The organism is Sinorhizobium fredii USDA 257 (assembly GCF_000265205.3).
In the GTDB taxonomy this organism is placed as follows: domain Bacteria; phylum Pseudomonadota; class Alphaproteobacteria; order Rhizobiales; family Rhizobiaceae; genus Sinorhizobium; species Sinorhizobium fredii_B.
Window position 1 is genome coordinate 5,260,620 of record NC_018000.1, and the last position, 225,653, is coordinate 5,486,272.

At 63.0% G+C, this 225,653-nt stretch carries 208 protein-coding genes, 1 tRNA gene, 1 other RNA gene and 4 pseudogenes (2 of these 214 cut by a window edge); 102 read left to right on the forward strand and 112 right to left on the reverse strand.

The window, feature by feature from the left end:
- The 3 genes from USDA257_RS24715 to USDA257_RS24725 all read right to left on the reverse strand — a co-directional run.
- Window positions 1-61: the 5' portion of a prephenate/arogenate dehydrogenase family protein gene (locus USDA257_RS24715; protein WP_014765714.1), read on the reverse strand. It extends 866 nt beyond the left edge of the window; 61 of the gene's 927 nt are visible here — the first part of the coding sequence; it begins with the start codon at window positions 59-61; its stop codon lies beyond the left edge, outside the window.
- Window positions 58-1,164 carry a histidinol-phosphate transaminase gene (hisC, locus tag USDA257_RS24720; RefSeq protein WP_014765715.1) on the reverse strand — a complete coding sequence of 369 codons (1,107 nt, stop codon included), beginning with the start codon at window positions 1,162-1,164 and terminating at the stop codon, window positions 58-60. The genes USDA257_RS24715 and hisC overlap by 4 nt, the downstream gene beginning before the upstream one ends.
- Before the next feature lie 82 nt (window positions 1,165-1,246).
- The gene (locus tag USDA257_RS24725; protein ID WP_041414639.1) at window positions 1,247-2,017 is read right to left on the reverse strand and encodes a class I SAM-dependent methyltransferase; all 771 of its coding nucleotides are present in this window, start codon (window positions 2,015-2,017) and stop codon (window positions 1,247-1,249) included.
- Between the two features lie 84 nt (window positions 2,018-2,101).
- On the opposite strand from USDA257_RS24725, the gene gloB reads away from it, so the two are divergent.
- Window positions 2,102-2,872, forward strand: coding sequence for a hydroxyacylglutathione hydrolase (gene gloB, locus USDA257_RS24730; RefSeq protein WP_041414640.1), 771 nt, complete (start codon window positions 2,102-2,104; stop codon window positions 2,870-2,872).
- Window positions 2,872-3,324 carry a cupin domain-containing protein gene (locus tag USDA257_RS24735; protein ID WP_014765717.1) on the forward strand — a complete coding sequence of 151 codons (453 nt, stop codon included), beginning with the start codon at window positions 2,872-2,874 and terminating at the stop codon, window positions 3,322-3,324. The genes gloB and USDA257_RS24735 overlap by 1 nt, the downstream gene beginning before the upstream one ends.
- A 127-nt stretch (window positions 3,325-3,451) precedes the next feature.
- Here the strand turns inward: USDA257_RS24735 and USDA257_RS24740 are convergent, their stop codons facing one another.
- Window positions 3,452-4,243 (reverse strand): DUF3108 domain-containing protein, encoded by a 792-nt coding sequence (locus USDA257_RS24740; protein ID WP_041414641.1) that lies wholly within the window; start codon window positions 4,241-4,243, stop codon window positions 3,452-3,454.
- A gap of 449 nt (window positions 4,244-4,692) precedes the next feature.
- Here USDA257_RS24740 and rpmB point away from each other — a divergent pair, with 449 nt between their 5' ends.
- Window positions 4,693-4,983, forward strand: coding sequence for a 50S ribosomal protein L28 (gene rpmB, locus USDA257_RS24745; RefSeq protein WP_014329560.1), 291 nt, complete (start codon window positions 4,693-4,695; stop codon window positions 4,981-4,983).
- 141 nt (window positions 4,984-5,124) lie between these two features.
- Complete coding sequence (locus USDA257_RS24750; protein WP_014765720.1) at window positions 5,125-5,763, forward strand: VUT family protein; 639 nt, start codon at window positions 5,125-5,127, stop codon at window positions 5,761-5,763.
- Between the two features lie 45 nt (window positions 5,764-5,808).
- On the opposite strand, the gene USDA257_RS24755 is transcribed toward USDA257_RS24750, so the two are convergent.
- The 4 genes from USDA257_RS24755 to USDA257_RS24770 form a co-directional block, all read right to left on the reverse strand.
- Entirely contained in the window at window positions 5,809-6,858 is a 1,050-nt protein-coding gene (locus USDA257_RS24755) for an esterase-like activity of phytase family protein (RefSeq protein WP_014765721.1), read from the reverse strand.
- Window positions 6,859-6,960: 102 nt separating this feature from the next.
- Entirely contained in the window at window positions 6,961-8,856 is a 1,896-nt protein-coding gene (cobT, locus tag USDA257_RS24760) for a cobaltochelatase subunit CobT (protein ID WP_014765722.1), read from the reverse strand.
- Between the two features lie 31 nt (window positions 8,857-8,887).
- The gene (cobS, locus tag USDA257_RS24765) at window positions 8,888-9,883 is read right to left on the reverse strand and encodes a cobaltochelatase subunit CobS (RefSeq protein WP_014765723.1); all 996 of its coding nucleotides are present in this window, start codon (window positions 9,881-9,883) and stop codon (window positions 8,888-8,890) included.
- Between the two features lie 76 nt (window positions 9,884-9,959).
- Entirely contained in the window at window positions 9,960-10,595 is a 636-nt protein-coding gene (locus USDA257_RS24770) for a J domain-containing protein (RefSeq protein ID WP_014765724.1), read from the reverse strand.
- A 123-nt stretch (window positions 10,596-10,718) separates the two neighbouring features.
- Here USDA257_RS24770 and USDA257_RS24775 point away from each other — a divergent pair, with 123 nt between their 5' ends.
- Window positions 10,719-11,000 (forward strand): BolA family protein, encoded by a 282-nt coding sequence (locus USDA257_RS24775; RefSeq protein ID WP_014765725.1) that lies wholly within the window; start codon window positions 10,719-10,721, stop codon window positions 10,998-11,000.
- Between the two features lie 15 nt (window positions 11,001-11,015).
- On the opposite strand, the gene USDA257_RS24780 is transcribed toward USDA257_RS24775, so the two are convergent.
- The 3 genes from USDA257_RS24780 to USDA257_RS24790 are packed head-to-tail and all read right to left on the reverse strand — an operon-like array spanning window position 11,016 to window position 14,034.
- Complete coding sequence (locus USDA257_RS24780; protein WP_014765726.1) at window positions 11,016-12,323, reverse strand: HlyC/CorC family transporter; 1,308 nt, start codon at window positions 12,321-12,323, stop codon at window positions 11,016-11,018.
- Entirely contained in the window at window positions 12,320-13,450 is a 1,131-nt protein-coding gene (gene aroB, locus USDA257_RS24785; RefSeq protein WP_014765727.1) for a 3-dehydroquinate synthase, read from the reverse strand. Before aroB ends, USDA257_RS24780 begins: the two co-directional genes overlap by 4 nt.
- Window positions 13,447-14,034 (reverse strand): shikimate kinase, encoded by a 588-nt coding sequence (locus USDA257_RS24790; protein WP_014765728.1) that lies wholly within the window; start codon window positions 14,032-14,034, stop codon window positions 13,447-13,449. Before USDA257_RS24790 ends, aroB begins: the two co-directional genes overlap by 4 nt.
- A gap of 156 nt (window positions 14,035-14,190) precedes the next feature.
- Between USDA257_RS24790 and USDA257_RS37245 the strand changes: the two genes are divergently transcribed.
- From USDA257_RS37245 to USDA257_RS38080, 6 genes are all read left to right on the forward strand, one after another.
- Window positions 14,191-14,340, forward strand: a complete 150-nt coding sequence (locus USDA257_RS37245; RefSeq protein ID WP_014765730.1) for a hypothetical protein — start codon at window positions 14,191-14,193, stop codon at window positions 14,338-14,340.
- Entirely contained in the window at window positions 14,337-15,278 is a 942-nt protein-coding gene (gene xerD, locus USDA257_RS24800) for a site-specific tyrosine recombinase XerD (RefSeq protein ID WP_014765731.1), read from the forward strand. Before USDA257_RS37245 ends, xerD begins: the two co-directional genes overlap by 4 nt.
- A gap of 64 nt (window positions 15,279-15,342) precedes the next feature.
- Complete coding sequence (locus tag USDA257_RS24805) at window positions 15,343-16,296, forward strand: acetyl-CoA carboxylase carboxyltransferase subunit alpha (RefSeq protein ID WP_014765732.1); 954 nt, start codon at window positions 15,343-15,345, stop codon at window positions 16,294-16,296.
- A gap of 281 nt (window positions 16,297-16,577) precedes the next feature.
- Window positions 16,578-18,005: a L,D-transpeptidase family protein gene (locus USDA257_RS24810; RefSeq protein ID WP_014765733.1), complete on the forward strand. Its 1,428-nt coding sequence runs from the start codon at window positions 16,578-16,580 to the stop codon at window positions 18,003-18,005.
- The gene (locus USDA257_RS24815) at window positions 18,005-18,241 is read left to right on the forward strand and encodes a sulfurtransferase TusA family protein (RefSeq protein WP_014765734.1); all 237 of its coding nucleotides are present in this window, start codon (window positions 18,005-18,007) and stop codon (window positions 18,239-18,241) included. The genes USDA257_RS24810 and USDA257_RS24815 overlap by 1 nt, the downstream gene beginning before the upstream one ends.
- Window positions 18,242-18,438: 197 nt before the next feature.
- Entirely contained in the window at window positions 18,439-18,672 is a 234-nt protein-coding gene (locus tag USDA257_RS38080; RefSeq protein ID WP_014765736.1) for a hypothetical protein, read from the forward strand.
- 30 nt (window positions 18,673-18,702) lie between these two features.
- Here USDA257_RS38080 and USDA257_RS24825 read toward each other — a convergent pair whose 3' ends face one another.
- Both USDA257_RS24825 and USDA257_RS24830 read right to left on the reverse strand, forming a co-directional pair.
- On the reverse strand, window positions 18,703-19,833 hold the full coding sequence (locus USDA257_RS24825; protein ID WP_014765737.1) for a CobW family GTP-binding protein: 1,131 nt from the start codon (window positions 19,831-19,833) through the stop codon (window positions 18,703-18,705).
- A gap of 59 nt (window positions 19,834-19,892) precedes the next feature.
- Window positions 19,893-20,969, reverse strand: coding sequence for a D-alanyl-D-alanine carboxypeptidase family protein (locus USDA257_RS24830; protein WP_014765738.1), 1,077 nt, complete (start codon window positions 20,967-20,969; stop codon window positions 19,893-19,895).
- A gap of 170 nt (window positions 20,970-21,139) precedes the next feature.
- Here USDA257_RS24830 and USDA257_RS24835 point away from each other — a divergent pair, with 170 nt between their 5' ends.
- The gene (locus tag USDA257_RS24835; RefSeq protein ID WP_014765739.1) at window positions 21,140-22,303 is read left to right on the forward strand and encodes a M20 aminoacylase family protein; all 1,164 of its coding nucleotides are present in this window, start codon (window positions 21,140-21,142) and stop codon (window positions 22,301-22,303) included.
- 20 nt (window positions 22,304-22,323) lie between these two features.
- On the forward strand, window positions 22,324-22,788 hold the full coding sequence (locus tag USDA257_RS24840; RefSeq protein ID WP_014329579.1) for an Lrp/AsnC ligand binding domain-containing protein: 465 nt from the start codon (window positions 22,324-22,326) through the stop codon (window positions 22,786-22,788).
- Window positions 22,789-22,806: 18 nt separating this feature from the next.
- Here USDA257_RS24840 and USDA257_RS24845 read toward each other — a convergent pair whose 3' ends face one another.
- A complete protein-coding gene (locus USDA257_RS24845) occupies window positions 22,807-23,853 on the reverse strand; it encodes an NAD(P)-dependent alcohol dehydrogenase (protein ID WP_014765740.1) in 1,047 nt (348 codons plus the stop codon).
- Window positions 23,854-24,072: 219 nt separating this feature from the next.
- Between USDA257_RS24845 and USDA257_RS24850 the strand changes: the two genes are divergently transcribed.
- On the forward strand, window positions 24,073-25,014 hold the full coding sequence (locus tag USDA257_RS24850) for an AraC family transcriptional regulator (protein ID WP_041414645.1): 942 nt from the start codon (window positions 24,073-24,075) through the stop codon (window positions 25,012-25,014).
- A gap of 2 nt (window positions 25,015-25,016) precedes the next feature.
- Here USDA257_RS24850 and USDA257_RS24855 read toward each other — a convergent pair whose 3' ends face one another.
- A complete protein-coding gene (locus USDA257_RS24855) occupies window positions 25,017-27,947 on the reverse strand; it encodes an aminotransferase (protein WP_174900818.1) in 2,931 nt (976 codons plus the stop codon).
- A gap of 28 nt (window positions 27,948-27,975) precedes the next feature.
- On the reverse strand, window positions 27,976-28,719 hold the full coding sequence (hutC, locus tag USDA257_RS24860; RefSeq protein ID WP_014765743.1) for a histidine utilization repressor: 744 nt from the start codon (window positions 28,717-28,719) through the stop codon (window positions 27,976-27,978).
- A gap of 128 nt (window positions 28,720-28,847) precedes the next feature.
- On the opposite strand from hutC, the gene hutF reads away from it, so the two are divergent.
- From hutF to USDA257_RS24890, 6 genes are all read left to right on the forward strand, one after another.
- Window positions 28,848-30,224 (forward strand): formimidoylglutamate deiminase, encoded by a 1,377-nt coding sequence (gene hutF, locus USDA257_RS24865; protein WP_014765744.1) that lies wholly within the window; start codon window positions 28,848-28,850, stop codon window positions 30,222-30,224.
- Window positions 30,225-30,259: 35 nt separating this feature from the next.
- Window positions 30,260-31,294, forward strand: coding sequence for an ABC transporter substrate-binding protein (locus USDA257_RS24870; protein WP_014765745.1), 1,035 nt, complete (start codon window positions 30,260-30,262; stop codon window positions 31,292-31,294).
- A gap of 135 nt (window positions 31,295-31,429) precedes the next feature.
- Window positions 31,430-32,287 (forward strand): ABC transporter permease, encoded by an 858-nt coding sequence (locus USDA257_RS24875; protein WP_014765746.1) that lies wholly within the window; start codon window positions 31,430-31,432, stop codon window positions 32,285-32,287.
- Complete coding sequence (locus tag USDA257_RS24880) at window positions 32,280-33,107, forward strand: quaternary amine ABC transporter ATP-binding protein (protein WP_014765747.1); 828 nt, start codon at window positions 32,280-32,282, stop codon at window positions 33,105-33,107. Before USDA257_RS24875 ends, USDA257_RS24880 begins: the two co-directional genes overlap by 8 nt.
- The gene (locus tag USDA257_RS24885; protein WP_041414646.1) at window positions 33,100-34,581 is read left to right on the forward strand and encodes an HAL/PAL/TAL family ammonia-lyase; all 1,482 of its coding nucleotides are present in this window, start codon (window positions 33,100-33,102) and stop codon (window positions 34,579-34,581) included. The genes USDA257_RS24880 and USDA257_RS24885 overlap by 8 nt, the downstream gene beginning before the upstream one ends.
- A complete protein-coding gene (locus USDA257_RS24890) occupies window positions 34,578-35,153 on the forward strand; it encodes a HutD/Ves family protein (protein WP_014765749.1) in 576 nt (191 codons plus the stop codon). The genes USDA257_RS24885 and USDA257_RS24890 overlap by 4 nt, the downstream gene beginning before the upstream one ends.
- A 6-nt stretch (window positions 35,154-35,159) precedes the next feature.
- Here the strand turns inward: USDA257_RS24890 and USDA257_RS24895 are convergent, their stop codons facing one another.
- The 3 genes and pseudogenes from USDA257_RS24895 to USDA257_RS38310 form a co-directional block, all read right to left on the reverse strand.
- Window positions 35,160-35,408, reverse strand: coding sequence for a hypothetical protein (locus USDA257_RS24895; RefSeq protein WP_014765750.1), 249 nt, complete (start codon window positions 35,406-35,408; stop codon window positions 35,160-35,162).
- A 35-nt stretch (window positions 35,409-35,443) separates the two neighbouring features.
- On the reverse strand, window positions 35,444-35,632 hold the full coding sequence (locus USDA257_RS24900) for a hypothetical protein (protein WP_014765751.1): 189 nt from the start codon (window positions 35,630-35,632) through the stop codon (window positions 35,444-35,446).
- 211 nt (window positions 35,633-35,843) lie between these two features.
- Window positions 35,844-36,017, reverse strand: a pseudogene (locus tag USDA257_RS38310) (low affinity iron permease family protein); the annotation flags it as partial.
- Between the two features lie 261 nt (window positions 36,018-36,278).
- On the opposite strand from USDA257_RS38310, the gene USDA257_RS24910 reads away from it, so the two are divergent.
- The gene (locus tag USDA257_RS24910) at window positions 36,279-36,677 is read left to right on the forward strand and encodes a hypothetical protein (protein ID WP_014765752.1); all 399 of its coding nucleotides are present in this window, start codon (window positions 36,279-36,281) and stop codon (window positions 36,675-36,677) included.
- A gap of 34 nt (window positions 36,678-36,711) precedes the next feature.
- On the opposite strand, the gene USDA257_RS24915 is transcribed toward USDA257_RS24910, so the two are convergent.
- The 12 genes from USDA257_RS24915 to USDA257_RS24970 form a co-directional block, all read right to left on the reverse strand.
- Window positions 36,712-37,290, reverse strand: a complete 579-nt coding sequence (locus tag USDA257_RS24915) for a hypothetical protein (protein ID WP_014765753.1) — start codon at window positions 37,288-37,290, stop codon at window positions 36,712-36,714.
- A gap of 253 nt (window positions 37,291-37,543) precedes the next feature.
- Window positions 37,544-37,780 carry a hypothetical protein gene (locus tag USDA257_RS24920; protein WP_041414650.1) on the reverse strand — a complete coding sequence of 79 codons (237 nt, stop codon included), beginning with the start codon at window positions 37,778-37,780 and terminating at the stop codon, window positions 37,544-37,546.
- Between the two features lie 531 nt (window positions 37,781-38,311).
- Window positions 38,312-39,313: an aldo/keto reductase gene (locus USDA257_RS24925; RefSeq protein WP_014765755.1), complete on the reverse strand. Its 1,002-nt coding sequence runs from the start codon at window positions 39,311-39,313 to the stop codon at window positions 38,312-38,314.
- A 150-nt stretch (window positions 39,314-39,463) separates the two neighbouring features.
- Window positions 39,464-40,453, reverse strand: coding sequence for a PQQ-dependent sugar dehydrogenase (locus USDA257_RS24930; RefSeq protein ID WP_014765756.1), 990 nt, complete (start codon window positions 40,451-40,453; stop codon window positions 39,464-39,466).
- A gap of 105 nt (window positions 40,454-40,558) precedes the next feature.
- The gene (locus USDA257_RS24935; protein ID WP_014765757.1) at window positions 40,559-41,326 is read right to left on the reverse strand and encodes a TIGR04290 family methyltransferase; all 768 of its coding nucleotides are present in this window, start codon (window positions 41,324-41,326) and stop codon (window positions 40,559-40,561) included.
- A gap of 2 nt (window positions 41,327-41,328) precedes the next feature.
- On the reverse strand, window positions 41,329-42,369 hold the full coding sequence (locus USDA257_RS24940) for a UDP-glucuronic acid decarboxylase family protein (RefSeq protein ID WP_014765758.1): 1,041 nt from the start codon (window positions 42,367-42,369) through the stop codon (window positions 41,329-41,331).
- Between the two features lie 19 nt (window positions 42,370-42,388).
- Window positions 42,389-43,507 (reverse strand): CgeB family protein, encoded by a 1,119-nt coding sequence (locus tag USDA257_RS24945; protein ID WP_014765759.1) that lies wholly within the window; start codon window positions 43,505-43,507, stop codon window positions 42,389-42,391.
- Window positions 43,504-44,592, reverse strand: a complete 1,089-nt coding sequence (locus tag USDA257_RS24950) for a CgeB family protein (RefSeq protein ID WP_014765760.1) — start codon at window positions 44,590-44,592, stop codon at window positions 43,504-43,506. Before USDA257_RS24950 ends, USDA257_RS24945 begins: the two co-directional genes overlap by 4 nt.
- Window positions 44,589-45,722 carry a CgeB family protein gene (locus USDA257_RS24955; protein ID WP_014765761.1) on the reverse strand — a complete coding sequence of 378 codons (1,134 nt, stop codon included), beginning with the start codon at window positions 45,720-45,722 and terminating at the stop codon, window positions 44,589-44,591. The genes USDA257_RS24950 and USDA257_RS24955 overlap by 4 nt, the downstream gene beginning before the upstream one ends.
- Window positions 45,723-45,725: 3 nt before the next feature.
- The gene (locus USDA257_RS24960; protein ID WP_014765762.1) at window positions 45,726-46,874 is read right to left on the reverse strand and encodes a glycosyltransferase family 4 protein; all 1,149 of its coding nucleotides are present in this window, start codon (window positions 46,872-46,874) and stop codon (window positions 45,726-45,728) included.
- A complete protein-coding gene (locus tag USDA257_RS24965; protein ID WP_014765763.1) occupies window positions 46,871-47,998 on the reverse strand; it encodes an NAD-dependent epimerase/dehydratase family protein in 1,128 nt (375 codons plus the stop codon). The genes USDA257_RS24960 and USDA257_RS24965 overlap by 4 nt, the downstream gene beginning before the upstream one ends.
- A complete protein-coding gene (locus USDA257_RS24970; RefSeq protein WP_014765764.1) occupies window positions 47,995-49,101 on the reverse strand; it encodes an NAD-dependent epimerase/dehydratase family protein in 1,107 nt (368 codons plus the stop codon). The genes USDA257_RS24965 and USDA257_RS24970 overlap by 4 nt, the downstream gene beginning before the upstream one ends.
- Before the next feature lie 342 nt (window positions 49,102-49,443).
- Between USDA257_RS24970 and USDA257_RS24975 the strand changes: the two genes are divergently transcribed.
- Window positions 49,444-50,436 (forward strand): MDR/zinc-dependent alcohol dehydrogenase-like family protein, encoded by a 993-nt coding sequence (locus USDA257_RS24975; protein WP_014765765.1) that lies wholly within the window; start codon window positions 49,444-49,446, stop codon window positions 50,434-50,436.
- Window positions 50,429-51,454 carry a Gfo/Idh/MocA family protein gene (locus USDA257_RS24980; RefSeq protein ID WP_014765766.1) on the forward strand — a complete coding sequence of 342 codons (1,026 nt, stop codon included), beginning with the start codon at window positions 50,429-50,431 and terminating at the stop codon, window positions 51,452-51,454. The genes USDA257_RS24975 and USDA257_RS24980 overlap by 8 nt, the downstream gene beginning before the upstream one ends.
- 14 nt (window positions 51,455-51,468) lie before the next feature.
- Here USDA257_RS24980 and USDA257_RS24985 read toward each other — a convergent pair whose 3' ends face one another.
- Window positions 51,469-53,226, reverse strand: a complete 1,758-nt coding sequence (locus USDA257_RS24985; RefSeq protein ID WP_041415601.1) for a hypothetical protein — start codon at window positions 53,224-53,226, stop codon at window positions 51,469-51,471.
- A 140-nt stretch (window positions 53,227-53,366) separates the two neighbouring features.
- Between USDA257_RS24985 and USDA257_RS24990 the strand changes: the two genes are divergently transcribed.
- From USDA257_RS24990 to USDA257_RS25000, 3 genes are all read left to right on the forward strand, one after another.
- Window positions 53,367-54,470, forward strand: coding sequence for an inositol-3-phosphate synthase (locus USDA257_RS24990; RefSeq protein WP_014765768.1), 1,104 nt, complete (start codon window positions 53,367-53,369; stop codon window positions 54,468-54,470).
- A complete protein-coding gene (locus USDA257_RS24995; RefSeq protein ID WP_014765769.1) occupies window positions 54,467-55,066 on the forward strand; it encodes a histidine phosphatase family protein in 600 nt (199 codons plus the stop codon). Before USDA257_RS24990 ends, USDA257_RS24995 begins: the two co-directional genes overlap by 4 nt.
- A 67-nt stretch (window positions 55,067-55,133) precedes the next feature.
- Window positions 55,134-56,111 carry a beta-xylosidase gene (locus USDA257_RS25000; RefSeq protein ID WP_014765770.1) on the forward strand — a complete coding sequence of 326 codons (978 nt, stop codon included), beginning with the start codon at window positions 55,134-55,136 and terminating at the stop codon, window positions 56,109-56,111.
- On the opposite strand, the gene USDA257_RS25005 is transcribed toward USDA257_RS25000, so the two are convergent.
- Both USDA257_RS25005 and USDA257_RS25010 read right to left on the reverse strand, forming a co-directional pair.
- Window positions 56,045-57,475 carry a Coenzyme F420 hydrogenase/dehydrogenase, beta subunit C-terminal domain gene (locus USDA257_RS25005; RefSeq protein WP_080605689.1) on the reverse strand — a complete coding sequence of 477 codons (1,431 nt, stop codon included), beginning with the start codon at window positions 57,473-57,475 and terminating at the stop codon, window positions 56,045-56,047. The genes USDA257_RS25000 and USDA257_RS25005 overlap by 67 nt on opposite strands.
- A complete protein-coding gene (locus USDA257_RS25010; RefSeq protein ID WP_041415603.1) occupies window positions 57,462-58,535 on the reverse strand; it encodes a polysaccharide pyruvyl transferase family protein in 1,074 nt (357 codons plus the stop codon). The genes USDA257_RS25005 and USDA257_RS25010 overlap by 14 nt, the downstream gene beginning before the upstream one ends.
- 153 nt (window positions 58,536-58,688) lie before the next feature.
- On the opposite strand from USDA257_RS25010, the gene USDA257_RS25015 reads away from it, so the two are divergent.
- Window positions 58,689-60,692, forward strand: coding sequence for an APC family permease (locus USDA257_RS25015; protein WP_014765773.1), 2,004 nt, complete (start codon window positions 58,689-58,691; stop codon window positions 60,690-60,692).
- Window positions 60,693-60,970: 278 nt separating this feature from the next.
- Here the strand turns inward: USDA257_RS25015 and USDA257_RS25020 are convergent, their stop codons facing one another.
- The 7 genes from USDA257_RS25020 to USDA257_RS25050 form a co-directional block, all read right to left on the reverse strand.
- A complete protein-coding gene (locus tag USDA257_RS25020) occupies window positions 60,971-61,885 on the reverse strand; it encodes a TIM barrel protein (RefSeq protein WP_014765774.1) in 915 nt (304 codons plus the stop codon).
- A gap of 37 nt (window positions 61,886-61,922) precedes the next feature.
- Window positions 61,923-62,666, reverse strand: a complete 744-nt coding sequence (locus USDA257_RS25025) for a glycerophosphodiester phosphodiesterase family protein (RefSeq protein ID WP_014765775.1) — start codon at window positions 62,664-62,666, stop codon at window positions 61,923-61,925.
- A 12-nt stretch (window positions 62,667-62,678) separates the two neighbouring features.
- Window positions 62,679-63,560, reverse strand: a complete 882-nt coding sequence (locus USDA257_RS25030; RefSeq protein WP_014765776.1) for an ABC transporter permease — start codon at window positions 63,558-63,560, stop codon at window positions 62,679-62,681.
- An 11-nt stretch (window positions 63,561-63,571) separates the two neighbouring features.
- On the reverse strand, window positions 63,572-64,498 hold the full coding sequence (locus tag USDA257_RS25035; RefSeq protein ID WP_014765777.1) for an ABC transporter permease: 927 nt from the start codon (window positions 64,496-64,498) through the stop codon (window positions 63,572-63,574).
- Window positions 64,495-65,493 (reverse strand): ABC transporter ATP-binding protein, encoded by a 999-nt coding sequence (locus tag USDA257_RS25040; protein WP_086018024.1) that lies wholly within the window; start codon window positions 65,491-65,493, stop codon window positions 64,495-64,497. The genes USDA257_RS25035 and USDA257_RS25040 overlap by 4 nt, the downstream gene beginning before the upstream one ends.
- On the reverse strand, window positions 65,490-66,503 hold the full coding sequence (locus USDA257_RS25045) for an ABC transporter ATP-binding protein (protein ID WP_014765779.1): 1,014 nt from the start codon (window positions 66,501-66,503) through the stop codon (window positions 65,490-65,492). Before USDA257_RS25045 ends, USDA257_RS25040 begins: the two co-directional genes overlap by 4 nt.
- A gap of 97 nt (window positions 66,504-66,600) precedes the next feature.
- Complete coding sequence (locus tag USDA257_RS25050) at window positions 66,601-68,229, reverse strand: ABC transporter substrate-binding protein (RefSeq protein WP_014765780.1); 1,629 nt, start codon at window positions 68,227-68,229, stop codon at window positions 66,601-66,603.
- Window positions 68,230-68,554: 325 nt separating this feature from the next.
- Between USDA257_RS25050 and USDA257_RS25055 the strand changes: the two genes are divergently transcribed.
- On the forward strand, window positions 68,555-69,493 hold the full coding sequence (locus USDA257_RS25055) for a sugar-binding transcriptional regulator (RefSeq protein WP_041414652.1): 939 nt from the start codon (window positions 68,555-68,557) through the stop codon (window positions 69,491-69,493).
- A gap of 304 nt (window positions 69,494-69,797) precedes the next feature.
- Window positions 69,798-70,511 (forward strand): DUF6065 family protein, encoded by a 714-nt coding sequence (locus tag USDA257_RS25060; RefSeq protein WP_014765782.1) that lies wholly within the window; start codon window positions 69,798-69,800, stop codon window positions 70,509-70,511.
- A gap of 544 nt (window positions 70,512-71,055) precedes the next feature.
- Here the strand turns inward: USDA257_RS25060 and USDA257_RS25070 are convergent.
- Both USDA257_RS25070 and USDA257_RS25075 read right to left on the reverse strand, forming a co-directional pair.
- On the reverse strand, window positions 71,056-71,838 hold the full coding sequence (locus USDA257_RS25070; protein WP_014765784.1) for an anti-sigma factor family protein: 783 nt from the start codon (window positions 71,836-71,838) through the stop codon (window positions 71,056-71,058).
- Window positions 71,835-72,377 (reverse strand): RNA polymerase sigma factor, encoded by a 543-nt coding sequence (locus USDA257_RS25075; protein WP_014765785.1) that lies wholly within the window; start codon window positions 72,375-72,377, stop codon window positions 71,835-71,837. Before USDA257_RS25075 ends, USDA257_RS25070 begins: the two co-directional genes overlap by 4 nt.
- 141 nt (window positions 72,378-72,518) lie before the next feature.
- On the opposite strand from USDA257_RS25075, the gene USDA257_RS25080 reads away from it, so the two are divergent.
- A complete protein-coding gene (locus USDA257_RS25080; protein WP_014765786.1) occupies window positions 72,519-73,910 on the forward strand; it encodes a S8 family serine peptidase in 1,392 nt (463 codons plus the stop codon).
- Window positions 73,911-73,983: 73 nt separating this feature from the next.
- Window positions 73,984-74,421 (forward strand): VOC family protein, encoded by a 438-nt coding sequence (locus USDA257_RS25085; protein ID WP_041414654.1) that lies wholly within the window; start codon window positions 73,984-73,986, stop codon window positions 74,419-74,421.
- Window positions 74,422-74,512: 91 nt separating this feature from the next.
- Here the strand turns inward: USDA257_RS25085 and USDA257_RS25090 are convergent, their stop codons facing one another.
- On the reverse strand, window positions 74,513-75,040 hold the full coding sequence (locus USDA257_RS25090; RefSeq protein ID WP_014765788.1) for a cytochrome c: 528 nt from the start codon (window positions 75,038-75,040) through the stop codon (window positions 74,513-74,515).
- Window positions 75,041-75,354: 314 nt separating this feature from the next.
- Between USDA257_RS25090 and USDA257_RS25095 the strand changes: the two genes are divergently transcribed.
- Window positions 75,355-75,783: an FKBP-type peptidyl-prolyl cis-trans isomerase gene (locus USDA257_RS25095; protein ID WP_014765789.1), complete on the forward strand. Its 429-nt coding sequence runs from the start codon at window positions 75,355-75,357 to the stop codon at window positions 75,781-75,783.
- Between the two features lie 21 nt (window positions 75,784-75,804).
- The gene (locus USDA257_RS25100; protein ID WP_014765790.1) at window positions 75,805-76,818 is read left to right on the forward strand and encodes an NAD-dependent epimerase/dehydratase family protein; all 1,014 of its coding nucleotides are present in this window, start codon (window positions 75,805-75,807) and stop codon (window positions 76,816-76,818) included.
- Window positions 76,819-76,896: 78 nt separating this feature from the next.
- On the opposite strand, the gene USDA257_RS38865 is transcribed toward USDA257_RS25100, so the two are convergent.
- From USDA257_RS38865 to USDA257_RS25125, 5 genes are all read right to left on the reverse strand, one after another.
- A complete protein-coding gene (locus USDA257_RS38865; RefSeq protein ID WP_014765791.1) occupies window positions 76,897-77,232 on the reverse strand; it encodes a hypothetical protein in 336 nt (111 codons plus the stop codon).
- A gap of 85 nt (window positions 77,233-77,317) precedes the next feature.
- Window positions 77,318-77,758, reverse strand: a complete 441-nt coding sequence (locus tag USDA257_RS25110; RefSeq protein ID WP_014765792.1) for a DUF2267 domain-containing protein — start codon at window positions 77,756-77,758, stop codon at window positions 77,318-77,320.
- 147 nt (window positions 77,759-77,905) lie between these two features.
- A complete protein-coding gene (locus tag USDA257_RS25115; protein ID WP_014765793.1) occupies window positions 77,906-78,685 on the reverse strand; it encodes a ZIP family metal transporter in 780 nt (259 codons plus the stop codon).
- An 88-nt stretch (window positions 78,686-78,773) separates the two neighbouring features.
- Window positions 78,774-80,327, reverse strand: a complete 1,554-nt coding sequence (locus USDA257_RS25120) for a PQQ-dependent sugar dehydrogenase (RefSeq protein ID WP_014765794.1) — start codon at window positions 80,325-80,327, stop codon at window positions 78,774-78,776.
- Window positions 80,320-80,775, reverse strand: coding sequence for a DUF2231 domain-containing protein (locus USDA257_RS25125; RefSeq protein ID WP_014765795.1), 456 nt, complete (start codon window positions 80,773-80,775; stop codon window positions 80,320-80,322). Before USDA257_RS25125 ends, USDA257_RS25120 begins: the two co-directional genes overlap by 8 nt.
- 273 nt (window positions 80,776-81,048) lie before the next feature.
- Between USDA257_RS25125 and USDA257_RS25130 the strand changes: the two genes are divergently transcribed.
- The 13 genes from USDA257_RS25130 (at window position 81,049) to USDA257_RS25190 (ending at window position 96,625) form a co-directional block, all read left to right on the forward strand.
- Entirely contained in the window at window positions 81,049-81,636 is a 588-nt protein-coding gene (locus USDA257_RS25130; RefSeq protein WP_014765796.1) for a cytochrome c oxidase assembly protein, read from the forward strand.
- Window positions 81,627-82,754, forward strand: coding sequence for a c-type cytochrome (locus USDA257_RS25135; RefSeq protein ID WP_014765797.1), 1,128 nt, complete (start codon window positions 81,627-81,629; stop codon window positions 82,752-82,754). Before USDA257_RS25130 ends, USDA257_RS25135 begins: the two co-directional genes overlap by 10 nt.
- Window positions 82,751-83,737, forward strand: coding sequence for a cytochrome c oxidase subunit II (locus USDA257_RS25140; protein WP_014765798.1), 987 nt, complete (start codon window positions 82,751-82,753; stop codon window positions 83,735-83,737). The genes USDA257_RS25135 and USDA257_RS25140 overlap by 4 nt, the downstream gene beginning before the upstream one ends.
- A gap of 85 nt (window positions 83,738-83,822) precedes the next feature.
- On the forward strand, window positions 83,823-86,339 hold the full coding sequence (gene ctaD, locus USDA257_RS25145) for a cytochrome c oxidase subunit I (protein ID WP_014765799.1): 2,517 nt from the start codon (window positions 83,823-83,825) through the stop codon (window positions 86,337-86,339).
- A 6-nt stretch (window positions 86,340-86,345) separates the two neighbouring features.
- Window positions 86,346-86,729, forward strand: a complete 384-nt coding sequence (locus USDA257_RS25150; protein ID WP_014765800.1) for a hypothetical protein — start codon at window positions 86,346-86,348, stop codon at window positions 86,727-86,729.
- An 83-nt stretch (window positions 86,730-86,812) separates the two neighbouring features.
- Window positions 86,813-88,201: a c-type cytochrome gene (locus USDA257_RS25155; protein WP_014765801.1), complete on the forward strand. Its 1,389-nt coding sequence runs from the start codon at window positions 86,813-86,815 to the stop codon at window positions 88,199-88,201.
- Between the two features lie 2 nt (window positions 88,202-88,203).
- Window positions 88,204-88,701 carry a (2Fe-2S)-binding protein gene (locus USDA257_RS25160; RefSeq protein WP_014765802.1) on the forward strand — a complete coding sequence of 166 codons (498 nt, stop codon included), beginning with the start codon at window positions 88,204-88,206 and terminating at the stop codon, window positions 88,699-88,701.
- Window positions 88,701-90,941 (forward strand): xanthine dehydrogenase family protein molybdopterin-binding subunit, encoded by a 2,241-nt coding sequence (locus USDA257_RS25165; RefSeq protein ID WP_014765803.1) that lies wholly within the window; start codon window positions 88,701-88,703, stop codon window positions 90,939-90,941. The genes USDA257_RS25160 and USDA257_RS25165 overlap by 1 nt, the downstream gene beginning before the upstream one ends.
- Window positions 90,942-91,149: 208 nt before the next feature.
- A complete protein-coding gene (gene paoA, locus USDA257_RS25170) occupies window positions 91,150-91,785 on the forward strand; it encodes an aldehyde dehydrogenase iron-sulfur subunit PaoA (RefSeq protein ID WP_014765804.1) in 636 nt (211 codons plus the stop codon).
- Entirely contained in the window at window positions 91,782-92,732 is a 951-nt protein-coding gene (locus USDA257_RS25175) for an FAD binding domain-containing protein (protein ID WP_014765805.1), read from the forward strand. Before paoA ends, USDA257_RS25175 begins: the two co-directional genes overlap by 4 nt.
- Before the next feature lie 4 nt (window positions 92,733-92,736).
- Window positions 92,737-94,938: an aldehyde oxidoreductase molybdenum-binding subunit PaoC gene (gene paoC / locus USDA257_RS25180; RefSeq protein WP_014765806.1), complete on the forward strand. Its 2,202-nt coding sequence runs from the start codon at window positions 92,737-92,739 to the stop codon at window positions 94,936-94,938.
- A gap of 455 nt (window positions 94,939-95,393) precedes the next feature.
- Window positions 95,394-96,182, forward strand: coding sequence for a TIGR02587 family membrane protein (locus USDA257_RS25185; protein WP_370057350.1), 789 nt, complete (start codon window positions 95,394-95,396; stop codon window positions 96,180-96,182).
- Window positions 96,179-96,625 carry a TIGR02588 family protein gene (locus USDA257_RS25190; RefSeq protein WP_014765808.1) on the forward strand — a complete coding sequence of 149 codons (447 nt, stop codon included), beginning with the start codon at window positions 96,179-96,181 and terminating at the stop codon, window positions 96,623-96,625. The genes USDA257_RS25185 and USDA257_RS25190 overlap by 4 nt, the downstream gene beginning before the upstream one ends.
- Window positions 96,626-96,870: 245 nt before the next feature.
- Here USDA257_RS25190 and USDA257_RS25195 read toward each other — a convergent pair whose 3' ends face one another.
- The 6 genes and pseudogenes from USDA257_RS25195 to USDA257_RS25215 form a co-directional block, all read right to left on the reverse strand.
- Window positions 96,871-97,551 carry a DUF2161 domain-containing phosphodiesterase gene (locus tag USDA257_RS25195; RefSeq protein WP_014765809.1) on the reverse strand — a complete coding sequence of 227 codons (681 nt, stop codon included), beginning with the start codon at window positions 97,549-97,551 and terminating at the stop codon, window positions 96,871-96,873.
- 223 nt (window positions 97,552-97,774) lie between these two features.
- Window positions 97,775-97,874: pseudogene (locus tag USDA257_RS38605) on the reverse strand (type II toxin-antitoxin system RelE/ParE family toxin); the annotation flags it as partial.
- Window positions 97,875-98,013: 139 nt separating this feature from the next.
- The gene (locus USDA257_RS25200; protein WP_223843373.1) at window positions 98,014-99,318 is read right to left on the reverse strand and encodes a carbohydrate ABC transporter permease; all 1,305 of its coding nucleotides are present in this window, start codon (window positions 99,316-99,318) and stop codon (window positions 98,014-98,016) included.
- A 92-nt stretch (window positions 99,319-99,410) separates the two neighbouring features.
- Window positions 99,411-100,499 (reverse strand): carbohydrate ABC transporter permease, encoded by a 1,089-nt coding sequence (locus USDA257_RS25205; RefSeq protein WP_014765811.1) that lies wholly within the window; start codon window positions 100,497-100,499, stop codon window positions 99,411-99,413.
- A 26-nt stretch (window positions 100,500-100,525) separates the two neighbouring features.
- Window positions 100,526-101,749: an extracellular solute-binding protein gene (locus tag USDA257_RS25210; RefSeq protein WP_014765812.1), complete on the reverse strand. Its 1,224-nt coding sequence runs from the start codon at window positions 101,747-101,749 to the stop codon at window positions 100,526-100,528.
- A 519-nt stretch (window positions 101,750-102,268) separates the two neighbouring features.
- Complete coding sequence (locus USDA257_RS25215; RefSeq protein WP_014765813.1) at window positions 102,269-103,171, reverse strand: LysR family transcriptional regulator; 903 nt, start codon at window positions 103,169-103,171, stop codon at window positions 102,269-102,271.
- A 90-nt stretch (window positions 103,172-103,261) separates the two neighbouring features.
- Between USDA257_RS25215 and USDA257_RS25220 the strand changes: the two genes are divergently transcribed.
- A complete protein-coding gene (locus USDA257_RS25220) occupies window positions 103,262-103,927 on the forward strand; it encodes a DUF924 family protein (RefSeq protein ID WP_014765814.1) in 666 nt (221 codons plus the stop codon).
- Between the two features lie 114 nt (window positions 103,928-104,041).
- On the opposite strand, the gene USDA257_RS36965 is transcribed toward USDA257_RS25220, so the two are convergent.
- The gene (locus USDA257_RS36965) at window positions 104,042-104,215 is read right to left on the reverse strand and encodes a hypothetical protein (RefSeq protein ID WP_153297036.1); all 174 of its coding nucleotides are present in this window, start codon (window positions 104,213-104,215) and stop codon (window positions 104,042-104,044) included.
- A 35-nt stretch (window positions 104,216-104,250) separates the two neighbouring features.
- Here USDA257_RS36965 and USDA257_RS25225 point away from each other — a divergent pair, with 35 nt between their 5' ends.
- On the forward strand, window positions 104,251-105,291 hold the full coding sequence (locus tag USDA257_RS25225) for an IS481 family transposase (protein ID WP_014765815.1): 1,041 nt from the start codon (window positions 104,251-104,253) through the stop codon (window positions 105,289-105,291).
- Window positions 105,292-105,481: 190 nt separating this feature from the next.
- Here the strand turns inward: USDA257_RS25225 and USDA257_RS25230 are convergent.
- Both USDA257_RS25230 and mnmA read right to left on the reverse strand, forming a co-directional pair.
- Window positions 105,482-105,558, reverse strand: a tRNA-Met gene (locus USDA257_RS25230).
- A 135-nt stretch (window positions 105,559-105,693) separates the two neighbouring features.
- Window positions 105,694-106,890, reverse strand: a complete 1,197-nt coding sequence (gene mnmA / locus USDA257_RS25235) for a tRNA 2-thiouridine(34) synthase MnmA (protein ID WP_048657516.1) — start codon at window positions 106,888-106,890, stop codon at window positions 105,694-105,696.
- A gap of 332 nt (window positions 106,891-107,222) precedes the next feature.
- On the opposite strand from mnmA, the gene sciP reads away from it, so the two are divergent.
- Both sciP and USDA257_RS25245 read left to right on the forward strand, forming a co-directional pair.
- Window positions 107,223-107,498: a CtrA inhibitor SciP gene (gene sciP / locus USDA257_RS25240; protein WP_003527546.1), complete on the forward strand. Its 276-nt coding sequence runs from the start codon at window positions 107,223-107,225 to the stop codon at window positions 107,496-107,498.
- A gap of 160 nt (window positions 107,499-107,658) precedes the next feature.
- Window positions 107,659-107,940 carry a GNAT family N-acetyltransferase gene (locus USDA257_RS25245; protein WP_014765817.1) on the forward strand — a complete coding sequence of 94 codons (282 nt, stop codon included), beginning with the start codon at window positions 107,659-107,661 and terminating at the stop codon, window positions 107,938-107,940.
- Between the two features lie 133 nt (window positions 107,941-108,073).
- On the opposite strand, the gene USDA257_RS25250 is transcribed toward USDA257_RS25245, so the two are convergent.
- Window positions 108,074-108,424 carry a hypothetical protein gene (locus USDA257_RS25250; protein WP_014765818.1) on the reverse strand — a complete coding sequence of 117 codons (351 nt, stop codon included), beginning with the start codon at window positions 108,422-108,424 and terminating at the stop codon, window positions 108,074-108,076.
- A 444-nt stretch (window positions 108,425-108,868) separates the two neighbouring features.
- Between USDA257_RS25250 and ctrA the strand changes: the two genes are divergently transcribed.
- The gene (ctrA, locus tag USDA257_RS25255; protein WP_014329644.1) at window positions 108,869-109,570 is read left to right on the forward strand and encodes a response regulator transcription factor CtrA; all 702 of its coding nucleotides are present in this window, start codon (window positions 108,869-108,871) and stop codon (window positions 109,568-109,570) included.
- A gap of 197 nt (window positions 109,571-109,767) precedes the next feature.
- Here the strand turns inward: ctrA and USDA257_RS25260 are convergent, their stop codons facing one another.
- Complete coding sequence (locus USDA257_RS25260; RefSeq protein WP_014765819.1) at window positions 109,768-110,130, reverse strand: response regulator; 363 nt, start codon at window positions 110,128-110,130, stop codon at window positions 109,768-109,770.
- A gap of 237 nt (window positions 110,131-110,367) precedes the next feature.
- On the reverse strand, window positions 110,368-111,012 hold the full coding sequence (chpT, locus tag USDA257_RS25265; RefSeq protein ID WP_041414660.1) for a histidine phosphotransferase ChpT: 645 nt from the start codon (window positions 111,010-111,012) through the stop codon (window positions 110,368-110,370).
- Window positions 111,013-111,322: 310 nt separating this feature from the next.
- On the opposite strand from chpT, the gene USDA257_RS25270 reads away from it, so the two are divergent.
- On the forward strand, window positions 111,323-111,916 hold the full coding sequence (locus USDA257_RS25270; RefSeq protein ID WP_048657517.1) for a DUF1134 domain-containing protein: 594 nt from the start codon (window positions 111,323-111,325) through the stop codon (window positions 111,914-111,916).
- Window positions 111,917-112,073: 157 nt separating this feature from the next.
- The gene (locus USDA257_RS25275; protein WP_014765822.1) at window positions 112,074-113,222 is read left to right on the forward strand and encodes a hypothetical protein; all 1,149 of its coding nucleotides are present in this window, start codon (window positions 112,074-112,076) and stop codon (window positions 113,220-113,222) included.
- Between the two features lie 17 nt (window positions 113,223-113,239).
- On the opposite strand, the gene USDA257_RS25280 is transcribed toward USDA257_RS25275, so the two are convergent.
- Window positions 113,240-114,070 carry a TrmH family RNA methyltransferase gene (locus tag USDA257_RS25280; protein WP_014765823.1) on the reverse strand — a complete coding sequence of 277 codons (831 nt, stop codon included), beginning with the start codon at window positions 114,068-114,070 and terminating at the stop codon, window positions 113,240-113,242.
- 4 nt (window positions 114,071-114,074) lie between these two features.
- Entirely contained in the window at window positions 114,075-114,458 is a 384-nt protein-coding gene (locus tag USDA257_RS25285; protein ID WP_014765824.1) for a hypothetical protein, read from the reverse strand.
- Between the two features lie 29 nt (window positions 114,459-114,487).
- On the opposite strand from USDA257_RS25285, the gene USDA257_RS25290 reads away from it, so the two are divergent.
- Both USDA257_RS25290 and rpoH read left to right on the forward strand, forming a co-directional pair.
- Entirely contained in the window at window positions 114,488-115,516 is a 1,029-nt protein-coding gene (locus USDA257_RS25290) for an RluA family pseudouridine synthase (protein ID WP_014765825.1), read from the forward strand.
- A 205-nt stretch (window positions 115,517-115,721) separates the two neighbouring features.
- Window positions 115,722-116,627 (forward strand): RNA polymerase sigma factor RpoH, encoded by a 906-nt coding sequence (gene rpoH / locus USDA257_RS25295; RefSeq protein ID WP_014765826.1) that lies wholly within the window; start codon window positions 115,722-115,724, stop codon window positions 116,625-116,627.
- An 84-nt stretch (window positions 116,628-116,711) separates the two neighbouring features.
- On the opposite strand, the gene USDA257_RS25300 is transcribed toward rpoH, so the two are convergent.
- A complete protein-coding gene (locus tag USDA257_RS25300; RefSeq protein WP_014765827.1) occupies window positions 116,712-119,072 on the reverse strand; it encodes a membrane protein in 2,361 nt (786 codons plus the stop codon).
- A 62-nt stretch (window positions 119,073-119,134) separates the two neighbouring features.
- Window positions 119,135-120,433 (reverse strand): adenylosuccinate synthase, encoded by a 1,299-nt coding sequence (locus tag USDA257_RS25305; protein WP_014765828.1) that lies wholly within the window; start codon window positions 120,431-120,433, stop codon window positions 119,135-119,137.
- 208 nt (window positions 120,434-120,641) lie between these two features.
- Here USDA257_RS25305 and USDA257_RS25310 point away from each other — a divergent pair, with 208 nt between their 5' ends.
- Window positions 120,642-121,532: a DMT family transporter gene (locus USDA257_RS25310; protein WP_041415613.1), complete on the forward strand. Its 891-nt coding sequence runs from the start codon at window positions 120,642-120,644 to the stop codon at window positions 121,530-121,532.
- A 102-nt stretch (window positions 121,533-121,634) separates the two neighbouring features.
- On the opposite strand, the gene serA is transcribed toward USDA257_RS25310, so the two are convergent.
- The 13 genes and pseudogenes from serA to tolQ form a co-directional block, all read right to left on the reverse strand.
- Window positions 121,635-123,230: a phosphoglycerate dehydrogenase gene (gene serA / locus USDA257_RS25315; protein WP_014765830.1), complete on the reverse strand. Its 1,596-nt coding sequence runs from the start codon at window positions 123,228-123,230 to the stop codon at window positions 121,635-121,637.
- A gap of 78 nt (window positions 123,231-123,308) precedes the next feature.
- Window positions 123,309-124,487: a phosphoserine transaminase gene (locus USDA257_RS25320; protein WP_014765831.1), complete on the reverse strand. Its 1,179-nt coding sequence runs from the start codon at window positions 124,485-124,487 to the stop codon at window positions 123,309-123,311.
- A 159-nt stretch (window positions 124,488-124,646) separates the two neighbouring features.
- Window positions 124,647-125,483: an outer membrane protein gene (locus tag USDA257_RS25325; protein ID WP_014765832.1), complete on the reverse strand. Its 837-nt coding sequence runs from the start codon at window positions 125,481-125,483 to the stop codon at window positions 124,647-124,649.
- Window positions 125,484-125,661: 178 nt separating this feature from the next.
- Window positions 125,662-126,426: an outer membrane protein gene (locus tag USDA257_RS25330; protein WP_014765833.1), complete on the reverse strand. Its 765-nt coding sequence runs from the start codon at window positions 126,424-126,426 to the stop codon at window positions 125,662-125,664.
- Window positions 126,427-126,632: 206 nt separating this feature from the next.
- Complete coding sequence (gene glmM, locus USDA257_RS25335) at window positions 126,633-127,985, reverse strand: phosphoglucosamine mutase (protein ID WP_014765834.1); 1,353 nt, start codon at window positions 127,983-127,985, stop codon at window positions 126,633-126,635.
- Between the two features lie 376 nt (window positions 127,986-128,361).
- Window positions 128,362-130,298 (reverse strand): annotated as a pseudogene (gene ftsH / locus USDA257_RS25340) (ATP-dependent zinc metalloprotease FtsH).
- A gap of 99 nt (window positions 130,299-130,397) precedes the next feature.
- On the reverse strand, window positions 130,398-131,735 hold the full coding sequence (gene tilS / locus USDA257_RS25345) for a tRNA lysidine(34) synthetase TilS (protein ID WP_014765836.1): 1,338 nt from the start codon (window positions 131,733-131,735) through the stop codon (window positions 130,398-130,400).
- A gap of 10 nt (window positions 131,736-131,745) precedes the next feature.
- Entirely contained in the window at window positions 131,746-132,768 is a 1,023-nt protein-coding gene (gene ybgF, locus USDA257_RS25350; RefSeq protein ID WP_014765837.1) for a tol-pal system protein YbgF, read from the reverse strand.
- 192 nt (window positions 132,769-132,960) lie between these two features.
- Window positions 132,961-133,491, reverse strand: coding sequence for a peptidoglycan-associated lipoprotein Pal (gene pal / locus USDA257_RS25355; protein WP_014765838.1), 531 nt, complete (start codon window positions 133,489-133,491; stop codon window positions 132,961-132,963).
- Window positions 133,492-133,773: 282 nt separating this feature from the next.
- Complete coding sequence (tolB, locus tag USDA257_RS25360; RefSeq protein WP_086018026.1) at window positions 133,774-135,081, reverse strand: Tol-Pal system beta propeller repeat protein TolB; 1,308 nt, start codon at window positions 135,079-135,081, stop codon at window positions 133,774-133,776.
- Window positions 135,082-135,161: 80 nt separating this feature from the next.
- On the reverse strand, window positions 135,162-136,232 hold the full coding sequence (locus USDA257_RS25365) for a hypothetical protein (protein WP_014765841.1): 1,071 nt from the start codon (window positions 136,230-136,232) through the stop codon (window positions 135,162-135,164).
- A gap of 9 nt (window positions 136,233-136,241) precedes the next feature.
- Window positions 136,242-136,694: a protein TolR gene (gene tolR, locus USDA257_RS25370; RefSeq protein WP_014765842.1), complete on the reverse strand. Its 453-nt coding sequence runs from the start codon at window positions 136,692-136,694 to the stop codon at window positions 136,242-136,244.
- Between the two features lie 27 nt (window positions 136,695-136,721).
- The gene (tolQ, locus tag USDA257_RS25375; protein ID WP_014765843.1) at window positions 136,722-137,444 is read right to left on the reverse strand and encodes a protein TolQ; all 723 of its coding nucleotides are present in this window, start codon (window positions 137,442-137,444) and stop codon (window positions 136,722-136,724) included.
- 374 nt (window positions 137,445-137,818) lie between these two features.
- On the opposite strand from tolQ, the gene ku reads away from it, so the two are divergent.
- Window positions 137,819-138,508: a non-homologous end joining protein Ku gene (ku, locus tag USDA257_RS25380; RefSeq protein ID WP_014765845.1), complete on the forward strand. Its 690-nt coding sequence runs from the start codon at window positions 137,819-137,821 to the stop codon at window positions 138,506-138,508.
- A 9-nt stretch (window positions 138,509-138,517) separates the two neighbouring features.
- Window positions 138,518-141,115 (forward strand): DNA ligase D, encoded by a 2,598-nt coding sequence (ligD, locus tag USDA257_RS25385; protein ID WP_014765846.1) that lies wholly within the window; start codon window positions 138,518-138,520, stop codon window positions 141,113-141,115.
- Between the two features lie 6 nt (window positions 141,116-141,121).
- On the opposite strand, the gene ybgC is transcribed toward ligD, so the two are convergent.
- Window positions 141,122-141,577, reverse strand: a complete 456-nt coding sequence (ybgC, locus tag USDA257_RS25390; protein WP_014765847.1) for a tol-pal system-associated acyl-CoA thioesterase — start codon at window positions 141,575-141,577, stop codon at window positions 141,122-141,124.
- Window positions 141,578-141,703: 126 nt separating this feature from the next.
- Here ybgC and USDA257_RS25395 point away from each other — a divergent pair, with 126 nt between their 5' ends.
- The 3 genes from USDA257_RS25395 to USDA257_RS25405 are packed head-to-tail and all read left to right on the forward strand — an operon-like array spanning window position 141,704 to window position 144,689.
- The gene (locus USDA257_RS25395; RefSeq protein WP_014765848.1) at window positions 141,704-142,924 is read left to right on the forward strand and encodes an NAD-dependent epimerase/dehydratase family protein; all 1,221 of its coding nucleotides are present in this window, start codon (window positions 141,704-141,706) and stop codon (window positions 142,922-142,924) included.
- The gene (locus USDA257_RS25400) at window positions 142,921-143,799 is read left to right on the forward strand and encodes a glycosyltransferase (RefSeq protein WP_014765849.1); all 879 of its coding nucleotides are present in this window, start codon (window positions 142,921-142,923) and stop codon (window positions 143,797-143,799) included. The genes USDA257_RS25395 and USDA257_RS25400 overlap by 4 nt, the downstream gene beginning before the upstream one ends.
- Window positions 143,796-144,689 carry an NAD-dependent epimerase/dehydratase family protein gene (locus USDA257_RS25405; protein WP_014765850.1) on the forward strand — a complete coding sequence of 298 codons (894 nt, stop codon included), beginning with the start codon at window positions 143,796-143,798 and terminating at the stop codon, window positions 144,687-144,689. The genes USDA257_RS25400 and USDA257_RS25405 overlap by 4 nt, the downstream gene beginning before the upstream one ends.
- Window positions 144,690-144,731: 42 nt before the next feature.
- Here USDA257_RS25405 and USDA257_RS25410 read toward each other — a convergent pair whose 3' ends face one another.
- The 4 genes from USDA257_RS25410 to ruvC all read right to left on the reverse strand — a co-directional run bounded on the left by USDA257_RS25410 (window position 144,732) and on the right by ruvC (window position 148,016).
- Window positions 144,732-145,634: a metallophosphoesterase gene (locus tag USDA257_RS25410; protein ID WP_014765851.1), complete on the reverse strand. Its 903-nt coding sequence runs from the start codon at window positions 145,632-145,634 to the stop codon at window positions 144,732-144,734.
- A gap of 1 nt (window position 145,635) precedes the next feature.
- Window positions 145,636-146,676 (reverse strand): Holliday junction branch migration DNA helicase RuvB, encoded by a 1,041-nt coding sequence (ruvB, locus tag USDA257_RS25415; protein WP_014765852.1) that lies wholly within the window; start codon window positions 146,674-146,676, stop codon window positions 145,636-145,638.
- A 146-nt stretch (window positions 146,677-146,822) separates the two neighbouring features.
- A complete protein-coding gene (gene ruvA / locus USDA257_RS25420) occupies window positions 146,823-147,440 on the reverse strand; it encodes a Holliday junction branch migration protein RuvA (protein WP_014765853.1) in 618 nt (205 codons plus the stop codon).
- Window positions 147,441-147,503: 63 nt separating this feature from the next.
- A complete protein-coding gene (ruvC, locus tag USDA257_RS25425) occupies window positions 147,504-148,016 on the reverse strand; it encodes a crossover junction endodeoxyribonuclease RuvC (protein ID WP_014765854.1) in 513 nt (170 codons plus the stop codon).
- Window positions 148,017-148,187: 171 nt separating this feature from the next.
- Between ruvC and USDA257_RS25430 the strand changes: the two genes are divergently transcribed.
- Window positions 148,188-149,189 (forward strand): LLM class flavin-dependent oxidoreductase, encoded by a 1,002-nt coding sequence (locus tag USDA257_RS25430; protein WP_014765855.1) that lies wholly within the window; start codon window positions 148,188-148,190, stop codon window positions 149,187-149,189.
- 60 nt (window positions 149,190-149,249) lie between these two features.
- Here the strand turns inward: USDA257_RS25430 and USDA257_RS25435 are convergent, their stop codons facing one another.
- From USDA257_RS25435 to USDA257_RS25460, 6 genes are all read right to left on the reverse strand, one after another.
- Window positions 149,250-149,996 carry a YebC/PmpR family DNA-binding transcriptional regulator gene (locus tag USDA257_RS25435; RefSeq protein ID WP_014765856.1) on the reverse strand — a complete coding sequence of 249 codons (747 nt, stop codon included), beginning with the start codon at window positions 149,994-149,996 and terminating at the stop codon, window positions 149,250-149,252.
- Window positions 149,997-150,134: 138 nt separating this feature from the next.
- Window positions 150,135-150,974: an MBL fold metallo-hydrolase gene (locus USDA257_RS25440; protein ID WP_014765857.1), complete on the reverse strand. Its 840-nt coding sequence runs from the start codon at window positions 150,972-150,974 to the stop codon at window positions 150,135-150,137.
- 193 nt (window positions 150,975-151,167) lie between these two features.
- Complete coding sequence (locus USDA257_RS25445; RefSeq protein ID WP_014765858.1) at window positions 151,168-154,344, reverse strand: efflux RND transporter permease subunit; 3,177 nt, start codon at window positions 154,342-154,344, stop codon at window positions 151,168-151,170.
- Window positions 154,341-155,498, reverse strand: coding sequence for an efflux RND transporter periplasmic adaptor subunit (locus USDA257_RS25450; RefSeq protein WP_014765859.1), 1,158 nt, complete (start codon window positions 155,496-155,498; stop codon window positions 154,341-154,343). The genes USDA257_RS25445 and USDA257_RS25450 overlap by 4 nt, the downstream gene beginning before the upstream one ends.
- Before the next feature lie 328 nt (window positions 155,499-155,826).
- Complete coding sequence (locus USDA257_RS25455) at window positions 155,827-156,651, reverse strand: TIGR00282 family metallophosphoesterase (protein WP_014765860.1); 825 nt, start codon at window positions 156,649-156,651, stop codon at window positions 155,827-155,829.
- Between the two features lie 59 nt (window positions 156,652-156,710).
- Complete coding sequence (locus USDA257_RS25460) at window positions 156,711-157,283, reverse strand: 5-formyltetrahydrofolate cyclo-ligase (protein WP_014765861.1); 573 nt, start codon at window positions 157,281-157,283, stop codon at window positions 156,711-156,713.
- Window positions 157,284-157,547: 264 nt separating this feature from the next.
- Between USDA257_RS25460 and USDA257_RS25465 the strand changes: the two genes are divergently transcribed.
- Entirely contained in the window at window positions 157,548-157,757 is a 210-nt protein-coding gene (locus tag USDA257_RS25465) for a transcriptional regulator (RefSeq protein ID WP_014765862.1), read from the forward strand.
- A gap of 291 nt (window positions 157,758-158,048) precedes the next feature.
- Window positions 158,049-158,948: a LysR family transcriptional regulator gene (locus USDA257_RS25475; RefSeq protein ID WP_014765864.1), complete on the forward strand. Its 900-nt coding sequence runs from the start codon at window positions 158,049-158,051 to the stop codon at window positions 158,946-158,948.
- 10 nt (window positions 158,949-158,958) lie between these two features.
- Here USDA257_RS25475 and ssrS read toward each other — a convergent pair.
- The 3 genes from ssrS to USDA257_RS25485 form a co-directional block, all read right to left on the reverse strand.
- A non-coding RNA gene (ssrS, locus tag USDA257_RS34560) (6S RNA) lies at window positions 158,959-159,117 on the reverse strand.
- A gap of 96 nt (window positions 159,118-159,213) precedes the next feature.
- Window positions 159,214-159,591, reverse strand: coding sequence for a cell division protein ZapA (locus tag USDA257_RS25480; RefSeq protein ID WP_014765865.1), 378 nt, complete (start codon window positions 159,589-159,591; stop codon window positions 159,214-159,216).
- Window positions 159,592-159,603: 12 nt separating this feature from the next.
- Window positions 159,604-159,873, reverse strand: coding sequence for a DUF4164 domain-containing protein (locus tag USDA257_RS25485; RefSeq protein WP_012709307.1), 270 nt, complete (start codon window positions 159,871-159,873; stop codon window positions 159,604-159,606).
- A gap of 418 nt (window positions 159,874-160,291) precedes the next feature.
- Here USDA257_RS25485 and tkt point away from each other — a divergent pair, with 418 nt between their 5' ends.
- The 6 genes from tkt (at window position 160,292) to USDA257_RS25515 (ending at window position 167,516) form a co-directional block, all read left to right on the forward strand.
- The gene (gene tkt, locus USDA257_RS25490; protein ID WP_014765866.1) at window positions 160,292-162,268 is read left to right on the forward strand and encodes a transketolase; all 1,977 of its coding nucleotides are present in this window, start codon (window positions 160,292-160,294) and stop codon (window positions 162,266-162,268) included.
- Between the two features lie 72 nt (window positions 162,269-162,340).
- Entirely contained in the window at window positions 162,341-163,351 is a 1,011-nt protein-coding gene (gap, locus tag USDA257_RS25495; protein WP_014765867.1) for a type I glyceraldehyde-3-phosphate dehydrogenase, read from the forward strand.
- Between the two features lie 5 nt (window positions 163,352-163,356).
- On the forward strand, window positions 163,357-163,947 hold the full coding sequence (locus tag USDA257_RS25500; RefSeq protein WP_014765868.1) for a putative glycolipid-binding domain-containing protein: 591 nt from the start codon (window positions 163,357-163,359) through the stop codon (window positions 163,945-163,947).
- Window positions 163,947-165,146 carry a phosphoglycerate kinase gene (locus USDA257_RS25505; RefSeq protein WP_014765869.1) on the forward strand — a complete coding sequence of 400 codons (1,200 nt, stop codon included), beginning with the start codon at window positions 163,947-163,949 and terminating at the stop codon, window positions 165,144-165,146. Before USDA257_RS25500 ends, USDA257_RS25505 begins: the two co-directional genes overlap by 1 nt.
- Before the next feature lie 245 nt (window positions 165,147-165,391).
- The gene (locus USDA257_RS25510) at window positions 165,392-166,417 is read left to right on the forward strand and encodes a class I fructose-bisphosphate aldolase (RefSeq protein WP_014765870.1); all 1,026 of its coding nucleotides are present in this window, start codon (window positions 165,392-165,394) and stop codon (window positions 166,415-166,417) included.
- Window positions 166,418-166,601: 184 nt separating this feature from the next.
- Window positions 166,602-167,516, forward strand: coding sequence for a PhzF family phenazine biosynthesis protein (locus USDA257_RS25515; protein ID WP_014765871.1), 915 nt, complete (start codon window positions 166,602-166,604; stop codon window positions 167,514-167,516).
- Window positions 167,517-167,563: 47 nt separating this feature from the next.
- Here USDA257_RS25515 and USDA257_RS25520 read toward each other — a convergent pair whose 3' ends face one another.
- Window positions 167,564-169,456, reverse strand: a complete 1,893-nt coding sequence (locus USDA257_RS25520; RefSeq protein WP_223843374.1) for an adenylate/guanylate cyclase domain-containing protein — start codon at window positions 169,454-169,456, stop codon at window positions 167,564-167,566.
- Window positions 169,457-169,643: 187 nt separating this feature from the next.
- Window positions 169,644-169,799, reverse strand: coding sequence for a hypothetical protein (locus USDA257_RS37250; protein WP_014765873.1), 156 nt, complete (start codon window positions 169,797-169,799; stop codon window positions 169,644-169,646).
- 180 nt (window positions 169,800-169,979) lie between these two features.
- Between USDA257_RS37250 and USDA257_RS25525 the strand changes: the two genes are divergently transcribed.
- The 3 genes from USDA257_RS25525 to rcdA all read left to right on the forward strand — a co-directional run bounded on the left by USDA257_RS25525 (window position 169,980) and on the right by rcdA (window position 172,324).
- Complete coding sequence (locus tag USDA257_RS25525) at window positions 169,980-171,281, forward strand: MFS transporter (protein WP_014765875.1); 1,302 nt, start codon at window positions 169,980-169,982, stop codon at window positions 171,279-171,281.
- Window positions 171,268-171,456, forward strand: coding sequence for a DUF1192 domain-containing protein (locus USDA257_RS25530; protein WP_014765876.1), 189 nt, complete (start codon window positions 171,268-171,270; stop codon window positions 171,454-171,456). The genes USDA257_RS25525 and USDA257_RS25530 overlap by 14 nt, the downstream gene beginning before the upstream one ends.
- A gap of 349 nt (window positions 171,457-171,805) precedes the next feature.
- Complete coding sequence (gene rcdA / locus USDA257_RS25535) at window positions 171,806-172,324, forward strand: protease adaptor protein RcdA (RefSeq protein WP_014765877.1); 519 nt, start codon at window positions 171,806-171,808, stop codon at window positions 172,322-172,324.
- A 132-nt stretch (window positions 172,325-172,456) separates the two neighbouring features.
- Here the strand turns inward: rcdA and rpmE are convergent, their stop codons facing one another.
- Entirely contained in the window at window positions 172,457-172,678 is a 222-nt protein-coding gene (gene rpmE / locus USDA257_RS25540; protein WP_012709319.1) for a 50S ribosomal protein L31, read from the reverse strand.
- A gap of 208 nt (window positions 172,679-172,886) precedes the next feature.
- On the opposite strand from rpmE, the gene USDA257_RS25545 reads away from it, so the two are divergent.
- Window positions 172,887-174,689 (forward strand): ABC transporter transmembrane domain-containing protein, encoded by a 1,803-nt coding sequence (locus USDA257_RS25545; RefSeq protein WP_041414664.1) that lies wholly within the window; start codon window positions 172,887-172,889, stop codon window positions 174,687-174,689.
- 136 nt (window positions 174,690-174,825) lie between these two features.
- Window positions 174,826-175,818, forward strand: coding sequence for a Bug family tripartite tricarboxylate transporter substrate binding protein (locus USDA257_RS25550; protein WP_014765879.1), 993 nt, complete (start codon window positions 174,826-174,828; stop codon window positions 175,816-175,818).
- Window positions 175,819-175,860: 42 nt separating this feature from the next.
- Here USDA257_RS25550 and USDA257_RS25555 read toward each other — a convergent pair whose 3' ends face one another.
- The 6 genes from USDA257_RS25555 to USDA257_RS25580 all read right to left on the reverse strand — a co-directional run bounded on the left by USDA257_RS25555 (window position 175,861) and on the right by USDA257_RS25580 (window position 182,925).
- Window positions 175,861-177,510, reverse strand: coding sequence for an FAD-binding dehydrogenase (locus USDA257_RS25555; RefSeq protein WP_014765880.1), 1,650 nt, complete (start codon window positions 177,508-177,510; stop codon window positions 175,861-175,863).
- Between the two features lie 78 nt (window positions 177,511-177,588).
- Window positions 177,589-178,620, reverse strand: a complete 1,032-nt coding sequence (locus tag USDA257_RS25560; RefSeq protein ID WP_014765881.1) for a peptidoglycan -binding protein — start codon at window positions 178,618-178,620, stop codon at window positions 177,589-177,591.
- A gap of 3 nt (window positions 178,621-178,623) precedes the next feature.
- Window positions 178,624-179,730, reverse strand: a complete 1,107-nt coding sequence (locus USDA257_RS25565) for a MotA/TolQ/ExbB proton channel family protein (protein ID WP_014765882.1) — start codon at window positions 179,728-179,730, stop codon at window positions 178,624-178,626.
- 342 nt (window positions 179,731-180,072) lie between these two features.
- Window positions 180,073-180,873 (reverse strand): inositol monophosphatase family protein, encoded by an 801-nt coding sequence (locus tag USDA257_RS25570; RefSeq protein ID WP_014765883.1) that lies wholly within the window; start codon window positions 180,871-180,873, stop codon window positions 180,073-180,075.
- 246 nt (window positions 180,874-181,119) lie between these two features.
- Complete coding sequence (locus USDA257_RS25575; RefSeq protein WP_014765884.1) at window positions 181,120-182,262, reverse strand: tetratricopeptide repeat protein; 1,143 nt, start codon at window positions 182,260-182,262, stop codon at window positions 181,120-181,122.
- A gap of 9 nt (window positions 182,263-182,271) precedes the next feature.
- Window positions 182,272-182,925 (reverse strand): thiamine phosphate synthase, encoded by a 654-nt coding sequence (locus USDA257_RS25580; protein ID WP_014765885.1) that lies wholly within the window; start codon window positions 182,923-182,925, stop codon window positions 182,272-182,274.
- A 102-nt stretch (window positions 182,926-183,027) separates the two neighbouring features.
- On the opposite strand from USDA257_RS25580, the gene USDA257_RS25585 reads away from it, so the two are divergent.
- Both USDA257_RS25585 and USDA257_RS25590 read left to right on the forward strand, forming a co-directional pair.
- Window positions 183,028-183,807 (forward strand): sulfite exporter TauE/SafE family protein, encoded by a 780-nt coding sequence (locus USDA257_RS25585; RefSeq protein ID WP_014765886.1) that lies wholly within the window; start codon window positions 183,028-183,030, stop codon window positions 183,805-183,807.
- Window positions 183,808-183,951: 144 nt separating this feature from the next.
- Window positions 183,952-184,212 (forward strand): ArsR/SmtB family transcription factor, encoded by a 261-nt coding sequence (locus tag USDA257_RS25590; RefSeq protein ID WP_014765887.1) that lies wholly within the window; start codon window positions 183,952-183,954, stop codon window positions 184,210-184,212.
- A gap of 182 nt (window positions 184,213-184,394) precedes the next feature.
- Here the strand turns inward: USDA257_RS25590 and USDA257_RS34570 are convergent, their stop codons facing one another.
- Window positions 184,395-184,568 carry a YdcH family protein gene (locus USDA257_RS34570; RefSeq protein WP_014765888.1) on the reverse strand — a complete coding sequence of 58 codons (174 nt, stop codon included), beginning with the start codon at window positions 184,566-184,568 and terminating at the stop codon, window positions 184,395-184,397.
- Window positions 184,569-184,779: 211 nt separating this feature from the next.
- Here USDA257_RS34570 and USDA257_RS25600 point away from each other — a divergent pair, with 211 nt between their 5' ends.
- From USDA257_RS25600 to USDA257_RS25625, 6 genes are all read left to right on the forward strand, one after another.
- Window positions 184,780-184,983 carry a YdcH family protein gene (locus USDA257_RS25600; RefSeq protein WP_012709331.1) on the forward strand — a complete coding sequence of 68 codons (204 nt, stop codon included), beginning with the start codon at window positions 184,780-184,782 and terminating at the stop codon, window positions 184,981-184,983.
- A gap of 53 nt (window positions 184,984-185,036) precedes the next feature.
- Window positions 185,037-185,501 (forward strand): 5-(carboxyamino)imidazole ribonucleotide mutase, encoded by a 465-nt coding sequence (gene purE, locus USDA257_RS25605; RefSeq protein WP_037389346.1) that lies wholly within the window; start codon window positions 185,037-185,039, stop codon window positions 185,499-185,501.
- Window positions 185,498-186,547, forward strand: a complete 1,050-nt coding sequence (locus USDA257_RS25610; protein WP_014765890.1) for a 5-(carboxyamino)imidazole ribonucleotide synthase — start codon at window positions 185,498-185,500, stop codon at window positions 186,545-186,547. Before purE ends, USDA257_RS25610 begins: the two co-directional genes overlap by 4 nt.
- Window positions 186,548-186,723: 176 nt before the next feature.
- The gene (gene ykgO / locus USDA257_RS25615; RefSeq protein WP_012709334.1) at window positions 186,724-186,849 is read left to right on the forward strand and encodes a type B 50S ribosomal protein L36; all 126 of its coding nucleotides are present in this window, start codon (window positions 186,724-186,726) and stop codon (window positions 186,847-186,849) included.
- A 95-nt stretch (window positions 186,850-186,944) separates the two neighbouring features.
- Window positions 186,945-187,556, forward strand: coding sequence for a hypothetical protein (locus USDA257_RS25620; protein ID WP_014765893.1), 612 nt, complete (start codon window positions 186,945-186,947; stop codon window positions 187,554-187,556).
- 48 nt (window positions 187,557-187,604) lie between these two features.
- Window positions 187,605-188,651 carry an alpha/beta fold hydrolase gene (locus tag USDA257_RS25625; RefSeq protein ID WP_014765894.1) on the forward strand — a complete coding sequence of 349 codons (1,047 nt, stop codon included), beginning with the start codon at window positions 187,605-187,607 and terminating at the stop codon, window positions 188,649-188,651.
- On the opposite strand, the gene pyk is transcribed toward USDA257_RS25625, so the two are convergent.
- The gene (gene pyk / locus USDA257_RS25630; RefSeq protein WP_014765895.1) at window positions 188,618-190,057 is read right to left on the reverse strand and encodes a pyruvate kinase; all 1,440 of its coding nucleotides are present in this window, start codon (window positions 190,055-190,057) and stop codon (window positions 188,618-188,620) included. The two genes, USDA257_RS25625 and pyk, sit on opposite strands and share 34 nt — an antisense overlap.
- Window positions 190,057-190,431, reverse strand: a pseudogene (locus tag USDA257_RS25635) (DUF1036 domain-containing protein); the annotation flags it as partial. The gene pyk and the pseudogene USDA257_RS25635, both read right to left, overlap by 1 nt.
- A 296-nt stretch (window positions 190,432-190,727) precedes the next feature.
- Between USDA257_RS25635 and USDA257_RS25640 the strand changes: the two are divergent.
- From USDA257_RS25640 to USDA257_RS25650, 3 genes are all read left to right on the forward strand, one after another.
- A complete protein-coding gene (locus USDA257_RS25640; RefSeq protein WP_014765897.1) occupies window positions 190,728-191,513 on the forward strand; it encodes an N-formylglutamate amidohydrolase in 786 nt (261 codons plus the stop codon).
- A gap of 95 nt (window positions 191,514-191,608) precedes the next feature.
- The gene (locus USDA257_RS25645; protein WP_014765898.1) at window positions 191,609-191,911 is read left to right on the forward strand and encodes a DUF1244 domain-containing protein; all 303 of its coding nucleotides are present in this window, start codon (window positions 191,609-191,611) and stop codon (window positions 191,909-191,911) included.
- A gap of 163 nt (window positions 191,912-192,074) precedes the next feature.
- On the forward strand, window positions 192,075-192,341 hold the full coding sequence (locus USDA257_RS25650) for a DUF2312 domain-containing protein (protein ID WP_014765899.1): 267 nt from the start codon (window positions 192,075-192,077) through the stop codon (window positions 192,339-192,341).
- 69 nt (window positions 192,342-192,410) lie between these two features.
- Here the strand turns inward: USDA257_RS25650 and USDA257_RS25655 are convergent, their stop codons facing one another.
- Complete coding sequence (locus tag USDA257_RS25655) at window positions 192,411-194,252, reverse strand: DUF882 domain-containing protein (RefSeq protein ID WP_014765900.1); 1,842 nt, start codon at window positions 194,250-194,252, stop codon at window positions 192,411-192,413.
- Between the two features lie 180 nt (window positions 194,253-194,432).
- Window positions 194,433-195,980: a sigma-54-dependent transcriptional regulator gene (locus tag USDA257_RS25660; RefSeq protein ID WP_014765901.1), complete on the reverse strand. Its 1,548-nt coding sequence runs from the start codon at window positions 195,978-195,980 to the stop codon at window positions 194,433-194,435.
- Window positions 195,981-196,269: 289 nt separating this feature from the next.
- Between USDA257_RS25660 and USDA257_RS25665 the strand changes: the two genes are divergently transcribed.
- From USDA257_RS25665 to USDA257_RS25675, 3 genes are read left to right on the forward strand one after another with little or no spacing between them, the layout of a single operon-like run.
- Window positions 196,270-198,138 carry a M3 family oligoendopeptidase gene (locus USDA257_RS25665; RefSeq protein ID WP_041414665.1) on the forward strand — a complete coding sequence of 623 codons (1,869 nt, stop codon included), beginning with the start codon at window positions 196,270-196,272 and terminating at the stop codon, window positions 198,136-198,138.
- Window positions 198,139-198,185: 47 nt separating this feature from the next.
- Window positions 198,186-199,343, forward strand: a complete 1,158-nt coding sequence (locus USDA257_RS25670; RefSeq protein WP_014765903.1) for an aminodeoxychorismate synthase component I — start codon at window positions 198,186-198,188, stop codon at window positions 199,341-199,343.
- Window positions 199,340-199,966: an aminotransferase class IV family protein gene (locus USDA257_RS25675; RefSeq protein WP_014765904.1), complete on the forward strand. Its 627-nt coding sequence runs from the start codon at window positions 199,340-199,342 to the stop codon at window positions 199,964-199,966. The genes USDA257_RS25670 and USDA257_RS25675 overlap by 4 nt, the downstream gene beginning before the upstream one ends.
- On the opposite strand, the gene USDA257_RS25680 is transcribed toward USDA257_RS25675, so the two are convergent.
- Window positions 199,931-200,881: a GGDEF domain-containing protein gene (locus USDA257_RS25680; protein WP_014765905.1), complete on the reverse strand. Its 951-nt coding sequence runs from the start codon at window positions 200,879-200,881 to the stop codon at window positions 199,931-199,933. The two genes, USDA257_RS25675 and USDA257_RS25680, sit on opposite strands and share 36 nt — an antisense overlap.
- 117 nt (window positions 200,882-200,998) lie before the next feature.
- On the opposite strand from USDA257_RS25680, the gene USDA257_RS25685 reads away from it, so the two are divergent.
- The 6 genes from USDA257_RS25685 to USDA257_RS25710 all read left to right on the forward strand — a co-directional run bounded on the left by USDA257_RS25685 (window position 200,999) and on the right by USDA257_RS25710 (window position 207,965).
- Window positions 200,999-201,910: a heme-dependent oxidative N-demethylase family protein gene (locus USDA257_RS25685; RefSeq protein ID WP_041414666.1), complete on the forward strand. Its 912-nt coding sequence runs from the start codon at window positions 200,999-201,001 to the stop codon at window positions 201,908-201,910.
- Between the two features lie 145 nt (window positions 201,911-202,055).
- Window positions 202,056-203,507, forward strand: coding sequence for a homospermidine synthase (locus USDA257_RS25690; RefSeq protein WP_014765907.1), 1,452 nt, complete (start codon window positions 202,056-202,058; stop codon window positions 203,505-203,507).
- Between the two features lie 304 nt (window positions 203,508-203,811).
- Window positions 203,812-204,174 carry an outer membrane lipoprotein Omp10 gene (gene omp10, locus USDA257_RS25695; RefSeq protein WP_014765908.1) on the forward strand — a complete coding sequence of 121 codons (363 nt, stop codon included), beginning with the start codon at window positions 203,812-203,814 and terminating at the stop codon, window positions 204,172-204,174.
- Between the two features lie 224 nt (window positions 204,175-204,398).
- Complete coding sequence (locus USDA257_RS25700) at window positions 204,399-206,276, forward strand: bifunctional metallophosphatase/5'-nucleotidase (protein ID WP_014765909.1); 1,878 nt, start codon at window positions 204,399-204,401, stop codon at window positions 206,274-206,276.
- A gap of 157 nt (window positions 206,277-206,433) precedes the next feature.
- Window positions 206,434-207,426, forward strand: coding sequence for a ferrochelatase (hemH, locus tag USDA257_RS25705; protein WP_041414668.1), 993 nt, complete (start codon window positions 206,434-206,436; stop codon window positions 207,424-207,426).
- A gap of 89 nt (window positions 207,427-207,515) precedes the next feature.
- Window positions 207,516-207,965, forward strand: a complete 450-nt coding sequence (locus USDA257_RS25710; protein ID WP_014765911.1) for a glutaminase — start codon at window positions 207,516-207,518, stop codon at window positions 207,963-207,965.
- Here USDA257_RS25710 and USDA257_RS25715 read toward each other — a convergent pair.
- Entirely contained in the window at window positions 207,919-208,377 is a 459-nt protein-coding gene (locus USDA257_RS25715; RefSeq protein ID WP_014765912.1) for a LytS/YhcK type 5TM receptor domain-containing protein, read from the reverse strand. The two genes, USDA257_RS25710 and USDA257_RS25715, sit on opposite strands and share 47 nt — an antisense overlap.
- A gap of 337 nt (window positions 208,378-208,714) precedes the next feature.
- Between USDA257_RS25715 and USDA257_RS25720 the strand changes: the two genes are divergently transcribed.
- The 3 genes from USDA257_RS25720 to USDA257_RS25730 all read left to right on the forward strand — a co-directional run bounded on the left by USDA257_RS25720 (window position 208,715) and on the right by USDA257_RS25730 (window position 211,720).
- A complete protein-coding gene (locus USDA257_RS25720; RefSeq protein WP_014765913.1) occupies window positions 208,715-209,707 on the forward strand; it encodes an SPFH domain-containing protein in 993 nt (330 codons plus the stop codon).
- A gap of 10 nt (window positions 209,708-209,717) precedes the next feature.
- Entirely contained in the window at window positions 209,718-210,173 is a 456-nt protein-coding gene (locus USDA257_RS25725; RefSeq protein WP_014765914.1) for an NfeD family protein, read from the forward strand.
- A gap of 104 nt (window positions 210,174-210,277) precedes the next feature.
- Window positions 210,278-211,720, forward strand: a complete 1,443-nt coding sequence (locus USDA257_RS25730; RefSeq protein WP_014765915.1) for an outer membrane beta-barrel protein — start codon at window positions 210,278-210,280, stop codon at window positions 211,718-211,720.
- A 90-nt stretch (window positions 211,721-211,810) separates the two neighbouring features.
- Here USDA257_RS25730 and galU read toward each other — a convergent pair whose 3' ends face one another.
- Entirely contained in the window at window positions 211,811-212,698 is an 888-nt protein-coding gene (gene galU / locus USDA257_RS25735) for a UTP--glucose-1-phosphate uridylyltransferase GalU (RefSeq protein ID WP_014765916.1), read from the reverse strand.
- 301 nt (window positions 212,699-212,999) lie between these two features.
- On the opposite strand from galU, the gene USDA257_RS25740 reads away from it, so the two are divergent.
- On the forward strand, window positions 213,000-214,217 hold the full coding sequence (locus USDA257_RS25740) for a lytic murein transglycosylase (RefSeq protein WP_014765917.1): 1,218 nt from the start codon (window positions 213,000-213,002) through the stop codon (window positions 214,215-214,217).
- A 104-nt stretch (window positions 214,218-214,321) separates the two neighbouring features.
- Window positions 214,322-215,578, forward strand: a complete 1,257-nt coding sequence (locus tag USDA257_RS25745; RefSeq protein ID WP_014765918.1) for an SGNH/GDSL hydrolase family protein — start codon at window positions 214,322-214,324, stop codon at window positions 215,576-215,578.
- A 289-nt stretch (window positions 215,579-215,867) separates the two neighbouring features.
- Here the strand turns inward: USDA257_RS25745 and USDA257_RS25750 are convergent, their stop codons facing one another.
- Complete coding sequence (locus USDA257_RS25750; RefSeq protein ID WP_014765919.1) at window positions 215,868-217,325, reverse strand: glutamate synthase subunit beta; 1,458 nt, start codon at window positions 217,323-217,325, stop codon at window positions 215,868-215,870.
- 100 nt (window positions 217,326-217,425) lie between these two features.
- Window positions 217,426-222,150 (reverse strand): glutamate synthase large subunit, encoded by a 4,725-nt coding sequence (gene gltB / locus USDA257_RS25755; protein WP_014765920.1) that lies wholly within the window; start codon window positions 222,148-222,150, stop codon window positions 217,426-217,428.
- Between the two features lie 553 nt (window positions 222,151-222,703).
- On the opposite strand from gltB, the gene USDA257_RS25760 reads away from it, so the two are divergent.
- Window positions 222,704-223,750, forward strand: coding sequence for a threonine aldolase family protein (locus USDA257_RS25760; RefSeq protein ID WP_014765921.1), 1,047 nt, complete (start codon window positions 222,704-222,706; stop codon window positions 223,748-223,750).
- Window positions 223,751-223,831: 81 nt separating this feature from the next.
- Here the strand turns inward: USDA257_RS25760 and USDA257_RS25765 are convergent, their stop codons facing one another.
- Window positions 223,832-224,293 (reverse strand): Hsp20 family protein, encoded by a 462-nt coding sequence (locus USDA257_RS25765; protein WP_014765922.1) that lies wholly within the window; start codon window positions 224,291-224,293, stop codon window positions 223,832-223,834.
- 382 nt (window positions 224,294-224,675) lie between these two features.
- Here USDA257_RS25765 and USDA257_RS25770 point away from each other — a divergent pair, with 382 nt between their 5' ends.
- Window positions 224,676-225,653, forward strand: partial view of an alpha/beta fold hydrolase gene (locus tag USDA257_RS25770; RefSeq protein ID WP_014765923.1) — the 5' portion only. It continues 6 nt past the right edge of the window; the window shows 978 of its 984 coding nt (coding positions 1-978); it begins with the start codon at window positions 224,676-224,678; its stop codon lies off the right edge, out of view.

Sequence of the window (225,653 nt, forward strand, 5' to 3'; positions counted from 1 at the left end):
TCGACGAGCCGATCAGGCCGATGCCGATGAGGGCGATGGTTTCGAACTGCTGAGCCATCATTTCCGTCCCATGAATTCTGTTAGGGCCGCGATCACGCCCTCGTTCGCCTCTTCCGAGCCGATGGTCATGCGGAGCGCATTGGGGAAGCCATAAGCCCGCACTGCGCGCAGAATGAACCCACGGCCCGTCAGGAATGCATCCGCTTCCTCGGTCGATTGACCGCCGGCCTCCGGGAAATGGATCAGCACGAAATTGGTGACCGAAGGCGTGACGCGCAGGCCGATCGCCGTCAGCGCCTCGCTTACCCTCGGCAGCCAGGCCAAGTTGTGATCGAGCGCAGTCACGACGAAGGCTTGGTCTCGGATCGCCGCCGCTCCGGCCGCAATCGCCGGCGCACTGAGGTTGAACGGGCCGCGCACGCGGTCCAATGCATCGACGACCTCGCGCGGCGCATACATCCAGCCGATACGCAGGCCGGCAAGGCCGTAGATCTTAGAGAAGGTGCGTGTCATCACCACGTTGCGGTTGGCCGAAACCAGCTCGATTCCCGCCTCGTAATCGTTGCGCCGGACATATTCGGCATAAGCCGCATCCAGCACCAGCACGACGCCGGCCGGCAATCCGGCATGGAGGCGCCGCACCTCGTCCACGGGGATATAGGTCCCCGTCGGGTTTCCCGGATTGGCAATGAAGACGATCTTCGTTCGCTCGGTGACGGCAGCGAGGATGGCGTCAACATCGACGCGCGCATCGCGCTCCTCGACGGTCACCGGCGTGCCGCCGGCGGCCGTGACCTGGATCTTGTAGACGAGGAACCCGTGCTCGGTGACGATTCCTTCGTCGCCGGGGCCGAGATAGGTGTGGCAGAGAAGCCCGAGCAGCTCGTCCGAACCGTTGCCGCAGAGGATATTGGCAGGATTGAGCCCGTGAACCGCAGCGATCGCGTCCTTGAGCGCGTGGGCCTGGCCATCCGGATAGCGCTCGAGATTGAACGCCGCCTGCTGGAATGCCTCGATTGCGCGCGGGCTCGCGCCGAGCGGCGTTTCGTTCGACGACAGCTTGTGAACCTTCGCCACGCCCGGCGCATGTTCCCTGCCAGGCACATAGGCGGCGATGTCCAGGATGCCGGGACGCGGCTCAGGGCTCTTCAGGGCAAGGTTCATCGGCTCGGCTTTCGCGGGGAAGAATGCGGTTCAGCCAATACCGGGGCGGAGCAAATTTGTCGAGTGCGACGTCGTGGCCGCCTTAGGGGGCTTTCAACTCCGGCGCTCCAACGCGGGTGCTGGGGACGCCATGCGGTGCCAGTACCGGAACGAAGACGCGGCGCGAAGCACGCACCGCCAAAGGCAGGCCCTGATAGAGCCGCTTTTGTGCCTCGACGATGATCACCCCGGAAAAGACCGGCCACAGCGAGCGCCCGAAGCGCTCGAGCCCGTGACGCAGGCGCAGGATCATCTTTCGCCTGGAAGGGGGAAAGAAGAGCGCTTCGGCGCTGGCCCCCGGCGTGAAGTTCGTCTCGCGCAGAAGCGCAGTGAGCTGTCCTCGCGAATAGGGCCGGCCGGAACCGAAGGGCGTGTGCTCCATCCGTGCCCAGACGCCGCGACGGTTCGGCACCACGATGACGAGCCGGCCGCCGGGGGCGAGAACACGCCAGATCTCCTTCATCGTTTCACGCGGGCTCTCGGCGAATTCCAGCGCGTGAACCATCAGCACCCGGTCGATCGAGGCATCCGGCAGCGGCAACTCCTCGTCGAAGACCAGTGCCGTGGAGGAGAGCTCGGCTACCGGCCAGTTCACCGCCCCCTGCCCCGCCGGCATGAAGGCGAAGGTCCGCTCGGTGTCGGCGCGGAAACGCTCGAGATAGGGAACCGCATAGCCGAGGCCGACGAGCCGCTCTTCCGGCATGCGCGCCCAAACGGAAGCGAGCGCCATGCTGACGGCTTGCTCCGCCATCCGGCCGAGCTCGGAATGATAAAATTGGCGGAGATCGACGATATCGGTGTGCATGCGCAACATGTTAGCCTTGAAGCGGTAGACTTCAAGGCGAGGCTCACTACATTCGGCTAGACCCGCCGCATGCCCAAATGGGAGGACCAAGCCATGGCCGCGCTCGAACTTGACCTCTTCCTCTGCCGCACCGACAATTTTGGTGTGCTGATCCACGATCCGGAGACCGGCGCAACGGCGTCGATCGATGCTCCGGAGGAGCAACCGATCCTCGAGGCGCTGGAGCGGCGCGGGTGGCGGCTTACCCACATCCTGACGACCCATCACCACGGCGACCACGTGGCGGCGAATGTCAGCCTGAAGGAACGTTTCGGCGTGACGATCATTGGCCCGAAGGGCGAGGCGTCGAAGATCTCGGGGCTCGACAAGCAAGTGGCTCATGGCGAACGCTTCGACTTCGCCGGCCATCCGGTCGAGGTGATCGAAACGCCGGGGCATACCGCGGGGCACATCTGCTTCCATCTGCCCCAGGACAAATTGCTCTTCGCCGCCGATACGCTGTTCGCGCTCGGGTGCGGGCGGCTGTTCGAAGGATCGGCCGAGACGATGTGGCAATCGCTCAATCGGCTGATGGCGCTTCCCGACGATACCTCCGTCTATTTCGGCCACGAATACACCCTCTCGAATGCCCATTTTGCCGTGACGATCGATCCGGACAACACGGCGCTGAAAGAACGCGCCGCCGAGATCGAGGAGACCCGTTCGGACGGCGGCTTCACCGCACCGACGACGATCGGCGTCGAGAAAAGGACGAACCCGTTCTTGCGCGCCGGCGATCCGAAAATCCGCGCCCATCTCGACATGGAGAAGGCGAGCGATGCGGCCGTCTTCGCGGAGATCCGCAAGCGCAAGGACAATTTCTGATGCGCACCTCGCGGGAGACGACGGCGGCAACGATTATCGAAACGCTAGGGCTGGTCAGACATCCGGAAGGCGGCTGGTACGTCGAAACCTTCCGGGATGCCGACGGCGGATCGCGCGGCCATTCGACGGCAATCTACTATCTCCTCGAAAAGGGCGACCGATCGCATTGGCACCGCGTCCGCGACGCCGTGGAGATCTGGCACTATTACGCCGGGGCACCGCTCGAACTCAGCATTGCCGAACCGAATAGGCCTGCGGTGCACGTGCGACTCGGCCCGGACCTTCCCGGCGGAGAAAGGCCACAACAGGTCGTCCCCGCCGACTGGTGGCAATCGGCCGCTTCGCTCGGAGACTGGACGCTGGTCGGCTGCACGGTCGCACCCGGCTTCGATTTTTCCGCTTTCGAGATGGCGCCGCTCGATTGGCGGCCGCGACAAGATCACGAACGATAGAGCGCCCGCCCCTGATCCGGCCTGCCGACTACCTTCTCCCCGCTCGCCATGCCTGCCGGGCCCTTCGACGTGTCGTTGATCTAGCGCTCTTCCGCGTTTTTCGAACGAGACGGTCGCGCCGGCAGAACTACCCGCCAAACCGCGTCGCAGAGACGGTCACCGGTCCGATCTTCGTCGGAATGCGAACATAGACCGGGGCATAGACGTCGACCGTATTCGACTTCGCGTACCATATTTCCATCGTTTCCAGGCGGCGCAGATATTCGACGTCCTCGCGACCCTTCCTGTATCCAGCCTTCGGCACGAAACGGACGCCGCAGACGATGACCTCGCCGTCGAAGCCCTTGGTCTTGAAGTTCCGCGTCCCCTTGGCCGACAGCTTTATGTCGAGTCGCGATTCGCCGTCGAAGATAGGCAGCGTGTTGGGACAGACGCGGGTCGCCGCCGGAATGATCAATCCAGAGAGCGGATCGAGCACGTTGCGCATGTCGCGGCTCGTCACCGGCACCCAATTCTTCGGCAAAGGCGTGCGCTTCGGGACCATGCTTGCGCGTACCACATTGCCGTTGCGGAAGCTGACGCTGATCGCCCGCGCCTTTTTTCCGCTGCGATAGGACATCGAATATTGGGTCGCTCGAAGGCGGTCGCGGCCGATCATGCCGGAAACCCGTGTCTGGCCGGAGGTCGGGCTGATAATGTTCACCAAGCCGGCTGAATTCAACGTTCCCGAAATCGTGTAGCGATTCTGCTCGACCTCGGTGTGAAACGAGGCGCGCGCCAGCGGCAGGCCGGCAAGCGCTATGCTGTAGTCCGTTTGATGCTCGATTTCCGCGGCGAAGCAGGCTGTGGAAAACGTCGCGGCGGCCAGGAGTGCCGGCACGCAAAAACCAGTGCGCAACATCATGCCCGAAAGCCCCATTCTTATTCTCTTGCATGGATCCGTGAAGCGGAACCGATTCGAGGTCAAAACCATGCAGCAGCTCAAAGTGTTGCAGCGTCTTTGGTGCGTCTGAACGATGCCCCGCGCGGCTATGTCGCAATGCCTTGAAATGCAGGCGGTTTGCGGCATTTCTGCGCCCGGTGCGTCACATTCATTCGGCAGGCGAGACCAATGACGAGATTCCGCCTATGCCCGAAAGGAGATAGCGCGGCGCGGCACGGCCGGAAAGATGGAGGGGTCGTAACGGCGCTTAATTTTTGCTAATCCTTGGAATGGCGCGGATTTTGAGGAAAGCGCAGGTTTGGCTTGACTGGCGGCCCATCACTGACTATAGAACCGCGACTTTCCAATAATGGCCAGTAGGAACGCGGCCTGGGCTCTGGGCCCGCTACCGCATTGTCCGGCGGCGAAAAGAAAATAGGTGTACCATGTCCCGTAGTTGCGAATTGACCGGCAAGGGCGTCCAGTCGGGTCACAATGTGAGCCACGCCAACAACAAGACGAAGCGCAAGTTCCTGCCGAACCTGTGCAATGTCACGCTGATCTCGGATGCGCTCGGCCAGCGTTTCCGCCTGCGCGTCTCCGCTGCGGCTCTCCGTTCGGTCGAACACCGCGGCGGTCTCGACGCCTTCCTGCTGAAGGCCGACGAGAACGAGCTGAGCATGCGCGCTCGCCTGCTGCGCCGCCAGATCGTCAAGAAGGCTGCCGCAGCCGCCTGATCGGCGCCAGCGCCTTCCTGAGCATGGCTTGAAAGGCTTGCGGATCCGTCCGGCAAGCCTTTTTCTCGTGCTCGATATCATCGGCCGGATGCCTCTCTCCGGTAGGACCCTCTAACTGGTGGCATCACCCAGGATAAAAAAATGCTGATCAACCGTATGTTCTTTGTCTATGTGGCGCTGATGACACTGGTGGTCGTCGCGTCGAATTTCCTTGTGCAGTATCCGCTGCCCGGCTCGATCGCCGGCATGCAGCTCGGCGATCTCCTGACCTGGGGCGCTTTCAGCTATCCCTTCGCCTTCCTCGTTACCGACCTGACAAACCGCCATTTCGGCCCGCGCATCGCGCGCCGCGTCGTCATTGTGGGTTTCGTCGTCGCCGTCGCCCTCTCCTTCTTCGCCGCAACGCCGCGCATCGCGATCGCCTCGGGCTCTGCCTTCCTGCTCGGCCAGCTCCTCGACATCTCAGTGTTCAACCGGCTGCGGCGCCAAAGCTGGTGGCGCGCGCCGCTCGCCGGTTCGCTGATCGGTTCGGGGCTCGACACGGCGATGTTCTTCTCCTTCGCCTTCGCACCGTCCTTCGTCTTCCTCGGTCCGAACGACAGCTTCGCGCTCGAAGCCGCGCCTCTGCTCGGCCTCATGGCCCTCGATGCGCCACGCTGGATTTCCTGGGCACTCGGTGATCTTGCCGTGAAGATTTTGTGCGGTATCGTCCTGCTGCTGCCCTATGGCGCGCTGATGAGCGTCATCAAACCGATGCCGGCGGCCAAAGCCACCGCGTGAATGCTGAAGGCGACGACGTTTTAACAGGGCCGATTTGGCCCTGTTTCAATTTAAAGCGGATGAGGAAGAGTCGGCGTTGTTTCGATCCGCGCCTGTTCGGTTGGCGTCGTCTTTCAGTCGAAACTCAAGCATCAGGTTGCGCTCGAGGATCGAGTGATTGTCGTCGGAAACCAGGATCACCCGCATGTCGCCATCGGGCCGGGAGACCACATCGAGGCCTTCCATATTGTCGATCTGGTAGCTCATGTCGGCCTCGAGCAGCACCTCGCCGTCGACCACCGCACCCGGCCGGATATCGGCGGCCGCGAGCCGGCGAATGCGCATTCCGAGCCCCGAAGAGAAATTGAAGCGGCGTTCGAGGATGAGCATATCCCCGTTCGGCAGGAATGCGCCATCAGTGACCGCATAGGGGTCTTGGCGCACCACCGAGAACGCGCCCCGCATCGGTCCGTCGAGGATGCCCGCCAGGAGATTGCCGGACGTGTCGACGCTGCGTTCCGCGACGATCACGGCAGCACCGGAAAGCGGCCCATCCTTCGGTGCAATTGCGATCGTCTCCAATCCGCCATTGCTGCGCAGTTCCTCGACCGGAAAGGGCAGGCTGATCTGGCCGATGGGCCTCGAGGCGGCACAGCCCGGGTCGGGATAGACATCGACGCGTGACGCCTGCTCGAAGCTGACGATCACCGCGCCATCGCGCAGCGCCAGCCCTTCGGAATCCACCTTCCACTTTTCGAGCTGCGCCGCACCATTGCCGTCGGTCATCGCGGTGATGGCAAGGTCGGTCAGCCCCTGAAGCATACCCGCCTCGTCGCGAACGACGGCGCCCTCGACCCAATGCCCTGTATCCAGGACGGCGGCGAAGGATTCTCCGTCGGGCCGGAAGCGGATCGCCGAAACTGCGCCGAACAGCGCATTGGGCGAGGTCATTTCGATGCCGCCGATGAATTCGAGCCTGCCGAACGTCGTGGCGTCGGAACCGACCTTGAACTGTGAGATTTGCCGGCTTCGGATCGGAACGATCTCACACGGCGCTTCCGCCTCGGCGGCGGCGGTCGATGCCAACAGGAAGAGAACGGCAAGGGTTCGGAGCATTTCGAGGCATAACCTTCCAGGGAGGCAACGCAGGCGCTGAGGGACGGGCAGGCTCTTAGCAGATGATGGAGATACAGGCGAATTTGCGGCGCGGCAAACCGATCAGCCGGCCCGGCGCAGGCGTCCGACGCGGCCGTGCCGGTGCTCTTCCTCGAACAGGGCGGCAAGCTGCTCCGTCATCGCGCCCGCAAGTTCGTCCGCATCGACGATCGTCACGGCGCGGCGATAATACCGCGTCACGTCATGGCCGATGCCGATCGCCAGAAGCTCGACCGGCGAACGCGTCTCGATCTGCTCGATGACGGCGCGCAGGTGTCGCTCGAGATAGTTGCCAGGATTCACCGACAGGGTGGAATCGTCGACCGGTGCACCGTCCGAGATCATCATCAGGATTCGTCGTTGCTCCGGCCGGCCGAGCAGGCGGTCGTGCGCCCACATCAGCGCCTCGCCGTCGATATTCTCCTTGAGCAGCCCTTCCCGCATCATCAGGCCGAGATTGCGGCGCGCGCGGCGCCAGGGCGCATCGGCCGACTTGTAGACGATGTGGCGCAGATCGTTGAGGCGGCCCGGCGCTTGAGGCTTGCCGCCCGCGAGCCATTTCTCGCGCGCTTGCCCGCCCTTCCAGGCCTTGGTGGTGAAGCCGAGAATCTCGACCTTGACGCCGCAGCGCTCCAGCGTGCGGGCGAGAATGTCCGCGCAAGTGGCGGCAACGGTGATCGGCCGGCCGCGCATCGAGCCGGAATTGTCGATCAGCAGCGTCACGACGGTGTCGCGGAAATTCGTATCCTTCTCCCGCTTGAAGGAAAGCGGCTGCATCGGATCGATGATGACCCGCTGCAGGCGGGCGGTATCCAGAACCCCCTCCTCGAGATCGAACTCCCAGGACCGGTTCTGCTGCGCCATCAGCCGCCGTTGCAGGCGGTTGGCGAGGCGGCCGACGGCCCCCTGCAGATGGGCGAGCTGCTTGTCGAGGAAGGCGCGCAGACGATCGAGTTCCGCCTCGTCGCAAAGCTCCTCGGCCGTGATGGTCTCGTCGAACTCGCGCGTATAGATCGCGTAATCGACCTTTTCGTTCAGGTCCGCAAAGGGGTGGTTCGGCCGCTTGACCTCGCCGGGCGTTTCGCTGTCCTCGTCGCCCTCGTCCTGAAGGTCGTCGTCGGAGATCTCGGCGCCGTCCATCTCGCCTTCTTCCATCTGCTCCTCGGCAGACTGGTTTTCGTCGGCGGGGGCGGCGTCGGAGCCCTCTTCCTCCTCGCCGGCGTTGTCGTCCTGCTCCTGGCTGCGCGGCTGGTCCTCGTCGGTCTCGCTTTCCTGGTCGTCTGGCTCGATATCGTCCTCGCCGTATTTTTCGGCGACATCCATCGAAGCCAGCATGTCGCGCACGACCCGGGCGAAGGCCTGCTGGTCGTTAACCGCCGCGGGCAGGTTTCTGACGTCGGCGGCGGCCTTCTGCTCGATGAAATCGCGCCAGAGGTCGAGCACCTTGCCGGCGGAGGCCGGCGGCTTCTTGCCGGTCAGCTTCTCCCGCACCAGGAGCGCCACCGCCTCCTCGAGCGGTGCATCCGACTGGCTGTCGATCGCGCCGAAATTGCCCTTGGCATATTTCTCCTCGAGCATTGAGGAGAGATTGTCGGCGACGCCGGGCATCCGGATCGCCCCGATCGCCTCGACGCGCGCCTGCTCGACGGCGTCGAAGATTGCCCGCGCATCCGCGCCTTGCGGCGACATGGTCGCATGGATGCGGTCGTTGTGGCACGCCTTGCGCAGCGCCATCGAGTCACCCAGACCGCGCGCCACGGCGAGCTCGTGCCGAGTCGGACGCTTGGAAAGCTCCGGCAGGCGGATGCGCTCGCCGGTCATCCCCGGACGCTCGTTCGCAAAGGCGACCTCGAGCTCCGCATCCCCGGCAATCGACCGGACGCAGCCGGAGAGCGCCCGCTTGAACGGTTCGGCGGCGTTCTCCCTCGTTTGCGGCTTCGCCTTGGAATTCGAGCTCACGACAGTTCCTTCTTCAGCCTAGACGAAGCGATCAGGCCGTGGCTTCCAGCACGATGTTGGCGGCGCTTTCCTTCAGTTCGACGCCAAAGGCACGCTGGTAATGCTCGGCGACCAACGCCCGCTCCAGCTCGTCGCACTTGTTGAGGAAGGTCACACGGAAGGCGAAGGCGATATCGCCGAAGATATGGGCGTTTTCGGCCCAGGTGATCACCGTTCGCGGGCTCATGACGGTCGACAGATCCCCGTTGATGAAGGCGGCGCGGGTGAGATCGGCGACGCGCACCATCTTCGACACGGTATCGCGGCCCTTGTCGGCGGTGAACCCCTTCACCTTGGCAGCGACGATGTCGACTTCCTTGTCATGCGGCAGGTAGTTGAGCGCGGTTACGATCGACCAGCGGTCCATCTGCGCCTGGTTGATCTGCTGCGTGCCGTGATAGAGCCCGGTCGTATCGCCGAGGCCGATCGTGTTGGCGGTGGCGAACAGGCGGAAGGCCGGGTGCGGGCGGATGACGCGGCTCTGGTCGAGCAGTGTCAGCCGGCCGGAGGACTCCAGCACGCGCTGGATGACGAACATCACGTCCGGCCGGCCGGCATCATACTCGTCGAAGACGAGCGCGACGTTGTGCTGATAGGCCCAGGGCAGGATGCCGTCCTTGAATTCGGTGATCTGCAGCCCATCCTTGACGACGATTGCATCCTTGCCGACGAGATCGATACGGCTGACATGGCTGTCGAGATTGATGCGCACGCAGGGCCAGTTGAGGCGCGACGCCACCTGCTCGATATGGGTCGATTTGCCGGTGCCGTGATAGCCGGAAACCATCACGCGTCGGTTGTGCGCAAAGCCTGCAAGAATGGCGAGTGTGGTTTCCCGGTCGAAGAGATAGTCGGGATCGAGTTCGGGCACATAGGCATCGCCCTTCGAATAGGCGGGAACGCGCAGATCCGTATCAATGCCGAAAGCCTCCCGGACAGAGACCGTCGTGTCGGGGAGGTTGGAAATGTCGAGGTCAATCTTGCTCATCATGTCTCCAGAGCGGCCGCCGGACGGCACCCGCGCATACGCCTGCAAAAAGTGCTTTCTGTCATAATGCGCGTTGTTAGCAGAAACCAGCCTGTTTTAACAATTGATAGGCTTGAATCACGGCCCGAAAACGGTCTTCCGAGCCTCTGTCTCCGCCATTCGCATCGGGGTGGTGTTTCTTGACGAGTTCCTTGTAGGCGGCCTTGATATCGGCGGAGGTCGCCGAGGCGGCAAGCCCAAGCGTTTCGAAGGCCTTGGCCTCGAGCGTCTTCAGTTTGCGCAGCCGCGGCTCGTGCCGCGCCGATCGGGCCCGCGCCTCGTTGAAGAAGCCGAACGGATCGCGCATGCGCGCCTGTGCGCCCGCGCTGCCGGAGCGCATCTGGGATTGCGTCGGGCCGTTGCGGGCACTCTTGTTGACACCGACCGTCCAGGTGGGACGATGCCCGGTAACCGCTTCCTTCTGGTAGCGCGCGATCTCCGTGTCCGAGAGCCCGGAGAAATAATTGTACCCCTTGTTGTATTCCTTCACGTGCTCGAAGCAGAACATGAAATATTCGCCCTCGGCATTGCGGCCGACGGGAGCCCGATGCACGCCGGTCTTGTCGCAGCCGTCCCACTGGCACATGGGCGCAGACGGCTCCACGCGCGCCTCTGGCTTGCGGCGCGTGCGGATGCGATCAAAGTATTTTGAATCGAGCTTCATGGCATCCATTATGGGGGTTGCGACGGGTCACAACAAGAATTGACAAAGCGGAATGTTGCTGGCTTTGTGCGCGCATTTTGCATCGCCGGCGCCTTCGAGCCGTAAGAGCAAACAGGGAAATGGGACGGAAGCATGTCGCTGCAAAGCCGTATCGAAGAGAAGCTTGAGAAGGCCTTCCATCCCGAACGGCTGATGGTGATCAACGAGAGCCATCTGCATGCCGGCCACCAGCCGGGTTTCGACGGCGGCGGCGACACCCACATGCGCATCCGCATCGTGTCCAGTGCCTTCGCCGGCATGAGCCGTGTGGCCCGCCACCGGGCCATTAACGACCTGTTGAAATCCGAGCTCGATGCTGGCCTGCATGCGCTTGCCGTCGAGCCGGCTGCGCCAGGCGAGCCGACGCGCTGGTGAGACTAGGGTCAGGTCCTAGAGCCCTGCCGCCTCCTCTTCGGCCGGGCGGATACGTAGCTTGGTGATCCGGTTCTTCACCCGCTTCATGACGATGAAGCGCTTGCCGTAGAAGGTGAAAGCCTGCCGCTCCTCCGGAATGCTCTTGGCTTCGTGGATGACCAGACCGGCGACCGTCGTCGCCTCCTCGTCCGGCAGCGACCAGTCGAGCGCCCGGTTTAGGTCGCGGATCGGCACGGAGCCATCGACGACGATCGATCCGTCGGCTTCCTGGCGAACGCCCTGGATATCGAGATCGTGCTCGTCGGCAATGTCGCCGACGATTTCCTCGAGAATGTCCTCCAGCGTGACGAGGCCTTGGACTTGGCCGTATTCGTCGACGACGATGGCCAGATGCAGCTTACGCCGCAGGAAGGCGTTGAGCTGGTCCTTGAGATTGGTCGTGTCTGGCACGAACCATGGCTTCTGCGCGATCCTGACGATGTCGATCGTGTGCGGCTCGACGCCGGGTTCGGCCAGCGCCCTCTGGAGATCCTTCGAATGGACGACGCCGATGATGTTGTCGGTCGAGCCGCGCCACAGCGGCAGGCGCGTGAAGGGACTTCCGAGTATCTCCCGGACGCAGACCTCCGGCGGCTCCTCCGTGTTGACCGCCTGCATGGCGGTGCGGTGAATCATGATGTCGGACACCTCGAGTTCGCCGAGGTCGAGCACGCCGCCGAGCCGGTCGCGGTCCGCCTTGATCACCGCCCCTTCCCGATGCAGCAGGTCGACGGCGCCGCGCAGTTCCTCCTGGGCCGAAAGCATCGGCCTGTCAGAGGCGACATTCACGCCGGAGAGGTTCAGGAGGCGGCGGACGATCGCATTGATAAGCGCGGATATGGGGCCAGCGACCGCCACGAAGCGTCTTACCATATGCGCCACGGCAAGCGCGAACCGATCGGGAGAGGCGATCGCCCAGCTCTTCGGCAGCACCTCGCAGAAGAGAACGAGCAGCACCGTCATGCTGACCGTGGCGATCAGCACGGCAAAGTTGCCGACGAGGCCGAGCAATAGGCTGGTCGTCAGCGACGTCGCGAGAATGGTGACGAGGTTGTTGCCGAGGAGCAGCGTTCCAACCAGGCGGTCACGCCGCTCGATCAGGCGATTGACGACGCCGGCCCGCCGGTCGCCATTGCTCTCGAGCGTGTGCATGCGCGCCCGGGAGGTTGCGGTCAAGGCCGCCTCAGACCCGGAGAAGAAAGCCGAAAGGAGCAGAAGGCAGATGACCGAAAGGAGCGGCAGCCAATGGTCCGCCAGAAAGAGCCATAACGCCTCGGCGCTCATCGCGGATGCTTTTCCTTGAGGAAGCCCAGCACCTCCGAAGCCGGAACGTCGTCGGCGACGAAGGACTGGCCGATGCCTCGAGTCAGGATGAAAGTGAGCTTGCCGCCCTTGACCTTCTTGTCCTGGGCGATCGCCTCCATCAGCCGCTCGGCCGGCGGAAGGTCGCCGGGAATATCGGCCATCAGCGTCGGCAGTCCGACCGCCGCGAGGTGGGCTTCGACGCGCCGCGCATCGTCGGGGCTTGCAAGGTTCATCCGGGCGGAAAACTGGTGCGCCAGGACCATGCCGATCGCAACGCCTTCCCCATGCACGAGCCTGCGGCTGTCGTATTCGGTCGCGGCTTCCAGGGCGTGGCCGAAGGTGTGGCCGAGATTGAGCAGCGCACGCAGGCCGTTCTCGCGCTCGTCCGCGGCGACGACGTCGGCCTTGGCCTGACAACTGACGGCAATAGCCTCGATGCGCGCCGCGCCCCCGGAGAAGACCGCCTGCCAGTTGCGCTCGAGCCAGTCGAAGAATTCCGGCTTGTCGATCAGGCCGTATTTGGCAACCTCGGCATAGCCGGCGCGAAACTCGCGTGGGCTCAGCGTATCGAGGACGTCCGTGTCGGCGAGCACGAGATCCGGCTGGTGGAAGACGCCGATCAGGTTCTTGCCGTGCGGCGAGTTGATGCCGGTCTTGCCGCCGACGGAGGAATCGACCTGCGCCAGGAGCGAGGTCGGGATCTGGATGAAGCGCGAACCGCGCCGCACAATGCCGGCCGCAAAGCCGGTCAGATCGCCGATCACGCCGCCGCCAAGCGCGATCACCGCGTCATTGCGCTCGATTCTCGCGGCGAGAATGGCATCGCACACCGGGATCAGCTGCTCGAAGCTCTTGGTCTTCTCGCCTGCGGGCAGAATGAGCGAGACGGCGTCGATGCCGCTCTCCTTCAGGCTCGCCATCAGCGGCTCCAGATAGCGTGGTGCCACGTTTTCATCCGTGATCACCGCCATCCGGCGGCCCTTGAGGCGGGACGCGATTTCCCTGCCCGCCGCGGCAATCAGGCCGGGGCCGATGAGAATGTCATAGGAACGGTCTCCGAGGTTCACCCGGACCCTGCGCTCGGCGGGCGTCGCATGATTGTTCATGGCATATCGACCTTCTTGCAGTCGGCGATGGCGGCGAGGACCTCGTCGACCATCGTTTCCTTTTTCACGTCGCGCGAAAGGACAACGAGATCCGCCTCGGCGTAGATCGGATAGCGGGCGCGCATCAGGTTCTCGAGCGTCTGCCTCGGGTTTTCCGTCTTGAGCAGCGGCCTTGTATCGCGCTTGTTCACCCGCTCCCAGAGAACGTCGAGATCCGCATTCAGCCAGACGGTCAGGCCGCCCTTCCTGATCTGCCGGCGGGAGCGTTCGTTGATATAGGCGCCGCCGCCGGTCGAAACCACCCTTGGGCCCGACCGCAACAGTCGCTTCAGCACCCGCGCCTCTAGCGCCCGGAACTCCTCTTCGCCATAGGCGGCGAAAAGCTCGCTCACGGTCATGCGCGACACGCGTTCGATCTCATGGTCGGAATCGACGAAGGGAACGCCGAGCGCCTGGGCGGTCAGCCGACCAATCGCCGATTTTCCCGCTCCCATCAGGCCGATGAAAATCAGGTTGCGCTTACCGAGTGCGAGCTTCGCCCGTTCGGCGAGCGTCGCGAAAACCGGTTCGGTCACGTCGTTCATTAGGCGTCATAGTCCCCATTCCCCTTCGGTATCGACAAATCGGCCGGGGGCGTCAAGTCGTCGCGCGGAGCCGCGCCACGCTTCTTGAACTTGCCGGGCGAGCCGTTCATATAGATCACGGTCCGCTATGGCGTCACCTGCGTGCTGGAGACTGAAATGCCAACCCTGTTCCGGTTCCTGTTCTTCTGCGCCGTCGCGGCCGGGATGATCTATGGAACCATGGTGGCGCTCGTCACCTTCGTCGAGCCGGTGGAGCGGGACGTGACGGTGCGCATTCCGTCCGAACGGATCAATAAGCCGCAATGACGGATCTTTCGGAGGCCCACCTCGAAGCGTTCCTGGAAATGATGAGCGCCGAGCGGGGCGCGGCGGTCAACACACTCCAATCCTACGAACGCGATCTCAGGGACGCACGCTCCTTCCTGCGCTCTTCAGGAACGCGGCTCAATGCCGCCACGGCGGACGATCTGAGACGTTATCTCTCGCATCTGGCCGGCGAAGGTTTCAAGGCCTCCTCCCAGGCGCGCCGGCTGTCGGCGCTCAGGCAATTCTACAAGTTCCTCTATGCCGAGGGCCTGCGTGGCGATGACCCGACCGGCATCCTCGACGCGCCGAAGAAAGCGCGCACCTTGCCCAAGACGCTCAGCATAGACGACGTCACCCGGCTGATCGGCGAGGCCGAGGCCCAGGCCGCCGCCGACGGCGAGGACGCCTTCGCGAAGCTTCGCATGCACGCGCTGATCGAGCTTCTCTATGCGACCGGCATGCGCGTCAGCGAGCTCGTGTCGCTGCCCGCAAGCGTGCTTGCGCAGAACGGCCGCTTCCTTGTCATCCGCGGCAAGGGCAACAAGGAAAGGCTTGTACCGCTGTCGCAGGCGGCGATCCGCGCCATGCGGACCTACGGCGATGCGCTGCGCAAGAGAGCGGTCGAAGTGGAGAGCCCCTGGCTGTTCCCTTCCTCCGGAAAATCCGGCCACCTGCCGCGCCAGGTCTTTGCCCGCGACCTCAAGAGTCTCGCGGCGCGCGCCGGTATCAGGGTCGCGGCGATCTCGCCGCACGTGCTGCGCCATGCCTTCGCCAGCCACCTTCTCGCCAATGGCGCAGACCTTCGCGCCGTCCAGGAACTGCTCGGTCATTCGGACATTTCGACGACACAAATCTATACGCATGTGCTGGAAGAACGGCTGCACGAGCTGGTGCAAAACCACCACCCTCTTGCCAAACAGGCGAAAAAACAGGATTAGGACCGGCGGGGCAGGTTGGCTTTGCCGGGCGGTCCTTGTCGCAAAATGATCGGAAACGCATCTCATGCACAACTATCTCGACTTCGAAAAACCCATCTCTGATCTCGAGGGCAAGATCCTCGAATTGAAGAAGCTTGCCGGCGAAGACGAGAGCGTGAACACGTCCGACGAGATCTCGCGGCTCGAAGGGCGCGTGCGCGACGCGATGGCGGAGATCTATTCCAAGCTGTCGCCCTGGCAGAAGACGCAGGTCGCGCGCCACCCGTCCCGCCCGCATTTCCTCGACTATGCCGCGGAGCTCTTCACCGAGTTCACGCCGCTTGCGGGCGACCGCAACTTCGCCAATGACGATGCCATCCAGGCGGGTCTGGCGCGGTTCCGCGGCTCGCCGGTTGCGGTGATCGGTCAGGAGAAGGGCAACGACACCAAATCGCGCATCAAGCACAATTTCGGCAGCCCGCGCCCCGAGGGCTACCGCAAGGCGGTCCGCGTGATGGAGATGGCCGACCGGTTCGGCCTGCCGCTGATCACGCTGGTCGATACGGCAGGCGCCTATCCCGGCGTTAACGCCGAGGAGCGCGGCCAAGCCGAGGCGATCGCCCGCTCGACCGAAATGTGCCTCAACATCAAGGTGCCGATCGTCACCGTCGTGATCGGCGAAGGCGGCTCCGGCGGCGCGATCGCGATTGCAACCGGCAACCGCGTCTTCATGCTCGAGCATGCGATCTATAGCGTCATCTCGCCGGAAGGCGCGGCCTCGATCCTATGGCGCGATTCGACGCGCGCCAAGGAAGCGGCCAGCAACATGAAGATCACTGCCGAAGACCTGAAATCGCTCGGCGTAATCGACGGCATCATTCCCGAACCGGTCGGCGGCGCCCACCGCGATCCGCAGGCCGTGATCGGCCGCACCGGCACCGTCATTGCCGACGCGCTGAAAGAGCTTTCCGGGCGCAATGGCGACGAATTGCGGACCGACCGCCGGCAGAAGTACCTGAATATCGGCCGCAATCTCTAGGAGCGGATGAAGAAAAGCGCGAGTGGCGACCGCCATTCGCCTCAACCTTGATCAGAACCCAGGATTAACCATTGCGATTAGATTGACCCGCTCGGCAACCGGAAATCGGGACTGTGGCCAAATCTTGGCCATATTCGTGAGGTCATGAGAAACTGCCGTTTCGCAGGGGGCGCCTGCACGGTTAAGATTTCGTGAAGAATAATGACTTACTGATTCGTTGATACCTCTCCTTCGCGGATGAGGCATATACGGATGAATCTGGCTAAAACGGGCTTTTGCCGATGCGTTTCAGGAATCTTGCAATCATCACCGCCGTCGCAGCCGCGCTTGCCGGGTGCACCAACGAAACGCTCGATTCGGTCAACCTCTCCTCCGTCAAGAACAAGACGGAATACCAGCTTTCCAGCAAGATGGTCAGCAAGATGAGAGAGTTGGGGATGCAGAAGACATCCCCGATCCTGTTGCGCATCTTCAAGGAGGAGGGAACGCTCGAGGTATGGAAGGCGAATGCGTCGAGCCGCTTCCAGCTTCTGAAGAGCTATAAGATCTGCGCCTGGTCCGGCAAGCTCGGCCCCAAGGTGAAGGAGGGCGATCGTCAGGCGCCGGAGGGATTCTACCCGCTCTATCCGCACCAGATGAATCCCAACTCGAACTACTATCTGGCGATCAATACCGGTTTTCCCAACACTTATGACAAGGCGAACGGCCGCAGCGGCACGCACCTGATGATCCACGGCGCCTGCTCGTCTTCGGGCTGCTATTCGATGACCGACGAGCAGATCATCGAGATCTTCGCGCTCGCCCGCGATGCGTTCAAGGGCGGCCAGGAAAACGTCCAGCTGCAGGCCTTCCCCTTCCGGATGACAGCGGAGAACATGGCCCGCCACCGCGACAATTCGAACATCGAATTCTGGAAGATGCTGAAGGCCGGCTACGACCAGTTCGAAGTGACCAAGCGTCCGCCGCAGGTCAATGTCTGCGAGAGGAAATACGTCTTCAACCAGCAGAGCGACGGCAGCTTCAATCCGGCCGGCCAGTGCCCCGCCATGTCGACGCCGCCAGCCTTGCAAGTAGCCATGGCCAATTTCGACAAGGATTATCAGCGCGACTATCAAAAGGCGCTGAAGAAATACGACGGCATGGTCTGGTATGAACCGAGCGAAGCGGAGCGCAAGGCGATCGTTGCCGAGCAACGCAAGGGCCGCGAGCTTGCCTATGCGCCGACCGGCACGTCGCTCGACGCCGGCAAGCTGATGAAGGTGAGCGATCTCGAAAAGCGGCTTGCCGAGCAGAAGGAGGCCCAAGAGGCCAAGCAGGCGGCGCTGATCCAGAAGGAGGCGCTGGAGAAGGCGACCCGCGAAGGCAAGGCCGTGCCCGTCCCGCAGCAGAGCCCGATCGAACGACCCGTTCAACAGGCGGCGCTGCAGACGGCGCCTGTCCAGAAGTCCTTCTGGAAGCTGTTCTCGAAGAGCGAACCCGAGGCGCAGGCGACGGCACCCGTCAACGCGGCACCTGCCGAGCAGAGTGCGGCCCAACCGTCGGCTCAGCCGCCCGCCGAGCAGCGACCTGCCGCTGGTCAGCAGCGGGCAGCCACGCCGGCGGCCGCGCCCAATCCGCAGGTGGCCACCGCCCCTGTGGCCGGCGGAGATGCGGCACCGGCGGAGCAGCCGCCGAGGAAGCGCCCGTTCTGGAAGATCTGGGGCAATTGATGCCTGACGAGGCGAGGGTCGTCTACGACTTGAGGGGGCTGAAATGCCCCCTTCCCGTTTTGAAGACGCGCAAACGCATGGAGAGCCTGGCGCCCGGCGCGCTCATCGAAATCGAAACGACCGATCCCCTGGCAGTGATCGACATTCCGCACTTCTGCAGCGAGGACGGACACCGGCTGGAGCAGGCTGCGTCCACCGCGGGCGGCCACCGTTTTCTCATTCGCAAGAAGACATAGCCACGCGGGCAAGCATCAGTTGAAAAGGCAACGCACTCTCGAACACGATCACCGGCAATGCCGCTGCCAACAGGCTGGATGGCGCAGCCGGCAGCGACATACTGTCCGGGGGCGCAGGCAAGGACCAATTCGTCTTCAGCACGGCGCTCGGCGCGAGCAATGTCGATCATATCCGAGACTTCTCGGCGGTCGACGATATGATCGTGCTGTCAAGCAAGATCTTCACGACATTGACGCCCGGCTCTCTGTCGACGGGTCTTTTCAAGGACATCGCAGCGGCCAAGATCGATGCAAGCGATCGGCTTCTCTATAACGGCGATACCGGCGCTCTCTTTTATGATGCCGATGGTTCTGGCGCCGACAAGGCGGTGCAATTCGCCCATCTCGACAACAAGGCGGCGATTACGTCTGCCGACTTCTTTGTCGTGTGAGGCCACCCGCCGCGTTCGAGCGGGCGCGCGTCAAAATTTCAGGCCGGGTACGGCGAGCGGATTGTCGGTAAGCGCCTGCGCATCGGGGCGATCGACGCGCGGCTTGCCAGTGAAAGCATCGAATAGATCCCGCACGAAAGCCTCTTCCAAGCCCTTGGTGATCAGCACCATCCGCGTCCGGCGGTCGGCCGGGTCGGGCCAGGCGGCAAGCCGTTCGGGCGCGTGAAAGACGGTCTGTACGCCATGCAGCACCACCGGCCGCTCCGGCTTGTCCGCGACGCAAACGATCGCTTTCATACGCAACAGCTTCTCGCCATGCGCCGAGCGCAGGAGGTCGATGAACATCTCCAGCGCCATCGGCTCGATCGGTCGGTCGTGAACGATGCTGAACGAGCGGATGTCGGAGCCGTGGCGATTGACGTCGTGATGGTGGTGATGATGCCCATGATCATGATCATGATCATGGTCGTGATCATGATCCCCGCCGGACTCGTCCTGCAGCCAGCGGCCGACATCGGCGACCTTGGTCGACGGGTCGTAGAGGCCGCAGTCGAACAGTTCGGCGCGCCCGGCCTCTTCCCTGTCGGCGTCGATGATCGGCGCGCGCGGGTTGAGGTCCTTCAGAACATCTAACAATGCGTCGCGCTGTTGCTTGCTTGCGAGGCCGGTCTTGCTGATCACCAGCCGATCGGCGACGGCAACCTGCTTCCGGGCCTCGACGTGATTTGCGATCGTCTGCTCACCATTGACGGCGTCGACGACGCCGACCACGCCGTCCAGGCGAAAATTCTGGGCGATCACCGGATTGCCGAGGACCGATTGCAGCACCGGCGCCGGATCGGCAAGGCCGGTCGTTTCGATGACGACCCGCTTCAGCGGCTTGATTCGCCCGGTCTGCATTCGGTCCATCAGATCGGCCAGCGTGTCGACGAGTTCGCCGCGCACGGTGCAGCACAGGCAGCCGTCGGAAAGTTCGATCACCCCGTCGCTCGACGCCTCGACAAGCAGATGGTCGATCGACACATCGCCGAATTCGTTGATGATGACGGCCGTGTCGGCCAGCTGCGGGTCCTTCAGCAAGCGGTTCAGAAGGGTCGTCTTGCCGGCACCCAGAAAGCCGGTCAGGATCGATACCGGCACGACCGGCAATGGACCGTTCATGGAAAGACTCCGTTTTTGAATTGAGCGGGATGCGGGCGGACCTTACGTCCTTGTCCTCTCTAGAAGCTCGGGCGCGGCACCGGGACCGGGATATTGGCGACATCGCCCTGGCCGGCGACGTCGCTGCCCGCCTTGGCGGTCTTATCCCCGCTACCCGGAATAAGTCCGGCGAAGGCAAGCTTCAGCGGTCGGTCGATTTCGTGGATATAGGGCGAAAGCAGCTTCTGCCGGCCGGCCTCGTCGCGGCCTTCGCTGCGAACCTTCGCCGCCTGCTTGGAGCAGATCTCCTTGCTGACGTCGGCAACCATTTCGCGGCTTTCACCATAAGGCGCGATCGCGGTCAGCGACGGCTTTTCAGCGGCACTGGTCGTCAGTGCGATCTGCAGAAGCCGGGCCGACTCGTCGGCGCGGGCGCCGAGGCTGTCCTCGCCGAGCACCACGGATACGACGCTGCGGCCATCCCGGGTCGCCGACGACACCTGGTTGAAGCCCGACGCGCAAATGAATCCGGTCTTCATGCCGTCGGCACCTTCGAAGCGGCCGATCAGCATGTTGTAATTGGCATAGTCCTTCTTGCCGGTGGTGAAGCCTTCCAGCGAAAAATAGGACGCGTATTGCGGAAATTCGCGCTTCAGCGTGATCGCCAGAACGGCGAGGTCGCGCGCGGTCGTGTACTGGCCCGGGCCTGGCAACCCGTTGGCGTTGATGAAATGCGACGAGGTCATGCCGATCCGCCGCGCTTCCGCATTCATCCGATCGATGAACGCCTGTTCCGATCCGCCGACCGTTTCGGCAATCGCCACGGCCACGTCGTTGGCCGACTTGACGAGCATCATCTTCAACGCGCTGTCGAGCGTCATCGCCTGGCCGGGCTTGTAGAACATCTTGCTCGGCGGCTCGGACGCAGCGTTCTTCGTCATCACGACCGGGCTTTCCAGCGTCAGCTGTCCGGCCTTGATCGCCTGAAATGTCGTATAGGCCGTCATCAACTTCGTCAGCGACGCCGGATACCATTTCTGGAAGATGTCCTGATGCTCGTAGACTTTGAGAGTTGCGACATCGACGACGAGCCGCGGATTGGCCGACGCCGGAAGCGCCGCCGCCAATGCCGCACAAACACCGGCAAGGACGCCCATCGCTCCTACCCTGTTGCGCATCCTAAGTCGAACTGTCACCACTATCCTTAACCTCGAATTTCCGCAGTTGCCTCGTATCGTCCGGCTATTTAGCCTATATGGCAAGGAGATGGCAAAGCCATTCACCTGGCCTCGGGGCCATCCACCGAACAGACCCACAGGGAATCATCATGCCGATATTGAACCGTGCCGCCGAACTCCAGAACGAAGTGACCGAGTGGCGGCGCCATCTGCACATGAACCCGGAGCTCCTTTTCGCGGTGGAAAATACGGCAGCCTTCGTCGAAAAGAAACTGAAGGAATTCGGCGTTGACGAGATCGTGACCGGCCTCGGCCGGACCGGCGTCGTCGGCCTCATCCGCGGCAATTTCGGCTCGGGCCGCACCATCGGCCTCCGGGCCGACATGGACGCCCTGCCGATCACCGAGACGGGCGGCAAGGCCTGGTCCTCGACCACGCCCGGCAAGATGCACGCCTGCGGCCACGACGGTCACACGGCCATGCTGCTCGGTGCCGCGAAATATCTCGCCGAGACGCGCAATTTCGCCGGCAGCGTCGCCGTCATCTTCCAGCCGGCCGAGGAAGGCGGCGGCGGCGGCAACGAGATGGTCAAGGACGGCATGATGGAGCGCTTCGCCATCGAGGAGGTCTACGGCATGCACAACATGCCCGGCATGCCGGTCGGCCATTTCGGCAGCCGCGTCGGCCCTATCATGGCCTCCACCGACGAGTTCACCATTACGGTTAAAGGCCGCGGCGGTCACGCGGCACAGCCGCACAAGACCATCGACCCGATCGCCATCGGCGCGCAGGTCGTCAACGCGCTGCAGACGATTGCCTCGCGCACCGTCGACCCGCTCGCGTCGATCGTCGTCTCCGTCACCAAGTTCAATGCCGGCTTCGCTCACAACGTCATTCCGGAACAGGCGGTGCTGGCCGGCACGGTGCGTGCGCTGACGCCGCAGGTGCGCGACGTCGGCGAGGCGCGGATCCGCCAGATCGCCGAGAGCATTGCCGGCGCTTATGGCGCTACCGTCGACGTCTGGTACGGCCGCAACTATCCCGTGACGGTTAATCATGCGGAAGAGACCGGCCACGCACTTGCCGTCGCCGCGACGGTTGCCGGCGACGGCAATGTCAACGCCGCGCTCGACCCGATGATGGGCGGCGAGGATTTCTCCTACATGCTGCTTGCCCGGCCCGGCGCTTTCGTCTTCATCGGCAATGGCGAATCCGCCGGCCTTCATCATCCCGCTTACGACTTCAACGACGAGGTGATCCCGCACGGGATCACCTACTGGGTGAAGCTCGCGGAAACGCGGCTAGCCGCCTGAAAGACCTGAGCGGGGGGCAAATGCATCAGATCGACAAGACCGATCGCAGAATCCTGAACATCCTGCAGGCGGACGGGCGGATCACCAATCTCGAACTGGCGGACCGGATCGGCCTCTCTCCGACCGCCACGAGCGAGCGGCTGCGGCGGCTCCTGAAGGAAGGGTATGTGTCCGGCTTTGGGGCACGGCTCGATCCGCACAAGCTCGGCTTCGGGCTGCTGGTCTTCATCGAGGTAATGCTCGACAAGACGACGCCGGAAGTCTTCGATCAGTTCGCCGCCGCCATCAAACAGGCGCCAGCCGTGCTCGAATGCCACATGGTCGCTGGCGGCTTCGACTACCTCGTCAAGACCCGCTTCGAGGACATGGCTGCCTACCGCAATTTCCTCGGCCAGGTGCTGTGGACGCTGCCGGGCGTCAAGGAAACCCGCACCTATGCGGTGATGGAGGAAATCAAGAACGATGGGCCGCTGCCGCTCGTTTGACAGCAGCGGCCTATCGGGTCACGCCTTTATAGACGCCATGTCGATGACGAATCGATAGCGCACGTCGCTCTTCAGCACCCTCTCATAGGCTGCATTGATCTCTTGCATCTGGATAATCTCGATCTCCGAGACGATGCCGTGCTCGCCGCAGAAATCCAGCATCTCCTGCGTTTCCTTGATGGAACCGATCATGGAGCCGGAAATGCTGCGCCGCGCCGGCACCAGCGAAAAGGCATGGACCGGTACGGGGTTCTCCGGAATGCCGACGACCACGAAATCACCGTCGACCTTCAGGAGATTGAGATAGGCATTCCAGTCGATCTCGGTTCCTACGGTGCAGATGATCAGATCGAAGCTTCCAGCGAGCTTCTCGAAGGTCTGCGGATCGTTGGTTGCATAGTAATGGTCGGCGCCGAGTCTCAGCCCGTCTTCCTTCTTTGAAAGGCTCTGGCTGAGGACGGTGACGTCTGCGCCCATCGCATGGGCGAGCTTGACGCCCATGTGGCCGAGACCGCCCATGCCGACGATCGCCACCTTCTTTCCGGGCCCGGCTTTCCAGTGGCGGAGCGGCGAGTAGAGGGTGATCCCAGCGCAGAGCAGCGGCGCTGCCGCATCAAGCGGGAGGTTCTCCGGGATCGAAAGGACATAGCCTTCCTTGACGACGATGTGGTCGGAATAGCCGCCCTGGGTGGGAGTCTTTCCATCGGCCTCGACGCCGTTATAGGTCACGACCAGGCCCGGCATATAGTGTTCGAGATCGACATCACGGGTGGCACAGGTCGTGCAGGAATCGACGAAGCAGCCGACGCCGACCCGGTCGCCGAGCTTGAACTTCGTCACCTTCGAGCCGACCGCTCGAACGATGCCGACGATTTCGTGGCCCGGCACCATGGGGAAGGTCGCGTTTCCCCATTCATCGCGGGCCTGGTGGATATCGGAATGGCAGACGCCGCAATATTGGATGTCGATGACGACGTCGTCGTCACGCGGTTCGCGACGTTCGAAGGTGAAAGGGGCGAGCGGCTTCGATGCGTCCGTTGCCGCATATCCTCTTGCAATGGCCATGGGTCTTTCCTTCATGTCTGGGAATAGCGCGCCTAGGGAGGCATGGACCTCGGGCGGCAAGGCGGACTATGCTGTCCCGACGGCCGTTGCGTTAGTGCGATCCTGCAAAGTTTTTGCACAATCCTGCAAGAATGAATGAAACGCGGTGGCGGCATCGCGTTTTCGTCCTATCTGTGTCGCACCCCGCAAAGATCTAAAGCACTGGAAAGACCGCCGAATATGACCGTTACGACACCGACGCCGCGCCAGGAGATGATCGAGATCATTGCCCGAATTGCCGGGCACGACGGCGACCATCCGACCATCGTGCCTGGCCTCAGTGTTCACCGGCATTCGAGCTCCGCCAAGCCGAACTGTGCCGCCTATAAGCCGAGTCTGGCCATCATCGTCCAGGGCGCCAAGCGCGTCGTTCTGGGCGGGGAACTCTTCGTCTATGGAGCATCGGACTATCTGCTGACCTCGATCGACCTGCCGGTACTGTCGCAAATCTCGCTGGCTTCCAGCGAGGAGCCCTATCTCAGCATGAATTTTCAGATCGATACGGCGAAGATTCCGGCGCTTCTCGACAGGATCGGCGACCAGCCGGCGGGGTCGCCCGCCTCGCCGCGCGGCATGACGGTCAACAAGCTTACGACCGATCTGGAAGATGCGGCGCTGCGCCTGCTGCGGCTTCTCGATAGGCCCGTCGAGATGGCCGTCCTGTTTCCCCTCATCGAACAGGAAATTCTCTATCGGCTGCTGGTCGGGCCGCATGGGGCGAGGCTGCGGCAGATGACGACGGCCGAGAGCCAGCCACACCAGATCGGCCGCGCCGTCGCCTGGCTGAAGGAACATTATTCCCGGCCGCTGCGCATCGACGATCTGGCAAGCCGGGTCAGCATGAGCGTCTCCTCGCTGCATCATCATTTCAAGGCGATTACGGCGATGAGCCCGCTGCAATACCAGAAGCAGCTCCGCCTGCAGGAGGCGCGACGTCTGATGCTGGAGGAGCGCCTCGACGCGGGCGACGCCGGCCACCAGGTCGGCTACGACAGTCAGTCGCAGTTCAGCCGCGAATATGCCCGTCACTTCGGCGAACCGCCCGCGCGCGACATTGGCCGCGTTCGCCGCAGCCTCGTCGACCGCCTGACCGGCGAGGCGGAGATGCTGAGCGAAGGCTAGCCTTACCAACCCTCCTCAAGCACCTTTGCCAGCATGTCGGCGAAGAAGTCGGCGCTCTCGCGGCTGAGGCAGAGCGGCGGCTTGATCTTCAGCACGTTGAGGTGGTCGCCGGTCGGCTGCATGATGACGCCGAGATCAAGGAGACCGTTGCAGATTGCCGCTGTCTCTTCCGTCGCCGGCTCGAGCGTCTCGCGGTCGCGGACGAATTCGACACCGAGATAGAGCCCCATGCCGTGAACCGCGCCGACGATCGGGAACCGTGCCCGAAGCGCCTCGAGCCGATCCTTCAAGTGGTCGCCGACGGTGCGGGCATTCTCCTGCAGGGCCTCGTCATGCAGGATGTCGAGGACGGTTAGTCCGACGACGGAGCTCACCGAGCTGCCGCCGGCGGACGAGAAGAAATAGCCCTCCTCCTCCAGCGCGTCGGCGATCTCGCGGCGGGTAATCACGGCACCGAGCGGGTGGCCATTGCCCATGCCCTTGGCGACGGTGATGATATCCGGCACGACGCCCTGTTGCTCGAAGCCCCAAAAATAGTGCCCGAGCCGGCCATAGCCGACCTGCACCTCGTCGGCGATGCAGATGCCGCCGCGCGCCCTCACCATTGCATAAACGGCTTCGAGATAGCCGGGCGGCAGCGGTATGCCGCCGGCATTGCCGTAAACAGTCTCGCAGATGAAGCCGGCGAGGCTTCCCTCCTTCTCGTCCAGTTCCGCGAGCTTTGCAGCGACGGTGCCGACGTATTCACCCGTCGAGCTTTCGCCGCGATATGGCCCGCGATAGGTGTTCGGCGAGACGACCGGATGCACCCAGTCCGGCCGGGTGGTCAGGGCCTGCGGATTGTCGGCAATCGAGGTCGAGACCGCGTCGCTCGCCGCCGTCCAGCCATGATAGGCTTCCAGCAGAGAGAGAATGTTGCGCGCGCCGGAATGGGCCCAGGCGAGCCGTATGGCGAGGTCGTTGGCCTCCGATCCGCTGTTGACGAGGAAGACGGTATCGAGCCCTTCCGGTGCAAGCCCTGCAAGCCGCTCTGAAAACTCGGCGACCGCCGCGTAGTGAAAGCGCGAGTTCGTATTGAGCAGCGACCATTGCCGCCCGACCGCGGCGGAGATACGCGGATGGCCGTGGCCGACGATGGTGACGTTGTTGACCATGTCGAGATAGGCCCGCCCTTCGACGTCGAAGAGGTGCTCCTTCCAGCCGCGCTCGATTTCGGGCGGCTTCCGGTAGTAATTCTTCTGCGGGCGCGCGAAGTGGCGTTGACGCCGTTCCAGCAGCGCCCCCGCATCGGGCGCGGGCGCATCGCAATCGAAACCTAGGACATGCGCCGGCGACGGGCAAAGCCGACGCCAAGCCCCCGCCTGATGCGCGGCCGCGAAGGGTGGCGGATCGATTTCCCCGGCTGTGCAGAGTTGGACACGCATGAAACCGAGCGCCGTAGGGTCGGCGGGGATCGTTCCGATCCGGTCCCCTGCCTCGACGCTTCCACCGTCACCTCCTGCCGGCTCGATACCCAGCAGATGAAGGTGGAGGCCTTGTGCCGAGAGGATCAGCCTGCCACCGCGCTGGTGGAGTTGGCCGGCAAACGGGGCGTGAACTGCCGTCTGTCCGTGCAGGCAAAGGTCGACATGGAGGGCGAGGGTCTTGGGAGCCTTCGCCTGAACAAGCCGCGTTTCCGTCAGGCGGAACTCGCCGTAGCGGGTCGCAGCAGTGCCCGCCGCACGCGCCGCCGACTGCAGAAGCAGCGCCTCGGTGTCCTCATAGTGCCAGCGGTCGGCGGGCAGATGCGGTCCGAGCAACGACAGGTCGACAATCCCGACACGGCCCGGGTCGACATCCGGCAGCAGGCGGCCAGGCATCGGAAGGTCGGTCGGCAGCGCCTCCTTGCCGACGGCCTGACGGATTGCACAGTCCATAAGCTCGAAGGGAACGGAGACGGCGACATCGAAGATCTCGCGCTCGTGCGCGGCGTTGCCCTGGACATAGGCATTGTCCGGCTCGATCTCGAGCTGATGTTCAGAGCTGGCGACCAGAATGCCGGCTCTCGCGACGATCAGCGGCCAGAGCGCCTTGAGTTCCGCCTCCGTCAGCGGGCAGACCGCATGGAAAGCCTTGACCGCCGGCAGGATGCGGAAAGGATCGCCATCCGCGTGGTGAAGCAGCGACGCACAGGTAACGGCAAGATCCGCGACCAGCCAGCCCTTCAGCACGTCGCCGAAATCGATGACGCCCTCGGGAACGAGGCGGCCGCTCTTCTCCGCCCTGCTCACCACATTGTCGTCGGTGACGTCCTGATGGATCGCCTGCAGGCGGAGTTCCGGCATCAGCGGCTGCACACGGCGCATCGCACCCACCATCGCTTCGGCGATGCGCTTGCGCATATCGACGTCCGTCATCGCCGAAAGCAGCTGGAGCGCCACCGGACCCGCCCGCCGCAGATCCCATTGCAGTTCTCGCTCGAGTCCCGGATGATCGAAGTCCACGAGCGCCGCGGCGAGCCGGCCAGCGAGGTCGCCGAGGGCCGAAACGGTTTCTACCGAGAGATGCTTGCGGCGCGTCAGCGGCGTGCCCTCGAGATAGCTGAGCAGCCGGAACTGGTAGGTGACGTCGCGCACGACGGCCGTGACAATCTCGTCGCCATCGAGTGAAGCCACGACCCTCGGCACCAGCGGCGCATCGGCCTTGGCGCCCACATGCCGCAACGCCGCGTTCTGGGCCTCGAGCTCGACGCGCGCGTATTCCGCTCTCGCGATCTTCAGCACGAAGCGACCGTCGCCCGTGTCGACGCGATAGTTGCGGTCCTGCTGGCTGCCAAGCTCGACGAGTTCGCCCGAGAGGCCGTAGTGCTCCTGCAGGATCGCCTTCGCGTCGTCGGCCGACACGTCGGGCCTTGCGAGCTCAGTGCGGCGCTTCAGCGAGTCCTCTTCCATCATTCCGCTCCCGTCCATCTCAAGGATGTCTTTACGATGAAACGCCCTCGAGGCGATAGCGCGTGCCGGGATAGAGCAGCCGCGCGACCGTGACATTCCTGTTTTCCGACCAGGTTCGCCGACGGATCATCAGGCAGGGTTCGTTGCGGCCGATCGAAAGCAGCTTGCACTCCCAGGGCTGCGGCAACACCGCCTCGACGACCTGCTCGGTGCGGGTGATCGGTGCCACCTGCGTCAGGTAGGCATTGGGAGTCATGCTGGTGAAATCCTGTCCTAGGTATTCGGGACAGATCAGAGGGTTTACGAAACGATCCTCGATCTGGATCGGCACGCCATTCTCCGCGTGAACGATGATCGAGTGGAAGACGCGCGCCCCGGTCGCCAATCCCAGCGCAACGGCAATTTCAGGGTTCGCCGACCCTTCTTCGAGGAGATCGATACTGGAAGTATGACGGTGGCCCCGCTCTCGAATTTCGTCGGCAATGTTGCGGACTTCGAGCAGCGCCGTGCTGCCCTTGTGCGGAGCAACGAAGGACCCCACACCTTGCACCCGCGTGATCGCGCCCTCACTTGCCAGCTCGCGCAAGGCGCGGTTTGCGGTCATGCGGCTGACCCCTAGGTCGGCAACGATGTCGTTCTCAGAGGGGATGCGATGATGCGCTGGCCATTCGCCACTTTCGATGCGGCTACGGATGAACTGCTTCACCGCTTCGTAGCGCGGGATAGGCCCGTCCTCAAAGGCGGATACGTCGCTTTTGCGCTCCATTGACGTCATAAAATGCTCCGTTCGTCGGCACTGAACCGACATGCCGCCGGCAATTCAGGACTGTTTTCGACGATTTTGAGCTTGCGCGCCACCAGAAATATCTATAGTTCCATATACAACCACGTACAGGAGGAAGCATGCCTGCCTTTTCCGCTCACCGGCTTTTCGCCGAGCAGGCGCTTCTGTCGACGGGTTGGGCGGAAAACGTCGTCATTTCCATCGACAGTGACGGGTGCATCGCGGCGGTCGAAGCCGACCAGGCGACAGCTCCGGGCGACGAGCGAACCGCCGGTCCCCTCGTTCCGGCCATGCCGAACCTGCACTCCCACGCCTTTCAGCGCGCCATGGCCGGTCTTGCCGAAGTGGCGGGCAGCGGCGACGACAGCTTCTGGACCTGGCGCGAGGCGATGTACCGCACTGTCGGCCTTGTCGACCCGGACGACGTCGAGGCGATCGCCGCAAAACTCTATGTTGAAATGCTGAAGGGCGGCTTCGGCCGCGTCGTCGAGTTCCACTATCTTCACCACATGGCTGACGGCACCCCTTATGCCGATCCGGCGGAGATGTCGCTGCGCATCCTGAACGCGGCGCAAGCGACCGGCATCGGCCTCACGCACCTGCCGGTCTTCTACGCGCACGCCAATTTCGGCGGCGTGGCTCCCAATCCGGGCCAGCGCCCGTTCCTGCACGATGCGGATCGCTTTCTCGCTCTCCTCGAGCGGCTGGTTCCGGTCAGCGCCGAAGCTGGCGCCGAGCTCGGCTATGCCATCCATTCGCTGCGCGCCGCGACCCCTGACGAGATGCAACGGATTCTCGGCGCGGCTCCGGTTTCCGGACCGATCCACATCCACGTCGCCGAGCAGACCCGCGAGGTCGAGGATTGCCTCGCCTGGAGCGGCCGCCGCCCGGTCGAGTGGCTCCTTGACGAAATGCCGGTCGACCGGCGCTGGTGCGCCATCCACGCGACACACATGACGGCGGCGGAGACCGAACGCCTGGCGAAGTCGGGCGCGGTTGCCGGCCTCTGCCCGGCGACCGAAGCCAATCTCGGCGACGGCATCTTCCCGGCCACTCACTTTCTGGCCGCCGACGGGCGGTTCGGAATCGGCACCGACAGCCATGTGGCGACCAGCGTCGCGGAAGAGCTACGGCTCCTCGAGTATGGCCAGCGGCTGCGCGACCGCCGGCGCAATCGGCTCGCCGCCGGCCCGGGCGCTTCCGTCGGCCGAACGATTTTCGACGCCTCGCTCGCCGGCGGCGCCCAGGCGGCCGGCCTCGGCACGGCAGGTATCAGGGCCGGTGCTCGGGCGGACCTCGTCGTGCTCGACGGTGCCAATCCCTACATCGCCGCCGCCAGCGGCAATCGGATTCTGGACCGCTGGCTCTTTGCGCTCGGCGGCGAGACTGTCCGCGACGTCATGATCGCGGGCCAATGGAAGATCCGCAACGGACACCATGACCGGGAGGAAGACATCGACCGCGCCTTCGCGCGGGTTCTGACCAAGCTGAAATAGCGAACCATTCGACGATCAAAAAAAGGGGAATGCGCATGTCGATCAGCACAATGAAACTCACCTTCGCTGCCGCCGGCCTGATGCTGGCGGTCTCTACCGGCGCTGCCAATGCTTCCTATTGCGGCGATGGCAAGACCGTGACCTTCGCCGGCATCGATTGGGAAAGCGGCGCCTTCATCACCGAGGTCATGAAGACGATCCTCGCCAAGGGCTATGATTGCCAGGTCGATTCCATTCCCGGCAATTCCGTGACGCTGGAACAGGCGACCGCCAACAACGACGTGCAGATATTTGCCGAAGAATGGCTCGGCCGCTCCGACATCTGGAACAAGGCAGTGGAAGAAAAGAAGGTGGTTGCCATCGGCAAGACCTTCGTCGGCGCCAGCGAGGGCTGGTTCGTGCCCGACTATGTCGTCCACGGCGATCCGGCTCGCAATCTCGAAGCCAAGGCGCCGGACCTCAAGAGCGTTTCGCAGCTTTCCGATCCGAAGGTCGTCGAGGTCTTCGCCGATCCGGAGGAGCCGTCTAAGGGCCGCTTCCTGAATTGCCCCTCCGGCTGGACCTGCGAGGGCGTCAGCACCGCCAAGCTCGAAGCCTACAAGCTCGGCGAGGCCTATGTGAACTTCCGCCCCGGCACGGGCACGGCGCTCGATTCGGCGATCACCTCCGCCTATCTGCAGGGTGAGCCGATCCTCTTCTATTACTGGTCGCCGACCGCGATCATGGGGAAGTTCAAGCTCGTCCAGCTCGAAGAGCCGGCCTATAACGAAGCCTGTTGGAAGGAACTGAGCAGCGCCAACGGCAAGCGCGAGGAAGGCTGCGCCTTCCCCTCGGTCGACGTCGCCTACGGCGTCAACAGCACCTTCGCTTCGGAAGCACCCGAGATCGTTGCGATCCTGGAAAAGGCAACCTTCCCGCTCGAAGACGTCAACGGCAGCCTTGCCTATATGGTCGACAACAAGGTCGACGCGGCCGCGGCCGCGGCTGAGTTCCTGAAGACGAAAGCCGACATATGGGGCAAGTGGGTCTCCGACGAGGCCCGCGGCAAGATCGAGGCAAGCCTCAAGTAAGCCGAGTTTAACCCCGCATGCGTTCGCCGCGCCTTACCGTTCATGACGGAAGGCGCGGCGGCTCGCAGGCTGCCAAGCTGCCCGCGGTCAGGCGACAATGACCGCCAGCGGCTCTCTGAGCAAGGAACGGTTCCGATGTTTCCGGACTCTCTCAATCTTTCGATCCGCGCCCCGGTGAATGAGTTCATCCAGGCGCTCGTCACCAATTATGGCTGGGTGTTCAAGGCGATCAGCGGCGTCATCCTGAAGGCCGTGTTGTTCCTCGAATGGATCCTGCGCGGCCTGCCCTGGTGGCTTGTCATTCTCGCCTTCATGGCACTCGCCTGGCAGAGTTCGAAGCGCTGGACGCTGACGCTTGCCGTCGGTGTCCTCCTTCTCGCCGTCGGGGTGCTCGGTCTCTGGGACCTGACGATGCAGACTCTCGCCCTGATGCTGATGGCGACCATCGTCTCGGTGGTGATCGGCGTGCCGATCGGCATCCTCGTCGCCAAGAGCCGCGTCGTGCGCAACGTCACCCTGCCCGTTCTCGACGTCATGCAGACCATGCCGAGCTTCGTCTACCTCATCCCTGCGCTGATGCTCTTCGGTCTTGGCAAGGTGCCGGCGATCCTCGCGACCATCATCTATGCGGTTCCGCCGCTGATCCGCCTGACCGATCTCGGCATCCGCCAGGTCGATGGCGAGGTTGTCGAAGCGGCAACCGCCTTCGGCGGCAGCCCTACGCAGATCCTTTTCGGCGTCGAGCTGCCGCTCGCCACGCCGACCATCATGGCCGGCCTCAACCAGACGATCATGATGGCGCTGTCGATGGTCGTCGTCGCCTCGATGATCGGTGCACGCGGGCTCGGCGAACAGGTGCTGAACGGCATCCAGACACTCGATGTCGGCAAGGGCCTGGAGGCGGGCATCGGCATCGTCATTCTCGCAATCGTGCTCGACCGCATCACGCAGGGCTTCGGCAAGCCCCGGACGGAGGACGCCCGCAATGGCTGATATCGAAATCCGCAACGTCTACAAAATCTTCGGGCACGATGCGACGAAGGCGCTCGCCATGGTCAAGGACGGCCTGGACAAGGCCGATATCCTGGCCCGCTCCGGCTGCAGCATCGGTCTCAACGATGTCAGTCTGAAAATCGGCGCCGGCAAGATTTTCGTGATCATGGGGTTGTCCGGATCCGGCAAGTCGACTTTGGTGCGCCACATCAACCGGTTGATCGAACCGACGAGCGGCGAGGTCGTCTTCGACGGCAGCAACATCCTCGACCTCGACGCGAAGGCGCTGCGCGCCTTCCGCATGCGGCGAGTCAGCATGGTCTTCCAGAGCTTCGCCCTGATGCCGCACCGGACCGTGCTGCAGAATGTCGTCTACGGCCAGCGCGTGCGCGGCGTCTCGAAGGCCGATGCCCGCGAGATCGGCATGAAGTGGATCGAGACGGTCGGTCTATCGGGCTACGATGCGAAATTCCCGCACCAGCTCTCGGGCGGCATGAAGCAGCGCGTCGGGCTAGCACGGGCGCTCGCCGCCGATACCGACGTGATCCTGATGGACGAGGCCTTCAGCGCCCTCGATCCGCTGATCCGCAGCGACATGCAGGACCAGTTGCTGCAACTGCAGCAGAATCTTGCAAAGACCATCGTCTTCATCACCCACGATCTCGACGAGGCGCTGCGCATCGGATCCGAGATCGCCATCCTGAAAGACGGTCAGGTCGTGCAGGTCGGCTCGCCCGGTGATATTCTAGACAATCCGGCAAACGACTATGTCGCGCGCTTCGTCCAGCGCCGGCAGGGAAGACCCGAGAAGCATGACTAAGACGATCACCATCCATGGACCGCTGACATGGCGCGAGATCGCCGCCGTTGCTGACGGAGCCCACCTCGCCTTGGCCGAGCCGACGCGTCAGCGGATCATCGATGCCCGCCTGATCGTCGATGCGCTGGTCGAGCGCGGCATCCGCGGTTACGGCATCAATACGGGCGTCGGCGCGCTCTGCGATGTCGTGATCAGCCGCGAGAACCAGCAGGGCCTGTCGCGCAACATCATCCTGAGCCACGCCTGCGGCGTTGGCGACCCGCTCGCGCGAGCCGAAGCCCGCGCCGTGATGGCGGCGCAGATCGCCAATTTCGCGCACGGCTATTCCGGCGTTCGGATCGAGACGGTCGAGGCGCTGCTGGCGCTGCTCAACGCCGACATTATTCCGCTCATCCCCTCGCGCGGCTCGGTCGGCTATCTTACCCACGCCGCCGCCATAGGCCTGGTCTTGATCGGTCATGGCACGGCCATGCGCGGGGCCGAGAAGCTCAGCGGCAGGGAGGCGCTTGCCCGGGTGGGGCTGAAGCCGCTGAGGTTGCATGCGAAAGAAGGGCTCAGTCTCGTCAACGGCACGCCCTGCGCCACCGGTCAGGCGGCGCTGGCGCTGGCGCGCATGGAACGGCTCTTCGTCTGGGCCGATGCGGCCGCGGCGATGACCTATGAAAATCTGGGCAGCCAGGCCGAGGCCTTTGCCGAGGGCCCACTGGCACTGCGGCAATCGCCGGGCCTTCAGGCGGTCGGCAAGCACCTGCGCGACTGGCTGGCCGAGAGCCCGATGCTCGCCGAGACGACCCGCACGCAGGATCCTTTGAGTCTGAGAGCCGTTCCGCAGGTGCATGGAGCGGCGCGCGATGCCTTCGCTCAGGTCGCCGAGATCGTCGACCGCGAGCTTTCGAGCGTCACCGACAATCCGGCCGTCTCCGGCGCGCCGGAGGCTCCGCGGGTGCATTCGCAGGCCCATGCCGTCGGAGCGGCGCTCGGCCTCGCCATGGACAGTCTCGCCGTCGCCGCAGCCGAAGTCGCCGCGATTTCGGAGCGCCGCATCGACCGTCTGGTGAACCCGCTCGTCAGCGGTCTCCCGGCGTTTCTTGCCGATGACAGCGGCGTCTCCTCCGGTTTCATGATTGCCCAGTACACGGCCGCGGCCCTTGTCGCCGAAAACCGCCGGCTGGCAGCGCCGGCAAGCCTTGACGGCGGCATCACCTCTGCGCTGCAGGAGGACATCCTGACGCATGCTACGCCTGCCGCTTGGAAGGTCTTGTCGATCCTCGACAATCTCGAACGGATCCTTGCGATCGAACTGTTGGCGGCAACGCAAGCCTATGAAATGCAGCCCAGTTCCCGCGGCAGGGCACCGCGCACCGATGCACTTTATGGCCGCATTCGCGGAGCAATCTCAACCTACACCGACGACCGGCCGATGAACGAGGATTTCGACCGGATGTGCAACCTCATGCGAGGAGTGGCACCATGAAGATCCTGCGCTCTAACGACTACAGGCACATGCCCTGGAAGAACGGCGGTGGCGAGACTGTCGAAATCGCCGTATCGCCGGATCGTGCACCGCTTTCCGATTTCGACTGGCGCGTCAGCATGGCTACCGTTGCCAATGACGGCCTGTTCTCCAGCTTTTCCGGCATCGACCGAACGCTCTCCATCCTCGAAGGCGCCGGCATGACGCTGCTGATCGAGGGTCGGCCGCCGAAGCTTTTGACAACTGCCGATGCACCCCTCTCCTTTCCCGCCGATGTCACGACGTCGGCTAAACTCGCGAACGGTCCGATCACCGACCTCAATGTTATGACCCGCCGGCAGACGCTCAGGCATCGGGTGCGAAAACTCCATGTGGAGCATTCGCAACCGATCACCACCCACGCCCGGGAACTCGTTCTCTTCTGCCACCGCGGCAGCGTCGCGCTGTCAACCGAAGGCGTCTCTGCGACCTTGCACGCACTGGATACGGCGGTGCTCCAGCACCCCGTCGCTCTCACTCTGTCGGCCGACATCGCCTCCGAAGTCTTCCTCGTCGAGATCAGTTCAGCTTAGAGCACCTTAGAGCACCAAGGCGTATCGGATCGCACCGAAGAGCAAGAGGATTGCACCGGCAGCCATCAATGCCGCCGCGTGCCAGTTCCGCGTCAGCCCGAGGAAGCTCAAGCCCTGGTGCCGGGGCTCCAGCGTCTTCGGATCGTTTTCATCGGGGCTTGGCGGTTCACTTAGCCGTCGTCGGCCAAGCGCCTCCCACGTCATCACGAGAACGCCGCAGATAAACAGGAATGCACCGGCGAGGACTGCCCACACGCGCTTTGCTCCGCAAATCGACGCGCGATCACGCCTCAGCGTGTGCGCGTTTGAGGACGCACGACATTCATCTGAAGCTCATGGGCCGAAGCATATCTGCCGAGGACCTTGATCAGGCGCTGCTCCTCGGCCTTGTGAATGCCGCTCCGCCTGCAATACTCCGCGACGTCCCAGACATGCTTGGCATCGGTCTTTTCGAGCTTGCGGATGTCCGTGTGTCTCATTCTTCACCTCCCACCTCTGCCGAAAAACGCCGGCAGGGCGGTTTGGTTCCACATTCCTCGCCAAGGTTCGCGACAACCAGTTACGCCTTTCCGGCCGCGGCCGTGACGCCGTTCGCTGCCTCCCGGGCCTCCGTACCCTCGGACATGCAGTTGCGGCGTCGAGGTTTTCTATTCCCATGAAGCCGTTCTCGGCGTCGCTCACGCGGGTCAGCTCGTCGATCTTGGCCTGCAGCGCGATCTCGTCGCGGTTCTGAGAGTTCGGAAGCACGAACACCATCAGAAATGTTGTGATCGTCGTGCAGGTGTTGACGGCGAGCTGCCATTTTGCCGAGAAATCGAAGAGCGGCCCGCACACGGCCCAGATGTCGATCGCCGAGAACGCCACGGCAAAAGTGATCGGCCTCCCGGCGAAACTGGAAATTTGGTTCGAAAATCAGGTAAAGATCGGCTGCATCTGGCGGTCTCCTTCCGAAAACCGCGAACGCGGCGACGGCCCCGCTTGGTTCCTATCGGCCAGATTCCCGGACAGTCCATATACGGAACAAATCGCCCTGCCTGCCGTTCAGCCTGTGCCGATACGAGCGGCAGCCGAAGCCGCCACCAGAGCGACGGCGGAGGAGAAAATGCCAGGACGGAAGAGGTTCCGATGCCTCAGAAAGAGAACAAGCTTCAGAAACTCACATTGATGCTCGGCCAGACTGTCGCCGCGATGCGCGTTAACGAGATGTTGATGTGCCGTTTGATGCACTGGATTGCCGCGCAGACGGACGACCCGCAACGGTTCATTGCAGAGGCCGTGGAGGACGTCCGACACGAGCTGCGGAGCGGGGCCGCAGTGGATGGCAGCACGGTCATGGCCGAGGCGGCCAAGGAGGCTCTGGAATATCTCGACAATCTCTCCACCGAGATGTTGGCCATCAGGAGGCGCACACGTCGCCCCGGCGAGACCAACGGCCTCTCGCCGTTGGACGGTCATCGCTTCCCCTCGTTCACATCCGCCCTGGAAGGGCATTTGAACATCTCCCCTCAACACCATGATCGCTGACAAATATGCCGGAGGAGCCTCGGCGCCTCTCTTCTCACTGCGCCCCGTGGTGCGGCACGGATTTCGGCTCCTCTTCCAGGAGGGTATAGGGCCCCTCCGGACATTGGACGTCCGGATTGACCGGATGGAATAGGCCGAGCGGGTTCGGTTTGAAGATCCAGGCATGCAGATCATAATGATGCAGTTGTGCCGGCAGGAGCGGCTCATGACCCTCCATCGGCCCGTCAAAGGGCTGCCCAAACAGCTCAGGTTTAGGCTTGACGCCCGTCGCGAGCGGTATCAGCCATTCGACCGCAACCAGCTGCAGCTTGTCGCCAACCGGCTCGTAGACCAGCAGAGTGGGCTTCATCGGATCGGGCACCGGGCCGATCAAGGCGGGGTTCAGGAAATGCACCCCCATCGTGCCGCTCGCGAACGTGACGCAGCCCAGCGTCGAGAAGTAGCCGTCGCGCACGGCAACCACCGGATCCTGGTATTTTTCCAGCGACGCCTTGAGCTTCTCGAGCTCCGGCGGAAGCTTGTCGGACGCATTCACCAGATGTGCGGCCATGAAAGCAATGACTGCCGCCAGACAGCTTGGCCACAGACAACGCAGCACCGAAGACACAGGCATGGCTCGGTCCTCCCTCGCTCCACCGCCTCCCGCGAGGAGCAGGCGCCATAATACTGCGGGCTACGTCTGCGCACCATTCATGCGATTGGGTTAGTGCCGTTCTCGATCATGCGGGAAGCAGGAAAACTCCTACTCCGGCCCGCGGCCGCTGACGTCGGGTTGGCCCCCACTGATCGAGCAGGCCAGAAAACGTAGGAGGGGCGCCCATGGCACCCCTCCGCGGACCCCGCGCTCGCCCCGGTCGGGCGGCACTTCAAAGCCGTACATCCCAAAGGGAAAATCTGACTTCCAGCAGCCGGTCCTCATTCTCGGGAAGACCGATGTCGCGGCGCATGCGATCGGACAGATGGGAGACTTGGTTCGTCATTTGACGATGTCTCCAGAGTGCCAGAAGCAACGCACGCACAGTCTTCCTGGCGCCAAATTTCCGGAACAGGTCATCGACCGTTGCGGCAAGGGTATCAACAACCAATAATTGTGTTTCGCGCATGATTTTCCGTCCCGGCGCACGACGCGGCCAGGTCCTCTCGAAGGTCAGAAAGACGCGCGGGTGCGGACGCGAAATACGAGCAAATCGCTCCGTCAGCCGGTCACGTCAAGTCAAGTTGGGATAGCGCCAATCAGCGGAAATCCGGGCTTTAATAGCCCTGGACACAAAGTAGGCTCGGGCTGGATGCACGATGCATCGAGGCCACAGCAGCCGTTCCGCGAGTGAGGCGCACAGTCACGAGAATAGTATCCATTTCACGCCTCCTCTGGCTTGAATTGCAAGTGACGCCAACATACACGAGTCCGGCCGATTGGCAAATACACAATTTCGGATTGCAGCAATCGCCACCGGATCCGTTGCAGGACCGCAACACTTTGCCGCTCCCATCAACGGCGGGTCAGCGTACATGCGGTTTACAGCCTCCGGCCGTTCGCAACACGGCTCGAGACGAACATATTGGACCGGCCTTGAGCGGCCGGTCCAACCAGAGCCTGCATGGGGCTGATCGCGGCTGAGCGATCGCTGATTGCCCTAGTTGCCGAGAATCGCGTCGATTTCCGCCATCGTGGCTGCCGGCAACGCGCCCTTCTCGAGCACGGCGAGATTCTCGCGCACCTGCACCTCCGTCTTGAAACCGGGAATGGGAAAGGTGTTGGGTGAACGGGCGAGAATCCAGCCGAGTGCCCCTTGCGCCAAGGTCCGGCCGCCGGTCTGCAGCAGCTCCCGTACTTCGGCAAGGCGCTTGAGATGATCGGCACGCGGCCGCCCGTCCTCGAAGAAACGCACCCAGCTGTGCCCGGCCGCGCGCACGTCGTTTGCGGGCAAGCGCGTATCCGCCCGGAACTTGCCGGTCAGGAATCCCATCGCCAAGGGCGAGCGATTAAGGCTGGCAAGATCGTTGCATTCGCACATCGCAAGCATGTCCGGCCCATCCGCGAAAACGTTCAGCTCCTGCTGAACCGCGACGAAATGCGGGAATTTCACCAGTCGCTTCGCCGCGGCGGCGTTATCCGTACTCCAGCCCCAGAAACGGATGGCACCTTGTTCCACCAGCTTTTCGAGCGTCTCGCCGGCCGCATCCGCCTGATCGCCTGAAAGTTCCCCGACATGAATTTGATAAAGGTCGATATAATCGGTGCTGAGACGCTGGAGCGATGCCGCGCAGGCCTCGTTGATGTAAGCGGGACTGACATCGGTGCTGATGAGAGCGCGGGCGGCGCGATCGTAGGTGTATCCGAACTTCGTTGCGATGATAGCGTCGCCTCTTCGCCCGCTGAGTGCCCGGCCGATCACCTCTTCGCTGTGCCCGGTTCCGTAGGCATCGGCCGTGTCGATCAGCGATGCACCCATTTCGAGCCCGAGACGAATGGCGCGGATCGACTGCTCGTCATCGACCTCACCCCAACCATCCGGCTTTCCACGAAGGGTGAAATAGCCGCCGATCGCCCAACCACCTAAGCCAATGGCTCCAGCCGAGAGGCCGGAACGTCCCAATGGTCTGCGTCCGATCGTAGAGATGTCGCTGGCAAGCATGGCGTTCCCTTCCCTTGGTGGTGCGGCGGTGACCAACCATGTCATCGGAAGTCGGCGATCAGAAGCTCGGATTCCGCAAGGTGTTTTTCAGAAATGAAAAACTACTTCACGATAGGAAATGAAAAGCGCCGCTGACAGGACCCTTGGGGGTTATCGTCTGAAGATGTAGATCGCGCCGCCGGCATCGTCGGATACGAGGACCGAACCGTCCGGCGCTTCCTTAACGTCCACCGGCCGGCCGACATCCCTGAGGAAGGTCGTCGCCGACACCGGCCGGCCGCCCCGAAAGCGCAGCCGCACGACCTGATACCCGACGGGCACGGACCGGTCCCAACTGCCATGCTGGGCGACCAACGCGTCGCCGCCGAGGCTGCGGAAGAAATGGATGCCCAACGCCGCGACATGGGCCTGAAAGTTGAAAACGGGTGCTATCTGGCGGGCGGGCGGCGGCGCCTGCTCAAACCCTTTAAGCCGGATCTGGCCTCCGAAATAGGGAAACCCGTAAAAGCCGCCCGGTCGGAGCGCGTTCAGCTCGTCGGGCGGGATGTCGTCGCCCATCCGGTCGGCGCCGTTGTCGGTAAAGAACATGGTGCCGCCGCGCCAATCAAAGCCGACCGAATTGCGCACGCCCCAGGCGACGCGTCGTAGGCCGGAGCCGTCCTGGGTCATGCTGACGATCGTGCCTTGCAGCCCGCGCGGCAAGCAGATGTTGCAAGGTGATCCGAACGACACATAGAGCCGCGAATCGGGACCGATGGCGATATAGCGAAAACTATGGGCTCCCGAATTCGGCAGGTCCCGGCGAATATCGCGCCGGCCGCTGAGAGCGCCGCCGGGCCCGATGTCGAAGGCCGTAACGCTGTCCCTCGAGGCGACGAACAAGCGGTCGCGGGCGCATGCGACGCCGTTCGGAGCGGAGAACCCGGAGGCGACACGCCGGGCACGGCCGCCTGACAACGGCACGGCATAGACCGAGGAGCCCTTCGTCCCGACGAACAACATGTCGCCGCAGACCGCCATTTCGCGCGCGGCGGGAACGCGGGCAAGCAGTTCGGCCCGTGCCGGGCCGGCAACGCCGAAGGCGACAGTCGCGACAGCGGCAAGCGCGAGAAATCCGGCTTTGGCGGCAAAGACGTCCATCGGCGCCCTCCGAATACAAGCTGAATTGCTGGAGGGAATTGGAGCGGTTTATTGTCGTGTCAAGCCGGAGCCCAGACCTCACGGTGAAGTGATCGATTCGTGGACCTACCGGTTCGTGGAGCCGATGAGCGGCGTCGGCTCGCCCATGAAGGGCCGCTCCCCCTTGCGCACCAGATAGACCTCCCGCTCCGGGTTCGCTTCGATGACGAAGCCGGCGCTGCGCAGCATCGCCTCGACGCCGGCGCGGTTCGGGATGAACCAGTTGGTGGGATCGTCGGCGAAGCGATGCTCGACGAAGAACAGCTTGGGATAGTCCGGACGATCGAAAATATCCCACTCACCGAAGTCGTAATCGGCTTCGAGCGGCGAGACCGACTTGGCTCCGCGCTGCATGCACTGGAAAAGCATCTGGTCACCGACCACGTGCTCGTAGAGGAGATCGAGCGCCAGCAGCGGATGGCGCAGATGGTAAAGAACACCCATGAAGATCACCAGGTCGAACCTGTCGCGAAGCTGCGCCACGTCATAGACGGACATCAGCCTGAACTCGATCCGCATTCCGGCCTGTTCGGCGGCGAATTTCGCTTGCCGTAGATAGCGAGGATCGGAATCGATGCCAAGCACCCGGCCGGCGTTGCGGCGCTTCATCTCCTGCGAATAGAACCCAGCATTGCAGCCGATATCGAGCACGCTGCGGCCTTCGAGGTCCTCCGGCACCACATGCTTGAACGCTTTCCATTTCACCGCAGGGTAATCGCCGAGAAAGTGATCGGGAGATGTTTCGACGCCCGCGATCCGCATGTTGTGGAACCAGGGTCCGAGTGCCAGGATCTCGTCCTCGATCGCTGTTCGGTATTTCGTCTCCTGAACCATGATCAAAGATCCTGAGAGAGGACGGACATTTTCGGCTGAAGCTCGGAACGGCCGCCCCGGCGCACTGGCCTTTGCTTCGGAATCATCCTCTCGAACCAGGCAATGGTGTGCGTCAGCCCCTCCTGCAGCGGAACCTTCGGCTCCCAGCCGAGAAGTGATTTTGCCCGGGAGATATCGGGCCGGCGGCGCTGCGGATCATCGGGCGGCAAGGGCGCGTAGGCGATCGTCGACGCCGTCCTGACTTTGGAAAGCACGAGTTCGGCCAGTTCGATGACGGTAAACTCGCCCGGATTGCCGAGGTTCACCGGTACACCTGGATTCGGATCGCGATTCATCAACTTAACCAATCCTTCGACGAGATCGGACACAAAACAGAAGGACCGCGTCTGCTCGCCGCTGCCATAAACCGTCAGCGGCTCGTTGTTCAGTGCCTGAACGATGAAGTTCGACACGATCCGCCCGTCGTTCGGACGCATGTGCGGGCCGTAGGTGTTGAAGATGCGCGCCACTTTTGCGTCGACGCTGCCGGCGCGCAGGCTGTCGAAGCACAGCGTCTCGGCCGCCCGCTTGCCTTCGTCGTAGCAAGCCCGCGGACCGGTGCAATTGACATGCCCCCAATACTCCTCCTGCTGCGGATGCTCCTGCGGATCGCCGTAGATCTCGCTCGTCGAGGCCTGGAGGAACCTGGCACCGTGGCGTGCGGCAAGCCGCAGCAGATTTCCGGTTCCGGTCACGCTGGTCATCATCGTATGGATCGGGTCGGCCTGGTAGGACGGCGGCGAGGCGGGGCAAGCGAGATTGTAGATCGCGTCGAGCGGCTCATCGCTGGTGATCTCGTCGCAGACATCCTGTTCGACCATGGTGAAGTACGGGTTGCGCTGAAGGCCGGCGACATTGGCCGGGGATCCCGTCAGATAGCTGTCGAGGCAGATCACCCGATTGCCGGCAGCAAGCAGGGCTGAACAAAGGTGGGACCCGACGAAGCCGGCCCCGCCGGCAACGAGGATGACCTTCCCGCGATTTGCTCCGTTTCTCTTTGCCATAGGCCGTTCTCCTTTCGGTTTATACCCGAAGCCGCCGCTCGGAATGTCTCGTGGCGAGATCAGTCTTGGGTGCGATGCTTTCGATGGCCTCGACGAAGGTTCCGGCGCGCACCGCAGCGCTGTGCGCGTTTGCGACACGCTGATAGGCGTTGTCGGCGATGGCCTTGCACCGACGATCGTCGAAGCTCGTCAGTGCTGCGACGACGTCGTCGCTGCTGCGCGCGATGATCGCGGCCTGTTCGGGCGGGAAGAAACTGTCGATGCCCTCCCACCAATCGCTGATCAGGGGTGTGCCGCAGGCGGCCGCCTCGAAGAGCCGCACGCTCGGCGACCAGCCTGCCGCGACCATGTCGGCACGCGTCACGTTCAGCGTGAACCGCTGGCGGCTGTAGAATTCGGCGTGTTCGGCAGGCGGCAGATGCTCGATGCGCTCCACATTTCCCGGCCAATCGATCTGGGGGGGATAGTTCGGGCCGGCAACGACGAAGCGCATTTCCGGCAATCGCCGCGCCGGCTCGATCAGCAGGCGCTCGAGCGTCGGTTGCCGGTCGGGGCTGAAGGTTCCGAGATAGCCGAGATCCCATTCTCTCGGCGCACCGGTATTGCGATAGATGTCCAGATCGACGGCGCAGTAGAGCGGCATCGGTCGCCTCGCCCCGAACTCGCCGCGAAGCCGATCGAGCATCTGGCCGCCCGAAAAAGAGAAGTAGAGATCGAAGAACGGCACCTGCCGCCGAGCCACATATTCCTCGTCGCCGCGCCCGAGCTTTGCGAGCGTCACCGGCGTGTCGATGTCGTAGAAGCACAGCCGCCTCGGACCGAGATCGACGACCGCGTCGATCACCTCGACACCATCCGGCACGTACGAGCCGATGATCACGGCGTCGGCACGAGCCAGCCTGCCGGCATGCAGCGTGAGCAGCTCGTCGACGCTCCCATAAAGGACAAGCTCGCAGAAGTCCGGCTCGGTCAGGTCGCGGTGGCGCGCGTACCAGGGCACGTCGCATTCCAGGAAAGTCACCCGATGGCCGGCCGCGTGGACACCCCGAAGCAGCGCTCGAAACGTCGTCGCATGGCCGTTGCCCCAGGAGGAGGAGAGCGAGAGGCCCAGAATGGCGATGTCGAGCGGACGGCTCATTCGGCTGCCTCCACCCGGCGCGGCCGGTCGCGAAGAATACGGTCCACCTCCGCGGCACGATGCGCATAGGTATGTTCGCCGAGAACCCGTGCGAGCGCTCGCTCGCCGATCTGCTTCGCACGGGCAGGAGTCAGGTCCCGCATCAGCTCCACCACGTCCTGGCCGTCGCGGGCGACCAGCACCTCCTCTCCCGGCTTCAGGAAGAGTTCGATGCCTTCCCAGGCGTCGGTGATCAGACAGGCGCCGGCACCTGCCGCCTCGAAGACGCGGGTTGCCGGCGAAAACCCGTTCTGCGCCATGCTGTCGCGCGAAATATTGAGCACTGCATGCGGCGTCGCGTTGAAGGCGTTGTGATCGGCCGTCGGGACATGGCCGATATAGGCGACGTTTGCGGGCAGCAGCTTGTCGTGCCAGCCGGCCCCGCCGAGCAAGAATCGCCGGTTGCCGAGTTGGGCCGCGGGCGCAAGGAAGAAGGCTTCCACCCGCGCCTCGCGATCCGGCAGTCGATTGCCGAGGAAGGCAAGATCGGCAGCAAAGCGCGGATCCGCCGAAACGCGATGATGCGTCTCCGGGTCGACGGCATTATAGATCGGAACGCATTGGCGGGCGCCAAGCGCGCGATAGGACCTGACGACCGGATCGCCGCCGCCATAGGTCAACACGAAATCGAGCGAAGGCAGTGCGCGCCGCAGCGGATGATCGGGGGAGGCTCGGAGCTCCTGAAGCGTGGCGGGCGCGTCGACATCCCAGAAGATTTTGAGCGCGCTTGGGCGTGCCGCCGACATCACTTCTTCAAGCAGCAGATCGTCCTCGAAACCGACACCGCTCGCCTTGATGACGATGTCGGCCTCGGCCGCCCATGCTGCGGTCCGCTTCAGCGCCGCAATCGTGCCCTCGTAGACGACCACCTTGCACCAGTCCGGCGGATCGATGTCGCGGTGCATCTGCCGATCATAGACGTCCGGTTCATAGAAAGTGATTTCATAGTTCCGCGCGGCCAGCGCCCGCAGCAGGCCGCGGTAATAGGTGGCCGCACCGTTCCAATAGGCCGAAACGAGGCTCGATCCATAAAAGGCAATTCTCATAACGCGGCCTCCTTCGTCGTGACGCCGTCACTCGCTGCGCTTTTCGGTCTATAGGAAGCGACTATGTGGAGAAGTTCGTCGACGCGATGCGCACAGGTGTGGCGTTTCCGGATCGTTTCCAGTCCGCTCGCCGTCAGTTCCTCAGCGAAAGCCGGTTCGGAGAGCACCTGGCACAGCAGGCGCGTCATCTCTTCTCCGCTTTGAGCGAACAAGAAGTCTCTGCCGGCGCGGAAAAGCCCCTCGGCATCGTTCCAGGGCGCCGAGATTAGCGGAATGCCGCAGGCAAGCGCCTCGAAAACGCGGATGGTCGGTATGCCGGGCAGCGCCTCCACATAGGGTCGCCGCGGAATGTGCACCGTCGCCCGGTGCTCGGCGAAAATGCGGGGGACCTCGGCGTTGGCGACCCAGCCGCCATAGGCGATTCCCGCCGCCCGCAGCGCCTTCAGTGCGGCGCCTGGATACCTGACGCCCCGCACTCTCGTCCTCAGCTTCAGTCGTCGCGCCGGCTCGACGAGGAAGGAGGCGATCTCCGCGCTGCGCTCGTCGTCACCCCAATTGCCGATCCAGACGAGATCGCCAGTCTTCTCGACCTCCGGCATCGGGCGAAACAACGAGGTGTCGGCGGCCTCATGCCAGGTGAAGACATGCCTGCCCCAGCCGGCGCTGAGATAGCGCTCGCGCAGCGGCTCGCCGAAAGCCAGGACGAAATCGTAGTCGGTAAAATCAAGCCGGGCAATCTCGCGCCGCTGAGTGACGGCCCGATGATGCGTGTCGTGAAAAGCGAGCGTGAAACGGCCGCCATCGCGACGGATGCGTCCGAGCCGGGCGATCAAGGCCGGCTCGGTCCACTCGTGCACAACAACGACATCGGCCTCCCCGATCGCTGCCTCGTGATCGAAGTTCGCGTCGTAGCTCTCGGCGCGCAATTCGGGAAAGTGCTTGCCGAAGGCAGCGATCGGCCCGACGCCCTGGTCTGCGATCAGGTTCAGGCGGCTCCAGGAGTTGCTCGGCTCGAGAGCCGTCGCCTCGTGCCCGCGGCTGAGGAGTTCGCGCATGACGCCGCGCAGGAAATGCGCATTGCCATGGTTCCAGTCGGAGACGAGGGATTGGGTGTAGAAGAGGAACCGCATCGCTCACTCCGCTGCCGTCAATCGGATGGACCTGAGCATCGCCTGTCCATAGGCTTCGAGCATCCGCTCGCGCTGGGCCTCCAGCGTGAAGGATCGCGCTCGCGATCGGGCTTCCCGGCCAAGTTCTGCCCTGAGCCGAGCATCCTGTGCCAAATCGTTGACCGCGCTCGCCAGCGCCTTGGCATCGCCCGGATCGAAGAACTGCGCGGCACCGTCCCAGAGCTCCCGGTAGGTGTCGATATCGGCGAGCGCCAACGCCGCTCCGGCGCCAGCCGCCTCGAGGGGAGCCAAGCCGAATGGTTCGTAGATCGACGGCGAAACGACGATCGCAGCGCGCGACATCAGCGCCATCGCTCGCTCGTGGCTGAGCTCGCCCCTGTGATCGGCCTGTTCGATGGCAAGGTGCTGCCCGTTCGGCCCGTCGCAGGCACCCGCCATGAGCACCGGCCAGCGGATCTCGGCGGCAGCCCTGTCCAGCACAGCGCCGTTCTTGCCCTCGTCCCACCAGCGACCCGCCGCAAAGACGAAGTTCGCCTTAGGGATCGTCAAGGCGTGATTGCGGCTGGCGTTGTAGACGACGGCAAGATTGTCGATCGGTCCATAGCAGCGCTCAAGCGCCGCCGCGTGGCTTCGACTTGGCGCCAGAACCACATCCGCACGGTCGAAGCCAAGCCGGTTGCGCCGCTTCTGCCAGAGCCACATCTCCGGCAGGCGGCCGTCCCGCACGGCCCCGAACCAGGTGACGACGCAGGAGTGAGAGACGGTGACGACGGGCACCTGCGAGGCAAAGCCGGCCGCCTGAGACGGCATGTTCAGATGCACGAGATCGACCGAATGCCTGAGCGACAATTCGCCCAGGCCAGCCGAGACGGCCTCCAGCGCGCTTTCGTCGTCTGCCATCCAATCCAGCGGCGCGGCAAGCCATTCGAGCAGGCCAACATGGGAAGCTTCGCGGCGTTGTGCCTCGGACGGCGCGGGACCGAAGCCCACGAAGACTGTTTCGATGCCCGGCTCGCAGAGGGCTTCGGCAAGATCCATCGCATAGCGCCAGACACCGCCGACCGCATCGACGCTCATCAGGATGCGCCGCGGCAGCCGCACCGGGCCGCCATGAGCGGAAGGCCGCGCGGCGGACATGGCACGGGCGGTCATGCGGTGATCCTCCGCGGCCGGCGCTGAAACTGGGCCTTGTTGACCCCGGCCCAATCCTGCAGAAGCCACGCATGCAGGTCGCGCAATCCGGCACGCCAATCGGTGTGGGGTCTCCAGCCGAGAGCATCCGCAAGTGCACGCGTGTCGGCGACGAAATACAGCTGGTCTCCGGCGCGCCAGTCGCCCTTCACCGTCCTCAGCCGGCGTGCCGTCACGCGCTCGATCTCGTCCAGGACCTCGGCGAGGCTAACCGCATTGCCGGGACCGCCTCCAAGATTGAAGGCGCGTCCCGAAAGGCGGTCGATCGACGCCAGTAGGGCCCTGTAGGCGGCCACCGCGTCACTGACATGGAGGATGTCACGGACCTGCTTGCCGTCGCCGTAGACGGAGATCGGCTCATTCGCGAGCGCGCGAATGAGGAAATGTGCGACCCATCCCTGATCCTCCGTGCCGAACTGCCGCGGACCATAGACGCAGCTCATCCTGAGCACCGCTGTCGGCAGCCCGAAGGATTTGGCATAGTCGAGCACGTACTGATCCGCGACGCCTTTCGAGCAGCCATAGGGGGTGCAGAAATCCAGGGGCTGCGCCTCTCCGACGCCATATCTGCGCGTGACGGCATCGGCCGGCAGGTAGCGATCGCCGGCCTCATCCATCTCCAGACCCGTCAGCGCGCCATAGACCTTGTTGGTGCTGGCGAAGATCACCGGTGCGCGGCGTCCGGCGCGGCGCACCGCCTCAAGGACGTTGAGCGTACCGCGCGCGTTTGTATCGAAATCGTCGATCGGCTGCAGGAGGCTGGTCGTCACTGCCGTCTGCGCTGCAAAATGGAAGATCGCCTTTGCCTCCTTGAAAACCGGCTCGATGGCGGCGAGATCGCGGATGTCGGCAATTTCGGCGTGGACGGCACTGCCGTGATTTTCGATCAGCCACTGAAGGTTCCGCTCGACGCCCGGACGGCTCAGATTGTCGAGGACGATCACCTTCTCACCGTCGCGCAGGAAGCTGTCGGCGACGTTGCAGCCGAGAAAGCCGCTGCCGCCCACGACGAGAACTGCCGCCGTTTTTCCGGAAAGGGCCGGCGCTGGCACGCCGCCGCCCTTTTCAATTGTCCCGGCGCTCATCGAACGAGCCCCCGCGCTTCCAGATGCCGCTTCATTTCTGCGCCGCGGTCGATCGCGCCGACGCTCATGACCCAATGCGCGAATTCCGCAAGCGAATCTTCGAGCCTGTGTGCCGGCTGGAACCCGAGCAGGTCGCGAGCCTTGGAGATGTCGGCGAAGCAATTCCGGATATCGCCGGAGCGAGCCTTGTTCATGATCTCCGGCTCGAGATTCGGCACACCCATGGCCTCCGCCAGCAGGCAAGCGACGTCTGCAATGGCGTAGGCGTTGCCGCTGCCCACATTGATGACGTGCCCCGCCGCCTGCGGTTGCTCGAGCACCAGCCGAAAGGCGCGCGCCACGTCGCGGACATGGACGAAATCGCGACGCTGCCTGCCGTCCTCGAACACCATCGGCGGTTGGCCGTTGGCAAGGCGGGATGCGAAATTGGCGAGCACGCCGGTATAGGGGTTGGAAAGCGCCTGTCCGGCGCCGAACACGTTGAAGAGACGGAGCGCTACGGCTTGCCTGCCATAGGCTTCGCCGAAGATCAGCACCTGGCGCTCCTGAGCGTATTTCGTCAGCGCGTAGATGGAAGCGAGGTCGACCGGCTTGTGCTCGTCCGTGGCAACGGGCCTGAGGCGCTCTCCGTTCGGTCCGAGCGGGTCCCATGCGCCGGGTCGGATATCGGCAGGCGAGCGTCTGGCATGCGGCATACGCTCTCCCGCGGTGGTCTCGTAAAGACCTTCGCCATAGACACTCATCGACGATGCGACGACGATGCGGCGGATCGGGCTCTCGATCATCGCCTCGAGCAGCACGGCCGTCCCAAGATCGTTGACACCCACATATCGGGCGATCTCGTACATCGACTGGCCGACCCCGACCTCTGCGGCGAGATGGACGACACAATCGATCCCCGTCAGCGCATCTCTCACAGCATCCGCATCGCGAATGTCGGTCCGTCGCATTTCCACGTCCGGCGCCAGCCTGATCTGCGCGTCTGCATGGACCTGCTCGTTGAGCGCGTCCAACACGCGCAGCTCGTAATTCCCTGAGAGAAGTTCGTCGACCACATGCCGGCCAATGAACCCGCAGCCGCCGGTGACAAGTACCTTTGTCATAACCGCTCCTGACGATGACCAATCAGAGATAGAGACAAAGCTCCAACAAACGTCTGCAACAAAGGTTCCTTCATCTATGACTTCTTCTTTGAACATGTACGTAGCTGATGATTGAACCGGTGAATGCCGCGCACGCCCAAGCTACAAACCTCGCTCTCCGCATGAGGTTCCCTAAACGCCCGAGATCGGCAGGAACAAAAGCCCCAAGCATGAAGTTAAGTGCCGAGGCGGCCGAGCGTTTTCCCGGCCGACGGCGAGGGTATGTGGGGATCTCTTTCATTTCGACATCCCGACGTCGCGCCGAGCCGCCGGGCATGCTCCATGTCAACAACGGAGGCAGGTATGAACATCAGGGCGCAGCCGAGGACTGACACCATGTCTGCGGCAATCGTCACCGGGCCGGGCGTTTTTCGCATCGACACATTGCCGCTGCCGGAGCCCGGCCCCGGGCAGGTCCGGATCAAGCTGCAAGGCTGTGGCGTCTGTGCATCCAATCTCGTACCTTGGGCGGGGCCGGAATGGATGCAGTTTCCGACCGAACCCGGCGCACTTGGTCACGAGGGCTGGGGAGTGATCGATGCGGTCGGCGAGGATGTGCATGGTTTCGTGGCGGGCGACCGCGTCGCGGCGCTCTCCTTTCACGCCTATGCGACGTACGACATCGCGGATCAGTCCGCGATCGCCCCCCTGCCCGCCGCACTCGCGGACCAGCCCTTCCCCGGGGAGCCTCTCGGCTGCGCCTTCAACATCTTCCGGCGCAGCGCCATCAGACCAGGCGAGACCGTGGCGATCATCGGCATCGGCTTTCTCGGCATTCTTCTCACGGAGCTCGCAAGCTCTGCTGGAGCGCGCGTCATCGCCATATCGCGCCGACCTTCCTCGCTTGCTGCGGCGAAGAGCTCCGGTGCGAGCGAAGTGATCGCCATGGATGATCATTGGCAGATCATCGACAAGGTGAAGCAACTGACATCCGGCGAGTTTTCCGATTGCGTCATCGAAGCGGTCGGCAAGCAGTGGCCTCTGGACCTTGCCGGCGAACTGACCAAAGAGCGGGGCCGGCTCGTCATTGCGGGTTATCACCAGGACGGCCCGCGTCAGGTGAACATGCAGCTCTGGAACTGGCGCGGGCTCGACGTGATCAACGCCCATGAGCGCGATCCGGCGATCTACATGCGCGGCATCCATGAGGCGATCGAGGCGACGGCCGCCGGGCGCCTGTCGCCGGCAAGACTCTATACGCACCGGTTCCGGCTCGAAGAGCTCGGCGCGGCGCTCAACATGACGCGCGATCGTCCCGAAGGCTTCATCAAGGCACTGGTGATCTACGATGAGTGACGCGACTCCGCTTGCAACGAGCCGGCACGCCGCCGGCCGCCCACGAGTGGGCTTCCTCGGCGTGGGGCGTATCGGCCTGCACCGCATGCGGGCGATTGTTGAAACCGGCGCAGTCGAAACAGCTGCGATATTCGACCCCACACCGGAAATGGCGGCGGCGGCACGCGAACTGACGCCCGATGCCGCCGTCGTCAATTCCCTTGACGCCTTGCTCGACGAGCATCTCGACGGCATTGTCATCGCCTCTCCAAGCGCACTCCACGCCGCCCAATCGATCGTGGCCCTGGAGCAGGGTCTGGCGGTCTTTTGCCAAAAGCCGCTCGGTCGAACGCGAGACGAGACCCTGGCGGTCGTCGAAGCGGCGCGGCACTCCCACAGGCTGCTGGGGGTGGACCTCTCCTATCGCTACACCGCCGGCATGCAGCGGATTCGTGATCTGATCGCTTCGGGCGAACTCGGCACCGTTTTCGCCGTCGATCTCACCTTTCACAACGCCTATGGGCCGAGCAAGCCGTGGTTCTACGACAAGGCGCTCTCCGGCGGAGGCTGTGTCATCGATCTCGGCGTGCACCTCGTCGATCTCCTTCTTTGGGTTCTCGGATTCCCCGAGGTGACTCGCGTCGGGAGCAGGTTGTTTCACAAGGGTGTTCCCATCCGCCGCGACGGTGAGGAGGTCGAGGACTACGCCGTCGCGACGCTCGAACTGGCAAATGGTGTCGTTGCCCGGGTCACTTGCTCATGGCACTTGCACGCGGGATGCGACGCGGTGATCAGTGCCGATTTCTACGGCACCAAAGGGGGCGCCAGCCTCAGAAACGTCGACGGATCCTATCTCGACTTTACCGCCGAACGGTATCGCGGGACGCAGCGGGAGGTGCTGGCGTTTCCCCCGGACGACTGGGGCGGACGCGCCGCGGCCTCCTGGGCGGAGCGTCTTGCCGCAGGCGAGCGTTTCGACCCGGACAATAGTTGTTTCGTCGCCGTGGCCGAGGTCCTCGACAAAATCTACGGGAGATAGCGCGTTCACGGCCTTCAGTTCGCGCACCCTTCGATGCGCCGGAGCAAGAGCTTCGCGTAACGCGCGACGACAGCGTCCAGCCGCGGAACCTCGTCGAAGGCGGCGCCAAACTTTGCGGAGGTCCAGAGCCCGAGTTGGAAGGCCAGGTAGAAGAGTTCAAGAGCCTTCTGCAATTCCGCGTCGACGGCACGCCCGCATCTGTCGGATACGACCGCCCGCAGAGCGGCCGTTTCCTGTGGCGTCAGGTCGAACTCGACGGTGGCGCCCGCGACATCCCAGGCGATATCCTGAGGCCCGACGAGGTCGTGGGCGGCACTGTGGTCGAGTGCATCGGCCTTCAGGAAGCCGTTTTTGCCGGCCAGCCACTCCCATCGGTGAAGGCGGCTGTCCGTATCGACGGGCATGACCGGAAGATCATCGCGCAAGGTTCTAGACAGCAGTGACTTGAGCCGGGCCGCGACGGCTTCGCCAAACGCTTCTCCCGTATTGGCGACGGCCATCTCGCAGAGCATTGCCAAGGACGCGCCGCGCGCCGCCGGCCGCGGCAGACGCCGTGCCCGAAACGCTAAATACCGCCCGAGATGTTCAACGAACTCCGTGCGGTGAAAGTCGCTTGGCGCGAGCGGTTCCGCCACGACCCACTTTTGAACCAGGAAGCCATGGCAGAGACCGAAGACCGGCGGCGTGAACCCAGCCTCCGCCAACAACCGTGCGTTTTCGAGTTTGCGCTGGCCGACGTCACCGAGACCCGCAAATTTCACGAGCCATGTCCCATCGGCCGTACGCGCCAGGAACTTGCGCCGCTCGAACCGGGGATCGGCGGGCGGCCAGGATTTCTGCCTGCCCTGCAGCATGCTCCGCCAACCTCCCCCGGAAATCTCTTGAAGCGGCTGGCGGAGGGGGCCGACAAGCTCGCTCACCCAAGCGTCGAGCCGTTGCGGTGCTGGGCCCCCGCCCAAGACAAGCTCATCCAGCTCGACCACGTTGCGGGGGCGCGCTGCCCAGCGTTGGTGATGAGCCTGGCTCGCTTCCGGTCCAAGCTCTCCCCGGTGGCCGGGAAAGAAGTGGATACGACTTTCGCTGACGCCATGCTCCTCCAGCCAATCCGCCACGCTTCCGAAGGAGCTCCCGGAAAGGCCGGGGCCTTCGTCGACGATCGCGAAATCGGCTGTCCTGTCCCGCAGGAGCTGTTGTGAAAGCTGCGGACCGACCTGGATTTTTCTTCGGAAAGGATGGCCGACCGGGCGCACAGTGATCGGTGCTGTCGCTCCGATCGCAGCGGCAACCGCCGCCGAAAGGCTAGTGCCGATCGAGCGAATGCCGATCACGACAGTGTTTGCCCCCCGCCCGGAGCGCCTTGCCGCTTCCATGTAGCATTCGGGATAGAGCGCATAGAAGGCATAGCCCTCGCCATCCTTGATCGACAGCGGCAGCGGCGCCCAAAGCTCTTTTAGTAGTGCCCAAACACGATCTGGCAGGACCAAGCGACCGGAGAATCCCTGAGACCAGGATTGGGCGACGAGCCGCGCGAGATCGAGAAGCAGAGCGCCAGACGTTTCGCGCTCGGCCGACATCTCGTCCGCCCCGAGGCTCTCGAACTCGAAATCCGACAGCCCCTGCACCAGCTCGCCCGCCTTGATGAAGATGCCGACCAACGCGGCGTGCCGTTCCAGGCCCGGCGACCGGTCGTCGAGCGCCCGCAACTGTGCTGCAATCGTCTCGCACAAAATGTCGGCCCGCTCGCGGCGCTTCGGATCACCGTAGACCAGCATCGCTCCGCCCATTGCTCTTCATTCGCGTTGAACGCGCAGCACCTGTTTTCGATCCGCGGGATGCGTGCGAACCAAAGAGGGAACCATTCCGCCGTGCGTGGGTTTGGCGAGCATTGTAGATGCTTTGCGGGAGTGCGGCGATGCGATCGAAATCCATTCGAATCGGGCTGGTCGGAGTCGGCAACTGCGCGTCCTCGCTCGTCCAGGGGCTCACTTTCTACCGAGACGCCAGGCAAGACGAGCCGGTGCCGGGACTGATGCATGTCAATCTCGGCGGCTACCACATAAGCGATATCGAAGTATCCGCCGCCTTCGACGTTGCCGCATCGAAGGTCGGCCGCGATGTTGCCGAAGCGATCGATGCGCCTCCGAACAACACGTTCCGTTTCGCAGACGTCGCATCGACCGGGATCACTGTCCAGCGCGGCAGGACGCTCGACGGGATCGGCCGATATCTGCGCGAGGAAATCGCGGAATCCGAGGCCGCCGCCGTCGATGTCGCCGAGGCCCTGCGGCAAAGCGAAACGGATGTGCTGGTCTCTTACCTCCCGGTCGGCTCGGAAGTGGCAACGCGCTGGTATGCGGAGCAGGCGCTTGCCGCCGGCTGCGGTTTCGTCAACTGCATCCCCGTCTTCATCGCTTCCGACCGGTCCTGGCAGAGGAAATTCGCCGAGCACGGCCTGCCGCTGATCGGCGACGACATCAAGAGCCAGGTCGGCGCCACCATCGTGCACCGGCTGCTCGCCAATCTCTTCCGCGACCGCGGCGTACGGATCGACCGGACTTATCAGCTCAATTTCGGCGGCAATACCGATTTCCTCAACATGCTCGAACGAGAGCGGCTGGAATCCAAGAAGATCTCCAAGACGCAATCGGTTGTCAGTCAGATGGATATGCCGCTTGCTCCCGGAGACATCCATGTCGGGCCGAGCGACCACGTGCCTTGGCTCGCCGACCGCAAGTTCGCCTATATCCGTGTCGAGGGCACCACATTCGGCAGCGTTCCGCTGAATGTCGAGCTGAAGCTCGAAGTCTGGGATTCGCCGAACTCCGCCGGCGTGGTCATCGATGCGGTGCGATGCGCCAAGCTCGGTTTGGACCGCGGCCTCGGCGGCCCGCTGATCGCCCCCTCAAGCTACTTCATGAAATCACCGCCCCGGCAATTCACCGATGCCGAGGCGCGCATACGGCTCGAAGAGTTCATCGCAGGCGACACCGACGCACTCCGGGGAGCGGCCGAGTGACGACCACGTTCCTTCTGGTGCGGCACGCCGCTCACGACAGGATCGGCAGCTTCCTTGCGGGGCGGACGGCAGACGTTCCGCTTGGACCAGCCGGCCGGGAACAGGCCATGCGCCTGGCGGCGCGGCTTTCCCGCGAGGACGTCGGCGCGATCCATGCCAGCCCGCGCAAGCGCACCCAGGAAACGGCCGCGGCAATTGCCGTTGCATCCGAAATTTCGGAGGTCGAAACCGCCGATGCGCTGGACGAGGTGGACTTTGGCGCGTGGTCCGGCAAGACCTTCGACGTGCTGAACACCGACCCGCATTGGCATCGGTGGAATTCGATAAGAAGCCTGGTGCGCGCACCGGGCGGAGAAACGATGCTGGAGGTCCAGTCGCGGGTGCTGGCGCTCGTCGAGAAGCTCGGCCGGCTCGAACGTGACGGAAAAGTCGTCCTTGTCAGCCATGCCGACGTCATCAAGGCCCTGGTGTGCCATGTGCTCGGCCTGTCGGTAGACGCCTGGCCCCGCTTCGAAATTGCACCCGCCTCCATCTCCACCATGGTGACGGGCGACTGGGGGGCAAAGCTACTGACATTGAACGAAGACGCATGGTGAGCCTCCCGGGCATCCCGAAAGCGCAGTTCGTTGAACCTGGCCGGTCTACGGCAGTTCGGAGGTACTGATGATCGAAGCCGCAATGATCTGGAACGAGCCGAACAACAAGTCGCATTGGGATCCGGAGATCGATCCTGATTGGAGCCGCTTTGCGCATATGGCGAAGCTCGCCGCGGACGCCATCGGAAATGTGAATCCCAATCTCACGAAGGTGCTCGGCGGCATCTCGCCGATCGACCCGGGCTTCCTGACGCTCATGGAAACCTATGGCGTGCTCGATCACGTCGACGCCGTTGCCGCCCATGGCTTTCCGCTCGACTGGAATCTCTGGCAGATCCACGAATGGCCGCAGAGAATCGACGAACTGCGGAGCGTCACCAATCTGCCGATCTGGGTAAGCGAGGTCGGCGTCTCGACGTTCGGGGCCGAGGAGGTGCAGCTATGGGGGCTGAAAAGAACCGCAGAGCTGCTCAAGGAAAGGGTCGAGCGGGTTCAGTGGTACAGCCTCTACGATCTGCCGCGCGCTTGGCCGGCCACCACCCGGCACAAGGAGGCGGAGGGCTCTTCCTATTACCGGCATTTCTACATGGGTCTTCTGCGCGAGGACGGCTCTCCGAAGCTGGCGCTTGAGGAATTCGCACGGCACACGCCGGAAGTCGGGCTCGTGCAGTGGTTCCATTTCGAGGACCCGCGGCTTGACGACGCCGTCCAATGGATGAAGCGCCTCGGCGTCACCCATCTGCGCACCGGCCTCTCCTGGGCCGATCGATTCCGGCCGGATGCGCTGGCGTGGTTCGATCGCCAGATGGAGGCGCTCGAGGATTTCGGCGTCACCGTCACGTATTGCTTCACGCCGGAACACAGGGGTCTCGCCCCGCACCACACGAGTGCACCGATCGTGCCGGAAGAGTTTGCCGAGTTCTGTGCCGAGATGACCGAGCGCTATGCACCTCACGCGTCGTCCGTCGGCGCCCGAGATCAGCCTCCGGTTTCACCCCGCCCGGCGATGCGATCGATGAGCTTTCCGACCCAGCCCCGCGAATAGGTGACACCCTGGTAAAGGGCGAGCATCGTCGAAGCCCAGCGTGTATAGAGCCATGGCATATGCAGTGCTCTAGCAAGCCAGAAAACGCGATGGCTCCCAGCGCTGATTGAACTGCGCAGCAAGTAGACCAGCATGCGCCGTGCGGACACGCCGCGCCAACTTGGCGCAACGCGCTTGTTCGGCCTTATCCCGGCACGCGGCCAAGTCAGGCGGAAGGCGAGCCCCTCGCGTCGCTGCCTGAATCCGGCCGCTTGGGTTTGCACCACGAAATCGGCATCGACCTCATTGAGATCCAGCCGCCCTTCGCTGGCGGCATCATCGATGAGCCGCCGCAGCAAGGGAGAGCGAACGACAACGACATTCGTGCCCCGACCGTCGGAGGAGTAGGGTTCGACCCAGGCATCCCCGAAGGAAATGTCCGCCGTCTCGGCGACCACGTCATCGCAGAAGTTGCAGGCGGAGTTCTGGAAATATCCGGCTCCCCAGTCGCCATCGACGAGATGCCACCAGTCCTTGCTCCTTGAACTTCCGTCCTTGAGCCGCAGGTGGGCGGTGTACCAGTTCGCCGGTCTGCTGAAGTCCTTCAGCCGGAAGTCGACACCCGCAACCTCTCGCATTCTTGCCTGCAGCTGCCAGGCGAAGCTTTCGACGAAGCGCGCGCTTTTCATGTGCCCGCAAAAGAGACCGAGCGTGAAGGCGATGCGCTCGCGCAGGACCGGATCCTGCCGGCAAAGCAGATGCACGGCCTTGACGAAGCACGGAATGCCGACCACCGCGTAACGCCCGGGGCGGCGCCTGATTTCGTCGAGAACCGCCGACATCTCGACGGGATAGTAGCGCGACTTGGCACCGCTTCGAACGTCTCCCACCCCTCGCGAAATACGGTAACGGAAGAGCGGTTGGCGATCACCCTCGCCGTCGGAGCGGGGTACCACATGAGCGACGCCGTCGACCATCTTCCTTGCCAGAAGCTCGGCGGCCGTCCAACTCGTCATGCCGCCGGAACTGCCTTCCGCCCGATAGTTCGCTTCGCGGACATGGCCGACATAGGCTGCCTCGAACCGCCCGATCAGCGGATCGCGGTACTTGGCCGATGGGAACCGCTCGTCGGCGATTTCGTCCTCGTTGGTGGCATGCGGGGAGAAGGGGCAGAGCGCAGCGAAGTTTGTCGAACTTCTTGCCGCTGACTGGCCTGGGATGCTTGGCTTGAATTGACCATAGCGATCGAGGCGCATGGTTGCATTGCTGCCGCTGGAGCTCGCCGCACAGGCTCCGCACCCGATGCACAAGCCGGACTGAGCGATCCGTCTCGGCGTGAGCCTGGAAGAGCCAGGCGGGATTTTCGGCGGATCAGTCGAGGACATGATCCAAGTAGGCCTGTGAGCGGAGGCGATGCTCCGCGAGCCGCGCTGCGATGGCCGGATGCGGTGCTTCGTCCAGAGCAGCTCCATAGTCCCTTTCACCCGCCCCTTCCGAAATGACGTGGCGTTCTGCGCCGACGAGTTGCGTTAGGTCGTGGATCTTGTTCCAGCGGTAGTCCGACATGACGCAGGCAAAAGCCTTGGAGTAGATCAAGGAGAAGACGCAACCATGGAAGAAATTCGTCACCACCGCCGCAGCACCGGCTATGAACCCGGCGAAATCGAACGGCCCGGCGTCGATCCACTGCTCGTCTGCCCAATCATTCCGATAGCCGACGCTGACGAGCCTGACCGCGCGTGCTTGCGCCCAGTGTCGAACCGAATCCTTGAACCAGTTGGGGAAGGAATGACCATAAACGGCAGCGTAAGGGCGCGGGAGTCTGTTTCTCGAAACCTCCTGGAAAGGCGTGATTGCCTCGGGAAATTGGAGACACGGGTCGAGGACAAGCGTCGCCTCGCGTCCGACCACATGCTCGATAATCGTCTTCGAGTTCTCGTCCCGCACGGAAATGCTATCGAACTTCCGCAGCCCCTCCGCCCAGAAGTTCTCAATCCCGCTTGCAGCGGGATGGTTCCCGAAGGTCGCGGCATAGGAGACGATCCGCCGCGCGGCGAGGCTATCGCCGTAGAACAATCGGCATCCTCCATACCAGGGATGACGCAGATTCCAGACCTCGTCGCTGCCGACGATAACAAGGTCGCAGCCTTCGATGCCGGTTGGATCATCCAGCGAGAAGGCATCGCTGAGGGGAAGCCCTTCAACAGCCTTCAAGAACTTCCTGATCTTTAAGGCGTAGAGCGGAGAGTCGGCAGGCGAAGTTCTGACCGGCAGCAGGGGTTGCAAGGCGCAGCGCCACTCGGCCCGACTGACGCGATCGGAGCTGTGGTTGAGAACGATCGGGTCTCTACCGCGAGAACGCAGCCCGTCGATCAAACAGCGCGTCTGCCAGAACGAGCCGTAATTGATGCAGCGGTGAAATGTCAGGACACCCAGTTTAGCCAATGGCCGGATCCTCTGCGCCTCTAACCGGCCGGACATAAGGAGGTTCCCGCGAGCCTCGCCGCAGCCGAGCGACTCAAAAATGCAGGGCTCCGGAACTGGGTGAGGAACATAAGGGCGCCCCCGGGCATTCGACTGCGGTCTTGGGGTGAAATCATGTCGCTGCTTGGTTGGATTGTCGGTCGGCGTCTTGCGAATCGGGAGCAGCCGGGGCGGAAGATCGGCGCCTTCGAGGGCGTGCCTGCAATGGGCCTCGACGGTCTGGGATCTTCGGCTTACGGGCCGGAGGCGGCGCTCACGATCCTGATACCCTTCGGCGCGGCCGGACTAGTCTACATAGGGCCAATCATGGCTGCGATCATCGCGCTGCTCATGATCCTCTATCTCTCCTATCGCCAGACCATTGCCGCTTATCCGAGCAATGGCGGCGCCTATATCGTCGCCAGGGAAAATCTCGGCCGGAATGCAAGCCTGCTTGCGGCCGCCGCGTTGATGGTCGACTATGTTCTGAACGTCGCTGTCGGCATCTCGGCCGGCGTCGCGGCGCTCGTCTCCGCCGCGCCGGCCCTGCACCCATACATTTTGCCGCTCTGCCTCGGCATCCTCGGGCTGGTCACGATCGTGAACCTGCGCGGCACGCTCGATGCCGGCCGCCTGTTCGCGCTTCCGACCTATATCTTCGTCGCAAGCTTCTTTGTCGTTCTGGGTATCGGCGTATGGAAAGCGCTGAATTCGGACGGCAACCCCGAACCGGTTATTCCGCCTGCCGCCCTCCCCGGCGCCGCGGAAACCGCTGGCGCCTGGCTGCTGATGCATGCATTCGCCAGCGGATGCACGGCAATGACGGGTGTCGAAGCGGTCAGCAACGGCATGAACGCCTTCAAGGACCCGCCGGTCAAATACGGCCGCCGGACGCTCGCGGCGATCTGCGCCATCCTCGGACTGCTGCTGGCGGGTATCGCCTATCTCGCCGGCAACTACCGCATCGTCGCCATGGATCAGGAGAAGGAGGGCTACCGGAGCGTGCTTTCCCAACTCGCCCAGGCGGTCGTCGGCGACGGGCTGCTCTACTATCTGACAATCGGCAGTCTGCTCTGCGTGCTGGCACTCTCGGCCAATACGAGCTTCGTCGGCTTTCCCCGCCTCTGCCGGACGGTCGCCACCGACGGTTTTCTGCCCCGCCCCTTTGCGGTCGTCGGCCGGCGGCTGGTTTTCTCCATCGGCATCTTCTACCTGGCGGCAACCGCCGGATTGCTGCTGTCCGCCTTCGGCGGCATTACCGAGCATTTGATCCCGCTCTTCGCGGTCGGCGCGTTCCTCACCTTCACGATCTCGCAGACAGGCATGGTCGTGCACTGGATAAGGGCGCTGCGCAATGAGAACGACCCCGGAACGCGCACCGCCCATCGCGCCCACCTTTTCGTCAACGGGTTGGGCGCAGCAGTTACGGCCGTGGCCCTGGTGGTGATCATTGCGGCGAAGTTTACCGAGGGAGCCTGGATCACCGTCCTCGTCATTCCCGCCGTGATCCTGTTGCTCAGGTCGATCCGGCGGTATTACGTCCGGCTCGACCGTACGCTGCGCAAGGCGGGACCGATTACCCTTGACCGCATCGAAGCACCGGTCGTGCTGGTCGTCACGGAGCACTGGAACAAGCTTGCCGACAAGGCGCTCAGCTTCGCATTCCGCCTTTCGCCCGATGTGCTTGCCGTTCACGTCACGGCACTTGAGGGCGATGATCAGGATGACGAGCGTAGAATCCGCGCGCTGTGGGCCCGGGATGTCGACAGCCCGGCGCGGGCCGCCGGAATCAAGCCGCCAAGGCTTCTTCTCCTCAAATCCAACTATCGGCTGATGCACGATCCGCTGCTGCGGCTGGTCAAGGAACTGCAGGAGGAGTTCGCGGGCCGAAGCATCGCCGTGCTGCTGCCGGAAGTCGTCAAGACGAGCTGGTGGCAGACGCTTTTGCACACCCATCGCGCCCGGCGCCTGCACTCGAAGCTCCTGCGCTTCGGCGGCTCCAGCCTCGTGGTGATCTCGATGCCCTGGTATCTCGAAGAGCCCGAGATCGAGGAGGGCATCGTTTCAGAACAGCAACCGGAACCCGAGCTTTCGGCGGTTGCCGCGGAACTCGCCGACGGAGCAAGGCCGCGGGACTAGGGACAATCGCGGCTCCTGGCGCGGGCGAGGAACCGGTGGAGGCCCGTCTAGAGAGGAGAGATTTGCACGCCTCGGCCACGCGCTCGCAATCAGAAACGCCGTCGAAGTGAAACTGGCTGCCTTTAGGTCGCCCTCCCAATTCCTTGCCGCGAAAAGATATGCGATGCCGTCCATCCGCAATTCAGCGCCTTCTTATTGAACTGAGGGAAAAGCCGCGAATAAGGCACGTAATCAACGTTTTTGCCGTGCTGGTCTTTGCGGCAGACAGCGCATCCTCCTCATTCCGCGGCTAGTGAACTGCGGCCGTTGTTCAGCATCATCAGCCGCTTCGCTCTTTCTAGACATTCGGCCTGCTCGTAGCGATAACGCGCACCGACCTCCATCATCAGCACCGTGTCGGGCAGGAAATTAAGCTCGCTGAAGATATCCTCCCAGTCGATATCGCCCCAACCGAGCGGCATATGCAGGTCACCGATGCCAAGCGCTGTGAATTCCTGCGGGTAGAAGCCCTTGTAGAAGGCCTGCGGCCGGCCGAAGGAATCGTGGACGTGGAGATGACCCGTTACCCGCGCCATGGCGCGTATCTGTTCACGGAAGTTGAGCCCGCGATAGGTAGATTCGATGTAGGCGTGGCTGAAGTCGATCAGCGCCACCAGGTTGGAATGGCTGACCGCCTTCACCGTTTCCGCAATCTCGGCCGGGGTTTGGCGATACTGCCCCGGCTCCGTGGTGAAGATGTTCTCCAGGGCAATCACCACGCCGTAGGGTTTTGCATATTCGGCAAGCTCTAGCAGCGCCTCGCGCTCCCGCCGGTCCGCTTCCGCCCGCTCGAAAGGCTGGTCGGCGCGCAAGTGCCCGCCATGCTGAACCAGTGTTCGGGCGCCGATCCGATCGCAGATCTCCACCAGCGCCTTGGCGGCCTGCAACTGATAACCCGCCGTCGCCGGATCCATGAAGTTCGAGGAAACGAGGCCATGAACCGTGTAGCGGAAGGGGAACCCGCCGGTGAGCGCCACAAGCCGCTCCGCTCTTTCCTTGATGATGCGTCCGCCCGCGATGAGGTCGATGCTCGTCAGGCCCAGTTCGACCGCATCGACGCCGAGCGCGCTCAGGCGGCGGAGATCGACTTCAAGGCTGTCCAGTTCGCCGTCCACGGACTCCACGCTAAACCCGGTTGCGATGATATTGCTCATAGCTCGTCTCCATTTGGATGGCCGACCGCGGCCGGCATTATGCGGCAATGGTGTCACGTAGGCGGAGCGCCAGATCGGGACTGTCGGATGTCAGATGGCCGATGCCTCGATCGAGCCAGCGGCGGATTTCCCCATCCTCATTCAGGGTCCAGACGCAGAGCCGCTCCAGCGGCATGGTGCTGCGGATCAGCTCCCACTCGGCCGCCATCAACTCGTGGTGGATCGCGACGATGTCGACGAGGTCATCGACCGCGGCGAGAAATGCACCGAGCCCGCCCTGCCGTCGCGCCCAGTCTTCGTTGACGGATACGAGACGCGCGACATGCGGGGCATTGCGCCGGCAGTCCGTCAGCACGGATGTGTCGAAAGAGGTTAGATGGGCGCGTTTGTCCGCCCCGAAGCGCCGAAGCTCCTCCGCCACGCGCCGGGCGATATCCGGATAGGGCGTACCGGATTCATCGACCTTGATTTCGACATGCAGGTGTGGCCCGTCACTCAATGCAAGGACGTCCAGCACTTCGGCCAATGTCGGGATCGTCTCGTCCGTATCTCGCAATCTCGTCGCTGCACGCATTGCGGGCGTCAGCCGGCGCACCGGCCCGGCGGCTTCGGCCGTCCTGTCGAGCATCGCATCGTGGATGACGAGCAGCTCGCCCGAATCCGTCTGGTGCACGTCGAACTCCATCGCATCGACACCGAGCTGAAGGGCGTTGCGGAATCCGGTCAGCGAATTTTCCGGCCACAGATTGCGGGCACCGCGATGACCGATAACCTTTGTCATGGGGATGGTTCCTTAGCGTATCGTCGGGTCGAGCTTGTCGCGGAGCCAGTCTCCGACAAGCGAGATGGAAAGGGTCGTAAAGATGATGACGGCAGCGGGGGCGAGCATGATCCAGGGGGCGCGGGTCAGATATTCCCGCCCGAAGCCCACCATGTTGCCCAGGCTTGTCTCGGGCGGCTGCACGCCGAGACCGAGGAACGACAGTCCGCTCTCCATCAGGATGATCTCCGGAAATGTCAGTGTCATCGAGACGATCAGCGTCGACGCGACATTGGGGAGGATATGGCGGAGATAGACCCGCGCCGGGGTTGCACCGAGCTGCACGACCGCGGCCGCATAGCCCTGCGCCCCGGCCGAGATCGCCAGTCCGCGGGCGATCCGGGCATAGCGCTCCCATCCATAAAAACCCATCAGGCAGACGAGCAACTCCATGGACGAACCGAAGAATGCGAGGACAGCGAGAGACATGATGAGAAACGGCAGGGCCGCCTGGAAGTCCGCAAGCACGAGCACGAGATGCTCGACCACGCCGCGGAAGCGCGCCGCTGCGAAGCCGAGCGCCGTACCGAACACGGCAGACAGAAGCGTCGCGCCAAAGGCGATGATCAACGACACGCGGATCGACTGGATCAGCCGCGACAGCACGTCCCTGCCAAGTTCGTCGGTGCCGAGCCAGTGCTTGAGCGTGCCCGGCGAAGAAAGCCGGCTCGTCAGATCCATGGCGGTGATTTCATACGGCCGCAGGTAGTCGGCAAACAGGGCGATCGCGACCATCGCCGTTAACCAGATGACGCCGGACGCCACCGAAATCGGCATTCTCAGGCGCAGGGATGCAACGGCGCCTCGAAGCCGCCCCGCAGGCGACGTTTTCTCGAGCAGATCAACGGAAGCCATCTCGCATCTCCTCACTGAGCTGCATGCGACCGCAGCCGCGGATCGAGCCAGCCATAGAGCAGGTCGACGACGAGATTCGACACCACCATCGCCGCCGCGATGATCAACAGAATGCACTGCACGACGGCGAGGTCGCGGTTGCTCACCGAAACGACCAGCAGCCGGCCGATGCCCGGCCAGGAAAAGATCGATTCCACCACGACGGCGCCGGCGATCAACGAGCCGACCATGAAGCCGACGATCGTCACGATCGGAACCGCGGCGTTCGGAAGCGCGTGGCTCCAGATGACGTCGCGCCATTTCAGCCCCTTGGCAGAAGCGGTGCGGATATAGGGCTGCCCCATCACCTCGATCATGGCGCTGCGCGAAAAGCGGGCGAGAATGCCGATGCCACCGATGCTCATGGTGATCGTCGGCAGAATGCCATGCGCCCATGTGTCCTGGCCGCCGGACGGCAGCACCCCGAGAAGAACCGAGAAGATCAGCACGAGGACCAGGCCCATCACGAAGGAGGGAATGGTAAACCCGATGATCGCCAGCATGATCACGCCGCGGTCGGCGAAGCTCTGGCGATGGAGGGCGGCATAGACACCGGCCGGGATACCGATCAGAAGCTTGCAGATCAGCGCCGGCACGGTCAATTGCAGGGTAGCCGGCACCCGCTCCATTACCAGCTGAAGCGCCGAAGCCTTGTCGCGCATGGAGACGCCGAAATCGCCGGTGAGGATCGATTTGATGTAGGCGAGGTATTGGATCCACAACGGCTGGTCCAGGCCCCAGGCCCTGCGGAAAGCCTCTACAGCGTCCTGCGGGACGTCCGGACCGAGCATCACCTGGGCCGGGTCGCCGGACATGCGCAGCACGACGAAGGCGAAGGTCACGACGGCCAGAATCGTGATCGCGGCCCGAAGCAGTCGCACGAGAACGAAGCGGATCATGCCCGTCTCCTCAAAGTCTCGACCGACGCGCCCTCACCGGCCACGACGTGGCATGCTGCGGTTCGCCCGCTGCCGATCCGGCGAAGAGGCGGCACGCTCGTGCGGCAGATGTCGCGCGCGAGAGCGCAGCGGGGATGGAAAGCGCAACCCGATGGGCGATCCGCCGGATTGGGAGGTTCGCCCTGAAGGATGACCCGGCCTTCGAGCAGCTTGCCAGGCACGGGCACGCTTGAAACCAGTGCCCTGGTGTAGGGGTGCTGAGGAGAGTGAAAAATCACGTCCGACGAGGCCTCCTCGACGATTCGGCCGAGATACATCACCGCGACGCGATCGGCAATGTTGCGAACGACCTTCAGATCATGGCTGATGAAGACCATGGCGATGCCCTTTTGCTCCTGGAGGTCACGCAGCATATTGACGACCTGGGCCTGGATCGAGACGTCCAGCGCGGAGACCGGCTCGTCGCAGACGAGAAGCTTCGGCCGGGAAGCAAGAGCGCGGGCAATGACGGCCCGCTGCCGCTGGCCGCCCGAAAGCTCATGCGGGAAACGGCCGGCCTGATCGGGACGCAATCCGACCGCCGCCATCAGCTCGGCGACACGGGCTGGACGATGTTCCTTCGGGATGATCCTGTGGATCTCCAACGGCTCGCCGATCTGCGTGGCGATCGTCAAGCGCCTGTCGAGCGCCGCGAGCGGGTCCTGGTAGATGAGCTGCATCTTCGCGCGCAGCGCCCGCCATTCGGCCGTGCCGTATTGCGGCACGGGGCGGCCCTCGAAATTCACCGCGCCCGTCTGCGCCGGGTCGATGCCCAGCAGCATCCGACCCAGTGTCGATTTGCCGGAACCGGATTCGCCGACAATCCCGAGCGTCTCGCCCGGCATCACCGCCAGCGAGATGCCGTCGACAGCGCGTATCGGGCTCGGGCGCCCGAAGAGACCGCGCCGGACTTCATAGATGCGGACGAGATTGTCCGCTTCGACAAGCGGCATCACTGTACCAATCCCTCGGTAATTCTTCTCTTTGCCTCGCTGCGTGTGACCGCCGGAACCGGACGCGGGCAGGCAAGCCGGCGGCCGTCATCCTGCGGCTCGAGAGGCGGACGCGCGGTCCAGCAGGCGTCGACGGCGCGTGGGCAGCGCGGCGAGAAGGAGCACCCCTCGGGTAGATGTTTCGGGTTCGGAACCGTGCCCGGAATCGGAATGAGCCGCTGGCGCGGCCCGTCGATCCGCGGAATCGCGTCGAACAATCCGCGCGTATAGGGATGTCGCGGCTCGGCGAACAGTTGGGCGACGGTTCCCTCCTCGACGATCCGGCCGGCATACATGACGCAGACTCGCTCGCACACCTGCGAGACGGCGCCGAGGTCATGGCTGATGAAAACGATCGCCATGCCGGTCTCTGCCCGAAGCTTGTTCAGAAGATCGAGGATCTGCGCCTGGATGGTCGCATCGAGCGCCGTCGTCGGTTCGTCCGCGATCAAGAGGTCCGGTTGGCCTGCAAGCGCCATCGCAATCATCAGGCGCTGACACTGCCCACCGGAGAACTCGTGCGGGAAAAGATCGAAGCGCCGAGACGCATCGGGGATGCCGACCATGTCCATCAGCCGCAAGGATTCGGCTCGAGCAGCCGCGCCGCGAAGGCCGCGGTGAATGTGAAGCGCTTCGACGATCTGCCTGCCGACCCGCAGGACCGGGTTGAGCGAGCTCGACGGGTCTTGGAAAATCATTGCGATCCGTCCGCCGCGGATCTCTTCGATGGCGGGACGCCGCGCTCCGCACAGTTCCCGGCCATCGACCCTCACAGAACCTGTAACCGCCGCCTTTCCCGGCAGCAGCCCCAGCGCCGCGAGCCAGGTCACGGACTTGCCGCAACCCGACTCGCCGACAAGCCCGAGAGCCTCTCCGCTGGCGACATTGAGGTCGATGCCATGCAGCACCTGCACGCCATCGAAGACGACCTTCAGATCACGCAATTCCACCAGGTTGGTGTTGGCTGCGCTCATTTCTCACTCCGATCGTGTTCCGGCTGCCGCATTGTTGTTTCGGTGCCAGCAGGATTCGGGGCAGCCGCAGCGCTGCCCGAATCCTTGGATCAGCGTTTCACCCGGCCCAGTTAGAGGCCCTGAAGTCCATTGCAAAGGCGGGCGCCGCCTTCCACTTCAAAGAGGACTTCACGCCGGTGAATACCGCGTTCTGGTGAAGCACCTGGTAGACCGGGTCTTCGCGCTCGCAGATCTCGAGCATGCGGGCAAAGGCCTTCCTGCGCTTGGCGTGGTCGGTGCTGGTTTCGAGAATCTGGGCCATCTGGTTGGCCTCCGCATTCGTCCAGTCCTTCTTCTGCTGGACCTCGCCGTTCGGGCCGAATCCGGCGACGATCGAGGAGACGGGATCACCGAATGCGGCACCGGCCGACCAGTCGCGCACGCCCTTCACTCCCGAGGGATCATGGATCTGTCCCCAGTTCTCCTTCATCTGGATCTCGACGTTGAGCCCCACCTGCCGCCACATCTCCACCATGATCTGACCATTGGCGGTCTGGTTCGTGTAGTAGTTGTTGAGAAGACGGAACGGGATCGCATCGCCCTTGTAGTTGGCCTGCTTCAAAAGATCCTTGGCGAGCTGCGGGTTATATTCCGGAACTGTCCAGCCTTCGATGAACATGTCGCCGTAGAAGGGGAACTGGAGACCGGCCGGAACGGTTGTCTGGCCCGCCCAGAGTGCCTCGACGATCGCCTGCCGATCGATCGAATGGGTCATGGCGCGACGGACCAGCGGATCCTGAAGGATCGGGTTCTGGACATTGAAAACCGAGATGCGGTGATTGTGGATGGTGGAGCCCTGTACCTCGTACCCGGCCGCCCCCTGGACGGCAGCGATTTGATCGGGCGGCAAGTCGCAGGCGAAGTCGTACTCACCGGAAAGCAGCCCATTCACGCGCGAGGAAACCTCGGGAACCTCAACGAATCGGATCTCCTCCAGCGGCGGACGACCACCCCAATATTCGTCGAAGGCGACGAGGGTCAAAGAGACATCGGGCTTGTGCTCGCCGACCATATAGGGGCCGGTGGTGATCGGCTTGCGCGCCCAATCGATATAAGTCTTAGCCTCGTCCCAGGCACGGCGATTGGCGATCTGACTGCCGAAGGCGTATAGGCGACCTTCGATGGTGACGTCCGGCGTCGCATTGTGGAAGCGGACGGTATATTTGTCGATGGCCTCGACGCCGGCGAGCGCCGGCCATAGGCGGCGGCCGGTGCCCGGGACGATTGCCGGCAGCTCCTTGGCATTCGTCGGCTTGTGCTCGTCTTCGAAGATGGTCTTGCCGCCTGCGGGCTGCGTGTCACCGAAGACGCGCTGGGCCGAGAAGCTGAACACAACGTCTTCGGCCGTCAATTCATCGCCATTGTGGAACTTCACACCCTGACGCAGCTTCAGCTCGAGCGTCTTGTCGTCGACGCGCTTCCATTCCGTCGCGAGGCCCGCAACGGAACCCTGATTGCCCATCCAGTCACGCAGGATCAGGCCTTCCCAGAGGTTCGGGAAGAACACGCGCTCGCCGACATTCGACGTTTCGTTCCAGACGTCGAGCGTATTGTTGATGGTGATCTTCTGCACCGCAATCGTCACGGAGGGTCGCGTGCCCTGGCTCAACGCGAAGCGTGGCAGGATCATACTGCCCGCAGTCGCGCCTATGAGACCGAGGGCGCTGCGCCGATTGATTGAAAGCATGGGAATCTCCTTTTGCCTTGGATCGAGGCATTACTCGGGGGACACTGCTTGGCGACGCTCTTATGTCCGGCGGCGTGTCGTTTTCCTGATGTTCGGGTGAAACTTCCGTGACATGGGTCGACAGCGGTGCTGCGAGCTGGGCGTCGTAGCTCCTTGGGCGAATGTATCGCTTGCAACCGGTGCGGTGTCGGCCCGCGCACCATCGCAATCGAAAAGCCGAGGAACTGTCGTCATGGAGTACGGCGCCTGGAAGGTTGTCGTTGAGAGCCAATTAATTTACATATGTTACATTGATGTGACGTTTGTAACAACAAGAGAGAACTGCATGGGGCAGCAGGAGTTGATGATCAGGGCCGCCTGGCTCTATCACGTCGAGGGACTGACACAGGCCGAGATCGGCGAGCGCATGAATCTCACACGTCGTCGGATAAATGAGCTTCTCGCGGCGGCGCTGGAAGAGGGAGTCGTCCGCATCAGCTTCAGTTCGCCGCTGGCCGAGAATGTCGAACTCGAATCGCGCTTGCGTAACCGCTTCGGATTGGAAGACGCGGTGGTTGTGCCGACCCCGGTCGATCCGCGCCAGCTTCACTCCGTGATCGGGCGTGGCGCTGCCGGCTATCTGGATCGCTTGATCCAATCGAGAAAACCGGCCTCGATCGGCGTCGGCTGGGGAGCGACGCTGCGTGAAACGGTACTGCACATGACCCCTGCCAGCGAGCCGCAAATCGACGTGCGCTCAATGATGGGCGGCCTGACGCACGGCTCGCAGATCAATACATTCGAGATTGTCCGTGGCTTCGCCCAGATCCTGAAGGCGCAGTGCCACTATTTCGTGGCGCCGATCTATGCGGAAAGTCCGCAGTCACGCGATGCCATCATCGCCCAGTCAGTGTTCCGGAAGATCTTCCGCCAGACCTGTGACGTCGACGTGTCCTACCTCAGCGCTGGCGACATGTCGCAGCAGTCGCTGCAGGTGCGCTTTGGCCTACCGCAAGGAACAAATGTCACCGATCTGATCGCCGTCGGCGCAGTCGGCGATCTGCTGGGGTGCTATCTCGATGCCGAAGGCAACCCCATCGACCACCCAATCAACAGCCAGGTGCTTTCACCGGAACTGGACGAATATCGCCAAATCCCTTGCCGCATCGTCGCCTCAGGCGGCCTGCACAAGCACGCCATTCTCCTGGCGCTGGCAAGAGCAAGATTAGCGACGATCATCATCACCGACGCCGAGAGCGCCAAAGCCATGCTGCAGCAAGCTTAGCGGCGAACGACCGTCACGAGGACCTGCGGGTAATGAACCGCGTCTCGAGGTAAGCCTCGATCAAGCTGGTGATCGAGGAGAAAGAGGCGGCGGCCCGGCGCTGCGCGCCAAGTACACCCCGCTCCAGTTCGAGAACTGTGGCCGAAATGAAGAACCGTGCCGCATCCTCCGCTGGCCTGACTGGTCATAGCAAGTACCGTTGGCCCAACCTATCTGGCGCCTACTCCGTGCGACAAGCCAATCGGCGACGGAATAGAAGTCGCGGCGTTACGTTTCTCCCGGGTCACTCAACTGGAGAACCGGGATGTTTCATTTTCTGCAGAAAGGACCGCGGGTGATCCGCTTTCTCTGCCGTCCGGAGGACCGCGACGTCATCGCGCCGCCGGTACCCGCCAAACTGGCCCTGCCGGATTGGTTCCGCAGGCTGCCGCCGGTCGACAAAAAGCACCTGTCGACGACCAATAACGGTCTAACCGTCAAACGCTGCATGCCATTCCTCGACGCGATGACCACCGGCTGGATCCTGCCGATCGCTGCAACCGTGCGACTCGAGATCAAGGATGGCGGCCGCGATGTCGAGGCCGGCTGGGAGTTCGACCGGGTGATGGTCAGCAATCACGGCGCCCATCAGGTGGCGGGTAATCCCAGAGAGCCCTCGCCGCCGTGCAAGTTTCATAACTACTGGTCGATCCGCACGCCGCCGGGCTGGAGTTGCCTGTTTCTGCCGCCGCTCAACCGGCCGGGACAGCCTTTCGAATGCGTGGCGGGCATCGTCGACACCGACACCTATGCCGCTCACATCCATTTTCCCTTCTTCGCGACGGCACCGGACGGTCTCCATGTCGTTGAGAAGGGCACGCCGCTTGTGCAAGTGATACCGTTTCGCCGCACCGATACCGCCGTCACGGCAGAGATCCGCACCGAGACACGCAACGAGGCCGCGGAACGCGATACGATCTACCGGAATACCATTGCCGGCGAAGGTTGGTATCGCAAGACGGCGCGTGCTGCTCGCTGAAATTTATGAGGCGCATAGAGAACGGGGGCCGGATCGATCCGGCCCCCGCTCTTTTTTACCCGCCGCTTCACCGCCATACGCGCCAAGGCTTGCCTGGACGATAGTCACGGCCGGAGCTGTTCGAACTCGAATTGGACGATCTGTTCGAGGACGAGTTCGAAGATGAATTGGAACTCGAGTTCGAGGATGAGTTGGAGCTCGAGTTCGACGAGCTGTTCGACGACGAATTGGAGCTCGAATTGCTCGAGGAGTTCGAGCTCGAATTCGATGAACTGTTGCCGGCGACGATGATTTCACCGTCGGACCGGCCAGTCGTTTGCGCGTTTTGTCTGGACGCGTTCTCGACGTCAGGAAGAGTTAGCGGATACTCTCTTGCCTCGGCCGAAGGGCCCGCAAATGCCGCCAGGCTGGCGAGGAGTGCCGTACTCACTTTCCAGTACTTCTTCATGCCATTTACTCCTTTAGAAAAGCGGACCGATCAGTCGGTCCGGCGGAGTAACGGGCTACACCTCCCTCTATTCCATGATCGGCGTTCGCCACGCCCTTATTTTTGTTGGCGCAGGCCGTCGAGGACTTTCGCCTCTTCCTCTGGCTCGAGCGGCACCCCGGCGTCAATCGCCGCCAGATAGGCGTCGAGCGTTTCGGTGGATGATGCCGGCGCATAGCCGCCGCTATCGCCCTGGGCGACGACGGCAAAGGTCACACGCCATTCGGCGTCGGCGCGGCAGGCAACGGAAACCACCGTCGAGCGGTCGGGCGAGTCCACTTCGAACTCCCGGCACAGGGCCTGGTCATTGTCGCGGAACGTGGCGATCGCACGGAAGCGCTGGTTGGGACCCGGCAATTGCCTTTCTTCGCCTGAGACGACGGTCTCGAGCGCCTCTTCAAGCGCGGGACTGCTGAGAACCGTCGGAGGCAGGACGCCCTCGGCCACGGTTTGTTCGCCAAGACCGAGCCAGTATCCGCCGAAGCCGGCGATGACCGCCGCAAGAGAGGCGGCGACGGGCGCGAGCCAGCGGCTTGTGCGCCGATCGTTTGCGGGCCGGCGCGGGAAAGGCAGAACGCTGGCGCCGGATTCGTTCTGCGCAGAGGTCTTCTCCGCGACCATCCTTTCGACGGCGGCCGTTAGTTCGGCCGGCAGCGGCTCAGCGAGAAGCGGCTTCATGGCTGTCTTGGCCGCGTGGCGCGTTTCGATGAAGAGCGCCACCCGCGAAACAAGCGCGTCGTCCGTTTCCATTTCCCGCTCGATCTCAGCGGAGGTCTCGGCATCGAGCTCGCCGTCGGCGAAGCGCATCAGTATCTCGTCGGAGAAATCCGTCCTGGTCATTCGTTTACGCCCTTCATCACCCGAGAACGTGCAGTCGTCGTCGTTATTCCCGCGGCCTCGGCCAGAGCCTTGCGCGCCCGCGCCAACCGGCTCATGACAGTTCCGATCGGAATGTCGAGGACATTGGCAGCCTCGCGATAGGAAAGCTCCTCGACGCACACGAGAAGCAGCACCTCCCGCTGCTCGTCCGGCAAATCGCCGATCGCTTCAGCCACAGTCTTGAGGGTCAGTCGCGCTTCGGCCTCGCGCTCGCCGGATGCGCCGGCGAGATCGTGCCGTTCGGAGATATCGTCCTGGACGCCCGCGGTCTTCTGCCTGCGCACTTGATCGATCCACAGGTTGCGGAGAATGCGGAACATCCACGCGTCAAAGCGCGTGCCGGGCTCGAAGCGCTCGGCACTGGCAAGCGCCCGTTCACAAGCCGCCTGCACGAGATCGTCGGCGATATCTCGCGAACCGCAGAGCGAGATGGCGAAGCGGCGAAGATTGGGCAGGAACGCCGTGAGGCGTTCACCGACATCTTTCACCGCATTGCTCATGTCCCGAACTCCGCAATTTGGACTAGAAGAGGGAATAGATCGACGACTCAGCCGTTTCCATCCAATCTACAGGCACTCACCCGTGCCTCCAAGAAATGCGCTGCCCGCTTGGAGCACGACAAAGCCGACCGAGGTTCTCAGATGCTCTCCACGCTGAAACTCGCTCTGATTGCTCTCCTTGCTGCAATCGCACTTGTCGCCGGCGATGTCCTGGCTCCGCGTCATGCAATGGTGCTTCAAATTCTCGGGAGCAGCCAAGCTCTGGCCGACGACGACGATGACGGCGGCGGCGATGACGACCGCGGGGCTTCCGGGCGCTCCGGCTCTTACGGTGCGGGCGCTGGATGGAGCGATGGCAGGAGCCTGTTCCGATTCCGTGACCTCTTCCCTCGTCGGACCACTTCACGGCGCGCAAGGGCCTCCGTTCCACCTGCACCGACACAAGCCTCCGATGAGATCGTCGGGCTCGGTTTCAGCCCGGCTCAGCTCGAGCAGTTGACGGAGGCAGGCTTTCAAGTCCTGGAGCAAGGCACGATGGCGACATTCAACGCTGAAGCCGCCAAGCTTCGCATCCCCTCGGGCCTGACACTGGACGCCGCGAGAGAGCGGGCGCGAGGTCTCGCGCCCGAGGCCGTCGTCGACTTCAACCACTATTACCGACCGGAGCAACGGGCCGAAGCGGGATGCGCTGCTGGCGACTGCATGGCGCGCACCGTGATCGGCTGGCCCACGGCGCAGGACTGGCCCGGCGCTTGCACGGGCGGAGCCACGATCGGTCTGATCGACACGGCGATCAACCCTGAGCACGCTGCCTTCGAAGGCAGTAACATTGAAATCATCCGCCTTGCCGACGCCGAATTGCCAGAGTCCGGCAAGCAGCACGGGACGGCTGTCGCGGCCCTGCTCGTCGGCTCGGCGATGAGCCGCACGCCGGGTCTGATACCGGGCGGCAAGCTGATCGCCGTGGACGCATTTCACCGTGCCGGGCGGCAGGATGACCGCTCGGGTGCCTTTGACCTCGTGCGTGCTCTCGATCTGCTGGCCGGCCGCCAGGTACAGGTGATCAATCTGAGCCTTTCCGGCCCGCCCAATCTGCTGCTCGAACAGGCCGTGAAAAAGCTGGGGGCGCGCGGCCACATTATGGTTGCCGCTGCCGGCAACGGCGGGCCGAGAGCGGAGCCGGCCTATCCCGCAGCCTATGAGGAGGTCATCGCGGTTACCGCGACGGACAAGCGCAAGCGGCCTTACAGGCGCGCCGGTCGCGGTGAGCACATTGACTTCGCCGCTCCGGGCGTCGCGGTCTGGACCGCGGCGTCGATCCGCGGCGCACGTCCCAAAACGGGTACTTCCTTCGCCGCACCATTCGTCACCGCCGCGGTGGCGCTGATGAAGGCATCCGAACCGGGACTTGCGCCTGAGATGATCCGGGACAGGCTTACCGGAAATGTGGAAGATCTCGGCGATCCGGGAAAGGATCCGGTCTTCGGTTGGGGCCTGTTGGATGCACGGGGAATCTGCACGGCGGCACCATGAACATCTGGCGAGAAGGGTCCGGCGGAAAGCGGCAAGGCGCTGCTCGATCCAAAGCCAGAATAAGGATGAACCCATGCCCCGCATGATCTTCGTCAACCTACCCGTCGCCGACCTTGCTAAGTCTATGGCCTTTTACGAGGCGATCGGCGCGGCGAACCAGCCCAAGTTCACGGACGAGTCCACCGCCTGCATGGTGTTCTCCGACACAACCTTCATAATGCTGCTCACGCACGACAAGTTCGGTCAGTTCACGTCCAAGCGGATCGCGGATGCGCATTCGACGAGCGAAATGCTGCTCGTCATTTCGCAGGAGAGCCGCGAGGCGGTGGATGCGATCACCGACAAGGCGGTCGCCGCCGGCGCACGCGAGGCGCGCGAAAAGTCGCAGGATACGGCTCTCATGTACAGCCGCTGCTTCGAGGATCTCGACGGCCATATTTGGGAGCCGCTGTGGATGCATCCCGATGCGGCCGTCCAAGTGCCCGAAGCGTTCGCCAATGCAGGCACTTGACCGCATGCCTCGTCAAACTCTCTACCACGGCTCGCATTCGTTACCGCCATGGAACGGCACAGCGTTACCCGAGCCATCGGCTTGTCAGTCGCTAGTTCGGCGCGGTGGCTGCGGTTTCACCGGGCGGCAAGATCCGGAACAGAAAGGTTGAAACCTTCTCGCCCGGCTTGAAAGGTCCGGGAACGTGATTGGATACCGGTTTCAGGCTTTGAAGGAATACTGCGATTGACGTCACGTCTTCTTCCGTGAGCTGCGCGAATGCATGCCACGGCATGATTGGTGCCAGGACGCGACCGTCCGGCCGCTGCCCGGTCTGAAGCGCAGTCACAATCTCTTCCCGGGTCCAGCCGCCGATGCCGGTCTCCTTGTCAGGCGTAATGTTGCGGCCGACGAAAACACCCTGCCCGGGGATTTCAAAACCGACGTCCGATCCACCCAGAAATCGCGAGGTGTCCGGCTTTCCGAAGAAATACCCCGGTGTGTGGCAGTCGTTGCAGCCGCCGATCGTGACCAGGTATTCGCCGCGCGCAATCTGCGTGTCATCGGCAGCTGCCATGCTCGGCTGTAGCCACAATGCGGAGGAGGCTAAAAATGCATACCGAGCGCTCAATCGAAACATCTTACCCTCCGTGATACAGAAGCTCGCAATTTCAAACGAACTGAATATCACGACGAACTTGTTCTATATATTAGCTATTTTGAATTATCGAAGATTACGGGAGATGGCGCCTCGGGCCGGCGCGGTGTTCATGGAGTAGCCTCGCGGTGCATTCCACTCCGTTCCGGTCAAGACACGTATACACCCGTGGTTTACATCCGCCGCCAGCGCCCTAGATTCTCCAGCATTGATGCCGGCAGGTCCGGCTGTCGCGCGGCGCAAGGCCTATCAGGGCTGCGACCGCAAGCTCCTCATGCAAAAATCGAGAGCAAGACATGACCGAAGTCAAGAACGGCGACGTCGTTCGCATGCACTACACTGCCAAGCTGGCGGATGGCTCCGTCATTGATTCTTCCGAAGGTCGCCAGCCGCTTGAATTTAAAGTCGGAGCGGGCAAAGTCATTGCCGGCCTCGATCGCCAGATAGCCGGTATGGCAATCGGAGAAACCAACACGGTTACCATCCCTGCAGATGAGGCTTACGGCCCACGCGATGACACCAAGGTGCAGATAATCCCGCGTTCAGCGGTTCCCGAGGATGTCGAGGTCGGCACGAGACTTCAGCATACCGCCTCGGATGGGCGGCAGACGGCTGTTACCGTTACCAGGGTCGAAAACGAACAAGTGACAGTAGACACCAATCACCCGCTTGCCGGCCAGGATCTGGTTGTCGACGTCACCGTCGTGGAAATCCTTCGTCCGTAACGGGTTCGCGATCGGTGCGCCATGTCCACTGCAATCATTCTCGGGGGAACCGGTCAGATCGGCCTTGCCGTTGCCGAGCGTCTTGCCCGCGACGGTTGGAAGGTCCGGCTCGTCAGCCGGACCCCGCCACCAATCTTTGGTCCATGGCAGCACGTTGTCGCCGACCGCGAGGATCCTGCTGCACTCCGCAAAGCCCTTGCGGGCGGAGCGGAATTGCTACTCGACTGCGTCGCGTTCGACGTACGACATGCCGATCAGCTGCTGGAATTTCGGGATAGTGTCGGGCGCCTGGCTTTAATCTCCAGTGCCAGCGTTTACTGCGATGCGACGGGCCGGACGCTCGACGAGGCAAGCCAACTTGGCTTTCCCGCTTACCCACTGCCGATCCCCGAAGATCATCGTACGGTTGAGCCGGGGCCACAGACCTATTCGACGAGAAAGGTCGCGATCGAGCGTCGTCTTTTGGATGAGGCAATAATTCCGGTCACCGTCCTGCGACCCTGCGCGATCCACGGTCCTTACAGCAAGCACGCGAGGGAATGGTGGTTCGTAAAGCGTCTGCTCGACGGTCGCAAACGCATCCCCCTGGCTTATGGCGGTCGTAGCCGGTTTCAGACCACCTCGACGCAAGCGATCGCTGAGGCGCTGTGCTTCTCGCTGAACTCCAATGGGTCGCAGGTGCTGAACGTGGTAGACGCCGACGCGCCGACTGTCGCTGAAATCGGCCGCGCAATCATGAACGCGATGGAGCGGCAAGCCGATCTTCTGGGGCTTCCGGACGCGCCCTATCCCCCGACCTTCGGCGCGACGCCGTGGTCGGTCGAAAAACCGATATTCTGCGCCTCCTCAGTTCCAAATGCCGAAACCTATGCAGAGCGGGTCACGCACGCGGTGCGCTGGCTGATCGCGGCGACACCAGGCCGGGACTGGCGCGAGATACTTCGGCAGCTCGCCGCCTATCCTTGGCAACACTTTGACTATGATGTTGATGATCAAGCGCTCGCCATAGAGGGCGCGGAAGATCTCGCCATTTGAAAGGAGCCGGCCGATTTGCCGGGCATCCCATGCCACAGCCACTCATGATGGGAGCTGGCCTTGCGATTCCTGGCAATCTCATCCGGAACGCACTGGTCCTTCGAAGAGCCCCAGATCATCGCGGCTGAAGGTCACCAAGTGCCAGCGGACGAGAGCGCCCGCGACATCCAACGTCTCATAGCTCAGCCTGTCCGGACTGTCGATCCTGCGCATAGCCTCATGATCGATTACGCCGGACCTGATAACTTCAGCTGCTCGGTCGCGGTCGCCACCGAATGCATCCTCGACGAGCTCGTGCGTGAGTATAACGCCTTTACGGGGACGGCCACCGTCTTCGTCACGGGCCAAAATGATCATGGCGGCGCCGAGCTTATCGGTGGTTTCCTGGTCAGCCAGGATTTCGAACGATGACATGGGATTCCTCCGACGAGGTGTACATACCCCCAGCAACTTTCTCGGCGCATGGCAATTGCATGACCTAACCCACCCTTTGGCCGGTCTATTGACGCTGGGTCGGGTCTGGCCAGAGTGCCCGTATATCCTGGGGCAGACTTTCGCGGATCTTGCGGACTTCGCCGGGATCAAGGTGGTGCGACAGCACGTGAAATACCGTTTGCACCGCCTCCTTGGCATCGACCGGGCGGGTGAACGCGAGTTCCTCTTTCACCCGGCCAAGGAACTCGTCCAGGGTCCGCGACTGTACCGGCTGTCTGGAGGGCTCGTATTGATCGTAATAGGTCCCCCGCACGAGCAGCGGCAGTTGCGCGGAAAGATGAGCCGACAGGTCGGCGGACAAGCGATCGCGCAGGGTGTGAAGAACAGCGCTCAGAATATGCCATGCGCGCTGACGATCCGGCCCCTGGTGTTCCATGATTTCATCGAGCCAGATATTCGTGGTCTGGAGCGTCTTGTCGAAGACGGCGATACCGGAAGCACTCATGATGCTCTCCCGTTGTTGATGATCGATGCCGGTCGAACCAGATGGATGGGCAGATGTTCCAGCGCAGCTTGCTTCTCCATGCAACTGGGCAACGTCACCTCGATGAATAAGCGTCGCCGCTTTCTACAAGCAGCGCCCAATCCCGCCCTAAAGCACCTCGGAGAGCACAAAGACCGTGAGAAATCCGGCGGCGATCGAGATCGCCGCGGATTCCTGGTACTGGTGTTCCTCGGCTTCTGGAATAAGATCCGTCACAGCGAGATAAAACATGCCTCCACCGCCAGTGGCGAGCAGGAAGCCGAGTATGACCTCAGACAAATTCCGGAAAAGAAACCACCCCAGCATTGCGGAACCAAATAGGGAAATCCCGATCAGGCCGGTCCACTTGAAGATGGGCCAGGCATAGCGTTCCTGGTTTTCCTCACGCTGGAGGGCGCCGATGCTGAGCGCCTCCGCGATATTGTCTATTCCGACCGCCAAGCCGGCAATGACTGCCACCGTCGGATCGATCGCAGAGCCAACGCCGATGGTCAGCCCTTCGATGAGCTCCTCAACGCTCGTGGCTCCGGCAAGCACGGTCACCTGGCTGCCGCGCGGCGCCCGGCGCTTGTGATATCCCTCCACCCAGCGTCTCTGCGAGGATTTCGGGCCTGCCAATGCGCCACGATTGATATAGAAATCAAGGCCATAAACTAGGCCGAAACCGAGGGCGAAGCCGCCGGAAGCAATCAAGAGTGATGACTGCTCTAAGGCCTTTGGCATCATCTCGAACGCGAAGGTGCCCATCAAAACGCCACCCGCATAGCCTACGAAAATGGAGAGCAGCAGTGTCGTCGGATTGAGCAGGATGGCTATGAGGCCGCCGAGCGGAGATGCCACGGCGGCGCAGATAGCGACCGCGAGAACAACCACCAGCTGGCCGTCCATGACTGTCAGTCCTTCCGTCGAAGAGCCTAATGTATCGCCAGGATGAACACGGTCCGAAAAGCTCCGGAGTAAGCGTTTTGGCAACCTTCTACTGCACCGCCTCCCTCGGCAGTACGGCCGGGGCGATCTCCATCTGAGATGGTCCAGGGGAAAGCGGATCGCCCGTTTGAGGCTTCTCCGGTTCCGTATCGTTGGATGGCCCCGCCTGTATAGATTGTTCCGTGGCGTCGGCGTCGGGGCTGGCGCCGCTCGTCGTCGCGTCACCACTTTGTCGATCCGTGTCGATCGGCCTCGGCGTCACAGATCCGTCTGCGGCCGCAACCCGCCAGACAGTGTTGCCGGCATCGTCGGCGACGAGGAGCGCACCGGTGCCATCGATAGCGACGCCGACCGGTCGGCCACGCGCCTCATCACCCTCGATGAAGCCCGTCACGACATCCTGAGCCTTTCCCGCCGGACGACCATTCTCGAACGGAACATAGACAACCTTGTAGCCATTGAAGGCGCTGCGATTCCAGCTGCCGTGCTCCCCGATGAAGGCGCCATTGGCAAAAGGCTCCGGCAAAGCGGAGCCGTTGGAGAACACCAGCCCCAGCGCTGCGACGTGACTGGAAAGGGCGTAGTCGGGTGCGATCGCCTTCTCGACCATGTTCGGGCGCGGCGGGTGGACCCGTTCATCTACGTGATCGCCGAAGTAGCTCCAGGGCCAGCCGTAGAAGCCGCCTTCCTGCACCGACGTCATATAGTCCGGCACGAGGTTTGGTCCGAGCTCGTCTCGCTCGTTGACCACGGTCCAGAGAACGCCGGTCTGGGGGTGGAAAATCAGACCGTTTGGGTTGCGCAACCCCGATGCAAAAACGCGGGCAGCGCCCGTTTCCCGATCCACTTGCCAGATGGCCGCACGGCCCTTTTCGGATTCCAATCCGTGTTCCGCTACATTGGAGTTGGAGCCGACCGAGGCGTAAAGGTAGCGCCCGTCCGGGCTGAGTGCCAAATCCTTGGTCCAATGGTGGTTGATAGGCCCGCCGGGAAGCGGGGTCAGCACGCGTGGCGTCCCGCTGATCGCCGTCTGGCCGAGTTCATAGGGGTAGGCGAGGATCGCATCGGCCGCCGCCACGTAAAGCGTTCCGCCATGCCACGCGAGGCCGAAGGGAGAATTGAGGCCAGTCAAAAGATTGTTGCGTTCGTCGACCTGACCGTCGCGGTTGGTGTCCCGCAGCAGCGTAATCAGATTGCTTTCCCCTTTGGGGCCGCCGCCGCCTCGCGCCATCGACATGATCCAGCCGCGGATCAAGTCCTTGGGCCGGGTGGTGGGCTTGCCGGGCGGTTCACGCGATTGGACGACAAGCACGTCGCCATTTGGCAGGGTGTGGAGCGTGCGGGGGTTGACAAGCTTCGTCGCATAAGCGGAGACGGAAAGGCCCTCCGGCACCTTGGGCGCCTCCCCTTCTCGCCACCCGACGACCTCGGCGATTCTCATATCGGGAAAAAGCTCCGAGGTGGGTTCCGGCAAGACCGGATCGGGGCCGATCTGCTGGGAGACGTCGAAATCGGCGCCGTCGTCGCCGCAGCCTGCAAGCGCGAAAGTAACAACCGAGCCAACGGCAAGTGCGAGTACGCGGGGGGAAGCAGGCCTACCCATATTTGCTCACCCCGGTGTGAGCTCGATAGAGCAGAGCGCGATCGAGTACGGCAGCGACGACTATCACAAACACGGTCACAGCCGAGAGAATCAGGCCGTAAGGAACGACGGCGGTCCAGCCATCGGCCGCGTGGACAAGATTGTTGACGAAAGCAATCACAAGAATGACCAAGTAACAGATTGCATGAGGCAATACCTCACGAGGTGCGCGTGTATCCCGGCGAACCACGAATTCGACCGCGCCGGCCAAGGCCGCGATGGCCCCCAAAGCCACTCCGGCAAAGAGCAGCCAGGCCGAAAAATTCTGCCACATCACATGCGCCGTTTGCCAAAAGGCGATGTCGGTCACAAGCGCCAGGGTGAAACAAGCGATCGGAAACGCTGCGAACAGCGAATGGATCGAATAGCGCGGGATCGTGGCTGTCGATGGGGAGTGTCCCAGGCTCATCGGCGCCTCCTGTCTGGGGTCGCGATCTGAAACAGCGGCACGCGCGTTTTGTTCCTGCGCCGAATGTGTCGAAATCCAAGATGGGCCCAAAGCACTGGCCGGGCCGGAACCATGGCGTTCCGTAGCAGTTTCCCAATTCTGCGCAGCAGATCGGTGCCGTGGTCCGAGCACGGCATGGACTACCTGGACCCGGTGTAGCGCGGACCGAGTTCGTCAGCTGGATTGTCAAAGCGCGGCATTGCTCGGCCGCTTCGGAGCAGAAGGGAAGGACCGATGGGGCTGCTGGCAATCCACATGACGATGCACATCTTGCTGATGAACCTCCTCGCGCCGTTGGCAGCAATCGCAACCTTGCGTTATGGCCGCGAACGGCGGCAAACGACGCCAGGAGCGCTCGGACTGGCAACACTTGCGCAACTCGCCGCTCTGTGGGGCTGGCACGCTCCGCCCCTCCTCGACCGTGCCCACGAATCTCCTGCAATCCACATACTGATGTATGCCAGCCTCTTTCTCACCGCCTTCCTGTTCTGGCGGCTGGTGTTTCGCTCCAATGGCGAGGCTCGCTGGAGACCAATCGTTGCCCTCCTTATCACCAGCAAGTTCTACTGTTTGCTGGCGGTGCTTTTCGTTTTCGCGCCTCGCGTGCTCTATCCGAACGTCGCCGGCGCCCACTCGGGTCACAGTGCTGAGGCCCTGAGCGCAACACTGGCCGACCAACAGCTCGCGGGCCTCCTCATGTTGGCCGTCTGTCCGGCAACCTACGTCATTGCTGGGATCGCGATCGGCGCGCGTTGGTTGTTCGCAATGGAAACAGGTGAAGCCCATCAGAGGCCGAAAACAGGTGGAGAGGCGTGGACCTGAAGAACCTGGACTGGATAACGATTGCGAAGGTCGCCGGCCTGGTCGCCGGCGGCATGATGGTCGCCGGCGCCGCGTTCACATGGTCAGGTATCTACAATGTTGCGGCCTCCAAGGACCACCTGGGAATTACGACCTGGATTTTCGAAGTGGTCCGCGAGCGTTCGATCGCCGTCCGGAGTTTGTCAATCGAGGTCCCGCCACTCGGGAACGAGGGGATGATCCGGCTTGGTGCTTCCCACTACGAAGGGGGCTGCGTGCCTTGTCATGGCCGTCCCGACGAAAAGACAAACCCGATCGTCACCGGCATGCTGCCCCCGCCGCCCAACCTCGAGGACGTCAGCAAACGGCGTCCACCGGAGGAGATCTTCTGGATCGTCAAGCATGGCATCAAATACACCGGCATGCCTGCATGGCCGAACCCGCAACGTGACGACGAAATCTGGGCAATGACGGCGTTCCTGGCGAACATGCCCTCCTCACCAAGCGGTTATTCGGACCTTGCGAGGCTCACACGCGACCCCGTCGACAATGGCGAGGGACTGGCAAACGGCCGCGCCTTTACCCGCTGCGGACGCTGTCATGAAAACGAAGGCATCGGCACGAATGGCGACCATATCCCGCGGCTGGCGGGACTGTCCGAGGACTATCTGCTTCGCAGCCTCCAGGAATATGCGCGGCGAACCCGGGCAAGTGGCGCAATGGAGCCCGTCGCCGATCTGTTGGACGACAGCGGAATGCGGGGGCTGGCGGCTTACTATGCGGAGCTTCGGCCGGCAGTGAAAAAGTCGTCCGCCGCGCACGACCCGGAGCAAATACGGCGCGGCAAAGCGATTGCAAACAGCGGCATTCCGCAACAGCAGGTGCCGGCCTGCATGAGCTGCCATTCGGGCCGCCAGTCACCCCAGTTTCCTCTCCTCGCGGGTCAGCATGCCGCCTATATCGCCGGGCAACTGCGCCTGTGGCAGAAAGGAGGACGTGGCCAGACCGCCTATGGAAGGATCATGGCGGCGGTCGCACGGGCGCTCGACGAGCGACAGATCGAAGACGTCGCGGCCTATCTGGCGTCGCTGCCTTCCGGATATGCACAGACCGCTCCTCTAGCAGAGGTGGGCCGATGAGGTCTGCCGTATCGATCGCGCCGCTCACGCTTCTCCTCTTGCAAGGCTGCACCGGCGTGCAGTCCGTCTTCGATCCCTCCGGTACCGAGGCCGAGCGCATCAACACCCTCGCCTGGACGCTCATTCTATTGTCTACCGCAGTTCTCGCTGTCGTCTGTCTTATCGCGGCTGGAGCGCTCTGGGGCGGCGAGCGCCGGCGGGCGCGCATTTCCCGCGAGAGACTGGTGATCGGAGGCGGCCTCGTTTTTCCGACCCTAACCCTCAGCATCCTGCTCAGCTATGGCTTCTACCTCATGGGATCCGGCTTACCTGCCGCGCGGAGCGACGGCAGATTGCGCATTGAGGTCGTAGGCGAACGCTGGTGGTGGCGGGTCACCTATGTCGACGACAGCGGTCGACGTGCAGAGAGCGCCAACGAGATCCGGCTGCCTGTCGGGCGGCCGGTAGAGGTTGAGCTGACATCGACCAACGTCATTCATAGCTTCTGGGTTCCCCGACTGGCCGGCAAGCTCGACATGATTCCCGGCCGCACGAACATCTTGACGCTTCGAGCGACAAAGGCCGGGATCAGCCGTGGCCAGTGTGCCGAATATTGCGGCGGCGCGCATGCTTTCATGTCCTTCTATGTCATAGCAATGCCGCCAGATCAGTTTGACGCCTGGCTTGTTGAGGAGGCAGACGATGCCCGTATTCCCACCGGCGCTAATCCGGCGGCAGGGCAAGCGCTTTTCCTCTCCGCCGGGTGCGGCGCATGTCACGCGGTCCGCGGGACAGAGGCACGGGGCACGATCGGCCCGGATTTGACGCATGTCGGCAGCCGCCGCTCGCTTGCCGCCGCAACACTCGAGAACGATGCGGACGCCTTCGCCCGCTGGATCCGCGACAGCCAGCACGTGAAGCCGGAGAATCTGATGCCGTCTTACGGCATCTTCACCGAAAGCGAACGGTCGCAGCTTGCCTCCTATCTGGACCAGTTGAGGTGACGACGATGCTCGATTTCCTTCGCCCTGAACGAAGCCTCGCCCTCCTGGTCGCCCACTCTCGCGACGCTAACGGTGGTAGCGGTTGATGAAACTGCCCAATCCCGATCCCCGGCCGAAAGGAGAAGTTCGCGATCTCGAGCGTATTTGGGCAAGCCCGCGCGGCTGGCGGCTCGTGACGGCTGTCAATAACACCACCGTCGGCCTTCTTTATCTCGGTGTGGCGTTCCTCTTCTTCCTGTTGGCGGGTGTGCTGGCCATCCTCATGCGCACGCAACTGGCCGTCGGCGACAATCGGCTCATCAGTCAAGATCTCTACAATCAGATGTTTACCGTCCACGGCACGACGATGATGTTCCTGTTTGCCGTACCGGCTGTGGAGGCGCTCGGCGTCATGCTGCTGCCACAGATGCTCGCGGCTCGCGACCTGCCGTTTCCGCGTCTCAGTGCCTTCGCCATCTGGGCCTATGTCGTCGGCGGACTGGTCTTCTTCTCGACGATCTTCTACGACCTGGCGCCCAAAGGCGGCTGGTTCATGTATCCGCCGCTGACGCTGACGGAATATTCTCCGGGCGACAACGCTGACTTCTGGCTGCTTGGCATCGGCTTCATCGAGATCTCGGCCATTGCCGGGGCAATCGAAATCGTCGTCGGCGTGCTCAGAACCCGGCCACCGGGAATGTCGCTTGCCAAGATGCCGATCTTCGCCTGGACGATGCTGATTTTCGCCAGCATGATCATGTTCGCCTTTCCCGCGGTGATCCTGGCAACAATGATGCTGGAGCTTGAGCGGGCGTTCGCCTGGCCTTTCTTCACTGCAGCGCTCGGGGGCGATCCACTCCTTTGGCAGCATCTCTTCTGGTTCTTCGGGCATCCGGAAGTCTACATCATCTTCCTTCCGGCCGCCGGCCTCGTCTCGATGATCGTACCGACCATGGCGCGCACGCCGCTCGTCGGTTACCACCTGATCGTGGTGGCACTGATCGGCGTCGGCTTTTTCAGCTTCGGGCTGTGGGTGCACCATATGTTCGCGACTGGCATTCCGGCGCTGAGCCTCGCCTTCTTCTCCGCCGCCAGCATGACGGTCGCCATACCGTCGGGGATCCAGGTGTTCGCCTGGATCGCGACAATTGCCGCCGGTCGAGAGCGGTTTCGCATCACGACCGCGTCGCTCTTCATCCTCGGCTTCCTGTTCATCTTCACATTGGGTGGCTTGACGGGCGTGATGCTGGCCATGGTGCCGTTCGACTATCAGGTGCACGACACCTATTTCGTGGTCGCGCATTTCCATTACGTCCTGATCGGCGGGTTCGTATTCCCTCTTTTTGCCGCCTTCTACTACTGGACACCCTTGTTCAGCCGGCGAATGCTCTCCGAGCGGCTGGGCCGCTGGGTGTTCTGGCTGATGTTCATCGGCTTCAACATCGCCTTCCTGCCGATGCACTTGACCGGGCTCAAGGGCATGCCGCGGCGCGTGTGGACCTATCCGGCGGATATCGGCTGGGAGACGCTGAACATCGTTTCCACAATCGGCACCTACGTCCTGGCCGCCGGAGTCGTGCTTTTCTTGATCGATCTCGTCAGCAACTTCCGCCTCGGAAAAGGTGCCGTGGAAAATCCCTGGGAGGCGGGCACGCTTGAATGGTTGCCGAACGACGTCTATTCCACCCGCAGCATACCCCACGTCACCGGTCGCGAGCCCCTCTGGGACAGGCCGAGCCTGCCTGAGGAAGTGCGCGCCGGGCACCATTACCTGCCCAATGCCCCCACGGGCGGCCGGGAAACGATCGTGACGTCCCCGATCAATGCCCACCCGCAATATGTCATTCAGATGCCTGGACCAGGCTGGTCGCCATTTCTCGCCGCGGTCTTCACGGCAGCCTTCTTCCTGCTGCTGACGGTCAAGCTCGTGATGATCGCCATCCTCTGCGGGGTGATCGCCATCGCCTTCTGTCTCGTCTGGGCCTGGGGACTCGACCCCGGACCGTCCAAGGGCATGATAGAGGTGGCGAAGGGAATGAAGCTGCCGACCTACATGACCGGACCGTCCTCGCACTCCTGGTGGGCCATGGTCATCCTGATGTTCGTCGGGGGCTCTCTCTACTTTGCCTATGTTTTCTCCTATCTGTTCCTTTGGCTTGTCTCACCCGATGTCTGGGCAGGATCTCCGGCACTGCCGTTCGCCTCCTGGCCGTTGACCGCCGCCGCGCTCCTGATGATCGGGGGCGGCTCGTTGTGGCTTGCCAGCCGGACATTCGAAAGGATTGCCGTATCTCGCCTGGCAACCGCAGCGGTTCTGCTGTTGTCGCTCGGGTGCCTGATGAGCGCCCTGGGGCTTGAAGTGCTGGGGCATCTGCTGAGCGGTCTGCGGCCCGGCGGCAACGCCTATGGAGCAATGGTCTATCTCGGCGCTGTCCTCTTCGGTCAACTCGCCTTCGCCTTGCTGATCATGGGCCTGTTCACGATCGCCCGGCATCTCGCCGGCAAGCTGGACAAGGAGCGTCGGGTTACCTTCGACAACTACGTATTGTTGTATCAGTTCACCGTCACGCAGTCGCTGCTCGGACTGGCACTGATCCATGGTTTTCCGCGTCTTGTCGGGTAGGGTGAGATGGAACGTTCGACAAAAGACCCGCCCCTAGCCGTCGCGATACTGATCCTGCTGTTCGGCCCAATCCTATGGGCGGGTCATCTTTTCCTCGTCTATGCCTTCCAATCGGCGACATGCGCCATCTCCGGCGTCGCCGCGACAATCTCACGAGCCGCCGTCGCGGCGCCGGTGATCCTGCTGACGCTTGCTGTCGCGGCTTTCCTTGCTTTGGCGCTCTGGCGTTTCCGCTCCTTCGCATGGCTTCTGCCCGATGAGACGCATAACCTTCGCAACCAGCGCTTTTCCACCCAGGTTGGGCGTCTGCTCATCCTTCTGTCGCTGGTCGGGGTCGTATGGACGGGCGCCGCGGCGCTTTTTCTGGATCCATGCGGCCAAATCAGGTGACGGGTATCGGCTTCTGATTTGTGACCTGCAACTTGGAACAGATCGCCGCTCACGACGTTGTGCTCCGCCCGTGGAGACGTGCAATGTGGGCTTTTAGGGCGGCGATCCTATTCGTGGCGGCCATCTTCGTGGCCGCGGTTGCTTTCTTCGTCTTTGCATGGCGCTCCGAGATTCCGGAGGAGGAGGTGGCCGCCGAGGCAAGCTTCTCTCCAGAGCTCGTTGCCAAGGGCGCGCAGCTGGCGGCGCTTGGCAACTGCATCGCCTGCCACACGGTTCCCGGTAAACCCGCTTTCACCGGTGGACTGGCGTTGCCGACGCCCTTCGGCACGATCCATTCCACCAACATCACCCCCGATCGTGAGACCGGCATCGGCGGCTGGAGCGAGGCAGCCTTTGAACGCGCGATGAGGGACGGCGTCGACCGGGAAGGCAACCATCTCTACCCAGCGTTTCCCTACGACCACTTCACGCGGGTCTCGGCGGAGGATACGCACGCCCTCTACGCTTTCCTGATGACGCGTGTCGCAGTGAGGGCCGAAGCCCCGAAAAATGATCTTCCGTTTCCTCTGAAGTTCCGCCCCTTGCTTGCCGGGTGGAAGCTGCTGTTCTTCGACAGGGGAGAACTGGAACCGGATAGCGCCCAGAGCGAGGCCTGGAACCGCGGACGCTATCTCGCCGAAGGGCTCGGCCACTGCGGTGCTTGCCACACGCCCCGCAATGCATTCGGTGCCGAATATCCCGACCGGCACTTCGGCGGCGGCGAGGCAGAGGGCTGGCAGGCTTACGCGATCAACCGGGAGTCCAAGGCACCGATCCCATGGGACGAGCAGAGCCTCGCCTTCTATCTACGCAATGGCTGGCATGAATTCCACGGCGTTTCGCGCGGGCCGATGGCGGAGGTCACCGGCAATCTCTCCCTCCTGCCCGATAGCGACATCGCGGCGATCGCCACTTATGTCACATCGATCACCGATGATCCCACGCCTGAGCGTAGCGAGAGAGCGGCGCGGTTGCGCGAGCAGTTCGAAGGGGATCGCTTGGAGCAGATCGCTGACAGCCAGAGTTCTGCGGTCAGTACCGCAGGCGGTGGTTCCGGCGAGGCGATCTACCTTGCCGCCTGTGCAAGCTGCCACGAAGGACGGCGGCGCCAACCCTTCGGCGGCCTGAACTTCGAGCTCAGCACCGCCGTCAATGCCCCGAACCCGCAAAACATCGTCAACGTCGTCCTTTTTGGTCTTCCGCCGGCGGACGGAGAGGCAAGCGCGGTGATGCCGGCCTTCCGCCACTTGCTGAATGACCAACAGGTGACCGACGTTCTCGCTTACATGCGCGAGCGGTTCTCCGAAGAGCCGCCATGGAGCGGGCTCGGAGAGCAGGTCGCGAATACCCGCTCCGGCGCCTACAAGGTCACGGTCCGGCCGTCGGATGGCATTGAAAGGGCGCCGCACAATGTCGGCGCCGAGGAGGAATGACGATGGTATCGCTGACAGTCAACGGCAACCAGCATCAGCTCGACGTCGATCCGGCGACGCCCCTGCTCTACGTCCTGCGCGACGATCTCGCTTTGAACGGCGCCAAATACGGCTGCGGACTCGGCCAGTGCGGTTCCTGCACCGTGGTGGTTGATGGCGAGGCGGTGCTCTCGTGCATGGTGCCGGTCATGCTTCTGGAGGGGCGCGAAATCACCACGATCGAGGGTTTGGGCACGATCGAAAAGCCAGGACCGTTGCAGCAGGCGTTTATTGAACTGCAGGCGGCGCAGTGCGGCTACTGCATTCCCGGCATGATGATGAGCGCACATGCGCTTTTGCGCCGCAGCGCTCGGCCAAGCGAAGAGGAACTTCGCGAGGCATTGGCGACGAATCTCTGTCGCTGCGGCACGCATATGCGGATTCTGGCGGCGATCCGCCGGGCCGGCGAATTGATGCAAGCCGCCTCGTTGCCTGGTGCCGATGAAGGGAGGACCGGCTGATGGACATTCTTCAGGAAGAGATCACCCGCCGCAGCGTCGTCGTCGGCACCGGCGCCCTCGTCGTCAGTTTTTCGCTTGGCCGAGCCTTTGCCCAGGAGCCGCCGGCGACCACCACGCCGACGCCGCCCGTGTCCCTGCCGGGCAGTCTTGACGACGATCGCTTCCTCGATTCCTGGATCCGGATCGATGCCGCCAATTCGGTCACCGTCTTCACCGGCAAAGCCGAGCTAGGCCAGGGTATCCGTACGGCCCTGCTGCAGGTTGCTGCCGAGGAACTCGAGGTCGATCCCGCGGAAATCCAGCTTGTCACGGCGGATACCGGGCGTACGCCGAACGAAGGCTTCACCGCCGGCAGTCAATCGATGCAGAACAGCGGCACTGCCATCCGAAACGCTGCCGCACAGGTAAGGGCACTTCTCCTGGCGGAAGCCGCCAAACGCTTTGGCGTGGCGGCGACCGAGCTCAAGGCGGAAAACAAATCCGTCCTGGCGAGGGACGGAAGAAGCGTGAGCTACGGCGAACTTGTTTCCGGACAAATACTGCACGTCGAGGCCCAGCCGCAATCGACCTTCAAGCAGCCCGGCACCTTCCGGGTCATAGGCAAGTCGCTACCTCGCGTCGATATCCCGGCCAAGGTGACGGGCCAGCCGGCCTATGTCCATGATCTGCGCCTCGATGGCATGCTGCATGCGCGCGTCGTGCGCCCGCCGAGCCCGGCGGCCGAGCTTACGAAATTTGATAGTGGCGGCGTCGAGGCGATGCCGGGCGTCGTCTCCGTCGTGCGCGACGGCAGCTTCCTCGCCGTGGTCGCGGAGAAAGAATTTCAGGCGGTCAATGCCATGCGGACTCTGGCTGCGGCCGCGAAATGGCAGGAACAGGAGACGCTTCCCGACCAGGTAGATCTGCCGGCGGAGCTGCAAAAGCTGGAGCGCGAAGTCGGTACGGTGGCTGAGGCGGGCATGCTCTCGTCCGGCGGCAAGGTTTTCGAGGCGACCTACACGCGCCCTTATCAGATCCATGGATCGATCGGCCCATCCTGCGCCGTCGCATTGATGAAGGAAGACGGGGCGTTGGACGTCTGGTCGCATACGCAAGGCGTTTTTCCCGATCGCGCCGCGATCGCGGAGATGCTGGCCATGCCGGAGGACAAGGTGCGCGTCGTCCACATGGAAGGATCGGGGTGCTATGGCCACAATGGTGCCGACGACGCGGCTGCGGACGCCGCGCTGATCGCCACCAAGCTTCCGGGCAAGCCTGTCCGGGTTCAGTGGATGCGCGAGCAGGAGCATAGCTGGGAGCCATACGGTCCCGCGATGCTCATGAAAGTCAGCGCAACACTCGACGCTCAAGGCAAGATCACCAGTTGGGCCTATGATCTTTGGAGCAATACCCACTCGACCCGCCCGGGCGGAGCTGGTGCGCTTCTGGCCGGGCGCCACAAGGCTCAAGCCTTCCAGCCGAAACCCGCCAGGCTCAGCATCAGCCCGTCCGGCAACGGCGACCGGAATGCCAATCCGCTCTACGTGACCCCGAACAAGCGGGTACTCTGGCATTTCCTGCCCGACATGCCGCTGCGTGTCTCAGCGCTGCGCGCGCTCGGGGCCTACGCCAACGTCTTCGCGATCGAGAGCACGATCGATGAACTGGCTCTGATGGCCGAAGCCGATCCGGTCGAATTTAGGCTGCGCCACATGGAGGATCCGAGGGCCAGGGCTGTCATTGAGCTGGCTGCCGAGCGCTTCGGCTGGAACGATGCGCAAATGCCGCGGAATCATGGCCGCGGCTTCGGCTTCGCTCGTTACAAGAATCTTGCCGCCTACCTGGCGGTTGCGATGGAGGTGGAAGTCGCGCCGGAAACTGGCCGTGTTCGCGTGGTGCGCGCCGTTTCCGCCATCGATGGCGGCGAGGTCGTCAACCCGGAAGGAATTCGCAATCAGACGGAAGGCGGCATCCTGCAATCGATTAGCTGGACGCTCTACGAGGCCGTGACCTTTGACAGGACAAGGATCACCAGCACCGATTGGTCGAGCTATCCGATCCTGCGTTTCGCAAGTGTGCCGGACAGTATCGAGGTGCATATCGTCGAGCGGCCCGGAGAACCGTTCCTCGGCACGGGAGAGGCAGCCCAGGGGCCTGCAGCCGCGGCCGTGGCCAACGCGATCAGAAATGCCACCGGCAAGCGTTTTTATGATCTGCCGTTTACCAGAGACCGTATTCGAGACGCCGTCGGAGGCGTCTGAGGTTCGAAAGCGCCTCCGGGCGCACTGTTGGATGTTCGGCTCCATAGATAAGGCTTATCGATCAGCGCCCACTGTTCACCTCTATCCGGCGCCCTAGCTGAACCCAACGCATGGTGGAACGTTCCCGCCGCTCCGCAGTTTGGCGTTCGCGGATTGTTGGACAGCCGCGCCGTCCTAGACCTTTCATCATCAAGACATGGAGCTGGATATGCAAAGTCCTGGCGCACTCGAAATCTCGCGGCGCGACCTGCTCGTCGCCTCGGCCGCTACCGTCACAGTGGCGAGCGCACCCTCGCTCAGCCACGCGCAGACGAATCCCCCCGCCGCATCACAGAGCACGAGAGTCTCTTTCACGGTAAATGGCGAGCGGCGCGAGTTTGAGCTCGACAACCGGACGACGCTTCTCGACGCGTTGCGCGAACATCTGCATCTGACGGGCACGAAGAAGGGGTGCGACCACGGCCAATGCGGCGCCTGCACCGTTCTCATCGACGGACGCCGAGTCAATTCATGCCTGACCCTCGCGGCCATGCATGAGGGCGATACCATCACCACCATCGAAGGACTCGGGCAGCCCGACAACCTCCATCCGATGCAGGCCGCCTTCGTCAAGCATGACGGTTTTCAGTGCGGCTACTGTACGCCGGGCCAGATCTGTTCCTCCATCGCCATGCTCGAGGAGATCAAGGCCAATATTCCGAGCCATGCAACGAGCGACCTGACGGCGCCGGCCGAGATCACGCCCGCCGAAATCCGCGAACGGATGAGCGGCAATATCTGTCGTTGCGGCGCCTATTCGAACATCGTTGAAGCCATCACCGAAGTTGCGGGGAGGAAGGCATGAGGGCTTTCAGCTACGAGCGCGCCTCGTCGATCGAGACGGCGGCAAAGGTGGCGGCCAGCAAGGACAGCGCGAAGTTCATCGCCGGCGGCACCAATCTCCTGGACCTGATGAAGCTCGAAATCGAGACGCCGACCCATCTGATTGACGTCAACGGGCTCGGATTGGACAGGATCGAGCCGACGCCGGATGGCGGCCTGCGCATTGGCGCCCTCGTCCGCAACACGGATCTTGCGGCCGACGAACGTATTCGCAAAGACTACGGGCTTCTGTCACGGGCTCTCCTCGCCGGGGCGTCGGGCCAGTTGCGCAACCGGGCGACGACGGCGGGCAACCTGCTTCAGCGTACCCGCTGTCCGTACTTCTACGATACCAACCAGCCCTGCAACAAACGGCAGCCCGGCGGCGGCTGCGCGGCGCTTGCCGGCTTCAGCCGCCAGCTTGCGGTCGTTGGCGTCAGCGATGCCTGCATCGCCAGTCACCCAAGCGACATGGCCGTCGCCATGCGCGCACTCGACGCCCTCGTGGAGACCGCCCGTCCCGACGGGACGACGCGCAGCATCCCGCTTGCAGATCTCCATCGCCTTCCCGGAGACACACCGCATATCGAGCATATCCTCGACCGGGGGGAACTGATCACGGCTGTCGTCCTGCCAAAGCCCGTGGGCGGCGAGCAGATCTACCGCAAAGTTCGCGACCGCGCTTCCTACGCCTTCGCGCTCGTCTCCATCGGCGCCATCGTGCAACCGGACGGGACCGGCCGCGTCGCGGTCGGCGGCATCGCGCCCAAGCCCTGGCGCGACGAAACTGCCGAAGGAGAGCTTCCGAACGGAGCGAAGGCGGTCACCGCCAAGCTTCTCGCCAACGCCCGTCCGACGGAACAGAACGCCTTCAAGCTCACGCTCGTCGAACGCACGCTGAGTGCGGTACTCGCCGAGGCAAGGGGGTAAGACAATGAAATTCGACACGCCAGCAACGACGAACCCGATCGACCAGCTCAAGGTCGTCGGCCAGCCGATCCACCGCATCGACGGTCCGCTGAAGACGACTGGCAAGGCTGTCTATGCCTATGAATGGCATGATCCCAATACGCCCTACGCCTACGGATATGTCGTCGGCTCGGCGATCGCCAAGGGCCGGATCCGGTCCATGCACGTCACCGCTGCACTGGACGCTCCCGGCGTGATCGCCGTCGTCACCTCCGACCGCGTGGGGGATCTCAAGAAGGGCAAATACAATACCGCCAAGCTCTTCGGCGGCACGGCGATCCAGCACTACCACCAGGCAATTGCCGTCGTGGTCGCCGAAACATTCGAACAGGCCCGCGCCGCGGCTCAACTCGTCAAGGTCGATTATGTCGAGGAGGCGGGCGCCTTCGATCTGGCGGCGGCCAAGGACAATGCCGTCAAGCCCAAGGATGGCGAACCGGATTCAGCTGCGGGCGACTTCGATGCCGCCTTCGAGTCGGCACCCGTCAAGTTCGACCAGACCTACACCACGCCGGACCAATCGCATGCGATGATGGAACCTCACGCCTCGATCGCCGCCTGGAATGGCGACGAACTGACGGTCTGGACATCGAGCCAGATGATCGACTGGTGGAGGACCGACCTCGCGACGACCATCGGGATCGACAAGGAGAAGGTCCACATCATGTCGCCTTTCATTGGCGGCGGGTTCGGGGTCAAGCTGTTCCTCCGCGCAGACGCGGTGCTGGCGGCGCTTGCCGCGCGCGAAGCGAAGCGTCCCGTAAAAGTTGCCCTCCCTCGTCCGTTCCTGATGAACAACACCACGCACCGCCCGGCAACGATCCAGCGGATCCGCATCGGCGCGGGGCGCGACGGCAAGATCACCGCGATCGCGCATGAGAGCTGGTCCGGGGATCTGCCGGGCGGCGGCGTCGAGGTCGCGGTTCAGCAGACGCGCCTGCTTTATGCCGGCGAGAACCGGATGACCGCCATGCGGCTTGCCACACTCGATCTTCCCGAGGGAAACGCGATGCGGGCTCCGGGCGAGGCGCCGGGCATGATGGCGCTGGAGATTGCGATCGACGAAATGGCCGAGAGGCTCGGTCTCGACCCGGTCGAATTCCGGATCATCAACGACACGCAGGTCGACCCCGAGAAGCCGGAACGGCCGTTCTCGCACCGCGATCTCGTCGGCTGTCTGCGCACCGGCGCCGAACGCTTCGGCTGGCAGGACCGTAACAAGCGGCCGAGAAGCCGCCGCGAGGGAAACTGGCTCGTCGGCACGGGCGTTGCCTCGGCATTCCGCAACAACCTTGTGCTCCCCTCGGGGGCGCGCGTGCGCCTCGACCGCGAGGGCATCGTCACCGTTGAGACCGACATGACCGACATCGGCACGGGCAGTTACACGATCATCGCCCAAACCGCGGCGGAGATGCTTGGTGTTCCGGTCGAAAAAGTTGCGGTCAGCCTGGGGGACTCGCGCTTTCCGGTTTCCTCAGGCTCGGGCGGCCAGTTCGGAGGAAACTGCTCCACCGCTGGCGTATACGCCGCCTGCGCCAAGCTGCGTGAGGCCGTGGCGCAGAAGCTCGGATTCAACAGCTCCGACGACCTGGTGTTCGCCGGTGGCGAGGTCCGGTCCGGCGACCGCCGCATGCCGCTTATGGAGGCCTCCGGCGCTGAAGGGCTCGTGGCCGAGGACCGCATCGAGTTCGGAAAGCTCACCGAAACCCATCAGCAGTCCACCTTCGGCGCGCATTTCGTCGAAGTCGGCGTCGACGTAGCGACCGGCGAGACGCGGATCCGGCGGATGCTGGCCGTCTGCGCCGCTGGCCGCATCCTCAATCCGATAACCGCACGCAGCCAGGTGATCGGCGCGATGACGATGGGCGTCGGCGGCGCCCTGTCGGAGGAGCTCGTCGTCGACAAGGAACGCGGCTTCTTCGTCAACCATGATCTGGCCGCCTACGAAGTGCCGGTCCACGCCGACATCCCGCACCAGGAGGTCATCTTCCTTGACGAGACCGATCCGATGTCGTCGCCGATGAAAGCCAAGGGCATCGCCGAACTCGGCCTGTGCGGCGTCGCGGCGGCTGTTGCGAATGCCATCTACAATGCCACCGGCGTGAGGGTGCGCGATTATCCGATCACTCTCGACAAGCTGATTGACCGCCTGCCGGATGTGGCATGAGTGAGGGCGCCGTCCGCGGGCAGACGCCAGCGCCTTCGGCAACGGCCTGCGGCGTCTGCCCGCTCTCGACCGTCCAGCGGTCGATCGACCGATCTTGCCAAGACGCTGGCCGCTGCTCACCACCGGTCCTTCCCAACTGTTCACTGAAATACAGGCGCCGCCCATGCAGGTGCCACCGGCGCTTTGAGGACTGAACCAATAAACTTGAAATGGAGCCTGAGACAGCACAAGCCGAAACGTTCACATGAGCCAGCCCGCAGCGACAACCGGCTTGAGGCCGGGCAAAGAGATGACCACGAGAAACATGCAATGCTCCGGAACAAGATCGCGCAGCGAACATTCCTCCCCACTTGGTCATAAATGCCCATGCCCGTGGAGGGTAGGTAACATCGTCAAAGGGGAGCGACGTGGCGCCAATTGGAGTGATCGTCGGCCCAACGCCGCGTGAGTTCTGGATCGGTCTTGGCCGCGCCTTCGCCGGAGCACTGATTTTCGCCGTACCTGTGCTGATGACGATGGAAGCTTGGGCGCTGGGCTTTCACCTTCACCCATTGCGGCTCGCCCTGTTACTGGCAGTCACCGTGCCGATGCTGGTGTTGCTGCACAAATATGGAGGGTTTCGCCAGACAATGGTGCTTCGCGACCGAATCGCGGATGCATTCGTAGCCCTCTTGGTTGCCGCTGTCGCGGCGGCTGCAGTTCTACTGATATTCGGAATCGTGAACGGGGATATGCCTTTGCGGGAGGTGGTTGGGAAGATCGCCGTCCAGGTTGTGCCGGGCAGTCTGGGAGCATCGTTGGCGCGGGCCCAATTGGGCCCAAGTCCATTGGAGGACGACGAAATTCCGGAGCCCGGTTACACCGGCGAATTGTTCCTGATGGTAGTCGGAGCGCTGTTTCTGTCCGTGAACATCGCACCAACGGAAGAGGTCGTCCTGATCGCCTATAAGATGAATCCCTGGCAGGAAATCGCCCTGGTAGTAGGAACCGTCGGCCTCATGCACGCTTTCGTATATGAACTCGAATTCCGCGGCACGCACAATCCCGAGCCAGGCGCCGGGTTCTTTAGCATCTTCTTTCGGTATGCGATCGTCGGCTACGTCTTGGTGATGCTGGTGAACCTCTATATCCTTTGGACTTTCGGCAGAACCGATGGTGCCGGCCTCTCTGAGACGCTCAGTGCAGTCGTGGTTCTCTCCTTTCCAGGCGCGTTGGGGGCGGCGGTGGCGAGGCTCATCCTGTGACAAAGAACGCCGCAAAGGACCACAAGCAACAGAAGCAGCAGTCCGACGACGAGGGAATCACACGAAAACCGGGAACCTCCATCACGGAGTGGGTGGTGGCAGGAATAAGCTGCCTCGCCCTTCTTACGGTACTTGCCTACCTCATCCTTGACGGCTTTAGCGGGCGCAACGGAACTGCCCAGATCATCGTGCTGCCGGTTGAGGTCACGGCCACCGACGGCGGCTACGTGGTTCAGTTCGCCGCCGAGAATCGTGCGGAAAAGTCTGTTGCATCGGTCGAGATCAAGGGTGAACTCCGCAATGGCGATGAGGTCGTCGAAGAGAGCAGTGCTACGCTCGACTATATTCCACAGGAATCCGAGCGGAAGGGCGCACTGATCTTTCGGAGTGATCCCAAGGCTTACGCACTGCGTCTTTTTGCGAGTGGATACAGTGAGCCCTGAGCGTCCGGTTGCCGGCCACGAGCAGTGGCCCGGCTGCGTGATGACCGCCGACCACGCTGGCGCAACATGCTGGCCGCCCCCGATACCGCCCCAGCCGGAACGGACATCTCGCCGCATCAGGATCAGTCGCTCCGGTCACGAAGACCCATGAAACAGACGAGTTTCGACTGCTTGCCCTGAGCGGACTCGAACTACAGGCCATGTTTTCGATTGAGCGGCGTAAAGCCCTATTGTGGAACGATAAATCAGGTGGGGACGGCCATTATTGCCGGCATGTCCTGCTGCGGCCATCGCTGCAGTGCTTCTCGTCCGGCATCGGTCAAGCCGTAGACGCCTCTGTCAAGCCGTTCAAACCAGCCATAGACATTCGCAAGCAAAATTTTCCCGGCATCCGGTATGCCGGATCTGATTTCGCCCACGCGCAGCGGTCCTGATGCCAGCGCTGAAGCACAGCCGAGCGCCTGCTGTCGGTACGCGGTCATGACAGGAGCGCGCGTGCTTCCGCCTACTGCCGGATCGCCGCGTCGCCTCTGGTGTTCGCGCATGAGCTTCGAACGCCGTTTCGGATTGGTTCGCGGCATCGGCGATACGGAGCCGACGATAACGCTGACGTCGCCGGCATCGGAAATGCCGAGCATGCCGATCCCGAGCCTGCGGCAGAGGTCGCGGTAGCGTTTGTCGGCCTCGCGACTATTGCCCTTGGCCGAGACTCGCGCCGCGATCCAGACCTCGTCCGCGACAGCCGCGCGATCGACGGCCTGCAGGATGAGCTCCAGATTGAAGGTCAGTTTTAACTCGCAGATCACGACCACAGACGGATCGCCATCGCTCAAACCGACGAGATCGCAGCCGCCAACTTCGCCTTTGACGACATAACCTGCCTTTTCGAGAAAGCCTTTGACAGGCAGATAAAGCGACGTTTCCATATGCCTGCAGGTTTAAGCGAAGAATCGTTCCATAAACTACATCGTTCCGCCCGCATGGACACCGCATTTATCGCCGCCGACGCGGTTACACGGCTGGCTGGCAGGCAGCCGCCAACGCATCCTGCGACAATCGGCCACTTCGCCGCGGCATTGGAACGATGCTCTTGAGCGGATGCGAACCGCCGGCTACCAATCGATTCAAACGGCGGGAATGTCCGATCGGTCAGTGACTGTTCGGCTCCTGCATCCACTGCGAATGTCCGCTTGGCATGAAGCAAGCGCCACACGTCGACGTGACCTGGCTGGTCGCGATAGAAAAAGACCGGCCGCTCCCCTTCAAACCACGAGTCACACGTCGCAATACCGAACCCGCGGCATGGCAGTGGCGCAGGTTCCAGTGGATTATGCGACTCTCGCAGCACAGACGAGAACACCAACAGAAGACCGCTCTGGGTGCTAGTGCTATGTGATGCCCTTGGCGGCCTGAGTGGAGACGATGTGCCGCTGGAAGAGCACGAAAAGGATAATGACCGGCACGATCGAGATGAACGCGCCCGCCAGAACGACTCCCCAATCGCCCTGCGCGCCTCCGAACGAACGGCGCAGACTGAGAAGGCCGACCTGGACCGTCAGCGCTTCCGGTGGGCTGGTGATAAGAACGAGGGGCCAGAAGAAGTCGTTCCAGGCGCCTTGGAAGGCGAGAATCGCGTTGACCAACAAAGCCGGCTTGGCGTTTGGCAGAACGATCTTGCAGAACACTTGAAAACGGTTGGCGCCGTCGACTATTGCAGCTTCCTCTATCTCTCTTGGAAACCCCTCGAAAAACTGCTTCATCAACAGGACATTGGCTGAGGCGACGAAAACGACGATCACGCTCCACGGGGTGTTTAGAAGCGACAGATCCCTGAAGATCAGATAGTTCGAGACGAAGGTCACTTGTGCCGGAATCGTCATCGAGAAGAGCAATGCAGCGAATAGCAAACGGCTGCCCCTGAACTTGAGCCGTGCAAGCGCATATCCGGCAAGGCTGGCGACGACGAGCGTCAGGACCAGGCGCCCGATGGCGATGACAAAACTATTTACCAGCCAGCTCCCGAACAGACTCTTCCCGGTCTGCAGGTCAGCCGTCTCGTTTATCACCCGCCGGTAGTTGTTGAAGATCAACCCGAGAGCGCCTGGTGTGATGTTGTCCCAACTCAGCAGACGTCCGCGACGTTCGGATCGCGATGGCGAAATCGGACTGTCGATAAGTGTTTGAGAGGGCGGAGCGGTCAGATTGAAGGGCGTGCGTTCGATCCGGGGTCCGTTTGGGCGGTCGGTACTGTAGGTGATCTCATAGGCGAATGTCCGCGTCTGCCACTCTTCCCGTACTCCCCTCTCGTTACGCACCTGCATCGTTGCCGCACTGGAACTTTTCAGCGCAATTGACGCATAGTCCGCCGCATAATCGCGCATGAGCGCAGCGGCGATGCCCGAGCCCGGGCGGCGACGAGGGACCTCGGCCTTCGGTTCAACGATCGGAGTGTCGGCGGGCGCTGCGTACGTCACACTGAAGTCAACTTTGGCGCCAGGAGAAAACCCTCCCCACAGAGCGTCACCCCCGCCCTCCTGCCCCAGACGGGCGGCGGCGATCCATGCGGCCGGGTTGAGCTGATCGAAATAGATGCGGAACGGTTTCTCTAATGGATCGACCTTCAGGCTCGCCATAAAGGCTAGAACGAATGTCCCTGCCATGATGGTCGCCACGCCGAGAAAGATCAGATACAACCAGGCGCTTGCCGCAAGCTGCCGCCGGCGAAGCGCGCTGGCCGGCAGACGGCGGCGCGACGGTGAGGCAGCCGCGGCGGTCCTCCTCGCCATCACTCGGCGCTTTCCTTCACGCCGACCGACTTTTGAACATAGACGACCGCGATTGTGAGAATCCCAAGGACGAGCGCCGCAGCACTAGCCATGCCGATTCTCGAAGAGGCGCCTGCCGGAAAGGCGTTCTCATAAACGTAGTAGGCAAGCGTCACGCGGCTTGCGAGGGGCGCCGCATCTCCTAGAATCGCGACCTGATCGAACATCTGTAGGGTACCGATGATGCCCATCGTAACGACGGCAAAGGTCACCGGCCTGAGCGCCGGCACGGTTATGTGGCGAAATCGCTGAACAGCGTTGGCCCCGTCGATCTCGGCTGCGTCGTACAGGTCACTCGGGATCGACTGTAGCCCCGCCAGGAACAACAGCATCAGCGTCGGGACCGTGGTAAAGACATTCATCAGCGCTACGGACCACAGCGTGACCGGCATGAAGAGGAATTGCTGCTGGGTGTTCAGCCAGGAAATCAGCAGATCGTTAGCGAAAACAGGCAGCAATCCCACAAGGGCGCAAGCAACGACAAGCGCCAACGCGCCGGCGGCGGCGGCGAGCAGGAAGAAGGGATCGAAGATCGAAACACCTTCATAGCTGCGCCGCGCGTTGAGAACGAGTGCGCCCTGGAGCGCAGCGAAGCCCACGAAGAACAAAAGGATGTGCGGGCGATAAGCAAGCACGACGTTGATGATCGCGGTCATGAAGCCATCTCTCTGGAAGAGCCAGAGAAAGATAAGCGTCATGGCCGCACTGGACATGATGGATGGCAGGTAAAACACCGTCCGAATAAGTCCCCTCGCCCGGACGGCGTGGTTCACGAGAACCGCCAGGGCAAGCGCAAGCACGGTCTGGACCGTCGTGACGATGAGCGAGAAGCCGATCGTGTTGCGCAGGGCGATGAGGAAAAGTTCGTCGGAGACGAGTGCAGCGTAATTGGACAGTCCAACCAAGCTCGGAGCCTTGAACAAGTCGAAATCGGTAAAGCTGTAATAAGCTGTCCGGACGATCGCATAGACGAAAAACAGCGTCATCGAGATTGCAAAGGGCAATATGAAAAGCCAGCCGCTCCTCTCTTCTGAACTACCTCGCGACATGCATGTCCTCCCGCGGGTGCCCTGCTTTACTTGGCGAGCATCCGATCAAAGGCGCTTTGTGCCGATGCCAAAGCTGTGTCGGCATCCGCCTCCCCCAGGATGACAGAATTGAGCGCAGCATTGATCGGCTGCATCCAACTCCCTCCGACGTCTCCGAAGAAATACGGCATGACGTGGTCGTCCGAGAGGCCCTCAAGAACCACTCGGCTTGTCATCTGTTCCGGCTGGCCGCCCCGCAGCCAAGGGTTGTCAGCCAGACCGGTCCGGCTCGGGAGGGCGAGCCCCTGCTCCAAGACCCACTGCTGGGCCTCCTCTGTTGTCAGGAGCTCGGCGACTTTAGCAGCAGCCCTACTGACCTTCGAGGCGGCGTTGACGGTCCAACCGACGGTAAAGACGATATTGCCTCGTTTGCCGCTTTCAGGGTCTTTCGGCATCCGGACAGTGCCAAGATTCATGTTTGGAGCACTATCGCGCAGGGCGCTGATGATCCAGGCGCCCTCGAGCGCTATGGCAGCCCGCTCGGACGCTAGGCAACCGCCACTCCAGCTTTGACCCGCGTCGGCGGCCATGACGGCGGCCCCGGATTCCACGAGGCCGGTATAGAAATCGAAAGCCCGACGAAACCGCTCATCGAGCACGGTCCTTCCCTGACTATCGAAAGGGGACCAGCCTGTCGCCAGTGCAAAGGCGCCGAACCGGGCATATTCCGGAACGATGCAGAGGCCATCGACCTCCGGAAGAGCCTTGTGCACTGCCACGAGTTTCTCCTGCAGCGTCGTCCACGTATCGTCGTCGCTCGGATAGGCCACCCCCGCATCATCGAAGATATCCTTGTTGAAATGTACCGCCAGCGTGTTGAAGTCCTTCGGGACTGCGTAGAGCTTCCCATCATAGGTGAAGGCCTCGAGGAGATTGGCTGCAAAACCGGAAACGTCCTGCGTTACCGGTGCTGCTTGATCGGCTCCGAATATGGAGCGCGCCCAGAAGATATCGACGTAAAAAAGGTCTGGAGCGGTGCCCGCCGACAGGCCGTTGATAATGAATTGCGAAAAGTCGCCATCAACGGGCTCGTACTTGACCGTGATGCCCTCCTTCGCGAGATCGTCGGCAAGTACGTTGGTCAATAACCCATTGACAATGGCCACCTCGGACCCGCCCCAACCAGACATCCGCACGGTATCGTCGGCGAACGCCGGCGACCCAAGGAGCATGGTCGCCGCGGCAAGGGCTCTCGTAGGACAGAACAGCATATCGGTCCTCCCTCCGATCAGATGGCCACGTAGGAGAGCGGCAAGTACGGGACAAAAGGCGTCCCGCTGATCAGGAGGTAGATAGCTTCGTAAGTGAAAACGTCGAGCGGCACTCCGTTACTCGCCGAAGCAGCAGCCCGTTGGCTCTGCACACACCTTGAACGAAGCTTCGATCAGCGGGCATGCGCTGGCGCTGCTGGGGTTCTTCCTTTCTGGGCCGTATCTACGAGCTGGCCCTCTTATCTCATCTTCGGCTAAACGATTGCCCGCTTTCCTCGTGTCAATTTCCAGCGAACTGCGGCCCTGCCGCATGCGGCACGCTCAGGATGCCGTTCCGGTCGATGGGGCGTCTTGTCGCTCTGGCCTTCAGGGCCGACGACGTCCCGCGCGGTAAACCGGCGCCTGATCTGGTGCTCAATGCCGCGAGCAACCCAGGACTGGCTCCTGATCGCTGCGTGTTCGTCGAGGACTGCTGTAGGCTCCGGTAAAAATTGGCGATCTGGGAATTTTGCTCTGCATCTAGTCGGTCCGCCCAAGCGCATGGAGAAGCCAGACGAGGCCTGTGTCCATCAGCGCCGCCTTCGGCACAACCGCCTGGACGGCGGGCGCGCCAAGTATCAACGGCAGCTTTGCGGTGGCAACTGCGAAGCGCTCCGCGTGCATCTCGACGAAGCGTTTCGGCAAGACACAGATGAGCTGCGTCTTGGTGAGGAGATCGAGCGCCAGCATGAAATTCGGTACAGCCAAGCTCACACGGCGGGAAAGACCATGGCTTTCGAGCAGCTCGTCGACGATGCCCGCGGGGTCGCCCCTAGGCGCGACGAGCAGGTGCTGCATGCGGCAGTAGTTCTCGATCGTCGGTTCTTTCAGGAAGGGATGGCGGCTCCGCGCGGCGACCACGAACTCCTCGTCGTAAAGCGCTTGCGCCGCGAAGCGCGCCGGCAGCTCGTAGAAGGGCGCGATCGCCACATCGATCAGCCGCCCGTCGAGATCGGAAAGTGCCGTCTCCATCTGCATGTGCCGGACGACGAGATCGATACCCGGCGCAGTGCGGGCGATCTCGTCAAGCAGCGGCGGCAGGAAGACCGAGAAGCCATCGGCAGTGCCGATGGTGAAGCGACGGCGGGTGCGCGCCGGATCGAAGGGCTCGGCGGTGGAGATCACGCTTCGCACCCGCGCGAGAATTTCGCCGATCGGCGCCGCCAGCTCCCTGGCGCGCTCGGTCGGCACCACGCCCTTCGGCGTCTTCAGGAACAGCGGATCATTGAGCAGCCTCCGAAGGCGGCCCAGACCGTGGCTGACGGCGGACGCTGAGAGGTTCATCCTTTCCGCAGCGCGGCCGACGTTCCCCTCGTCAATCACCGTTTCAAAGAGCACCAGCAGGTTGAGATCGGTGCGGGATAGATCGATTTCATTCAGCATAATAGTGAAATCATATCACTTCATTCAGCATGAGCAAAGGCGTAGGTCTTCCGGGTGGCGAGGCCGTGCGGTCTCCCAACGGAGGATCAAATGAGCGACTTCATCGGCTACATCGAAGCCCTGGCGCTGCGCAGCTTGCAGCCTGCAGAGAGGCAAGGCCACGCGCCGGCGCCTGCCGATCCGGCCTTCAACACGCGGCTGCGCGAGGCGCTTGCCGGTGAGCACGAGGCGGCGGCCATCATTGGCTTCTGGCGCAAGGCAGGGCCTGCGCGCTGGTTTGCCAAGGAGCCCAAATTCGATCGGGTCTTTCGCGAGGGCTTCCTCGGGTCCCACGAGGCGGCGGCGTGCGGCGAACTCTTGCACTGGACCGCTTCGCCGGAGAAGACGCTGGCGCTCCTCCTTCTCCTCGATCAATTCCCGCGCAACGCCTTTCGCGGCACGCCGCGCATGTACGCCACCGACGCTCTGGCGCTCGGCGTCGCGCGCGCCGCCGTCGACGCGGCTTACGATCTCAAAGGACCGGCCGACCTGCGGCTCTTTTTCTATCTTCCCTTCGCCCATTCGGAAAACCTCGCCCACCAGGAGCGATCGGTCGCGCTTGCCCGTCGCCTCGGCGAGCCGAGCCTTTCGCACGCCAAGGGCCATCGTGACATCATCCGCCGCTTCGGCCGCTTCCCGCACCGGAACCAGATTCTCGGGCGGGCATCGTCGGAGGAGGAGCAGCGGTTTCTGGACGAGGGCGGGTTTGCGGGCTGAGTTTCACGGGCATCTCCGCCATTCATTGCACCATCCGCGGCCGAACCCTGTAGCTGCCGCCAGCTCCCGCTCACTGGCGGTCAACATTCGCTTGAGGCGGTCTTAGCGACACCGTTACAGATTCGTGCCTGCAACTCTCCCCTCGTAAAACGCATAGGGGGCCTGCCGCGGCGCCACGCCGTCGCCGATCTCGACGAAGGCCACTCCCAGTTCGGCAAGTTCGTGTGCCAGCCAGTTGGCGGCTTTTGCCCGACCTGAGAGATAGGTGACGTTTTGTACCGGAGACATGGGTAACACTTTTCGCTTTTTGGGCGGAGGTGTTGATGCCGTGGAAAGAGACTTCGGTAATGGAGGAACGTCTGCGATTTGTCGCCCGGCTGCCGGAGGGCGAAGGCATGAGCGATGTGTGCCGGGAGTTCGGCATCTCGCGCAAGACCGGCCACAAGATCTTCAACCGCTATAAGGAAGACGGCCTGGAAGCGCTGACGGATCGGTCTCGGCGGCCGGTGCGCCATGCCAATCAGTTGCCCGAGCCGGTCGAGGCGATGATCGTGCGCCTCAAGAAGGAGAAGCCGCATTGGGGCGCCAGGAAGATCAGGGAGCTGCTGGTGAAGCGTCTGGCCGGCGATGTGCGCGTGCCGTCCAAGAGCACGGTGCATGCCGTTCTCGACCGGCATGGACTGGTCGCTCATGCCCGCAAAAGACAACGCTTTCGGGCCGAGGGAACACCCCTGTCGCAGGCGCTCATGCCGAACGACCTGTGGTGTGCCGACGTCAAGGGCGAGTTCAAGCTTGGCAATGGCCGATACTGTTACCCGCTGACGGTCACCGACCAGGCGTCACGTTATCTTCTGTGCTGCGAAGCCTTCGAGTCGACCCGCCAACCGGCCCTCTTTGACGCCTTCCGGCGGCTGTTTGCCGAATGTGGCCTGCCTGCCGCGATCAGAAGCGACAATGGCTTGCCATTCGCCAGTCCCAACGGGCTCTACAATCTCTCCAAGCTCTCCGTTTGGTGGCTGCGGCTCGGCATCACGCTTGAGCGCATCAGGCCGGGCCGTCCCCAACAGAACGGCCAGCATGAGCGCATGCACCTGACGCTCAAGAAAGAGGCGACCCGACCACCTGGCAGAAACATCCTCCAGCAACAGGCACGCTTCGACGCTTTTATCAGTGAATCCAATACCGAGCGGCCGCACGAGGCGCTGGAAATGAAGGTGCCGGCTAGTCTCTATGTCTCGTCCTCAAGACCCTGCCAGGGCTTGCCGGAAATCAGCTACCCTTTCCACGACAGAGACGTGCTCGTCACCAATTGCGCCGTATCTGCATCTATCGCAAGAAGATCAACATCTCGACCGTACTGGTAGGACAGAAACTCGGAATCAAGGAAGTCGACGACGGCATTTGGCTCGTCAGCTTCATGCACTATGATCTCGGATATATCGATCTGGAGCAGAGAACTTTGCAAACCATCGACAATCCGTTCGGCACGAGATTGTCACCTATGTCTTAGGTACGATCTGTTACCTATGTCTCCGGTATGCACAAAGAACTGAATGGTAGCGGAGGAGGGATTCGAACCCCCGACACAAGGATTATGATTCCTCTGCTCTAACCTACTGAGCTACTCCGCCGCCGGATGCCGTGGCAGCTTCTTGGCGAAGCCCGTCTCGGCTGGACGGGCGGCTTATAAGGTGCTGTTCCGGCTAGTGTCAAGCAATGTCTTCGGGAAAGTGTGAACTTTTCCTGACACGCCGGATCGAGCTCGTTTAAGCGGCCGCAGGCGCCTGCAGAAGGGCCTGAAGTGCTGCCTCCGCCGCGGGTTCGCGTTCCGATTTGCGGATGAATCCGCCGCCATAGACGCGGGCGTTCTCGCCGGTGCCGGAATAGAGTGCGCAGGCCTGGCCGGGCGCCACGCCCGCCTCGCCGTCGAGGAGCTCGACATAGATGCCGTCGGTGTCACGCCTCATTACCGCCGGTGCCGGCTGGCGGGTGGAGCGGACCTTGGCGAAGCATTCGAAGTCGCGGGCGGCTGCCTCGTCGATTTCCTCGTCGCCCAGCCAGTTGACGTCGCGCAGATAGACGCGGCGGGTCTCCAGCGCCTCCCTCGGCCCAACGATGACGCGGCGCGAGCGGGCGTCGAGATAGACGACATAGAGCGGCTCGCCCGTCGCAACCCCGATGCCGCGCCGCTGGCCGATTGTGTAGTGCAGGATGCCCTCATGCGTGCCGAGCACACGGCCGTCGAGATGGACGATCTCGCCGGCGAGCGCCGCATTCGGCTTCAGCTTCGAGACGATGTCGCTGTACTTGCCCTGCGGCACGAAACAAATATCCTGGCTATCGGCCTTCTTGGCAACGACAAGACCCATCTCCTCGGCGAGCGCGCGCGTCTCCGGCTTGGAGAGGCTGCCGAGCGGAAAGCGCAGGTAGTCGATCTGCTCCTGGGTGGTCGCGAAGAGGAAATAGCTCTGGTCGCGCTCGGCGTCAGTCGGCCGGTAGAGGGCGCGCTGGCCAACATAGCGCGGCTTCGGGCTCGGCCGCGAGCGGATGTAGTGGCCGGTCGCCAGCGCGTCGGCGCCGAGCTCCTTCGCGGTCGCCAGCAGGTCGGCGAACTTGACGGTCTGGTTGCAGGCAACGCATGGAATCGGCGTTTCGCCGGCAATGTAGCTCTCGGCGAAGGGATTGATCACCGTCTCGCGGAAGCGCGCCTCGTAGTCGAGCACATAATGCGGAATGCCCAGAGTCTCGCAGACGCGTCTGGCGTCGTCAATGTCCTGGCCGGCGCAGCAGGAGCCGGCTCGGTGCACCGCCGCACCATGGTCGTAGAGCTGCAGAGTGATGCCGAGAACATCATAGCCTTCGCGTTTGAGCAGCCCCGCGACCACGGAGGAGTCGACACCGCCGGACATGGCGACGACGACACGCGTATCTTCGGGCTTGCGGTCAAAATCGAGACTGTTCACGGGATCCAATCCGGCATCCGGACGCGGCTATCTTTGCCGGCGTCCTGTTTTACCTTGACGCCGCGGGCGCTGATCACAGCTGCGCTGGCGGCCTTCCTTCGGCTTTCTATGCGGCGACATATAGAAACTTGTGCTTCGCGGGGCAAGAGCGCAGGCGGGCCGGCCGCGCGGATGCCGATCAAAGCCGCATCCAGGCCTGCCCTTGACCGGCATTTTCGGCGCTCCAAGATCGCTCAAATTATGAGCAAATCGTTACCGGCCGCTTAGGCAAATGTTAAATGTGGCAAGCTAAGGTCGCCTCCATATGGTCTTGAGTTTGTGTAGAGAGTCCCATGACCGAAATGATGCGTCCACGCGTAAAATATGTCATCGGCCCCGATGGCAGCCCTCTGACGATTGCGGATCTGCCGCCGGCCAACACCCGGCGCTGGGTGATCCGCCGGAAGGCCGAGGTCGTCGCTGCCGTGCGTGGCGGCCTCTTGAGCCTTGAAGAGGCCTGCGAGCGTTACACCCTCACCGTCGAAGAATTCCTGTCCTGGCAGTCCTCCATCAACGACCACGGTCTCGCCGGCCTGCGCACCACCCGTATCCAGCAATATCGCCACTGATCCACCCCTTGACAGGGCCATACGTCGAACCGGCGGCTCGGGACCTTCCCGCAGCCGCCAGTTCCGTTTCGGAGAGGCGCTTCAGCCGAAATCAGCTTTGCTTCACGGGATTATCGCGTAGCATCGGCCCCGGAGTGCGGAGGAAGACGAAGGCGAACCGATGGACATCATTGAGGAGAAAACCGGCGCCAAGGGCCGCTACGCGACGAGCGTCGACGGTCACACCGGCGAAATGACCTATTCGCGGTCGTCGCCGCAGCTCGTGATCATCGACCACACCTTCGTGCCTGACGAATTGCGCGGCAAGGGTGTGGGCCAGGCGCTCGCGAGGCACGCGGTCGAGGAAGCGCGCAAGGGCAGTTGGAAGATCATTCCGCTCTGCCCCTTCATGCGCGCCCAGGTGATGCGTCATCCGGAATGGCAGGACGTTATCCAGGCCTGATCGCCGCCATACTTCGGATGCGCGACCGCCCGCCTCCCGAAAGGGAAGCGGGCGGTTCGTTACTATTTAAGACGAAGGACCTCGCCGCAGTTGCGATCGAGGCCCCGTCAAAGACCGAGCCAACGGCGTCTTCTCAGGCGCGAAGCCGGGTGGACGTATCCCGCTCTTCCAGAGCCGCGGCCTTCGCATATTCGGCCTGAACTCCGGCAAGCGCCAGTTCGGCCGCATCCTGTTGCACCTTCAATTCGCGGATCGACACCTGGAGGTTATCGGCGCGCTGGCGCGCAGCTTTGGCAAAGGTCGGATAGGCAAAATGCGAGGGATCGGCGATCCCCGACTTCTTCTCCTCGAAGACGATCTGGCTTTCGAGTTCCTTGGTCATCCGCTCGAATTCGGACATCATCATCTGAAGCTGGCTCAACTGACGCTGCTTCTCCCGCACCTGAAATTCCTTCAGGCGGGTTAGGCTCTCACGTGCTTTCATACGCAATACTCCCGTGGATAGCGAGACCCCGGTTACCGATTCCTGCGCCCGAATACCGGCCCCACTCGGGCCGGAAACAAAAAACGACTGCGATCTTAACAAATACCTACCGCTGGTAACCTTTCGTTTACGGGCATCATTAATCATAGGTGCGATGATTTAAGGCTCCGTAAATACTGAGGTACGAAATATGGCGCCTTCAGCATTTGCGAGTCGAAAGAGTCAGTTAGCGGCTATTCCTCATCTATCGCATGAAGAATGCCATTTCGAATTCACGTTTGAAATCAGGAGACTGCTAAAAATATTTAACATTTTCGATACACCTTGCCAGAGTGAATCAGAATTTGTTAACCATTTGATGGCAGCCTCCAAATCAGGCAACGACTGGATCCGTATCGCGTAAGGGGGCCATGACGACCTTGGGCGGCGGAAAAGGGGAAGACTATGCGGGTTCTACTGATCGAAGACGACAGCGCGACAGCGCAAAGCATTGAGCTCATGCTCAAGTCCGAGAGTTTCAACGTCTACACCACCGATCTCGGGGAAGAAGGCGTCGATCTCGGCAAGCTTTACGACTACGACATCATTCTCCTCGACCTGAACCTGCCGGACATGTCGGGCTACGAGGTGCTGAGAACGCTGCGCCTGTCGAAAGTCAAGACACCGATCCTCATTCTTTCCGGCATGGCCGGGATCGAAGATAAGGTTCGCGGCCTCGGCTTCGGCGCCGACGACTATATGACCAAGCCTTTCCACAAGGACGAACTGGTGGCGCGCATCCATGCGATCGTGCGCCGTTCCAAGGGCCACGCCCAGTCGATCATCTCGACCGGTGAGCTGATCGTCAATCTCGACGCCAAGACGGTGGAAGTCGGCGGCCAGCGCGTGCACCTGACCGGCAAGGAATACCAGATGCTCGAGCTCCTCTCGCTGCGCAAGGGCACGACGCTCACCAAGGAAATGTTTCTCAACCACCTCTATGGCGGCATGGACGAGCCGGAACTGAAGATTATCGACGTCTTCATCTGCAAGCTGCGCAAGAAACTCGCCAATGCCGCCGGTGGCGCCAACTATATCGAGACGGTCTGGGGCCGCGGCTATGTGCTGCGCGAGCCCGACGGCAACGATTACCTGGAAACCGCCTGATCCCAGCGGCAGGCGCCATCTTCCACATATCGACAGACTTAGACCTACGCGCAGACCCGCCTCACCGGCGGGTTTTTGCTTTCGTGGCGAGGACTTGTGTCTCGCTCCAGAGCGCCCTCGCCTGGTCGGTTGTCGCGAATGCAAAAAGCCGCGGCAAACCGCGGCTGTCATGCTCGGCGATGCACTATGCCAGTGCGTCAGGCGGCCATCGATTGACTGGCGAAGACGCTCGTCAGGATCTTGCGGTCAAAGGGCTTCAACAGGAAATCGTCCGCCCCGGCCCGTTTGCCGGCCATCATCTTCCTGAGATCCGCCTCGACGACGCAATAATAGATGCGCACCGACGCGGCCTCGGGCAGCCGGCGGATATTGGCGATGAGTTCGAGGGCGCCGTCGAGCCCGGAGTCGACGATGAGGATGTTCGGCAGCTCGGCTTCGCAGCGGACAAGCGCCTCGAGGCTGCTCGGCGCTTCGGAAACCAAGAAACCCATTCCCGACAGGATGCGCTTCCCGACCTTCCTCACAACATCCGAGCCATCGGCAATCATCAAGCGCCGCATGTCCAACTCCTTCACGCCTCATCGGACGCGAAGAGGCGTCCATGAACCAGGCTAAATAGATTTGGCAAAGAAACCGTTACCGGCACAGTTGGCCGACGATTTTCATTTCTCGCCCGGCAATAATCCGCCGAGGGGAAAATTTACGCGACCCCCGGCATCCGAAAAAGCGAAAGGTCTCCACCGCGTCGACGGATGGAGACCACTTTTCATGCCACCGGGTGATTGACAGCGCCTGGATCAGGCTCCGGTTCGTGCGGTGAAGACGATCGCCTCGCCGGTCGAGGCCACGTCGATGGCCATGCCGGCCTCCTCGGCGAGCAGCACCGTGTAATAGGGCTGGATGGAATGGGCGTCGACCGCTTCCTCCGGGGTGCCGGAAAGGAGCTCGACCAGCTTCGGCGGGACGCGCATCATCCGCCCCTTGGCGACAAGGGTAAAGATCGCGTCGTACTCCGGGTTCTCTAGGGTGATGTCGATCGAGCCGCCGCGCGGGATCGCACCGTAAGCGATGAGGAACAGGTTCAGCAGCAGCTTGACCCGGTTCTTGGCGATGATCGCCCGCGGCCCGCTCCAGTTGACCTCCGTCTTCTTTTCCGCCGCGGCGAAGTCCTTGGCGGCCTTCTCCGCTTCGCCGGTGTCGATCGAGGCGCCGACCGAGCCGGAGGCGCCGAAGGCAAGCCGCGCGAATTTCAGCCGCACCGAGGCATTGAGCGCGCTGGTGCGGATCAGGTCCATCGCATCGGCGTCGGCGCCGCCCTCGTCCAAGAGTTCGAGGCCGTTGTTGATGGCCCCGACCGGCGAGATGATGTCGTGACAAACCCGACTGCAGAGCAGCGCCGCCAGATCGTGTCCCGTCAACGTCAGGTTCGGATTCTTTGCCATCATTCTTTCCTGTTCCGTTCCATCGAATAACAACACGGGGCGCGATGCCACGTCCGACGACGCTTTTCGCCCGTGCCCGGCATATCCATGCAACCCGCGCCGATCAATAGGCCATAATGACATCACATTTGGTAAACCGATTGTTAAGAGGATCGGTTCAAATTGTCAGGGCACCCCTCGGATTTCGAGTGGAATCACGGAAAGCGGATTGGGTGCACGCGTTCGAGACCCGCGCTGGCCCGCGCAAACGATGCATGAGCTGGTCATGACGGCCGGCCGCGAGCCGCATTCGCGCCTGACGGAGGAAACGATGCAGCCGATCATGAAGGCAACCGCAATGGCCGTCCGCGCCATTCTGACCACGATGCTGCTCATAGGCAGCGCCGTGATGTCCGCCGCGCATGCCCAATCTCCGAATGGAAGCCAGTACACGATGCAGGAGATCGTCGACGCCGGCCACGGCTTCTTCGGCGAGACCTCGGGCGGCCTTGCGAAAGTCGTGGAGCGCGCCTTCGAGCGCTACGGCCTGCCGAACGGCTATATCCTCGGCCAGGAAGGCTCCGGTGCCTTCATCGCCGGCCTCACCTATGGCGAGGGCGAGCTCCACACAAAGAATGTCGGCCAGCACAGTGTCTTCTGGCAGGGCCCGTCCCTTGGGCTCGATTGGGGCGGCCAAGGCAGCCGGGCGATGATGCTCGTCTATAATCTGCCGAGCGTCCCGGCCCTTTACAAGCGCTTCGGCGGCGTCTCCGGCTCTGCCTATGTCGTCGCCGGCGTCGGCATGACGGTGCTGACTGACGAGCACGTCGTCGTCGTGCCGATCCGCACCGGCATCGGCGCAAGGCTCGGCCTCAATGTCGGCTATCTCAAGCTGACGCAGCAGCCGACCTGGAACCCCTTCTGACACCAAAAGGCCGCATGCGAACCTCTGGAATCAGCGAAGGGCGTCCAATCCTGCAGTAATTGTTGCAGCTTTCGAGCTGTCGTGTTTACTGCAGGAGAAGGAAACAACCGCCACCGCATGGATCATCGGATCCGGTCCAGACTGAAACGGCCAGCACGTGATTGAATATGCGCTCCTCTTTGCCCTGGGCTTCTTGACGGCGGCCATCATCGGCCTTCTTGTCGCGCCGGCCATTCAAAGGCGCATCGTCCGCTTCGCCGAGGATCGCCTGAAAGCGACGATGCCGCTGAGCCCCCAGGAGGTTCGCGCCCAAAGGGACGCCGCGCGCGCCACCTATGCCGTTGAGAACGCAAAGATGTCGCAGACGCTCCGCCGCGAACGCGACAAAGGCGTGGCGCTGATGCTGGAAAACGAAAGGGCGCTCAACGAGGCGCGGCGCCTGGCCGGCGAAAACACCGATCTCCACAGGCAGCTTGCCGACATGAATGTCGAGGCCGCCGACATGCGCTCGACCGTCCGCCAGCTCGAGCTGCGGATCGCCGAACTCAGGGCGTCATACGATAACCTGCAACGTGACACCGGCGCCAAGAACGAGACAATCCGCGCCTTGAACAGCCAGATCGACAAACAGGCGGCCGAGCTCGACAATCTGCGCATCGACCTTGCCGCGCGCGAAACGCAGATCGAACATTTGAAGGGCCGGGCCGCGGGGCTGCGCGACGAGCGCGAGGCGCTGCGTGCCGATCTCAAGTCTGAAAACGCCCGGGCTCGCGAAATGGAGCTGCGGCTGGGACGCGAAGAGAACCGCATACGGCAGCTCGAAACCAAGCTCGCCCGCGAAACGGCCGCCAATGCCGACCGCGAGAGCGCGCTTGAGCGGCGGGCGGAAGAAATTGAGCGGCTGAAAACTCGGGTGAAGGCCGCCAACCAGGAAATTCGCGAAGCGGCGAGAGCGGCGGGCGCCAAGCTGTCGAAGCGAGCGGAACAGCACGAGATCGCGACAATGGGTGCTGAGGGCGAAGCGGATGGAGCCTCGCCGGCCCCCGACGTGACCAGCCTCTCGGACGATCTGCGCAACCGCGCGACGGCGCTCACGGAGCGTCTTGTCAATTCGAAATCCCCCACCCATGATGAGGCGCTGCGCGAGGAGGTGGCGGAGATTGCCGCCGGCATGGTGGCGCTCACGGCAATGCGGGAAGGCTCGTCCTCGCCGATCCACGCGCTTCTCGCCCGTGAGGAGACGGGAAGCACGGGAACCCGCAAGAGCTTGGCGAGACGAGCCAAGGAAATGCTGCCGCCCGAATGACGGCGAACGAGCCCGCTTCAGATGCGACCGTTGGCGCCGGCGACCTGATGAAGCGCGATGCCGGCGGCCATCGCCACGTTTAGGCTGTCGAGGCCCGGACGTTGGCGGATTCGCGCGGTGCGGACCGCAGAAAGGATCGCCTGCGGCAGCCCCTCGCCTTCCGTGCCCACCAGCAATGTGGTGCGCGGCGCCGGCGGAATTGCGGTGATGTCGATCTCGCCGCGCGGCGAAAGTCCCCATATCGCGAAGCCTGCCCCCTGAAGCCCTTCGATCAGTTCGGCAGCGGTTCCCTCGCGCACGAATGGCAGCGTCAACACCGATCCGACGGAGACCCGGATCGACTTGCGGTACATCGGGTCGCAGCTTGAGGCGTCCATCAGCACCGCGTCGACGCCGAAGGCGGCTGCATTGCGAAAGAGCGACCCCATATTGTCGTGGTTCGATATGCCACAGGCAGCAAGTACCAGGCTCGCGGCAGGAAGGGCAGCTATGAGGGCATCGCGGCCGGGCATCGCATCGGATCGCCCGAGCGCCAGAACGCCGCGATGCATGTTGAAGCCGGCGATTGCGTCGAACACCCGGGCATCGGCCACGAAGACCGGCACATCGGCGGGGAATTGCGCCAGCAGCTCTGCGAGGCCGGCGATCCGATTTTCGAGCAGCAGGATTGCCTCGGCGGTGATGCCGCGCCCTGAGCGGTGCGCGGCCGCCAGCATGCGCAGGACGACCGTCCCTTCGGCGATGAAGCCGCTCTGCCGACCGGTCAGATCCCGCTCCTTGATCGACATGAACGCAGCGATGCGGGGGTCCGTCGGGTCCTCGATGCGGATCGGCGCTACGGCAGCCATCGCGTCACTGCGTCCTGACGGTGACATCCGCGACGATGCGCCCTGCTCTGATGTCGAAGACAATCGCCCGTGGTTCGGCGCCCGGCAGGCTGCCATAGAACAGCAGTTGCGAACCGGAAAGCGCCACATCAGTCACGGAGAAGTCGGCCGGCAGCGCCGCAATCGCGGTCAGCGGTGCTTCGCCAGGCACGCTGACTGCCGACAACGCCGCCTCCGCAGCGCCGTCGCTGCGCGTCAGCTTATAGACAATCGCCCCGAGGACGGCCATAAGCATGATCAGCATCACGCCGGCCGAAACGAGCTGCAGGCGCACCATCTTGCGGCGGACATTCTCCATCGCCGGGTCAAGCGGCTTGTCTTCCTGTTCATCGGTCTCGATCGCAGTCATGGCTGGCTTTCTATCGGAATTGAAACGGAATGAACGATCCCTTTAAACAAGCAACCGGCAATAGGAAAGTCCTGAGGGCCGACGAGAATGCCGCCGGGCGGCTGGACGCCTTTCTGACGGAGGCGCTCTCGGGCGAATTTTCGCGCAATCGCATCAAGGCGCTGATCGAGCAGGGAGCCGTTTCGATCAATGGAGCGACAGTGCTCGAGCCGAAGAAAAAGGTTCACCCGGGCGACAGCTTCGAGATTGTCTTGCCCGCCCCCGAGGACCCCGAGCCGAAGGGCGAGGATATCCCGCTCGACGTTCTTTACGAGGATGATGATCTGATCGTGCTGGTGAAACCGGCCGGTCTCGTCGTCCACCCGGGTGCCGGCAACTGGACGGGAACGCTCGTCAACGCCCTCATTCACCATTGCGGCGACAGTCTTTCCGGCATCGGTGGCGTCAGGCGACCCGGCATCGTCCACCGGCTGGACAAGGAAACGAGCGGCGTCATGGTCGTAGCGAAGAACGATACCGCCCATCGGCACCTCTCCGACCAGTTTGCCGATCACGGCCGGACCGGACCCTTGGAACGCGCCTACCAGGCGGTCGTCTGGGGGCGTCCCTGGCAGTTGAAAGGTACGATCAATGCGGCGCTCGGTCGGGCCGGCGACCGGACGAAACGAGCCGTCAAGCGCGAGGAAAGCGATGACGCGCGCGAGGCGATCACCCATTACGAGGTGGTCGAACGCTACCACGAGAAGCCGGACGGCACCTGCCTCGCTTCCACCGTCGAATGCCACCTGGAGACCGGCCGGACGCACCAGATCCGCGTCCATATGGCCCATATCGGCCATCCGCTGATCGGCGATCCCGACTATGGCGCCGCTTTCCGGACCAAGGCGAATCTGCTGCCGGAAGCCGCCAAGAGCGTGGTCAACCGCTTCTCCCGGCAGGCGCTGCATGCCTTCATGCTACAGTTCGAGCATCCGTCCAGCGGTGACACGATGCATTTCGAAGCACCCATGCCCGTGGACATACAGGAACTGGTCGCCGCGCTTCGCGCCGAAGCGTGACAGGGTCTTGAAATTGTTGCGAAGAATTCCGATCTTAAGGGCGCTTCAATAGGAAACCTCCTTTCCTCCGGTCTCACGATAGCGTGAAACCGGACTCCTTGAATCATGCTTTCGCCGTACTTATCTTCTAGCCTCGTGGGGTCTAGACGAAGACCCACGCCCGGCCTGCCGTCCGGAGGCCGGAGATCCACAAAGGGGGTGCTTCATGGCCCGCAACACGTTGCCGTCCATTGCCGCTGGAGAGGGCGGTCTCAACCGTTACCTCGACGAAATCCGCAAATTTCCGATGCTCGAGCCGCAGGAAGAGTACATGCTCGCCAAGCGGTATCAGGAGCATGACGACCGCAGCGCCGCTCACAAGCTGGTGACGAGCCATCTGCGCCTCGTTGCCAAGATCGCCATGGGTTACCGCGGCTACGGCCTGCCGATCGGCGAAGTCATGTCGGAAGGCAATGTCGGCCTGATGCAGGCTGTCAAGAAATTCGAGCCCGATCGCGGCTTCCGCCTGGCGACCTATGCGATGTGGTGGATCAAGGCGGCCATTCAGGAGTACATCCTGCGCTCGTGGTCGCTGGTGAAAATGGGCACGACCGCCAACCAGAAGCGCCTGTTCTTCAATCTTCGGCGGCTCAAGGGCCGAATCCAGGCTCTCGACGAAGGCGACCTCAAGCCGGAGCAGGTGAAGGAAATCGCCACTACCCTCAAGGTCAGCGAGGACGAGGTCGTTTCCATGAATCGGCGCCTGTCCGGCGACGCGTCACTCAACGCGCCGATCAAGGCCAGCGAAGGCGACTCCGGACAGTGGCAGGATTGGCTCGTCGACGAGCACGACAATCAGGAGGAAATCCTGATCGAGCAGGACGAGCTCGACAGCCGCCGCGCGCTGCTCGCCAGCGCCATGAAGGTCTTGAACGATCGCGAGCGCCGTATTTTCGAGGCGCGCCGGCTGACCGAAGAACCGGTGACGCTCGAAGATCTCTCGACCGAGTTCGACATCAGCCGCGAGCGTGTCCGCCAGATCGAGGTCCGCGCCTTCGAGAAGGTGCAGGAAGCGGTCCGCAAGGCGGCTCTCGAGCGCGCCAACGCCCTACGGGTTGTCGAGGGCGCCTGATCGGCTTCTCCCCGTCAAGAACGAACAAAAGCCCCGGCTGGACGCCTCCAGCCGGGGCTTTTGTTTCGTCTCCATATCCCTGCTCTACTGGCCGCTCGCCGCCGCCGCGCTGCCGAGTGAACTCCAGGCCTGCATGGCCTTGTTGAATGCCTCGATGCCGCTTGCCCCTTTCTCGAGGGTGAGCAGGGCGCGCCGTCCGTTGCGATAGGTGATCGGGATGTCGATCCAGCTGCGGCTGCGCAGCAGCTCGGTGTTGTTGCCGACGGCTTCCGCGAAGTCGTTGAGCGCGATCATATGAAAGTCGTCGGTGATCTTCGCCGGTACGGCGATGAGCGGGTCGCCGCGATCCTGCTCCGTGCGCTTCATCGAAACACGCTGGACGCCCTCGATGCTGCCGCCCTCGAAGTTTTCGGGCAGCGAGAAGACGAATTCGATCACATGACTTGCCGGCAGTGAGGGATCAACATTGCGCTTGATCGTCATCAGCGCCGTCAACGCACGGTCGGGCACGGTGATCTGGGCCTGGATCGCCGGCTCGGGCTTGGCGTCGCCACCGGGCGATTCCTCCTTGATGGACCAGGCGACGGCGCCGGGGACGGCCGTGGGCGAGGATTGGCCAAGCCGCTCCTCATAGAGGAACATCTTCTCGCCGTCGGCGATGGATACCTCGGTTTGGGGCGCTCCGCCGTCCTGGTTGGGTGCAGCCGGAGGGGTCTGGGCGGCCGCCTGCTGGCCTCCCGTCGCGGCGCTCGGCGGTTGGCCGGCCTCCGTCTGAGGGGCGACCGACTTGCCCTCCTGCGATATTTCGGTTTCGTTCGCGCCCGAAGGACCCTCGTCGCGTTCGGATCCATCGGCAAGCAGACGCTGCGTAAACTTGCTCGATTTGTCCTCCGGCAGCGCCGTACCCTCCTGCGTTCCGGACTGTTCGCCCGGCTGCACGGCGGGCTCGCCCTCGCCGGTTGGCGGCGTTTGAGTCTCGGGGCCGGCGGGGATGATTTTCGCGAGCATGGCAGAGAGCCAGGCATTGCCCGCTTCCCTGTTTACCCAATAGGCAAAGCCGCCACCGCCGAGGAGAAGCAGAATCACCGCGCCAATTGCCAGGCTCTTTATACCGAATCGGGACGGCTTGGGGGAAACGCGGTAGGAGGCAGGGCGCGGGGACGCCGCCACCGGCGCCACATCGCTGCCGTCCTCCTCCTTGGCGGCCGCGGCCGCGCCGTTCGCCTTCCGGCCGGCCTCCTCGAGGCTGAGCAGGTCGTCGATATGATCCCACGCCGTGCCCGCGCGGTCCTCTTCGTTCGAAGCGGCCGGCGCCTTCTCTACGGGCCAGGCCCATTCCGAGACGTCCGGTTCGGCCGGCTTGTCCTTCTTGGCCTCGGTTGGCGCGGCGAAGGGATCGCTGTCGTCGAAGGACCAGGCCTGCGCCGTCTCCGCCTCGCCGGCCCGGTGGGCGGGTTGGCTTGTCTCTGGCTCGACCGGATGCATGCCGAGCCGCTCCGGCTCGGCTGCTTCGTCGCGGGGCACCTCTGGCGCCGGCGGCTCCTCGCTAGGCCCTGCAACAGGCGGTGCATCTTCCCACTCCGGCAGCGCCCATTCGGAGGAATCCTGTTTCGCCGGCGCTGCCTCAGTCGGCGGAGCTTCTTCGCTCACCGGTTCTTGCGGTGCCCCCGGTTCTTCTGGGCTCACCGATTCCACGGGTTCCGGCTCGGCCCTGGGCTCGCCGCGATCAAATTCCTCGGCCTCGGCCTCTGGCGCGCTCGCCTCTCCGGCGGGCGCCTGCTGCCAGGTTTCGACTTCCTCGGCGGCCGGCTGCTCCTCTGCCGGCGCGCCCCACTGCGGCTCGGTCGGGACGGCCTCCGGCTCTTCGCTTACCGCGGGCGGCTCCTGATATTGCTCGGCCGAGGCGGCCTCGTGGGCAGGCTCGGCTTCCCGGTGATCCGGCGCCTCATGCTCGGCGACCGAAGAGACGTCGTCGGCCGGAGCCGGTTCTTCGAAGAGTTGCTGGGCTTCCGGCGCCGCTTCCTCGATGTGTTCCCCGGCTGCGACCTGCTCAGGCTCGGCTGCGACCTGCTCAGGCCCGGCTGCGGCCTGCTCAGGCTCGGCCGGCACCGGTACCGGCTTCGGCTCTGCCGAAACTGGAACGGCAGGCTCCTCTTCGGCGGGCGCTTCGACGGCATCCGGCTCGAGCACGTCGGTCTTCTCGAGCGCTTCGGTCTCTTCGACTGCCGGCAAAGCCTCTGCGTGCTCGCTTTCGACCTCGGAAATTGCCAGTTCCAGCTTGTTCAGCTGCCGGTTGATCATGTCGTCCGATGGCCGCGGGGTCATGTTCTCGAGTTGGCGGCGCACCGCACTGCGTGCCTTCTCGTAGACCCTGCCCCGCATTTCGGGTGTGTTTTCCGACAGGCCGTCAACGGTCCTGCGAATAACTGCAACAAAATCCGCCATCAGATGCTTTCTCAAATCCTAGTCATGCAGCCGCAATGCGGCGCGGCTTCCTTGCGCCGACACTAGTCCTCAAAAGGGTCGGTCACAAGTATTGTGTCGTCGCGCTCCGGGCTCGTCGAAAGAAGCGCGACCGGCGCGCCGATCAGTTCCTCGACCTGGCGAACGTACTTGATCGCCTGTGCCGGAAGTTCAGCCCAGCTGCGGGCTCCGACTGTCGATTCCTTCCAGCCTTCAAGTGTAATGTAGACTGGCTTTACCGAAGCTTGCTGTGCCTGACTTGCGGGAAGATGATCGATCTGCTGTCCATCCAGAGTATAGCCGACGCAGATCTTCAGCTCCTCGAGGCCATCGAGCACGTCGAGCTTGGTCAGCGCGATGCCGGTGATGCCGTTGGCGGCGACCGACTGGCGCACCAGGGCGGCATCGAACCAGCCGCAACGGCGCTTGCGACCCGTGACCGTTCCGAATTCGTGACCGCGCTCGCCGAGGAACTGGCCGACCTTGTCATTGAGTTCGGTCGGAAACGGCCCTTCGCCGACGCGGGTCGTATAGGCCTTGGTGATCCCGAGAATATAGCCGAGCGAGCCCGGTCCCATGCCGGAACCGGCGGCCGCTTGCCCGGCAACCGTGTTCGACGAGGTGACGAAGGGATAGGTGCCGTGGTCGATGTCGAGAAGCGTGCCCTGCGCGCCCTCGAACAGGATGCGCGCGCCCTTGCGGCGCTCCTTGTCGAGCAGCAGCCAGACCGTGTCCATGAACGGCAGCACGCGTGCGGCGACGGAGGAGAGTTCGTCCATGATCGCCTGGTGGCTGATTTCCGCCTCGCCCAGACCGCGGCGCAGCGCGTTATGGTGCGTCAGCAGCCGGTCGACCTTGGCCGGCAGCGTGTCAAGGTCGCCGAGATCCATGACGCGGATGGCGCGGCGGCCGACCTTGTCCTCATAGGCCGGGCCGATGCCGCGGCGCGTCGTGCCGATCTTTGTGCCGCTGTTCGAGGCGGCGTCCTCGCGGAAACCGTCGAGCTCGCGATGCAGCGACAGGATGAGCGTGGCATTGTCGGCAATGCGCAGGTTGTCGGGCGTGATCTTGACGCCCTGATTGCCGAGCTTGTCGATTTCCGCGATGAGCGCATGCGGATCGATGACGACGCCATTGCCGATGACGGCAAGCTTGCCGGGGCGCACGACGCCGGAGGGAAGCAGCGACAGCTTGTAGCTGACACCGTCGATCACCAGGGTATGGCCGGCATTGTGGCCACCCTGGAAGCGTACGACGATATCGGCGCGCTCCGAGAGCCAATCCACGATCTTGCCTTTGCCTTCGTCACCCCATTGGGATCCGACCACCACGACGTTCGTCATAATTCTCTTCCTGTTCACGCGCGCACGAGGATGTTGCGCTGTTCTCAAACCCGCGCATCTATACTGTGTTGTCTTTCGGAAAGCGACCCCGTTATGCCCGAGGACGGGCCCTTTTTGCATGACAAGCTATGGCGTTAGCGCCTATACCTGGACACTCTCCCGCCGGTTCGGCAATCCATCCTACCTTCCCAATGCGGATCGCAGCACCGTGAATTCCAGAGCCTATTTCTATCTCGCCATCACCGCGCTTTTCTGGGGCGGTAATTCGGTTGCCGGCAAGATGGCCGTCGGGCACGTCAGCCCGATGATGTTGACGACGCTGCGCTGGCTGGTCGCCGTCATCGTCATTCTTGCTCTGATGACGCCGCAGATCCGCCGCGACTGGGACAAGATCCGCCACCACTGGCTGCAGTTGATTGCCTATGGCGCCGTCGGCTTCACGATGTTCAATGCCTTCCTCTATTCGGCGGTGAAATATACGAGCGCTATCAACGCCGTTATCCTGCAGGCCGGCATTCCAATGCTGATCTTTCTGTTCAATTTCGCCTTCTTCCGGACGAAGGCTTCGATCGCGCAGATCGTCGGCTTCACCGTGACTCTGATCGGCGTGCTCATCACCGCCGCCCACGGCGACCTCACCAGCTTGATGCGGCTGCAGTTCAATTTCGGCGACGGGCTGATGATTCTCGCCTGCATCGTTTATGCGGTCTATACGGTCACCTTGCGCTGGAAGCCGACGATGCATTGGCAGAGCTTCATCGCCGCGCCGGCTTTCGGGGCGCTCCTGAGCTCTATCCCGTTGCTCATCTGGGAAGCCTGGAAAGACAGCGCGATCGTGCCGGACGCCACCGGCTGGGCGATCGTTCTCTATGCCGCGATTTTTCCGTCGTTGATGTCTCAGGTTCTCTATGTGCGTGGTGTCGAAATGATCGGCGCCAATCGCGCCGGCCTGTTCATCAATGCGATCCCGGTCTACGGAACTTTGCTCTCCGTCCTGCTCGTCGGCGAGACGTTCCACCCTTTCCACCTGGTGGCATTGCTGCTCGTCCTCGGCGGCATCGCGATCGCCGAAAGGGGGCGCCCTAAGCTGCCGCACTGACAGCACACGATATCGCGGAAACAGCGTTAGCGCTCAAAGAGAAACGCGCCGGAGTGGGCCGGCGCGTTCGCGTTTCATTTCAGACTGACAGCAACGTGCCCCTTAATCGACGTTGAACACCAGCGGCTTCGCTTGGCGTACCGCCGGGTGCGCACGCAGCTTGTCGAGCACGGTCTCGGAAACCGGGCCATCCACATAGAGCAGCGCGATCGCGTCGCCGCCCTGCTTTTCGCGGCCGAGCTGGAAGTTGGCGATGTTGACGCCGGCGTCACCGAGCGTCGTGCCAATGAACCCGATCATGCCGGGAACGTCGGTGTTGGTGAGGTAGACCATGTGGCTGCCGACATCCGCGTCGAGGTTGATGCCCTTGATCTGGATGAAGCGCGGCTTGCCGTCGGAGAAGACCGTACCGGCGACAGAGCGGGTCTGGTTCGCGGTCTTCACCGTCAGCTTGATGTAGCCGTCGAAGACCCCCGTCTTGTCGCGCTTGACCTCGGAGAGGATGATGCCCTTTTCCTTGATCATGATCGGCGCCGAAACCATGTTGACGTCGGCCACCTGCGGGCGGATCAGGCCGGCGAGCACGGCGCTTGTCAGCGCCTTGGTATTCATCGCCGCGGTCGAGCCGTCGTAGAGGATCTCGATCTCCTTGATGGCGCTCTCCGTCGCCTGCCCGACAAAGGCACCGAGAACGTCGGCAAGCCGGATGAATGGCTTCAGGATCGGCGCCTCCTCGGCGGTGATCGACGGCATGTTGATGGCGTTGCTGACGGCGCCCTTGACGAGGTAGTCCGCCATCTGCTCGGCAACCTGCAGCGCCACGTTCTCCTGCGCCTCGGTTGTCGAGGCGCCGAGATGCGGCGTGCAGACGACATTGGGCAGGCCGAAAAGCGGGCTCTCGGTGGCCGGTTCCACCTCGAAGACGTCGAAGCCCGCACCGGCGACGTGGCCGGACTTCAGCGCATCGGCGAGCGCCTTTTCATCGACAAGGCCGCCGCGGGCGCAGTTGATGATGCGCACGCCCGGCTTGGTCTTGGCGATCGCGTCTGCGCTCAGGATGCTGCGCGTCTTGTCGGTCAGCGGCACGTGCAGGGTGATGAAGTCCGCTTGCGCGAGCAGTTCGTCCAACTCGACCTTGACGACGCCCATTTCCTCCGCCCGCTCCTTCGACAGGAACGGATCAAAGGCGACGACGTGCATCTTGAGGCCGATCGCACGGGCGCAGACGATCGAGCCGATATTGCCCGCACCGATAACGCCGAGCACCTTGCCGGTGATCTCGACACCCATGAACTTCGACTTTTCCCACTTGCCGGCCTGCGTGGAATTGTCGGCGGCGGGAAGCTGACGGGCCACCGCAAACATCAGCGCGATCGCATGCTCGGCCGTAGTGATCGAGTTGCCGAACGGCGTGTTCATGACGATGATGCCGCGGCGCGAGGCAGCCGGGATGTCGACATTGTCGACACCGATGCCGGCGCGGCCGACGACCTTGAGATTGGTGGCTTCGGCGATCAGCTTTTCCGTCACCTTGGTGGCGGAACGGATGGCGAGACCGTCGTAATTGCCGATGATCTCGGCGAGCTTTTCCTTGTCCTTGCCGAGCTTCGGCTGGAAATCGACTTCGACGCCGCGGTCGCGGAAGATCTGGACGGCGGTTTCCGACAGTTCGTCGGATACGAGAACGCGAGGTGCCATGAAGGCCTCCTTGGAACAGGGTCTAAACGGAATTGGGAGGGGCTTCGCCCTCAAGCAGAGCGAAGCAGTCGCATCGGATCAGGCGGCTGCCTGCGAAAGCGTCGCCTTCTGGGTCTCGAATGCCCAGTTCAGCCACGGCATCAGCGCTTCCATGTCGGCTGTCTCGATCGTCGCGCCGGCCCAGATACGAAGGCCGGAGGGCGCATCACGATAATGACCGACGTCAAAGGCGACGCCTTCCCTTTCGAGCAGAGCGACGACGCCCTTCGCGAACGCGGCCTGGCCGTCGGCATCGAGAGCCGACACGTCCTTGTCGACGATCTTGAGGCAGACCGAGGTGTTGGAGCGGGTCTCTGTCTTGATCGCCAGGTTGGCAATCCACGCATTTGCGTCGACGAACCGATGGATTGCGTCGGCGTTGGCGTCTGCCCGCGCGATCAGCCCCTTAAGGCCGCCGACCGACTTCGCCCAAAGCAGCGCGTCGATATAGTCTTCGACGCAGAGCATCGATGGCGTGTTGATCGTCTCGCCCGAAAAGATGCCTTCGATCAGCTTGCCGCCGCTGGTCAGGCGGAAGATCTTCGGCAGCGGCCACGCCGGTGCATGGGTCAGCAGCCGTTCGACTGCACGTGGCGAAAGAATGAGGACGCCATGCGCACCCTCGCCGCCCAGAACCTTCTGCCAGGAGAAGGTAACGACGTCGAGCTTGGTGAAATCGAGTTCCTGGGCGAAAGCGGCCGAGGTCGCGTCGCAGATCGTCAGCCCCTGGCGGTCCGCCGGGATGAAGTCGGCGTTCGGAACGCGTACGCCCGAGGTCGTGCCGTTCCAGGTGAAGACGACGTCGCGGTCGAAATCGACCTTGGAGAGATCCGGCAGTTCGCCATAGCCGGCTTCGAGGCGGCGGACATCGGTAAGCTTCAGCTGCTTGACCACGTCGGTCACCCAGCCGGCGCCAAAGCTCTCCCAGGCCAGCATGTCGACGCCACGCGCGCCGAGCAGCGACCACAGCGCCATCTCGACGGCGCCGGTGTCGGAAGCGGGCACGATACCGATACGGTAGTCGGCCGGCACTTCGAGAACTTCGCGGGTAAGGTCAATGGCTTGCTTGAGCTTCGTCTTGCCGAGCTTGGCGCGGTGCGAACGACCAAGCGCTGCATCGGAGAGAGCCTCGAGCGTCCAGCCGGGACGCTTGGCGCAAGGACCAGAAGAAAAATGGGTATTTGCCGGGCGCACGGCCGGCTTGGCAAGCTTCGTCATATGCTATCCTCTCAGATAGAAGCCCCTCGTTGGGGAGGGGTGTCCCGCCGTCGGAAATATTGTGGAGCGGAGAGGATGTCAAGCGACTTGCGTCGCGTTTGAAAAGATTTTTGGCGTTTCGAGAAGATCCCGCAGGGCGATCGAAACCCGGCAAGCCGCTCACCAAAGGGCGAACCGCAAGCCGGCGCGGATTTCGTGACGGGAGAGGCCATCATCATAGCCCTTGCTGCCATTTGCACCGGCAAGGGCCTCCGCGCCAAAGCTGAACATGCCGCCGTCGGCGATGCGGGAATAGCGATAGCCGATCTCGAACTTCAACCGGTCGGTAACATCGTAGGAGACGCCCGCCATCACAGCATAGGTGAACCGCCAGCTGTCACGGCCCCCATAGGAGGTTCCGCCCGCCGCCCCGGAACAGGCGCTGCCACCCGCGACACAAGTCGAGCTTTCGCGAACGGTCTTCCAATCGATATGGGTGGCGCCGATGCCGGCGCCGACATAAGGCGTGAATCCGGCGAGGGTGGCCAGATCGACATAGCCGTTCGCCATCAGCCCGAGAGCGGAAAAATTGGCGCTGTGGGAGAGAGCGCAGGAGGTGCCGGCCCCCTCGCCCGCGCAGGGATTTGCCGAGAGTGACGAGCCGTCGAAACGACCCTCGAAATATTCGGCTGTCAGATCGGCGCGGAAGACGTCGCTGAACCGATAACCGACACCAATCGTGCCGGAGAGCGGCTTGTCGAAGCGGGCGCTGTCGAACGGTACATTGCTGTAGCCGCCCGTGCCGCCGTCAAAGTTGCGGTAGAAGGGATCGCCTTCGTCGAGCCAGCCTGAATAACCGATGTCGCCGCGCAGATAGACGCGACCGCCCTTATCAGCCTCGGTGGAGATCTTGATCTCCGGTGCGTCGAGCAGATCCTCGTCCGCGGCCCGTGCCGCGGCGGGGGCCATTAGGCCAATGCCCAAGACGATGCCGCAAATCCCGTTCCGCCAGTTCATGTCCCGTCCGCCCGCCAATCGTCAGAATGAGCCGTGACAGCTCGCCTACTGGCGTTAACTATTGGCAGACACAAGTTAACCAGCGGTTAAGCATGTTTGTTAACCGATTGCGCTGCCCTCCATACAGAAAGGGCCGCAGAAATGCGGCCCTTGGGAAATGCGCTTGGTGGAACATTCGTCATTGCAGCGCGTAGCGCATGCCGAGCTTGAAGTCATGCGACGTGATGTCCTTGAAATGCATCGGCGCATTGACGGTAGCACCGTCATAGGTGCGGATGTTGCCGGTCTTCGCGTCGCCGAGGTCGACATAGCTGTAGCCGAAATCGATCGCCAGGCGCTCGGTCGCCTGATAGGCGACGCCGGCATGCAGGGCCCAGGCAAAGTTCCAAGTCGGGTCTTCGTCGGCATAGGCGACGCTCTGAGTCGGTACATTGATGTCGCGGAAGCCCGAGATCGTGTTGCGCGATGCGCCGATACCGGCGCCGACATAGGGCTTGACGCCATACCAATCGCCAATGTCGACATAGGCGTTGGCCATCAACAGCCATTCCGACTTGGCGCCGTCATAGTCGTTGGTGCCGTCCCACACGCCGTCGCCGTCGCCGTCATAGCGGTCGAGGGCGGTGAAATCCGCCTTGCCACGATATTCGACGATACCGTCGAGGCGCAGCCACTCGTTGAATTGATAGCCGATACCGACGCCGGCGAGCGGCGCGCTGTCGAAATCACCATCGTCCAGAAATTCATGAACGGCGACCGCGTCGAACAACTCGTGGTCCATGCTGCCGAGGCGCTGGTTACTCATGCCGAGATGACCACGCAGGTACAAGCCGCCAGGCACGACGGCAGCCGGAACCACCGGATCTTCGACGTAAAGGTCGGCCGCCAGCGCAGGCGTGCCGCCCAGCCATGCGGCCACAACCACAATCAGAGACTTCTTCATAACATGCTCCGCGAACATTATTTTCTGCCGGTATTCACCAGGCAGACACCAATTCTGTCGCGTTAAAACTCGCATGCCGCGGTTAATATTGGATTAAGTATAGAAATTTACTTCGTTTCTTAAGAATCAGCGGTCTTGGGTACGCCACATAGAGAGAGGCCGGCAGTGATGCCGGCCTCGCTATACGGACTGATTGACCTAAAAGTCTATGCGGCGTTGCGCACGCTGCCGATCACGCTGACCAGTTCGTCGACGATGCGCTCGACCTTGCTGCGGTCGTCGCCTTCCGCCATCACGCGGATCAGCGGCTCGGTACCGGAAGGACGGATCAGAAGCCGGCCGCCCTTGGCGAGCTCTGCTTCGGCATCGGCGATTGCCTGGCGTACCGCCTCGTGTTCCAGCGGCTTGCCGGTCGACACGCGGACATTCTTCAGTATCTGCGGCACCGGCTCGAAGCGCTGACATACCTCGCTAACCGCCCTTCCCTGCCGTTTGACGACGGCGAGAATCTGCAGCGCCGCGACGAGGCCATCGCCCGTCGTTCCGAAATCGGAAAGGACGATGTGGCCGGACTGCTCGCCACCGACATTCAGGCCGTCCTGCCGCATCTGCTCGACCACATAGCGGTCTCCGACCTTGGTGCGGTGGAGCTTGAGCCGGCGCGCCTGGAGGTAGCGCTCGAGCCCGAGGTTCGACATCACGGTGGCGGCGATACCGCCGCCCTGCAGCATGCCGTCGGCCGCCCAGCTGTCAGCGATCACCGCCATCAACTGATCGCCATCGATCACCGTGCCCTTTTCGTCGACGATCAACACCCGGTCGGCGTCGCCGTCGAGCGCGATACCGATGTCCGCCCTCACCTCGTGCACCTTTTTCTGCAAAGCCTCGGGGTGGGTCGATCCGCATTCGAGGTTGATGTTGACGCCGTTCGGCTCGGTGCCGATCGACACGACTTCGGCGCCGAGTTCCCAAAGCGCTAAGGGAGCGACCTTGTAGGCGGCACCGTTCGCGCAATCGATGGCGATCCTCAGGCCCTTCAGGGTGACGTCGCGCGGGAGTGTGCGCTTCGCCTGCTCGATATAGCGGTAGATGTCGCCGTCGACGCGCTTGGCACGACCGATATCCTCCGGCTTGGCAAGCTGCCCGGACATGTCCTGGTCGATGAGGTCCTCGATCTTTTGTTCGATGTCGTCGGAGAGCTTGTAGCCGTCCGGCCCGAACAGCTTGATGCCGTTATCGCGGAAAGGATTGTGCGAGGCGGAGATCATCACGCCGATGTCGGCGCGGAGCGACCGCGTCAGCATGGCGACACCCGGTGTCGGGATCGGGCCGAGCAGGAAGACGTCGAGACCGGCCGCGGTGAAGCCGGCAACCATGGCATTTTCAAGCATATAGCCCGAAAGACGCGTGTCCTTGCCGATCACCACGCGGTGACGGTGCGCGCCATTGCGGAAAATGGTTCCGACCGCAACGCCGACACGCATGGCGAGATCCGCCGTCATCGGAAAAATATTGGATTGGCCGCGAATACCGTCGGTGCCAAAATACTTGCGCTTCATAAGAACTCCATCGTCCTGCTTCGGCAGGATCTCTTTTGAGGGCCGTGTCCGGTTGCGTGTTCCACGACTGTTTTTCATGTCCCCGGGACCTCGCCGGCAGGCCTTATCCAAGGCGGGATTGGAAACGCGATCGCGCTTCCGCCCCTCGCTCCAACTTTTTATTGAACGCCCTTCCGATCAAATCGGAAAATCGAGCGGCTTTACGCCATCTTTGGCACAAATGCACAACAAACTGCAGCAACACTATCATCAGAATTCATTACAGCGCGTTACCAAGCGCGCTCGCAACGGTCGCTGACCCGAAGCCGGCAAAAAGCCGCCGCTCCTTCCGGAAGCGGCGGCTCTGATGACATAGCCTGTTTCCCACCGGCTGCAACTATTGCGGCTGCGGTTCGAACCCGCCTTCAGGTTCGTCACCCTTGTTGCCGACTTCCTTCTTCGTGCCGGCCGATGGCACTGCCGAACCGCGATGCGGCGGCGTGTCGTCGCCAAGGTCGCGGGCGGGCTTCTCGCCGCGGATCAGCGCCTTGATCTCGTCGCCGGTCAACGTCTCGTATTCCAACAGGCCCTCGGCGAGCGCCACGAACTCGTGGTGCTTTTCCGTCAGGATGCTGCGTGCCGCTTCATAGGCGTCGTCGATCAGGCGGCGGATCTCGTTGTCGATCTTCTGCGCGGTGGCTTCGGAAACATTCTTCTGCTGCGCGACCGAATGACCGAGGAAGACTTCCTGCTGGTTCTCGCCATAGGCGACCTGGCCGAGCTGATCGGAAAAGCCCCATTGCGTCACCATCGCCCGCGCCAGCTTCGTCGCCTGCTCGATATCGGACGATGCGCCGGAGGTGATGTTCTCCTTGCCAAAGGTCAGTTCCTCGGCGACACGCCCGCCCATCATGATCCCAAGGCGCGAGATCATCCACTTGTAGCTCATCGAGTAGCGGTCGCCTTCCGGCAATTGCATCACCATGCCAAGCGCGCGACCGCGCGGAATGATGGTCGCCTTGTGCAGCGGATCGGCCGAAGGAACGTTGAGTGCCACGATCGCGTGACCGGCTTCGTGATAGGCGGTCAGCTTCTTTTCGGCCTCGGTCATGGCGGAGGAGCGACGCTCCGCACCCATCATGATCTTGTCCTTGGCGTCCTCGAACTCCTGCATCGTGACGAGGCGCTTGTTGCGGCGCGCCGCCATCAGCGCCGCCTCGTTGACGAGGTTCATCAGATCGGCGCCCGAGAAGCCCGGCGTGCCGCGCGCCAGAACCTTGAGATCGACATTCGGCGCCAGCGGCACGTTGCGGACATGCACTTTGAGGATGCGCTCGCGGCCGTTGATGTCCGGATTGGGCACGACGACCTGGCGGTCGAAACGGCCCGGGCGCAGGAGCGCCGGATCCAAGACGTCGGGGCGGTTCGTCGCGGCGATCAGGATGATGCCTTCATTCGCCTCGAAGCCGTCCATCTCGACGAGCAACTGGTTCAGCGTCTGCTCGCGCTCGTCATTGCCGCCGCCGAGACCGGCGCCGCGATGACGGCCGACCGCGTCGATTTCGTCGATGAAGATGATGCAGGGCGCATTCTTCTTCGCCTGCTCGAACATGTCGCGGACGCGCGAGGCACCGACACCGACGAACATTTCGACGAAGTCGGAACCCGAGATGGTGAAGAAGGGCACGTTCGCTTCACCCGCAACCGAGCGGGCAAGCAGCGTCTTGCCGGTTCCGGGGGGCCGACCAGCAGCACGCCGCGTGGGATACGGCCACCGAGCCGCTGGAACTTCTGCGGATCACGCAGAAATTCGACGATTTCCTCGAGGTCCTGCTTGGCCTCGTCGACGCCGGCGACATCGTCGAAGGTCACACGGCCGTGCGCCTCCGTCAAAAGCTTGGCCTTAGACTTGCCGAAGCCCATCGCGCCGCGCGAGCCACCTTGCATCTGGCGCATGAAGAACAGCCAGACGCCGAGGATCAGAAGCATCGGCAACAGGGTACCGATATAGCTCAGGAAGCCCGAAGAACCGTCGGTTTCCGGACGTACCGTCACCGTCACGTCCTTCGCCTCGAGCCGCTCGGTCAAGGCCGTGTCGACGGCGGGAGCATAGGTCTGGAACGTCGCACCGCTCTCGACATAGGTGCCGATCACCTTGGAGCCCGTAATTACAACTTCCTTGACGCGGCTGGCATCGACGTCCTTCAGGAATTGCGAGAAGGGAATTTCACGCGAACCCGTCCGCTCGGTCGGCTGCTGGAACATGCTGAATAGCGCGATCAGAAGAAGCGCTATAATTGCCCACAGGGCAAAATTTCGAAAATTAGGGTTCATCGAACTCCCCGGAACCTGTGACAGCCCGAGCTTTCGCCGGGCCGCTTTCTGTTCCTTAACATAGGGTTCCGGCAACGCCTTGCCAAGGAAAACCGCCGGTTACCCTGCCATTTCTGTCAAAACATCATCAACCGGCGGCGCGGGGTATCTGTCGCGCCCGAACAACAGCGCGATCGTGTCCGCCATGATCCTGTCGAAACCCGGCAAAAAGGTGTCATATGGGCCGATCCGGCACTCGAGCTTAGCCTCTGCGGCCTCGTAGCCGAGGCTGCCGATATCCGCTGGGGCGATACGCGGTGCCACCAGCGACGCCCTCTTGGCAACTCCCTGGGGCAGGCCTGCGGCAATAAGCCTCTGCCTCCACGCTCCGCCCTCAGCCTCCGCACTGACCGTCACCGCTTGGCCGGCGCTCGTCACGGTGAAACGGCCATCCCATGTGCCGCTCTCCCTTGCTCCTATCCTCAGAGCCGGTAGATTGCGTGCCTCCCGATAGAGATAAAGGCCGCCTCGGCGCCGGTCGAAGACCACGCGCCCTGCCGTCATGCGCCCTGCCTCACCCGATTGCAGAAAGCCTGCCAGGCGCTGGATCGTTGCGCGACCGGGCAGATGTTCACGGCCGCCGATGACCGCGCCGACGGTCAGCAAGGCGCGGCGCCAATCGGGATCGTCCATCCGTCCAGCCTGCGGCGCTGCGATCTCGGCGACGAGACACGCGTGAACGCGCAGATGCTCCGCCAACAAGGTAGCCGCCCTTATAGAGGAGGAGGCACGTTGCGACCCGCCACGCTTAGAGGCCGGCGCAAAGCCCGACACTGCGAGGCTGGCGCGCACCCGGACGCGCTCGAACACGGGATTTTCATTGCTCGGATCGTCAAGCCAGCCGATGCCGCGAGCCTCCAGGAAGGCGCGTATGTCGGCCCGTCCTACATAGAGGAATGGGCGCAAGACCCAGATACGGCGTCCGTAGAGCATCGCCGCCGCCATCCCTGCACTGCCTTGCCCTTGCCCCTGGCCGCGAGCGCCGCGCATGGTGATCGTCTCGTTCTGATCATCGCGCGTGTGCCCGGTGACTATGCAATCGGCACCGAAAAAGGCCGCTGCATCGGCCAGCAAGCCGTAGCGGCTGCGGCGGGCCGCCGCCTGAATGCCGGCGAGCGGTTTGTCGCCCTGCCAGCGACAGATGCGGTGGGGAATGCCGAGCCCGGCGCAAAAAGCCCCGACGGCCACGGCCTCATCGGCGGACTGCGGCCTCAAGGCGTGATCGACCGTGCAGGCGACAAGCGAGAACCCGTTGAATTCGGTTGCTTCGAGCGCCGCATGCAGCGCTACGAGAAGCCCCTTGGAATCGCTGCCACCGGAAATCGCGACGAGAATTCGGCTCGGCTTGATAAAGGAACTGAGAAAACGTCTTGCCGCAGCGATGACGGCGTCTGGCATCGGGTAGGCCTCAGCAGCCAAAGCGGCTCTGCTCGCTCGTCACCTTCGTCTTTACCGCGGCCGATGCCTTGGGGTATCGCTTGTTCACCTCGCGCAAGGTGGCGCAGGCGGTTTCCTTGTTGTCGAGAGCCCCGAGCGACATGCCGAGCTTGAGCAGCATCTCGGGCGCCTTGGGCGATTTGCCATAGGTCTGATGCGCGTTCAGAAAGGTCTTGGCGGACTCGCTGAACTTACCTTGGGAATACTGTGCCTCGCCCATCCAGAAGCTTGCGTCGGCCGCCTTGTCGCCCTCCGGAAAGGCGTCGAGATAATCGCGGAACTCCTGCTCGGCCATTCCGTAGTCGCCAGAGAGAACATGGCCATAGGCGGATTGGTAAAGATCGCCCGGATTGCTGAGCGCAGCCGTCTGCTGCTCGCTTCCGGGATTGGCGTTGAGGCCGGCATCGCCTTGACCGGCGATCCCCGTATCCACACCGGGAAGCGTGGCGTTGTCGCCGGGCCGTGTCTCTGTGGTCGCCGATACCGGGTTGCCGTTTTCGTCGAAGATGATCTGGCCGAGCGTGCTTGGGGGCGGTGCCGCGCCCGTTGCGTTCGGATCGGCGCCGGCCATGTTCGTGCCGTCCGCCGGAGCAGTCGTCGGGCTATCCGTCACCTCGGGGGTGACGGACGCCTGATCGCTGGACTTCGGCGTTTCAAGTGCGCCGCTTTTCTTGGAGGAGGACTTGCCGCTTTCAAGATCCTGGAAGCGGAACTCGTTGTCCTCCTGGAACTTCCGGATCTGCTCCTGCATCTGCAAAAGCTGGAAGCTCATTTCCTCGATACGCCCGTTGAGCGAGCGGATCTGTTCCTCAAGTTGGCCAATCCTGCCGACTTCGGCCGATTGCACCTTCACCACCGGCAGATCGCTCTTGCTGGCGGCATCGGCATGGGTCGCGCGGGCCAGCAGCCCCGAGAGCGGCATGGCACTGGCCGTTTGGCCGAGGCCCGCAAGGGCCGCAAGACCAATCAGCCCTGCCACGACAAATTTCTTCATCTCATTTGTCCTGTTCGATAGATTGTGCCCGCCCCGGATCGCGCTCCGCAGTACATCCGACGATTCCCTAAGGCGAGTGCCGCACAGTTTTCCAATTGCTGTGAAAAAGCAACGGAGTTCGGCCAAAGTGTGGTAAAAAAGAAAGGGCGGCCTGCGGCCGCCCTTCCAAATTCATCTCAAATGGCTCGACTGTTAGCTTCCGGCGCCGCCGAGAACGGTGACGGCGCGGCGGTTCTGCGACCAGCAGGAAATGTCGTCGCAGACGGCGACCGGCTTTTCCTTGCCGTAGGAGATCGTCCGCATGCGGTTCGCCGGAACGCCGCGGCTGGTGAGATACTCGCGCGTGGCAGCGGCGCGGCGGGCACCGAGCGCCAGGTTGTATTCGCGCGTACCGCGCTCGTCGGCGTGGCCTTCGACGGTAATCGCGTAGTTCGGATACTTTGCCAGCCACTGGGCCTGGCGGTCGAGCGTCGCCTGGGCGTCGGCACGGATGGAGCTCGAGTCGGTATCGAAGAAGATGCGGTCGCCGACATTGACGGTGAAGTCCTGCTGCGAGCCCGGCGTCGCGGCGCCTGCGCCGAGACCGAGGCCGGCGGCGTCGTTCGGCAGGTTCTTCTTGGAAGCACAGCCGGCAACGGCAAGTGTCATGAAAAGGGCGAGCATGACGGGATTGCGGGCAATGGTCTGCATGCGGCTTGCTGCCGGGGTGTCAATTCGGCTCATGGGCCGGGTCTCCTTGAGAAGTGTCTGAATTCACGGTTGCCAGACTGTAACCGGAAGCGGTTAATTGCTTTTCAACAGGTATGGTTAACAAATCGACAATCTGCATCGGAGCGCCTGCTACAACAGCACTTTGCGGCGAGAAAGCGGCACGTTCGCCACATTTGCACCCATACCTGTGGACACTCGATCACGATGGTTTTGGGTGGATACGACCCGTGAGGTGATGAATTCCAGTTGGTGAGCGTGATGCAGGCGGAAGATCGCCTGCATCACGATCTCGCGCTACTCCATCAGCGGCGACCAGGCCGGATCCGAGGCGAAGCCCTGGGTCTGGACGAGCTGTTCGTTGTAGCCCGTCAGGTCGATCGAGTAGAGCTGGGGCCCGCCGGCACCGGCGTTCTGGCGGAAGAACATCAGGACGCGGCCGTTCGGCGCCCAGGTCGGGCCCTCGTTGTGGAAGCCGGTGGTCAGAATGCGCTCGCCGGAGCCGTCCGGCTTCATCACGCCGATCGAGAATTTGCCGCCCGACTGCTTGGTGAAGGCGATCAGGTCGCCGCGCGGGGACCAGACCGGCGTCGAGTAGGACCCGTCGCCAAAGGAAATGCGCGTCTGGCCGGAACCGTCGGCACCCATGACGTAGAGCTGCTGCTTGCCGCCGCGGTCGCTCTCGAAGACCACCCGGCTGCCGTCCGGCGAATAGGAGGGCGAGGTGTCGATCGCATTGGTGTTGGTCAGCCGCGTCGTCGTGCGCGAGCGCAGGTCCATCGTATAGATGTTGGCGTTGCCTTCCTGCTGCAGGCTCATGATCACCCGCTGCCCGTCCGGCGAGAAGCGCGGCGCAAAGGTCATGCCCGGGAAATTGCCGACCACTTCGCGCTGTCCGGTTTCGAGCTGCAACAAGTAGACGCGCGGCTGCTGGTTCTCGAAGGACATGTAGGTGATTTCCTGACGGTTCGGCGAGAAGCGCGGCGTCAGCACGATGTCGTTCGAATTGGTCAGCGCCCGGGCGTTGAAGCCGTCCTGGTCCATGATCGCGAGCTGACGCTTGCGAGCATTCTTCGGTCCGCTTTCGGCGACATAGACGATGCGCGTATCGAAATAGCCTTTCTCGCCGGTAATTCGCTCATAGATCGCGTCGGCGATGATATGGGCGACGCGACGCCAGTTTTCCGGCTGGGTGTAGAACTGCTGGCCGAGCATCTGCTGTCCGGCGAAGGTGTCCCACAGGCGGAACTCCGCCTTCAGCCGGCCGTCGCCTTCCTGCGTGACGCGGCCGGTGACGAGCGCCTGCGCGTTGATGACCTTCCAGTCCTCGAAGCGCGGAGCGGCATCCGGATTGGAAATTTTCTCGATGAAGGCCCCCTTGTCGATCGGCGCGAAAAGCCCGGAGCGCTTGAGATCGGCGGCAACCACGTCGGAAATCTTCTGGCCGAGCTCGCCCTGCAGGAAATCCGTGATCGCGACCGGCAGCGGCTCGACGTTGCCTTTGTTGATATTGATCTCCACAACCGCGTTTGCCGGCGCGGCAAAGAGCGCGCCTACGAACACCAGCGTGAAAAGACGGAAAAAATTGCGTCTCAGCATTTCCATAAAGCCTTTCAGCCTTTCATCTTTCTGGGCCGGGTGAGCAAAGTGTGCGCGGTTTTCCGCCACATCACTCCCCAGCCTGTCTAGAGCATTGAGCTCGGGTCGAAGTTGACGACCACCTCGCTCCACGAATCGTACTTGTCGGAGGGCAATCCCTTGAACGGCGCGGACTTCAGAACGGCGCGTCGCGCACCACTGGCAAGCGCCCGACGTGCCGCGTCCGAGCCGCCTGTCGCTTCTACTTCCGGCTCACCGATCAACTCGCCGTTGGGATCGAGCTGGAAGGTCACCTTGATGCGGACATCCGCCGCATCGGCCATGCCGGGAATGATCGACCAGTTGTTCTGGATCTGACCGCGCAGCGCGTCCATCTCGCTCTGCGAGAGCGTGTTGCCGCTGGTGGTCTTCTTGCCGCCGAGCGCTGCCTCTTCGGTTGAGCGCTTCGCGCCGCCGCCGGAGGAGTCCTGTTTGTTGAGCAGCGCCGCGATCTCGTCCGCGTTGAAGTCGCTCTCCTTCTGGGAGGACGCCTTCTTCTGCTCCTTCTTGGTCTCTTCCTTCTTGCGCTCCGGCGTCTTGGCCGTCTGCGCCGGCTTTTCCACCTTCGGCCTGACCTGCGGTGTCGGCACCTTTTCAGGCAACGCCTCGGCCTCGGGACTTTCGGTCGGCTGTTCCTCGGCCGGTGCCGGTTCCGGCGTCGGTTCGGGCTTCACTTCCTGCTTCGGCTCTGGCAGCGCCGCGACTTCGGTCGCCGGCTCCGAGGCAGGCTCGGGTTCTTCGACCTTCTCGATTTCTTCCTTGACCGGATCCGGCGTGGGTGGCGCCTTCTCGGTCTTTTCCGGAGCAGCCGCAGATTCGTTCGGGACGGGCTTGCTGTTGGGCGTCGGCGGCGTCTTCAGGTCGACGTCGTTGTCGCCGACGTTCTCGGCGTTCTCGACGGGCGTCGGCTTCTTGGTCGGGACAGGCGACGCCTTTTCCTTGGCCGGTGCCTTCTTGTCGCCCTGCTGGATCTGGGTGATCGATTCGACCGGCACGATGTCGACCGGCAGCGCCTCGACGTCCGCGACCTGGAATTCGGCCGGGCTGCCAAGCGACACCAGCGCCCAGGTCAGAACCAGGGCGTGGAGGACAGCAGATGTAGCAAGACTGCCCTTCATCTCAGGAGATCACTTTTCCTGTTCTTGAAGCGTTACGAGCCCGAGATTCTTGAAGCCGGCGGCCGAGACGCGCGCCATGACCTTCATCACCGTGCCGTAGTCGGCATTGGTGTCTCCGCGCACGTAGATGCGCTCGTTGTAGCCCGTCGTGGCAATCGCCTCGAGCTTCGGAACGACCTCGTCGATGCCGATCGGCGTCTCCTGCAGGAAGATCTCGCCAGCCGGATTGACCGATACGGTGATCGGCTGGGTGTCGGCGTTCATCGCCTTCGCCTGCGTTTCCGGCAAGTCGATGGGCACGCCCACGGTCATCATCGGTGCGGCCACCATGAAGATGATCAGCAGCACCAGCATGACGTCGACCAGCGGCGTGACGTTGATTTCGCTGATCGTGCCGTTCCTGCCTCTACGTCGGCGGCGTCCGCCGCCCGACCCCTTGGCTCCGCCTACTGCCATACCCATCAGCGTCGTCTCCGTGCTCGAAGGTCGTTATTGCGCGGCCTGGCGCGAAGAAGGCTGCAGCTTCTCGTCGATCTGCCGCGACAGGATGGCGGAGAACTCGTCGGCGAAGGCTTCCATGCGAGCGCTGAGCTTGCCGGCGTCGGCGGTGAACTTGTTGTAGGCGATAACGGCAGGGATAGCGGCAAGCAGGCCGATGGCGGTCGCCAGCAGCGCCTCGGCGATACCGGGGGCGACGACGGCGAGGTTGGTCGATTTCGAGCCGGCGATCGCCTGGAACGAGGTCATGATACCGACGACGGTACCGAACAGGCCGATGAAGGGGGCCGCCGAACCGATCGTCGCGAGCGAGCCGAGCCGCGCCTCGAGAGATTCGGATTCGCGGGCAAGCGTCACGTCCATGGCCCGGTCGATGCGCATCTGCAGGCCGATCGGCGAGCGGGCGCCGCGTTCGAAGCTCTTCTTCCACTCGCGCATCGCCGAGACGAAGATCGCGCCCATGCCGGTCGTCTGCCGATCGGAGAGGGTGCGATAGAGCTCCTCGAGCGATTGTCCGGACCAGAAGACCTGCTCGAAATTATCCAGCTGCCGGCGAACGCGCCCGTAATTGAGCGACTTGTCGACCACGATCGCCCAGGTCCATACCGAAGCTGCAATCAGCCCCAGCATGACCAGCTTGACGACCAAGCCTGCTTGCATGAACAGCGACCAGAGGGTCACATCGCTCGTCGCGGCCAATCCAACCTGTTCCATCGATCTCAGTCCCCGAATCCAAACACCCGGCAAGAGCAACTCATGCTCATGTCCGGGTCGCCCAAACGTCCTGCTGCAAAATGCCCCGGCATCGCCGCCGTTCGCGGCAATTGCGATCTACGCGCTTCAGCCTGCCTTCTTGCCGTCAATTTTGGTCAAAGGATGACGTGCACTGCACAAATCCTGATACACAGATAAAGACACTATTATCGTTAAGGGAGTGTTACCGGACCGATGCCTTGCCGGCGCGTGCGGCGCGGAACTTCGCCAAAGCTCGCACGTTTCCGGTCCATGAGGACTCCTAGAACGGAAAGCCAAGAATGCTGCCCGGCAGACCTCTGCCGCGCATACATGGCCTTTGAGTGAGGTTGCCCATGGCGGCTCGCGCAATGTGGAAAGGGCAGCTTCGTCTTTCGCTGGTCTCAATTCCGGTCGAGCTTTTCAGCGCCACCCGATCAGGGGCCCGATACGTCCTGCTCGACCCCGAAGAGGTCGATGCGATCAAGCTCGAGACGAAGAAGACGCTGGAACTTGTTCACTTCGTCGACGTCGGCGAGATCCCCCCGCTGTATTTCGACAAGCCCTATTACCTCGCACCGGCGGACGAGCTGGCGGAGGACGCCTACCGCGTCGTCCGAGATGCACTTAGGACTTCGAACAAGACCGGCACCGGGCAACTGACGCTCCGCGGCCCCGAATACCTCGTCGCCGTAAAGCCGTGCGGCGACGGCCTGCTCCTGGAGACGCTGCGCTATCCCGACGAATTTCGGAAAGCGGACAAGGAACTGCTGGAGGTCGCCGCCGCGCTGCTCGAGCGCAAGACCGCGCCCTGCGATGCCGACGCCTTCAAGGACAATTACGCGTCGGCACTGCGGGAGCTCGTGAAGCGCAAGATGGAGGGCAAGTCGGCCCGTGTCGAGGTCGACGAAGGCGACCGGCCTCAACGGCGCGGCGACAATGTCGTCGACTTGATGGCTGCCCTGAAGAAAAGCCTCGAAGGCAACGAACCGAAGAAAGCAAAGGCGCCATCGTCTTCGCGCCGCAGTCGGCGAAAATCGGCGTGAGGATGATCGATGGCCGCGCGCAGTGAACCGCTTTCCGAATACAATCGGCGCCGCGATTTTTCGAAGACCCGCGAACCGAAAGGCGCGGTTGCCCGCACGCATCCCGGCCAGAAGCGCTTTCTCGTCCAGAAGCACGACGCGACCCGGCTGCACTACGATTTCCGCCTTGAATGGGAGGGTGTCCTGAAGAGCTGGGCGGTCACCCGCGGACCGAGCCTCAACCCGGAGGACAAGCGTCTTGCCATCCGCACCGAGGATCACCCCCTGGCCTATGGCGACTTCGAGGGGACGATCCCGGAAGGCGAGTATGGCGGCGGCACGGTGATGCTTTGGGATACCGGCTGGTGGGAACCGGAAGACGATCCCGAGAAGGGCCTGAAAAAAGGCAAGCTCGCCTTCCGCCTGCACGGCAGCCGCATGAAGGGTGGCTGGGCGCTGGTGCGTATGCGCCCGCGGGACGGCGAAAAGCGGGAAAGCTGGCTCTTGGTCAAGCAGGACGACGATGTCGCGTCGGAGGACGGCGAGAGTCTCATAAAGCAACATGTGGTCAGCGCGCGGACCGGCCGAACGATGGACGAGATCGCCGAGGGCCGCGGCGAGAAGCGAGCACGCGTCTGGCATTCGAACAAAAGCACGGCCGCCAATCTCAACGCCGGCGCAGTTTCGCAAGACGAAGGTCGGAGCAAGCGCCGGGCGCGAAAATCCTCCGTCAAACCACCCGCCTTCCGGCCGCCGCAGCTTGCCACCCTGGTCACGAAAGCGCCCGCTGGCGACGACTGGCTGAACGAAGCGAAGTTCGACGGCTACCGCCTGATAGCCGCCGTCGGCGGCGGGATCGCCCGCTGCTATACGCGCAACGGTCTCGATTGGACCGAGAAGTTCCCGACGATTGCCGCCGCCCTTGCGGAACTCGACTGCGACTCCGCGCTGATCGACGGCGAGGTGGTGGCGCTGGCGGACCAAGGGTCGAATTTCTCCGCCCTGCAGAAGGCCTTGAGAACCGGTGCGAGCATGCGTTTCTACGCCTTCGACCTGATCGAACTCGATGAAAAGGACCTCAGCCGCCGGCCGCTCGTCGAAAGGAAAGAGAAGCTGGCGGCGCTGCTCGACTCGCTCGGCACCACGGCGACCATCCAGTACAGCGAGCATGTCCGCGGCAATGGCGAGCACATCCTGGCGGCAATATGCAAGGCCGGCCAGGAAGGCATCATCGCCAAGGAGGCGAAGGCCCCCTACCGCAGCGGCCGCACGCGAAGCTGGCTGAAGGTGAAATGCACGAAACGCCAGGAATTCGTCATCGGCGGCTACACCCCCTCGACCAAGAAAGGGCGCGCCTTCGCCTCGCTTCTTCTCGGCACCTTCGAGGGCGGCAAGCTGATCTATCGGGGCGGCGTCGGCACCGGCTTCGGCGAAAAGGTGATGGAGGAGCTTGCCGCGGCCTTTGCGAAGCGCCAACGTCCGACATCGCCCTTCGATCAAGTGCCGCGCGAAAGGAGCCGAGATGCCGTCTGGCTGAAGCCCGACCTCGTCGCTGAGGTGGACTTCGCAGAGTTCACCGCTGACGGACATATCCGCCACGGCTCGTTCGAGGGATTGCGCGAGGACAGGGAGGCCAAGACCGTGAAACTGGAAACAGCGAAACCGACAGACGCCGAGCCGGGGGCCGCGAAGGGCAAATCCTCAGCCAAGACCCGTACGGCGTCGCCCACCAAGGGCGATGCCGATATCCTCGGCGTCCACATCTCGCACCCCGACCGGATCCTTTTCGAGGGTCAGGGCATCACCAAGATCGATCTCGCCCGCTACTATGCCGTCGTCGCGGAGCGGATGCTGCCCTTCGCCGCAGACCATCCCGTTTCGCTGGTGCGTTGCCCCCAGGGCGGGCAGCGGCAATGTTTCTTCCAGAAGCATGCAAACGAGGGTTTCCCGGAGGCGATCCGGGAAGTGCCGATCACGGAATCATCGGGCGAGACCGAAAACTACATGTATGTCCACGACGCCAAGGGTCTCGTCGCCGCCGTGCAGATGGGCACGCTCGAGTTTCACATCTGGGGTGCAACGATCGACCGCCTGGAAAAACCTGATCGCCTGGTCTTCGACCTCGATCCCGATCCGAGCGTCGACTTCGCCACAGTGAAGGCAGCCGCCACCACGCTCCGCGACGAACTTGCCGAGATCGGCCTCAAGACGGTTGCCATGGTGACCGGCGGCAAGGGCGTCCACGTCATCGTGCCGCTTCGTCCGCACGCCGAATGGGACGAGGCGAAGGGCTTCGCCAAGAGGCTTGCGCAGACTTTCGCCGAGCGCGACCCCGAGCATTTCGTCGCCACCATGTCCAAGGCAAAGCGCAAGGGGCGGATCTTCATCGACTGGCTGAGGAACGACCGCGGCGCCACCGCGATCGCCCCCTACTCCACCCGCGCCCGCGCAGGCGGACCCGTCGCCACTCCGGTCAGCTGGGACGAGCTCGAAGCCCTCGACGCCGCCAATACCTTCCACATCGCCGACATCATCGAGCGCATCGAGGCCGGCACCGATCCCTGGCGCGAGATCGGCGAGATCAAGCAGTCGCTGACGAAGAAAATGCTGAATTCGACAATCAGCTAGGGCAACTCAGGCAGCGGCTCCTTGCGCCGCCAGGAACTTCGCCGCCAGCGCCTCCGGCAACCGGCGCGGGCGGCCCTGGCCGTTGATCACCGCGATGATCACCTTGGCCGCGATCAACAGCGCGCCGGCGCGGCGGATCTCCTGCTGCAGCACCATTTTGGCGCCGCCGGCCTTCTCGGTGGTCGTCTCGATCGACAGGATGTCGTCCATGCGCGCCGGCGACTTGAAATCGATCTCCATCCGGTGAACGACGAAGACCAAGCCTTCCGCATCGCCCTCGACGGCGAGTGACGCCTGTTCCACGCCGAGCAACCGAAGATAGTCGGTCCGCGCCCGTTCCATGAAATGCAGGTAGCGGGCGTGGTAGACGACGCCGGAGAAATCGGTGTCCTCGTAATAGACCCGCTGGATCAAACGGTGGCCCGTCTCGGTCAGCTCGCCGGCAAGTGAAATCAGTGACATGGCATTCTCCGGGAGGATCTTTGCTTTTCCTGTGCAGGAACGAAAAGACATTTGCAAGCATTGCAGCTTTGTCACAATCCTATCCTATCAGGTGCCCTGTCCTCTTCCCGATCAGGAGAATCGCGCATGAAGATCGCAATCCTCGGCGGCGACGGTTTTGTCGGCTGGCCCACCGCGTTGCATTTGTCCGACGCGGGCCATGACGTCCACATTCTCGACAATCTCTCTCGCCGCTGGATCGACACCGAGCTCGGCGTGCAATCCTTGACGCCGATGGACTCCATCCAGGAGCGCACCCGCATCTGGCATGCGGAGACCGGCCGGCGCATCCATTTCAACCTGATCGACCTCGCCCGCGATTACGAACTTCTGAAGAAGTGGCTTGCCGAACATCGCCCCGACGCGATCGTGCACTTTGCCGAGCAGCGCGCTGCGCCCTATTCGATGAAGAGCGACCGCCACAAGAACTACACGGTCAACAACAACGTCAACGCCACCCACAACCTCTTGAATGCGCTGGTCGAGCTCGACCTCGACGCCCATCTCGTGCATCTCGGCACCATGGGCGTCTATGGCTATTCGACGATCGGCGCTGCCATTCCGGAGGGCTATCTGCCGGTCGGGATCGAGACGATGGCCGGCGAGACGGTCAGCCAGGAGATCCTCTACCCGTCCAATCCGGGGTCGATCTACCACATGACCAAGTGCCTCGATCAGCTGCTCTTCCAGTTCTACGCGAAGAATGACGGGCTTCGTATCACGGATCTACACCAGGGCATCGTCTGGGGCACGCATACGGAGCAGACGCGGCGGCATGCGCAGCTCATCAACCGCTTCGATTACGACGGCGATTACGGCACGGTCCTCAACCGCTTCCTGATCCAGGCGGCGATCGGCTATCCGCTGACAGTTCACGGCAGCGGCGGCCAGACCCGCGCCTTCATTCACATCCAGGATTCGGTCCGCTGCATCGAGCTCGCCCTTGAAAATCCCCCGGCGCGCGGCAGCCGCGTCGAGATTTTCAACCAGATGACCGAGACGCACCGCGTCCGCGACCTGGCCGAGATGATTTCCAGCATCAGCGGCTCCGAAATCGCCTGGCTGCCCAACCCGCGCAAGGAAGCGGCCGAAAACGATCTCGTCGTGCAAAACGAGAAGTTCCTGGGCCTCGGGCTTGATCCGATTCGGCTCCAAGACGGCTTGCTTTCGGAGATCGTCGACGTGGCGAAGAAATTCGCCTATCGCGTCGACCGTTCGCGCGTGCCAGCCGTTTCCGCCTGGACGAAGGACATCGCTCCCCTGATCAACCACGATCCGGAGGGCAAGCGGCTGAAATCCGTCTCATGAGCGCTGCGACGCCCCATCCGGACGGCCCCATGCCCTCTGCCCCGGCCGCCGCACAGCACGCCTTCGTGACGCTCGTCACCAATGCCGACTATGCGCTCGGCGCGCGCGCCTTGATACGGTCGATCCGTCTGACGCGGACGCCGGCGGATATCGTCGTGCTCTACACCGGCGGGGTGGACACCGCCGCGCTCGAGCCGCTCACCGAATTCGACTGTCGCCTGATTGAAACGGAGCTGCTGCCGCTCTCGGACGAATTCAACGCCCGGCATCAGCGGCGCAACGTTCACGAGAAGGCGCCCTTCACCAAGGGCCGCAAGCCCGACTTCCACTCGCCGCTCGACAACTTCTGCAAGCTCCGCCTCTGGCAGCTGGTCGAATACGAGCGCTGCGTCTTCATCGATGCCGACGCGATCGTGCTGCGCAATATCGACAAGCTTTTCGTCTACCCGGAGTTTTCCGCCGCGCCGAACGTCTACGAGAGCCTCGCCGATTTCCACCGGCTGAATTCCGGCGTTTTCGTCGCAAAGCCCTCGCTTGCGACTTACGAGAACATGCTTGCGGCACTGGACGCACCGGGTGCCTTCTGGCCGCGCACCGACCAAACCTTCCTGCAGAGCTTCTTTCCCGACTGGCACGGCCTGCCGGCGACGATGAACATGCTGCAATATGTCTGGTTCAACCTGCCAGCGCTATGGGATTGGCGGTCGATTGGCGTGCTGCACTATCAGTATGAGAAGCCGTGGGAGAAGGACCATCCGCGCGCGGACGTGCTGCGTCCGCTGATCGAGCTCTGGCATGCCTACCTGACGGGCGAGAACATTCCCGATATCACCAAGCTCGAGAACCCGGCGCGACCCGGCGCTGGCGCCTCATGACCCGCGTCCTCGTGTCCGGCGGCACCGGTTTCGTCGGCCGTTTCATCGTCGAGCACCTGCTTGCAAACGGCTACAAGATCACTGTCGGTGGCCGCTCTCAACCGCCGGAGGGCTTCTTCTCACGGCCAGTCTCCTACGTGCCGCTTCGGCTCGATCCGGACGCCGATCAGGTCGCCGTCTTCGATAGTGTCTACCATTTCGTCCACGCCGCCTTCGAGCATGTCGAGGGCAAGTATCGCGGCGGCGAAGGCGCTGACCCGGAAGGTTTTCGGCGTGCCAATCTCGAGGGGTCGGTCCGCCTATTCGAAGAGGCCCGCAGCGCCGGCGTGCGTCGCTGCGTCTTCCTGTCGAGCCGCGCCGTCTATGGTGAAACGGCGCAGACGGTCCTCGACGAAACTACGCCCGCCGAGCCCGACACGCTCTATGGCGTGGTGAAGGTCGCGGCCGAAGACGCCCTGAGGTCGCTCACCGCCCATGACTTCGTAACCGCCAGCCTGCGCGTCACCGGCGTTTATGGACCGGCCGGCCCCGGCCGGAAACACAAGTGGGCCGGATTGTTCGCCGACTATCTTGCCGGCAGGGTTATTCCGTCGCGCATCGGCACGGAAGTGCATGGCGATGATGTCGCCGAGGCCGTACGCCTGATGCTCGAAGCCGACCCGGCAAAAGTCTCCGGCCAGGTCTTCAACGTATCGGACGTGCTGACCGGCAACCGCGAGATTCTCTCGCTTCTTCAGGCGGCAACCGGCTGTCCGCATCCTCTGCCGCCGGAGGTGGAGACAAATGACTTCAAGGTGATGTCGACCGACAAGCTGCGCGCGCTCGGCTGGTTGCCTGGCGGCTCCGGACGGTTGGAGGCGACGATCAGGGAGTTAGTGGGGAAGATCTAAGGGCGGAGGTGGGCAAGGTCCACATGTGCTCCGCCCGCAAATCTATCCGAGATCGACCACGACAATCTCCGGCGGCACCCCGAAGCGGATGGGTGCAATGGAGCAGCCGAGCCCACCGGAAACGATAAGATTGCGCTCTTCCTCGACGATGTGGCCATAGGCATAGCGGTCGCCGAAGCGCGAAGGCACGACCGGCGAATGGCCGATAAAACGCACCTGCCCGCCATGCGTGTGGCCGGAGAGCGTCAGGGAAACCCGCGCCGGTACCTTCGGGAAAATATCGGGCTCGTGCGCCAGCAGGATGATGGGAGCCTCGTCCGTCACCTGCGCCAACGTGCCATCGAGATCATCGAGCCCGCCCCTGGCGCTGCGCTTCCATTTCTTGCCCGGCAGCAGTGCGAGCTGGTCTTCGAGCCCGGCGATCCAGAAGCCCAAACCATCCTTCTCCAACCGGATGGCGCGGTTGCTGTAGACCAAGATGCCGACCTCCACCAATGCGCGGTGGCCGAAGGTCTCGCCGCCGCCATTCTTCTGGGCGGTCCTGTCCTCCCACCAATCGTGATTGCCCATGACCGCATGGACGCCGAGCGGAGCTTCGAGCGCCGACAGTGCCTTCGACCACTCGCTGGAATGGACGTAGCGCGTCACCAGATTCATGCCCGAGGCATAGTCGCCGAGGAGAACCGTGACGTCGCCGCCCAGCTCGTTGGCGCGAGTGCGGATGGAAGCAATCCGCCGTGCCGACATCCAGGGCTCGCAGGCATGCAGGTCGGCGATCGCAACGACGCGCAGCTTGAGGCCCGGCGTCCACCCGGGCGGCGTCAGGCTGTAGTGCGCGATCCGCAGGCGCGCGAGCGGCTCGACGGCAAAGGCATAACCGCCAAGCGCCACGGCGCTGGCAAATCCACCGCCAATGACTTGCATGAAGCCGCGGCGGGTGATCATCTCAGTCGTCCTCGAGCGTCAGGCGGAACTGTGCCGTCTCGACGTCCTTCGGCGGATTGAGCCCCAGATGTTTCCAGGCATTGGCGGTCAGGACGCGGCCGCGCGGCGTGCGCTGGACGAAGCCTTGCTGGATCAGATAGGGCTCGATGATGTCTTCGATCGCATCGCGCGGTTCCGAAAGCCCCGCCGCGATCGTCTCGATGCCGACCGGCCCGCCGCCGAAATTGTGGGCGATCATCGTCAGATAGCGGCGGTCGAGCTGGTCGAGTCCCATGCTGTCGACCAGGAGCCGGGTGAGCGCCTCGTCGGCGATCTGCCGGGTCACTGCCTCGGCACGCGCCACCTCGGCAAAGTCGCGAACCCGTCGCAACAGGCGGCCGGCGATGCGCGGCGTGCCGCGGGCGCGGCGGGCGATTTCGCGCGCCCCTTCGTCGGTCATGCCGAGGCCCACCAGCCGCGCGCCGCGGCGGACGATCAGTTCCAGCTCCTCGACCGTGTAGAAATTGAGCCGCACCGGAATACCGAAGCGGTCGCGCAGCGGCGTCGTCAGCAGGCCGAGGCGCGTCGTCGCCGCCACCAGCGTAAACTTGGCGAGGTCGATCTTCACCGAACGGGCCGCCGGCCCCTCGCCGATGATCAGGTCGAGCTGGAAATCCTCCATCGCCGGATAGAGGATTTCTTCGACCGCCGGGTTCAACCGGTGGATTTCGTCGATGAACAGGACGTCGCGCTCTTCGAGATTGGTAAGCAGCGCCGCGAGATCACCGGCCTTGGCGATGACCGGCCCAGACGTCGAGCGGAAATTGACGCCGAGTTCCTTCGCCATGATCTGCGCCAGCGTCGTCTTGCCGAGCCCGGGCGGGCCGACGAAGAGCACGTGATCGAGCGCCTCGCCGCGGTTGCGCGCCGCCTCGATGAAGATCTTGAGGTTGGCGCGGGCCTCCGCCTGGCCGGTAAACTCGTCGAGCGACTGCGGGCGCAGCGTCACATCGAGGTCCTCGCCCCGCTTCTCCGGCGCAATCAGGCGTGCGGCTTCAGTCATCTCAAACTTCCGTTGCGGGGTGGATCGCGCTGTCGCTCAATGCCGCTATGCGCACCCCAACCATAGTGCGAGCGCTCCCGCCAATCCAGTGCGATCGCGTCACGACCCCTCACTCCGATGCCATTGTGGCTGCAGAATGGGTTGCCTCACCGCGCCAGTTCCTTCAGCCCAAGGCGGATGAGCTTGGCACTGTCACCCCCCTCGCCGCCATTCTTCAACGCCGCAGCCACGGCGTTCGCCGCCTGGTCGCGCGAATAACCGAGATTGGTCAAGGCCGAAACCGCATCCGAGACCGGCGCGGAGGCGACCCCCTCGCCCAGTTCCTGCTTGAGCGCGATCGACGCGGACATCTCGCCGGCAAAGGCCGGAGCCTTGTTCTTCAGTTCCGTGACGATCCGAACCGCCACCTTCGGCCCGACGCCGGGAGCGCGCGCCACCGACGTCTTGTCCTGCAGCGCGATGGCATTGGCGAGTTCGCCGGGCGTCAGCGTGGAAAGCAGCGCCAGGGCCACCTTGGAGCCCACCCCCTGGACGGTCTGCAGCAGGCGGAACCATTCGCGCTCAAGCGCCGACAGGAAGCCGAAAAGCCTCAACTGGTCTTCGCGGACATAGGTCTCGATGAAGAGCACGGCGGCCTCGCCGGCCGAACCAAGCTTGGCGAGGGTGCGCGCCGAGCAATAAGCTACATATCCGACGCCATGGACGTCGAGGACGACATAGTCTTCGCCGATCTCGTCGATGGTGCCCTTGAGCTTGCCGATCATCTGGCTTCCGTCTTTCTGGCTGGTTCCAAAGCGCTAGCGTCTACAGACATTCCGTCAGCCACACTACCCGGCAAGTGCCGCGAGGCGGCTGGTCACCGCCTGCCTGTTATGCGCGTGGCAGATGGCAATCGCCAGCGCGTCGGCCGCGTCATTGCCCTTGAACTCGGCCTTGGGCATCAGCACCTTCAGCATCATGTGGATCTGCTGCTTCTCGCCATGGCCGACGCCGATCACGGCCTTCTTGACGGCGTTCGGCGCATATTCGGCGACCCTCAAGCCCGCGCGGGCCGGGACCAGCATGGCGATGCCGCGCGCCTGGCCGAGCTTCAGCGTCGCGGTCGCATCCTTGTTGACGAAGGTCTGCTCCACCGCCGCCTCGTGCGGCTGGTAGCTGTGCATGACCTCGGCAAGGCCGTCGTGCAACTGGCAAAGGCGCGAGGCGAGGTCCATCTCGCCGTCCGAGGTCACGGTGCCCGAGGCAACGAACCGCAACGAATTGCCAAGCGTCTCGATAATTCCCCAACCGGTGCGTCTCAACCCCGGATCGATGCCGATGATGCGAATCGTACTCTGCATGTCTCACCCTATGTCGGTCGACCGGACGCTGCCAGCAAAAAGTGAACAAAACAAAAACATTACACAGGATTGGCCAGCGCGGCAGTGAAAACGGCCTGGCCGCCCTTGGACTTAGGAAACTTGAACCTACATTCGCGGACGATCAATTTCTTTTAACCAAAGGCATTCGCCATGATCCCCTTCTCCATTCTCGACCTGTCGCCGATTACGGAAGGCGGCAGCGTCGCCCAGTCGCTGGAAAACTCGCGCCGGCTGGCCATCGCGGCCGAAGAGAGTGGCCTCAAGCGCTTTTGGCTGGCCGAGCATCACGGCATGAAGGGAATTGCCAGCGCCGCGACGTCGATCGTCATTTCGCATGTGGCGTCGGCGACAAAAACCATTCGGGTCGGCTCCGGCGGTATCATGCTTCCCAACCATTCGCCGCTCGTCATTGCCGAGCAATTCGGCACGCTCGCGGCGCTTTATCCGGGCCGCATCGATCTCGGCCTCGGCCGCGCTCCCGGAACCGACATGCGGACCGCGCAGGCGCTCCGGCGTAATATGGAAGCGAGCTCCAACAATTTCCCGAACGATGTCGTGGAGCTGCAGGCGCTGCTCGGCCCGGTCAGCGAAGACCAGAAGATCATCGCCGTGCCAGGGGCCGATTCGAACGTGCCCCTCTGGCTGCTCGGCTCCAGCCATTTCAGCGCCCATCTCGCCGGCATACTCGGGCTCCCCTTTGCCTTCGCCTCGCATTTCGCACCGGACATGCTGCTCTCGGCGCTGGAAATCTATCGCGAGCGCTTCACGTCGTCGCCGCAACTCGACAAGCCGCATGTCATGGTCGGCGTCATGGGCGTCGCCGCCGACACGGACGAGGAGGCGAATTTTGTCTTCACGTCGATGCAGCAGTCCTTCGTGGCGCTTCGCCGCAATGCGCGCGGCCGCTTCCCGCCACCCGTCCAATCGATGGACGAGCTGTGGAGCCGGGATGAAAAGATCTTCGTCGACCACGCCATGAGCTATGCGGTGGTCGGCGGTCCCGAAACCATCCGTCGCAAGATCACCGCTTTCGTCGATGTCACCAAGGCCGACGAACTGATCATATCCATGCCGATCTTCGACATGGATAAGCGGCTGCATTCGCTGGAATTGTTCGCCGAGGCACAACGGTCTCTTGCCGCAGCCGGCTGAAAACGAAAGACCCTCATCGCTTCACGCGATGCGGGTCTATGGCCTTGCAGAAATGTCGCGTCAGGCCGACAGCTTGGCCAGGACCTCGTCGGAAACTTCGAAGTTCGAATAGACGTTCTGGACGTCGTCGTCGTCTTCGAGATTGTCGATGAGCTTCATCAGCGACTGTGCCTTTTCCTCGTCGACCGGCACCGTGTTCTGCGGCCTCCAGATCGCCTTGACGGTCTCGGCTTCGCCGAGCACGCCCTCAAGCGCCTTCGAAACGTCGCCGATATCCTCGAAACCGCAGATGATCGTGTGGCCTTCCTCGTCCGTCGACACATCCTCGGCACCTGCCTCGATCGCGGCTTCCATCACCTTGTCGGCGTCACCCGCGGACAGCGTGTAGGTGATTTCGCCGACGCGATCGAAGGAGAAGGAGACCGACCCTGTTTCACCGAGTGCGCCGCCTGCCTTTGTGAAAGTCGAGCGGACATTGGAGGCGGTGCGGTTGCGGTTGTCGGTCAGCGCCTCGACGATGACGGCAACGCCGCCCGGGCCATAGCCCTCGTAGCGGACTTCCTCGTAGTTCTCGGCATCGCCGCCGGCGGCCTTCTTGACGGCGCGCTCGATGTTGTCCTTCGGCATCGACTGCGCCTTGGCGTTCTGGATCGCCAGGCGCAGGCGGGGGTTCATGCCCGGGTCTGGCAGGCCGGTTTTCGCCGCGACGGTGATTTCGCGCGCCAGCTTGGAAAACATTTTGGAGCGCACCGCGTCCTGACGGCCCTTGCGGTGCATGATGTTCTTGAACTGTGAATGGCCAGCCATGGCGCCCTCTGCATGCAATGTTGGGATCGGGCGCCTTATAGTTTCATTGCCGCTTCCCGTCCAGCAGGGGCACCGTCATTTCGAGAGGGCCAAAGTAAAGACCCGGTGCTAACTAGCTCCCGGTGCCGAGGTCATTCGTCAAACACCCAGCAAGACATAGATCAGCGGTTTGCTCGGAAGCGTGCGCAGGGAAACCCTGACGCTCGGTCCGGTGGCGAAGCTCTTGTCGTAGCCGTCGCCGAACATCGCCAGAAAATCGCCGATCGGCGGCCCGCGCCGGTGCATCGGCAGGATCAGCGCGGCACGCAGCCGCGACGTAACGCGGCTCATGCTTTCCGCGCCCATCGTCAGGCCTCCGTCGACCGGCACCATCAGCACGTCGAGCCGGCCGATCTGCCGGTAATGGCTGTCGTCGAGCTCGTGATGCAGGTGGCCGAGATGGCCGATGCAGAGCCCCGCGACCTCGAAGATGAAGATCGAATTGCCGTCGGGTTCCATGCCCTCGAAACCCGAACGAATGTCGGTCGTCACGTTGCGGATATAGGTGTCGCCGACGACGATGTCGTGGTCGGCCGCCTCGCCGTCATCGCCCCACCCGTGCAGCACGTAACGGATCGCCGGGTCCGGCGTCAGCGTGTAATGGGTCGAATGGGCCTTGTTCATCGTCACGACGGTCGGCGGCGCCGCCGCCCGGAACCAGCCATTGTAGTCGGTGGCGATCGAAATGCCGCCCGGCGTTTCGATCAGGAAAGTCGAGTGGCCGAGATAGGTGATGGTGACCTCGCCATCGGCGGCTGCTGCGACAGGCGCGATCTCAGGCGCGTCGAAGCTGGCGAAGGTCGCCGCCGGCGTGGCTTCGGCGATCGCCTGGCACTGGCTGATCGGGGCGGACGCGTCCTGCGCATGGGCCGGCTCCGGCCAAAGCGTATGGACGAACCAGATGGCGACGAGGGCGTAGGCAAGGTACCGCAGCAGCATCCTTCACCTCTCATACGTTCTTGGAGCGGGATGAGGAAAATACGTGCGGATTTCCGCCCGAATCCCCTGCCGACTTCCCAGGATCGGCCAGTGAGAATCCTGCAAGCCCGCGACCCCGTCCACATACAAATGGCAGCCAGCCGCTCACAATCGTGTCATTGCGGCCGGGCACGTCCTTGCGGCCGGGCTCGCATTACTCCGCCGGCGCTCCCGCTGCCTCCGGCACTGGCGCACGCTTGCGGCGGAACGAACGCAGCGTCACGTAGAAGACCGGGGTCAGGAAGAGGCCGAGGAAAGTGACGCCCAGCATGCCGGAGAACACCGCCGTGCCTAGCGACTGACGCATTTCGGCGCCGGGACCGGTCGCGATCACCAGGGGAACGACGCCGAGGATGAATGCGAAGGCGGTCATCAGGATAGGACGCAGCCGCAGCCGGCTTGCCTCGATCGCCGCTTCGATCGGCGACTTGCCCTCGTCCTCGCCCTGGCGGGCGAATTCGACGATCAGGATCGCATTCTTCGCGGCAAGGCCGATCAGCACGATGAGGCCGATCTGCGTCAGGACATTGTTGTCCATTCCCCGCAGTGAAACGCCGAGAAGGGCGGCGAGAACGGCAAGCGGCACGATCAGAATGATCGCCAGCGGCAGCACCCAGCTCTCATATTGGGCGGCAAGCGCCAGGAACACGAAGATCACCGACAGCGCGAAGATGAACACGGCGGTATTGCCGGTCTGGCGCTCCTGCAAGGCAAGCTCGGTCCACTCGAAGGTCGTGCCCTGCGGCAGCATCTGCCCGGCAAGCGCCTCCATCTTGTCGAGCGCCGTGCCGGTCGAGACACCGGGCGCCGGATTGCCCTGAAGAGGCACGGAGACATACATATTGTAGCGCTGCACGAGCGCAGGTCCGCTCGTGTCGCGGATCTCGACGAGTGTTCCGAGCGGCACCAGCGCGCCCGATGCGGACCGCACCTTCAGCGCAAGGATGTCGTCGCGTTCCACGCGATATTGCTGGTCGGCTTGCGCACGGACCTGGTAGACGCGGCCGAACGCGTTGAAATCGTTGACGTAGGACGTCCCGAGATTGATCGACAGCGTCTCGAAGATGTTGGGGATAGGGACGTTCAATGCCCGCGCCTTGTCGCGGTCGATCGCCAGGAAGAATTGCGGGCTCGAGGCCGAGAAGGTGGTGAAGACGCCCACCAGTCCTTCGGTCTGGTTGGCCGCTCCCATCATCTGGTGGGCGAGCCCGAGCGCGCGGCGCATGTCGGCGCTCTGGCGATCCATGATCTGCATCTTGAAGCCGCCCGAATTGCCGATGCCGCGCACCGACGGCGGCGGCACGGCGATGATGAAGGCCTCCTGAATGCTCTGCATCGCGCCGAACATCTGGCCGATGATCTGCGTGGCGCTTTGGCCGTGTTCCAGCCGCTCCTCGAAACTGTCGAAGGGCGTGAAGATAACGCCCGAATTCGAGGCATTGGTGAAGGTGGCCCCGTTGAAGCCGGCGAAGGCGACGGCGTCCCTCACCCCCGGGACCTCGCGGATCATTGCCGACGCACGCTGGACGACGGCATCGGTCCGCTCGAGCGCGGCGCCGTCGGGGAGTTGGATGACGACGATCGCGTAGCCCTGGTCCATCGTCGGAATGAAGCCGCGCGGCACGATCTGCGCCATGTACCAGGTGGCCCCGAGCAGGGCGACGAAGACAAGCAGCGCCGCGGCCAGCGCCAGCCGCGTCTGGACAAGGCGGCGCACCACCCAGCCATAGCCGTCGGCCATCCGGTCGAAGCCGTTGTTGAAGCCATTCGCCAGTGCTCGGCCGAAGCGGGTCACCGGATTGCGGCCTTCGTGCTCGTGGTTGTCATGCGGGCGCAACAGGATGGCCGCAAGCGCCGGCGACAAGGTCAGCGAGTTGATGGCGGAGATCACCGTCGCGACCGCGATCGTTACGGCGAACTGCAGGTAGAATTGACCGGCAATACCCGGGATGAAGGCGGTCGGCACGAAGACTGCGGTCAGGACGAGCGAGATGGCGATTACCGCCGCGCCGACCTCGTCCATGGTCACATGCGCCGCCTCTCGCGGCGTCATGCCGCGCGCCAGATTGCGCTCGACATTCTCGACGACGACGATCGCATCGTCGACCACGATGCCGATCGCCAGCACCAGGCCGAAGAGGGTCAGCATGTTGAGCGAGAAGCCGAAGGCGAAGAGCAGGGCGAATGTGCCGATCAGCGAGACCGGAATGGCGACGATCGGAATGATCGCGGTGCGCCAGGACTGGAGGAAGACGATGACCACCAGCGCGACGAGGATCACCGCCTCGCCGATCGTCAAGTAGACCTCGTCGATCGACTCCGAGATGAACTCGGTGGGGTTGTAGATGATCCTGTATTCGAGGCCTTCCGGAAAATCCCGGGAAAGGTCGGCCATCGTTGCCTGGATCGCGTCCGCCGCCGCAAGCGCATTGGTGCCGGGACGCGAGAAGATGCCGAGGGCGACGGCCGGGCTGCCGTTCAGATAGCTGTTGGTCACATATTCGCGCGCGCCTAGCTCGACGCGAGCGACGTCCTGCAACTGCACGAGCCTGCCATCCTCGGTCGCCTTGACGATCACATAACGGAATTGCCGGGCGTCACTGAAGCGGCCGTCGGTGGTGACGGTGTATTGAAAGGCACTGTCGCCCGACATCGGCGGACCACCGATCGAGCCGCCGGAGACCTGGACGTTCTGTTGACGCAGCGCCTCGACGACATCGCCGGACGTCATGCCGTAGGCCGAGAGTTTCTGCGGATCGAGCCAGACCCGAAGCGCATATTCGCGTTCGCCGAAGAGGAGGACGTCGCCGACGCCGTCGAGCCGAACGAGCAGGTCGCGAATGCGCGAGCGGGCATAGTTGGAGACATAGAGCTGGTCGTAGCGGTCGTTCGGCGAGAGCAGGTGAACGACCATCATCAGGTCCGGCGAGCTCTTGGTGGTGGTGACGCCGATGCGCCTGACGTCTTCCGGCAAGCGCGGCTCGGCGATCGAGACGCGGTTCTGCACCAGCACCTGCGCCTGATCGAGGTCCGTGCCGAGCTTGAAGGTAATCGTCAGCGACATCGACCCGTCGGCGGTCGAGTAGGAGGACATGTAGAGCATGTTCTCGACGCCGTTGATCTCCTGTTCGAGCGGGGTCGCGACGGTGTTGGCAACGGTCTCCGCATCCGCTCCCGGATAGGAGGCCCTGACGACGATGGTGGGCGGGGCGATTTCCGGATATTGCGCCACCGGCAGCTGGAAATAGGCGATGCCGCCGACGATCAGGAGCACGATCGACAGCACCGAAGCGAAGATCGGCCGGTCGACGAAGAAGTGCGCAAATCTCATTGGGCATTCTCCGCCGAGTGCGCTGCCTCCTGCGGCAGCACGACGAGTTCCGGCTTCACCTTGACGCCCGGCCGCGCACGCATGATCCCGTTGACGATGATCGTCTCGTCGCCCGTCAGGCCGCTGCGGATGACCCGGTAACCATGTAGCCGCGGCCCGAGGCGCACCGCCTTTGTGGCGACGCTTCCGTCTTCGCCGACCACATAGACGACGCGTTCGTTCTGGTCGGCGGCGATGGCCTCGTCGGGAACGAGGATCGCCTGATAGGTGTTGGAACCTTCGACCTCGACGCGCCCGAACAGGCCCGGCTGCAGAATGAAATTGGGATTCTCGAAGCGGGCACGCAAACGCATCGTGCCCGTCTGATTGTCGACCCGGTTCTCGGAAAAGTCGAGCTTGCCTTCGAAGGGTGGTTCCGTGGCGTCGGCAATCGTCACCAGCACCGAGAGCGCTCCTGCGCCCTCCTGCAGCGCGCTGCCGCGTTCACGCGCCGTGCGCGCATAGGAAAGCAGCCGCCGCTCGTCGACATCGAAATAGAAATCGATCGGATCGAGCGAGACGATCGTCGTCAACACAGTCTCGTCCGCCTGGACGAGGTTACCGGGCGAAATCCATCGCCGGTCGACGCGGCCACTGAGCGGCGCGGTGATCGTGGTGTATTCGAGATCAAGCCTGGCCCGATCGACGGCCGCCTGTGCGCCGCGCATATTGGCCTGCGCGGCAAGCAGCGCGCGACGATCGTCGTCTAGCCTGGAAACGGAGAGCGTGCCCGTACCGGCGAGCGATTCGGTCCGCTTGAACTGCGCTTCGGCGAAGCTGAGCGTCGACTGTGCCGAGGCAAGCGACGCCTCCGCCTGGGAAAGAGCCAGGCGGAACGGTCGCTGGTCGATAACGAAGAGCTTGTCGCCCTTCTTCACCAGCGCCCCATCGGTAAAGAACACCTGATCGAGATAACCGCCGACGCGCGAACGGATCGAAACCTCGTCCACGGCTGCAAAGCGGCCGATGAATTCATCGGCATCGATGACGTCGCGCACCACCGGCTTGGCGACAGTCACCGCCGGCATTTGCGCATCCTGCGCCGCTGCCGGTGTCGACATGAGTAGGGAGATGGAAATGCCGACGATCGCCGGCAGACGCCACTTTCGCAACATGCACGCTCTCCAGGCACTTGACCATCAAGATCGCCCGGCGCGGGTTGGAATCAATCCAGTTGCCGTGGCGACATTTTCGAGCCCCGGGGCATTTGCCTCAGGGTAGCGCCAAAGCGGGGAAGAGGAAGGGTGCATGCGGCTATTCCGCACGCATTTCGCTCTGGCTTCTAGATCGACATGGGAACTTGCGATAGCGGCCGCTCGATACGGCTCTGATTTTGCGCGCTAACCTGCCACCATTTTCAAACTCTGTCACTGAAAAAAGCATTGGCGCGCAGGCGCCAGAAAATGGCTAGGCGCCGCTTCAGCGGCCGAACGCGTCCGATGCCTAGGACCAGAATTCCGGGATCGTTTCGCCAAGCCGGGCACCGAGCCGGAGCGGCGCGATCTTTTCGGCAAGTCCGGTGCGGTCGGAGATCTCCACGCCGACGCCGCAGATGGTGGCTGGACCGGATGCCGCCTCGAAGCGGCCCTTGGGCATCTTGGAGATGAAACGATTGAGCGGCTCTTCCTTCTCCATGCCAAGCGAGGAATCGTAGTCGCCGCACATGCCGGCGTCGCTGATATAGCCGGTGCCGCCGTTGAGGATCTGGTGATCGGCGGTCGGCACATGGGTATGGGTGCCTACCACGAGGCTGGCGCGCCCGTCGACGAAGTGGCCGAAGCACTGTTTCTCGCTTGTCGCCTCGGCATGGAAGTCGAAGACCACGGCATCGGCCTGTTCTCCGAGCGGGCAGGCCTCGAGAATCGCCTCGGCGCATTTGAACGGGTCATCGAGCTCCGGATGCATGAAGACCCGGCCCATGACATTGGCGACCAGCACGCGGGCGCCGTTGCGGGCAAAGAACAGGTTGGACCCGCGACCGGGCGTGCCGGCCGGATAGTTCGCCGGGCGCAGGAACTGGTCGTGCCGCTCGCAGAAGACCACGGCCTCCTTTTGGTCCCAGACATGGTTGCCGGTCGTCACCACGTCGGCACCGGCGCTGATCGTCTCCAGGAAGATGTCCTCGGTGATGCCGAAGCCGCCGGCGGCGTTCTCGCCATTGACGACGATGAAGTCGAGCTTGAGATCACCTACCAGTCCCGGGAGGCGCTCCCAGACCGCAGTACGGCCCGTCTTGCCAACCATATCTCCCAGAAACAGAAGTCGCATGCTGCTCAATCCCGCTTGGATCACGATAATCAAGGTCGAATCCACCCAAATCAGCGCGCTCAAAAATGTCGAAAACCGCTCTCCGTCAACACGGCGTCCAGCGCCACGTCATGCGGTTCCGCCGGCACTGATGCCACTTCCTGGCAGTCGAATGCAATCCCGATCAGGCGCGGCACGTGGCCTTTGCTGCGCAATCGGTCGATCGCGCGGTCATAATAACCGGCGCCGTAGCCGATACGATGGCCAACCGCGTCAAAGGCGGAGAGCGGCACCAGCATGATGTCCGGGTCGAGTTCCGGTGCTTCCGGGCCTGGACCCGTCGTCCCGAAACCGGTTTCGACAACCGCCACGCCGTCGGCGAGCTCGCGAAACACGATGGTCTTCTTGTCGAGGATCACCGGCAGGCAAAGTCGCGCACCGCGATCCTTGAGCCGCACCATCAGCGGCCGGATGTCCGCCTCCGATCGGATCGGCCAGAAGCCCGAAACGACGTGGCCGGGATCGAGGGCGATGATCTCGGCGGCGTGATCCGCCATCGCAAGGCTCGCCTCGATCCGAGCTTCCGCCGGCATGGCGTCGCGCATGGCCAGACGCTCCGTCCGCAGCGCGGCCTTCAAGTCCTTCGGTGACATCAAGCCTCCCTTTCGGCAAACCGTTCTTGACGGGCCACGAGATAGTGCAGATCGCAGGCGAACTGAACCCGTGCCCCCCCGTCGCTTTTGCAACATTTCGCGACAGACCTCCACCCTTCCCATATCGAAACAGCATTAACTCGCTCTTCACCACTTGCCGCAGTTCGGCTTCGCAGGACGCCCTGCGCATGCAAATAGGTCCATGCTTTCAATGATTGGACGAGTCGGCGATCTGCCGAGCGTTCTGAAGGAGAGGGCGTGTCCATGACGGACAGGATCGACCAGCTCGGCCCGCTCGAACTGCGCTGCCTCACCCTTGCGGCCCGTGGCCGGACGCGGCTGGAGATGATGCGCGAAACCGACATTCCGATGGAACGGATCGACCAGGCCCTGGAAGAGGCCATGCGCAAGCTGCAGGCCAACAGTGTCGCGGAAGCCGTCTTCCGCGCCGCCAGGCTCGACCTTATCTCATAGCATCCAATGGGAATGCCGAACCGGGTCCGGCCACCATCCGGCCGACGATGGCTCGCTCTCGGGGTGACTGGCGTCGGCGATGAGGTGCGGATCGCAACGGTCGCCGACCAGCGTCCAATAGGCCTCGATTGCGCGGCGCAACCGGAAATGTTCGACGGCGGCCACCCACGGGGAGGATTGCCGGGAGGTCGGAGATGCAGGCACAACCAGTACAGGCATGACAGGAGCCTCGATAAGACGGGACGACCGATCTTCCGCCCTTCGTTGACATGAGACAAACGAATTGCGAACATGACTATCATCAGATTCTCTAATGGCGATGCCATGTCTCTTCCGCTCGACAGCGACCTGCTCAGAACCTTTCTTGCGGTTGCCGATACGGGTAACCTGACGCGGGCTGCCGATGCCGTTCGCCGCACGCAGTCGGCCGTCAGCATGCAGATCAAGAAACTCGAGGATCTTCTCGGCTTCACACTGTTCGAGCGTCACTCCCGGGGCGTCGTGCTGACGGCGCAGGGCCGGCGCCTCGTCGACAATGCGCGGCGGATCGTTGCGCTCCTCGACGACACGGCGGCGGCCCTGCGCGAGCCTGCCCTGGATGGCTCGGTCCGCATCGGAATATCGGAGGAATATATCAACTCCACCCTGCCGAAGGCGCTCGGCGCTTTCGCCGCAACTCACCCGAATGTCGAGGTGACGGTGCAGCAGGGACATTCGATGTCCAATCTGACATCGCTTGAGGCGGGCGAGATCGACATCGCCGTCGTCTTCGAGCCCGGAGGCCGCACCAGGAATGAAGTGTTGATGGTGGATCCCACCGTCTGGGCCAGCTCCGACCAGCACGGCACATACGAGCGGCGGCCGGTGCCGATCGCCACCTATACCCATTATGAAGGCGGGTGGTGCGACGATCTCGCCATACGTAGTCTGAAGAAGCGAGGCATCGCGTGTCGTGTTGCCTATGTCAGCCGCACGAGCAGCGGCCTGATCGCCGCGGTCGTTTCAGGTCTCGCCATCGCCCCGATGTCGCGCAGCGCAATACCCGCCGGCTGCCGCGAGCTGACCGAAGAGGACGGCTTCGGCATCATCGACATGTCGAACGTCGTCTTGCGTACAAGGCCGGATCATCGTTCCCCGACGATCGACGCAATGGCCGAGGCCATTCGCCGTGCCTTTCGGGGCGCCGATTGAAAAGGAAGGAGTGCGATCCACGACGACCGGTGGATTGTTTACGATCCCGGGTACCTACAAAGTAGGTGGGCACCGTGTGTCCAGACCCACGAGTCCGGACAGGGACAGTTCCCTTGAGATCGTGTATGGCCCCGGGGATTGTGGTTCCTGTCGGGAAGCGCAGACCGCCGGGCAGATATAGAACGTCTTGACCGTTTTCGCCAGAGCGGGTTCTGCGGAAAACGCGCTCAAATCGACAATTCGCTGTCCGGAAGCCCGGGTGACTTCAATTTGCCGGGGCGACCGGCCGGCCGTTGAGCTTGGCGGTGATATCCTGGATCTGCGCCGTGACCTCCGCCAGAGCCGAGGCGAGCGTTTCCTCGCTTCTCGCCTGGTCGGAAAGGTCCGCGTCGCGACTGTTTTTCAGGTTGCCGACCTCGGCCTCGAGGTTCTTCAGCCGCCGATTGACCTCGCTCAGCTCGTCCATGACCATGATGCCAGCCATCACGGTCAGCCGCAGGTCACCGATTTCGCCGAACTGTCCTTTGAGATGGCTGACATATTGATCGAACCGGGCGGCGAGATCGCTCAAGTGATCCTCCTGCCCCTCCTCGCAGGCCATGCGATAGGCCTTGCCGTCGATCGTCACCGTCACCTGTGCCATGCTTCAAGAACCTCAGCGATCCAGCACTGCCCGAATGGTTTCCATCGCCGTCACCAGGCGACGGGAAACCTCGCGATTGACCTCTTCCAGTCGATTGGCCCGGAACTGCGATTGGTCGAGTTCCTGCGCGAGCCGCGACCGATCCGTATTGACCCGGCGCACTTCGCCCTCGAACTCGCTCACGTCCTTTTCCTTGTCAAAGCGGCCGTCGATTGCGATTTCAAGAGACTGAACCGCGTTTCGCAATTCCTCGATCGCTGCATTGACCGTCTTTGCAGGCATCTCTTTCGAAACCTCTCCAGAGGGGGATGAGCAGGCTGGAACGCCTTCTCATTGCCCAAACAAGGTGGCAGAGCGATCCACGTATAACCCCTGAACACGTCTCGCTCCGCGCTCCGAATCGACCAGGGTTCCGGCCACCTCGGATCGCCCTTTTTAAACCCAATACATAAGTCTCAACAATGGCGCCTTCGCCAATTGCCCCCTGCAAGCTGTGGATCGCTGATTTTATCTGCAAATGATATGCTTGCGGCGCGATCCCGCGACCCGGGAAAGATCGCAAAAACGTTGCCATCACGGGCGGCGGAAGGCCTGTATTTGTTGACTCGGGCGGCGCACCTGCTATGTGTTCGGCCGCTTCTCGTACGGTCTTTGGAGGATAGAGACCGTCCCCTGACCACCGAACGCAAACGGAACAGTCATGATCTCTCGCGAAAAACACGACCGGATGGCGAATGCGATCCGTTTCCTCTCCATGGACGCCGTTGAGAAGGCAAATTCCGGCCACCCTGGTCTCCCGATGGGGGCGGCCGACATAGCAACGGTTCTCTTCACCCGCTACCTGAGCTTCGACCCGAAGAACCCCGCCTGGCCGAACCGCGACCGCTTCGTGCTGTCGGCCGGCCACGGCTCGATGCTGCTCTATTCGCTGCTCTATCTCACCGGCTACGAAGACATCACCATCGACGAAATCAAGAATTTCCGCCAGCTCGGCTCGCGCACGGCAGGCCATCCGGAATACGGCCACGCCGCCGGCATCGAGACGACGACCGGCCCGCTCGGACAGGGGATCGCCAATGCCGTCGGCATGGCGCTCGCCGAGCGCAAGCTGCGCGACGAGTTCGGCAGCGACCTCATCGAGCACCATACCTATGTGATCGCCGGCGACGGCTGCCTGATGGAAGGCATCAGTCAGGAAGCGATCGCGCTTGCCGGCCACTTGAAGCTCAACAAGCTCATCGTCTTCTGGGACGACAACAACATTTCGATCGACGGGCCGATCTCGATCGCCGACTCGACCGACCAGCACGCCCGCTTCCGCGCCAGCAAGTGGCACACGATCGCCGTCGACGGCCACGATCCGGAAGCGATCGCCGCCGCGATCGAGGAAGCGCAGAAGTCCGACAAACCGACGATGATCGCCTGCAAGACCGTTATCGGCTTCGGCGCCCCGAACAAGGCCGGCACCCACAAGGTGCACGGCTCGCCGCTTGGCGCCGAGGAAGTCGCCGCCACCCGCAAGGCGCTCGGCTGGGAAGCCGAAGCCTTCGCCGTTCCCGCCGACGTGCTCGACGCCTGGCGTTTCGCCGGCAAGCGCTCGGCCGAGACCCGCAAGGCATGGGAAGCGCGGCTCAACGCTGCCGAGACGAAGGCTGATTTCGTCCGCCGTTTCTCCGGCGAGCTCGAAGCCGGCCTTGCCCCGGCGATCAGCGCCTACAAGCAGAAACTTGCGGAAACCAAGCCGTCGCCGGCAACCCGCAAGGCTTCCGAGGATGCGCTGGAAGTTATCAACGGCGTGCTAAACGAGACGATCGGCGGCTCGGCCGACCTGACCGGCTCCAACAATACCAAGACGAGCCAGACCCATTCGATCACGCCGGACAATTTCTCCGGCCGTTACGTCCACTACGGCGTCCGCGAGCACGGCATGGCTGCCGCCATGAACGGCATGGCGCTGCATGGCGGTCTGATCCCCTATTCCGGCGGCTTCCTGATCTTCTCGGACTATTGCCGTCCGTCGATCCGCCTTGCCGCCCTGATGGGCATCCGCGTCATTCACGTCCTGACGCACGATTCCATCGGCCTCGGCGAGGACGGGCCGACGCACCAGCCGGTCGAGCACCTGGCCGCGCTGCGCGCCATCCCCAACCTCCTGGTGTTCCGCCCGGCCGACGCCACGGAAACGGCGGAATGCTGGCAGCTGGCCCTTGAAAGCCACAACCGCCCGTCCGCCATCGCGCTGACCCGCCAGAACCTGATGGCGGTGCGCACCGAATACAAGGAAGAGAACCTCTGCGCCCGCGGCGCCTATGACCTGATCCCCGCGAGCGACGCGAAGGTGACGATCTTCGCCACCGGCTCGGAAGTCGAAATCGCCGTCAAGGCGAGCCAGGCGCTGACCGCCAAGGGCATTTCCACCCGCGTGGTTTCCGTGCCCTGCATCGAGCTCTTCGCCGAGCAGAGCGATGATTATCAGCAGGCGATCATCGGCAATTCGCCGGTCAAGATCGCGATCGAAGCGGGCGTCCGTCAGGGCTGGGATCACATCATCGGCAGTGACGGCGTCTTCGTCGGCATGTCGAGCTTCGGCGCTTCCGGTCCCTACAAGGAGCTCTACAAGCACTTCGGGCTTACGCCGGAAGCGGTTGTCGCTGCCGCCGAAGCCAAGCTGTCCTGATCAAGCCGGAGGGCGCTCTTGTGGCGCCCTCCATTCGTTCACCCACGCCTTTCTGATAAGGAGAGACCCGACATGACAGTGAAAGTCGCCATCAATGGTTTCGGCCGCATCGGCCGCAACGTGCTTCGCGCCATCGTCGAATCCGGCCGCACGGATATCGAAGTCGTCGCGATCAACGATCTTGGTCCGGTCGAAACCAACGCCCACCTGTTGCGCTTCGACTCCATCCACGGCCGATTCCCGGCCGACGTGAAGGTCGACGGTGACACGATCATCATCAACAACGGCAAGCCGATCAAGGTGACCGCCATCCGCAACCCGGCCGAGTTGCCGCACAAGGACCTCGGCGTCGACATCGCGATGGAATGCACCGGCATCTTTACCGCGCGCGACAAGGCAGCCGCCCATCTGGAAGCCGGCGCCAAGCGCGTCATCGTCTCGGCACCGGCCGACGGCGCCGACCTGACAGTCGTCTACGGCGTCAACCACGACAAGCTGACGAAGGATCACCTCGTCATCTCCAACGCATCCTGCACGACTAACTGCCTGGTGCCGGTCGCCAAGGTGCTGAACGACGCCATCGGCATCGACCACGGCATGATGACGACGATCCACTCCTACACCAACGACCAGCCGTCGCTCGACCAGATGCACAAGGATCTCTACCGCGCCCGTGCTGCGGCTCTGTCGATGATCCCGACCTCCACCGGTGCTGCCAAGGCCGTAGGCCTCGTGCTGCCGGAACTGAAGGGCAAGCTTGACGGTGTCTCCATGCGTGTGCCGACCCCGAACGTCTCGGTTGTCGACTTGAAGTTCGTCGCCAAGCGCGACACGACCAAGGAAGAGATCAACGCCGCCATCAAGGCTGCAGCCGACGGCCCGCTCAAGGGCATCCTTGGCTATACGCTGCAGCCGAATGTCTCGATCGATTTCAATCATGACCCGCATTCCTCGGTCTTCCATATGGACCAGACCAAGGTGATGGAAGGCAAATTCGTGTCGATCCTGTCCTGGTACGACAACGAGTGGGGCTTCTCGAACCGCATGGCGGATACGGCGGTCGCCCTCGGCAAGCTGCTCTAAGACCGATGTTCCGGGCCCTTTCCTCAACGACGGTACGCTGGCGTCCGCTCGAGGGGGAAGGGCTCGAACATCTGACGATCCGACCCCTAGACGCATCCATCGGCGCGGCCATCCGCGCCGAAAGCGTTCTGATCGGCGAGCGCGGCGGGGCCGCCTACGGGGTTCGCTACCGCATCGATTGCGACGCCGGCTGGCGTGTCACGTCCTTCGTCGTCGAGACGACCGACGGACGCCGGCTCCATCTCCTCTCCGACGGCGGCGGCCATTGGCGCACCGCCAAGGGAGTCGCCCTCCCCCACTTCGACGGCTGCATCGACATCGACCTGGCCGGCACACCCTTCACCAATACCCTGCCGATCCGCCGGTTGAGCCTCACGCGTGCTTCCGGCACCGCAAAGCTCAAGATGCTCTACGTGCCGTTCGACAGCTTCGAGCCGACGGTTGACGGCCAGCACTACACGTGCCTCGAGGACGGCAAGCTCTATCGCTACGAGGCGGAAGACCGAAGCTTCACCGCCGACCTGCCGGTCGACGAGGACGGCCTCGTCATCGACTATCCCACCCTTTTTCAGAGACTATCACTGGAGACGAACTGATGACTTTCAAGACCCTCGACGATCTGACCGACATCGCCAGCAAGCGCGTGCTGGTGCGCGTCGATCTCAACGTGCCGGTCAAGGACGGTCAGGTGACCGATACCACCCGCATCGAGCGCGTGGCGCCGACCATTCGCGAACTCTCCGAAAAGGGTGCCAAGGTCATCCTGCTCGCCCATTTCGGCCGTCCGAAAGGCGAGCCCGTCGCCGACATGTCGTTGAAGACGATCGCCCCCGCTGTCGAGGAAATCCTCGACCAGCGCGTCCACTTCGCCGCCGACTGCATCGGCGACAAGGCCGCCAACGCGATTGCCGAAATGAATGACGGCGACGTGCTGCTGCTCGAAAACACCCGCTTCCACAAGGGCGAGGAAAAGAACGATCCGGCCTTCGTCGCCGCCCTCGCCGCCAACGGCGATATCTATGTCAATGACGCCTTCTCCGCCGCTCATCGCGCCCACGCCTCGACCGAGGGCCTGGCGCACCATCTGCCCGCCTTTGCCGGCCGCACCATGCAGGCCGAACTCGAGGCGCTCGAAAAGGGCCTCGGTAATCCGAAGCGGCCGGTCGTCGCCATCGTCGGCGGCGCCAAGGTGTCGACCAAGATCGACCTCCTGCAGAATCTCGTGAAGAAGGTCGACGCCCTCGTTATCGGTGGCGGCATGGCCAATACCTTCCTCGCAGCGCAGGGCATCGACGTCGGCAAGTCGCTCTGCGAACATGATCTGGCCGAAACGGCAAAGGCGATCGTCGCGGCAGCCTCCGCGGCCGGATGCGCGATCGTGCTCCCGGAAGACGGCGTGATTGCCCGCGAGTTCAAGGCGGGTGCGGACAACGAAATCGTCGACATCAAGGCTATCCCCGCAGACGCGATGATGCTCGACGTCGGCCCGAAATCGGTCGAAGCCATCAACCACTGGATTTCGCGCGCCGAGACGCTCGTCTGGAACGGTCCGCTCGGCGCCTTCGAGATCGCCCCCTTCGACAAGGCGACGGTGGCTGCCGCCAAGCATGCGGCCGCCCGCACGAGGCAGGGTTCGCTCGTCTCGGTCGCCGGCGGCGGCGACACGGTTGCCGCCCTCAACCACGCCGAGGTCGCCGACGATTTCACCTATGTTTCAACCGCCGGCGGTGCCTTCCTCGAATGGATGGAGGGCAAGCCGCTGCCGGGCGTCGATATCCTCCACCAACAGAAGTAACAGCACGTGCCTCGACCCGGGCAAACGGATAGGTCCGGGTCGACGCCCGAAAATAATTATGATATTTCAAACGATTAAAATTATTTAAATCGTTTTAGTCTGTTTTACTGCCATTTTCCCGCAGGGTATCTTCTGTTATCGCGCCTTCCGTTCGGCGGTGCGAAAGGCGCTTTTCGCGTCTTTCACACCCGAGACTATTCATGCGCTGTTCCCGCTGGGACCGGCGCTGTGCGAAGGAGAAAAAGATGAGCGAAAGACTGGAAGATATTGCGGTTGCCATGGTCGCCAACGGCCGGGGCCTGCTCGCTGCCGACGAGTCGACCGCAACGATCACAAAGCGCTTCGACGGCATTGGGCTGGAATCCACCGAGACCTCGCGCCGCGACTATCGCGAGATGCTGCTGCGTTCGGATGACGCGGTGCGCAACTATATCTCCGGCGTCATTCTCTATGAGGAAACCCTGTTCCAAAAAGCGGCCGACGGCACGCCGCTCGTCGACATCATCAAGAACGCCGGCTCGATCCCCGGGATCAAGGTAGACACGGGCGCCAAGCCGCTGCCGCATTTCCCCAATGAGACGATCACCGAAGGCCTCGACGGCCTCGCCGCCCGCCTTGCCAAGTATTACGAAGCGGGTGCTCGCTTTGCCAAGTGGCGCGGCGTCATCGCCGTCTCTGACGCCCTGCCGAGCTTCGGCGCGATCAAGGCGAACGCCCACGCGCTCGCCCGCTATGCGACACTCTGCCAGGAAGCCAAGATCGTCCCGATCGTCGAGCCGGAAGTGCTGATGGACGGTGCTCCGGGCGACCATTCGATCGATCGGTCAGAAGAAGTCACCGAATGGGTGCTGCGCACGGTCTTCGAGGAACTCGGCGACTTGCGCGTGAAGCTCGAGGGCATGATCCTCAAGCCGAGCATGGTGATCGACGGCAAGAAGGCCCGCAAGGCTTCGTTCGAAGAGGTTGCAGAGCGCACCATCAAGGTGCTGAAGCGCACCGTGCCGGCCGCCGTCCCGGGCATTGCCTTCCTGTCCGGCGGCCAGTCCACCGAAGAAGCGACCGCGCATCTCTCCGCCATGAACACGGCGCACGACCTGCCCTGGAAGCTGACCTTCTCCTATGGCCGCGCCCTGCAGCAGGAAGCGCTGAATGCCTGGAACGGCAAGCCGGAGAACGTCGCTGCCGGCCAGCGCGCCTTCACCCATCGCGCCAAGATGTGCAGCCTCGCCGCCAAGGGCAGCTGGAAGAAGGACTTCGAACAGGCCGCCTGAACGGCGGCGCATCGGACTATAGGGAGAGAGGAGAAGGCCTGGCGGCAGAGCGATGCCGCCGGGCCTTTCATTTGAGCGGTGGCGTTGCCATCACCACGGCAATTGTCAGGGAGACAAGTTCGCTGTTTCAGTGGGCTGGCAGCGATCTTACATCTGTGCCATCTCCGATTGGCCAAGGGCTCCCATGAATACCGTCTCCTATGTCACCGTCGACGTCTTCACCGCCGAGCGTTTTGCCGGCAACCAACTAGCCGTCATTCCGGACGCACGCGGCCTGAGTGATGAACAGATGCAGGCGATCGCCGCGGAGTTCGGCTATTCGGAAACCACCTTCGTGCTGCCGCCCGACGATCCGGCGAACACCGCTCGCGTGCGCATTTTCACGCCGACGGCCGAAGTGCCCTTCGCCGGCCACCCGAATGTCGGCACCGCCTTCGTGCTCGGGCGGCAGGAGGAAATCTTCGGCAGGACAGCGGGCAACAAGCTGCGTTTCGAAGAGAAGGCGGGGCTGGTCGAGGTCACACTTCTGAGCGAGTACGGCATTCTCACCGGAGCACGGATCGTCGCTCCACAGCCGCTTGCCGTAGGGCCGATCATCGACCCCGTGACGATCGCGTCCTGCGCCTCGCTGCAGGCGCAAGACGTGAGTGAACGCGGCCACCCGGTGCGCATCTCGGTCGGCCTCGCCTTTGCGGTCGCCGAGCTCAGCGACGTCGATACGCTCTCACGGGCAAGGCCCAATGTCAGTGCCTTCCACGAGGCGAACGCCCGTTATCCGCTCGCCGAGGACAGTTTCAGCCTGTATCTTTATGCCCGGACCCCCGAGCGCCCCTGGCAGATCAGGGCGCGCATGTTCGCCCCGCTCGACAATGTCATAGAGGACCCGGCGACCGGCAGTGCCTCGGCGGCACTCGGCGCCTACCTCGTTTCACTTCTTCCGCAGCCCGACGCCGAAATCGAGATTGCGATCGAGCAGGGCGTGGAAATGGGCCGCCGCAGCCTCATAACCGTTCGCGTCAGCAAGAAGGACGGCGCGGTCCGCGAGGTCAGCGTCTCCGGCGATTGCGTGGCGGTGATGCGCGGAGCAATCGAAGTCTGAGCTTACTGCGGGACTTAATGGAACCTGCAGCTTGCGCGAGGCCCGGGTCAGCACGTCCCGGGGCTGCAGTCCGCCATCGTCTGGAGGAGCGCGCGGAAGCGAGGATGATCGCGAATGGCGTTTAGGTCAGAATCCTGCTCGAACCACTGGATATGGTAGCTGGAACTCTGCGGCACCACGGTCTCCAGCAAGTCGAGCGCGCGCTCGCTCTCACCAAGCAAGGAATACACGCAGGCAGCATTATACTGTGCGACCACATCGTCCGGATCGATCGCCAGCGCGCGCGTCACCCATTCCTTGGCGCGCTCCCCTTCGCCCATATGTGCGAGCGCGAGGGCACCCCGGTGAGCGGGGCTCGCATTTTCCGGATGCCGCTCCAACGCGCTTTTCGCCCGCTCGATTCCGATCCGTGCCCAGCGCTGGCGCTCGGCTTCCATACCGAGCGAGAAATAGCAGCCCATCAAATGAATCGGAGAAAAGTAATCATCCGGCCGGATCTCGGCCGCGCGCTTAAAGAACTGCACCGCTTCCTGAAACCGGCCCTGTGCAAACAAGAAGCGACCATAATATAAATTCGCCTCATAGAGCGAAGGGCTGAGCGCCAGAGCCTGACGGAATTCGCGCCCAGCCTCTTCCGTTTGGCCGTCGTGAGTCAATGCCAATCCGCGTGAGGCATGCGCTTCCGCCAGATTCGGATCAAGAGCCAGCGCCTTGGCGCTCATCTCGAAAATGCTCTCGAGCGGAAACTCCTTTTCGTGCCAATCCCGGATTGCACATTCGCATTCAGCGATCCCTGCATAGGCACGGGCATAGTTCGGATCGAGTTCGACGGCCTTCAGGAACATCCGACGCGCAAGTAGCAGGTAGGAGCGGGTCCAGGTATGCGAGAACTGCCGGCCACGCAGATAATAGGTATAGGCTTCCACGGAGGTGGTCGGATCGCTCTCGATCGCCTTCTTCTCCTCCGGCAGCAGTTTGATCTTCAACTGGTCGACGATCGCATGAGTGATCTCGTCCTGGATGGCGAAGATGTCGGTGAGGTCGCGATCGTAACGGTCGGCCCATAGATGCCCGCCGGTATGCGCGTCGATGAGCTGGCCGGTGATGCGGACGCGCTCGCCGACCTTGCGCACGCTGCCCTCCAGAATGAACCGCACCCCGAGTTCGTGGGCGGCCTGCTTCACCTTCACGGCTTTGCCCTTGTAGGTGAACACGGTGTTGCGGGCGACGACATGCAGTCGCGAGATCTTCGACAGATCGGTAATGATATCCTCGGTGATGCCGTCGGAGAAATATTCCTGCTCCGGATCGTGGCTCATATTGGTGAACGGCAGAACGCCGATCGACAACTCATAGCCCGACTCGAGCGAAGGGGTCGCAGTCTCCGGCTCCTGCCGGGCGGCCGCATCGCCGAGCGCGACCGTATAGACGCGGATGTTCGGCGCGATGTTCTTCAGGCTGTATTCGCCCTTGTCTACGAAGCCGAGGTCCAGTCTCGATCCGACCTGATCGCGCACCGACGAAGATACCGCAATGCCGGAGGGATCGGCGAGCCCCTCCAGCCGCGCCGCAACGTTGACGCCGTCGCCGAAGATGTCGCCCTCCTCGACGATCACGTCGCCGAGATGGATGCCGATCCTGAGCTCGATGCGCCTGCTCCTCGGCAGGCCCTCGTTGCGGACGAGCATGCCGCGCTGGATCTCGGCCGCGCAGGCAACCGCATTCACGACGCTCGAGAATTCGATGAGCATGCCGTCGCCGGACAGTTTGACGATGCGCCCCTTATGCTCGGCGATCTTCGGCTCCAGGCACTCGCGGCGATGCCGTTTCAGCGCGGCCAGCGTACCCGCCTCATCGGTTCCCATCAGACGGCTGTAGCCCACGACGTCGGCAGCGAGAATGGCGGTCAGGCGGCGTTCCAAGAGTGCCTCGATTTTCATCTTGTGGCCGAGCACGGTAATTTAACCTTTTCTTGACTGCATGTCGTGCGCAGACTTCGGGCATTTCGGCCGCAAGTGTAGCCCGGCCCCGCAAATTTAGCTGTTTCTAAGGGAACGCCCGGACGGTCGCGCATTGCGTGCGCATGTGGTATCCGCGGGAGGAGGGATGCTGCGCGGCCGCCTGCCGCTACGGCCGGACGAGCACCGTGACCATCATGACGGCGATGGCGAAGACGGCGATCTTCCAGAAATCCCGCCGCTGCCTGAGGCCGGGATATCCGAGCGGCTTGATGAGCTGCAAACACATGGCGATCAAGAGGAGAAGCGTCAGTGCCTTCGACATTCATTTATTCCGGAGAATTCCGCGGTCATCGTCGCGACGTCATACGGCCGTCACTTTTCGTCGCATAGAGGGCTATTGTTTTCGCCGCCGATTTGCAATGACCGGCGGTAGCGATTCCGGTTGGCACGGCGCCACGCGCCGTCACAACTTGCCGGCCGCAGAACGATTTTCGGATGGACGATGAGAAACAATCTGCTTCCCGTTACCGCACTGTTGCTCGGCACGCTGTTCCTCTTCCTTGGAAACGGTCTGCAAGGTCTTCTCCTGCCGGTGCGCGGCACATCGGAAGGCTATCCGACAACCATTCTCGGCCTGATCGGCACGTCCTGGGCCGCCGGCTTCGTGCTGGGCTGCTTTTTCGCGCCTAATGTCGTCAAGCGCATTGGGCATGTGCGGGCTTTCAGTGTCTTCACGGCCCTGATCGCGATCGTTTCTCTTTTGACGGGCTTAATGATCGACCCCATCTGGTGGCTTGTCTTGCGCGCACTGACGGGATTCTCGACGGCCGGCACGTCGATGATCATCGAAAGCTGGCTGAACGAACGCGCCACCAATGAAAGCCGGGGGGTGATCTTCTCCCTCTATATCGCCATCACCCTCTTCGGTGTCGTCGGCGGGCAGATGATGATCCCCTTCGGCGAGACGACCACCACCTTCTTCTTCATGGTCTGCGGCATCCTTTATTGCGTCGCGATGCTGCCGACGCTGCTGTCCAAGGCCGCCTCGCCGACGCCGCTGAAACAGGTGCGGCTCGACCTTCGCGGCCTTTATCGCAATTCGCCGGTTTCCTTTCTCGGCATCCTGCTGATCGGCATCGCCAACGGCGCCTTCGGCACCCTCGGCGCCGTCTTCGGCCGCCAAGCGGGGCTTTCCGACAGCGCCGTCGCGGCAATGATGAGCGTCGCGATCTTCTCCGGGGCGGTCATGCAACTGCCGGCCGGTCGAGTTTCCGACCGGGTCGATCGCCGCTACGTGCTCGCCGTGCTTGCCGGCGTCGGTGCCCTGGCCGGTCTCCTCCTCTTCCTCGTCGAGCCAGGCCAGGTGTGGATCGTACTTACGCTGATCGCCATCTACGGCGCCGCCGCCAACGCGCTCTATCCGATCGCCGTTTCCCACGCCAACGACTTCGCCATGCCCGAGGATTTCGTCAAGGTCTCGGGCGGCCTCCTGCTGCTCTATGGCATCGGCACAATCATCGGCCCGACGATCGGCGGACCAGTTATGACCGCGACAGGCCCCTATGGCCTCTTCATGATCACGGCCTGTGCGCATATGCTGATTACCGCCTATGCGATCGTCCGCAGCCGCCGGCGCGCACCGGTGCCAGTCGCCGAACGCGAGACCTTCTCGCCGGTCAATGCCGGGGCGCCGACGACGCCGGAAAGCCTGCAGCTTTCCCCGCGTGCCGCACCGTTTGAGGAGGCACGAGGAGACATCGTCGACGATCCCGAAAAGGAGGAAAAAGCCAATGAGCCTGTTTGACGACGATCAGCCGAAGAAGAAGACCGCGCATGACATCGGAAGCGACCTCTCGCTGCTCTCCGCCGACGAGCTCACCGCGCGCATTGCGCTGTTGACGGAAGAAATCGCCCGACTGGAGGCGGAACGCGCCCGGAAATCCGCGAGCCGTTCGGCCGCCGAAGGGCTCTTCCGCTGACAGGAAGGCGCGCTGCGCGTCCGCGGAAGGACGCCACTTAACGGGATATTAGGCATTTTCTGCAATTCTCCGGGCATCCGGTCTTCCGGACTCAGACATTTTCACCAACTGGCGAATGGGTCTGATTTTTCTCCCTGTTTTACCTTGAGAGCCGCCCCCGCGCGGCTCTTTTTTTGTTTCGCGACAGCTAAATTCAAAGAATTGTGGAGATTAACCCTTTCTTAAGAATACCCTTGCGCGGAATGCGGTATCAGATCATTCTTCGAGCATAGAGGGGCCTCAAGGAAACTTTTCCCAAAGCCACTTCGTTACCTGACCGTGATGCGTTTTGAACCAGGGAAAGCAGGCCATGTCCGAGAGAGGATTGAATACCGTCAGTTTCGCAGGACACGCTGCGTCCTCGGCGCAGTTCAAGGCGCTCTATGCCGAAGGGATGGGCCTTGTGGAGGAGACGGCGAGCTATCTCGACGGGCCCGGCCGGGCCGCCTCCAAGATACTGCCGCGCATGGCCTCCGTGCTTTATGCAGCCGAGTCGATGCGGTTGACGACGCGGCTGATGCAGATGGCCTCATGGCTTCTCCTGCAGCGCGCCGTCAACAACGGCGAAATGAGCCGCGAGCAGGTCATGTCGGAAAAGAGCAAGGTTCGCCTCGACAGCTTCAATGTCGACCGAAGCGCGCCCGGCTGGAACGATCTGCCGGACAGCTTCCGCGATCTGATCGATCGCTCGCTCCGCCTGCAGAACCGCGTCGCCCTCCTCGACCGCGAGATCTACCGGCCGCAGGAAGCGACGGCCTTCGTTCCGGACAACCAGAACGGCGTCAAGGCGCAGATCAAGCTGCTGCAGACCGCCTTCGGCACCAACTGACCCGACAGCAATCACGGTAACGTTCGAAGCCCGGCCTTGCGCCGGGCTCTTCGTTTCGGCCAATTGAAAAAGCCTTTGGCAAATAAAAAAGCCCGGCAATGCCGGGCTTCAAAAACGCCATAGGGCGAGCGATTAGAGGCCGAGGCCCTCGAACCGCTTCTTGAACTTAGAAACGCGGCCGCCGCGGTCGACGAGCTGCTGATTGCCGCCGGTCCAGGCCGGATGCGACTTCGAGTCGATTTCAAGGTGCATGGTTGCGCCTTCCGAACCCCAGGTCGAGCGGGTTTCGTATTCGGTGCCGTCGGTCATGACCACCTTGATCGTGTGGTATTCGGGATGGATTCCTGCCTTCATAACAATCTTCCTAGAGTTCCAGGGTCCAATTGTCGCAAGGCATTGCGACTTTGGGACCGAACACGTAAATGAAGCCGCGGACCGCTCTTGGCCACGGCTTCTCAATTCGATGCCGTGCCTATACATGAAGGTCTGCGGGATAACAAGTGCCGCGCGGAAGACTTATGGCCCCTCCTGGCCCCTCCGTGACAGGCCGATCGGGGGTTACGTGCCAAGACAAGGGAACCAAGCGCCAGAGCGCAAGTCCGTCCAGCCGCTTGCAGCCGTGCTACCCTATGTCAGGCGATACCGTCGCTTTGCGATCGGCGCCGCCATCTCGCTGACGATCGCCGCGGTGACCACTCTGACGCTGCCGCTGGCGGTCCGCCGGATGATCGACTACGGCTTTTCCAACTCCGACTCCGCCTTCATCAACACCTACTTCTCGATGCTGATGGTGCTGGCCATCGTCCTCGCGCTGGCCAGCGCCGCCCGCTACTATTTCGTCATCTCGCTCGGCGAACGCATCGTTGCCGATCTCAGGCGCGATGTCTTCGCCCGGGTAACGGGGCTTTCCGCCGCCTTCTTCGACGTCAACCAGTCCGGCGAGATCGTTTCGCGGCTGACCGCCGACACGACGCAGATCAAGTCGGCGGTCGGCGCCACGGCGTCGGTCGCGCTGCGCAACCTGATCCTCTGTCTCGGGGCCATCGGCATGATGATCTATACCAGCCCGAAACTGTCGAGCCTGGTTATCGCCGCCATTCCGCTTATCGTCTTCCCGCTCGTCGGTTTCGGCCGCTCAGTCCGCCGCCGCTCCCGCCAGGCGCAGGATACGCTCGCCGCCGCCTCCGCCTTCGCCGGCGAGGCGATCGGCGCCACCCGCACGGTGCAGGCCTTCAATGGTGAAGAGAGCGCCAACCGCCGTTTCGGCGCCGCGGTGGAGGAGGCCTACGGTGCCGCCCGTGCCGCGATCCGCGCGCGCTCGGCGCTGACCGCCTTTGCCATCACCATGGTGTTCGGCAGCGTCGTCGCCGTGCTGTGGTTCGGCGCCCGCGACGTGCTCAACGGAACGCTTTCCGCCGGCACGCTCAGCCAGTTCCTGCTCTATTCGGTCTTTGCCGCCGGCAGTCTCGGAGCGCTCTCGGAGGTCTGGGGCGAACTTTCGCAGGCGGCAGGCGCCGCCGAGCGCCTGAACGAGCTCCTTTCGGAGGTGCCGCAGATTCGCGCGCCCGAGCATCCTGCCGCCATGCCCGTGCCGGCCAGAGGGGCGATCGCGTTCGATGATGTGCATTTCGCCTATCCGGCGCGACCCGACTACAAGAGCCTCAAGGGCCTGAGCCTAGCGGTGGAGCCGGGCGAGACCGTAGCCATCGTCGGCCCTTCCGGCGCCGGCAAAAGCACCGTATTCTCGATGCTGCTGCGCTATTACGACCCGAACATGGGGACCGTGCGGATCGACGGCATGGACATCCGCAGCGTCGAGCCGAAGGACCTGCGCGACCGGATCGCCATCGTCCCGCAGGACGTGACGATCTTCGCCGCCTCGGTGCATGACAACATCGCCTTCAGCGCGCCGGAGGCGAGCCGCGAGGCGGTGCAGGCGGCGGCGATTGCGGCGCAGGCCGACGAATTCATCGCAAAGCTCGACCGCGGCTACGACACGCTGGTCGGCGAGCGCGGCGTGACGCTTTCCGGCGGCCAGCGCCAGCGCGTCGCGATTGCCCGCGCAATCCTCAGGGACGCTCCGATCCTGCTGCTCGACGAGGCGACGTCGGCCCTCGACGCTGAGAGCGAAACGTTGGTGCAGAAGGCACTCGACGGGCTGATGCGCGAGCGCACCACGCTCGTCATCGCGCATCGGCTGGCGACGGTGCTGAAGGCGAACCGCATTCTCGTCATGGATCATGGCCGCATCGTCGAGGAAGGCACCCATGCATCGCTGATCCGCCAGGGCGGGCTCTATGCCAAGCTGGCGCGGCTACAGTTCGATCATGGGGCGGAAGGATTGTTCGTCGCATCCCAGGTCTGAGGCCGGTGCGTTAACCATTCGCCCGTCGGATGTGATTGTTTCTCGATCCGCCATTGCCCACGGCAAGCATGGCCCTATTGTAAGGGGGCCGGCTTTTGCCGATAGCGCCTTCGACGAGATTGGGAGGATATTCCGTATGCCATTTCTAAGCATGACCCGCCGCGCAGCCCTCGCCTTCGGGATCGCCACACTTTCCGCCATGACGCTCGGCGACCCGGTGCAGGCGCAGAACTTTCCGGACCGGACGATAACGCTCGTGGTCCCCTTCGCCGCCGGCGGTTCGACGGACGTCGTGGCGCGGATTATCGCCCAGAAGATGTCCGAAGATCTCGGCCAGCAGGTCATCGTTCAGAACGTCGCGGGCGCCGGCGGCAACCTCGGAGCGGCGAACGTTGCGCGCGCCGACCCGGACGGCTACACGATCCTGATGGCGACCGTCGCGACGCATGCGTTGAATCCGCTGATCCTCAAGACGAAGCCCTACGATCCCGAAAAGGATTTCGCACCCATCTCGCTGCTGGTCATCGTTCCGAACGTGCTGGTCGTCAATCCGGAGCTGCCGGCCAAGTCGGTGCAGGACTTGCTGGCGCTCCTCAAGGCGTCGCCCGATCAATACAGCTATGCGTCCTCCGGCAATGGCACGCCGCTGCATCTTTCCGGCGAGCTCTTCAAGAAGATGGCCGGCGTCGAGATGCAGCATATTCCCTACAAGGGATCCGGCCCGGCGCTGAACGACGTCATCGGCAATCAGGTGCCGATCATGTTCGACAACCTGCCTTCATCGTCGAGCCACATCAAGGCCGGGACGCTCAGGGCCCTCGCCGTCACGACGGCCGAACGCGCACCCTCCTTCCCGGACGTGCCGACCATCGCCGAGTCCGGCATTCCCGGCTACGAGACGTATACCTGGAACGCGCTCTTCGCCCCGGCCAATACGCCGCAGCCGGTGGTCGCGCGCCTGAACGAGTCGGCCAAGAAGGCGCTCGCCGATCCGGCGGTCCAAAAGCGCATGGAGGAGTTCAGCGCCAAGATCGTCGGTTCGACGCCCGAAGAACTCGCTGCCCATGTGAAAGCGGAATTGGCAAAATGGACGCCCGTCGTGCGCGACGCGAACGTCCAGATGGATTGACCGCACATGACCTAGCCGGGTTGCTCCCGCAACCCGGCTAGTCTAGGTCTTCGCGGCAGCGCCCGGCCCCGCGGCGCGGCCGGAAAAGATGCAGCCACCCAGGAAGGTGCCTTCGAGAGCATTGTAGCCGTGCATGCCGCCGCCTCCGAACCCGGCGACTTCGCCGGCCGCATAAAGGCCCGGCACCGGCTCACCGGAAAGCTCCAGCACTTGGCCGGAGAGATTGGTCTGCAGCCCGCCGAGCGTCTTGCGCGTCAGGATATGCAAGCGCACGGCGATCAGCGGGCCGGTCTTCGGGTCCAGGAGACGGTGCGGCCTGGCCGTCCGAAGCAACCGGTCGCCGCGATAGGCGCGGGCGCCGCGGATGGCAGTGACCTGCGCGTCCTTGGAAAACCGATTGTCGATTTCCCGGTCGCGCGCCTCGATCTGCGCCTTGAGATGGGTCACCGAAAGCCGGTTCTCGCCCGTCAGCCCGTTCATGGCCTCGACGAGATCCTCGAGCCGGTCCTTGACGATGAAGTCTTCACCCTTGTCCATGAAGGCCTGCACCGGGCCGGTCGGCCTGGCGCCGAGCCGCTTCAGGAGAAGCGCAATGCTCTTGCCCGTCAGATCCGGGTTCTGCTCCGAGCCCGAAAGGGCAAACTCCTTCTTGATGATTGCCCGCGTCAGGATGAACCAGCTGTAGTCGTGCCCGCTCTGGCGGATCGCGGCCAATGTCCCGAGCGTATCGAAGCCGGGCATTGCGGGCGCGGAAAAGCGGTTGCCATCGGCATCGCACCAGAAGGATGATGGGCCGGGCAGGATACGGATGCCATGGTCCGGCCAGATCGGATCGTAATTCCTGAGGCCCTCGGTATAGTGCCACATGCGGTCGGCGTTGATGACCGAGCCGCGGGCTCGGCCCGCGATTTCGAGCATCCGGCCGTCGACATGATGCGGCACGCCGCTGACCATCGCGGCCGGCGGCTGGCCGAGCCGCTTGCGTGGCCAGTTGCGGCGCACCAGCTCGTGATTGCCGCCGATGCCGCCCGAACTGACGATCACCGCTCCCGCGGAGATCTCGAAATCGCCCACTTCGTCACGCGAGCTGCGCTGTCCGCGGCTGACCGGATCCTCCTTGAGGATCGCGCCGCGGGCGCCCGTCACGGCACCGTCCGTCGTCACAAGCTCGTCGACGCGGTGGCGGAAGCGGAAACGGACGAGACCCCGGCTCTCCGCCTCGCGCGTCAGCCGGATGAAAGGCTCGAGTACGGCCGGGCCGGTGCCCCAGGTGATGTGGAAGCGGGGAACGGAATTGCCGTGGCCATGCGCGAGGCCGCCGCCGCGCTCCGCCCAACCGACGACCGGAAACCAGCGCATCCCGAGAGCATGCAGCCAGCGTCGTTTCTCACCGGCGGCAAAATCGAGATAGGCCTCGGCCCAGAGGCGCGGCCAGTGGTCCTCGGGTCGGTCGAACTGCGACGAGCCCATCCAGTCCTGTCCGGCCAGGTCCCGGCTGTCGCGGATGCCCATGCGCCGCTGCTCGGGACTGTCTATGAAGAAGAGACCGCCAAGCGACCAGAAAGCCTGGCCGCCGAGATTCTGCTCGCCCTCCTGGTCGAGAACGATCACCTTGCGGCCCCGCGCCGCCGCCTCCGACGCCGCCACGAGCCCGGCAAGGCCCGCACCGATGACCAGCACATCGCAATCCATTACAGCCGCCCTCCCCCCCAAAATTCCCCGACGACTCTTACGCAGACGTCAAGGTCAATTCAAGCGGGGCGTGCTCGCCTATTTTTCGGTCAGCTTGAGTTCGATGCGCCGATTCTGCGCCCGCGCATCCAGGCTCTCCCCGGGCGCGATGGGCTGGAACTCGCCGAATCCCGCCGCCACCAGGCGGTCGGCTGGAACACCCTTGGAGATCAGGAATTTGACGACCGAAGTGGCGCGAGCCGAAGACAGTTCCCAATTGTCGGCGAAGCGGCCGGTGCCGGAGAGTTGCACATTGTCCGTGTGGCCGTCGACGCGCAGCACCCAATTGATCTCCGCCGGGATTTCCTTGGCAAGGTCGAGCAGCGCGGCGGCGAGCTTGGCCATCTCCCCCTCGCCCTCCGGGTTCAGGTCGCTGCTGCCCGAGGAGAAGAGCACTTCCGACTGGAAGACGAAACGGTCGCCGACGATGCGGATATTTTCGCGATCCGAGAGGATTTCACGCAAGCGCCCGAAAAAGTCCGACCGATAGCGGTTGAGTTCCTGGACACGCTGGGCAAGCGCGACGTTCAGCCGACGACCAAGATCGGCGATCTTGGCCTGCGACGCCTGGTCCTTCGTCTCGGAAGCCTGCAAGGCGCCCTCTATGGCGGCGATCTGGCTGCGCAGCGCGGCGATCTGCTGGTTCAACAGCTCGATCTGGCTCATCGCCCGGGAGCTGATCTGCCGTTCGTTCTCGAGTTCCGAACCCAGCCGGCCGATCTTCTGGTCGGCGACATCGGCGCTGCCGGCCCCCTGGTCGAGCAGGGACTGCAGGCGTGATCGCTCGCCTTCCGAGGTCGCAAGCGACGCCTGCAGATTGGCAAGCGAGTCTTCAAGGTCCTGCTTGCCGCTCTTTTCGAGAGCCAGGAGCTGGGTGAGTTCGTTGATCTGGCTGTTCAGGCGGTTCAGCACCTCGTCCTTGCCGCTGATCTCCCGCCCCATCAGGAACTGCGCGGTGACGAAGACGCTAAGCAGGAACATGATTGCCATGAGCAAGGTCGAAAGCGCGTCGACGAAGCCCGGCCAGTAATTGATCGTCCGCGGAGTGCGGCCCCTTCGCGCAAGCGCCATGGATCAGTCACCCCCGCTTTCGTCCGCATGGCTGAGCTTCGCCTGCGTGCCGGTCCTCTCGCTATTCACCGAGATCCTGTCGGCCTGACCGATGCGTGAGGTCAGTCGGTCGAGCGTCTTGCGCATCGACTTGGCCTCCTCCTGCTGCGCCTCGATCCAATCGCGCAGCATCTGCTGCTCGCCGCGCATGTTCTTGACAAGACCCTGGATGCCTTCGGCGAGGCTCGCCATCGCCGCCGCGGTGCGCTGATTGACGCCGCCGTCATGCGCGAGGCGGGAGAGCTGGTCGGTCAGGCGCCGCATTTCCTCCGCCGGTGCGCCACCGGTCGTCTCGATCGGCGACGAAAACCCGGAGCCGACATCGGTCACCGATGAAAGCCAGTTTTCAAGCTCCGTGTAGAAGCGGTTCTGCGCGCGGCCAGCCTGGAGATCGAGGAAGCCGAGGATCAGCGAACCGGACAGCCCGAACAGCGAGGCCGAGAAGGCCGTGCCCATGCCGGTCAGCGGCGCCGACAGGCCGCTCTTCAGCGAACTCAGGAGGTCCTCAGTCGTGCCAGAACCGGCATCCAGCGATTGTATGACGGTATTGATCGAGCCGATCGTCCCGAGGAGGCCCCAGAAGGTACCGAGCAGACCGAGAAAGACCAGAAGGCCGGCGAGATAACGCGTGATGTCGCGCGATTCGTCGAGGCGGGCGGCGATGGAATCGAGAATCGAGCGGAGCGCGATCGTCGAGATTGCCGTCGTCTGGCGCCCACCGATCAGCGACCGCATCGGCGCAAGCAGGACCGGGTCGCGTCCGACCTTGTCGGCACTGCCGGCGGCGCGGAACGAGTTGAACCAGCGTACTTCCGGCCTGAGGCCGAGCACGTGGTTGAACGCCAGCAGAATGCCGATCCCCAGCACGCCGAGGATCAGCCCGTTGAGACCGGGATTGCCACCAAAGGCCTCGCGCGCCTGCCGGAAGAGGATCGCCGCGACAAAACCGACGATGATCAGGAAGATGACCATCGTCCAGAAATAAGGCATCGGGCTCGAAAGCTTGTGCGGATTATAGTTCTCCTCCGCCACTTCCTGCCCACGCCAGCCGGACAGACTCAGTTTCGTCATGCCTTTGCCAATCTCCCGGTTTGCGGCATTACACTCGCGCCTGTCCGCACAGGCGGCGGTTGCTGCAACTCTTTGAACTAGCGCATCATTCTCGAAATCAACAGCGATCTTGAACGAACGATGCCGCCGATGGCCGGAGACCATCCCTATCGGCCCGGAGCCTAGTGGAACTTTGCGCCAAATTGAAGGGAAAACGGAAGCGCGGCGCAGGAATGCTTTCGGTCGCTTCCATCAGTCGGCCGCAGCAGCCCCAAGGCGCAGATATGTTCGAGTCCAATGCCTTAGAGGGAAATGCGGGCACAAGCCGCCCGCATTTCTCGGCTTCCGGCCAGCTTCCGGGGACTACTTCGTCGGAACCGGGCGGTGGATGACGTCGCGCAGCGCCTTGGCGATATACTCGTTTCCGCAGATGATCGAGCCGTCTTCGATCGGCTTGCTCCCGCCGTCGATGTCGGTCACCCAGCCGCCGGCCTCGCGGATGAGCAGAACCCCGGCGGCGATGTCCCAGGCGGCAAGGTCACGCTCCCAGAAACCGTCGAAGCGACCGGCGGCCACATAGCCGAGGTCGAGCGAGGCGGAGCCGAAGCGGCGGATGCCGGCGACCTCGCCCATGACGTGGCGAAGTTCGACGAGATATTTGCCGTGATTGCCGCGGCCGAGATGCGGCGTGCCCGTGGCGATCACCGCATCGGAAAGGGCCTTGCGGGCGCCGACGCGCAGGCGCCGGTCGTTCAGGAAGGCGCCGCCGCCGCGCTCGGCGGTGTAGAGTTCGTCGGTTGCCGGATTGAAAACGACCGCGCCGACGATTTCTCCCTGGCGCTCCAGTGCGATCGATATGGCAAAATGCGGAAGGCCGTGGAGAAAATTGGTGGTCCCGTCGAGCGGATCGACGATCCAGCGATGGGCGCCGTCGGTCCCCTTGATTTCCTCGCCTTCCTCGCCGAGGAAGCCATAGGTCGGGCGAGCCTTCAGGAGTTCCTCGCGGATGATCCGCTCGGCCTTGCGGTCGGCCTGGGAAACGTAGTCGCTCGGCCCCTTCAAGGAAACCTGCAGGTTCTGTACTTCGCCGAAATCGCGCGCCAGCGACTTGCCGGCCTTGAAGGCCGCCTGGACCATGACGTTGAGAAGGGCAGAACGGGCCATTGGGGCAATCCTCTGAAAGCGAAGGCCAGCCGAGAATCTCGACTGGACATTGAACCTGCTGACGGTCCGCCCATGCGAAGGGTCGGCGAAGAGACGCAACCGTCGTCAAAAAACCGAGTGAGAAGTCACTCCGCCCGCGGGATCGATTGAACGAGGGCCGCGGACAAAACCGGGGCTTCAAGACCACAAAATCCCCGAAAGTTCAAGCGAAATAGATCGCCCCATCGATTGAGGTCCACCGCCAGGTCAGGATGAGCGGAACTTGTTCGCCGCGGCCAGCGCCGATTTCTGCTGGCTGTCGTTGAGACCCAGGTAGAAGTCCTCGAGCGCATCGTCCTTGAGCCCTGCTCGGCGCGACAGCACGTACCACTTCGCCGCCTCGACCGGATCGGGTCGCGTGCCGATGGCGTTGACGAGGAGATGGGCAAGCCGATTCTGCGCGACGACATTGCCGCCCTCGGCGGCGCGCTTCATCCAGGCAAAGCCCTCGTCGAGGTTGCGGTCGCCGCCGATCCCCTCGATCAACCAGATCGCCATGTCGAGCTGCGCCGTGTCGTAGCCGGCGCGCGCCGCCCGGGCCAGCCATTCGCGTGCACGCGCCCGCTTGCCGTCGTCGATGCCTTCGACATTGAGATAGATCTGCGACAGCGCATATTGCGCATCGGCGATGCCTTGCTCTGCGGCTTTCTCGTAATAGGGCATCGCCGCCTTCAGCCCTTTCTGACCCGGCATGTCGGCGACGAGCGTCTGCCCATAGTTGAACTGGGCGGCCGCATTGCCGAGATCGGCGGCCTTCTTCATCAGTTCGTCGGCGCTCTTGCGGTCGCGCTTGACGTAGCGTCCCTCCATCAGGATCAGCGCATATTTGAACATCGCCGCGGGATCGCCGTTATTCGCCGCCTGACCGTACCAGAAAGCCGCATCCTTGCGGTTGCGCACGACCCCGAGGCCCTGCTCGAGGATCGATGCGACCAGCGTCTGGGCGGCCGGATCGCCGAGTTGGGCGCGCGGCAGCGCGAGGTCCATCGCGGTCAGGTAGTAGCCGCGCTGGAAGGCTCCATAGGCCTCGTCCACCTTGCCGGCAAACGGCTTTTCGGCCGGAAGCGCCGGAAGTTCGGCGCCCATACGATCGATGACATTGACGCCGCCGGACGGCTTTTCCTCTCCGGTCTTGGGCTTGGCACCCGTATCGCTCTTCGCCGGCTTTTCGGCACCTTCCGGGAGCGCCGCGCCGTTATACGGGGTGATCCGGCCGCGTTTCGAGACGATGCCCTCATCCGCCGGCGCAGGAGACGGCGGCTGTTCGGCGCGAGCCGGCAAGGCGGCCAGAACCGTGGCGACAGCAAGGATCGCGACACGTCTCGATTTCAGGGAGAAGCGGCTCAACATGGCCACGTCTTAATCTTCAAACCGTGGCGCTTTTTCGTCAAGCAAGGCGTTGACGGCGGCAACCACGGAGGGCGCCTGACCCGGCTCGGCGAAGACGGCGATGCGAAGCGCGACGAACTCGGCCCCGGTCTCGGCCACCGCAAGCGCCGATTGCATGTCGGTTCCGCCCATCACGATGCAAGGAATCTCGATCATCGACGCCCACCATTCCGCCAGAGCCAGGTTCTTCGGGTGCGCCTCCGGCTTGATGTCGCCATCGCTGCGGCCGAAGAACACGTAGTCCGGCCGAAGCTCGCCGATTGCGAGCGCATGGTGGCGGTCGGTTGCATTGCCGCCGCCGACGATCATCTTCGGCGTATGCCGCTCAATCGCCTCGGCAAGCACATCCGCCCCGGCCGCAATATGAAGGCCATCCGCTTTGGCGCGACCGGCAACGCGCGTATCGCCCTCGATGAGCGCCGCGGCGCCTGCCTTCTGAATCACCGGCACCAGCGCTTCGGCGTGCCTTTGGAAATCCGTCTCGTTGAGTCCGTATTGCGGAACGATGACGGATGCCACGTCGCCGCCCTTGAGCGCATCGGCAAGTACCGTCGAGCGTTCGGCGGCGTTCGGCATATCGGGCGCGATCAGCACGAGGCGGCAGCGGTTTTCTATGGTGTTCATTCGTCCGTTCCTGGCGAAGCCCTTTCGAGGGCGGAAATCCGCTACTCGATTTCATTCGGGAAAACCGATAGACGGAGATGACCAAAGGATCAACCGCCGCTCATGCTTCCCGATCTCGACTTCTATCTCGTCGCCGTCCCGGCAGTCCTGCTCGTTGGCCTTAGCAAGGGAGGCATGGGAGAAGCGCTGTCGCTGATGGGCGTTCCGATCCTCTCCATGGCGGTCTCGCCCGTCCAGGCGGCGGCATTGCTTTTGCCGATCCTCATCGCCATGGACATTGTCTCGCTGTGGATCTGGCGCAAGCACGGCGACCGGAAAACGCTCACCATGCTCCTACCCGGTGCGATCGCCGGCATTGCCATCGGCTGGGCGACCTCCGCCTATGTGCCGCGCGACGCGCTGCGGCTGATCATCGGCGCCATCACTATCGTGTTCGTGCTGCGCTACGTTTACACGGTCTGGAGGAGCCGCAGCGGCGCGGCCATCCTTCCCAAACAGCATCGTCTCGGTCCTGCCGCGCTATGGGGAAGCTTCGCCGGATATGGCAGCTTCGTCGCCCATGCCGGCGGGCCGCCATTCCAGATCTACGCCCTGCCGCTGAAGCTTGACCCGCGCGAATATACCGGCACCATCGTGCGCTTCTTCGCAACGCTCAATGCCGTCAAGCTCATTCCCTATTTCGCGCTCGGGCAACTCGACACCAGCAATCTCACGACATCGGCGACGCTCTTTCCCCTGGCGATGGTCGCGACGGCCTGCGGCGCCTGGATCGTCCGCAGAATGAAGCCTCAGGTGTTTTACCCCTTCATGTACACGATGGCCTTCTTCGCCGGATCGAGACTCGTCTGGGAGGGGCTCACCAGCCTTCTGTCCGGCGGCTGACGCCCTCCTGCAACTCCAAGCGAGAGGGCTGTCTCCGGGCTTCTGCAGCGCAGAACGTCACCACCGGATGCTGCAAGGCAATACGGATTATCGCAATGCACAATTTTCTTGCCGCTCGCAGCGAATTCGCTTAACGTCCTGGTCATGACGATCGCGGACCCATTCGATGCCATCGCGGATCCGAACCGGCGTTACTTGCTGGAGGAACTGCGACGCGCCCCCAAGACTGTCAACGAACTCGCCGAGGGGCTGCCGATCAGCCGGCCGGCGGTGTCGCAGCATTTGAAGGCGCTGCTCGATTGCAATCTCGTATCGGTGTCGACGAGCGGCACCAGGCGCATCTACGCCATCCACAGACCCGGCTTCGATCACCTCAATCTATGGCTCGACCAGTTCTGGTCCTGACGAGTTGAATCCGCTGTTCGTTCCCGCCGCGGCTGGGTGAAAGTAATCGCCCGGATCCCTCGACCGGGCCGTGAGCCTGGTCGAGCGATCCGTCAGTCATGGGGATTGTTTTTGACCTTAGTCGCGTCATCTCGTCTCAACGAAACGACGCCTCCCGAGAACGCGGGAAATACCGTTCACAATCAGTGTGTCGAGGAACGGAGTCTTTCGATTTCGTCCTTGATGCGCAGCTTCCGCCGCTTGAGCTCGCTGATCAACTCGTCCTCACAGGAGGGAGAATTGAGGGCTTCATGCAGCTCCTGTTCCAGGGCGCCATGTTTTTTCTCAAGCGTTGCAAGATGAGCCTCAATGGTCATTGGCAGTCCCTTCCTTTTGCTTGCATCCGGCACGCAAATGCCGGATGTTCCATGGTTGTAACCTTACTAGTGTGCCATGCCATTTTTCATTTGTCGAAGGCGAAATGATGACGTCGGATAACTTCCCGTCACCGCCCAAGATGTGCTAGAGCGGCGCAGGAAATTCCGGATCGCGGCGTGAATGCGGTCGGGCTTATGGGGATCGTTTTGCATGCCGGACCAGGACCAGGCCGAACTCAGACTGACCATAGCGCGCCTGAGGCAGGAGCATGAAGACTACGATGTTGCCATCAATGCCATGATCGAGACCGGCTGCGACGCGCTGCGCATCCAGCGCATGAAAAAGAAGAAGCTGGCCATCAAGGACAAGATCAGCAAGATCGAAGACCAGATCATCCCCGACATTATTGCCTGATACGGACCCTGACAGACGTGACCGAAACCACGACCCCGCCCGTCGCCATCATCATGGGAAGCCAGTCGGACTGGGAGACGATGAAGAACGCGGCCGATACGCTCGAGGCCCTCGACATCGCCTATGAAGCCCGCATCGTTTCGGCTCATCGCACGCCCGACCGGCTCGTTCGTTTTGCCAAGGGCGCCCGCGACGAGGGTTTCAAGGTGATCATCGCCGGCGCCGGCGGGGCTGCCCATCTGCCGGGCATGTGCGCCGCGATGACGCCGCTGCCGGTTTTCGGCGTTCCGGTGCAGTCAAAGGCGCTCTCCGGTCAGGACAGCCTGCTCTCGATCGTCCAGATGCCAGCCGGCATTCCGGTCGGCACGCTGGCGATCGGCAGGGCGGGGGCCGTCAACGCCGCCCTGCTAGCCGCTGCCGTCCTCGCGCTCAGCGATGACGACCTTGCCGACCGCCTCGACGACTGGCGCGAACAGCAGACCGTCTCGGTTGCCGAGTACCCGGTAGACCAGGCATGAAAACCATCGGAATCATCGGTGGCGGCCAGCTCGGCCGCATGCTGGCCATGGCGGCTGCGCGGCTGAATTTTCGCACCGTCATTCTGGAGCCCCAGCCGGACAGTCCCGCCGCGCAGGCGGCGAACGCCCAGATCGTCGCGGCCTATGACGATCCGCACGGGCTCGATGAGCTCGCCCGGATCTCCGACCTGATCACCTACGAGTTCGAGAACGTTCCCGTCGCCGCAGCCGAGCGGCTGGCGGCAACGCGGCCGGTCTTCCCGCCGCCGAAGGCGCTGGAAGTCGCGCAGGACCGGCTGGTCGAGAAGCGCTTCATCAATGGCTGCGGCATTGCCACGGCCCGTTTCCACGCCATCGACAGCCAGGCGGATCTCGAAGCGGCGCTTGCCGATTTCGACGGGGCGGGCGTGCTGAAGACCCGCCGCCTCGGCTATGACGGCAAGGGGCAGCGCGTCTTCCGTTCTGGCGAGGACGATCCTTCCGGCGCCTTCGCTGCCTTGGGTCACGTGCCGCTGATCCTCGAAAGCTTCGTTCCGTTCCAACGGGAAATATCGATCATCGCCGCGCGCGGCCCTGACGGCGCCACGGCCTGTTTCGATCCGGCGGAAAACGTGCATCGGAACGGCATTCTCCACACCTCGACCGTGCCCGCATCGGTCACCGAGGCGACATCAGAGGCTGCGCGCAAGGCTGCGACCGCCATTCTCGCGGCGCTCGGCTATGTCGGCGTGATCGGCGCCGAGTTCTTCGTGCTTGCCGACGGCAGCGTCGTCGTCAACGAGATTGCCCCGCGCGTCCACAATTCCGGCCACTGGACGGAAGCCGCCTGCGTCGTTTCGCAATTCGAGCAGCATATCCGGGCCATTGCCGGCCTGCCGCTCGGTGACCCTTCGCGTCACTCGGACTGCGTGATGCAGAACCTCATCGGCGACGACATTGGCGAACTGTCGAACCTGCTTGCCGAACCGAACGTACTGGTTCATCTCTACGGCAAGGCCGAGGCGCGCCCTGGCCGCAAGATGGGTCATTTCACCCGCCTGACCTGAGCCCGTTGGCCACAGGATTGCGCGCACGCCTGTCGAAATCCCGCGGTCCCGCGGTTGACACGATGGGGGCGACAAGGTATGTGCCTGCCTACTTGAAGAGCGCGCTGAATGGCGCGCTTTTGATTGTTGGAATTACCGGGCGAATTTCATTCCCCGAAACCTGCGGATCAGGAAAAATGAAGATCAAGAATTCGCTCAAGTCGCTGAAGACCCGCCACCGCGAAAACCGCCTGGTTCGCCGCAAGGGTCGCGTCTACATCATCAACAAGTCGAACCCGCGCTTCAAGGCACGTCAGGGCTGAGGTTCTGCGGCGGCACCCGTTTGCCGCCGGCCTGATGGCGGATCGCTTCGGTGATCCTGCATATTTGATTTGATCTTGTTCCATGGCGGGCTACGATGTCCGCCATGCGCTTTTTTGTGAACTCGATTCTGGCGTGTTTCGCCCTCGCCGCTTCAATGGCAACCGGCAGTCTCCTGCAGGCGGCCGAACCCGCGCCTCAGCCGGAGGCGGCAAGTCTTACGACACCCGAGCAACGTCTCGATGCCCTGTTCCTCGACCTCAAGAAGGAACGCGACGAAAACAAGGCGCGGGAACTCGCCGACCGCATTCGCCTCGAGTGGCAGGAGTCCGGCAGCGCCACGGTGAACCTGCTGATGCAATCGGCTGACAAGGCGATCGCCGATGACAAGAAGCCGGTGGCGCTCGATATACTCGACCAGGTCATTGTGCTTGCTCCCAGCTACGTCGAAGGCTGGAATCGCCGCGCGACGGTGCATTACCAGATGGGCAACTACCGGAAGTCGATGTCCGACATATACCGCGTACTGGCGATCGAACCCCGGCATTTCGGCGCGATCGCCGGCATGGCCACCATGTTGGAGACCGCCGGCAAGAACGAGTTGGCGATGCGGGCATGGCAGCAATTCCTCGATATCTATCCTTCCGACCGCAAGGCACAGGAGCAGTTCGGGGAACTCGCCGAGAGGCTCGCGGGCAGCCGGACGTGACGGACCCCGACGCGCTGATAGCAGCTACGATCTCGATATAACCGACGCATGTTCCTGGCTGTTCTGATCCTCGCCGTTCTCGTCCTCGCAGCATTCGGCCACAGCCAATGGCAGGCGCACAGGATCGCGACACGATTCCCGAACAGCGGCGAGTTGGTCGACGTCGGCGGTTTTCGAATGAACTCTGTCCATATCCGGCCGAGTGGGACGGCGGATTTACCTGCGGTCGTCTTCATTCATGGTGCCGGCGGTAATCTTCGCGACCAGTTGCACGCCTTTCTGCCGGCGCTTGACGGCCGTGCCGAAATGCTCTTCGTCGATCGGCCAGGCCATGGCTATTCGGAGCGCGGCGGACCGGCCAATGCTCGGCCGGACGGCCAGGCCGACGCCATTGTCCGTCTGATGGACAAGCGCGGCATCTCCCGCGCGATCATCGTCGGCCACTCCTTCGGCGCCGCGATCGCCGCCAGCCTCGCACTTCACCATCCGGAAAGAACCGAAGGCGTCGTTCTGCTCGCGCCGGCGACGCATCCCTGGCCGGGAGGCGTCGACTGGCATATCACCTTCGCGACGCTACCCTTTGTCGGCTGGTTTTTCGCCAATACCGCGGTCATTCCGCTTGGATTGGGACGCATCGATCGGGTCACGCAGACGATATTCTGGCCCAATCCGCGTCCGACAGACTACATTGCCAATACGGCGCCGCACCTCGTTCTGAGACCTGCCACCTTTCTCAACAATGCCGTCGACGTCGCCAATCTGCATGCTTACGTCACGCAGATGTCGCCGCGCTATGCGGAAATCTCCGCGCCGACCGTCATCATCACCGGCGACCAGGACGGGATCGTTCTCGCCGATATCCATTCCCGCGGGCTTGCGGCATCCATCAAGGGATCGGAACTGCTGTGGATCAGCAATCTGGGCCACAAGCCCGATTACGTGGTGACCGACCTTGTCGTCGCCGCCATCGAGAAGATCTCCGGAAAGCCGCGCGACCTGCAAGAAGTCGCAAGGCGGGCCGAAGCCCGCCTGACGAACAACAGTGCGATAACGGAGATTGCTTATACGCCGGTACGTCCGTCCGAGCCGATATAGGCAATGCGCAGCATATTGGTGGCACCGGGCGTTCCGAGCGGCACGCCGGCGGAAATGATGATGCGATCGCCAGGCTTGCCGAAGCCTTCGGAAACGGCGATGCGGCAGGCCCGATTGACCATGTCGTCGAGGTCGGTCGCATCCTCCGTGACGACACAATGCAGGCCCCAAACGACCGAGAGACGACGTGCGGTCTGAACGATCGGCGAAAGGGCGACGACCGGCACCTGCGGCCGCTCGCGCGCTGCGCGCAAGCCGGTGGCGCCGGACGATGTATAGGTGACGATCGCCGCGAGATTGAGCGTCTCGGCGATCTGGTGGGCGGCAAGGGAAATGGCATCGGCGCCGGTTGCCTCCGGTGGCGTGCGCTGGGCGTAGATGATGCCGGAATAATGCGGGTCGCGTTCGACGTTGCTGGCGATCGAAGCCATAGTTGCGACCGCTTCGACGGGGTATTCGCCGGAGGCGGATTCGGCCGAAAGCATGACCGCATCGGCGCCTTCGAACACGGCGGTTGCGACGTCCGAGACCTCGGCGCGTGTCGGCACCGGCGAGGAGATCATCGATTCGAGCATCTGCGTCGCAACGACGACGGGCTTGCCGGCACGCCGACAGGCGCGCGTCAGCTGCTTCTGCAGGCCGGGGACGGATTCGAGCGGCATTTCCACACCGAGATCGCCGCGCGCCACCATCAGCGCGTCGGAAAGCTCGATGATCTCGTCGATGCGTTCGATCGCCTGCGGCTTTTCGATCTTCGACATCAACCCCACGCGGCCGCGAGCGATCTTGCGGACCTCGGCAATGTCCTCCGGACGCTGGATGAAGGAAAGCGCCACCCAGTCGACCTGGCCGGTGGCGAGCACGGCATCGAGATCGGTCCGGTCCTTGTCGGTCAGTGCGCCGACGCCAAGCAGCGTATCGGGCAGGCTGACGCCCTTGCGGTCCGAAATCCTGGTGCCGGAAACGACCGTGGTGACAATGCTCTTGCCGTCAGTCTTCTCGGCTCGCAGATGCAGCTTGCCATCATCGATCAGCAAGCGGTCGCCGGGCTTCACCGCCTCGAGAATCTCAGGATGCGGAAGATAGACGCGCTTGGTGTCGCCGGGCACGTCCCGGTTGTCGAGCGTGAACGTCTGACCGACCTTGAGGTCGACCTTGCCTTCGGCGAACTTGCCGACGCGCAGCTTCGGCCCCTGCAGGTCGGCAAGGATGCCGATCGGCCGGCCGCAGCGCGCTTCGACATTGCGAATCCGTTCGATGAGCGTGCGCATGACCTCATGGCTTGCATGGCTCATATTGATGCGGAACAGATCGGCCCCCACCTCGTGCAGCTTCTGGATCATCTGCTCCTCGGCCGATGCCGGCCCGAGCGTCGCGAGGATTTTGACTTTTCTGTTCCGTCTCATCAATTCTGGCTTTCCTGCGTGCCGGGCGTATCGGAAAGCTGAACCATCCAGCTCCCCTGCCGCCCCGTGTCATATTCCTTGAATCCCATGCGCTGGAAGCCACGCGCATAGCAGTCCTGCACGCCGACGATCTTGAACTCGTTTTCAGCGACGCACATGTTGATGTCGCCGGTCCAGCGGCCGCCCTTGGCAGCGTCTTCCGCATAGAGATAGTAGTAGCGGGACTCGAGTTCGCCCTCGATCAGCGTAGCACAGGTCGTTGCTGGCACCTGCCACCAACCCTCGGTGATCCAGCCGTCCTTGGCGCGATAGCCGATCGCCACGCCGACCAGCTGCTGCGTCCCGTTGCAAACGCGAAAGTCGGCCCGTGCTTCGCCAGAAAACAGAAGTGCGCCGGAGACTACCAAGGAATACAGGAGGATAGCTCCTAACGTCGTCGACCCCGGCTTCGCTTTGGAAAAAGGATATCTAGACACGGCTTCCTGCGGAACTCCGTTTTTGAATTGCGTGGCACTTTCTTGCGACGGCCAGCCCGGAAAGTCAACGCAACTCTAATCGATTATATTTGCCATTGCTGTGACAGAGGGCCCTGAACTCACGCCTTTTTATTGCGACGCGCAATTTTGCGTGCGATCAGATGCCGGACGTTGGAGAGCGACACGGGATCGGAATGCGGCACTACTCCCCCTTTGAAATCATCAACGGCAAACCGGAAAAGGGCCTCGTCCTTCTTGCCGACCACGCCATGAACCGGATTCCTCCGGAATACGGGCGGCTCGGCCTTGCCGACAGCGCCTTCGAGCGGCACATAGCCTACGACATCGGCATCGAGCCGTTGGTGCGGCAATTGTCGGCGGCACTGGACGCGCCGGCGGTCCTCGGCTGCTTCTCACGCCTGCTGATCGACCCCAACAGAGGCGAGGACGACCCGACGCTGATCATGAAGATCTCGGACGGCGCGATCGTGCCCGGCAACCATCCGATCTCCGACGAGGAATGGCAGAACCGGCTGAATCGCTTCCACCGGCCCTACCACCAGGCCATCTCGCAAACCATCGCCGAGGCCGCGGCCGCCGGCGGAAAGGCGCCGCTGGTGATCTCGCTGCATTCCTTCACGCCCGCCTGGAAGGGTATCCCGCGCCCCTGGCATGCGGCGGTGCTCTGGGACAACGACCCCCGCGCCGTCTTCCCATTGATCGAGAAGATCGAGGCGGCCGGCGACGTCGTCGTCGGCAACAACGAGCCCTATGACGGCGCGCTAAGGGGCGATACCATGTTCCGGCACTGCATGACACCTGGCATCGCCCATGCCTTGATCGAGGTGAGACAGGACCTGATCTCCGATGCGGCAGGCGTCGCCGCCTGGGCCGAGCGGCTGGCGCCGATCCTGGCAGAACTCAACGCCATGCCGGCGCTTCACGCCTATCAGCGCTATCCTTCGCGAACGGGCGCCTAACGCGTGTCGCCCAAAAGTGCGCGGCGGTTTTGGAACTACGAACATGCGTAAAGCAAGACACGCTCTATGACGGCTGAGGAAAGGAGACATATCCCATGACCGAGCTCAGCAAGCAGCAGCGCACCGAGTTCGAGGCCGCCGCCTTCCGCCGGCTGGTCGAGCATCTGCGGACCCGCAGCGACGTCCAGAACATCGACCTGATGAACCTAGCCGGCTTTTGCCGCAACTGCCTGTCGAATTGGTATCGCGAGGCGGCGGAATCCGCAGGCAAGGAGATGAGCAAGGAAGATTCGCGCGAGATCATCTACGGCATGCCCTATGAGGAATGGCGAGAGCGTTTCCAGAGCGACGCATCCGCCGAACAGAAGGACGGCTTCGAGCGCAATCGGCCGAAGTAGGCGACTTGGGCTTCGCCGCCGTGCCGCTCAAACCCGCCGGCCGGCGCCGCTCGGTGCGGACTTGCTGAGATTTGAGCCCCGTGTTGCGCAATCGCCCTTGACCTCGGCGATCGTTCGCGGCAGGTCACAGCACCCAAGAATTCATCCCCAATAGGAGAAGACAATGTCGGATGCTCAAGGCTTCGCGCGCGACCAGCTTCGCGCTTTCATCGAACGGATCGAGCGGCTGGAAGAGGAAAAGAAGACGATCGCCGACGACATCAAGGATGTCTATGGCGAAGCCAAGTCCATGGGCTTCGACACGAAGATCCTCCGCAAGGTCATCTCGATCCGCAAGCAGGACCAGGACGAGCGGATAGAGCAGGAAGCGATCCTCGACACCTATCTGCAGGCGCTGGGCATGGTGCCGGTGGCCGAGGACGCCGCGTGATACGGTCGAAAACGGCTTTCAACAAAAAGCCCGCCGGTCTGGCGGGCTTTTTCGTGTCCGGAGACGAGCTCAGTTGGTACTGAACTTCTTCACTTCCATGAAGTTCACGGCATTGCCGCTGAAGCGAGCCGTGTCGACCGCGGTTCCCGCATTGCTGTTGAAGCCGGCCGCATAGACGGTCGTCGGCGCGGCCCTGAGCGAGCTGCTGACGAAACGCGGTGCCTTGACGGGCTTCGACAGCGTGGCGACGCGACCGGTCGAGAGCGCCCATTCGGAAATGATCTTCTTCGTCAGCTTCGGCTCCGTCCGGACGGAGGAGCGGCTTGCCGCCTCCGCATCCTGCCTCCTCGGACGGGCGCCCTTCGAAGGCAAGTCTGCCTCGGTGTCGAAGGCGCTGTCGAAGATCGCGGCCCGTGAATTGGTGTCGGACTGCGGCGCATAGGCGGCCATCTGGATCACCGGCTCAGGACGCTCGCCGACGGTCGGAGCCGCGAGTGCGACACGCGTCCCCGCCGGCCGGCCCATGTCAATCGTCTCGGCAACGGATGCCGCTGCAGCCGGGCGCTCCGGAACGAGCGGGCCGGTGACCTTGGCTTCGGCGACGGCGGCCAGCGCCGCTTCCCCGGCCGGACGCATTCCCGGCACCGGCACGAAGCCGAGTTCAGACGTCTGGCCGTTGGCAGAGGCCACCAGTGTTTCGCCGCCCATCAGCGGGTTCATGTCACCCCGCTCCAACATTTGCGGAACCGGCACCTTGAGCGAGCCGAGATCCGCAAACTCGGATGGCGTTTCCGCCGTCTGCGGCATGGCGGCCGCCAAGGCCTCCTGGGCACTGTTCTTTTCCGGTGCAACGAGCGCCACGGCTACGCCGGCTTCGGCCGGTGCATTCTTGAAGGCCGGGCGCACGGCGGGTACCGGCGCGTTGATATCCTGCTGTTCGTCCGCCGGCGCACCGGCGACCGAACCTGCGACGCCGGGCAGCGCCTCCTGATCTGCCGCAGCCGACGCGGTCTGAACCTTGGCAGGGGCTTCCTCGTCGCCGCCGGCGCCGGCAGCGATCGCCGTCGGTTCTTCGTCCTCATCCCCACCGCCGCCGAAGAGCGCGGCGAAGAGGTTGCGGCGCTTGCCGCCAACGTCGCCCGGTCCCTTGGCGCCACCGCCGGCGACCTCGATCGCCGACGCGCCGACGCGCCGCTTGTAGTCAGCAACAGCCTGCTGGAAGCCCGGTAGCGGCTTGCCGTCGGCTGGGATGTGCATCGTCTTGCCGTCGGGGAAGAGCCGCGCCAGCTCGTTGCGGGTCATGCGCGGCCAGGCGCGCACGCCACCGACGTCCATGTGCACGAAGGGCGATCCCGAGGTCGGATAATAGCCGACGCCGCCGACCTGGAACTTCATGCCGATCTCGCGCAGCGTCTTGAGCCTCACGTCGGGCAGATAGAAGTCCATCGCCTTGCCGAGCATATGCTGGCTCTTCTTGGCGACGCCCTTCGAACGGGACCGCAGCATGCCGTTGGTGGCGGGCGAGCGATAGGCAGAGACGACGTGGATGTAATCGCGCGATCCGCTCTTCTGGTAGACTTCCCAGATAAGGTCCAGGAGACGCGGGTCCATCTTGGTCGGCTCGTTCCGCCGCCAGTCACGCAGGAGCCGGTTGATCTGCTGCAAGCCTTTGGAGTCGTAGCGACCGTTGCGCTTGAAGGTGATCTGCGCCTTCTCCTTGGTATGGATGAAGTAGAGCTTCAATGTCCGGGTCTGGCCGGCGGCCTCGACCGGCGGCGCCATTCCAGGCGTGACGAGGGACGCCGCCAAAGCGATGGAGGCAAGAACCTGCGGCGCCTTGCGGGCAATCGCCGAACAGACTCTGCGCGTTAGGGAACCGATAGGTTCCTCCAAACCGAACAAATTTGGCATTCAATCCCCGTCCGACGGACAACCGTGCTTTGCTGTCTCAGATGACTGTCAAATAAGGTGACAGCATGGCAATTATGCCACAGTAGTCACCGCCCCTTATAATATAGTGAACAGTTTCCTAACAAGGTCTAAACAGCGGTGACCGAATTGCACGGCAAATGAGGTGTGAATGCGTCGATTTTATGCCGCTTCGCGCAGTGGATTGTCCGGATCGATGCCGTAATCCTTGAGCTTTCGATAGAGCGTGGAGCGTCCAATACCCAGTTTGCGGGCCACCTGGCTCATCTGGCCCCGATAGAACTTCAGCGCAAAACGAATCAGTTCCTCCTCGACCTCGGCAAGTTTGCGCACTTCGCCGCCCTCGTCGACGCTGGCGATGGCATTGTCGAACCGTCCGTCGGGCACCGGTTCCCAGGGCACGGACCTTTCCGGAATGTCGGCGCGCGAGGGGAGAACGATCGCAGCGGCGGCAGCCACCGGGCGGCGGCCTTCCGGCCCCGTCTCGCCCCAGGAGTACCCGCTGCGGTCGGCAACGACGTAACCCGGTATCTGAGTGGCGATTTGCGGAAAGTCCTTGACCGTGAGTTCGCCGCCTTCGGCAAGCACGACAGCGCGGAAGATGGCGTTTTCAAGCTGGCGAATATTCCCGGGCCAGTCATAGGCGGTCAGCAACGCCATCGCCCCGCTCGAAACCGCCACAGGGTGGTTGAGCCTCTGCTCTGCGGTGAAGCGCTCGACGAAGGCGCGCACCAGCACGGGAATGTCCTCCTTGCGCCGGCGCAGGGCGGGAATGGTGATCGGGAAGACGTTGAGGCGGTAGTAGAGGTCTTCGCGGAAGCGCCCTTCGCGCACCTCGTTGATCAGATCCTTGTTGGTGGCCGAGATCAGCCGCACGTTCACCCGCTGCGGCTGGCGTGCACCGACGGTCTCGATCTCGCCCTGCTGGACGGCCCGCAGCAGCTTCACCTGAACCTCGAGCGGCAGATCACCGATCTCGTCGAGGAAGAGCGTGCCGCCGTCGGCGTCGACGAACTTGCCGCTGTGCTTTTCGGTCGCGCCGGTAAAGGCGCCCTTCTCGTGGCCGAAGAGGATGCTCTCGACGAGGTTGTGCGGGATGGCACCGCAGTTGACGGTAATGAAGGGCTTGCTTGCCCGGTCGCTTGCCGCCTGGATCGCCCGTGCCACCATCTCCTTGCCGACCCCGGACTCACCCTCGAGCACGATCGGGATGTTCGATTGCGCGGCCCGCCGCGCCAGATCGAGGACGCGGATCATCGCCGGGCTTGCCGAAACGATATCGTCGAAGCCGACGGCGCCACCGCGCGGCCGGCGAGCGGTTTTGACCCGCCCGTCGCGGCTAGCCATCTTCAGCGCGTTGCCGATGGCGATCGACAGCCGCTCCGGAGAGACCGGCTTGACGAGGAAATCGAAGGCGCCCGCCTGCATCGCCTGCACCACCGTCTCGATGCCGCCCTGTCCTGTCTGGACGATGACGGGCGTGTCGATACCCCGTTCGGCAAGCGCCTCGAGAAAGCCGTGACCGTTCATCTCCGGCATCAAGAGGTCGAGCAGGATGACATTGATCATGCCGCCCCTGCGCTCGAGCATTTCGAGTCCGCTGCGCCCGTTGTCGGCGTGATGCGCGACATGGCCGAGCCGCTCGATCATGTTCGTCAGCAAACGGCGCTGCACCGGATCGTCATCGATGACAAGAATATGGGATGTCACGAAAGCCTCCTGCTCTGGACACGCGGTACTCTTTGGCCAGTCTCATGTGCCAAATCATGCCAGCCATTCGTGCCATAAAGGGCTGAACATCGTGTTTTGAGAAATGCTTGCATTTTAGCCATTGCGGGCGATAGCAATGCGCCCCATATCGCTTGCCTGCCTTCACCGCATAATTCCCGAGATCGCATTCGATCTCGGGACAAAATTATGCAGCGATTCAAACTGCTACAGCGACCTTTGCGCGTCCGATAAGACGCGCGGCGCTGTAGTCAAAACGAGAGAACCGCCGATGAGACTCGCTCAGCCCCTCCTCGCCGCCTTCGGCCCCTCTGCAGTGCGTGCGCAGGCCGGGCAGGCGGCCAGTTCGGCCGCGAATCTCGGCGAGCTGCCCACCTGGCGGCTCGAAGATCTCTATGCCTCAGCCGCCTCCTATGAATTCCGCGCCGACGTTGCTAAGGCGGAAGCCGACGCGCTCGCCTTCGAAAAGGAGTGGAAGGGGAAACTGGCAGAAGCCGCCGCCAAGACGGGAGATCAGGGTATCGGCGCCGCCGTCAAGGCGTTCGAGGCGCTCGAGGACCTGATGGGCCGCATCGCCTCTTTCGCCGGCCTCACCTATTTCTCCGACACGTCCAATCCGGCGAACGGCAAGCTTTACGGCGACGTGCAATCGAAGCTCACCGACATATCGGCGCATCTCTTGTTCTTCTCGCTGGAGCTCAACCGGATCGACGACAAGGTGATCGATACCGCACTCGAAGCGGATAGCCTGGCCGCCTACTACAAGCCCTGGATTCTCGACCTGCGCAAGGACAAGCCCTACCAGCTCGACGACAAGCTGGAGCAGCTCTTCCTCGAAAAATCGATGACCGGGGCGAACGCCTTCAACCGGCTTTTCGACGAAACGATTGCGTCGCTCACGTTCTCGGTCGACGGGGAAGCGCTACCGCTCGAGGTGACGCTGAACCTCTTGCAGGATGCGTCCTCGGAAAACCGGAAGAAGGCCGCCATGGCGCTTGCCGAGACCTTCAAGGCGAACATCCGCACCTTCACGCTCGTCACCAATACGCTGGCTAAGGACAAGGAAATCTCCGACCGCTGGCGCGGCTTCGAGGATATCGCCGACAGCCGCCATCTCGCCAACCGCGTCGAGCGCGAAGTGGTGGACGCGCTCGCCTCGGCGGTCAAGGCTGCCTATCCGCGTCTCTCGCATCGCTATTATGCGCTGAAAGCCAAGTGGCTCGGCATGGAGCAGATGGAGTTCTGGGACCGCAACGCACCGTTGCCGGAGACGCCGAACGCGCTGATCCCCTGGGGCGAGGCGAAGGACACGGTTCTATCCGCCTATCATGGCTTCGCGCCGGAAATGGCGGCGATCGCCCGGCGTTTCTTCGACGACCGCTGGATCGACGCACCGGTCCGCCCGGGCAAGGCGCCCGGCGCCTTCGCCCATCCGACGGTCCCCTCCGTGCACCCATACGTGCTCGTCAACTATATGGGCAAGCCGCGCGACGTGATGACGCTCGCCCATGAACTCGGGCATGGCGTCCATCAGGTGCTCGCCGGCGGGCAGGGCGCGCTGATGGCGTCCACCCCGCTGACGCTCGCCGAAACCGCCTCCGTCTTCGGCGAGATGCTGACTTTCCGCGCCCTCCTCGACCGGACCAAGGACAAGCGCGAGCGCAAGGCCATGCTCGCCCAGAAGGTCGAGGACATGATCAACACGGTGGTGCGCCAGATCGCCTTCTACGATTTCGAGCGCAAGGTCCACACCGCGCGCAAGCAGGGCGAACTGACCGCCGATGATCTCGGCGAAATCTGGCTCTCGGTGCAGGGCGAAAGCCTCGGTCCGGCCATCCGCATTTCGGAAGGCTACGAGACCTACTGGGCCTATATCCCGCACTTCATCCACTCCCCCTTCTATGTCTACGCCTATGCCTTTGGCGATTGCCTGGTGAATTCGCTCTATGCCGTCTATCGCAATGCCGAAAGCGGCTTCCAGGAGAAGTATTTCGACCTCCTGAAGGCCGGCGGAACCAAGCATCATTCCGAACTCCTGGCGCCCTTCGGGCTCGATGCCGCCGATCCGTCGTTCTGGGCACAGGGCCTGTCGATGATTGAAGGACTGATCGACGAACTGGAGGCGCTTGATAGGACGTGAAACGCCCGGCGGGCGGAACGTTGACCGACTGACAGCGACCAGCCTCGATGATTGAACACGCGCCCTTTGTCCTCTTTCGGGACGACAGCGAAAACCGCACGACGGTCTTCGCCAAGCCTTCGCGCGTGATCACGGCGCGCACGCGGGCGGAGTTCCTGCGCGGACTTTCCGAACTCGAGGCTGCCCGCCGCGCCGGGAAATGGCTCGCGGGCTACATGGCCTATGAGGCGGGGCATCTCTTCGAGGCGAAGCTCACTCCCTTTGCCGAAGAGAACCGCGAGACGCCGCTGATGTCCTTCGGTGTCTTCGACGCGCCCGCGGAAGGCCATCCGCTCGCCGAGCCGCGGCGACGTGTCGAAAACGAACCGCTTCTGTGCGAACCCCGGGCCGGTTGGGATTTTTCTGCCTATCGCCAGCGTTTCGAGCGCCTGCACCAGCACCTGCGCCAGGGCGATTGCTACCAGGCGAACCTGACGATGCCGATCCATGCGCGCTGGTCTGGCGACGCGCGCACCGCCTTCTGGTCGCTGATCGAACGCCAGCCGGTCAAATACGGTGCCCTGGTGGCGCTCGACGGACCGATCCTGCTATCGCGATCGCCCGAGCTGTTCTTCCATGTCGATCCGGACGGCTGGATCGAGACCCATCCGATGAAAGGCACCGCACCGCGCGGCGCGACCGCCGAGGAGGACGCGGCGATCATCGCGGAGATGCGCGAAGACGAGAAGACACAGGCTGAAAACCGGATGATCGTCGACCTGTTGCGCAACGACATCTCCCGCATCACCGAGGTCGGCACGCTGCATGTGCCGAAGCTCTTCGAAATCGAGACGTATCCGACGGTGCACCAGATGGTGAGCCATGTGCGCGCCAGGCTGCTGCCCGATATTTCGGTCGCCGATATTTTCGCCGCCCTCTTTCCCTGCGGATCGGTGACCGGCGCGCCGAAAATGCGGGCCATGGAAATTCTCCATGAACTGGAGTCCGGCCCCCGTGACGCCTATTGTGGGGCGATCGGTTTCATCGCACCCGATGGTGTGATGCGTTTCAGTGTGGCGATCCGGACGATTTCCTTGTTTCCCGATGGCCGCGCCATCTTCAATGTCGGCGGCGGCATCGTCTTCGACTCAAAGGCGGCAGCCGAATACGACGAGTGCCTGCTGAAGGCCCGCTTCGCCGTCGGCGACGCCGAGATCGCCCGATGACGGATTTCTCGCTGATCGAGACGCTGCGCTATGAGCCGGAGGCCGGCCTCGTCCGGCTCAGACTACACCTTGCACGTTTGACGCGCTCCGCCCGCCGCCTCGGTTTTGCCGGAGCGGCGGCGGCCGAGGCGCAGCTCAGAGAGGCGGTTCGCGACGCGGAAAGCGCCGTGCGCGTGCGCCTCACGCTCGATCGTCAAGGCGCTCTAGCGGTCACAACCGCGCCGTTCACACCGCTTCCTGCCGATGCACTGTGGCGCGTCCGGATCGCTTCGACACGGCTCGATTCTGCCGATCGGCTGCTTCGGATGAAGACGACGCGGCGCGGCGTCTACGAGACGGCACGCAACGAGTTTTTCGCGGCCGAGGCCGACGAAGTCCTCCTCCTCAACGAGAGGGGCGAGGTCTGCGAGGGCACAATAACCTCGATCTTCCTCGACGATGGCCACGGCGCGCTGAAGACGCCGCCGATCTCCTGCGGCCTCCTCGCCGGCGTTCTGCGGACGGAACTCATTTGCCAGCGGCGCGCGAGGGTCGCGCGACTGTCGCCCGCCGACCTTCACAGAGGTCATCTCTATGTCGGCAATTCCCTAAGAGGTCTGATCCGGGCGGAACTCGTGGTCTGAGCCGGGCAGCGTATAGCGCTTCACCCTGTCGCGGCCCTCGCGCTTCGCCAGATTGAGCGCCTGGGTTGCGCGGGAATAGATGTCACTGACCTTGTCGCCTTCGCGATATTCCGCAAGGCCGACCGAACAGGTGTAGTAGAACTCAGGAATGTTCGACAGCGGCCTGGCGCCGCGTATTTTTTCCAACAGGCGATCGAGAATGAGGTTCGACTCGCTGACCGTCGTGTCCGGCAGGATCAGCATGAATGCCTCGCCACCGATGCGCCCGAAGCAGTCGGAGCGGCGCACGAAGCCCTGCATTTGACCTGCGAAATCGAGCAGGACCTCGTCGGCGCGCTGCGGACCATAGCGGTCGTTGATCGCTTTGAAATAATCGATGTCGACGATCGCCACACAACCCCACATCTGCGGATTCTCGGCGCAGTCCTGGATGAATTCGGCAAGCTTTCCGAGTGTATGGCGGCGGTCGGGGACGTGGGTCAGTTCCTCCACCGGCGAATCCCGCAAGGCGAAATCCCGGTCCTTCCGGTGCTTGCGCTCCTCCTCCCGAATGCCGGTCACGTCGACCGCCATCGACAGCGTCCAGCCCTTTTCATCGACGGTCTCCGTCACGCACAGCGAACGGCCGTCGTGCAGTTCGGTTTCCGACGTGCGGGACGGCACGTTGCCGCGCCGCTCGAGGGCCGCGGCGATCCAGGTATCGATGTCGTCGGTCCCGATTATCACACCCCGGCCCGCCGCATGATTGCGGCGCATGATCTCTTCCCAGGTCGGAGCATCGTTCACGCCGACATGATAGGTGGAACGGAATGCCGCATTGGCAAAGCGCAGCCGATCATGCTGATCGTAGAGCGAGATCAGCACGGGCGATCGGGCTTGCAAACCCATCAGGGCCTTGAGGTAATCACCGGTCACGGTTGGTCTGCTCCAGCTTGAACATCAAATCAATCACGGCGCGAAGCGGACGGATCAACTAAAGCTATAGCACGAAAAGCTTGTGGCAAGTCGTACAACATGTGTACCGAAGGGAAAATGGTTAAGCCGCAGAAAGTGCCGAATTCGCATATGAAGCACACGCCCTACGACGGCTCGTCGAAGCCCTTCACGATCGGGCTCACGCAACTCGAACCCGAGCGATGGATCGAGCCGGACGAGGCGCTTGACTTCTATCTCGGTGAAAAGGCCAGGCTGCTGGCGGCAAGTCGCGAAACCGTCTTCGCGGCTGAATCCGGGACGGAGGCTGCCCAGCGGGAGCTCCTCGATTTTCTGACCGATTATCTCCCGCGCCGCTACCCGCAGGTTTACCGGCGCGAGAACGGCGCGATGATCGCCGGCGGCCGCCGTGTGGCGCTCGACGACGACGCCCCTCTGGTAGTCGCCGGGTCGCTGATCCAGGACGATCTGGCGGTCATGGAGCGCAAAGCGGAAGAGTGGCACCTTACCGCCGCCTATGTCGCCTTTCCATCTTCCTGGTCTCTCGCCGAAAAGTTCGGCCGGTCGATCGACGAGATTCACGCGCCGGTGCCGGGCTTCGAAAGGGGAAGCCGCAATGCGGACCTGATCGCCCGCATGTTCGACAATCTCTCTCCAGCCCGCTTCGTCGAGCGCTTCAACTGGGCCGTCAATGTCGACGGCGCCCTGCATCTGCCGAAGTCGAAGGCGGAAGGCATCGGCGCCGAGCCGGCCCAACTGACCGAGGACGGCACCTTCATCCGCATCGAAAGACAGACGCTGCGCAAGCTGCCGCGGACCGGCGCAATCGCTTTCACCATCCGCATCTATTCCGATCCGCTTGCCGCACTCAAGAATCGGCCCGACGCGGCCGCCCTCGCCCGTTCCTTCGTCGGACAATTGAACGAGCTGACGCTGCCGCAGGCAGCCTACAAGGGTCTCGTCAGCAAGCGGGAGGCCCTGATCTCGGCCCTGTTATCGATAGCCGGTTAAGCAAAGTCCGAATTCTCGATTGACCCGCCGGCTCTTTATTGTGACACGAAATTATGATCTAGGGCCTCACGCGAAATTCCCGGGCGCGCTTTTCTGCGCGCGTTCAAGCAGCAATTAGAGACGTTTTGTCAGGAGACACGCAAAAATGGCAGACACCAGCTACCCGGTCTATGGCGAGATTACCGGCCCGATCGTCATGATCGGTTTCGGTTCGATCGGCCACGGCACCTTGCCGCTGATCGAGCGCCACTTCAAATTCGACAAGAGCCGGTTGATCGTGGTGGAGCCCCGTGACGACGCCAAGGACACGGAGATTTTTGCGCGCCACGGCGTGCGCCACGTCCGCGCTGCTGTGACCAAGGACAACTACAAGGAACTCCTGAAGCCGCTGCTGACCGAAGGCGGCGGCCAGGGCTTCTGCGTCAACCTCTCCGTCGACACCTCCTCGCTCGACATCATCAAGCTCTGCCGCAAGCTCGACGTGCTTTATATCGACACGGTCGTCGAGCCGTGGCTCGGCTTCTACTTCGACCCGGAAATGGACAATGCCGCGCGTACCAACTACGCGCTTCGCGAGACGATGCGCCGCGAGAAGGAAAAGAACCCCGGCGGCACGACGGCGGTTTCGACCTGCGGCGCCAATCCGGGAATGGTCTCCTGGTTCGTCAAGAAGGCGCTGCTCGACCTCGCCGACGACCTCGGCCTGAAATACGAGGAGCCGCATCAGGACGACCGTGAAGGCTGGGCCAAGCTGATGAGGAAGACCGGCGTCAAGGGCGTCCACATCGCCGAGCGGGACACCCAGCGCACCAAGCACCCAAAGCCGCTCAACGTCTTCTGGAACACCTGGTCGGTCGAAGGCTTCATCTCGGAAGGCATGCAGCCGGCCGAACTCGGCTGGGGTACCCACGAGGCCTGGATGCCGAAGAACGCCAGGAAGCACAAGAAGGGCTGTCAGGCGGCGATCTATCTCGAACAGCCGGGCGCGAACACCCGCGTGCGCAGCTGGTGCCCGACGCCGGGTCCGCAATACGGCTTCCTCGTCACCCACAATGAATCGATTTCGATTGCCGACTTCTTCACCGTCCGTGACAAGAATGGCGACGTCAGCTACCGGCCGACCTGCCACTATGCCTATCACCCGGCCAACGACGCGGTACTGTCGCTGCACGAGATGTTCGGCAACGGCGGCACGCCGCAACCGGTGCATCACGTCCTGGACGAGACGGAACTGGAGGACGGCATCGACGAACTCGGCGTGCTGCTCTACGGCCACGACAAGAACGCCTATTGGTACGGCTCGCGCCTTTCGCTGGAAGAAACCCGCCGCATCGCTCCCTATCAGAACGCAACCGGCCTGCAGGTGACGAGCGCCGTTCTCGCCGGCATGGTCTGGGCGCTGGAGAATCCGAAAGCCGGCATCGTCGAGGCCGACGAGATGGACTACAAGCGCTGCCTCGAAGTGCAGCTCCCCTATCTCGGTCCGGTCGAAGGCCACTATACCGACTGGACGCCGCTTGACGGTCGTCCCGGTCTCTTCCCCGAAGACATCGACACCAAGGATCCTTGGCAGTTCAAGAACATCCTTGTCCGCTAAGTCGATCGCGCCCGGAGCTCTCTGGTTCCGGGCGCCTCTACCGCGATATTCGCGCCGCGGTCGCCGCTTCCTGCTCTTGCCTGCAACCTAGGATCGGGACTTGTCTTTCTCGAAAACGAATGCCTCTGCGGCTTGAGTGCAACGCCGGGCGCACAAAGTCGCCCCAGAACGTTGCTCCGCTGCTCAATTTGCCGTTAAGCCGGTTCCGGCGGAACGAATTATGGGGTAGAGCGGGGACGAGCAGAAGTCTGTAGCGGTATTGCGTTTGCATCCCGCTTCAACTCGTGACGCGGGAGAAACGCCGATGAAGCCACTCGCCATAATGATCGTCCTGGCAACCGCCACGGCGCTTGCATCATGTCAGTCGTCCCCACAGATCCGGCAAGCACCGCAGGCCCGGGCGGGCGGCGTGGAAGGATCCTGGGTGGATCCGAACGGCATTGTCTCCACCTTCGCCGGAGGCACCTTCTCGACGCGCACCACCGACACCAACCAGCTTCTCGCTTCCGGCACCTATGTGAATGTCAGCCCGACCCTCGTCGAGATCAACATGACCTCGCTGGTGCGAAACACCCAGTCCAGGGTCAATTGCGCGATGGTGGCGCCGACGCAGCTGAACTGCACGACCGATGCGGGCGCCCAGTTCTCGCTCGCCCGCCAGGGCTGAGCAAAGATCAGAAAACGACATGCCTTCGAAGCCCCCATCCGGGGGCTTCTTTGTTTCTGAAGCCGGCTTAACCCTACTTCGAATCCGGCAAAGAAGGCGCGCGTTTAGCGCTTGAAGTCGGGCGCGACTGATGAAAACATCCGGCCTGCGAAAACCACCTCGACAGGAAAGGTTTCCTTCGAGGCTTGCAATCGGCTGAAGACGACAGGCAACAGGAGAACATCATGACCAAATACATGCGGACCGGTCTTATCACCGCATCGCTTCTCGCCCTTTCATCGGGCGCCGCCTTCGCCGATTACGAATTGAACATCCTGCATATCAACGATCTTCACTCGCGCATCGAGTCAATCAACAAATTCGATTCGACCTGCTCGGCCGAGGAGGAGGGCAAGAACGAGTGCTTTGGCGGCGTCGCCCGCCTGAAGACGCTGATCGACCAGAAGCGCCAGGAACTCACCGGCAAGAACGTGCTTCTGCTCAATGCCGGCGACAACTTTCAAGGATCGCTGTTCTTCACGACCTACAAGGGCACCGTCGAAGCGGAATTCCTTAACCTCATGAAGTTCGACGCGATGACCGTTGGCAACCATGAGTTCGACGAAGCCGAGGACGGACTCGCAAGCTTCCTCGACAAGGTCACCTTCCCCGTCGTGACCGCCAACGTGCTGCCGAGCCACAAGTCGAAGATCGGCGACCGGATCAAGCCGTCGCTCGTGCTGGACGTCGGCCGCGAGAAGATCGGCATTGTCGGCGCCGTCGCCAACGACACGCCGGAACTCTCTTCGCCTGGGCCCGACATCCTGATCGGCGAGGACGTGGCGACGATCACCAGCGCGATCGAGGAGATCAAGAAACAGGGTGTCGACAAGATCATCGCGCTCACCCATGTCGGCTATCCGCGCGACCTTGCGGCCATCGCGAAAATCCCGGATGTGGATGTCGTGGTCGGCGGCCATTCCCATAGCCTTCTTTCCAACACCGACGAAAAGGCCGAGGGGCCCTATCCGACGATGGTCGACAACCCGGGCGGCTACAAGGTGCCGGTGGTCCAGGCGGGTTCCTACAGCAAGTATCTCGGTGACCTCGTCGTCACCTTCGACGACAATGGCGTGGTCAAGGCCGCAAAGGGCGATCCGATCCTTGTCGACTCCTCGATCAAGCCGGACGAAGCCGTGGTCTCGCGCGTCAAGGAGCTTGCCAAGCCGATCGAGGAGCTGAGGTCCAAGGTCGTCGCCAAGACGGAAGCGCCGATCGACGGATCGCGCGAGAATTGCCGCGCGAAGGAATGCGAAATGGGCAGCCTCGTCGCCGACGCCATGCTGGATCGCGTCAAGGGCCAGGGTGTGACGATCGCCGTCACCAATGGCGGCGGCCTCAGGGCCTCGATCGACGCCGGCGACGTGACGATGGGCGAGGTGATCACGGTGCTGCCCTTCCAGAACACCGTCGCGACGTTTCAGCTGAAAGGCGCCGATATTCGCGCAGCGCTGGAGAACGGCGTGAGCCAGGTCGAGGAAGGCGGCGGTCGCTTCCCGCAGGTGGCCGGCCTCAAGTTTTCCTTCGATCGTTCGAAGCCGGCCGGCAGCCGGGTGGTTTCGGTCGAAGTGAAGGAGGGCGACGCCTTCAAGCCGCTCGAGCCGGAAAAGACCTATTCGCTCGTCAGCAACAACTTCATGCGCGGCGGCGGCGACGGTTACGCCGTCTTCAAGGCCAAGGGCGAAAACGCCTATGACTACGGCCCGGGTCTGGAAACGGTGCTGGCCGACTATCTCGCCGCTCATCAACCATTCAAGCCCTATACGGACGATCGCATCTCCGAGGTCGCCGCTGCGGCCGGCACGACGACGTCGGAACCGGTTGCGGAAACCAAGCCGGCCGAGAGCGCTGCCGCCGCACCTGCGCCAAAGCCCTCGGCCGAAACGGCGACGCCCGCCGGCGGTCCGCAGAAGCACGTGATCGCCAGGGGCGACACGCTCTGGGATCTCGCCGAGTCCTTCTACGGCAACGGCTTCGAGTGGAAGAAGATCGCGGCGGCCAACGGTGACCCCGAGCCGCGGGCGCTGCACATCGGGCGGGAACTGGAGATTCCGGCGAAGTAAGACAATCTGCCTCGCTTGCAATGCCGGTGCGGGCTTTCCCGCGCCGGCTTTTCTTTTTAGAAGGATTTGAAAGTTGAGGCGTCGCTGGACATATAGGCGCCATGAGGAAGACGATGACAGAAGCAACCGCCGAGCCGACCGCCGCCGCTCACCCCCCGTGAAATCGGGGAAAGTCGGTGTCCTGCTGGTCAATCTCGGCACGCCGGACGGCACCGATTACACCTCCATGCGCCGCTACCTGCGTGAATTCCTGAGCGACAGGCGCGTCATCGAGTGGTCGCGTCTCTTCTGGTATCCCATCCTCTACGGCATCGTCCTCAACACACGGCCGCAGAAGGTCGGCAAGGCCTATGAGCTGATCTGGAACAAGGAACTGAACGAAAGCTGGCTGCGCACCTATACCCGCAACCAGGCGGCGCTGATGGCTGAGACGTTTGCCGGTCATCCGCACGTCATCGTCGATTGGGCGATGCGCTACGGCCAGCCGTCGATTGCCTCGCGCATGGAGGCGCTGCAAAAACAAGGCTGCGACCGCATCCTCGTATTTCCGCTCTACCCGCAATATGCGGCGGCGACGACCGCCACGGTCAACGACAAGGCCTTCGAGGCCCTGTTGAAGATGCGCTGGCAGCCGGCGCTGCGAACCGCTCCGCCCTATCACGACGATCCGGTCTATATCGATGCGCTCGCCGCCTCGATCGAGCGCCACCTGGCGACCCTCGACTGGCGGCCGGACGTGGTCCTGGCGTCGTTCCACGGCATCCCGAAGAGCTATTTCGAGCTCGGCGATCCCTATTATTGCCAGTGCCAGAAGACGGCGCGGCTGCTGCGCGACAAGCTCGGCTGGTCGAAGGAGAGGCTGCAGGTGACGTTCCAGTCCCGCTTCGGCCCGGAGGAATGGCTGCAGCCCTATACGGACGCGACGGTCGAGAAGCTCGCCAAGGAGGGCGTCAAACGCATCGCCGTCATCAATCCCGGCTTCGTTTCCGACTGTCTGGAAACGCTCGAGGAGATCGCCGGCCAGGCAGCCGAAAGCTTCCACCACAATGGTGGAGAGAAATTCACCCACATCCCCTGCCTGAACGACGGCCCCGAGGGCATGGCAGTGCTGAACCACGTCGTGCGCCGCGAACTCGAGGGCTGGTTGTAGCGTATTGCTTGCACGGGTCTTCTGAGGTAGGATGCACCGCAAAGTTGAACGTAGCGTGACCTTGGCCGCCCAGTCGTTGAGGAAGGCACATGGAGCTACTGGACCCCTTCTTTGACCCTCAGAGCTCCTATGTCTCGACAGGGAGCCTTCCGCCGTCCGATCACGTCGCACGTCTGGTAACGCAAGCCCACGAACGCTTCGGGTCAGTCACTCTGGGGCAGAACTCCCAAGTGTATCCGGCGCTTGCCCGCGTTCCGAACAATCTGTTCGGAATTTGCGTCGTGAGCGTGGATGGGCGCGTGTTTGCGGTCGGAGATGCGGAACACGAATTCACCATCATGATCGTGTCCAAGCCGTTCATCTTTGCATTGATCTGCGATGTGATCGGCGCAACCGGCGCGCGTGAGCGGATTGGCGTCAATGCGACCGGCTACGCATTCAACTCTATTGCCGGCATCGAGCGCAACGCGGAAGGACGCAGCAATCCGATGGTCAATGTCTGCGCTCGAGCTCCAGATGCTGCGTCGTCAGCACGATGAAACCGCAGACGATGATCGCCGCCCAGTTCATCCCAGCCATCGGCAGGCCGAGCGCCGTCCAGGCATGAACCTTCGACAGGGTGGGCAGCACCGCCATCAGCACGGTCAGGAGACTGCCCACCGCCGTGCCGAGCACGATGACGTGCAGAAGCCCCGGCGATCTCTTCTTCATGATGAGATTGACGCTCAGGCCCATGCCGGTGACGGCCACGATCGCCACCACTCGATCGGTAGCGGCAATGCCGCCGAGCCCCACACGGAAAATACTCGCTAGAGGTGCGCTGAGCGCCGCGGCGATCGGTCCGCCGAACATGCCGGCAAGCGCCAGCGGCGCGAAGCGCAGGTCCATATGGATGCCGGGACTGAATTCCACGGCGAGCAGGATCGAGCTGATCGATGCAACGCCCGCCATCAGCCCGAACAGGACCTTCTCATGCCCGACAAAGCGCCGCCGCAGTCAGATCGACAGATGCGCCCAGACCGAGATTGCCAGGCTCACAAATGCCAGATCGTCAACAAATTGCCCCCAGATGCCATTCATCGCGCTGCGTTCGGCCTTTCACTACATTCAGAAGATCGATGTTAGACGACAACTGGTTTGAGCTCTATTAAGTCCGAACCGCCGCCAGCCGGCCTGAATACGCCGACAGGGCAATGTCGGCATGCCGCTTGAAATATTTCCGCGAATCGCCACGTGATATCGCGGGCAGCACTCCAAATCCTGGAGTTGCAAAGAGGGAGGGTTATCCGTGGGCGGCTTGGATTACGCGGTCATTGCGCTTGTCGTACTTGTCTTCTTCACGCTTTTCGCCGGCGTCAAGACCGTCCCGCAGGGCTACCGCTACACGATCGAGCGCTTCGGCCGCTACATCAGGACCATAGACCCCGGATTGAACTTCATCATTCCCTATTTCGATCGCATCGGCGCCAAGATGAACGTGATGGAGCAGGTGCTCGACGTGCCGACCCAGGAGGTCATCACCAAGGACAATGCCAGCGTATCGGCTGACGCCGTCGCCTTCTATCAGGTGCTGAACCCCGCCCAGGCCGCCTATCAGGTCTCCAATCTCGAGAACGCCCTTCTCAACCTGACAATGACCAATATCCGCTCGGTCATGGGGTCGATGGATCTCGACGAATTGCTCTCCAACCGCGATACGATCAACGACCGGCTGCTCCGCGTCGTCGACGAGGCCGCCAATCCATGGGGCATCAAGATCACCCGTGTCGAGATCAAGGATATCGCCCCGCCGACCGACTTGGTCGAGGCCATGGCCCGGCAGATGAAGGCCGAGCGCGAGAAACGCGCACAGGTGCTCGAAGCCGAAGGCAGCCGGAATGCGCAGATCCTGCGCGCCGAAGGCGCGAAGCAGTCGGCGATACTCGAGGCGGAGGGCCAACGGGAAGCGGCGTATCGCGAGGCGGAAGCGCGTGAGCGACTGGCGGAAGCGGAGGCCAAGGCGACCCGGGTCGTCTCGGAAGCAATCGCCGCAGGCGACGTGCAGGCCATCAACTATTTCGTCGCGCAGAAATACACCGAGGCTTTGGCCTCTATCGGTACCGCGAACAACCAGAAGATCGTGCTGATGCCGATGGAGGCATCCTCGCTGATCGGCTCGCTCGGCGGCATCGGTGCGATCGCCAGGGAAGTGTTCGGCGACGGTCAGGCGCCCGGCCCCTCCCGCCCCCGTCAGTCGACGCCGCGCACTGGCCCCGCGTCCGGCCCCGTCGAGAACGCATGAGGATCGTTCGATGATCCAGCGCATCGCCCTCGAGCTCGGCCCCTGGAGCTGGTGGGCCCTGGGCCTCCTGCTGCTGGCGGCGGAGGTGATCCTACCAGGGGTCTTCCTGGTGTGGATCGCGTTGGCGGCGCTCCTCACCGGCGCCCTGTCGCTCGTCTTATGGGACATGGGCTTCTGGGTATGGGAGGTGCAACTCGTCGTCTTCTCGCTGCTCGCGCTCGTCTCGGTGATAATCGGGCGGCGCTTCGTCGTCTCTTCGTCGGAAAGCGACGAGGCCTTGCTCAACAAGCGCGGCGAGAGCCTCATCGGCCGCACCGCCGTGCTCGAGCAGCCGATCGCCGAGGGCCGAGGGCGCGTCCGCCTCGACGACACGACCTGGGCCGTCGAGGGGCCGGACCTGCCCGCCGGCACCCGCGTGCGCATCGTCGCCAGCAGCGGCCGACAGCTGACCGTCGAGCCGGCCTGACGCTGGTATTGTCCCGCAGCCGATTTCCCTTAAGAAACGATTGCTTAACCACGTGCCTTTACGATTGCGAAACGATTGTAATCAGGTTCGCGGACAGACGGTAGATGGCGCCCAGTTTTTCACGCTCGATCACGGCGGGCGCATTGCTTGCGAGAAAGCGACTCTGGCTTCTGGCGAGCTATGCCTTTCTTGCCGCGAGCCCGGCGGCTACGCAGAGCCTTGATGTGTCGGGAGCCAAGGACGCCGCGGTGACGGGCATTGCGACTGAGGCGGTGGCCTTTCCGGCTATCACCGATCCTCAAACGACAGCCGCCGTTGCGGCCGCTGACCTCCCACCGGCGCTGGACGAGGATTTCAACCGCCTCAACCGGCGCGAGGAGACGCTCGACGGTCTTCGCGCGCGCATCGATCCGGACGCCGGTCAGGCGCAAGGCATCCGCATCGGCACATTCGTGCTGAAGCCGGCACTCAGCGAAACCTTCAACCATGAACGGCAGAAGAACGGCAGGACGAGCCAGAGCCGAAGCTTTCTCGAGACCGGCCTCAAAGGGTCGCTCATATCGGACTGGTCGCGCCACCAACTGAGCGTGACCGGCGAAGGTGTGCTGCAGGAGAACATATCGGGCGAAGGCGAGGAAGAGCCGCGCGCCGACGTCGATGCGGAATTGCGTCTCGACCTGAGCAACGAAACAATTGCCAGACTGAGCGCGGGCTACAGTTTCGAGCGCGAGGACGCCAATGATCCAAACGCCATAGCCAATGCCGAGGAGCAATCGGCAGTCGACACCTATCGGCTGGGCGCTGCGGTCGAGCGCGACCTAGGCCTCATTCGCGGCTCCGTCGGCCTCGATTTCGAGCGGCAGACCTATGGCGATGTCGAGCTCGACAACGGAACGACGCTGTCGCAGGAGGACCGCAACCGCAATACCGGCACGCTCACCGGCCGCCTCGGTTACGAGCTTTCGCCGGCACTTATCCCCTTCCTCGAGGCCTCGGTCGGCAACTCCATCTACGATCTGCGGCGCGATACGCTCGGCTTCGAGCGCTCTTACGTGAGCTATGCGGGCCGCGGCGGCATGGAGGTCGACCTCGGCGAGAAGCTCAATGGCGAGCTGGCGATGGGATACGAAACGTTTCGTTTTGACGATAAGCGGCTCGGCGACCTCAGCGGCCTTTCGGTCGACGGGCGGATCAACTGGTCGCCGCAGCGCGGCACCGACGTGCTCTTCGGTCTCTTGACCTACCTCGACCCGTCCACGACAGCAGGCAACCCGGGATCGATCAACTACGAGCTGACGAATATCATCACCCACCAGCTGCGTTCGACGCTGGTCGCGACACTGTCGAACAGCCTGACATTGCGCGATTTTCCCGCGGATGCCGCCGCCGCCGACGAGGCCACCTGGCGGACCGGCGCCGGTCTGACGTGGGATATGAGCCGCTATCTCGCCCTGACCGGTGACGTCAGCTACGAGCGCACGAACAGGGATGTCGGCCCTGCGAGCGACACGACCCGCGTCGGCGTCGGCTTGACTTTGCGGCGCTGAGGAAAGCGGGAGTCCTCCTTCAGAAGAAGAAAGGCCGCGGCTGAGGACGCGGCCAGTCTCGATCGTTCGAATTTCGCCTGAGCAAAAAGCTCACTTCAATCCTTGTAGCAGCGACCTGAGCGGCCCTTCGACCGTGGGACGAATATCGGCGCGCTCGAGCGCGAAGGCGACATTGGCGAGGATAAAGCCGTCTTTCGCCCCGCAGTCGAAAGTCTCGCCGCGGAAATGATAGGCGGCGAAAGGCTGCGCCTCGGCAAGCTTCACCATGCCGTCGGTCAACTGGATCTCGTTGCCGGCGCCGCGTTCCTGCCGCTCGAGAATCGGGAAGATTTCCGGCTGCAGGATATAGCGGCCGTTGATGAAGAAGTTGGACGGCGCCGTGCCGGGGGCCGGCTTCTCGACCATTTTGGTAATCTTGAAACCGTCGCCGACCGTGTCGCCGACGCCGACGATGCCGTATTTGTGCGCCTGGTCGGGGGCGCACTCCTCGACGGCGATGACATTGCCGCCGCTGTGCTCGTAAAGCTCGACCATGCCCTTGAGGCAACCCTTCTCGCCCTTCATGATCATGTCGGGCAGAAGCAGCGCGAAAGGCTCGTTGCCGACGAGTTCACGCGCGCACCATACCGCGTGGCCGAGGCCGAGCGGCGCCTGCTGGCGGGTGAAGCTCGTTGTGCCGGCCTGCGGCAGCATGGCTTCGAGCAGCTCGATCTCCGCCTTCTTGTTGCGCTCGCGCAGCGTCTGGTCGAGCTCGACCTGGATGTCGAAATAATCCTCGATGACCGCCTTGCTGCGACCGGTCACGAAGATCAGATGCTCGATCCCCGCTTCCAGTGCTTCGTCGACGACATACTGGATGACCGGCTTGTCCACCACCGTCAGCATTTCCTTCGGCACCGCCTTGGTGGCGGGAAGAAAACGCGTCCCCAGGCCTGCAACGGGGAACACGGCTTTGCGGACTTTACGCTTCTCGGTCATGAACACCTCCTCGGAGTGGACCTCGGTCTAGCCTGAAACAGGCGAATTGGAATCGAAATTAGCCGTCATTTGCCATTTTTTGCGAAGGAAGACGACTCAGGAATTTCATGGTAAAGACTTTGTTGACTTCGTTTCTGTAGGCTTCTCACTGACCCGAAACGGCTGCTGCCGCTCGGCCTCACGAAGGACCGCATGCTGCCCCTCAAGCGGCCCGCTGCGGGCAACATTTGCAAAACCCGGAGTAATCCGTCCGGCATGAACGCTGGCTGAATGCTCCGCCGAGAAACGGAACCGACAGCAGATGATCAGAAACCGCAGGACGTTCTTCCGACATATCGCCGCCGCTCTCGTCGTTGTCGCCGCGCTTGGTCCCTCGGCCGCGCGCGCGGATCAAGGTTTTCAGAACTGGATCAACAACTTCTACTCAACGGCGGCCAAGAGCGGGATCACCCAGGCGACCTACCGTAAGGCTTTCGCCGGCGTGAAGACCCCCGACCCGGCCGTCATTGAAAAAGCCAACTTCCAGCCCGAGTTCAAGCACAAGATTTGGGAATATATCGACTCGCGTGTCAATCCGTATACCAGGCGCATTGGCCAGGAGATGGCAGCCAAGCACGCGCGCACGCTCGACTCGCTCGAACGGCATTTTGGCGTCGACAGGACCATCCTGCTGGCGATCTGGTCGATGGAGTCGAACTACGGCGCTGTCCTCCAGAAGGACGATCGGCTGCACTATGTGCCGCGCGCGCTCGCAACGCTTGCCTATGCCGATCCGAAGCGGGCGAAATTTGCCAGGACTCAGCTGATCGCGGCCTTGAAGATCCTGCAGAGCGGCGACATCACCCCGCGCGAGCTGACCGGCTCCTGGGCCGGCGCCATGGGGCATACGCAGTTCATCCCGACCAGCTACCTGCTCTACGCGGTCGACGCCGACGGCAACGGCCATCGCGACATCTGGAATTCGGTTCCCGATGCGCTGGCCACGGCTGCGAACCTCTTGAAGAAGAACGGCTGGCAGGCCGGGCAGACCTGGGGCTACGAGGTCGTGGCGCCAGCCAATGCGGCGAAATATTCGGGCCAGACGAAAACGCTCGGCCAATGGGCCGCGCTTGGCTTCCTCCGCCCGAACGGCAAGGGTTTCAGCACTTCCAAGACGCGAGCCGAACTCAAGCTGCCGGGCGGCGGCCGGGGCCCGGCCTTCCTGATGACGAAGAACTTCTTTGTCATCAAGCGCTACAACGCGTCGGACTCCTATGCGCTTGGCGTCGGGCTGCTCGCCGACCAGATCGCCGGCTATGCCGGCATGCAGCAGCGTTGGCCGCGGCCCGACGGTTCGCTCGACATCAGCGAGAAGTTCGAACTGCAGAACAGGCTCAAGGAACTTGGCTACTACGACGGCGAGGTGGACGGCAATTTCGGCTCCGGCTCGAAAGCCGCGATCCAGGCCTTCCAGGCGCAGAACGGCCTGCCCACCGACGGTGAACCGACGCAGAATCTGCTGCGCGCCTTGCGCAAGTGACCGCTCTGCAGCCAATCTCCCACGGCGATTTTCGATCATTCGATCCCAAGTCGCCGTGAATTGGCGTATGATGAAAGCGCCTGCCATTCGACGGTGATGTAATCATGTTGATAACCAGAGATGCCGGGAAAGGGTCGCTTCTCCTGCGTTTGGCGCCGGTCTTCGCGGCTGCGGCGGCGATGCTGGTCACCGGCTTCTTTGCCACCATGGCCGAGGCGCAAGAACCGGTCCCGCGTCGCACCCTGTTGCAACGGCTCTTCGGCGGCTTCGCCCCACAGCGGCGGACATATTACGAGGATCCAAACCAGTATCCGACCCAGCCGCGGCCGCGACGCATACAAAGGCGGCGGCAGCAGCCGGCCGAGCAGCAGCGGCCGCGACAGCAGCGCGCCAAGCCGCGCGTCGCCGATGCACCCCCGCCGGCGGCCGTGGTCGAGAAATCGCCGGATGCGAAAAAGGTGCTCGTCGTCGGCGACTTCGTTGCCGGAAGTCTCGGCGACGGCCTGAAGGCCGCGTTCGAAATGACGCCGGGCGTCGTTGTCGAAACGCGCGCCAACGGCTCGTCTGGCCTTGTCCGCGACGACTACTTCAATTGGCCGGACAGCCTGCCGGGCTATATGGCGGAGCTCAAGCCCTCGGTCATCGTCGTCAGTCTAGGCGCCAATGACCGGCAGATGATGCGGATCGGCGAGACCAAGGAGACGTTGCGCACCGACCTCTGGACGGCGGAATACCGCAAGCGCGTCAACGCCCTTGCCGCTCTCGCTCGAAAGGACAATCTGCCGCTTCTCTGGGTCGGCATGCCGCCCTTCCAATCGACCGCCATGACCGCCGACATGGTCACCTTCAACGGCATTTACCGCGAAGAGGTGGAGAAGGTCGGCGGGCAGTTCATCGACATCTGGGACGGCTTCGTCGACGAGGGAGGCAAGTTCGTCCTGACAGGTTCCGACATCAACGGCCAGCAGGTCCGCCTGCGCGGCTCCGACGGCATCAACCTGACCAAGGCGGGCAAGCGCAAGCTCGCCTTCTACGTCGAGAAGGACATCCGCAAGCTGCTCGGCGAGGCCGCCGCCGATGCGGACGTGCCGGGCGCCGAGGGCCTCAAGGATCTCGTGGTCACGGCCCCGCTTGCCAACGAGGATATCGTCAAGACGCCGCCGATCGGCGTGACCGATCCGGCGCTCGACGGCGCAACCGCACTTCTGGGCGCAGGCGCGCCGCAGAAGGGGACCGGCAAGAGCCCGAGAGACCTGCTCGTTGAAAAGGGCGAGGTTCCGGCCGCACCGGTCGGACGCGTCGACGACTTCCGGCTTGCGAAACCGGCAACCGTGATCAGCAATCCGCTGTTGCGGGACTGAGTGTTAGACGTTTCCTGTCGGCAGAGGGGCCTGCCGCGACGCCGTAAGCTCACGATCGGAACATTGTTGCTTGCCATACCTCAAGGGTCGTCATCCTCGGCCTTGATCCGAGGCTCCATGCCCCAGGATTCCCCATTACGCATGCTCGTGACATTTCGGAGCGAACCTTGCGCAGCCCCTTGTGTTTGGATCCTCGGGTCAAGCCCGAGGATGACGGCGGTTAGAGAGGTGCGGCAACTTAGACGCAGGGCCCGCAATTTGCGAGACCCGCATGGAGCGTTTAAGCCGACTACCGCGGCAGCAGCGTCGATCCCATCAGGGCCTCGTCGATCGCTCGCGCCGCCTGGCGGCCTTCCCGGATCGCCCAGACGACGAGCGACTGGCCGCGGCGGACGTCGCCGGCGGTCCAGAGTTTGTCGAGCGAGGTCCTGTAGTCCCGCTCGTTCGCCACGACGTTGGTCGAGCCGCGCCGGTCGGTGTTAAGCGAGAGCTTGTCGCCGAGGTCCTTGAGCACGCTGTCGGTGAAGGGACCGCGGAAGCCGATGGCGATGAAGGCGAGGTCCGCCTTGATGATGAACTCGGTACCGGCGATCGGCTTGCGGCGATCGTCGACCTGGCAGCACTTGACGCCGGTCAGGTTGCCATCCTCGTCGCCGACGAATTCGAGCGTCGCAACCTGGAATTCGCGGACCGCGCCCTCGGCCTGGCTGGAGGAGGTGCGCATCTTCGTCGCCCAGAACGGCCAGACGGCGAGTTTGTCTTCCTTCTCGGGCGGCTGCGGGCGGATGTCGAGCTGCGTCACCTTGACGGCACCCTGGCGGAAGGCGGTCCCTACGCAGTCGGAGGCCGTGTCGCCGCCGCCGACGACCACAACATGCTTGCCGCCGGCAAGGATCGGCTCGGAGGGCCAGCCGACGCTGTCGATGTTCTCGCGGCCGACGCGGCGGTTCTGCTGCACCAGATAGGGCATGGCGTCGTGCACGCCGATGAATTCGACGCCTGGAATTCCGGCATCGCGCGGAGTCTCGGAGCCGCCGCAATAGAGCACCGCGTCATTGTCATCGAGAAGCGTCTGCACCGCCACGTCGACGCCGACATTGACGCCGCAATGGAAGGTCACGCCTTCGCCCTTCATCTGCTCGACGCGGCGGTCGATGAAGTTCTTCTCCATCTTGAAATCCGGGATGCCGTAGCGCAGCAGACCGCCTGGCTTCGATTCGCGCTCGTAGACATGGACCTCGTGTCCGGCGCGGGCGAGCTGCTGGGCGGCCGCCATGCCAGCAGGGCCGGAGCCGATGACCGCCACCTTCTTGCCGGTCTTGGTCACGGCCGGCTGCGGCACGATGTAGCCCATCTCATAGGCCTTGTCGGCAATCGCCTGCTCGACAGTCTTGATCGCCACCGGCACGTCTTCGAGGTTCAGCGTACAGGCTTCCTCGCACGGCGCCGGGCAGACGCGGCCGGTGAACTCCGGGAAGTTGTTGGTCGAATGCAGGTTGCGGATCGCCTCGTCCCAATTGCCGTTATAGACGAGATCGTTCCAATCCGGGATCTGATTGTGTACCGGACACCCGGTCGGCCCATGGCAGTAAGGAATGCCGCAGTCCATGCAGCGAGCGGCCTGCTTCTGCACTTCCTGCTCGGACATCGGAATGGTGAATTCACGGAAATGGCGGATGCGGTCGGACGCCGGCTGGTACTTCGCTACCTGCCGGTCGATCTCGAGAAATCCAGTAACCTTGCCCATCTTACGATCCTGATAATTTCAATCTGAACAGGCGCGCCTCGGCGCGCGCGTGATGACCCCCGCACCGGAACCGGATCGGGGGCCGCTCTTTCAGAGCCGGTTACTCGGCCGCTTCAGCCATTTTCATGCGCTCCATGTCCTCTAGCGCACGGCGGTATTCGACCGGCATGACCTTGCGGAATTTCGGCCGGTAATCCGCCCAGTGTTCGAGGATCTCCTTGGCACGCGGCGAACCGGTGAAGTGCAGGTGGTTGGAGATGAGCTGATAAAGCCGCTCCTCGTCATGGCGCGTCATGTCGCCCGAGACGTCCACCCGTCCCTTGTACATCAGGTCGCCGCCGTGATGGTGCAGCTTCTCCAGCATGTCGTCCTCCTCCGGCACCGGCTGCAGCTCGACCATGGCCATGTTGCAGCGGCGGGCGAAGTCACCTTCCTCGTCGAGAACATAGGCGACGCCACCGGACATGCCGGCCGCGAAGTTGCGCCCCGTACTGCCGAGCACGACGACCACACCGCCCGTCATGTATTCGCAGCCGTGGTCGCCGACGCCCTCGACGACCGCCACCGCGCCGGAGTTGCGCACTGCGAAGCGTTCGCCGGCGACGCCGTTGAAGTAGCACTCGCCCGAGATCGCCCCGTAGAGCAGGGTGTTGCCGACGATGATCGATTGGTGCGGCACGATCCTGGTGTTTTCCGGCGGCCGGACGATGATGCGCCCGCCGGAAAGGCCCTTGCCGACATAGTCGTTGCCGTCGCCGACGAGATCGAAGGTGATGCCGCGCGCCAGGAACGCCCCGAAGGACTGGCCAGCCGTGCCCTTGAGGGTCACATGGATCGTGTCGTCCTTCAGGCCCTTGTGGCCCCAACGCTTGGCGAGCGCACCGGAAAGCATGGCGCCGGCCGAACGGTCGACGTTCTTGATCTCCGCCTCGAATGCCACCGGCACCTTGGTCTCGAGCGCGAGCTTGGCCTTCTCGATCAGCCTGCGGTCGAGAATGTCGTCGATCGGATGGTTCTGACGGGCCGTCCAGTAGGTCGCTTCCTTCGGCGCTTCCACCTTGTGGAAGATCTTCGAGAAGTCGAGGCCCTTGGCCTTCCAATGTTCGATCATTCGGTCGCGCTCGAGCAGCTCCGAAGCGCCGATGATGTCGTCGAGTTTGCGGACCCCGAGCGAGGCGAGGATTTCCCGCACCTCTTCGGCCACGAAGAAGAAGTAGTTGATGACGTGTTCCGGCGTACCCTTGAAACGCTTCCGAAGCACCGGATCCTGGGTGGCAACGCCGACCGGACAGGTGTTCAGGTGGCACTTGCGCATCATGATGCAGCCGGCCGCGATCAGCGGAGCGGTGGCAAAGCCGAACTCGTCCGCGCCGAGCAGCGCGCCGATGACGACGTCACGGCCGGTCTTCAGGCCGCCGTCGACCTGCAGCGCGACGCGCGAGCGCAAGCCGTTCAGCACCAGCGTCTGCTGGGTTTCGGCAAGGCCGATTTCCCAGGGGCTGCCGGCGTGCTTCAGCGAGGTGAGCGGCGAAGCCCCGGTGCCGCCGTCGAAACCGGCGATGGTGATGTGGTCGGCGCGCGCCTTGGCGACACCGGCCGCGACCGTGCCGACCCCGACTTCCGATACCAGCTTGACCGAGACATCGGCCTCAGGATTGACGTTCTTCAGATCGTAGATCAGCTGCGCCAGATCTTCGATCGAATAGATGTCATGATGCGGCGGCGGCGAGATGAGGCCGACGCCCGGCGTCGAGTGACGCGTCTTGGCGACGGTCGCATCCACCTTGTGGCCGGGCAGCTGCCCGCCCTCACCGGGCTTCGCCCCCTGCGCCACTTTGATCTGCAGGACGTCGGCATTGACCAGATATTCGGTGGTGACGCCGAAGCGGCCGGAGGCGATCTGCTTGATCGCCGAACGCTCCGGATTCATCGAGCCATCCGGCAGCGGCAGGTAGCGATCGCTTTCCTCGCCGCCCTCGCCGGTGTTCGACTTGCCGCCGATCCGGTTCATCGCCTTAGCGAGCGTCGTATGCGCCTCGCGGCTGATCGAGCCGAAGGACATCGCCCCGGTCGAGAAGCGCTTGACGATCTCGACTGCCGGCTCGACCTCGTCGACCGGGACCGGCTGGCGGCCGGCGGCCTCGGCGCTCTTGAGGGTGAAGAGGCCGCGGATGGTGTTCATGCGCAGCGCCGATGCGTTCACCATCTCGGCGAATTCGCGGTAGCGATCCTCGGCATTGCCGCGCACCGCATGCTGCAGCGAAGCAATCGCGTCCGGCGTCCAGGCATGGCTCTCGCCGCGCATGCGGAAGGCGTATTCGCCGCCGATGTCGAGCGTGTTGGCCAGCACCGGATCGACGCCGAAGGCAGCCTTGTGACGCGCCACCGTCTCGGCGGCGATCTCCTCGAGGCCGATGCCCTCGATGGTCGTCGCCGTGCCGAAGAAATACTTGTCGACCAGCTTCGACGAGAGGCCGACGGCGTCGAAGATCTGCGCGCCGCAATAGGACTGGTAGGTCGAGATCCCCATCTTGGACATGACCTTCAGGATGCCCTTGCCGACCGCCTTGATGTAGCGGTAGACGATCTCGCTGGCGTCGACCTCCTTCGGGAACTCGCCGCGCTTGTGCATGTCGACGAGCGTGTCGAAGGCGAGATAGGGGTTGATCGCCTCGGCGCCATAGCCGGCAAGCAGGCAGAAGTGATGCACCTCGCGCGGTTCACCGGATTCCAGCACGATGCCGACCGAGGTGCGCAGGCCCTTGCGGATCAGGTGGTGATGCACCGCCGCGGTGGCGAGCAGTGCCGGGATCGCGACGCGATCCGGACCGACCTGCCGGTCGGAGAGCACGATGATGTTGTAGCCACCCTTGACCGCCGCTTCGGCCCGCTCGCAGAGCCGGTCGAGCATTTCCGGCATGCCTTCGTCGCCGCGCGAAATGTCGTAGGTGAAGTCGAGCGTCTTCGTGTCGAAGCGGTCTTCCGTGTGGCCGATCGAGCGGATCTTCTCGAGGTCGCCGTTCGTCAGGATCGGCTGGCGGACTTCCAGCCGCTTGGCATGCGCCATGCCGGCGTGGTCGAGGATGTTCGGCCGCGGGCCGATGAACGAGACGAGGCTCATCACCAGTTCCTCGCGGATCGGGTCGATCGGCGGGTTGGTGACCTGGGCGAAGTTCTGCTTGAAATAGGTGTAGAGCAGCTTCGGCTTGTCGGACATCGCCGAGATCGGCGTGTCGGTGCCCATCGAGCCGATCGCTTCCTGACCGGTCGTCGCCATCGGCGACATCAGCAGCTTCGTGTCTTCCTGGGTGTAGCCGAAGGCCTGCTGGCGATCGACAAGCGATACGTCGCGGCGCAGCGCCCGCGGCTCGACCGGCTTCAGGTCTTCGAGGATAAGCTGGGTATCGTCGAGCCACTGGCGGTAGGGATGCTTGCCGGCAAGCGACGACTTCACCTCCTCGTCGGAGATGATACGGCCCTCTTCCATGTCGATCAGCAGCATCTTGCCCGGCTGCAGGCGCCACTTCTTGACGATCTTGTCTTCATCGACCGGCAGCACGCCGGCTTCAGATGCCATGATGACGCGGTCGTCGCTGGTGACGATGTAGCGCGCCGGGCGTAGACCGTTGCGGTCGAGCGTGGCGCCGATCTGGCGGCCGTCGGTGAAGGCAACCGCCGCCGGTCCGTCCCACGGCTCCATGAGCGCCGCGTGATACTCGTAGAACGCCTTGCGCTCCGGCGACATCAGCTGGTTGCCGGCCCAGGCCTCCGGGATCAGCATCATCACCGCATGCGCCAACGAATAGCCGCCCTGCACCAGGAACTCCAGCGCGTTGTCGAAGCAGGCGGTGTCGGACTGGCCCTCGTAGGAGATCGGCCAGAGCTTCGAGATATCGTCGCCGAATAGCGGCGAGGAAACCGACGCTTGCCGCGCCGCCATCCAGTTGACGTTGCCGCGCAGCGTGTTGATCTCACCGTTGTGGGCGACCATGCGGTAGGGATGCGCCAGCTTCCAGGACGGGAAGGTGTTCGTCGAGAATCGCTGGTGAACCAGCGCTACGGCCGACTGGAACCGCTCGTCGGCGAGGTCCTTGTAGTAGGCGCCGACCTGGTAGGCGAGGAACATGCCTTTGTAGACGATGGTCGAGGTCGACAGCGACACGACATAGAAGCCGAGATCGCCACCATCCGCCTCCGCATAGATGCGGTTGGAGATCACCTTGCGCAGCGTGAACAGGCGCCGCTCGAATTCCGCGTTGGTGGCGGCGTCGCGGCCGGCGCCGATGAAGACTTGCACGTGGTGCGGCTCTGTGGCAGCGATGTCGGGCGCCTTGGAGAGCGATGAATTGTCGACCGGAACGTCGCGGAAGCCGAGCAGGTGTTGACCTTCCTCGGCGACCACTTCGCTGATCACCTCCTTGAAATGGGCGATCAGCTTGTCGTCGCGCGGCATAAAGAGATAGCCGACGGCATATTCGCCGGCCTTGGGCAGGGTAACCCCCTGGCCGGCCATCTCCTCGCGAAAGAAGCGGTCGGGAATCTGCACGAGAATGCCCGCGCCGTCGCCCATCAGCGGGTCGGCGCCGACCGCACCGCGATGCGTCAGGTTTTCGAGCATGAAGAGGCCGTCGCGCACGATCTGGTGCGACTTCTCCCCTTTCATATGCGCGACGAAGCCGACGCCGCAGGCGTCGTGTTCGTTGCGCGGATCATAAAGGCCCTGTTTTCGCGGCAGACCGGAGGGGAATGCGGGCGTTTTCACAGCCGTCGCAGCATTCTGCGCGAGGTTGAGCCCAATCTGTTGTGATGGCGAATGATCCGTCATCGTCTTCCCTCCTGTTGCACCCGGAATTCCGGGCATGCCGCGGCCCGCGCGCCTATCGCCGTCCTGCGTTTCGCATCGCGGCAAGCCGGGGCATTATCGTCGCATGATCCTGATCAGGTCGCAAATGAAGCGCGGCTGCATCAGGCACGAATGTCCACGACCATCCTGATGGCAGGCGTCACGACCGAATGAAATCCGGCCAAACCCCTTGCGCTCTCCGCCCGATGCCGCTTTTCGCTGGCCTTCCGGCGATTGTTCCGGTCCCTAGACCGAAATAGGACAGCAAACCTGTCCTATTTCATGCGCTCTATGCCAGAAAGCGCCCCCCTTCGCAAGGGGCATCGCCGCAAATAATAGAGGAGATTTTGCCGAACATTGCCGTAAATTGTGCAGTTTTGAAATTAAATTACGCCCCTGGCCCACATTCTTCGCTTTGGTTTCAAACTGGTCTCCTGATGGCATTGCGCCGGAGCCAAAGCATTGCCTGACAGGCGAACTCGGCTATGGTCTCGCCGAAGCATCCGCCAGGGGCTGACAGACAGGGTGATGTGCAATGATATTTGCCTCCGACAACTGGGCCGGTGCCCATCCGGCAATTGCCGATAACCTCGTCGCGCATGCCCAGGGCTATGTCTCCGCCTATGGGACGAGCGATCTCGACCGGTCGGTGGAAAGACGCCTGTCGGAGATTTTCGAGAGGGAGGTCGCGGTGTTTTTCGTCGGCACCGGAACGGCCGCCAATTCGCTGGCACTGGCGAGCGCCAATAGGGCGGGGGGCGTCGTCTTCTGCCACCGCGAGGCACATGTGAATGTCGACGAATGCGGGGCGCCGGAGTTTTTCTCGCATGGCGCCAGGCTGAGCCCGGTCGACGGCGAGCATGGCAAGATGGCAGCAGCCCGGCTCAAGGCCGAAATCCGCCGGTTTCCGCCGGAATTCGTCCATGGCGGCCAACCGATGGCAGTAACCCTGACGCAGGCGACCGAAAGCGGTAGCGTCTATTCGCTCGAGGAGATCGAAACGCTCGCCTCGATCGCTCAATCCCACAAGCTGCCGTTGCACATGGACGGCGCACGCTTCGCGAATGCCCTGGTCAGCCTCGACGTCACGCCGGCCGAGATGACCTGGAAGCGCGGCGTCGACCTTCTGTCCTTCGGCGGCACGAAGAACGGCTGCTGGTGCGCCGAGGCCCTTATTCTCTTCGACCTCTCCAAGGCGCACGAAATGCACTTCCTGCGCAAGCGTGCGGCGCAGCTCTTCTCGAAGTCGCGCTTTATCGCAGCCCAGTTCGAAGCCTATCTCGCCGGCGACCTGTGGCTCGAACTCGCCCGCCATGCAAACGCCATGGCCCGTCGCCTGGCGGAGGGAATCTCGGCTTCGGCCGAGAGCCGGCTGGCCTGGGCGCCGGAAGCCAACGAGGTTTTCGTGATCCTGAAGCGTGAGTTGGCCGCACGGCTGCAGCAGCAGGGGGCGGTCTTCTACGACTGGCCCGTGCCGCACCATCTCGCCGGCAGCCTCACCGAGAATGAAGGCCTCTATCGCCTCGTCACTAGCTTCGCCACGCAGGCCGAAGATGTCGACCGGTTCGTCGCTGCCTGCTGAAGACCACCGCCGCGGCGGAAATGCCCCATGAAAAAACGGCGCCCCCGAGGGGCGCCGTCCTAATAGGCCTGACCGTTGAAGTTAGGCGTTCTGCGCCTCGATCTGCTTCGGCTGAGAGGAGACCGAAGTGATCTCGATGCGGCGCGGTTTGGCTGCTTCGGGGATCTCGCGCAAGAGATCGACATGAAGCAGGCCGTTCTTCAGCGAGGCGGCTCTGATCTCGACATGGTCGGCAAGCTGGAAGCGCCGCTCGAAGGCGCGCTTGGCGATGCCGCGATGGAGAAACTGGGTTTCCTCACCCTTCTCCTCGCTCTTTTCGCCCTTGATCGTCAGCGTGTTTTCACGCGCTTCGACCGAAAGCTCGGTCTCGTCGAAGCCGGCAACGGCCATGGTGATGCGATAGGCGTTTTCGCCGGTCCGCTCGATGTTGTAGGGCGGATAGGTCTGCGCCTGATCGGGCTGGCCAAGGCTGTCAAGCATGGTGAACAGGCGATCGAAGCCGACGGTGGAGCGGTAGAGGGGGGAAAAATCAACGTGGCGCATGGTGTCCTCCTTCAAGAGCAACGGTTTGCGATGTCTGGCCTGCCACCCCATTTGGCTGTGGCATGACCGGTGAACGGACCCGTCTACGGCGTCCGCAAGCAAGACATGGGAATGCCTTCGCATGAGTTCAAGGGGCCGTCTGGCAGCGTTGGTGAACGGCATATGAACGACCGGTTCGGTCGCCGTTCAGCCATGCGGGTATAAAACAAACACACTGGGTGAAAGCGCCCAGGGCTGAAGTGACATGTCCCTTCTCCTTCAGCGGCCGGAAGCGGTGATCGTCCGGATTTCATCCGCCGCTTCCGGCTTTTTTCTTTGACGCAGGCGAGACCGCCGCCTATCCCTGATGATCTCGACTTCGTTCTAATCGGCCGACGCCTTCATGACGACGATCCTTCAATCCACGCCGGACAATCCGATACCGGGAAAGCCCCAGGTGGGCTTTTTCGACGGCGCCGGCGATCGCAAGATTCGTTATGCGGTGTTCAAGGCGAACGCGCCGGTCACGCGCGGCACGATCGTGCTGCTGCAGGGGCGCAACGAGTCGATCGAGAAATACTTCGAAACGATCGGCGACCTCATGGCGGCAGGATTTTGGGTCGCCACTTTCGACTGGCGCGGCCAGGGTGGGTCCGAACGGCTGTTGCCACAGCTGGGCCGTGGCCACGTGGAGCATTTTGCCGATTACGAGCGCGACCTCACGATATTCCTCGAGCAGATCGTCCTGCCTGACACGCGCCTGCCCTTCTCCATCGTCGCCCATTCAATGGGGGCGCTCGTCGCCCTGTCGCTGGCGCCGATGCTGGCAAGCCGCATCGACCGCATGGTGCTGCTCGCCCCCTTCCTGGGCTTGAGGGGCCAGGCGATCGGCGAGCACGGCATCGTGGCGATCGCCACCGCCATGCGCTGGTTCGGCCTCGGCAGCCTGCCGGTGCGCGGCGACACCGAGGGTCGGACGCCGTTCGACAACAATCCGCTGACCACCGACAGCCGACGCTATGCGCGCAACCTGGCTTTGATCGACGCCCATCCTCATTTGCGGATCGGACCACCGACGGGCCGGTGGCTCAGCGAGTCGTTCCGGGTGATCAGGCGCGCCATGCGCCGCGAACACCTGACGAAGATCATCGTCCCGACCGTCATCCTGGCGCCGACGGCCGACGCTCTCGTGCCCTATCTCGCGATGGAGTTCCTCGCCAGCAATTTCCGGGCCGGCCACCTGATACCGATCGACGGCGCGCGCCACGAGCTCTTCCAGGAGGCCGACCGCTACCGCGCTCAGGCACTCGCCGCAATTCTGGCCTTCCTGCCGGAGGCGAATGACGAGGACGCCGATCCTTCGCCGCGCACCATGGAGGAT

What these genes read in the sequence shown, in the direction of transcription:
- hisC (WP_014765715.1), bottom strand. Translation starts at nt 1,164, where the DNA reads ATGAACCTTGCCCTGAAGAGCCCTGAGCCGCGTCCCGGCATCCTGGAC.
- USDA257_RS24725 (WP_041414639.1), bottom strand. Translation starts at nt 2,017, where the DNA reads ATGTTGCGCATGCACACCGATATCGTCGATCTCCGCCAATTTTATCAT.
- gloB (WP_041414640.1), top strand. Translation starts at nt 2,102, where the DNA reads ATGGCCGCGCTCGAACTTGACCTCTTCCTCTGCCGCACCGACAATTTT.
- USDA257_RS24735 (WP_014765717.1), top strand. Translation starts at nt 2,872, where the DNA reads ATGCGCACCTCGCGGGAGACGACGGCGGCAACGATTATCGAAACGCTA.
- USDA257_RS24740 (WP_041414641.1), bottom strand. Translation starts at nt 4,243, where the DNA reads ATGGGGCTTTCGGGCATGATGTTGCGCACTGGTTTTTGCGTGCCGGCA.
- rpmB (WP_014329560.1), top strand. Translation starts at nt 4,693, where the DNA reads ATGTCCCGTAGTTGCGAATTGACCGGCAAGGGCGTCCAGTCGGGTCAC.
- USDA257_RS24750 (WP_014765720.1), top strand. Translation starts at nt 5,125, where the DNA reads ATGCTGATCAACCGTATGTTCTTTGTCTATGTGGCGCTGATGACACTG.
- USDA257_RS24755 (WP_014765721.1), bottom strand. Translation starts at nt 6,858, where the DNA reads ATGCTCCGAACCCTTGCCGTTCTCTTCCTGTTGGCATCGACCGCCGCC.
- cobS (WP_014765723.1), bottom strand. Translation starts at nt 9,883, where the DNA reads ATGAGCAAGATTGACCTCGACATTTCCAACCTCCCCGACACGACGGTC.
- USDA257_RS24770 (WP_014765724.1), bottom strand. Translation starts at nt 10,595, where the DNA reads ATGGATGCCATGAAGCTCGATTCAAAATACTTTGATCGCATCCGCACG.
- USDA257_RS24775 (WP_014765725.1), top strand. Translation starts at nt 10,719, where the DNA reads ATGTCGCTGCAAAGCCGTATCGAAGAGAAGCTTGAGAAGGCCTTCCAT.
- USDA257_RS24780 (WP_014765726.1), bottom strand. Translation starts at nt 12,323, where the DNA reads ATGAGCGCCGAGGCGTTATGGCTCTTTCTGGCGGACCATTGGCTGCCG.
- aroB (WP_014765727.1), bottom strand. Translation starts at nt 13,450, where the DNA reads ATGAACAATCATGCGACGCCCGCCGAGCGCAGGGTCCGGGTGAACCTC.
- USDA257_RS24790 (WP_014765728.1), bottom strand. Translation starts at nt 14,034, where the DNA reads ATGAACGACGTGACCGAACCGGTTTTCGCGACGCTCGCCGAACGGGCG.
- USDA257_RS37245 (WP_014765730.1), top strand. Translation starts at nt 14,191, where the DNA reads ATGCCAACCCTGTTCCGGTTCCTGTTCTTCTGCGCCGTCGCGGCCGGG.
- xerD (WP_014765731.1), top strand. Translation starts at nt 14,337, where the DNA reads ATGACGGATCTTTCGGAGGCCCACCTCGAAGCGTTCCTGGAAATGATG.
- USDA257_RS24805 (WP_014765732.1), top strand. Translation starts at nt 15,343, where the DNA reads ATGCACAACTATCTCGACTTCGAAAAACCCATCTCTGATCTCGAGGGC.
- USDA257_RS24810 (WP_014765733.1), top strand. Translation starts at nt 16,578, where the DNA reads ATGCGTTTCAGGAATCTTGCAATCATCACCGCCGTCGCAGCCGCGCTT.
- USDA257_RS24815 (WP_014765734.1), top strand. Translation starts at nt 18,005, where the DNA reads ATGCCTGACGAGGCGAGGGTCGTCTACGACTTGAGGGGGCTGAAATGC.
- USDA257_RS38080 (WP_014765736.1), top strand. Translation starts at nt 18,439, where the DNA reads ATGATCGTGCTGTCAAGCAAGATCTTCACGACATTGACGCCCGGCTCT.
- USDA257_RS24825 (WP_014765737.1), bottom strand. Translation starts at nt 19,833, where the DNA reads ATGAACGGTCCATTGCCGGTCGTGCCGGTATCGATCCTGACCGGCTTT.
- USDA257_RS24830 (WP_014765738.1), bottom strand. Translation starts at nt 20,969, where the DNA reads ATGGGCGTCCTTGCCGGTGTTTGTGCGGCATTGGCGGCGGCGCTTCCG.
- USDA257_RS24835 (WP_014765739.1), top strand. Translation starts at nt 21,140, where the DNA reads ATGCCGATATTGAACCGTGCCGCCGAACTCCAGAACGAAGTGACCGAG.
- USDA257_RS24840 (WP_014329579.1), top strand. Translation starts at nt 22,324, where the DNA reads ATGCATCAGATCGACAAGACCGATCGCAGAATCCTGAACATCCTGCAG.
- USDA257_RS24845 (WP_014765740.1), bottom strand. Translation starts at nt 23,853, where the DNA reads ATGGCCATTGCAAGAGGATATGCGGCAACGGACGCATCGAAGCCGCTC.
- USDA257_RS24850 (WP_041414645.1), top strand. Translation starts at nt 24,073, where the DNA reads ATGACCGTTACGACACCGACGCCGCGCCAGGAGATGATCGAGATCATT.
- USDA257_RS24855 (WP_174900818.1), bottom strand. Translation starts at nt 27,947, where the DNA reads ATGATGGAAGAGGACTCGCTGAAGCGCCGCACTGAGCTCGCAAGGCCC.
- hutC (WP_014765743.1), bottom strand. Translation starts at nt 28,719, where the DNA reads ATGACGTCAATGGAGCGCAAAAGCGACGTATCCGCCTTTGAGGACGGG.
- hutF (WP_014765744.1), top strand. Translation starts at nt 28,848, where the DNA reads ATGCCTGCCTTTTCCGCTCACCGGCTTTTCGCCGAGCAGGCGCTTCTG.
- USDA257_RS24870 (WP_014765745.1), top strand. Translation starts at nt 30,260, where the DNA reads ATGTCGATCAGCACAATGAAACTCACCTTCGCTGCCGCCGGCCTGATG.
- USDA257_RS24875 (WP_014765746.1), top strand. Translation starts at nt 31,430, where the DNA reads ATGTTTCCGGACTCTCTCAATCTTTCGATCCGCGCCCCGGTGAATGAG.
- USDA257_RS24880 (WP_014765747.1), top strand. Translation starts at nt 32,280, where the DNA reads ATGGCTGATATCGAAATCCGCAACGTCTACAAAATCTTCGGGCACGAT.
- USDA257_RS24885 (WP_041414646.1), top strand. Translation starts at nt 33,100, where the DNA reads ATGACTAAGACGATCACCATCCATGGACCGCTGACATGGCGCGAGATC.
- USDA257_RS24890 (WP_014765749.1), top strand. Translation starts at nt 34,578, where the DNA reads ATGAAGATCCTGCGCTCTAACGACTACAGGCACATGCCCTGGAAGAAC.
- USDA257_RS24900 (WP_014765751.1), bottom strand. Translation starts at nt 35,632, where the DNA reads ATGAGACACACGGACATCCGCAAGCTCGAAAAGACCGATGCCAAGCAT.
- USDA257_RS24910 (WP_014765752.1), top strand. Translation starts at nt 36,279, where the DNA reads ATGCCTCAGAAAGAGAACAAGCTTCAGAAACTCACATTGATGCTCGGC.
- USDA257_RS24915 (WP_014765753.1), bottom strand. Translation starts at nt 37,290, where the DNA reads ATGCCTGTGTCTTCGGTGCTGCGTTGTCTGTGGCCAAGCTGTCTGGCG.
- USDA257_RS24920 (WP_041414650.1), bottom strand. Translation starts at nt 37,780, where the DNA reads ATGCGCGAAACACAATTATTGGTTGTTGATACCCTTGCCGCAACGGTC.
- USDA257_RS24925 (WP_014765755.1), bottom strand. Translation starts at nt 39,313, where the DNA reads ATGCTTGCCAGCGACATCTCTACGATCGGACGCAGACCATTGGGACGT.
- USDA257_RS24930 (WP_014765756.1), bottom strand. Translation starts at nt 40,453, where the DNA reads ATGGACGTCTTTGCCGCCAAAGCCGGATTTCTCGCGCTTGCCGCTGTC.
- USDA257_RS24935 (WP_014765757.1), bottom strand. Translation starts at nt 41,326, where the DNA reads ATGGTTCAGGAGACGAAATACCGAACAGCGATCGAGGACGAGATCCTG.
- USDA257_RS24940 (WP_014765758.1), bottom strand. Translation starts at nt 42,369, where the DNA reads ATGGCAAAGAGAAACGGAGCAAATCGCGGGAAGGTCATCCTCGTTGCC.
- USDA257_RS24945 (WP_014765759.1), bottom strand. Translation starts at nt 43,507, where the DNA reads ATGAGCCGTCCGCTCGACATCGCCATTCTGGGCCTCTCGCTCTCCTCC.
- USDA257_RS24950 (WP_014765760.1), bottom strand. Translation starts at nt 44,592, where the DNA reads ATGAGAATTGCCTTTTATGGATCGAGCCTCGTTTCGGCCTATTGGAAC.
- USDA257_RS24955 (WP_014765761.1), bottom strand. Translation starts at nt 45,722, where the DNA reads ATGCGGTTCCTCTTCTACACCCAATCCCTCGTCTCCGACTGGAACCAT.
- USDA257_RS24960 (WP_014765762.1), bottom strand. Translation starts at nt 46,874, where the DNA reads ATGACCGCCCGTGCCATGTCCGCCGCGCGGCCTTCCGCTCATGGCGGC.
- USDA257_RS24965 (WP_014765763.1), bottom strand. Translation starts at nt 47,998, where the DNA reads ATGAGCGCCGGGACAATTGAAAAGGGCGGCGGCGTGCCAGCGCCGGCC.
- USDA257_RS24970 (WP_014765764.1), bottom strand. Translation starts at nt 49,101, where the DNA reads ATGACAAAGGTACTTGTCACCGGCGGCTGCGGGTTCATTGGCCGGCAT.
- USDA257_RS24975 (WP_014765765.1), top strand. Translation starts at nt 49,444, where the DNA reads ATGAACATCAGGGCGCAGCCGAGGACTGACACCATGTCTGCGGCAATC.
- USDA257_RS24980 (WP_014765766.1), top strand. Translation starts at nt 50,429, where the DNA reads ATGAGTGACGCGACTCCGCTTGCAACGAGCCGGCACGCCGCCGGCCGC.
- USDA257_RS24985 (WP_041415601.1), bottom strand. Translation starts at nt 53,226, where the DNA reads ATGCTGGTCTACGGTGATCCGAAGCGCCGCGAGCGGGCCGACATTTTG.
- USDA257_RS24990 (WP_014765768.1), top strand. Translation starts at nt 53,367, where the DNA reads ATGCGATCGAAATCCATTCGAATCGGGCTGGTCGGAGTCGGCAACTGC.
- USDA257_RS25000 (WP_014765770.1), top strand. Translation starts at nt 55,134, where the DNA reads ATGATCGAAGCCGCAATGATCTGGAACGAGCCGAACAACAAGTCGCAT.
- USDA257_RS25005 (WP_080605689.1), bottom strand. Translation starts at nt 57,475, where the DNA reads ATGTCCTCGACTGATCCGCCGAAAATCCCGCCTGGCTCTTCCAGGCTC.
- USDA257_RS25015 (WP_014765773.1), top strand. Translation starts at nt 58,689, where the DNA reads ATGTCGCTGCTTGGTTGGATTGTCGGTCGGCGTCTTGCGAATCGGGAG.
- USDA257_RS25020 (WP_014765774.1), bottom strand. Translation starts at nt 61,885, where the DNA reads ATGAGCAATATCATCGCAACCGGGTTTAGCGTGGAGTCCGTGGACGGC.
- USDA257_RS25025 (WP_014765775.1), bottom strand. Translation starts at nt 62,666, where the DNA reads ATGACAAAGGTTATCGGTCATCGCGGTGCCCGCAATCTGTGGCCGGAA.
- USDA257_RS25030 (WP_014765776.1), bottom strand. Translation starts at nt 63,560, where the DNA reads ATGGCTTCCGTTGATCTGCTCGAGAAAACGTCGCCTGCGGGGCGGCTT.
- USDA257_RS25035 (WP_014765777.1), bottom strand. Translation starts at nt 64,498, where the DNA reads ATGATCCGCTTCGTTCTCGTGCGACTGCTTCGGGCCGCGATCACGATT.
- USDA257_RS25045 (WP_014765779.1), bottom strand. Translation starts at nt 66,503, where the DNA reads ATGAGCGCAGCCAACACCAACCTGGTGGAATTGCGTGATCTGAAGGTC.
- USDA257_RS25050 (WP_014765780.1), bottom strand. Translation starts at nt 68,229, where the DNA reads ATGCTTTCAATCAATCGGCGCAGCGCCCTCGGTCTCATAGGCGCGACT.
- USDA257_RS25055 (WP_041414652.1), top strand. Translation starts at nt 68,555, where the DNA reads ATGGGGCAGCAGGAGTTGATGATCAGGGCCGCCTGGCTCTATCACGTC.
- USDA257_RS25060 (WP_014765782.1), top strand. Translation starts at nt 69,798, where the DNA reads ATGTTTCATTTTCTGCAGAAAGGACCGCGGGTGATCCGCTTTCTCTGC.
- USDA257_RS25070 (WP_014765784.1), bottom strand. Translation starts at nt 71,838, where the DNA reads ATGACCAGGACGGATTTCTCCGACGAGATACTGATGCGCTTCGCCGAC.
- USDA257_RS25075 (WP_014765785.1), bottom strand. Translation starts at nt 72,377, where the DNA reads ATGAGCAATGCGGTGAAAGATGTCGGTGAACGCCTCACGGCGTTCCTG.
- USDA257_RS25080 (WP_014765786.1), top strand. Translation starts at nt 72,519, where the DNA reads ATGCTCTCCACGCTGAAACTCGCTCTGATTGCTCTCCTTGCTGCAATC.
- USDA257_RS25085 (WP_041414654.1), top strand. Translation starts at nt 73,984, where the DNA reads ATGCCCCGCATGATCTTCGTCAACCTACCCGTCGCCGACCTTGCTAAG.
- USDA257_RS25090 (WP_014765788.1), bottom strand. Translation starts at nt 75,040, where the DNA reads ATGTTTCGATTGAGCGCTCGGTATGCATTTTTAGCCTCCTCCGCATTG.
- USDA257_RS25095 (WP_014765789.1), top strand. Translation starts at nt 75,355, where the DNA reads ATGACCGAAGTCAAGAACGGCGACGTCGTTCGCATGCACTACACTGCC.
- USDA257_RS25100 (WP_014765790.1), top strand. Translation starts at nt 75,805, where the DNA reads ATGTCCACTGCAATCATTCTCGGGGGAACCGGTCAGATCGGCCTTGCC.
- USDA257_RS38865 (WP_014765791.1), bottom strand. Translation starts at nt 77,232, where the DNA reads ATGTCATCGTTCGAAATCCTGGCTGACCAGGAAACCACCGATAAGCTC.
- USDA257_RS25110 (WP_014765792.1), bottom strand. Translation starts at nt 77,758, where the DNA reads ATGAGTGCTTCCGGTATCGCCGTCTTCGACAAGACGCTCCAGACCACG.
- USDA257_RS25115 (WP_014765793.1), bottom strand. Translation starts at nt 78,685, where the DNA reads ATGGACGGCCAGCTGGTGGTTGTTCTCGCGGTCGCTATCTGCGCCGCC.
- USDA257_RS25120 (WP_014765794.1), bottom strand. Translation starts at nt 80,327, where the DNA reads ATGGGTAGGCCTGCTTCCCCCCGCGTACTCGCACTTGCCGTTGGCTCG.
- USDA257_RS25125 (WP_014765795.1), bottom strand. Translation starts at nt 80,775, where the DNA reads ATGAGCCTGGGACACTCCCCATCGACAGCCACGATCCCGCGCTATTCG.
- USDA257_RS25130 (WP_014765796.1), top strand. Translation starts at nt 81,049, where the DNA reads ATGGGGCTGCTGGCAATCCACATGACGATGCACATCTTGCTGATGAAC.
- USDA257_RS25140 (WP_014765798.1), top strand. Translation starts at nt 82,751, where the DNA reads ATGAGGTCTGCCGTATCGATCGCGCCGCTCACGCTTCTCCTCTTGCAA.
- ctaD (WP_014765799.1), top strand. Translation starts at nt 83,823, where the DNA reads ATGAAACTGCCCAATCCCGATCCCCGGCCGAAAGGAGAAGTTCGCGAT.
- USDA257_RS25150 (WP_014765800.1), top strand. Translation starts at nt 86,346, where the DNA reads ATGGAACGTTCGACAAAAGACCCGCCCCTAGCCGTCGCGATACTGATC.
- USDA257_RS25155 (WP_014765801.1), top strand. Translation starts at nt 86,813, where the DNA reads ATGTGGGCTTTTAGGGCGGCGATCCTATTCGTGGCGGCCATCTTCGTG.
- USDA257_RS25160 (WP_014765802.1), top strand. Translation starts at nt 88,204, where the DNA reads ATGGTATCGCTGACAGTCAACGGCAACCAGCATCAGCTCGACGTCGAT.
- USDA257_RS25165 (WP_014765803.1), top strand. Translation starts at nt 88,701, where the DNA reads ATGGACATTCTTCAGGAAGAGATCACCCGCCGCAGCGTCGTCGTCGGC.
- paoA (WP_014765804.1), top strand. Translation starts at nt 91,150, where the DNA reads ATGCAAAGTCCTGGCGCACTCGAAATCTCGCGGCGCGACCTGCTCGTC.
- USDA257_RS25175 (WP_014765805.1), top strand. Translation starts at nt 91,782, where the DNA reads ATGAGGGCTTTCAGCTACGAGCGCGCCTCGTCGATCGAGACGGCGGCA.
- paoC (WP_014765806.1), top strand. Translation starts at nt 92,737, where the DNA reads ATGAAATTCGACACGCCAGCAACGACGAACCCGATCGACCAGCTCAAG.
- USDA257_RS25195 (WP_014765809.1), bottom strand. Translation starts at nt 97,551, where the DNA reads ATGGAAACGTCGCTTTATCTGCCTGTCAAAGGCTTTCTCGAAAAGGCA.
- USDA257_RS25205 (WP_014765811.1), bottom strand. Translation starts at nt 100,499, where the DNA reads ATGTCGCGAGGTAGTTCAGAAGAGAGGAGCGGCTGGCTTTTCATATTG.
- USDA257_RS25210 (WP_014765812.1), bottom strand. Translation starts at nt 101,749, where the DNA reads ATGCTGTTCTGTCCTACGAGAGCCCTTGCCGCGGCGACCATGCTCCTT.
- USDA257_RS25215 (WP_014765813.1), bottom strand. Translation starts at nt 103,171, where the DNA reads ATGCTGAATGAAATCGATCTATCCCGCACCGATCTCAACCTGCTGGTG.
- USDA257_RS25220 (WP_014765814.1), top strand. Translation starts at nt 103,262, where the DNA reads ATGAGCGACTTCATCGGCTACATCGAAGCCCTGGCGCTGCGCAGCTTG.
- USDA257_RS36965 (WP_153297036.1), bottom strand. Translation starts at nt 104,215, where the DNA reads ATGTCTCCGGTACAAAACGTCACCTATCTCTCAGGTCGGGCAAAAGCC.
- USDA257_RS25225 (WP_014765815.1), top strand. Translation starts at nt 104,251, where the DNA reads ATGCCGTGGAAAGAGACTTCGGTAATGGAGGAACGTCTGCGATTTGTC.
- sciP (WP_003527546.1), top strand. Translation starts at nt 107,223, where the DNA reads ATGACCGAAATGATGCGTCCACGCGTAAAATATGTCATCGGCCCCGAT.
- USDA257_RS25245 (WP_014765817.1), top strand. Translation starts at nt 107,659, where the DNA reads ATGGACATCATTGAGGAGAAAACCGGCGCCAAGGGCCGCTACGCGACG.
- USDA257_RS25250 (WP_014765818.1), bottom strand. Translation starts at nt 108,424, where the DNA reads ATGAAAGCACGTGAGAGCCTAACCCGCCTGAAGGAATTTCAGGTGCGG.
- ctrA (WP_014329644.1), top strand. Translation starts at nt 108,869, where the DNA reads ATGCGGGTTCTACTGATCGAAGACGACAGCGCGACAGCGCAAAGCATT.
- USDA257_RS25260 (WP_014765819.1), bottom strand. Translation starts at nt 110,130, where the DNA reads ATGCGGCGCTTGATGATTGCCGATGGCTCGGATGTTGTGAGGAAGGTC.
- chpT (WP_041414660.1), bottom strand. Translation starts at nt 111,012, where the DNA reads ATGGCAAAGAATCCGAACCTGACGTTGACGGGACACGATCTGGCGGCG.
- USDA257_RS25270 (WP_048657517.1), top strand. Translation starts at nt 111,323, where the DNA reads ATGCAGCCGATCATGAAGGCAACCGCAATGGCCGTCCGCGCCATTCTG.
- USDA257_RS25280 (WP_014765823.1), bottom strand. Translation starts at nt 114,070, where the DNA reads ATGGCTGCCGTAGCGCCGATCCGCATCGAGGACCCGACGGACCCCCGC.
- USDA257_RS25285 (WP_014765824.1), bottom strand. Translation starts at nt 114,458, where the DNA reads ATGACTGCGATCGAGACCGATGAACAGGAAGACAAGCCGCTTGACCCG.
- USDA257_RS25290 (WP_014765825.1), top strand. Translation starts at nt 114,488, where the DNA reads ATGAACGATCCCTTTAAACAAGCAACCGGCAATAGGAAAGTCCTGAGG.
- rpoH (WP_014765826.1), top strand. Translation starts at nt 115,722, where the DNA reads ATGGCCCGCAACACGTTGCCGTCCATTGCCGCTGGAGAGGGCGGTCTC.
- USDA257_RS25300 (WP_014765827.1), bottom strand. Translation starts at nt 119,072, where the DNA reads ATGGCGGATTTTGTTGCAGTTATTCGCAGGACCGTTGACGGCCTGTCG.
- USDA257_RS25305 (WP_014765828.1), bottom strand. Translation starts at nt 120,433, where the DNA reads ATGACGAACGTCGTGGTGGTCGGATCCCAATGGGGTGACGAAGGCAAA.
- serA (WP_014765830.1), bottom strand. Translation starts at nt 123,230, where the DNA reads ATGGCACCTCGCGTTCTCGTATCCGACGAACTGTCGGAAACCGCCGTC.
- USDA257_RS25320 (WP_014765831.1), bottom strand. Translation starts at nt 124,487, where the DNA reads ATGACGAAGCTTGCCAAGCCGGCCGTGCGCCCGGCAAATACCCATTTT.
- USDA257_RS25325 (WP_014765832.1), bottom strand. Translation starts at nt 125,483, where the DNA reads ATGAACTGGCGGAACGGGATTTGCGGCATCGTCTTGGGCATTGGCCTA.
- USDA257_RS25330 (WP_014765833.1), bottom strand. Translation starts at nt 126,426, where the DNA reads ATGAAGAAGTCTCTGATTGTGGTTGTGGCCGCATGGCTGGGCGGCACG.
- glmM (WP_014765834.1), bottom strand. Translation starts at nt 127,985, where the DNA reads ATGAAGCGCAAGTATTTTGGCACCGACGGTATTCGCGGCCAATCCAAT.
- tilS (WP_014765836.1), bottom strand. Translation starts at nt 131,735, where the DNA reads ATGCCAGACGCCGTCATCGCTGCGGCAAGACGTTTTCTCAGTTCCTTT.
- ybgF (WP_014765837.1), bottom strand. Translation starts at nt 132,768, where the DNA reads ATGAAGAAATTTGTCGTGGCAGGGCTGATTGGTCTTGCGGCCCTTGCG.
- pal (WP_014765838.1), bottom strand. Translation starts at nt 133,491, where the DNA reads ATGAGCCGAATTGACACCCCGGCAGCAAGCCGCATGCAGACCATTGCC.
- tolB (WP_086018026.1), bottom strand. Translation starts at nt 135,081, where the DNA reads ATGGAAATGCTGAGACGCAATTTTTTCCGTCTTTTCACGCTGGTGTTC.
- USDA257_RS25365 (WP_014765841.1), bottom strand. Translation starts at nt 136,232, where the DNA reads ATGAAGGGCAGTCTTGCTACATCTGCTGTCCTCCACGCCCTGGTTCTG.
- tolR (WP_014765842.1), bottom strand. Translation starts at nt 136,694, where the DNA reads ATGGGTATGGCAGTAGGCGGAGCCAAGGGGTCGGGCGGCGGACGCCGC.
- tolQ (WP_014765843.1), bottom strand. Translation starts at nt 137,444, where the DNA reads ATGGAACAGGTTGGATTGGCCGCGACGAGCGATGTGACCCTCTGGTCG.
- ku (WP_014765845.1), top strand. Translation starts at nt 137,819, where the DNA reads ATGGCGGCTCGCGCAATGTGGAAAGGGCAGCTTCGTCTTTCGCTGGTC.
- ligD (WP_014765846.1), top strand. Translation starts at nt 138,518, where the DNA reads ATGGCCGCGCGCAGTGAACCGCTTTCCGAATACAATCGGCGCCGCGAT.
- ybgC (WP_014765847.1), bottom strand. Translation starts at nt 141,577, where the DNA reads ATGTCACTGATTTCACTTGCCGGCGAGCTGACCGAGACGGGCCACCGT.
- USDA257_RS25395 (WP_014765848.1), top strand. Translation starts at nt 141,704, where the DNA reads ATGAAGATCGCAATCCTCGGCGGCGACGGTTTTGTCGGCTGGCCCACC.
- USDA257_RS25400 (WP_014765849.1), top strand. Translation starts at nt 142,921, where the DNA reads ATGAGCGCTGCGACGCCCCATCCGGACGGCCCCATGCCCTCTGCCCCG.
- USDA257_RS25405 (WP_014765850.1), top strand. Translation starts at nt 143,796, where the DNA reads ATGACCCGCGTCCTCGTGTCCGGCGGCACCGGTTTCGTCGGCCGTTTC.
- USDA257_RS25410 (WP_014765851.1), bottom strand. Translation starts at nt 145,634, where the DNA reads ATGATCACCCGCCGCGGCTTCATGCAAGTCATTGGCGGTGGATTTGCC.
- ruvB (WP_014765852.1), bottom strand. Translation starts at nt 146,676, where the DNA reads ATGACTGAAGCCGCACGCCTGATTGCGCCGGAGAAGCGGGGCGAGGAC.
- ruvA (WP_014765853.1), bottom strand. Translation starts at nt 147,440, where the DNA reads ATGATCGGCAAGCTCAAGGGCACCATCGACGAGATCGGCGAAGACTAT.
- ruvC (WP_014765854.1), bottom strand. Translation starts at nt 148,016, where the DNA reads ATGCAGAGTACGATTCGCATCATCGGCATCGATCCGGGGTTGAGACGC.
- USDA257_RS25430 (WP_014765855.1), top strand. Translation starts at nt 148,188, where the DNA reads ATGATCCCCTTCTCCATTCTCGACCTGTCGCCGATTACGGAAGGCGGC.
- USDA257_RS25435 (WP_014765856.1), bottom strand. Translation starts at nt 149,996, where the DNA reads ATGGCTGGCCATTCACAGTTCAAGAACATCATGCACCGCAAGGGCCGT.
- USDA257_RS25440 (WP_014765857.1), bottom strand. Translation starts at nt 150,974, where the DNA reads ATGCTGCTGCGGTACCTTGCCTACGCCCTCGTCGCCATCTGGTTCGTC.
- USDA257_RS25445 (WP_014765858.1), bottom strand. Translation starts at nt 154,344, where the DNA reads ATGAGATTTGCGCACTTCTTCGTCGACCGGCCGATCTTCGCTTCGGTG.
- USDA257_RS25450 (WP_014765859.1), bottom strand. Translation starts at nt 155,498, where the DNA reads ATGTTGCGAAAGTGGCGTCTGCCGGCGATCGTCGGCATTTCCATCTCC.
- USDA257_RS25455 (WP_014765860.1), bottom strand. Translation starts at nt 156,651, where the DNA reads ATGCGACTTCTGTTTCTGGGAGATATGGTTGGCAAGACGGGCCGTACT.
- USDA257_RS25460 (WP_014765861.1), bottom strand. Translation starts at nt 157,283, where the DNA reads ATGTCACCGAAGGACTTGAAGGCCGCGCTGCGGACGGAGCGTCTGGCC.
- USDA257_RS25465 (WP_014765862.1), top strand. Translation starts at nt 157,548, where the DNA reads ATGACGGACAGGATCGACCAGCTCGGCCCGCTCGAACTGCGCTGCCTC.
- USDA257_RS25475 (WP_014765864.1), top strand. Translation starts at nt 158,049, where the DNA reads ATGACTATCATCAGATTCTCTAATGGCGATGCCATGTCTCTTCCGCTC.
- USDA257_RS25480 (WP_014765865.1), bottom strand. Translation starts at nt 159,591, where the DNA reads ATGGCACAGGTGACGGTGACGATCGACGGCAAGGCCTATCGCATGGCC.
- USDA257_RS25485 (WP_012709307.1), bottom strand. Translation starts at nt 159,873, where the DNA reads ATGCCTGCAAAGACGGTCAATGCAGCGATCGAGGAATTGCGAAACGCG.
- tkt (WP_014765866.1), top strand. Translation starts at nt 160,292, where the DNA reads ATGATCTCTCGCGAAAAACACGACCGGATGGCGAATGCGATCCGTTTC.
- gap (WP_014765867.1), top strand. Translation starts at nt 162,341, where the DNA reads ATGACAGTGAAAGTCGCCATCAATGGTTTCGGCCGCATCGGCCGCAAC.
- USDA257_RS25500 (WP_014765868.1), top strand. Translation starts at nt 163,357, where the DNA reads ATGTTCCGGGCCCTTTCCTCAACGACGGTACGCTGGCGTCCGCTCGAG.
- USDA257_RS25505 (WP_014765869.1), top strand. Translation starts at nt 163,947, where the DNA reads ATGACTTTCAAGACCCTCGACGATCTGACCGACATCGCCAGCAAGCGC.
- USDA257_RS25510 (WP_014765870.1), top strand. Translation starts at nt 165,392, where the DNA reads ATGAGCGAAAGACTGGAAGATATTGCGGTTGCCATGGTCGCCAACGGC.
- USDA257_RS25515 (WP_014765871.1), top strand. Translation starts at nt 166,602, where the DNA reads ATGAATACCGTCTCCTATGTCACCGTCGACGTCTTCACCGCCGAGCGT.
- USDA257_RS25520 (WP_223843374.1), bottom strand. Translation starts at nt 169,456, where the DNA reads ATGAAAATCGAGGCACTCTTGGAACGCCGCCTGACCGCCATTCTCGCT.
- USDA257_RS37250 (WP_014765873.1), bottom strand. Translation starts at nt 169,799, where the DNA reads ATGTCGAAGGCACTGACGCTTCTCCTCTTGATCGCCATGTGTTTGCAG.
- USDA257_RS25525 (WP_014765875.1), top strand. Translation starts at nt 169,980, where the DNA reads ATGAGAAACAATCTGCTTCCCGTTACCGCACTGTTGCTCGGCACGCTG.
- USDA257_RS25530 (WP_014765876.1), top strand. Translation starts at nt 171,268, where the DNA reads ATGAGCCTGTTTGACGACGATCAGCCGAAGAAGAAGACCGCGCATGAC.
- rcdA (WP_014765877.1), top strand. Translation starts at nt 171,806, where the DNA reads ATGTCCGAGAGAGGATTGAATACCGTCAGTTTCGCAGGACACGCTGCG.
- rpmE (WP_012709319.1), bottom strand. Translation starts at nt 172,678, where the DNA reads ATGAAGGCAGGAATCCATCCCGAATACCACACGATCAAGGTGGTCATG.
- USDA257_RS25550 (WP_014765879.1), top strand. Translation starts at nt 174,826, where the DNA reads ATGCCATTTCTAAGCATGACCCGCCGCGCAGCCCTCGCCTTCGGGATC.
- USDA257_RS25555 (WP_014765880.1), bottom strand. Translation starts at nt 177,510, where the DNA reads ATGGATTGCGATGTGCTGGTCATCGGTGCGGGCCTTGCCGGGCTCGTG.
- USDA257_RS25560 (WP_014765881.1), bottom strand. Translation starts at nt 178,620, where the DNA reads ATGGCGCTTGCGCGAAGGGGCCGCACTCCGCGGACGATCAATTACTGG.
- USDA257_RS25565 (WP_014765882.1), bottom strand. Translation starts at nt 179,730, where the DNA reads ATGACGAAACTGAGTCTGTCCGGCTGGCGTGGGCAGGAAGTGGCGGAG.
- USDA257_RS25570 (WP_014765883.1), bottom strand. Translation starts at nt 180,873, where the DNA reads ATGGCCCGTTCTGCCCTTCTCAACGTCATGGTCCAGGCGGCCTTCAAG.
- USDA257_RS25575 (WP_014765884.1), bottom strand. Translation starts at nt 182,262, where the DNA reads ATGTTGAGCCGCTTCTCCCTGAAATCGAGACGTGTCGCGATCCTTGCT.
- USDA257_RS25580 (WP_014765885.1), bottom strand. Translation starts at nt 182,925, where the DNA reads ATGAACACCATAGAAAACCGCTGCCGCCTCGTGCTGATCGCGCCCGAT.
- USDA257_RS25585 (WP_014765886.1), top strand. Translation starts at nt 183,028, where the DNA reads ATGCTTCCCGATCTCGACTTCTATCTCGTCGCCGTCCCGGCAGTCCTG.
- USDA257_RS25590 (WP_014765887.1), top strand. Translation starts at nt 183,952, where the DNA reads ATGACGATCGCGGACCCATTCGATGCCATCGCGGATCCGAACCGGCGT.
- USDA257_RS34570 (WP_014765888.1), bottom strand. Translation starts at nt 184,568, where the DNA reads ATGACCATTGAGGCTCATCTTGCAACGCTTGAGAAAAAACATGGCGCC.
- USDA257_RS25600 (WP_012709331.1), top strand. Translation starts at nt 184,780, where the DNA reads ATGCCGGACCAGGACCAGGCCGAACTCAGACTGACCATAGCGCGCCTG.
- purE (WP_037389346.1), top strand. Translation starts at nt 185,037, where the DNA reads ATGGGAAGCCAGTCGGACTGGGAGACGATGAAGAACGCGGCCGATACG.
- USDA257_RS25610 (WP_014765890.1), top strand. Translation starts at nt 185,498, where the DNA reads ATGAAAACCATCGGAATCATCGGTGGCGGCCAGCTCGGCCGCATGCTG.
- ykgO (WP_012709334.1), top strand. Translation starts at nt 186,724, where the DNA reads ATGAAGATCAAGAATTCGCTCAAGTCGCTGAAGACCCGCCACCGCGAA.
- USDA257_RS25620 (WP_014765893.1), top strand. Translation starts at nt 186,945, where the DNA reads ATGTCCGCCATGCGCTTTTTTGTGAACTCGATTCTGGCGTGTTTCGCC.
- USDA257_RS25625 (WP_014765894.1), top strand. Translation starts at nt 187,605, where the DNA reads ATGTTCCTGGCTGTTCTGATCCTCGCCGTTCTCGTCCTCGCAGCATTC.
- pyk (WP_014765895.1), bottom strand. Translation starts at nt 190,057, where the DNA reads ATGAGACGGAACAGAAAAGTCAAAATCCTCGCGACGCTCGGGCCGGCA.
- USDA257_RS25640 (WP_014765897.1), top strand. Translation starts at nt 190,728, where the DNA reads ATGCGGCACTACTCCCCCTTTGAAATCATCAACGGCAAACCGGAAAAG.
- USDA257_RS25645 (WP_014765898.1), top strand. Translation starts at nt 191,609, where the DNA reads ATGACCGAGCTCAGCAAGCAGCAGCGCACCGAGTTCGAGGCCGCCGCC.
- USDA257_RS25650 (WP_014765899.1), top strand. Translation starts at nt 192,075, where the DNA reads ATGTCGGATGCTCAAGGCTTCGCGCGCGACCAGCTTCGCGCTTTCATC.
- USDA257_RS25655 (WP_014765900.1), bottom strand. Translation starts at nt 194,252, where the DNA reads ATGCCAAATTTGTTCGGTTTGGAGGAACCTATCGGTTCCCTAACGCGC.
- USDA257_RS25665 (WP_041414665.1), top strand. Translation starts at nt 196,270, where the DNA reads ATGAGACTCGCTCAGCCCCTCCTCGCCGCCTTCGGCCCCTCTGCAGTG.
- USDA257_RS25670 (WP_014765903.1), top strand. Translation starts at nt 198,186, where the DNA reads ATGATTGAACACGCGCCCTTTGTCCTCTTTCGGGACGACAGCGAAAAC.
- USDA257_RS25675 (WP_014765904.1), top strand. Translation starts at nt 199,340, where the DNA reads ATGACGGATTTCTCGCTGATCGAGACGCTGCGCTATGAGCCGGAGGCC.
- USDA257_RS25685 (WP_041414666.1), top strand. Translation starts at nt 200,999, where the DNA reads ATGGTTAAGCCGCAGAAAGTGCCGAATTCGCATATGAAGCACACGCCC.
- USDA257_RS25690 (WP_014765907.1), top strand. Translation starts at nt 202,056, where the DNA reads ATGGCAGACACCAGCTACCCGGTCTATGGCGAGATTACCGGCCCGATC.
- omp10 (WP_014765908.1), top strand. Translation starts at nt 203,812, where the DNA reads ATGAAGCCACTCGCCATAATGATCGTCCTGGCAACCGCCACGGCGCTT.
- USDA257_RS25700 (WP_014765909.1), top strand. Translation starts at nt 204,399, where the DNA reads ATGACCAAATACATGCGGACCGGTCTTATCACCGCATCGCTTCTCGCC.
- USDA257_RS25710 (WP_014765911.1), top strand. Translation starts at nt 207,516, where the DNA reads ATGGAGCTACTGGACCCCTTCTTTGACCCTCAGAGCTCCTATGTCTCG.
- USDA257_RS25715 (WP_014765912.1), bottom strand. Translation starts at nt 208,377, where the DNA reads ATGGCGGGCGTTGCATCGATCAGCTCGATCCTGCTCGCCGTGGAATTC.
- USDA257_RS25725 (WP_014765914.1), top strand. Translation starts at nt 209,718, where the DNA reads ATGATCCAGCGCATCGCCCTCGAGCTCGGCCCCTGGAGCTGGTGGGCC.
- USDA257_RS25730 (WP_014765915.1), top strand. Translation starts at nt 210,278, where the DNA reads ATGGCGCCCAGTTTTTCACGCTCGATCACGGCGGGCGCATTGCTTGCG.
- galU (WP_014765916.1), bottom strand. Translation starts at nt 212,698, where the DNA reads ATGACCGAGAAGCGTAAAGTCCGCAAAGCCGTGTTCCCCGTTGCAGGC.
- USDA257_RS25740 (WP_014765917.1), top strand. Translation starts at nt 213,000, where the DNA reads ATGATCAGAAACCGCAGGACGTTCTTCCGACATATCGCCGCCGCTCTC.
- USDA257_RS25745 (WP_014765918.1), top strand. Translation starts at nt 214,322, where the DNA reads ATGTTGATAACCAGAGATGCCGGGAAAGGGTCGCTTCTCCTGCGTTTG.
- USDA257_RS25750 (WP_014765919.1), bottom strand. Translation starts at nt 217,325, where the DNA reads ATGGGCAAGGTTACTGGATTTCTCGAGATCGACCGGCAGGTAGCGAAG.
- gltB (WP_014765920.1), bottom strand. Translation starts at nt 222,150, where the DNA reads ATGACGGATCATTCGCCATCACAACAGATTGGGCTCAACCTCGCGCAG.
- USDA257_RS25760 (WP_014765921.1), top strand. Translation starts at nt 222,704, where the DNA reads ATGATATTTGCCTCCGACAACTGGGCCGGTGCCCATCCGGCAATTGCC.
- USDA257_RS25765 (WP_014765922.1), bottom strand. Translation starts at nt 224,293, where the DNA reads ATGCGCCACGTTGATTTTTCCCCCCTCTACCGCTCCACCGTCGGCTTC.